The following is a 172,131-nucleotide window of genomic DNA, read 5'->3' on the forward strand; positions in this document are numbered from 1 at the left end:
CTTGCCGTAATAGGTCACCGCCGCCATGCGCATGCCGCGCTTCTTGACGAGCTCGTCGTTCATCTGGGCGAAGACCGGCGCCTTGGCGACCTTGGCCATATGCCCCGGATCGCGCCAGAGATAGGGCGCCTCGATCACGGAGAGCTGGGGCAGGAAGGAGCCGAGCGCGGCAGCGCCGTCCGTGGTCATGGTCAGCGCGCCCGAGGCCACCGATTCCATCATGTCCTTGCCCGAGCCGAGCTGCCCAGCCGGGAAGGACTGGATGTCGATCCGGCCCGCGGTCTTCTCCTTCACCTCCTTGGCGATGCGCTCGACCATCTGCACCTGCGGATGCGTGGTCGGCAGCATCTCGCCCCAGCGCATCACCGTCGCCTGCGCGCGCAGCACGGTCGGCATCGCGAGCATGGTGCCTGCCGCCGCGGAACCGGCGAGAAAGGCGCGTTTCGTCAGCTTCGTCATGGTCGGTCTCCTCCCAATCTGGCCGGTTCTCCGGCTCGATTCACGTTCGAATACAGCTCGATGGGCTTCCGCCCGTTCAGGGCCCGCCGTCATTCCGGGACAGGGGCGTTTCCATGCGGTCTCCCGTCAGTAGCTCATCGCCCGGGTCCGGGCGTTGTTGATGTGCTCGCTCATCGCGGCGGCGGCCTTGTCCGGATCGCGCGATTCGATCGCGGCGATGATCTTGAGGTGGTCCTGCATCACGGGGACCAGGATATGGTTCTGGATGCGCGTCTCGTACTGCCGGATCAGCCGGATCTTCAGCCAGGTGACGCGGAAGGCCTGGCTGACGATGTCGTTGTCGAGATGGTCGATGATCGCCTCGTGCATCCGCCGGTCGACATCCTCGGCGTCCTCGATCAGCCTCTCGTCGCCGCCGGCCTCGGCCCGGCGAATGATCGCCTCGTGCCGTTCGCGCTGCTCGGCGATCTCGGCGTCGGTCGCGGTCTGCGTATAGGCGACGGTCGCCTCCTTCTCGAGGAAGAGCCGGAACTGGAAGGCATTGCGGATCAGGTTGAGGTCGACATGGGCGACCTGCATGCCGCGTTGCGGCACGGTCTTGATCAGCCCTTCCGCCTCGAGCCGCGGGATCAGCTCGCGGATCGCGCCGAGCGGAAAGCCCGTCATGGCGACGAGCTCGCGCTGGGTCACGAACTGGCCGGGCCGGATTTCGCGCGCGAGCAGCCGCTCGGTGAAGCTGGCATAGGCCCGCTCCCTGAGCTTCAGCGGCTCGCCCTCGCGGTCCGGCTCGGACTGGCTCATCTCGTCTGCCTCCCTCAGGCGGCCCTGGCGCGGGTGATCCGGTCGAAGGCGGCGCAGAGCGCCTTGCGCTGGCTCTCGTCGAGCGCGGTCAGCGGCGCCCGCATCGGGCCGTAGCCGTCGTCGCCATGGAGATGGCCGACCAGCGCCTTCACCGCCGGCAGCACCGGATAGGAGCAGATCTCGTCGACCAGCGCGTTCACCACCGCGTCCTCGGCGCCTTCGTACACGATCGGCCGCAACAGGTGAGGCACCAGGTTGGCGACGCCGCAGATCGAGCCCTGCGCCCCGGCGCGCACCGCGCGGCCGAGCAGACGCTCGTCGCCGACGAGGATGGCGAGCTCGCCATGCGCCTTCAGGAAGGCCTCGGTCGTCGGATAGTCGCAGGAGGAATCCTTCACCCCGGCCACGACCCCCGGGAAGGCCGTCTTCAGCCGCCCGACCAGAGCGACCGAGATGTCGACCGCCGTGACCGAGGGGATGTGGTAGAGGATGGTGTTGCGGGCCGATGCGCCAAGCTTCTCGAAGAATTGCGAGAACCAGGCATAGAGCCCTTCGTCGCCGACGCCCTTGAAGTAGAAGGGCGGGGCGACCAGGAGGCCCTTCGCGCCCATGTCCAACGCCGTCCGCGCCTGCTCCACCGCCGCGCTCAGCGAAGCGGCGGCGACACCGGCATAGATCTGCCTCGCCGGGTCGATGCCGGCGCCGACGAGCGCGCCGAGCATGGCGGTGCGGGACGAGGCGCCGAGCGCGGCGCCCTCGCCGGTGGTGCCGAACAGGGTGACGGAGTCGCAGCCATTGGCGAGCACATGCCTGGCATGGTGGACGAGCCGCGGCAGGTCGACGGCGCCGCCCTCCCGCATCGGCGTGGTGATGGCGCAGGAGAGGCCGAAGCGATCGGGATTCAGAGCCATTGCAAGAAGTCTTTCCGTGAGATGTCCGACTGGGATGATGGGGAGATCAGGCGCGCGACGAGGCCGTCGCCGGCGATGTCAGCCATCCTTGAGCCCTCCGGCGGAGAGGCCGGCGACGATCTCGCGCTGGGCGAGAACGGTCAGGAGCAGGACGGGCAGGGTGACGAGCAGGGCGGCGGCGGCGAGCGGCCCCCAGGAAATCTGCTCGAAGGTCAGCGAGTTGTAGACGGCCGAGGGCAGCGTACGGCTCGCCTTGCCTCCTAACACCACCGAGAAGATGAAATTGTTCCAGGAGAAGATGAAGGCGAGGATGCCGCCGACGACGATCCCGGGCCGGGCCAGCGGCAGCGCGACATGGCGGAAGGCCTGCCAGGTCGAGGCGCCGTCGATGCGCGCGGCGTCCTCCAGCTCCATCGGCACGTTCTCGAAGTACCCGATCATGATCCAGACGATGATCGGGATGGTGATGACGAGATGGGTGATCACCAGCGCGGTGATGGAGCCCACCAACCCGGTCATCTGGAACAGCAGGAAGAGCGGGATCAGATAGGAGAGCGCCGGCGTCATCCGCGCGACCAGGATCAGGATCGCGAATTTGTGCGCCTTGCCGCGGGCGATGCCGTAGCCGGCCGGCACGCCGACCGCGAGGCCGATCAGCACCGCACCGCCGGTGACGAGGATCGAGTTCCAGAGATAGAGCGCGAAATTGTTCTTCTCGAACACGTCGAGATAGTTCGCCAAGGTCGGCGGGCTCGGGATGAACACCGGCGGGAAGGCGGTGTTGTCGAGTTCGTTCTTCAGCGAGAGCGAGATCATCCAGAGGAAGACCAGCACCGCCGGCGAGACCAGCACGAAGACCGAGGCGTAGAAGCCGAATTTCGTGGCGAGGCGCTTCACGGCTGCGCCCTCCCCTCGGCATCGCAGAGCCAGGCGCCGTCATCCCGGACGCAGCGAAGCGGAGCTCCGGGATCCATCGTAGAGTGCGGAGCTCTGCGATGGATCCCGGGACGACCTTCGGCCGCCCGGGATGACGCCGCGTGTGAGATGGCGCGAAGAGAGCAGATGCCGATGCCGTAAGCGCGCTTCATCACGCGTTCCACTTCGACTTCTGGCGCGCGTAGAGCAGCAGCAGCGACAGCATGATGATGATCACGAAGAAGATCACCACGACCGCCGAGGCGTAGCCGATCTTGTAGAACTGGAAGGCCTGCAGATAGAGGAAGATGTTGAGCGTCTCCGACGAGGTCCCCGGCCCGCCCTGGGTGATCACGAAGATCGTGTCGAACGCCTTCAGCGCGTCGATGGTGCGGATCACGATCGCCACCATGATGAACGGCCAGACCAGCGGCAGCGTGATGTGCCGGAACATGTGCCAGGCATTGGCGCCGTCGATCAGCGCGGATTCGTACGGCTCCTTCGGCAGGCCGGCCAGGCCGCCGAGCACGATCAGCATGACCAGCGGCGTCCAGTGCCAGACCTCGACCAGGATCAGCGTCGGGATCACCGTATTCGGCGAATAGACCCAGGCCTGCGGTCCGATGCCGATCAGCGAGAGCAGGTAGTTCAGCACGCCGAGCTGGGGATGGAACATCATCGTCCAGACCAGCGCGACCGCGACCGGCGTCGCCATCATCGGCATGACGAAGATGGTGCGCAGCAGGCCGCGGAACGGGAATTCGCGATGGAAGACCAGCGCCGCGGCCGTGCCGAACAGGATCGGCAGCACCACCGCGAGCACGGTGTAGTAGAAGGTATGCCCCATCGACTCGATGAAGCGCGGATCGCGGGCGAGTTCGACGAAATTCTGCAGGCCGACGAACTCCTGGCCGCCGCCGATCTTCCAGTCCTGCGTCGACATGTAGAGCGTGAACAGCCAGGGGAAGACGATGACGCTGGCGACGATCAGCACCGCCGGCAGGGAGAACAGCCAGTAGCGCGGCGTGAAGTCCTGCGAATCCGCCGCGGGGATCTGTGCCGGGCTCGCAAGGCTACTGGCTGGCAGGGTGGTGCTGGTCATTATTGGCTCTGGAAGCTCACACCGTCATGCTCGCCCTTGTGGCGAGCATCCACGTCTTGAACACCGTCCTGGCCGCAGGAAGACGTGGATGGTCGGGACAGGCCCGACCATGACGCGTTCGGCGGCCAAGCTCGGCTCAGCCCTGCTCGCTCTTGACCAGCACCGGCGCGAAGGCCTCGGTCGCCTTCTTCAGCTCCGCCGCGACGTCGGCGCCGCCGATCATGTTGGTCAGCGCCACGCCGAAGACGTCGCGGAATTCGGTGACCGGAACGATCTGCGGCAGCGCGGCGCGGGCGATCTTGGCCGAGTTCAGCAGGCAGTCGAAATACTGCTTCCCGAACTTGGATTTCTCGATCGTTTCCTTGTCGAGATAGGCCGAGGAGCGGGCCGGCGCGCCGGCGCCCGCCTTCAGCATGGCGAGTTGCTGGGCCCTGTTGGTGATGAACTGGATATAGAGCCAGGCCGCTTCCTTCTTCTGGGAGCCGCGCGAGATGCCGATGCCGTCGCCGAACATGCCGGCATGATGCGCCTTTGGGCCGGGCGGGGTGACGCCGTAGCCGACCTTGCCGACGATGCGCGATTTGGTCGGGTCCTCGAGCGGGGTCGCGAAGCCGATGCCGTCCAGCCACATCGCGGCGCGGCCCTGCATGAAGGTCGTCTGGCATTCGTTCCAGTTGAAGCCGACCGCCCCGGCGGGACCGGTGTCCTTGTTGAGCTTCTTGTAGAGCTCGCCGGCCCAGATCGCCTCCGGTCCGGCAGTCTGCAGCTTGCCATCGGCCGAGGTGGTCTCGACGCCCTGGCCGAGCAGGAGGCAGGCCCAGACCGGGACGTTCGCGTTCTTCAGGCCGCGTGAGACGAAGCCGGCGACGCCCTTGGCCGGGTCGTGCAGCTTGGCGGCGGCGACCGCCATCTCGTCCATGGTCTTCGGGAAGGCGACGCCCTTCGCGTCGAAGAGCTCCTTGTTGTAGTAGACCATCCAGTAGTCGACGAAATAGGGCAGCGTATCGAGCGCCCCGTCGGCCTGGCGGGCATAGGCCACGGCGCCGGCGCCGAAATCCTCGAAATTGAAGTCGGGCGAGGTCAGCGAAGCGTCCTTGATCATGGGCGAGAGGTCGGCGAACCATTTGCCCTTGGCGGCCATGCGCTTCTGCACGTGCAGCGAGATCGCGCTGACGTCGAAGCTCGGCTTGCCCGAGGCGAATTCGATCACCGCCTTCTGGCGCTGCTGCTGCTCCGGCACCTGCTCGGAGGAGACCTTGATGCCGGTGAGCTCGGTGAACTCCTTCTCGGCGGCCTGGAACAGGTCCGAGCGCGGGTTCTTGACCAGCAGCACGTCGATCGACTGACCGGAGAAGCGCTTCCAGTTGAAGCCGGCCTGGGCTCGCGCCTCGCGCAGCACCAGCGGCGAGGCGATGGCGCCTGTCGCGCCGAGCGCGGCTGCGCCGCGCAGCAGGCCGCGCCGCGTCGGCTTCAAGATCTCGGTCATGGACGTCCTCCCTGGATTGATGCGCGGCCCTGGCTGGCCGTCTTGATCCGTTCCGACGGGGTTCATCCTTGCCCGCGGCTGCCGGAATGCTGGGCAGGCTAGTCCGGATCGAACATGGTTGCAAGCTGACATGTTGGTGTGCACATACTGCCGCGACACGGCCGAGCACCCGGTTCCCGATGACCCTTTGCACGCTTCCAGCCCGACCTCTCGGCCGCTCCGGCATCACGGTCACCGCGCTCGGCTTCGGCGGTGCGCCGCTCGGCGATCTCTATGCCCGCCTCGACGAGGCGAGCGCGGTCGCGACCGTCGAGGCGGCGCTCGCGGCCGGCGTCGATCTGGTCGACACCTCGCCGCTCTACGGCCACGGCCTCTCCGAGCATCGCATCGGCTCGGCCTTGCGCCGCTCGGGACGAAAGGATGTGGTGATCTCGACCAAGATCGGCCGGGTCGCCGAACCCTTCGCCGGCCGGGGCGACGGTTCCGGCTATCTCGGCGGCCTGCCGCACGGCCTGCGCTTCGATTATTCCTATGACGGCGCCATGCGCTCGCTCGAGCAGTCGGCGCTGCGCCTCGGCGTCGGCCGGCTCGACATCGTCCTGATCCACGATGTCGATGTCTGGACCCATGGCGCGGGCATGATCGAGCAACGCTTCCGCGAGGCCATGGACGGCGCTTATCGCGCCCTCGACGATCTGCGCGCCTCCGGCACGGTCGGTGCGATCGGCGTCGGAGTCAACGAAGCCGAGATGTGCGAGCGCTTCGCCCGCGCCGGCGATTTCGACACGATGCTGCTTGCCGGGCGCTATTCCCTGCTCGAGCAGCCGGCGCTCGCCTCCTTCATGCCGCTGGCTCGGGAGAAGGGCATCGGCCTGCTGCTCGGCGGCGTCTTCAACTCCGGAATCCTCGCCACCGGGCCTGTCGCCGGCGCCAAGTACAATTACCGGCCGGCGCCGCCCGGGATCCTCGCCCGCGTCGCGGCGATCGAAGCGATCTGCACGCGCCATGACGTGCCGCTGCGCCGAGCCGCCCTGCAGTTCCCGCTCGGCCATCCGGCGGTGGCGAGCCTGGTCATGGGCGCGGTCGGGCCGGAGGAGGTCGCGGACCAGATCGCCGAGCTCTCGGCCCCGGTCCCGGCCGCCCTCTGGGCCGAGCTGAAGGGCGAAGGCCTGCTCGGCGCCGACGTTCCGGTTCCGGCGTGACGCCATGCGGATCGACGCGCACCAGCACTTCTGGCGTCTCGCGCGTGGCGACTATCGCTGGCTGACGCCGGCGCTCCTGCCGATCTATCGCGATTTCGGTCCCGCCGATCTCGCCCCGCTGCTCGCCGAGCACGGCATCGCCCGCACCATCCTCGTCCAGGCGGCGCCGACCGAGGCCGAGACGGCCTACCTGCTCGACATCGCGGCGGCGACGCCCTTCGTCGCCGGCGTCGTCGGCTGGACCGATTTCGGCGCGCCGGACGTGGCCGAGCGCATCGCGGCCCTGGCCGGCGATCCGCTGCTGGTCGGCCTGCGGCCGATGGTCCAGGACATCGCGGAGGACGGCTGGCTGGCGCGTCCCGCGCTGGCGCCGGCCTTCGCGGCGATGACGGCGCACGGGCTCGTCTTCGATGCCCTGCTGCTGCCGCGCCATATCGCGCCGATGCTCACGGTGCTGGAGCGGCATCCGGACCTCACCTGCGTCATCGACCATGGCGCCAAGCCGAACCTCGTCAGCGGCGACATCGCCGCCTGGCGCCACGGCATGACGGCGCTCGCCGCGTATCCCCGCCTCGTCTGCAAGCTCTCCGGGCTCGTCACCGAGGCGGCCGCCGACTGGACGATGGAAACGCTCCGGCCGGCAGTCGAGCACCTCCTCGCCGTGTTCGGGCCGGACCGGCTGATCTTCGGCAGCGACTGGCCGGTGGTGACCCTGCGCGCCTCCTACGGCCAATGGCTCGAGACCGCCGAGGCCCTGCTGGCCGGCCTCGACGAGGCGCAGCGCGCCGCGATCTTCGGCGGCAATGCCCGCAACCTCTATCTCTCGCAGCGCGGACGCGGCTGACATGCTGAAAGATATCGACCCGATCCTCTCGGCCGACCTGCTCTGGATATTGGCCGCCATGGGGCATGGCGACGATCTCGCGCTCGTCGACGCCAACCACCCGGCGGAGACGATCGCGCGCGCCACCAGCAGCGGCCGGCTGGTGCGCTTGCCGGGCCTCACCATGGCACGGGCGGCGCGCGCCATCCTTTCGGTGCTGCCGATCGACGATTTCGAGCCCGAGCCGGCGCGGCGCATGCTGGTGGTCGGAGATGCCGCCGCGGTCCCGGAGGTCCAGCATGAGGTCCAGGCGGAGCTCGACCGGGCGCTGGGCCGCCCGCAGCCCCTCGCCGGCATCGAGCGCTTCGCCTTCTATGTGGCGGCGAAGCAGGCCTTCGCCGTGGTGCAGGTCGGCGATCCCCGTCCCTATGGCTGCTTCCTGTTCCGCAAGGGCGTCATCGCCGGCGCGCCGGGCTAGGCAAGCTCGCTGCCTCTGCGCCAGTAAGGCAGGTCGCATGACAGGGCCGGCGGCGACGGGCGGAACCGGGCGCCGCGTTGCGCCGCAAGACCGGCGCGATGAACGCGGCGAAGATGGTGCCCCTGGCCGGGATCGAACCAGCACTCCTTGCGGAACTCGATTTTGAGTCGAGCGCGTCTACCAATTCCGCCACAGGGGCCCAGGAGCCGGATGTTCCATCATCGTGGTGCCTTGCGTCGCGATGATGGAACTGAATCCGTCTCCCGCTTCAGACAGAGCAGGATGCGAAAAACCGGTTTCCGGTCTTTCGCATCCTGCTCTGGCGGGCGCGGCGGACTATAGCGATCGGCAAGGGCCGGTCAATCTCGTGTGATCGCCCGTTCCCGCCGCATCGGCCCCATGGACGGGCGCCCCGGCAGCCGCTAAGGGGCGGCGATGTTCGAACGCCTCTATCTCTGGACGCTCTCGCTCGCCGCCCGCCGCAGCGCTCAGGCCTGGCTCGCCGTCGTCGCCTTCATCGAGAGCTCCTTCTTCCTGATCCCGGCCGATGTCCTGTTCGTGCCGATGGCGCTGGCCAGGCCGGAGCGGGCCTATCGCCTGGCCCTGATCGCGACCGTCTTCTCGACGCTGGGCGGCATCGCCGGCTATGCGCTCGGCTACTACGCCTTCGACGCGCTGGCCCGGCCTGTCCTCGCCTTCTACGGCAAGCTCGACGCCTTCGAGCAGTTGCGCGCCTGCGCCGGCCCGGACATGACGCTGCTCCTGCTGACCACGTCCGGCCTGGCGCATCTGCCGCCGATCAAGGTGGTGACGATCCTGGCCGGCGCCGTCCATATCGGGCTCGGCTTCTTCGTCGTCTCCTGCGTGCTCGCCCGCGGCGCCCGCTTCCTCGCGCTCGCCTTCCTGCTGCGCCATTACGGCGAGACCATCCGGCACTTCATCGAGAAGCGGCTGAAGCTCGTCGCGCTCGGCAGCGCCGCGCTCCTGATCCTGCTCTATTTCGGCCTCAAGCTGCTGACAGGCTCGGGCCAGCTCCTCTCCTGCTGAGTATTCCATGACCGGCTTCCTCGCGCGCCCCCTCGCCGATCCCCGCCGCCTGATCGCGCTGATCGGCCTCGCCAGCCTCGCGCTGATCGCCGGCGCCTGGTTCTTCGAGCTCGTGCTGCACCTGCGGCCCTGCAAGCTCTGCCTCGAACAGCGCGCGCCGCACTATGCCGCGATCGCCTTCGCCGCGTTCGCCCTGCTCTTCGCCCGCTCGCCACGCCTGCAATTCGCGGCATTGGCCGGCCTTGCTTTGCTGATGGCCTGGAGCACCGGTCTCGGCGTCTACCATTCCGGCGTCGAGTGGGGCTTCTTCGCCGGGCCCAATGATTGCGGCGGCGCGGCGGCACCGGCGGCCGCCGGCATGCAGGACTTCATGAAGCAGCTCCAGACGACCCGCGTCGTCTCCTGCACCGAGGCCGCCTGGCGCTTCCTCGGCCTCTCGCTCGCCGGCTGGAACGCGCTGGCCTCGCTCGCGCTGCTCGGCCTGGCGCTGCTCGGCCTGAGGAGCCTTTCGCAGGATCCCGGCCGGTCGCGCGCCTGAACGGCGGGACCGGAGCCGGTTCCGGGAGCCGGGGCGGCGCTCCGCTTCATAACCTCACAGAATACGCCATCCCCGATTTCGACTTGGACAGACTGGGAGGACGGCCCCCACAATCGCCCCAAGAATGGTCGAGGGGATGAATCGATGAAAACGCATGTCGCCGGGCTTGCGGGCCTGATGCTGTTCGCAGGCCTGCAGGGGCAGGCCCTGGCCGAGGAGACCGTTCTCAGGGTCAGCTCCGGCGCCAGCAACGTCACCACCCTCGACGCCCATCGCGCCAGCGCGACCGACGACAAGTCGCTGATCGGCTGGCTCTACAACGGTCTCGTGCGCTTCAAGCCCGGCAGCGCCGATCCCAAGGACCTCGAGCCCGATCTGGCCGAGCGCTGGGAAACCTCCGCGGACGGCAAGGTCTGGACCTTCCACCTGCGCAAGGGCGTCAGGTTCCATGGCGACTGGGGCACGCTCGACGCAGACGACGTCGTCTACTCGCTGCAGCGCGCCGCCGATCCGAAGCGCTCGACCTTCTCCTCGGACTTCTCGGCGATCGGCAAGGTCGAGAAGCTCGACGACCTCACCGTCCGCGTCACGCTGAAATATCCGGACGTCAATTTCCTCGGCCGCGTCTCCAACTACCATGGCGGCAACATCGTCAGCCGCAAGGCCGGCGAGGAGCTGGGGGACCGCTACGGCGCCAGGCCGGTCGGAACCGGCCCCTTCACCTTCGTCGAACAGGTGACCCAGCAATATGTGAAGCTCGCCGCCAATCCCGACTATTTCCGCGGCAAGCCGAAGATCGACACGATCATGATGCGAGCCATCCCCTCCGACAGCGCGCGCGAGCTCGCCTTCACCTCCGGCGAGCTCGACCTGTTCTATGGCAAGCGCGAGCAGCGCTGGGTCGATGCCGCCCGCCGCCGCCCGGGCTTCAACGTCGAGATCTTCCGGCCCGGCGAGTACCGGCTGCTGCACATCAACCGCAGCCAGCCGCCGCTCGACGACATCCGCGTGCGCCGCGCCATCGCCGCCGCGATCAACGTCGACGATCTCGTGCGCTATGTCGGCAAGGATGTCGGGCCCAAGGGCTGCTCCGTCGTCCCGCCCGGCTATCTCGGCGAGGATTGCTCGGTCGGCTACGGCTTCGACCTCGCCAGGGCCAGGGCCCTGCTGGCGGAGGCCGGCCACAAGGACGGCATCGCCATCAAGGCGATCGTCTCCAACATCTCGGCGCAGCAGCCCTTCATGGAGATCATCCAGGCGCAGCTCGCCAAGGCCGGGATCAAGCTCGAGATGCAGGTCGTCGACCACGCCACCTATCAGAGCCAGAGCCGCAAGGATCTGAGCGGCCTCGTCTTCTACGGCGCGGCCCGCTTCCCGATCGCCGACACCTATCTCAGCGAGTTCTTCCACTCGCGCGCCACCGTGGGCACCCCGACCGCCGCCACCAATTTCTCGCACTGCGCCGTCGCCGACAAGGAGATCGAGGATGCGCGGACGGCGCCGGATGCCGAGGCCCAGAAGGCGCTCTGGAAGGAGGCCCAGCGCAAGATCATGGACGATGTCTGCGCGATTCCCCTGTTCGAGCTGCGTCAGGTCTGGGCCCGCAGCGACAGGCTCGATTTCGGCTACGAGCTGAAGGGCGCGCTCAATCTCGCCCCGCCGATCACCGAGAAGACCACGCTGAAGCCGCGCTGAGGGGTCTCGCGTGGAGGCGGTACGCCGGCTCGCGGCCTATGTCGCCAAGGCGCGCGAAGACCCGCTGGCCGACGATCTGCGGGAAGCGGCTTGTCGGGTCGTTCTCGATCTCGTGGCCGCGGCGCTGCCCGGGATCGATGCGCCGGGCCCGCGCGCGGTCCGGCGCGTAGCCTCGGCGACGACGGCCGGCGGAACCCTTCCCATCTGGTTCACCGGGCAGCGGGCTGGCCTTGCCGGCGCGATCTGGTGCAACGCCTCCGCCGCGGCGGCGCTCGATCTCGACGACGGCCACCGCATCGCACGCGGACATCCCGGCGCGGCAATCGTTCCGGCGGCCTTCGCCGCGGCCGAGGAGTCCGGCGCGACGACGGAAGAACTGCTGCGGGCGATCGCCATCGGCTACGAGGTCGGCCTCGCCGTCGGCGCGGCTCGGCGCTTCTACGCGAATACCGGGATGTGGTCGGGCTATGGCGTCGTCGCGGCGCTGGGCGCCCTCAGGCGGACGCCGCCGGACGTGCTGGCCCATGCCTTCGCCATCGCCGGCATCAGCGCACCGAATCAGCTCCATGCCGGTGCCGGCCCGCTCTTCCCGGCGCAGGAGGGCAACGACGTCAAGGAAGGCATCGCCTGGTCGAGCCTGACCGCGGTCAACGCCCTCCTCCTCGCCGAAGCCGGGCACAGCGGGCCGCTCGCCCTGCTCGATCAGGCCGAGCACTTTCGGCTCGAGCAGCTCGGCGACGGCCTCGGCCGGCAGCGCTACATCGCCCGCAACTACATGAAGTTCCATGCCTGCTGCCGGCATGTCCATGCGCCGGTCGACGCCCTGCTCGGCCTCGCCGCGGAGCATCGGTTCGCGCCCGAGAGCATCGAAGCGATCGAGGTCGCGACCTATGCCGGCGCCCTGCGCATCGCCAACCGGCCGCAGCCCGGCGGCTTCACCGACATCCAGTTCAGCATCCCCTACTGCCTGGCGCTCGTCGCGATCGACGGGCCCGGCGCCCTGCTGCCGCTGACGGCGTCGGCGCTGGATCGCCCCGATGCCGTCGCCCTGGCGCGGAAGGTCTCGCTCCACCTCGACCCCGAGCTCGACGCCCGCTTCCCGGCGCAGACGCTGTCGCGCGTCACCGTCCGCAGTGCCGGGCGCGCGTTCACCTCGCCGGTGACCGCGCCGCGCGGCGAAGCGAGCGCGCCGCCCTCCTGGTCCGAGCTCGAAGACAAGTTGCGGCGGGCAAGCCGCTTCGCCGCAACGCCGGCTCAGCAGGATCAGCTGATCGGGGCCTGCCGCCGGCTGCGCGACGGCGATCATGCGCCGCTGCTCGGCGCACTCGCCGCGATCAGGCTGGATTCGGCGTCAGGATAGTCCGCGAGATCTCAGCCGCCGCCTCGCGCGCGCTCGCGAGGAAGGCATCGACCAGCCTGGCGTTGCGGCTGTCGCGGTTGCGGCAGAGCTGGAAATCGAGCTGAAATTCCGGCTCGAAGCGGCGGATCGCGATCCTGTCGCGCAGGCCGCCGACGATCAGCGGATGCACCAGCGAGACGCCGACTCCGGCCGCGACGAATTCGCAGAGCGTCGGCGAGACGTTCGCCACCATGACCACCTCAGGCGTGACGCCATGGCTCTCCAGGACCCGGCTGATGCTGCGATTGGTGTGGCTCTCCGGATCGAACGAGACGAACGGGACCCCGGCGAGGTCCGCCGGGACGATGACCTCCTTCGCCGCGAGCTCATGGCCCAGCGGCAGGATGCAGACGACCGGATGCCCCATCATCGGCTCGGCATCGACGTAAGGGTTGTCGACCGGGGCGATGATCAGCCCGACATCGAGCTTGTGCGTCACGAGGGCGTCGGCGATCCATTGCGAGCTGCGCGACTGGACCGAGCAGAACACACCCGGCTGCCGCGCCAGGAAGCGCGAGGTCGCCTCCTGGATGAACGATCCGGAGAGCGCCGGCATCACGCCGATCAGGAGCCGGCTCTGCTCGTCGCGCCGGATCGCCTCGACCGCGTTCTCGACCTGGCGCACGCCGGCGAAGATCCGGTCGATCTCCTCGTAGAGCCGCATGCCGCGCCGTGTCGCCACCAGCCGGCCCTTCACCCGGTCGAACAGGCGCAGGGCCGTATCCTCCTCCAGATGCGCGATCAGCTTGCTCATCGCCGGCTGCGAGACGTTCATCATCTCGGCCGCGCGGCTGACGGTGCCGTATTCGATCACCGCCTTGAAAGCCTCGACCTGGCGCAGATTGAGCCGCCTTACCATCGCATAACCCTGAGGAATAGAGCTGAGAGAAAAACGACTTTGACGAAATACAATATCGCTCCCTAACGTCGGAGCGCGAGAGGGAATTTCATGCGGCCGGACATCGTCGTCATCGGGGGAGGAACGGTCGGCGCCGCCATCGCCTACGGCCTCGCCGGCAAGTGCAACAAGGTGCTGCTGCTCGACGGCGACGACGGCGACTTCCGCGCGGCGCGGGCGAATTTCGGGTTGGTCTGGCTGCAGGGCAAGGGCCTCGGCATGCCGGCCTATCAGGCGCTGACGCGCGCCAGCATCGCGCTCTGGCGCGGCTTCACCGAGCGCCTCGAGGCCGAGACGGCGATCGATCTCGCCTATGAGCAGAATGGCGGCCTCGCCTTCTGCCTGGGCGAGGACGCCTTCGAGAAGCGCCGCCTCGACCTGCTGCGGCTCCATAACCAGCGCGGCGACGGCGAGCCGGATTGGGAGATGCTCGACCGCCCGGCGCTGGAGCGCCTTCTGCCGAAGGTGACGCTCGGCCCCGACGTCGCCGGCGCCAGCTTCGGGCGGCATGACGGGCACGCCAACCCGTTGCGGTTGCTCGCGGCCATGCATGCCGGCGTGCTGCGCCATGGCGGCGCATTGCGCCATCGCGCCCGGGTCCGGCGGATCGAGCCGGCCGGCACCGATTTCAAGCTCACGCTCGACGGCGAGACGCTGGTGGCGCCGCGGGTCGTCATCGCCGCCGGCCTCGGCTCGCCCGAACTGGCCCGGCAGGTCGGGCTCGACGTGCCGTTGCGCCCGGAGCGCGGCCAGGTGCTGGTCACCGAGCGGCTCGAACCCTTCCTGCCCCTGCCGGCGAGCGGCCTGCGCCAGACCGGCGAGGGCACGGTGATGATCGGCGCGACCAAGGACGATCCCGGCTTCGACGTCTCCACCACCGGCGAGGCCGCGGCGAGGCTCAGCCGCAAGACGGTGCAGATCGTCCCGGCGCTCGCCCGGGTCGGCCTCGTCCGGCAATGGGCCGGCCTGCGCATCATGACGCCGGACAGCTACCCGATCTATGCGCAGTCGCAGAGTCATCCCGGGGCCTTCGTCGCGCTCTGCCATTCCGGGGTGACACTCGCGGCCTTCCATGCCGAGGACCTCGCCTCGGCCATCGCGGCGGGCAGCCTGCCCGGGCGCCTGTCTCCCTTCCATCAGAGTCGGTTCGATGTTCCGCAAGCTGCATGACCCGGGACCGCAGGCGGTCACCATCTTCATCGACGGGCGCCCCGTCGTCGCGGAACCGGGCGAAAGCGTCGCCGCCGTGCTGCTGCGCCAGCAGGAGGGTTGGAACCGGACCACGCCGGTCTCGCAAAGCCCGCGCGCGCCCTACTGCATGATGGGCGTCTGCTTCGAATGCCTGGTCGAGATCGACGGCCAGGGCTCGGTGCAGAGCTGCCTGACGCCCGTCGCCGCCGGCATGCGCATCGCCCGCCAGCAGGGGCGCCGGAGCCTGTCGGCATGAGCGAGCATACCGATCTCCTGATCGTCGGCGCCGGCCCCGCCGGCATGGCCGCCGCGATCGCCGCCCGCCGCCACGGTCTGTCCGTCCGCCTCGTCGACGAGCAGCCGGCGCCCGGCGGCCAGATCTGGCGCGGCATCGAGACCGTCGCCGCGACGCCGCGCGCGGCGCGGCTCGGCGAGAGCTATCTTTCGGGTGCCGACCGCGCCGCGGCCTTCCGCGCCTGCGGTGCTCTGTACGAACCGGAAAGCCAGCTCTGGCAGATCGAGCCGGGCTTCCGCGCCTTCATCACGCGGGGCGGCAAGGCCCGCATCGTGACCGCAGAGGCGATCATCCTCGCGACCGGCGCGCAGGAACGGCCGGTGCCCTTCCCCGGCTGGACGCTGCCGGGCGTTCTGACGGTCGGCGCCGCGCAGATCCTGCTGAAGACGGCCGATTCCGTGCCGGAGAAACCGGTCTGGATCGCCGGCTGCGGGCCGCTGCCGCTGCTCTACATGACCCAGCTTCTGGCCGCGGGCGGCCGGATCGCCGGCTTCCTCGACACCACCGCGCGCGGGCGCGTCCGAGCGGCCCTGCGCCATCTGCCGCAGGGGCTCGGCCGTCTCGGCGATCTCATGAAAGGGCTGTCCTGGTCGCTGGCGCTGCGCCGGGCCGGCATCCCGACCATTCGCCACGTCACCGAGCTCGTCGCCGAGGGCGAAGGCCGGCTCCAGCGCCTGCGCTACCGCGCGGAAGACGGCCGCGAGGCCGAAGTCCCCGCCGAGGTGCTGCTCGTCCATGAGGGCGTGGTACCGAATATCCACGCAGCGCTCGCGCTCGGCTGCGCCGTGCGCTGGCATGCCGGCCAGCATTGCTATGTCCCGGTGCTCGACGCCTGGGGCGAGACCACGCAGGCCAATATCTTCATCGCCGGCGACGGCGCCGGCATCGGCGGCGCCGAGGCGGCCGAACCGCGCGGGCGGCTCGCGGCATTGCGGGTCGCCGCCAGGCTCGGCCGGCTCGATGACGCCGCGGCCGAGCTCGCCGCCGCCCCGGAGCGCGGCGCCCTTTCCGGCGCGCTCGCGCTGAGGCCCTTCCTCGACGCGCTCTATGCGCCGCGACCGCAGCTTCATGCACCGCCGGACGAGACGCTGGTCTGCCGCTGCGAGGAGGTCACGGCCGGCGAGCTGCGCGCCCGCGCGCTCGAGGGACGGCCCGGCCCGAACCAGCTCAAGGCCTTCACCCGCGCCGGCATGGGCCCCTGCCAGGGCCGGCAGTGCGGCTACGCCATGGCCCATATCGTCGCCGCCGCGCAGGGCCGCCCCGTCGAGGAGGTCGGCTTCTACCGGATCAGGCCGCCATTGAAGCCGGTCACGCTCGGCGAGCTCGCCAGCCTCGACGAGCAGGAACCGGCGGCATGAGCGAGGCCACATTCGACGTGGTCGTAATCGGCGGCGGCCTGCACGGCCTCTCCGCCGCGCTCCACCTGGCGCGCGCCGGGCGCAAGGTCGCGCTGGTCGAGCGGCGCTGGACCGGCCGCCACGCCTCCGGCGCCACGGCGGCGGGCGTGCGCACGCTCGGCCGCGACATCGCGGAGATTCCGATCTCGCTCGAGGCGATGGCGATGTGGCACCGGATCGAGACCATCGTCGGCGACGATTGCGGCTTCCATGCCCATGGCCAGATCCGCGTCGCCGAGACGGCCGAGCACATGCCGGCCCTGATCGAGCGGCAGGCCCGCACCCGCGCGCTGGGATACGATCATGAGGAGCTGATCGACGCCGCCGAGCTGCGCCGCCTCGTGCCGGCGCTGAGCCCGCATTGCGTCGGCGCGCTGGCGGCGCGGCGCGACGGCGCCGCCGACCCGCACCGCACCATCGCCGCCTTCCGCCGCACCTGCGAAGCCGCGGGCGTCGCCATCGCCGAGGGTTGCGGCGTCGAGGCGGTCGACCGGATCGGCGGCGACTGGCTGCTGATCTGCGGCAGCAGGCGCTTTCGCGCGCCCCATGTCGTCAACGCCGCCGGCGCCTGGGCCGGCCGGCTCGCCGCCCTGTTCGGCGACGTGATCCCGCTCGGCGTCCGTGCCTCGATGATGATCGTCACCGAGCGGCTCGCGCCCTTGCTCGATCCCGTGGTCAGCGTCGTCGGCCGTGCGCTCTCCTTCAAGCAGGCGAGCCAGGGCACGCTGGTGATCGGCGGCGGCCTGCAAGGCTCGGCCGATCTCGACGCTGAGCGCAGCAGCGTCGATTTCCGCCGGCTCGCCAGGGGCGCGCGCGCCGCCGGCGATCTCTTCCCCGCAGTGCGCGCGGTGCGGATCGCCCGCTGCTGGACCGGCATCGAGGCGGAAACCCGCGACCATATCCCGGTGATCGGCCTCTCGCCGAATACGCCCGGCCTCGTTCATGCCTTCGGCTTCTCCGGGCACGGTTTCCAGCTCGTCCCGGTCGTCGGCGCCATCCTCGCCGAGCTGGTCTGCGAAGGCCGGTCGCGCCGCGAGATCGCCGCCTTCGCCCCGGGGCGACTGATGCAGGAAAGGGCGGTGGCATGATCGGCTACCTGGTCAGGCGCATCCTGCTCGCCATCCCCACTCTGTTCGTGATGCTGACCGCGATCTTCGTGCTGGTCCGCCTCGTGCCGGGCGACGCCGCCTCGGTCATCCTCGGAGACCAGGCCAGCGCCGCCTCGCTCGCCGCGCTCCGGGAAAAGCTCGGCCTGGACCAGCCCGTCCACGTCCAATATCTCAGCTTTCTCGGCAAGATCCTCAGCGGCGATTTCGGCGAGTCGCTGTCGAGCGGGCGCAGCGTCCTCCGCGAGGTGCTGCTCGTCCTGCCCTCCACGATCGAGCTCACCGTCGCCGCCATCGCGATCGGCCTCCTCTTCGGCCTGCCGCTCGGCATCGCCGCGGCGCTCGCCCGCAATGGCTGGGTCGACTATGTCTCGCGCGTCGTCTCGCTGGTCGGCCTGTCCTTCCCGGCCTTCGTCTCCGGCATCCTGATGCTGATCGTCTTCGCCATCCAGCTCGGCTGGTTCCCGGTGCTCGGCAACACCAGCGGCGCCGGCAGCTTCGCCGAGCGCATGCGGGCCCTGGCGCTGCCGGCGCTCAATCTCGGCATCATCATGACCGCCTATGTGATGCGCGTGACCCGCGCCGCCATGCTCGGCGTGCTGACCGAGGACTATATCCGCACCGCCCGCGCCAAGGGCGTCGGCCCGTCCCGGCTCGTCGTCACCCATGCCCTGCGCAACGGGCTGATCCCGATCATCACCGTGGTCGGGCTCTATTTCGGCACGCTGATCGGCAATTCCGTGCTGACCGAGATCATCTTCAACCGGCCCGGCCTCGGCAAGCTGATCATCGGCGCCCTCAACGCCCGCGACTACACGCTGCTGCAGGGGCTGATGATCATCTTCGCCATCTGCGTGATCGTCGTGAACACGCTCACCGACCTCGCCTATGGCCTCGTCGACCCCAGGGTGAAATACTCATGAGCGCCGCCGACGCCCCCGTCGCGATCCAGCCCGGCGGGCTCTGGCTCGCCTTCACGCAGAACCGGCTCGCCTGGGTCGGGCTCGTCCTGCTGGCACTGATCGTCTGCGTCGCGCTGTTCGCGCCCTGGCTCGCCCCGCACGACCCGCTCGAGCAGAACATCGTCGCGCGGCTGGAGCCGCCATCCGCCGAATTCTGGCTCGGCACCGATTCCTATGGCCGCGACGTGCTCTCGCGCCTGATCTACGGCGCCCGCATCTCGCTGTTCGTCGGCTTCGTCGCCATCCTGATCGCCATGCTGGTCGGCACCGCGATCGGCGTGCTCGCCGGCTATGTCGGCGGCGTTTTCGACCAGCTCGTCATGGGCGTGCTCGACGTGCTGCTCGCCTTCCCCACCCTGCTGCTCGGCCTGATGATCGCCGCCATGCTCGGCGCGAGCCTCGAGAACCTGATCATCGCCATCGCCGTGACCGAGGTCGCCCCCTTCGCCCGCGTCGCCCGCGCCCCGACGATCACGCTGCGCCAGCGCGATTTCGTCGAGGCCAGCCGCTCCTATGGCTGCGGGCCGTTCCGGATCATGACGCGGCACATCCTGCCGAACATGATCTCGGACGTGGTGGTGATGAGCTCGCTCTGGCTGGCTTCGGCGATCCGCACCGAGGCCTCGCTCAGCTTCATCGGTCTCGGCGTGCCGCCGCCGGCGCCGACCTGGGGCGCGATGATCCGCGAGGGCTTCGAGAACATCCTCGACGCCTGGTGGCTCGCGGTCTTCCCGAGCCTCGCCATCCTCGTCACGGTGCTGGCGCTCAACCTGCTCGGTGATGCCCTGCGCGACGCCTCCGATCCGCGCTCGCGGTCGCGCTGACCGCCGGCGTCAGGGCTCCAGCTCGGAATCCCAGTAGAGATAGTCGAGCCAGCTGTCGTGCAGGTAGTTCGGCGGGAACAGCTTGCCGTTGCGGTGCAGGTCGTTGATCGAGGGCGCGAACGGCTTCTGCATCGGGATCATGCCGACCGTCGTCGGCATCTTGTCGCCCTTCATCAGATTGCAGGGCGAGCAGGCCGCGACGACGTTCTCCCAGGTGGTGAGCCCGCCCTTGGAGCGCGGCACGACATGGTCGAAGGTCAGTTCGTCGCGGGTTCCGCAATACTGGCAGGAGAAGCGGTCGCGCAGGAAGACGTTGAACCGGGTGAAGGCCGGGGTGCGTGACGGCTTGATATAGGTCTTGAGCGAGACCACCGAGGGCAGCTTCATGTTGAAGCTCGGGCTGCGCACCACGGTGTCGTATTCGGAGACGATGTTGACCCGGTCCATGAAGACCGCCTTGATCGCGTCCTGCCAGCTCCACAACGAAAGCGGATAATAGCTCAACGGCCGGAAATCCGCGTTGAGCACCAGCGCCGGACAACCGTCCGGCGAGGCCATCGGATGCATCACATGCGCCGTCACCCGTATCGCGCCTCCGCTCGTTGGGCCGCACGAATCCTGTAACGCATCAATGTAAGCGCGAGACGACAGGAATGTGAAGCGGCGATGTTGCGGCGCGAATACGCAGGCGGCGGCCGTCATTTCCGGGCGGCGCGCGGCGCGGCCCGGGAGCTCTCAGGCAGAAAAGACCGGCGTCCGGAGTGCCCAGCGCGAGGCGGGCGGACGATCTCAGCGCGTCGGGATCGGCTTTTCGCCGCGATAATCGTAGAAGCCGCGCTTGGTCTTGCGGCCGAGCCAGCCGGCCTCGACATACTTCACCAGCAGCGGGCAGGGCCGGTACTTCGAATCGGCGAGCCCGTCATGGAGCACCTGCATCACCGACAGGCAGGTGTCGAGGCCGATGAAGTCGGCGAGCTGGAGCGGGCCCATCGGGTGATTCGCGCCGAGCTTCATCGCCGTGTCGATCGCCTCGACCGAGCCGACGCCTTCATAGAGCGTGTAGACGGCTTCGTTGATCATCGGCAGCAGGATGCGGTTGACGATGAAGGCCGGGAAATCCTCGGAGACCGACGCCGTCTTGTGCAGCCTGGCGACGAACTCCTTGGCGAGCTCGAAGGTGTGGTCGTCGGTGGCGATCCCGCGGATCAGCTCGACGAGCTGCATCAGCGGCACCGGGTTCATGAAATGGATGCCGATGAAGCGCTCGGGCCGGTCGGTCGCCGCGGCGAGCCGCGTGATCGAGATCGAGGAGGTGTTGGAGGCGAGCAGGGCGTCCGGCCGCAGATAGGGGCAGATCGAGGTGAAGATCTTGCGCTTCACCTCCTCGCTTTCGGTCGCGGCCTCGATCACCAGGTCGCAGGAGCCCAGATCCTCGAGCTTCGGCGCCGAGACGATGCGCGACATCGCGCTGCGGCGGTCCTCGTCGGCGATGGCGCCCTTGGCGACCTGCCGGGCCATGTTGCCGTCGATCGTCGCCAGCGCGGCGTTGATGCGCTCCTCGGCGATGTCGTGCAGCTTGACGTCAAAACCGGCGACGGAGGCCACATGGGCGATACCGTTGCCCATCTGCCCGGCGCCGATGATGCCGACGGTCTTGATCTGTTGGTCCATGTGACGCTTCTGTTCCCGCGGGAGCTGGCGCGGGCGGCCGCGTGGCCGCCCGCAGGGAGGCCTACTTTCCAGCTTTCTCGAGCTCTTTCTCGAGTTCCGGCATGATGGTGAAGAGATCGCCGACGAGGCCGTAATCGGCGACCTGGAAGATCGGCGCCTCCTCGTCCTTGTTGATGGCGACGATGACCTTGGAATCCTTCATGCCGGCGAGATGTTGGATCGCGCCGGAGATGCCGACCGCGACATAGAGCTCGGGCGCCACCACCTTGCCGGTCTGGCCGACCTGCCAGTCGTTCGGGGCGTAGCCGGCGTCGACCGCGGCGCGCGAGGCGCCCATCGCGGCGCCGAGACGGTCCGCCACCGGCTCGATCACCTTGGTGAAGTTCTCGGCCGAGGCGAGCGCCCGCCCGCCCGAGACGATGATCTTGGCCGAGGCCAGCTCCGGCCGGTCGGACTTCGCGACCTCTTCGCCCTTGAAGGAGGAGATGCCCGGATTCGGTGCCGCCGCGACGGCCTCGATCGGGGCCGAGGCTGCGCCGTCGCCGGCGGCGGCGAAGGAGGCGCCGCGCACGGTGATGACCTTCTTGGCGTCGCTCGACTGCACCGTCTGGATCGCGTTGCCGGCATAGATCGGCCGCTCGAAGGTGTCGGCCGAGACGACCCTGGTGACTTCCGAGATCTGCATCACGTCGAGCAGCGCGGCGACGCGCGGCATCACGTTCTTGCCGGTGGTGGTGCCGGGCGCGACCAGCGCATCATAGCCGGGCGCGAGCGAGACGATCAGCGCCGCCAGCGGCTCGGCGAGGCGATGCTCATAGGCCGCATCGTCGGCGAGCAACACCTTCTCGACGCCGTCGAGCTTGGCGGCGGCTTCCGCCACGGCCTTGGCATTGAGGCCGGCGACCAGAACATGGACCGGAGCCCCGAGCGCCTTCGCTGCCGTCAGCGCCTTGCGGGTGGCCTCGTTGAGGCTCTTGTTGTCGTGCTTGGCGAGCAGAAGGGTCGTCATCACAGCACCCCGGCGGTCTTGAGCTTGGAGACGAGTTCGGCGGCGCTGCCCACCTTGACGCCGGCGGAGCGCCCGGCCGGCTCGGCCGTCTTCAGCACCGTCAGGCGCGGGGCGATCTCGACGCCGAGCGTCTCCGGCGAGGTCTCGTCGAGCGGCTTCTTCTTCGCCTTCATGATGTTCGGCAGCGAGGCGTAGCGCGGCTCGTTCAGGCGCAGATCGGTGGTCACGATCGCCGGCAGCTTGAGCGAGACGGTCTGCAGGCCGCCGTCGACCTCGCGGGTGACCTCGGCCGAACCCGCGTCGAGCACCACCTTGGATGCAAACGTGCCCTGCGGCCAGCCGAGCAGCGCGGCGAGCATCTGGCCGGTCTGGTTGCAGTCGTCGTCGATCGCCTGCTTGCCGAGGATGACGAGTTCCGGCGTCTCCTGCTCGACGATCTTCTTCAGCAGCTTGGCCACGCCGAGCGGCTCGACGGTGGCGTCGGTCTTCACCAGGATGCCGCGATCGGCGCCCATGGCGAGGCCGGTGCGGATCGTCTCGGCCGCCTGGGCCGGCCCGACCGAAACCACGATCACTTCCGTCGCCTTGCCCGCTTCCTTCAGCCGCAGCGCCTCTTCGACGGCGATCTCGTCGAACGGGTTCATCGACATCTTCACATTGGCCAGCTCGACGCCAGACCCGTCGCCCTTCACCCGGATCTTCACGTTGTAGTCGACAACCCGCTTTACTGGCACAAGTATCTTCATCAGGGCTTCACCGGTTACGGAGAGATGCGGTCGGATGGCGGTCCGCCGGCGACGGCGATGCCCGGCATCGCGACACTCGGCTGAAATGCGGACGGACCGTAGCGACGGGAATTTGCGCTTGTCAACGCCATGAAAGTCACGGCGCCCCGCGCAGGCCGCGGCCGAACAGACGCAGTTCGCCCCGGATCAGGAGCGGCGTCAGCGCCGCGCCGGCGCCGAGCCCGCCGAGATGCGCCCACCAGCCGACGGCGTCCTGCTGGTCGAACAGCGCCGAGAGCAGCTGGAACAGGATCCAGGCGCCGAGCGCGTACATCGCCGGGATGTGCAGCGGGATCGCCTTGAAGGCGAGCCCCCAGACGCGCACGCGCGGATAGAGCATGAGGTAGGAGGCGATCACCCCCGAGATCGCCCCGGATGCGCCGATCAGCGGCTGTTCCGACTGCGGATTCATCAGCGCGTGCAGCAGCGCCCCGGCCATGCCGCAGAGCAGGAAGAAGACGAGGAAGCGCAGATGGCCCATCGCATCCTCGACATTGTCGCCGAAGACCCAGAGGAACAGCATGTTGCCGATTAGATGCGCGACGCTGGCATGGAGCAGCATGCCGGTCGTGAGCGTCAGCCAAGGCGGCGCCCGGAGCAACTCGTGCGGCAATTGCGCCTCGCCGAACAGCACCGCTGGAATCGTGCCGAAACCGGCCATCACCGCGATCTCGCTCCCCTCGCCGGGCCAGTGCGTCAGCATGAGCCGCAGCCCGATGCAGAGCGCGATCAGCGCATAGGTGACGTAGGCGACCCGGATGAAGCGCATCGGCACGCCGTCGTGCAATGGCACGAACATCGGACTACCGGTTCTGGCCGGGCGTCCAGAGCACGTCGCCCCCGGCCCTGGCGTTGAGGTGGCGCGAGGCGACGAAGAGGAAGTCCGACAGCCGGTTGATGAACTTCAGCGCCGGCGCCGCGACGCGCTCGCCCTCGGTCTGCGACAATTCGACCATCAGCCGCTCGGCCCGGCGGCTCACCGTGCGGGCGAGGTGCAGATGCGCCGCCGCCGGCGTGCCGCCGGGCAGGACGAAGGAGCGCAGCGTCCCGAGCGGCCGGTTGAGCCGGTCGATCTCCGCCTCGAGCCGGTCGACCTGCGCCTCGACGATGCGCAGCGGCTCGAAGGCCGGCTTCTCGCCGGTCTCGGGCGAGGCGAGCTCGGCGCCGAGATCGAAGAGATCGTTCTGGATCCGGCCGAGCATCGCGTCGAGCTCGGCATCCTCGCCGGCGCAGTGCAGCCGCGCCAGGCCGATGCAGGCATTGGTCTCGTCGACGGTGCCGTAGGCGGAGACGCGCAGATCGAATTTCGGCCGGCGCGCGCCGGTGGCGAGCGCCGTCGTGCCGTCGTCGCCGGTGCGGGTGTAGATGCGGTTGAGAACGACCATGGCTGAGTTATAGCGCGGCGGGGCGCCGGCGGAAGGGGCAAGCTCACGCATTCGCCAGCGGCAGGAGGCCCGGCTCCTTCAGCGTCTCCAGCGCGATCTCCGAGCGCACGCGCGCGACGCTCTCATGCGGCAGCAGCACCTCGTTGACCAGCCGCGCCAGCTCCTTCAGGTCGCCGACCGCGACTTTGAGCATGTAGTCGGCCTCGCCGGTCAGCGCATGCGCCTCCAGCACGGAGGGCGTCAGCTTGACCAGGTCGCGGAAGCGCCGGGCATTGTCGCGCGAGTGGGTGTTGAGCGCGACATGGATGAAGACGGTGACGGAGAGGCCGATCGCCTCCGGGTCGATCAGCGCGCGATAGCCGCGGACGATGCCGGCGCTCTCCAGCGCCTGCCGCCGCCGCGAGACCTGGCTGGCCGAGAGGCCGACCCGCTCGGCGAGCGCGCCATTGGTGAGCGAGGCGTCTTCCTGCAGGGCTGCGAGCAGGCGCCGGTCGAAAGCGTCGATCTGCGACATCCGTGAGATCCTTCGCCCAATCATGCATGATCGATGCAAAGGAAGCCCGAGGGCGCAGGATTTTGCAAACTTTTCGCCATCCCGCTGCGCGAGCATTGGTTCAATCACAGATCGAGGAGACGCAGCATGGGACCGTTCCCGCACGATTCAGCCCCGCCGGCCATCTCCGATGCCAATCCGATGGGCACGGACGGCTTCGAGTTCGTCGAGTTCGCCCATCCCGAACCCGAAAAGCTCGGCGCGCTGTTCGAGACCATGGGCTTCACCAAGGTCGCCAGGCACCGCTCGAAGAAGGTGACGCTCTACCGCCAGGGCGACGTCAATTTCATCGTCAACGCCGAGCCGGAATCGTTCGCCCAGGGCTTCGCCGCCGAGCACGGCCCCTGCGCCTGCGCCATGGCCTTCCGCGTCGTCGACGCCAGGCACGCCTTCGACCGTGCGGTCTCGCTCGGCGCCGAGCCCTATGAGACGAAGGTCGGCCCAGGCGAACTGCAGATCCCGGCGGTGAGGGGCATCGGCGGCTCGCTGCTCTATTTCGTCGACCGCTATGGCGAGAAGGGCTCGATCTACGATGTCGATTTCGAATGGCTCGGCGAGACCGATCCGCATCCGGAGCAGGCCGGGATGTATTATCTCGACCACCTCACCCACAACGTCCATCGCGGCCGCATGGACCATTGGGCCGACTGGTATGGCGAGCTCTTCAACTTCCGCGAGATCCGCTTCTTCAACATCGAGGGCAAGCTGACCGGCCTGATCTCGCGGGCGCTGACCTCGCCCTGCGGCAAGATCCGCATCCCGATCAACGAATCCCTCGACGACAAGAGCCAGATTGAGGAGTACCTGCGCGAATACAAGGGCGAGGGCATCCAGCATGTCGCGCTCGGCTCGCGCGACATCTATGCCAGCGTCGAGCAGCTCCGCCGGAACGGCCTGCCCTTCATGCCGTCGCCGCCCGACACCTATTACGAGAAGGTCGACGGCCGCGTGCCGAACCATGGCGAGCCGGTCGCCCGGCTCAAGGCCAACGGCATCCTGATCGATGGCGAGGGCGCGGTCGCGCTCGGCGAGAAGGCCGGCCGGATGAGCAAGGTGCTCCTCCAGATCTTCTCCGCCACCGTGGTCGGCCCGATCTTCTTCGAATTCATCCAGCGCAAGGGCGATGACGGATTCGGCGAGGGCAATTTCCGCGCCTTGTTCGAGTCGATCGAGGAAGACCAGATCCGCCGCGGCGTGCTGAAGCCGCAGGCGGCGGAGTGAGTTCGGCGTCATTCTCGGGCGAAGCGAAGCGCAGACCCGAGAATCTCAGGACGAGAAGGCGCTGGCCTGCACCCTCTCCGGCAAGAGATGCTCGGGTCTTCGCCCGAGCATCACGCGCTTCAGTCACGCCGCCAGCCGCGGCGCCGCCATCGCCTCGCGCAGCGCCTGCGCGAAATGGCGCGCCGCGACGCCCGCCTGCGGCGCGATCACCAGCGCGACCGAGAGGTCGAACAGCGCCGGCAAATTCTCGGACGGCTCCAACCGACGCAAGGAGACCGGCGCGGCGCTCTCGGTGATCGCGGTGACGCACAGCCCGGCCTCCACCGCCGACAGCAGCCCGGCCATGTGCGAGGAGGAGAACACCAGCCGATGCGGCCGCTCCGCCGCCTGCAGGGCGCCGAGGATACGCGGGCGGGCCCGGCAGCCTTCGTTGAACAAGCCGAGCGGCAGCACCTCGCTGAGCTCGGGCCGGTGGCCGCGGGCCGCGACCCAGACCAGCGGTTCGCGCCTCAGCCTCTCGCCCTTCGGCCGGCCGGGATCCTGGGTGATGACCGCGAGATCGAGCTCGCCCGCCGCCACCGCCGGCTCGATCCGTTTCGACAATTCGCAATGTACCGCGATCTCGACGCGCGGATGCGCCTCGGCGAAGCGCACGATCAGCGGCCGCAGGTAGGCGTCGACATAATCGTCCGGCAGGCCGATGCGCAGGCGCCCGACGGCCTTGTCGCCGTCGAGCTCCGCCCGGGCCTCGCGCTCGATCGCCAGCAGGCGGCGCGCCTGGGCGATCAGGCGCTCGCCGGCCTCGGTCGGCACGACGCCGCGGCGCGCGCGCTCCAGCAGCTGCCGGCCGAGCGTGGCTTCGAGATCCTGGATGCGGCCCGAAACCGCCGATTGCGTGCGCCCGAGCCTGGCGCCCGCCGCGGTGAAACCGCCCGTCTCGGCCACGGCGACCAGCATGGCGAGCGCGTCGAGATCGAGATGGCTGGCCATCGTTGTTCCATCGGAAACAGAGATAGTTAAATCAATATAATCCGTTTTTCCGATTGCAGGAAGCGTCCTATATCGACGGCCGGATCATCAGCCTTCCAGATCGTGCACCCATGTCCGCCCCGAGCCTGTCCGTGTCCGACCGTCCCGCCGCGCCGGCGCTCGCCATGTTCCTGGCGCTGCTGCTCGGCGCGACCTGCATCGGCTTCTCCGGCATCTTCGTGCGCTTCGCCGATGTCGGCCCGGCCGCGGCCGGCTTCTGGCGCATGGTCTTCGCCCTGCCGGTGCTCGCCGCCTGGATGGCCCTGGAAGCCGCCGGCGACGGCGCTCGCGGCGTCAAGGCCGGCGCGATCCTGCCGATCGCGCTCGCCGGCCTCGCCTTCGGCGTCGACGTCGTGCTCTACAACGCCTCGCTCGGCTTCACCTCGATCGCCAACGCCTCGCTGCTCGGCAATCTCTCGCCGGTCGGCGTCATCCTCGGCGGCTGGCTGCTGTTCCGCGAGAAGCCGACACGGCGCATCCTCGGCGCGCTGCTGCTCGCCATCGGCGGCGCCGGCCTGCTGGTGCTGCCGAAGCTCGGCGCGGCGGCGCCGCTCTCCGGAGCCGGCCTGTTCGGCGACGGCCTCGCCGTTGGCGCCGCCTTCTCCTATGCGGCTTATATCCTCGCCGTGCGCCGCGCCCGCAATCGCGCCGCCGCCGGACGGATCGGCCTGATCTCCAGCGCCATCTGCGCCGCCTTCTGTCTCGTCGCCGCGCTCGGCCTCGGCGAGGCGATCCTGCCGCGGAGCCTGACCGGCTGGCTTGCCGTCGCGGCCCTCGGCCTGATCTCGCACGCCATGGGTCAGGGCCTGATCACGCTGGCGCTCGGCCATTACGGCGCCGGAGCCGCTTCCCTCGTCATGGTCTGGCCGGCGCTGGTCTCGGTGCTCGCCGCCTGGGCGATCTTCGCCGAGCAGCCCTCGCCGGCCCAGGCCTTCGGCGGCGTCGCGATCCTGGCGGCGGTGCTGATGGTGCGCAAGGGATAGGGCCTGCCGCGCCGCAGGCCGCGGCGGCACGGTCTCAGATCCGCGGCGCGTATCGCAGGATCACCGTGCCGTTCTCGAGCGGCCGCGACTCCAGCAGGTCGAGCCGCTGCCGCTCGCCGCCCGGCTTGAAGAAGAGGGTGCCCGCACCGAGCCGGACCGGCACCACGGCCAGCATCAGTTCGTCGATCTGCTTCTCCCGCAGCAGCGCATCGCAGAGCTGGGCGCTGCCGAAGATCAGGACGTCCTTGCCCGGCGCCGCCCGCAGCCTGGCGATCTCGCCCGCGATGTCGGCGGTGACGCGCGTGTTGTTCCAGTCCGAGCTCGTGATCGTGCGCGAGGCGACCAGCTTGGGCAGGGCGTTCATGTAGCGCGTGACCTCGCCGTCCTCGGCGGTGGCGCTGGTCCAGTACGCCTTCATGCCGTCATGGGTGACGCGGCCGAAGACCAGGCATTGCGCCCGCTTGCCGAACTCCTTGCTGAGGGCGTCGAGCTCCTCGCCCCAGGCGTCGTTGTGGAACGAGAGGTCCCACTTCTCCGTGCCCTCGAAATAGCCGTCCAGCGTCACGAGATTCCAGACGATCACCCTGGCCATCGCATCCTCCCTGGCGCCCTCTCGGCGCAGTTCGACTGCTTGCGAACCGCAAGCAGTATCGTGCTAACGAAACCGGTTGCAGATTGCAAGCGGAAATCGCGCACGGATCGCCGGGCCTGGCCGGGACCGGCGCCAGAACGATCAAAACCGCTCCTGAGACGTTTAGCCGGCAGGAGGACAGATCATGACACGACATCACCTGGCGAAAGCGTTGGCTGCGGCGGCGCTGCTGATCGTGGCGCAGCCCGCCGCAGCTCAACAGGAGGCCGAGCGTGACGAGAGCGGCTTTCTCAACTCTCTGGAAGGTCGCTTCAGCGGCAATGGCACGCTCCGGAATGCCGATGGCGGCAGCCGCTCGCTGACATGCCGGTTCGACGGCGACCAGCAGGGCACGCGCCTCAGCCTCGACGGTCGCTGCAGCACCGCCGCCATCTTCAGCGCGACGATCCGCATCGACCTGCGCCACGATCCGAAGAGCGGGCGCTATGCCGGCACCTTCAGGGAGAGCACCGGCACGGTCGCGACCTTGTCGGGCGAGCGCCAGGGCCAGCGCCTCACGCTCGCCTTCAACGAGACCGCCGAGAGCGTCCGTCCGAACCCGCCGGCGACCCTGACGATCGCGCGCCAGCCGAGCGGGGTCGCGCTGACCCTGCGCGGCAGCCAGCCGGGGAAAGGGCAGAACCTCGACCTGTCGCTGAAGGAGGATTGATCGGCGAGGCGAAGCGCGCCAGCCCCGAGGCGGGCGCGGCCTCTCACTCCGCCGCCAGTCGCGGCGGCGGCGGCTTGCCCGCCATCGCCTTGGCGCTGGCTTCGCCCGGCGTCTCCTCGTCGCTGACCGCGGTCCAGCTGCTCTCGTCCTCCGCCTTGCCCAGGAAGCGACCGAACAGGAAGCCGGTCAGGCGCCCGAGATCGTCCATCACCACGTAGAAGGACGGCACGAAGACGAGCGAGAGCACGGTCGAGACGATCAGGCCGCCGATCACCGCGATCGCCATCGGCGCACGGAACTCGCCGCCGTCGCCGACGCCATAGGCGGAGGGAAGCATGCCGGCCGCCATGGCGATGGTGGTCATCACGATCGGCCGCGCGCGCTTGCGGCCCGCCTCGAGCAGCGCCGTCGTGCGGTCCTTGCCACGCGCGACCTCCTCGACCGCGAAGTCGACCAGCATGATCGCGTTCTTGGTGACGATGCCCATCAGCATGAGCAGGCCGATATAGACCGGCATCGAGACCGGGTTATGGGTGGCGAGCAGCGCGATCACCACGCCGCCGAAGGAGAGCGGCAGCGAGAGCAGGATCGTGATCGGCTGGAAGACCGAGCCGAACAGCAGGATCAGCACCGCGAGCACCAGCATCAGGCCGGTGGTCATCGCGGTGATGAAGCCCTCGACCACCTCGCCCTGGATCTCGGCGTCGCCGGTGGCGGCGATGCGCACGCCCTCGGGCAGGCCCACCTCCTTGACGATCTCGTGGAACCGCTCCTGCGCCGTGCCGAGCTCGAAGCCGCGCTTCAGGTCGGCCCCGATCGTGGCGCGCCGGACCCGGTCGTAGCGGTCGATCGAGGATGGACCTTCGCCGAAGCCGATCTCGGCGACCGCCGTCAGCGGGATCGAGACGCCGGCGGTATTGACGACGCGCAGCGCCGCGATGTTGCGGATGTCGGCGCGGGCGGCCTCGTCGAGCTGGACACGGATCGGCACCAGCCGATCGCCGGCGTTGAACTTGGCGAGGTTGGGGCCGATGTCTCCGATGGTGGCGACGCGCAGCGCCTCGGAGATCGCCTCGGGCGTGACGCCGAGGCTGGCGGCCTGCTCCAGCTTCGGCGTGACGCGCAGCTCCGGCCGGGCGAGCGAGCCGGCCGAGGCGACGTTGAGGTAGCCGTCGACCTTGCGCATGCGCGCCTCGATCTTGGCCACCGCCTCGTCCAGCGCCTCGCCATCCTTCGACAGGATCGAAAAGGCCATCTCGCGCTCGCCGCGCTCGTTGACGTACCAGGCGCGCACGTCGGGGACGCTCGCCAGCTTGTCGGCGATGGTGACCTTGAGCTCCTTCTGGGGCACGTCGCGCTCGGCCTTCGGCGTTAGCATGACGAACACCGCGGCGCGGCGCACCTCGCGCTGGCCTGTCGGCGAGGCGCCGCCGAGCACGAAGACGGTCGTCACCTCGGGGATCTCGCGCAACTTGTCGACGATCCTGTCGGTGGCGACGGTCGTGTCCTCCAGCGTCGCGCCGGGCGGCAATTCGACGCTGGCGACGATGCGGGCGGTGTCCTCCTCCGGGAAGAAGCCGGTCGGCAGCAGCGCCGTCGCCTGGATCGAGGCGAACAGGAAGCCGAAGCCGGCGATCAGCGTCAGATAGGCCGTGTTGAACGGCACCCTGCGCCATCCTCCCGAGCCGTCGCGGCGCGGCAGCACCGGGATGCGGCGCTTCCTCAGCGTGGCCTCGAGCAGCCAGGCGTAGCCGCGCATCACGAAGCCGTCTTTGGGCTCGTGGTGCTTCATCGGGCGGAACAGATAGGCCGCCATCATCGGCGTGATCAGGCGCGCGACCAGCAGCGAGAACAGCACCGCGACGGCGACCGTCAGGCCGAACTGCCGGAAATACTGGCCGGCGATGCCGCCCATGAACGAGACCGGCGCGAAGATCGCGACGATGGTCAGCGTGATCGCGATGACCGCGAGGCCGATCTCGTCGGCCGCCTCCATGGCGGCGCGATAGGGCGATTTGCCCATCTTCATGTGCCGCACGATGTTCTCGATCTCGACGATGGCGTCGTCGACCAGGATGCCGGTGACCAGCGTGATGCCGAGCAGGCTGACCAGGTTGAGCGAGAAGCCGAGCAGCTCCATCGCCCAGAAGGTCGGTATCGCCGAGAGCGGCAGGGCGATCGCGGTGATCAGCGTCGCGCGCCAGTTGCGCAGGAAGGCGAAGACGACGAGCACGGCCAGCGCCGCCCCTTCCATCAGCGTCTCCATCGCCGCCTTGTAATTGCCGTAGGTGTAGGCGACGGCGTCGTCGATCGGCTTGAGCGCGATGGTCGGATAGCGCTTGTTCAGCTCGGCGATCCTGGCCGCGACCACCTCCTTGACCGAGAGCTCGCTCGCGCCTTTCGAGCGGAACACGGCGAAGGCGACCACCGGCTGCTTGTTGAGGCGGCCGAAGACGCGCGGCTCGGAATTGGCGTCCTCGACGCGGCCGAGCTCCTTCAGGCGCACCTCTCGCCCGCCGGTGAGCTGGATCTTGCTCTCGGCCAGCTCGGCGACGGTCCTGGCGCTGGCGAGGGTGCGGATCGCCTGCTCCTGGCCGCCGACCTCGCCGCGCCCGCCGGCGAGGTCGACATTGGTGGCGCGGATCTGGCGGTTGACCTCGCCGGCCGTGGTGCCCAGCGCCAGCAGCCGGTCGGGATCGAGCGAGATCCTGATCTCGCGATCGACGCCGCCATAGCGTTCGACCCGGCCGACGCCCTTCAACCCCTGCAATTCGCGGGCGACGACGTCGTCGACATGCCAGGAGAGCTGCTCCAGCGTCATGCCGGGCGAGGAGGCGCCATAGGTCAGGATCGACTGGCCCTCGACGTCGATGCGCTGGATCACCGGCTCGTCGATGGTGCGCGGCAGCTCGGCGCGGATCTTGGCGATCGCGTCCTTGACGTCGTTGACGGCCCGGTCCGTGTTCACCTCGAGCCGGAACTCGATCATCGTCACCGAGGAGCCGTCGGTCAGCGTCGACATCACGTGCTTGACGCCGGTGATGTTGGCGACCGCGTCCTCGACGCGCTTCGACACCTGGCTCTCGAGCTCGGCCGGCGCGGCGCCGGACTGCGTCACCGTCACCGAGACGAAGGGCACGTCGATGTTCGGGAAGCGCGTCACCGGCAGCTTCGAGAACGACAGCAGCCCGAGCACGCACAGTACGACGAAGAGCAGGATCGCCGGAACCGGCTTGCGGATCGACCAGGCGGAGACGTTGACGTTCATCCCAGGGCTCCCGATCCCGTCAGTCCGCCGTGACCGGCGTGATCGCGTCGCCGTCGCGCACGAAGGTGCCGGCGCGGGCGACCACGCTCTCACCCTCGGCGAGGCCGGAGACGATCTCGGCGCGCCCGCCGCCGACCAGGCCGAGCACGACCTTCCTGGTCGTCACCCGCCCGTCCTTCACGGCCTGCACCATGGCGCCGCCGCGCGCATAGGTGATCGCCGAAAGCGGCAGCACGAGCGCGGTCTTGCGCCCGGTCTCGATCACGCCTCGCGCGAAGGAGCCGACGGCGACCGGCGGGTTGCCGGTGAGCGACACGCGCAGCCGCCCGAGCCGCGAGGCCTTGTCGACCTCGGGCGAAATCAGCCGGATCTGGCCGGCGAGCGGCTTGTCGGCGCCGGCCGGCGTCACCGCGACCGCCTGCCCGAGCTTGAGATTGGGCAGCTCGACCTCGGCGACATCGGCTTCGAGCTCGATCGCGCCGTCGGCGATGATCCGGAACAGCGGCTCGGCCGCCGCCATCGTCGCCATGGCGCCGAGCTTGGCGCTGCGCCGGCTGACGATCCCGGCCTTCGGTGCCTTGATCTCGGTGCGCGCCAGCCTGACCGCGATGTCGCGGCCTTGCGCCTGCGACAAGGTGAGATCGGCCTGCGCCATCGCCAGCGCCTGCTTGGCCGAGTTCAGCCGCGCCTGCGCCGCTCGCGCCGCGGCGGAGCGCAGATCGAAGGTCTCCAGGCTGGCATTGCCGCTGTCACGCAGCGCCTTGGTCCGGTCGAAGGCGTTGTTGGCCTGGACCAGATTGGCCTCCGCCTCGACGATCTGGGCCTTGGCCTGATCGATCGCGGCCTCCGCCTTCGCGCTCTGCGCCTCGTTCTGGGCGCGCTGCACGTCCAGCGTCGTGCGCGAAAGCCGCGCCAGCACCTGGCCGGCGGCGACATGGTCGCCCTCCTCGGCGAGCAGCTCGGTGATGACGAAGCCGTCGACCTCGGGCGCGACCAGCACCTCTTCGCGCGCGATCATCGAGCCGGAGACGACCACGCTCTGGACGATCTCGGCGCGCTTGACCGAGGTCACCGTGATCGCGGGTCCGGCGGAGGGCGCCTGCTGGGTCGCGGCCGAGGCCGGCGCCTGGGCAAGAGCGGCCACGGGCGCGCTCAGGAGCGCGACGAGCGGCGGCAGGATCAGGCTTTTGGGCGAGACTGGCATGGTCGGTCTTCGTCTTACGGGGTTGGCTCGCCGGCGGACGGCAGCAGCATGGTCTGCGCCAGGCCACGCATCGCGGCGAACAGGGCGTCGGCGCCGGCAACGGCGTCGAAGTCGGGATCGACGGCGCGTCGGCAGAAGAAGCCGTCCGCCATCATGAACAGCGCCTGCAGGAAGCGCGCCTGATCGAGATTGCTCGGCAGCTCTCCACTCGCCTTGGCGGCCTCGACGGCCGCGCCGAGCCCTTGCTCGACCGTCTCGTCGAAGCCGGCACAGATGCGCGCCATCTCGGGCGTGCGCGAGGCTTCCGCCCAGATCTGCACCGCGATGATCGCCTTCTCGCGCGGCTTGCGCGTCATGTGCTGGCGGCCGAGCGCCTCGAGCTGATCGAGCAGCCCGCCCCTCGCCGGGTCGAGCTGGGCGAAGTCGGCCGCAATCTCCATGCGGTCGCGCTCGCTGATGCCGGCGATGATCGCATCCTTGGAGGGGAAGTAGCGGTAGAGATTGCCCGGGCTCATCCCGGCTTCCACCGCGATCTCGTTCATCGTCGCCGCGTGGAAACCGGCGCGCGCGAAGACGCGCTCGGCCGCATCGAGGATGCGGACATGGCGTTCCGAAAGGACGCGCTCGGCGGAGAACGGGGTGACGACCTGCGACATGCCTGTTTCGAAGAATGAGAATGAACGTTCATTCTCATGCCGGAGCCCGGCGCGAAAGTCAATCGGCATCGTCCCTGCGGGTTGCATTGGCGGAAAGCTACTGACGAAAGATTGCACGGAGCATGCACGGCGCTGGCCCCGGCCATGCCCGTCATGGCCGACAATCCGCTTGCCGCAACGCCCGGCAAACCGCATCTTAAGACGCGATCCGGCGTGGAGAATCCGGTCTCGGGAGCGTCAGCGAACGTCGCGATGAACGATCTGTCCTATCGCTTCGAGGCCCGTCGCCGGCTCCGCACCCGCCCGGAGGCAGCGCCGCCGCGCAGGCCGGTGCTGATCGTGCTCCATCAGGAGCATTCGACCCCCGGCCGCGTCGGCCGCCTCATCGCCGAGCGCGGCCACACCCTCGACATCCGCAGGCCCCGTTTCGGCGACCCGCTGCCACCGACCATGCAGGGCCATGCCGGCGCGGTGATCTTCGGCGGGCCGATGAGCGCCAACGACCCCGACGATTTCGTCAAGGCGGAGACCGACTGGATCGGTGTCTGCCTCAGGGAGGAGGCGCCGTTTCTTGGGATCTGCCTGGGCGCACAGATGCTCGCCCGCCATCTCGGCGGGACCGTCTATGGCCATCCGGAGGGCCGGGCCGAGATCGGCTATTACCCGCTCAGCCTGACCGATGCCGGCCACGCCGACGCCAGGGCGAGCAGCTGCAACTGGCCGGGAACCGTCTACCAATGGCACCGCGAAGGCTTCGACTGCCCGCCCGGCGCCGAGTGCCTGGCGACCGGTGGCGATTTCCCGGTCCAGGCCATCCGCGCCGGCCGCAAGGTCTACGGCATCCAGTTCCACCCCGAGGTGACGCCGGCGATGATGTGCCGCTGGTCGGTGCGCGGCCATGAACGCACCCTGCTGCCGGGCGCGCAACTGCGCCATCAGCATCTCGACGGCTGGTACCAGTACGATCCGGCCGTGCGCAGCTGGCTCGACGGCTTCCTCGACCATTGGCTCGCCGAGCCTGTCCTCTCCCCGGACCTGACCAAGTGAACCGCAGCATCATCGTCCTCGGCGCCGGCATGGTCGGCGTCTCCTGCGCGCTCGCCTTGCAGAAGCGCGGCGGCAGGGTCACGCTGATCGACCGGCGCGAGCCCGGCCGCGAAACCTCCTACGGCAATGCCGGCTTGATCAGCCGCTCCTCGATCCTGCCGCTCAACAATCCCGGCCTGTGGAAGAGCCTGCCGAAATATCTGAGCAACCGGCATGCGGCGGTGCGCTATCGCTTCGGCCATCTGCTGCGCAACCCCGGCTGGGCCCTCGGTTTCCTCTCGGAAGCCAGGCCGGGGCGGCTCGGCCCCCGCGTCGCGGCGCTGGAAAGCCTGATCGCGCCGGCCCTGCCCCTGCACAAGCGCCTGATGACCGAGGCCGGCATCGCCTGGCGCCTGCGCGACAACGGCTTCCTCGAGCTCTGGCGCAGCGAGGCCGGCGCCGCCGCGGCGGAAGCGCGCCGGATCTGGCTCGAGGATCATGGCGTGCGCATCGAGGCGCTCGACCGCCAGGCGCTCTCGGCGCTAGAACCCGGCCTGAACCCGATCTTCTCGGCAGCGCTGCTGCACAGGGACAGCGCCTCGGTCGACTGGCCGGGCGCGGTGGTCGAGGCCTATGCCGGCCTGTTCGCCGCACGCGGCGGCACGATCCTGCGCGACGAGGTGACGGCCCTGTCGCGCCAAGGCGAAGGCTGGCGCGCTATCGGCAAGAGCACGCAGCACGAGGCCGACCTCATCGTCGTCGCGCTCGGTCCGTGGAGCGCCGAGCTGCTGCGACCGCTCGGACTGAAGGTGCCGCTCAATGTCGAGCGCGGCTATCACCGCCATTACAGGCCGGCGCAGGGGCGCTTCCTCAACCGGCCGATCTACGATGTCGAGGCCTCCTACATGCTGGCGCCGATGGAGCGCGGCCTGCGCCTGACCAGCGGCGTCGAGCTCGCCCATCGCGACGCGCCCGATGACCACGCCCAGATCGAGCAGGTGCTGCCGCGGGCGCGCGAGGCTTTCCCGCTGACGGAACCGGCCGAGGACGTGACCTGGCGCGGCGCGCGCCCGACCCTGCCGGATTCGCTGCCGATGATCGGGCAGGCGCCGCGCAATCCCGGCCTCTGGCTCGCCTTCGGCAACCAGCATATCGGCTTCTCGACCGGGCCGGTGACGGGAGAGATGCTGGCGGCCATGGTTTGCGGGGAGACGCCGCTCGCCGATCCCGCGCCGTTCAGGCCGGAGCGGTATCTGAAATAGCGTGGAAACGCGCCCGAGCCCGCCGAAGCGCCGCGGAAATTCGCCAGCGTGAGCCGACTGGCGTGGTTGGCGAGAACCGGAGCGGAGCGGACTTTCTGTCCGTGAGCACCGGAAGCGCAGCCAGCCGCGTCAGGCGGCCGCGCTCGCGGATTTGCGCCCCTCAGAGCTGGCGGGCCACCATCATCTTCTTGACCTCCGCGATCGCCTTGGCCGGGTTGAGGCCCTTCGGGCAGGCATTGGCGCAGTTCATGATGGTGTGGCAGCGATAGAGCCGGAACGGGTCCTCGAGATTGTCGAGGCGCTCGCCGGTGGCTTCGTCGCGCGAGTCGATCAGCCAGCGATAGGCCTGCAGCAGCGCCGCGGGCCCAAGATAGCGGTCGCCGTTCCACCAATAGCTCGGGCACGAGGTCGAGCAGCAGGCGCACAGGATGCACTCATAGAGACCGTCGAGCTTCTCGCGGTCCTCGCGGCCCTGCGACCATTCCTTTTCGGGCGCCGGCGTCGTCGTCTTGAGCCAGGGCTCGATCGAGGCGTGCTGGGCGTAGAAGCGGGTCAGGTCCGGAACGAGGTCCTTGACCACCGGCATGTGCGGCAGCGGGTAGATCGCGACCTTGTCCTTACCGCCGCATTCGTCGATGCCGGTGGTGCAGGCGAGCCCGTTCTTGCCGTCCATATTCATGGCGCAGGAACCGCAGATGCCTTCGCGGCAGGAGCGCCGGAAGGTCAGCGTCGGGTCGACCTTGTTCTTGATCCAGATGAGGGCGTCGAGCACCATCGGCCCGCAATCCTCGCGGTCGACATAATAGGTGTCGGTGCGCGGATTGGCGCCGGTATCCGGGTCCCAGCGATAGATCTTGAACTCGGTGACCTTGCTGGCACCGGCCGGCTTCGGCCAGGCCTTGCCCTCGGTCAGGCGGGAGTTCTGCGGGAGATTGAATTCGGCCATCGGTCAGATCGTCCTCAGTACACCCGCGCCTTCGGCTTGATGTATTCGATGTCGTTCGAGAGCGTGTAGGTGTGCACCGGCCGGTCGTCGAGCGTCACGGTGCGGGCCGTGTCGTCGATCCAGGCCAGGGTGTGCTTCATCCAGTCCTTGTCGTCGCGCTCCGGATAGTCCTCGCGGGCATGGGCGCCACGGCTTTCCGGGCGCTGCAGCGCCGAATCCATCGTGACGACCGCCTGGGTGATCAGGTTGTCGAATTCCAGCGTCTCGACCAGGTCGGAATTCCAGATCAGCGAGCGGTCGGTGGTGCCGATATCCTCGATCCCGGCCCAGACCTGGTGGATCAGCTTCGAGCCCTCCTCCAGCGTCTCGCCGGTGCGGTAGACGGCGCAGTTGGTCTGCATCGTCTTCTGCATGCGGTCGCGCAGCACGGCCGTCGGCGTGCCGCCCTTGGCGTTGCGGTACTTGTCGAGGCGGGTCAGCGCCAGGTCGGCCGAGTTCGCCGGCAGCTCCGGCTGCTTCTCGCCGGCCTTGACGACTTCAGCGCAGCGCAGGCCCGCGGCGCGGCCGAAGACCACGAGGTCGATCAGCGAGTTCGAGCCGAGGCGATTGGCGCCGTGCACGGAGACGCAGGCCGCCTCGCCGATCGCCATCAGCCCGGGCACGACCCGGTCCGGATCGCCGCCTTCCTTGGTCAGCACCTCGCCGTGGAAGTTCGTCGGGATGCCGCCCATGTTGTAATGCACCGTCGGCAGCACCGGGATCGGCTCGCGGGTGACGTCGACGCCGGCGAAGATCTTGGCGCTCTCCGAGATGCCGGGCAGGCGCTCGTGCAGGATCTTCGGGTCGAGATGGTCGAGATGCAGGTAGATGTGGTCCTTGTTCTTGCCGACGCCGCGGCCGGCCCGGATTTCCATCGTCATCGAGCGTGAGACGACGTCGCGCGAGGCGAGATCCTTGGCGCTGGGCGCATAGCGCTCCATGAAGCGCTCGCCCTCGGAATTGGTGAGGTAGCCGCCCTCGCCGCGCGCGCCCTCGGTGATCAGGCAGCCGGCGCCGTAGATGCCGGTCGGGTGGAACTGCACGAACTCCATGTCCTGCAGCGGCAGGCCGGCGCGCAGCACCATGCCGCCGCCGTCGCCGGTGCAGGTATGGGCCGAGGTCGCCGAGAAATAGGCGCGGCCATATCCGCCGGTCGCCAGGATGGTCTGCTGCGAGCGGAAGCGGTGCAGCGTGCCGTCGTCCAGCTTGAGCGCGATCACGCCGCGGCAGGCGCCGTCATCGTCCATGATCAGGTCGATGGCGAAATACTCGATGAAGAACTCGGTGTTGTAGCGCAGCGCCTGGCCATAGAGCGTGTGCAGCATGGCGTGGCCGGTGCGATCCGCCGCGGCGCAGGTACGCTGGGCCGGCGGGCCGTTGCCAAACTCCGTGGTCATGCCGCCGAAGGGGCGCTGGTAGATCTTGCCGCCCTCGGTGCGCGAGAACGGCACGCCCCAGTGCTCGAGCTCGTAGACGGCGGCCGGCGCGTTGCGCACGAGATACTCGATCGCGTCCTGGTCGCCGAGCCAGTCCGACCCCTTGACGGTGTCGTACATGTGCCACTGCCAGGTGTCCTTGCCCATATTGCCGAGCGAGGCGGCGACGCCGCCCTGGGCCGCGACGGTGTGCGAGCGCGTCGGGAAGACCTTGCTGATGCAGGCGGTGCGCAGGCCGGCCTGCGAGCAGCCGACCGTGGCGCGCAGCCCGGCGCCGCCGGCGCCGACGACGACGACGTCGAAGGTGTGGTCGGTGATGGCGTAGGCCTGTCCGGCATAGGCCGGCGTGGCGCGGGAGCGGGTGATCGCCATGATCAGCCTCCGAACGAGATCTTCAGGAGCGCGAAGGCGCAGGCGGCGCCGACCGCGATCGCGAAGAAGGTGTTGGCCATCACGGCGACGATCTTGGCGACCTCGTGATGGACGTAGTCCTCGATGATGACCTGCATGCCGATGCGCATGTGCACGGCGCCGGACACGACGAAGAGCAGCATCAGGATCGCGACCTGCGGCTTGGCCAGCGTCGCGAGGGCGGCGGCATGGGGCTTGCCGATCAGCGAGAGCACGACGCAGAGAAAGCCGATCGCGAGGACGAGGTTCGCGACGGCGGTGACGCGCTGCAGCCAGAAATGGCCGGTGCCGGACTTGGCGGAGCCGAGGCCGCGAACGCGGCCGAGCGGGGTGCGCATCGAGGAATGGGAGAGCATCGGCATGTTCCTCAGCGCGTCAGGGCGACGATCCAGACCAGCAGGGTGAGCCCGCCGGAGACGACGACGCTGTACTTCGCCAGGTTCATCCGGGCCTGCGGGCTGTAGCCATGGCCGAGATCCCAGACGAAATGGCGGACACCGCCGACCATGTGGTGCAGCAGCACGAAGGTGTAGCCGAAGAGCACGAGCCGGCCGAGCAGGGAGCCCGCGACCGCCTGGGCGGTCTCGTAGGCGGCCGGGCCGGACGCGGCGGCGATGAGCCAGAGCGCGATCAGCAGGGTGCCGCCATAGAGCGCCACGCCGGTGGCGCGGTGGGCGATCGACATCGCCATGGTCCACGACCAGCGGTAGATCTGCAGATGCGGTGAAAGCGGGCGCGCCGCCGGTCTGACCTCGGCCAAGTTGAAGACTCCCGACCTTTCGAAGCTCACCAAGCGAAGATCGCTTGGTATCGTTCTAGAGTGAATGGCTCTCTAACGAAACCACGCCCCTGCTGCAATGCGGCAGGGATCGGCGCGATTACAGAAATCGAAATCTGTAACTTCGTCCCCGCCGATCGCCCCACGAGCCCGGCCGGCGAAAACCGCCTAAAGCCGGACAAGCGCCCCTCGCTGCCTGCCGCAGAACCGTATCGCACAGGACGAGGATCATCCATGAAATTGGGCATGAGCCTTCCAAAGTTCGACGCCGAGCTGAACACCGACACCTGCGATCCCTACAACAACGCCGAATTGACCCTGACGCTGAAGCTCGGCTTCCGGCAGATCAATCCGGCGGGCGGCGCGGCCGAGGGCACCTATCACGATTATGGCCGCGCGACCGAACCGACGCGCAAGATCGTCAAATGGACGGTCGGCAGCTGGAATCTCTGGCGGAAGAACTTCGTCGACACCGCGGCCCGCTTCTGGAACGGCAAGTTCTGGCTCTCCAACAATTTCCCGGTCTACGAATTCGAGAAGAGCGGCACGAAATACCGGCCGAACATCTGGTGCCGGCTGAAGATCGAGGATCGCGACGTCGCGCTCGGCGGCCACCATCACGTCATCGACGTGGTCCGGCTGCACAGGAGCGAGACCTGGTTCGGCTCCCATGCCAAGCTCTACGACAGCCTCGACACCAATTCGGTGCAGAAGGGCACGAGCAGCAAGGGCAAGGCGATCATGCAGCGCGCCCACGTCCACGAGGTCGGCCATCTCCTCGGGCTCGGCCATGTCGACATCGGCAAGGCGCATTGCCCGCCCGGCGGCGACACCAATGCGACCGATTGTTACGGCGTCGCCGACGTCGACAAATATTCGGTGATGGGCCAGGGCATGCAGTTGCGCCTGACCCACGCCATGCCCTGGCGCAAGGCGATGGTCACGCTCTCGGGCAAGGGCAATGCGCTGACCGCGACCGATTGGGAGGCGAAGATGCAGCGCATCTATCCACGGATCCCGTCGGAGGTGGCAACCAACGCCATGCTCACGCACCGGCCCCTGCGCAAATGACGGGCGCGGGAGCCTTCCGAACCGCCATGATGCGAGCCCTCTCGCGAAACCTCGCCATGGTCATTCTCGTTCTCAGCGGGATGGTCGGCCTGCTCGGCCCCGCCCACGCCACAGGAAAGCGCTGCCAGATGAACGCGATCGAACGCTCCAAATGCATCATCGAGGCGATCCTCGCCGATATCAGCCGCACCTACAGCCAGGTCGGCGGCGGCGGGATCAGCGCGATCAAGCAGAACTCGACCACCTCCTTCACCGTCTCGATCTCGCAGGAGGAGCGGGTCGACCTGCTGACCTACGAGGCGACGATCGACGGCAGGGGCAAGGTCAGCGTCAGGAAGACGGGCGAGGGCACGCAATCGCCCTGACGCTCCCGCGGCCTCAGCGCGGCAGCAGCACCCAGCAGTCGAAATCGAGGATCACGCCGTCGGCATACTGGTCGGCGTGCTTCAGCGGGTGCTCGTTGCAGGGCAGGTTCTTGGTCGCGACGAGGCGCAGGCGCAACGCGCCGACATCCTCGCGCCCCGGCACCGCGGCGGCATCGAGCACCTCGCTCCAGGCATGGACGGTGTCGCCGGCGAAGAGCGGCGCGACATGGCGCCCGCCATTGATCGCGGCGATGTGGAAGGCGTTGCCGAGCCCGTTGAAGGACAGGGCCCGCGCCAGGCTGATGACGTGGCCGCCATAGATCAGGCGCTTGCCGAAGCGGGTCTCGCGCGCGCCATAGGCATCGAAATGCACCTTGGCGGTGTTCTGGTAGAGCCGGGTCGCGAGCTGGTGCTCGGCCTCCTCGACGGTCATGCCGTCGACATGGTCGATGCGCTCGCCCGCCTGGTAGTCGCCCCAGCGGAAGGGCGAGCCGGCGAGCGCATCGTCATAGGCGGCCAGATGCAGCGGCGGACAGCCCTCCCCGAGCGCCTCCGGCGCGACGCTCGTCGGCAGTTCCGGCACCAGCTCGAACTCGGCCGGCGTGCCCGGCCGGCGTTTGCGCACCAGCACCCATCGGGCATAGCTCAGCACGATCTCGCCATGCTGGTTGCGGCCGATGGACCGGACGTAAACGATGCCGGCGTCGCCGCCCGAGGTCTGCTTCAGGCCGATCACCTCGGACGTGGTCGACAGCGTGTCGCCCGGGAAGACCGGCCTGAGGAAGCGGCCATCGGCATAGCCGAGATTGGCGACCGCATTGAGCGAGATGTCCGGCACCGTCTTGCCGAAGACGATGTGGAAGACGAGCAGGTCGTCCACGGGCGCTTGCGGATAGCCGATCGCCCGGGCGAAGGCGTCGGAGGACTGCACCGCGAAGCGCGGGCCGTAGAGCGCCGTGTAGAGCGCGACGTCGCCCGCCGCCACCGTGCGCGGCGTCGCATGCGGAATCGTCTCGCCGAGCCGGAAATCCTCGAAGAAGCGGCCCGAACTGGTCTTGCTGGCGATCTCGGACATCGGCGTGCTCTCGCGGCGGGCCGCCATTGTGCGCTGCCGCGAGGCCCGGCGTAAAGCCGCACCGAAGTCTAAGCCCGGTGGAAGTCGCGCGGCCTCAGGCCGGCATGGAACCAGGTGATCAGCGAGTAGATGTCGTAGACCGGCAGCCCCGTCGCCGCCTGCACCGCCGCCGCATAGGGCGGCATGTTGGTGCATTCGAGCACGATGGCGCCGACTTCGGGATGCTCCGCGACCAGGCGCCGGGCGGCCGCGACCACGTCCTGCTCCGCGAGGTCGATGTCCATCTCCTCCTTCTCCGCCTTGATCAGCACGCGGAAGAATTCACGGCCGCCTTCGGTGCCGGCCACCGGCGTGTCGGCGGGGACGCCGACGGCGGCGAGATGCTGCGGCGTCAGGGTCGCGGCCGAGACGGTGACGAGCCCGACGCGCTTGCCGGGCGGCAGGGTCGCCTGCACCCAGGGGACCTGCATCAGCGAGGAGGTCGCGACCGGCACGCTTACGGCAGCGGCCAGTTCCTGCTGAAACAAGGAGAGGAAGCCGCAATTGGTGGTGATCGCCTCGGCGCCGAGACGGACCAGTTCCCGCGCCGCCGCGACGAAATCGGGCAGCAGCCCGGTCGCGCCTTGCAGCACCACCTTCTCCGGGCTCGCGCCCGAGACCACCCGGTAGAGCACCGGGAAGGGCCAGGTCGCGGCATTGCCCATGTCGCCCAGGATGCGCGGAAAGCGCGCCTCGAGCATGAGCACGCCGAGCGGGGCGCCATAGACGGCCTTGCCGCCCGTCGCGATGCCGCGCCCGCTCATGCCGTGATCTCGGCGAGCTTGATGAGATCGACATTGCCGCCGCAGACCAGGACGCCGAGACGCTCGCCGGGTTGCGGCTTGTAGGAACCGGCGAGCAGGGCGCCGAGCGCCGCGGCGCCGCCCGGCTCGACCGCGAGGCGGAAATCGCGCCAGAGCACGCGCTGCGCCTCGGTGATCGCCGCATCCGGCACCAGAGCGACATGGTCGATCGTGTCCTTGCAGACGTCGTAGACGAGTTGCCCGACATTCCGGGCGCCGAGCGAATCGGCCGCGACCGAGGCGACAGTGACGGTGACCGGCCCTTTCGCCTCCAGCGCCGCCTGCAGCGCCCGCGAGCCTTCCGGCTCGACGCCGACGACCTTGACATCGGTGCCGGCGAACCATGCGGCGATGCCGGAGATCAGCCCGCCGCCGCCGACCGCGACGAGCACCGTGTCGAGATCGGGCTCCTGCCTCTGCCATTCGCGGCCGAGCGTGCCCTGGCCGGCGATCGTCTCCCTGGCGGAGAAGGGATGGATCTTCAGCGCACCGGTCTCGGCCACGAACCTGTCGCAGGCGGCCTGGGCGTCGTCATATTGCGCCCCGCCGATCCGGACGTCTGCGCCGAAGCGACGGATCGCCTCGACCTTCGCCGCCGGCGAGATCTCGGGCACGAAGATCGTCGCCTTCACGCCGCGCTTGCCGGCGGCATAGGCGACGGCGGCGCCGTGATTGCCGCCCGAGGCGGCGGCGACGCCGGCGGCCGGCACGTCGAGCGAGAGCAGGTTGTTGAAGGCGCCGCGCGCCTTGAACGAGCCGGCGTGCTGCAGGCATTCGAGCTTGAGCGAGACATCGGCACGCGAGTCGAAGGCGCCGGTGCCGAGCCGCATCACCGGAGTGGTGCGGACATGGCCGGCGATGCGGTCGGCCGCGGCCTCGATCATCGGGCGCGGCACGGGCTTCTCTGTCATGGCTGGGTCCTGGGCGAGGGAGCGATCAAAGGTCCAGATCGCGATCGGTAGACCGTGGCTATCGCGTCCCGGCGGATCGGGGAAGGGCTTGCCGCGCCCGGCGGCAATGTGCCGGGCGACGACCAGCGCCGCGAGCGCGTCGAGGAGATCATCGGCAGCAGCGCCCTGCGGCGGCCGGGCATGAACGATCCCGGCCGGCAGCCCTGCCGCCAGCAGCAGCGCACGGCGCTCGGCCATCCCCGCCGGATTGACCGCGCCCTTGATCTTCTTGGGATGGATGAGCGGGGCGCCGCGCATGGTGCGGAAGGCGAGCTCGGGATGCGTCTCGAAGATGCGCTCGCGCCAGCCGGGATCGGCGCGCAGCAGCGCGTCGATCTCGCGGATGCGCGGGAAGAGATGGAAGCCCTGCTTCGAGACCTTGCGCGGCGGCTGCGATGTCGCCAGCGCCATCTCGCATGCCGCGGCATAATCGGCAGCGTGGACCGCGCTGCGCGAGGGGATCGAGAACACCGAGGATTGCCGCTCCCCGAGCAGGGCACGCACCGCCTGTTCCGGCCCGCGCCCGGAGCCGGCGATCCGATCCGGCAGGCCGATCGGCATGTCGACCGCGATCAGCCCAAGCACGGGTGCCCCAGCGAGCAGAGCGCTCCAGTTCGGGAAGACCCGGAAAATTGGTGATTGCGCGCCCGACAGATCGCAGAAGGCCGCGATCCAGCCCGCCTTGCAGCCGTCGACACCGGCGATCCAGCCCATCGCAGCCCCCGTCATCCGTCTTTCGCAGAACTGACATTGCATTGCGGCGCGATCTACTGTGCACTGCAGCGAACCCGGCGACCCGCAATCCGGAGAGACAAGATGACCGATATCCGCCCGCGCCGCAGCGTCCTCTATATGCCGGGCTCCAATGCCCGCGCCCTGGAGAAGGCCCGCGAGATCGCCGCCGACGCGCTGATCCTCGATCTCGAGGACGCGGTGGCGCCGGACGCCAAGGATCTGGCGCGCGAACAGGTCTGCGCCGCGGTCAAGGCCGGCGGCTATGGCAGGCGCGAGCTCGTGATCCGCACCAACGGCGTCGATACGCCCTGGTTCGACGCGGATCTCGCCGCTGCGACCGAGGCCGCGCCCGACGCGATCCTGATCCCGAAAGTGTCCTCGCCCGAGACGCTGGTCGAGATCGGCCACCGCCTGACCGGCCTCTGGGCCAGGCCGGAGACGCGGGTCTGGGCGATGATCGAGACGCCGCTCGCCATCCTCGATTGCGAGAGGATCGCCCGCGCCGCCCGCGATCCCGTCACGCGCCTCGCCTGCTTCGTCCTCGGTACCAACGACCTCGCCAAGGAGACGCGCGCCCGCTTCGTGCCGGGCCGCGCCCCGATGCTGCCCTGGCTGACCACGGCGATCCTCGCTGCCCGCGCCCATGGCGTCGACGTCATCGACGGCGTCTTCAACGACCTCAAGGACGAGGCCGGCTTCCGCGCCGAATGCGAGCAGGCGCGCGATCTCGGCTTCGACGGCAAGACCCTCATCCACCCGAACCAGGTCGGGGTGGCGAACGGCGTCTTTGCGCCGGAGGAGACCGAGCTGGCGCGTGCCCGCGCGATCATCTCCGCCTTCTCCGAGCCCGAGAACGCCGACAAGGGCGCGATTCAGCTCGACGGCCGCATGGTCGAGCGCCTGCATGCCGAGATGGCGAAGCGCGTCGTCGCGCTGGCCGAGGCGATCGCAGCCTGATCGCCCTCTCCGTCATGGTCGGGCTTGTCCCGACCATCCACGCCTTCCTTCGGATAGTGTGGTTCAAGACGTGGATGCTTGGCACAAGCCCGAGCATGACGCGAAAACTGCCCGACGGCGGTGCCCACTGAGGCCAAACGAAAAAGGCCGGGAGCGCGCTCCCGGCCTTCTCGATTCCGTCCAGCAGGCTCGGCTCAGGCCGCCTTGCGCTGCTCGAACACGCCCTTGAACTCACGCAGCTGCACGAGCTGGTCGTGCAGGCGCTTCTTCTCGGCCTCGTCATGCGAGCCGGCATGGCGGGTCTCGGCGGTGATGATCTCCTGATCGAGCACGGCGCCGTCGACGTCCTCGATGAAATGCGCGAGCTCGGCCAGGATGGTGACGCTCGTCGCGTTGACCTCGGCGAGGCCGCCCGAGACGAAGAATTCCTTGCCGTTGCTGGTGTCGGTCTGGACCAGGACGATGCCCGGCTTCAGCACCGCGACGACCGGGGCATGACCGGCGAGCACGGTCATCTCGCCCTCCACCGACGGCACGATGACGCTGACGGCGTCGCCCGAGAACAGGATGCGCTCCGGCGAGACGAGTTCGAATGTGAAAGTGGCCATCGCAAATCTCTCCAGGCTCGTCATGGTCGGGCTTGACCCGACCATCTCTGAAACCAGTGTCTTCTCGTCCAGAGATTCTCGGGGCAAGCCCGAGAATGACGCGTGTCACGTCTCCCGGCCGGCGAACCGGCCGGAATGGCCCGTGAACCTTACGCAGCCTCGGCGGCCAGGCGCTGGGCCTTCTCGACCGCTTCCTCGATCGAGCCGACCATGTAGAAGGCCGCTTCCGGCAGATGGTCGTACTTGCCCTCGACCAGGCCCTTGAAGCCCTTGATCGTGTCCTCGAGCGCGACCAGCTTGCCCGGCGAGCCGGTGAATACTTCCGCGACGTGGAAGGGCTGCGACAGGAAGCGCTCGATCTTGCGGGCGCGGGCGACGGCGAGCTTGTCCTCTTCCGAGAGCTCGTCCATGCCCAGGATCGCGATGATGTCCTGCAGCGCCTTGTAGCGCTGGAGCACCTGCTGCACCTGGCGGGCGACGGCGTAATGCTCCTCGCCGACGATCGCCGCCGAGAGCATGCGCGAGGTCGAGTCGAGCGGGTCGACCGCCGGATAGATGCCCTTTTCCGCGATCGAGCGCGACAGCACGGTGGTGGCGTCCAAGTGCGCGAACGAGGTCGCCGGCGCCGGGTCGGTCAGGTCGTCCGCCGGCACGTAGATCGCCTGCACCGAGGTGATCGAGCCCTTGGTCGTGGTGGTGATGCGCTCCTGCAGGTTGCCCATGTCGGTGGCGAGGGTCGGCTGATAGCCCACCGCCGAGGGGATGCGGCCGAGCAGCGCCGACACCTCGGAGCCCGCCTGGGTGAAGCGGAAGATGTTGTCGACGAAGAACAGCACGTCCTGGCCCTGGTCGCGGAAGTGCTCGGCGACGGTCAGGCCGGTCAGCGCGACGCGGGCGCGGGCGCCCGGCGGCTCGTTCATCTGACCGTAGACCAGCGCGCATTTCGAGCCCTTGGCCGAACCGCCATGCTCCTTCGGGTCCTTGTTGACGTTCGACTCGATCATCTCGTGATAGAGGTCGTTGCCCTCGCGGGTACGCTCGCCGACGCCGGCGAACACCGAGTAGCCGCCATGCGCCTTCGCGACGTTGTTGATCAGCTCCATGATCAGCACGGTCTTGCCGACGCCGGCGCCGCCGAACAGGCCGATCTTGCCGCCCTTGGCGTAGGGCGCGAGCAGGTCGACGACCTTGATGCCGGTGACGAGGATCTGCGCCTCGGTCGACTGCTCCGAATAGGTCGGAGCGGGCTGGTGGATGCCGCGGGTGTCGGCGGCGCCGATCGGGCCGGCCTCGTCGACCGGCTCGCCGATGACGTTCATGATGCGGCCGAGGCACTCGTCGCCGACCGGAACCGCGATCGGCGCGCCGGTGTCGGTGACCGCCTGGCCGCGGACCAGACCCTCGGTCGAGTCCATGGCGATGGTGCGGACCGTGTTCTCGCCGAGGTGCTGGGCGACCTCGAGGACGAGGCGGTTGCCGAGGTTCGTGGTCTCGAGCGCGTTCAGGATCTCCGGCAGGGCGCCGTCGAACTGCACGTCGACGACGGCGCCGATGACCTGCGAAACGCGGCCGGTGCCGGTGTTGGCGGGCTTGTCGGTCTTGGTCTTGGTAGCGGCTTTGGCCATGGTTCGAACCTCGGATTCGCTTTCGGCGTGTCGGGTGGCCGGCACGCCGGCCCAAAGTTAGGCGGTTAGAGCATGATACCGAAAACTGGGCACCGGTTTTCGGCCGGCATCATGCGCTCTTCTCAAAAACTATAGCGCTTCCGCGCCGGAGATGATCTCGATCAGTTCCTTGGTGATCATCGCCTGACGCGAGCGGTTGTAGATCGTCGTCTGCTTCTTGATCATCTCGCCGGCATTGCGCGTGGCGGAGTCCATCGCGGACATGCGCGCGCCCTGCTCGGAGGCGGCGTTTTCGAGCAGCGCCCGCAGCACCTGGACCGTCAGGTTGCGCGGCAGCAGCGTCTCGAGGATCTCGCTCTCTTCCGGCTCGTAATCATAGACCGCGTCGGTCGTCTTCGCGCCGGCCGGGATCTCGGCCGGAATGATCTGCTGCGCCGTCGGAATCTGCGAGATCACCGACTTGAACTTCGAGAAGAACAGCGTCGCGACGTCGAATTCGCCATTGGCGAAGCGCGTCAGGATGTTCTGCGCGATCGCTTCGGCATTGGCGAAGCCGAGCTGCTTGTAGGCGCGCAGGTCGACGAGCTCGATGATATCAGCCGCGAATTGCCGGCGCAGGATGTCATAGCCCTTCTTGCCGACGCAGATGATCTTGACCGTCTTGCCTTCGGCCTTGAGCGCATTCGCCTTGTCGCGGGCGAGACGGGCGATCGAGGAGTTGAAGGCGCCGCACAGGCCGCGCTCGGCCGTGCAGACGACGAGCAGCTGGACCCTGTCCGAGCCCGTGCCGGCGATCAGCCGCGGCGCGCTGCCGTTGGCGAGGCCGCCGGCGAGATTGGCGAGCACCGCCTCCATGCGCTCGGCATAGGGACGGGCGGCCTCAGCCGCCGTCTGGGCCCGGCGCAGCTTCGCCGCCGCGACCATCTGCATGGCCTTGGTGATCTTCTGCGTCGCCTTCACCGAGGCGATGCGGTTGCGTAGGTCCTTGAGGGACGGCATCCGGTCTTGATCCCCTATCCGTCACTGCCGGGGCAGCGACGAAGCATCCAGAACTGGCGCGCAGCGGGGCTGGATTGCCTCGCTGCGCTCGCAATGATCAGGCGAAGGACTTGGCGTAGCCCTCGACGATCTCCTTCAGCTTCGCGGCGTTCGCGTCCGAGAGATCCTTCGAGGCGCCGATCTCGTTCAGGAGGTCGGCATGCTTGCTGCGCACGAGCGAGAGGAGGCCGTCCTCGAAGGCGCGCACCTTGCCGACCGGCAGCGGGTCGAGATAGCCGTTGACGCCGGCATAGATCACCACGACCTGCTCTTCCATCTTCAGCGGCGAGAACTGCGGCTGCTTCAGCAGCTCGGTCAGGCGGGCGCCGCGGTTGAGCAGGCGCTGGGTGACCGCGTCGAGGTCGGAGCCGAACTGGGCGAAGGCGGCCATTTCGCGATACTGCGCGAGCTCGCCCTTGATCTTGCCCGCGACCTTCTTGGTCGCCTTGGTCTGCGCCGAGGAGCCGACGCGCGACACCGAGAGGCCGACGTTCACCGCCGGGCGGATGCCCTGGTAGAACAGGTCGGTCTCGAGGAAGATCTGGCCGTCGGTGATCGAGATCACGTTGGTCGGGATGTAGGCGGAGACGTCGTTCGCCTGCGTCTCGATCACCGGCAGCGCCGTCAGCGAGCCGAGGCCGGCGGCCTCGCCCATCTTGGCGGCGCGCTCGAGCAGGCGGGAGTGCAGGTAGAACACGTCGCCCGGATAGGCTTCGCGGCCCGGCGGGCGGCGCAGCAGCAGCGACATCTGACGGTAGGCGACGGCCTGCTTCGACAGGTCGTCATAGATGATCACGGCGTGCATGCCGTTGTCGCGGAAGTACTCGCCCATCGAGCAGCCGGCGAACGGCGCCAGGAACTGCATCGGGGCCGGGTCGGAGGCGGTGGCCGCCACGACGATGGAGTACTCCATCGCGCCGCGCTCCTCGAGCACCTTCACCAGCTGGGCGACGGTCGAGCGCTTCTGGCCGACGGCGACGTAGACGCAGTAGAGCTTCTGGCTCTCCGGCGCACCTTCGACGTTCAGCGGCTTCTGGTTCAGGATCGTGTCGAGCGCCACCGCGGTCTTGCCGGTCTGGCGGTCGCCGATGATCAGCTCGCGCTGGCCGCGGCCGATCGGGATCAGCGCGTCGATCGCCTTGAGGCCGGTCGACATCGGCTCGTGCACCGACTTGCGCGGGATGATCCCGGGCGCCTTGACGTCGACGCGGGCGCGCTGGGCCGCCTTGATCGGCCCCTTGCCGTCGATCGGGTTGCCGAGCGCGTCGACGACGCGGCCGAGCAGCTCCTTGCCGACCGGCACGTCGACGATGGCGCCGGTGCGCTTGACGGTCTGGCCTTCCTTGATCTCGCGATCCGAGCCGAAGATGACGACGCCGACATTGTCGCTCTCGAGATTGAGGGCCATGCCGCGCACGCCCGTCTCGAACTCGACCATCTCGCCGGCCTGGACCTTGTCGAGGCCGTAGACGCGGGCGATGCCGTCGCCGACGGAGAGAACCTGACCGACCTCGGTGACCGAGGCTTCCGAGCCGAAGTTCGAGATCTGCGACTTCAGGATAGCGGAGATTTCAGCGGCGCGGATGTCCATCAGCCGACCTCTTTCATGGCAAGACGAATAGAATTGAGCTTGGTTTTCAGGGACGCGTCGACCATGCGCGAGCCCATCTTGACGACGAGGCCGCCGATGATGGCCGGGTCGACCTTGACCGAGACGTCGACATCCTTGCCGGCGACCTCCTTGAGGGTCGCGGCGATGTCCTTGAGCTGGGCGGCCGAAGGCTGCTCGGCGAGCGTGACCTCGGCGCTGACCACGCCCTTGGCCTCGGCGACCTTGGCGCGGAAGGCGCGGATCATGCCCGGCAGCGCGAACAGGCGGCGCTTGCTGGCGACGAAGCCGATGAAATTGGCGGCCAGCCCGGTGATGCCGGCCCTGGCGGCGAGCGCGGTGACGGCGGCGACCTGATCCTGGGCCGAGAAGGCGGGGCTGCCGATCAGGCGCCTGAGATCGTCGCTCTCGGCGATCATCGCGCTGAAGCTGCCGAGATCCTTGGCGACGGCATCGACCGTCTTGGCCTCGCTGGCCAGCTCGAACAGAGCCGTCGCATAGCGCTCGGCCACGCCCGAGACAGGGGACTGTTCCTGCGATCCGCCCTCGGCCACGCTCTCGCTCTCTCTTTCAAGGGACCGCTCCGGCGACCTTCTGGCGAAGGTGGAGTGCACGGCCCCGACGCTGCGATGATCAAGCGCACGACGGTCCTGTTCCAGGGCTTTCGGCGCTTGGATTGCGGCGGTGCACTAGCATGGGGTTTCAGGGGGCGCAACCGACGAAACACCCGCGTCTCATGCTTTGGATGCGGTCGAAAGCAGCAGCCGGCGCAGGTCTGCGCCGGAGCCCCGCGCGAGCCTCGCCCGCTCAGAGGAAGCTCTGCGGATCGACGTCGACCGCGACCCTGACCGAGCCCTTGGGCCGCGGCGCCCGTCTCAGCCACGCCCGCAGATAGTCTTGCAGGTTGATCTCCCTTGCGGTGCGGACGATCAGCCGCATGCGGTGGCGCCCGCGCAGGATGGCGAGCGGCGCCTCGGCCGGCCCGAGCACGGCGACGCCGGCCGGAGCCTCGGCGCAGCGGGCGAGCGCCCGCGCATGGGTCTCGGCCTCTGCTTGCGAATTCGCCGAGACGATCAGCCCGGCGAGCCGGCCGAAGGGCGGCAGCCCGGCGGCCTCGCGCGCCGCCGTCTCTGCGGCGTAGAAGCGTTCGGGATCGCCCGAGATCAGCGCCTTCAGCACCGGGTGGGTCGGGTCATGCGTCTGCAGCAGCGCCCGCCCCGGCTTCTCGCCACGCCCGGCCCGTCCGGTGACCTGCCTGAGCACCTGGAAGGTGCGCTCGGCGGCGCGCGGATCGCCCGAGGTCAGGCCGAGATCGGCGTCGATCACGCCGACCAGGGTCATGCCGGGAAAGTTATGGCCCTTGGCGACGAGCTGCGTGCCGATGACGATGTCGAACTCGCCCTGCGCGACCGCCGTCAGTTCCTGCTTCAGGCGCTCGGTCCCGCCGGGGAAATCGCTCGAGAGCACGATCGCGCGCGCCTGCGGGAACAGGGTCGCGACCTCTTCGGCCAGGCGCTCGACGCCCGGACCGCAGGCGACCAGGCTCTCCGGCTGGTGGCAGGCCGGGCATTCGTGCGGCCTGCGCTCGACATGGCCGCAATGATGGCAGACCAGCGCCCGCCTGAAGCGGTGGTCGACCAGCCAGGCCGAGCAGTTCGGGCACTGGAAGCGGTGGCCGCAATCGCGGCAGAGCGTCAGCGGCGCATAGCCGCGCCGGTTGAGGAAGAGCAGCGACTGCTCCTTCGCCTCGAGATTGGCCTCGATCGCCTTGACCAGGCCGGACGAGAGCCAGCTCCCGCGGTCCGGCTTGTCCCTGCGCAGGTCGATCAGCCCGAGCGCGGGCAGCTCGCGCCCGCCATAGCGCTCCGGCAGCTTGAGATGAACGTAGCGGCCGCGCTCGGCATTGACCCTGGTCTCCAGCGAGGGCGTCGCGGAGGCCAGCACCACCGGGGCGTTCTCGATCCTGCCGCGCACCACCGCCATGTCGCGGGCATGGTAGGCGACGCCGTCCTCCTGCTTGTAGGCGGCCTCGTGCTCCTCGTCGACGACGATCAGCCCGAGATCCTTGTAGGGCAGGAACAGCGCCGAGCGCGCACCAGCCACGACCAGGGCCTCGCCCCTGGCGATCGCCGCCTGCAGGCGCTCGCGCCGCCGTCCGCTCACCCCCGAATGCCACAGCCCCGGCCGGACGCCGAAGCGCGCCTCGAACCGGTCGATGAACTGCGCCGTGAGCGCGATCTCCGGCATCAGGATCAGGCTCTGGCGTCCGAGCCGGATCGCCTCCGCCACCGCCTCGAAATAGACCTCGGTCTTGCCCGAGCCGGTGACGCCCTCGAGCAGCGCGACCTGCCAGCACTGCTTGCGCACGAGACTCGCCAGCGCCTCGCCCACCGCCTGCTGATCGTCGGAGAGCTGCGGCCGGGCGTGATCGGGATCGGGCCTTGCCGCGATCGCCTCCTGCGGCAAAGCCTCGACCGAGAACGTGCCGGCATCGACGAGGGAATCGATCACCGCCGTGCTGACCGAAGCGGCCTCGGAGAGGGCCGACTTGCCGATCAGCAGCCCGCCCTCTGCCGCGGCGATGGCGCGCGCCCGGGCCGGCGTCATCCGCGCCGGCGGCGCACCGGCGAGCCTGACGCCGAGCTTCGGCCGCTCCGGCGTGTCGTCGGGCGGGCGGCGGAGCGCCAGCGCCAGCACCGAGCCCTTGGCGGCGAGCGTGTACCAGGCCACCCAGTCGACCAGCTTGCGCAGCGCCGGATCGAGCGGCGGCAGATCGAGCTTGGCCGAGACCTTCTTGAGGTTGCCGCCGCGGCCGGCGCCCGCCTCCCAGACGACGCCGACCGTCTCGCGCGGCCCGAGCGGCACCTGCACGACATCGCCCGGCGCGAGGCTGAGCCCCGCCGGAACTGCATAGCTATAGGCCTGGTCGAGGCCGAGCGGGATCAGCACCTCGACCGTGCCGCCGCCCTGCCCCTCGTCGAGCGCATCGTCCATGCGCCGCTTCTAGCACTGATTCGGCGCTGCGGCCGGGCCGGAGCGCGATCGGAGCCGGTTCAGGCCGCCGCGGGCTGGCGCCGGCCGAACGGCAGCACCTTCCACAGCATCGCGCCCCAGAGCAGCAGCGTCAGCACGCCCAGCGTGCCCGCGATCGGCCGGTCGAGGAAGCCGATGAAGGAGCCGTTCGACTTGATCATCGAGCTCATGAAGTTCTGCTCGAGCATCTCGCCGAGAACGAGGCCGAGGATCAGCGGCGCGACCGGGATGCCGTGCTCCTCGAGCAGCCAGCCGAACACGCCCATCACCACCATGAGCACGACGCCGTAGAGCGAATTGGTCATGGCGAAGGAGCCGACCATGCAGAAGATCAGGATGACCGGCAGCAGGATGTTGCGCGGCACCCGCAGGATCTGCTTGGCCGACTTGATCGCCGCCCAGCCGAGCGGGAACATGATCAGGTTGGCGAGGATGAAGATGATGAAGACGGCGTAGATCAGCTCCGGCGTCTGCAGGAACACGGTCGGCCCCGGATTCATGCCCTTCATGTAGAGCACGCCGATCACGATCGCGGTGATCGAGTCGCCGGGGATGCCGAAGACCAGCGCCGGGATCCAGGCGCCGCCGAGCGCCGAATTATTGGCCGAGGTCGAATCGACGATGCCCTCGATATGGCCGGTGCCGAACTTCTCCGGCTCCTTCGACAGCTTCTTCGAAACGGCATAGGACACCCAGGCCGCGATGTCGGCGCCGGCGCCCGGCAACGCGCCGATCACCGTGCCGATCACCGAGCCGCGGATGAAGTTCTTCCAGTATTTGCGCGTGACGCCGCCGAGGCCGGCGAACATGTTGCCGACGCTCTGCTGCACCATCTTGCCGGCCTTCTCCATCGTCACCGCGCCGCGCAGCAGCTCCGAGACCGCGAACATGCCGATCAGCGTCGGGATGAAGTTGATGCCGGAGAGCAGGTCGACATTGCCGAAGGTGAAGCGCGGCTGGCCGGCGGCCGGATCGATGCCGATGCAGCCGATCGCGAGGCCGATGAACAGCGAGAGCAGGCCCTTGAGCGGATCGCCCGTGCCGATGAAGACTGCGCAGGTCAGGCCGAGGCAGGCGAGCCAGAAATATTCGAAGGAGGAGAAATTGATCGCGACCTCGGCCAGGACGGGCGCGAGCACGATCAGGATGATCACGCCGAAGATGCCGCCGAGCACCGAGAAGACGAGGTTGACGCCCATGCACAGGTCGAGCTGACCCTTCTTGGTCATCTCGTAGCTCTCGTCGGCATAGGCCGCCGAGGCCGGCGTGCCCGGCATGCGCAGCATCGCCGCCGGGATGTCGCCGGCGAAGATCGCCATCGCGGTCGCCGTCACGATCGCGCCGAGCGCCGGCACGGGCGACATGAAGAAGGTGACCGGGACCAGGAGCGCGGTCGCCATGGTCGCGGTCAGGCCGGGCATGGCGCCGACGAACATGCCGAAGACGGCCGAACCCATGATGACGGCCAGGACGTAAGGGTCGAAGACCAGGCCGAAGGCGGTTGCGACTGCGCTCATCCCCGCCTCCTCAGAGCACGCTGTCGAGGATGCCGCGCGGCAGCGGCACGCGCATCATCGAGCCGAAGAACCAGTGCACCAGCAGCGTCATCGTGGCCGCGACCACGCCCGCCGTCAGCGGCCTGACGCCGAACCAGAGGAACAGCACGAGCTGGATCAGGAAGGCGCAGGGGATGAAGCCCAGCGGCTCGGAGGCGACGACATAGAACGCCATCGCCGCGAGCATCAGCGCGAAGGACGCCACGCGGCGGGGGTTGCCGGTCCAGTCGTCGGGCTGCAGCCAGCGGCCTCCGGCCGCCCGTTCGCGGAGACCGCGAACGATCAGCAGCGCCGAGCAGCCGATGATGCCGGCCCCGATGATGCGCGGGAACAGGCTCGGCCCATATTGCTGTCCCGGAAAGGCGGGGAACGAAAAGGTCATCGCGATCATGGCGGCGGCGATCAGCAGGAACGCTGCCCCGACGACGGCGTCGTTGAAACGCATGCAATGTCTCCATCCGCCCGCGCGCATGCTCCGCGCGGGTCGGGGCCGGCTCGTCGCCGGCCCCTCCAATGAACAGGTTGGTCAGGCCTTCTTGGCCAGGCCCGCCGCGCTCATCGCCGCCGCCATCGCCTTGTCGCCCTCGGCCATGAACTTGGTGAAGCCGGCCTGGTCGGCGAAGGTCATGCCGAAGCCGCGGGCATTCATGAAGTCCTGGAACTCCTTGGAGTCGTAGGCCTTCTTCAGCTCGGCGATCAGCTTGGCCTGGATCTCGGCCGGCAGCCCCTTCGGCCCGGCGATGCCGCGCCAGGCGCCGACCGAGTAGTTGATGCCGAGCGTCTCGTTCAGCGTCGGCACGTCCTTGAACTGCGGATTGCGCTCCTTCGCCATGATGGCGAGCGATTTCGCCTTGCCGGCATCGATCATCGCCCGGCCCTCCGGCACCGAGCAGGTGACGATGTCGACGCCGCCGGCCGCCAGATCCTGCATCGCCGGAGCCGCGCCGTTGGACGGCGCCCAGGCGACATGGTCGGGCTTCAGGCCCATCGCCACCAGCCAGCCGATCAGCGCCAGATGCCAGATGCCGCCCTGGCCGGTTCCCGAAGCCTTGAACTTGCCTGCCGGCGCCGCCTTGATCGCCTCGGCGAGGGCCTTGATGTCCTTGTACGGGCTCGAGGTCGAGACCTGCACGCCCGGAGGATCCTCGTTCATCAGTGCGAGCGGCGTGTAGCTCGTCGGATTGAGGTCGGTCAGGCCCTGATGGTGCATCATCGTGATTTCCACGGTGATCATCCCGATCGTGTAGCCATCGGGCGCCGCGGTCGCGATCGCCGAATGGCCGACCACGCCCGAGCCGCCGGTGCGGTTCACCACGTTGAAGGGCTGGCCGAGATTCTTCTCGAGCAGCGACGCGATGATGCGCGCCGTCGCGTCGGTGCCGCCGCCGGCGCCCCAGGGGCAGACCAGGGTCACCGGCCGGTTCGGCCATTGCGCCTGGCCGATCGCCGGGCGCGCGATCAGCCCGGTCGCGCCGGCCGCGGCCGCGCCGGCCAGGACCGAACGTCTGCTGATTTTGCTCATGTTGGGCTCCTCCCGTTCAATCGATTTAAAACTTGAAAGCTTCTTCGCCTCGCGGCGCGGCTTCCTTCGCATCGTCCGCTATCAGAGCCGATTGCCGTTGGCGAGGCAACCGTCTTTGCATGCAGTATGCACGATGCTGCCCGGCCGGCCTCAAAGTGCGCAGCTGACAGGCACGACGCTCTTGCCGGCGGCCTCGGCGATCGCGCCGGTGCTCAGCTCCCCGGCCGCCGCGGCAGCGCTCGCCTTGAGGTCGGCCTTCTCGAGCATCGCCCGGAGCTGCGCGACGCCGGCGATGGCGTGATTGCGCTGCGGCGCGACCCCGGCGATCAGCGCCTTGTCCGGCGGGTTGGCGGTGACCAGCCCGGCCAGCCGGCCGTGCCGGTCGAAGACCGGGCTGCCGGCGCCGCCGGGTTGCAGCGGCGCAAGCACCGCATCGCTCGCGACCTCGCCCGGCAGCGCGACAGCGATGCGCCCGGCCGCGGTTCCGTCATAGGCCAGCACCACCACCGCCTCCCGCCCCGCCGGGGCCGCGTCCCGCAATCCCGGCACGGAACCGGAGGCCAGCCCCGGCACGTCGAGCAGCGCGAGGCCGCTCGCCTGATCCTGCAGCCGCAGCTTCGCCGGACGCGCACCGACCTTGAGCCCCTTGCAGGGATCGACCGCGGCCCGCGCCGTCAGCACGAGGTCCTTGCCGACGACGAGGCCGACCCCGAAGCGCTCGCTCGCCGGCTGCGTCGGCGCGGCGGTCACCGCGGGCGCGCCCGGCACCGGCGTCGGGGCGGGCGCCGATCCGCTCGGGAACGGCTCGAAACTGTCGGCGATCGCGGTCACCACCTTGTCGAAGGTCGGAGCCAGCGTCTTGTCGTAGCCGACGGAGAAGCCGCGCAATCCGCTCGGACCGAGCGCCTGTCGGCGGAAGAACCGTCCGGTCGGCGTCTCGCCCGCGACCACGAAGAAATTCGGCTGCAGCAGCTTGTAGGTGACCTTGCGCTGGACGTTCGGATTGACGGCGATCGCCCGCTCGAAGAGCGCCTGGAGCGGCTCGCTCGCCGGCGCCGCGCTGACATCGAGCGTGATCCGGCCGTCGGCGCTCTGCCAGCGGCTGCCCCCGGCGGCCGTCGCCTCGCGCTTCGGCAGGAGCTTCTGCGGGATGCCGATGCGCACCCCGGTCGGCTGGTCGGTGATCACGGCGAAGCCCGCCGCCTCGCGCGCCGTTCTGGCGAGCCGCGCCAGCTCCTGCCGCTCGGCCGGCGTCAATTGCCCGTCGGGCTGGCCGCGCCCGGCCTTGAAGCCGTTCACGGCACGGAAGGTCAGCGGCCCGAAACTCCCGGTGGCGGCGCTGTTGAGATGCCCGGTCCAGATCAGGTCGGACTGGATCGCCTTGCGCTCCGCCTCGGGCAGGGCGGAAAAGCTCTGCGTCGCCGCGGCCAAGCGCGGATCGGCCGCCTGCTGCGCCTGCGCGACCCCGAGGCAGGCGAGGAGGCCGGCGATGCCGATCAGCGCGGGAACCTTGAACACGAGCATCTCCGTCCTTCTCAGACCGCGCCGCGACGCGGCGCCATTCAGCGTCAGCCCTGCCGTATAGGCAAGAGGGCAACGGCATGAGGCCGAAGCGATCCGCCTCTGGCCCATGGGCCCCCCGGGGCGATAGCCCAGGGCGAGAGGCGAGAAGGGCTCAACCGATCGCAAGCCGAGTTGCGCCTGACGCCCCCGGTGCTAGCTTCGCGCGACGCGACCTGACCAACCGTCATCGCGTCGACGTTATCGCGGCCGCAATCGGGCCGCCCGCCTTCGGAGACCGAGCCATGCGCCATCTCGTCCGTCTCGCTTTCCTGCTCGCCCTGACTGTCGCCGCCGGACCCGCTTTCGCCCAGAAGGCCTATGTCCGGCCCGATCTCGCCAGCGACGGCCAGCGCCTGGAGGAGCGGCTGAAGCGCGAGGTCTCCGTCGGCCAGCGCCCCTTCGCCACGCTGCTGCGCGACGGCAATGCCGCACTCAACCGCGGCGACGCCCGTGCGGCGCTCCCGCTCGCCAATGCCGCAGCCATGGCCGATCCCGCCAATCCCGGGGGCTGGCGTCTGATGGCGCAGGCGGCGAGCGGAATCGAGCCGCGCGACTATCGCGAGCGCTACGAACTGCGCGAGCGCGCGATCAGCGCCGCCTATCTGGCCTATCAGCGCTCGACCTCCCGCAATGACGAAGCCGCCTCGCTCGGCGTGCTCGCCCGCGTCTTCGAGAAGCACGAGCTCTGGCGCCCCGCGCTGACCACCTATCGGCTCAGCCTCGACCTCGCCGACAGCGCCTCGCTGCGCAGCGACTACGAGGCCCTGCGGGCCCAGCGCGGCTTCCGCCTCCTCTCCAACAAGGTCGATTCCGACGCGGCGAGCCCGCGCGCCTGCTTCGAGTTCTCCGAGCCACTGGCGCGCGGCCGCGTCGACTTCGCGCCTTACGTCGCCGTCACCGGCAAGGGCGATTTCGCCGTCAGCGCCGAGGAGCGCCAGCTCTGCGTCGACGGCCTGCGCCATGGCGAGCGCTACGGCTTCGTCATCCGCCAGGGCGTGCCCTCGGCCATCCCCGACGAGAAGCTGCTGAAATCGGCCGATTACGAGGTCTATGTCCGCGACCGCGCTCCCTCGGTGCGCTTCACAGGCAAGAACTACGTGCTGCCGCGCACCGGCCAGCAGGGTGTGCCGGTCGTCTCGGTCAATGCCGACGGCCTCGATCTCGAGGTGATGCGCATCGGCGACCGCAACCTGATCGGCTCGGTCCATTCCGAGGACTTCCTCAGCCAGCTCGGCAGCTACAGCGCCGGCCAGATCGCCTCCGACAAGGGCGCGAGCGTCTGGAAGGGGACGATGGCGGTGAAGTCCGAGCTCAACAAGGACGTCACCACCGCCTTCCCGGTGCTGGAGGCGGTCGGCCAGCTCCAGCCCGGCGTCTACGTCATGTTCGCCAAGCCGAGCGGCAGCGCCAGGACTGCGAGCTCGTCGGACAGCGACGGCGACTATGACTACGACGGCACCACCAGGGCGACGCAATGGTTCGTCGTCTCCGATCTCGGCCTGACGTCCTTCTCCGGACCGGACGGCGTGCATGTGCTGGTCCGCTCGCTCGCCGACGCCTCGCCGGTCGCGAACGCCGAACTGCGCCTGATCGCCCGCAACAACGAGGTGCTGGCGACCGCCCGCACCGGCCGCGACGGGCATGCGCGCTTCGACGCCGCGCTGGCCAAGGGCCAGGGCGGCAATGCGCCGGGCCTCGTCACCGCCAGCCTGGCCGAGGATTACGGCTTCCTCGACCTGAAGCAGACTGCCTTCGACCTGTCGGACCGCGGCGTGAAGGGCCGCGTCGCCCCGGCCGGACTCGACGCCTTCCTCTACACCGAGCGCGGCGTCTATCGCTCCGGCGAGACCGTCTACCTGACGACGCTGCTGCGCGACGCCAAGGGCGCCGCGGTCACCGGCCTGCCGCTGACCCTGGTCGTCAAGCGGCCCGACGGCGTCGAATATCGCCGCCGCCAGGTCGAGGACCAGGGCGCCGGCGGGCGGGCCCATTCGATCCCGCTGATCTCCGGCGCGCAGACCGGAACCTGGCGCGTCCAGGCCTATTCCGACCCGAAGGGCGCCGCGATCGGCGAAGTCTCGTTCTTGGTCGAGGACTACGTCCCCGAGCGGCTCGAGCTGACGCTCGCCCCGAGGAAGCCGGTCCTGCAGGCCGGCGAGCCGGCCGAGATCGACGTCAATGCCCGCTATCTCTACGGCGCGCCCGGCTCCGATCTCGACGTCACCGGCTCGATGACCGTGCGCTCGGCGGGCGAGACCGCGATTCCCGGCTTCTCCGGCTACGAGGTCGGCCTCACCGACGAGGCCTTCGAGCCGCAGCAGAGCGAATTCGAGGACGCCGCCAGGACCGGCGCCGACGGCAAGGTCACGATCGCCAACCCGGTCGCCGAGCCCGAGACCAACCGGCCGCTCGAGGTCGAGCTGACGGTCCGCGTCGGCGAGCCGGGCGGACGCGCCATCGCCCGCTCGCTCACCTTGCCGATCGTGCCCAAGGGCGCCGCCATCGGCGTGCGCAAGGCCTTCAAGGAGGGCGAGCTCGGCAACGGCCAGACCGCCACCTTCGACGTGATCATGGCCCATGGCGACGGCCGCCGCATCGCCCGCCAGGGCCTGAAATGGACGCTGTCCAAGGTCTCCCGCAACTATCAGTGGTTCTACCAGGACGGGCGCTGGAACTATGAGGGCGTGAAGACGACGCGCCGGGTCGCCGATGGCGAGGTCGCCGTCGCCGAGAACGCGCCCGCCCGCATCTCGGCCCCGGTGCAATGGGGCAATTACCGGCTCGATGTCAGCGCCGACGGCGCCGAGGCGACCGAGACCAGCGTCTCCTTCAATGTCGGCTACGAGACCGAGAAGACCGCCGACCAGCCCGACGTGCTCGACGTCGCCCTCGACAAGCCGTCCTATGCCAATGGCGAGAGCATGCAGGTGCGCCTGACGCCGCGCTTCGCCGGCAAGGCGACGCTGGCGGTGATGAGCGACCGCGTCGCCGAGCTCCGCACCGTCGACGTGCCGGCCAATGGCACGACCGTGACCATTCCCGCCAGATCGGACTGGGGCGCCAGCGCCTATGTCGTGGTGCTCGCCCATCGCCCGATGGACAGCCAGGCCCAGCGCATGCCCGGCCGCGCCATCGGCCTCGCCTGGTTCAGCGTCGGCAAGGAGGAGCGGAGCCTTGCCATCGATCTCGGCGCGCCCAGCCTCGTGCGTCCACTCTCGACGCTCTCGCTGCCCGTCAAGGTCGCGGGCGCGAAAGCAGGCGAGGACGCCTTCATCACCGTCGCGGCGGTCGATGTCGGCATCCTCAACCTGACCCGCTTCGAGAGCCCCGATCCGAGCAGGTACTTCTTCGGCCAGCGCCAGCTCGGCCATGAGCTGCGCGATCTCTACGGCTATCTGATCGACGGCATGCAGGGCGTGCGCGGCGCGATCCGCTCCGGCGGCGACGCCGCCCCTCAGCTCAATGGCGAGGCCCCGACGCAGGAGCCGCTGGCGCGCTATTCCGGCGTGGTCAAGCTCGAGCCGGACGGCACCGCCAAGGTCGACTTCGAGCTGCCGGCCTTCAACGGCTCGGTCCGCGTCATGGCCGTCGCCTGGAGTGCCGGCCGCACCGGCCAGGCCAGCGCCGACGTGTTCGTGCGCGACCAGATCGTGGCGCAGGCGACGCTGCCGCGCTTCCTGGCGCTCGGCGATCAGTCGCGCTTCCATCTGCAGATCGACAATGTCGAGGGTCCCGCCGGCTCCTACCTCGTCGATCTCGACGTCAGGGGCCCGGTGGTCGTCGCCGCCGACGCGACCCGCCGCAGCATGACCATGGCCGCTGGCGCCAAGAGCGCGCTGACCATTCCGGTGACCGCGGCCGGGCTCGGCCGTGCCTCCTTCGACGTCAGGATCACCGGGCCGAACGGCATCAGCACGGTGCAGAACCTCGCCGTGCGCGTGCAGCCCTCGACCCAGACCATCGCGCGCCGGATCGTGCGGCCGATCCCAGGCGGCGGTTCGCTCACCGTCTCTTCGGACCTGATGGCCGACCTCGTGCCGGATTCGGGCGCCGTCTCCGTCTCGGTCTCGCCCGTCGCGGCGCTCGACGTGGCGGCGATCCTCAAATCGCTCGACCGCTATCCCTATGGCTGCACCGAGCAGACGATCAGCCGGGCGCTGCCGCTGCTGGTCGTCAACCGGCTCGCCTCGATGGAGCAGCTGGCGCTCGACGGCAATGCCGACGAGCGCGTCAACGCCGCGATCGAGCGCGTGCTCGCCCGCCAGGGCAACAACGGCTCCTTCGGCCTGTGGGGCGTCGGCGGCGATGACCTCTGGCTCGACGCCTTCGTCACCGATTTCCTGACACGTGCCCGCGAGCGCCAGTTCGCGGTGCCGCAGACGGCGTTCAACATGGCGCTCGACCGCCTGCGCAACCAGGTCGTCAACACCAGCGAGATCAACAAGGAGGAAGCGGCGGGCATCGCCTATGCCCTCTATGTGCTCGCCCGGAACGGGCGGCCGGTGATGGGCGATCTGCGCTATCTCGCCGACAACAAGCTCGGCGATTTCGGCTCGCCCCTCGCCCGCGCCCAGATCGGTGCCGCGCTTGCGCTGCTCGGCGACCGCACCCGTGGCCGCACCGCCTTCGGCAGCGCGCTGGCAACTCTGCAGCAGACCAGCGACGACGGCCTGTCGCGCGCCGATTACGGCTCGCGGCTGCGCGACGGCGCCGGCATCCTCACCCTGATCGCCGAAAGCAATGGCGAGCGCGCCGATCTCTCCCGTGCCGCCGACCTCGTCCAGAACGCCCGCCAGAGCGCGCGCTACACCTCGACGCAGGAGAACATGTGGATGGCGATGGCCGCCGCGGCGATGACCAAGGAAGCGGAAGGCATGGCGCTGACCGTCGACGGCGCCGAACGCAAGGGCGCCTTCTACCGCACCGTCCCGCAGGCGGCGCTGGAGGCCAGGCCGCTGGTGATCGGCAATCCCGGCACCGCCTCGGCCAATGCCGTGATCACCGTCTCCGGTATCCCGGCGATGCCGGAGCCGGCATTGAACCAGGGCTTCGCACTGGAGCGCACGCTCTTCACCATGAAGGGCGAGCGCGTCGACCCCGCGCGCCTGCGCCAGAACGAGCGCTATGTCGTCGCGCTCAGGGTCACCGAGCCGGCGGCGCGCTATGGCCGCCTGCTGCTGGTCGACCCCGTCCCGGCCGGGCTCGAGATCGAGAACGCCAAGCTGACCGAGGGCGCCTCGGTCGAAGGCCTCGCCTGGCTGAAGCAGGAGGTCTTGCCTGTGCACACCGAGGCGCGCGACGACCGCTTCGTCGCGGCCTTCGAGCGCAGCGGCGGCCGGAACGATCAATTGTCCTACACGGTCGCCTATATCGCCCGGGCGGTCTCGCCCGGCCGCTACGTCCAGCCCGCGGCGGTGATCGAGGACATGTACCGGCCCGACCGCTTCGGCCGGACCACCTTCGGCACGGTCGAGATCTCGTCGGCGCGGTGACCCCGTGACGGCGCGACCGGACGAGCGGGATGCGACATCACCCCTGCGGGAGAGGCTTGGGGTGAGAGGTCGCGCCACGCTCGATCGCTGGCGCCTCGTCTCGAAAATCATCGGAAACGTCTCGCGCCCCCTCATCCGGCGCTTCGGGCCGCCTTCTCCCGCAGCGGGAGGAGGGAGGCGCGCCTGGCCGCGCGGGCTTGCCTGTGTTGGCGCGGGCGCCGCTGCGCTCATAGCCGGCACCGCCGCCGCCCTCTCCTGGTACGCCTCCAGCCTCCCGCCGCTGGACTTCGCGGCCGCCCGCGACCGCTCGACCGTGGTGCTCGACCGCGAAGGCAAGCTGCTGCGCCCCTTCGTCACCAGTGACGGGCGCTGGAAGCTGCCGGTCGGCGCCGGCGATGTCGATCCGCGCTACCTCGCCATGCTCAAGGCCTTCGAGGACAAGCGCTTCGACGACCATGCCGGCATCGATCCGCTCGGCGCCTTGCGGGCGGCAGGACAGATGCTGGCCCGTGGCCGCATCGTCTCCGGCGGCTCGACCCTGACCATGCAGGTCGCCCGCCTGCTCGAGCCGCGCCAGGAGCGCTCGCTCGCGGCCAAGCTCAGGCAAGCGGCGCGGGCGATCGCGCTGGAGCGGCGCTTCGGCAAGACCGAGATCCTCGACCTCTATCTCACCCTCGCCCCCTTCGGCGGCAATCTCGAAGGCGTGCGCGCCGCAAGCTTCGCCTATTTCGGCAAGGAGCCGAAGCGGCTCTCGACCGCCGAGGCCGCGCTCCTCGTCGCCCTGCCGCAATCGCCGGAGACGCGCCGGCCCGACCGTTTTCCCGAGGCCGCGCGCAAGGCCCGCGAGCGCGTGCTCGCCCGCGTCGAGGCGGCGGGGCTGGCGACGCCGGACGAGGTCGCCGCCGCGCGCGAGGAGCCGGTGCCGACGGCGCGCAGGCCTTTCCCGAACCTCGCCCCGCATGTCGCCGAGCAGGTCGTCGCCGCGACGCCGGGCGAGCGCAGCCAGCGCCTGACCATCGATGCGCGCTGGCAGGCCAGCCTGGAGCAGCTCGCCCGCGAGCGCGCGATCGGGCAGGGGCCACAGCTCTCGATCGCCATCCTCGTCGCCGACAACGAGACCGGCGAGATCCGCGCCTCGGTCGGCGGCGTCGATTATTTCGATGCCGGCCGCGCCGGCGCGCTCGACCTGACGCAGGCGCTGCGCTCGCCCGGCTCGGCGCTGAAGCCCTTCATCTACGCCCTCGCCTTCGACAACGGCCTCGCCCATCCCGAGACGATGCTGGAGGACAGGCCGACCCGTTACGGCCTCTACGTGCCGGAGAATTTCGACCTCGGCTTCCAGGGCATGGTCAGCGCCCGCAAGGCCTTGCAGCTCTCGCTCAATCTGCCGGCGGTCGAGCTGCTATCGGCCGTCGGCCCGCAGCGCTTCCTGTCGCGGCTGAAGGATACCGGCGCCGCCATCGCCATGCCGAAGGACGGCGGCGCGCCCGGCCTCGCCATCGGCCTCGGCGGCCTCGGCATCACGCTCACCGACCTGACGCGGCTCTATGCCGGCCTTGCCCGCGGCGGCGAGGTCGTGCCGCTCAGGGTGAAGGCACAGGCGAGCGGGGCCGCGCCTTCTTCCTCGCCACCGCAAGCGGGAGGAAGGGAATCGTGGCGCCTCGTCGAGCCGGTCGCCGCCTGGTATGTCGCCGACACGCTGCTTGGCGCGCCGCCCCCGCTCAACGCGCCGCCGGGCAGGATCGCCTACAAGACCGGCACCTCCTATGGCTATCGCGACGCCTGGGCCGTCGGCTTCGACCGCAGGCACACGGTCGGCGTCTGGGTCGGCCGGCCCGACAACGGCGCGGTGCCCGGCCTGGTCGGGCGGATCGTCGCGGCGCCGATCCTGTTCGACGCCTTCGCCCGCATCGGCCTCGATACCCGCCCCTTCGTGCAGCCGCCGGGCACGATCGCCGCCAGCAGTGCCACGCTGCCGCCGCCGCTCCGGCATCTGCGCCAGGACGTGCCGAAGACGGTCGCCGCCCTGGCGACGCCGGGCCTCAAGCTCGCCTTCCCGCCCGAGGGAGCCAGGATCGACCTCGCCGCCTCCGCGGTCGACGGCGCCCCCCAGCTCAACCTCAAGGTCTCCGGCGGCGTCGCCCCCTTCACCTGGCTGGTCGACGGCGCGCCGGTGATGGCGGCGGTGAAGCGCCGCGAGGCCGCCTGGCAGCCGCCCGGCAAGGGATTCGTGCGGATTTCCGTGATCGACGCCGCCGGCGCCAGCGAAAGCGTCTCGGTCAGGCTGCAGTAGACAGAGCATTTTCGAGCGAAGTGGATACCGGTTCGCGTGAAGAAAATGCGATAAGAGGAAAGTTCAGCCTCACTCGATCTTAACGCCGCTCGCCCTGATGATCGGCGCCCAGCGCTCGATTTCGGCCCCGACGAAGAAACGTAGCCCAGCCGGCTCCTGCAATTCGGCCGAGGGGATCTCGGCGCCGAGCTCGTTGAGCTTGGCCTTCACCGTCGCATCGGCAAGCGCCGCCTTCAGCGCTCCGTTCAGCTTGGTAACGACAGGCGCGGGCGTATCCTTCGGCGCGAACATCGCGTTCCAGACCTCGACCTTGAAACCGGGCACGCCGGCTTCCGTGCTGGTCGGCACATCCGGCAGCGCCGTCGCGCGGGCAGTCGAGGCGACGGCGAGCGTCTTGATCGTGCCGGCGCGATGCTGCGGGGCGACATTCACCGCCTGGTCGCAGAGATAGTCGACCTGACCGGCGACGAGATCGTTCATCGCCGGGCCGGTGCCGCGATAGGGCACGCCATTGGGTTTCACCCCGACGACGGTGTTGAACAGCAGGCAGGTGGTGTGGCTGACCGAGCCGACACCGGCATGGGCGTTGCTCGCCGTCTTCTCGTTCGCCTTCACCCAGGCGACGAACTCGGCGAGCGTCGCGCTCGGATGAGTCTTGCGCACGGTCAGGAAAATCGGATTGGTGTTGACCAGCCCGACCGGGGCGAAATCCTCGACCGGCCGGTATTTCAGGTTCGGGTTGAGCGAGACCGCCGCCGCATGCGTGCCGGTATGGCCGATCAGGATGACATGGCCGTCGGCGGGCGAGGCCATCAGGCGCTGCCCGGCGAGTGTTCCGGCGGCGCCGACCGCGTTCTCGATGATCACCGGCTGGCCGAGCGTGCGGCTCATATGCTCGCCGACCAGGCGCCCGACCACATCGGTCGGCCCGCCAGCCGCGAACGGGATCAGCATGGTGACCGGCTTGCTCGGGAAGGTCTGCGCCTGAGCGAAGGAGGCCGAAGCCGTGCAGGCGGCGAACGCCGCAGCCCTGAGCCAGAAACCAGTGCCTGTCCTCATGCCGTTCCTCCCGTTGATGTCACGGACGGCACCTGAGTTCTCGCTCATTGGGCACCGCCGCCGCGACGGTTAGCGTCGGGCGGCGGCGAAAGCGAATAGACGTTTCCGCTAAGGGCTATCCGGATATCCTCTATCCGGGATCGAGGAGCGGGTGCGCTCCTAAACCAATTGCGAGGCCGATGCAGCGCGTCACGCCCGACCCTGTGCCGAGCACCCACGTCTTGAACACCGCATTCGATGAGTGAAGACGTGGATGGTCGGGACAAGCCCGACCATGACGGCAAAGACGCAGGTGTTATTCCGCCGGCTGCGGATGCGCCTCGACGGTTGCATGGCGCGAGCCGTGCTTGCTCCTGGCGAGATAGCTGTAGGCGACCGGCACGACATAGAGCGTGAGCAGCGTGCCGAAGGTCATGCCGCCCACGATGACCCAGCCGATCTGCGAGCGGCTCTCGGCGCCGGCGCCGTGGGCGAGCGCCAGCGGCACCGCCCCGAGCACCATCGCGCCCGTGGTCATCAGGATCGGCCGCAGGCGCAGCTCCGCCGCGTCGACCAGCGCGTCGAGCATCTCCCGTCCTTCCTCGCGCAGCTGGTTGGTGAATTCGAGGATCAGGATGCCGTGCTTGGTGATCAGGCCGACCAGGGTGATCAGGCCGATCTGGCTGTAGACGTTGAGCGTGCCCCCGGAGAAGTAGAGCGCCGCCAGGGCGCCGGTGATCGAGAGCGGCACCGAGACCATGATCACCACCGGGTCGACGAAGCTCTCGAACTGCGCCGCCAGCACGAGGTAGATGAAGCCGAGCGCCAGCAGGAAGACGAGCAGGATCGACGAGCCCGACTGCTTGAACTCGCGGCTCTGGCCGGAATAGTCGGTCTGGAACGAGGCGGGCAGCACCTTGGCGGCCGCCTGCTCGAGCACGTTCAGCGCGTCGCCGAGCGAATAGCCCGCCCCGGGCACCGCGGTGATCGTCGCCGACCGCAGCTGGTTGAAGCGGATCAGCTCCTTTGGCGCGACGTTCTCCTCGATCTGGACGAGGCTCGACAGCTGCACCGCCTGGCCGCCCCGGCCCATCAGGTAGATCGATTGCAGCGCCTGCGGCGTGCTGCGCTCCTGGCCCTCGACCTGCAGCATCACGTCGTACTGCTCGCCGTTCATGTTGAAGCGCGTGACCTGGCGCCCGCCGAGCAGCGTCTCCATGGTGCGGCCGATCACGTCGACGCCGACGCCGAGATCGGCGGCGCGCTGGCGGTCGATCGAGACCTTGATCTGCGGCTTGTCGAGGATGAGGTTGCTCTCGATATTGGTCAGTGCCGGATTGCCCTGCACCTCCGCGATCAGCCTGTCGACGTTCTCCTTGATGGTGACGTAAGGGTCGGAGGAGCGCAGCACGAACTCGACCGGCTTGCTGTTGGCGCCGCCCTGGCCGAGCGAAGGCGGATTGGTCGCGAACAGGCGGATGCCGGGGATCTGCGACAGCCCCTTGTTGATCTCGGCGACGAGGTTCTGCTGCTTGCGCGTGCGCTCCTCCCACGGCTTGAGGCGCGCAAACGCGATCGCCCGCGTCACATCGGGGAAGCCGACGATGACGAGATAGGTCTCGACCTCCTGGATCTTGCTGAAATACTCCTCGACGCGCCGGGCATAATCGGCGGTGAAGGCCATGGTGGCGCCTTCCGGCGCGACGCCGATCGCGGTGATCGTGCCGCGATCCTCGACCGGCGCCAGCTCGGAACGCAGATTGGTGAAGAAGAAATAGCTGCCGCCGGCGACCAGCAGCGCCAGCAGCACGATCACCGGCCGGATCGCCAGCGCAAAGCGCAGCGAACGGCGATAGCCGCCGGCGAGCGCCTCGAAGAAGCGCTCCAGCAGGTTGTAGACGACATTGTGCCGCTCGTGATGGCGCAGCAGTTTGGCGCACATCATCGGCGTCAGCGTCAGCGCGACGAAGCCCGAGACCAGCACCGCGCCGGCCAACGTCAGCGCGAATTCGACGAAGAGCTTGCCGGTGCGGCCGGTCGAGAACGCCATCGGCGCATAGACCGCGACCAGCGTCAGCGTCATCGCGACGACGGCGAAGGCGATCTCGTTGATGCCCTTGATCGCCGCCCTCGTCGGCTCCATCCCGTCCTCGATGTGGCGATGGACGTTCTCGAGCACGACGATCGCGTCGTCGACGACGAGGCCGATCGCGAGCACCATCGAGAGCAGGGTCAGCGTGTTGACCGTGAAGCCCATCGCATACATCAGCGCGAAGGCGCCGATCAGCGAGACCGGGATGGTGACGAGCGGGATCAGCGTCGCGCGCAGCGAGCGCAGGAACAGGAAGATGATCAGCACGACGAGGACGACCGCCTCGCCGATCGTGGTGTAGACCGCCTTGATCGAGCGATCGATGAAGATCGAGGTGTCGTAGGAGGTCGCGATCGACATGCCGTCCGGCAGGTCCTCGCGGATGCTCGGCAGGGCGGCGACGACGCCCGAGGAGACGTCGAGCGGGTTCGCCGTCGCCTGCTTGACGATGCCGATCGTCACCGAGGGCTGGCCGCGGAACCAGGCCGCGTTGCGCTCCTCCCGGGCCCCGAGCTCGACCTTGGCGATGTCGCGCAGCTTGACCGGGAAGCCGCTGGCGTCCTTGACCGTGATCTCGCGGAACTGCTCGGGCGTGTTCAGGCTGGTCTGCGAGAGCACCGTGAACTCGCGGTCGTTGCTCTCGATCCGCCCGGAGGGGATCTCGACGTTCTGCGCCCGCAGCGCCGCCTCGACCTCCTGCACGGTGATGTTGTAGGCGGCGAGCCGGGCGCGATCGAGCCAGATCCGCATGGCGTACTGGCGCTGGCCGAGGATGCGGACCTCGGCGACGCCGGTGATGTTCTGGACCCGGTCGGCGATGAAGCGGTCGGCGAAGTCGGTCAGCTCCAGCGGCGAATGCCGCGAGCTGGTCAGCGAGAGATACATCACCGGCTGGGCGTCGGCCTCGACCTTGGCGATGATCGGCTCGTCGATCTCGTCGGGCATGCGGCCGCGCACGCGGCTCACCCGGTCGCGCACGTCGGAGGCCGCGACGTCGGGATCGACGTCGGGGCGGAAGCGCACCGAGATCTGGCTGCGCTCCTGGCGGCTGGTCGAGGTGATGGTCTCGATGCCCTCGATGCCGGCGATCGAGTTCTCGAGGATCTGGGTGACCTGCGTCTCGATGATCTCGGCGCTGGCGCCGCGATAGGTCGTCTGCACCGAGACGATCGGCTCGTCGATATTCGGGTATTCACGCACCGTCAGCCGCGTATAGGAGACGAAGCCGATCAGCACGACGAGCAGGCTCAGCACGGTCGAGAGGACCGGCCGCCGGACGAAGAGTTCGAACAGGCTCATCGCTGCACGGCGCCCGGCAGCGAGCTGGTCTGGACCGCGGCCTTCTCCTTGATCGCGACGGCGGCGCCGTCGCGCAGGCGCATCTGGCCGGCCGTGACGATCTGCATGCCGGCCTTCAGGCCCTTCACCACCTCGACCTTGCCGCGCAGCCGCTTGCCGAGCTCGACCGGCATGCGTCTGGCCTTGCCGTTCTCCACAATGAAGACGGTCTTGCCGACGCCGTCGGGAACCACCGCGGTCTCCGGCACGATCAGCGCATTGTCGCGACGATCGACCACCACGGTGACGCGGGCGAACAGGCCCGGCCTCAGCACGAGATCGGCGTTCGGCACGGTCGCCCGCAGGCGCACGGCCCGGCCGTTGATGTCGACGACCGGGTCGATCGCGAAGATCTGGCCGGTGAACGGCCGCTCCGGAACGGCATCCACCCTGAGCTGGATCGGCTGGCCGACCTTGAGCTGGGTCAGGAAGACCTCGGGCACCCGGAAATCGACCTTGATCGGATCGATATTGGTCAGCGTGATCAGCTGCTTGCCGATCGAGACGTAATCGCCGACGCCGACGGAGCGCAGGCCGACCACGCCGGTGAACGGCGCCTTGATCGTCGCCAGCGCGAGCTTGGCCTGGACGAGCTGGAGGCGCGCCTCCTGCGAGGCGAGCTGCGCCGTCGCCTGTTCGAGCGCGACCTGCGTGCCCGCGCCGCGCTGCACCAGCGAGCGATTGCGGTCGTGCGTGTCGCGGGCGAGCGAGAGATCCGCCTGCGCCTGCTTCAGCTCGGCGTCGAGGATGGCGGTGTCGAGCATGACCAGCGGCTGGTCCTTTTCGACCCGCTCGCCTTCCCTGAAGCCGAGCGCGACGACGCGGCCGGCGATCTCGGGCGCGATCACCACCGATTCGTCCGCCGCCAGCGTGCCGAGCGCCTCGACCTCCTCGTTGACCGAGGCGAGTTCGATCGTGCCGACCTCGACCGGGATGCCGGCGCCCTGCGCCGGACCGGCGAGCTGCGCCGGTTGGCCGCTGCCCTTGAGATGGTTGCGGTAGCCGTAATACCCGCCGCCTGCCAGCCCGGCGATCAGGATGAGGAGGAGAAAACGCTTCATCAGGCTGGACGCTCCGGTACCGCGGACATAATCTAGACTGGACGGTCTAGTTTGATAACCACCCTTTGAGGGCGGAAGCGTGACGGAATGATCGATGCACGGACGCGGTAGCGCCACCGCTGCAGAAGCAAGACCGATGCCGGCCGAGAGATCCCGGCCCGACAAGCACTGCGCGATCACCCGCGCCGCCTCGGAGATGTTCCTGGCGGAAGGCTTCGAGCGGACGAGCCTCGACCAGATCGCCCAGCGTGCCGGCGTCTCCAAGCAGACGATCTACAGCCACTTCGCCGACAAGCAAGCCCTGTTCCGGGCGATCTGTAGCGAACTTACTGAAAAACTGACGATTCCGCTACGTCGTCCGGCGAGCGAGGCCGGTGATCTGCGCGCCGTCCTGCTGCGGCTCGGAGAGGACGCTCTGGCGATGATGCTGCACCCCGCCGCGCTCGATCTGCACCGGCTGATCGTCGGCGCCGCCGCGCGTTTCCCGGAACTGGGCCGGGCCGCCTACGAAGCGGGCGCGGCCAGCATGATCGCCGATCTCTCCGCCCTGCTGGAACAGCGTTCACGATCCGGTGATGGCTTTGCGCGCTCGCTCGCGCCCGAGGAGGCCACGGTGCTGGCCGAGCAGTTCATCGGCATGCTGCGCGGCTTTCACCAGGTGCGCGGCCTGCTCCGCATCGCCCCCGTCTCCGCGACGGAGCGCCGGGCCTACGTTTCCGCCTGCGTCGACCTGCTGCTGCGCGCGGCCTGAAGCCCCGCCGCCGGAAGCGCGGCATGGTTGACGGCGGATGACCGGGCGGCGCGCCATCTGTCCCGAAACGGGCCTCCTGTCACGGCCCTGTCATCTGCCCCCGATACCGCATCGTTCCGCAATCGCGGGAGAGCGTTGATGCTGCGTATCGAGGGTCTGACCAAGCGTTTCGGTGGCAAGGCCGCCGTCGACAACGTCTCCCTGTCGATTCCGCGCGGCGAGATGGTCGGCATCATCGGCCGCTCCGGCGCCGGCAAGTCGACGCTGCTGCGCATGCTGAACCGCCTCGCCGACGCCGGCGAGGGCCGCATCCTCAGCGGCGACCGCGACGTCACCGCCCTGCGCGGCGCCGCGCTCAGGTCCTGGCGGCGCGACACGGCGATGATCTTCCAGCAGTTCAACCTCGTCGGACGTCTCGACGTCCTGACCAATGTCCTGCTCGGGCGCCTCAACCATCGCTCGGCACCGCTGACGCTGGTCAAGAGCTTCTCGCAGGACGACAAGGTCCGCGCCATCGCGGCCCTCGAGCGGCTCGACATGGGCCATCTGCTCGCCCAGCGTGCCGAGACCCTGTCCGGCGGTCAGCAACAGCGCGTCGCCATCGCCCGCGCCCTGGTGCAGGAGCCGAAGGTCATCCTCGCCGACGAGCCGATCGCCTCGCTCGACCCGCGCAACACCCAGGTCGTCATGGACGCGCTGTTCCGCATCAACCGCGAGGACGGCATCACCGTCATCTGCAATCTCCACCATCTCGACATCGCCGCGAAGTACTGCGACCGGCTGATCGGCATGGCGGCCGGCAAGGTCGTGTTCGACGGCCCGCCGCACGCGCTCACCAGCGAGCTCGCCGCCGATCTCTACGGCATCGAGGCCAAGGACGCCGGCGCCGAGGCGCTCGACGCGCTCGAGGCCATCGCCAGCGCGGAAGCCAAGCGCGCCAAGCAGAACGCCGCCTGAAGCAGCGGCCCGCGCCGGGCCTGCCGCACCTGCGACCCTTCACGCCGATCTTTCAAAGGAGCACCACCATGCTGACCCGTCGTCTCACGCTCACGCTCGCCGCCTGCGGCCTCGCCGCGACGCTCGCCGGTCCCGCTTTCGCCCAGGACTGGAAGGCCAAGTACCCAGAGCTGATCTTCGGCATCATCCCGGCCGAGAACGCCTCGGGCGTCGTCGAGCGCTACACCCCCTTCGTGAACTATCTCTCGAAGGAGCTCGGCACCAAGGTGACGCTGCGCATCGCCAATGACTACGCCGCGATCATCGAGGGTCAGCGCGCCGGCAACATCCATATCGGCATGTACGGCCCGGCCTCCTTCGCCCGCGCGCTGATGACCGGGGCCAAGATCGACGCGTTCGCGATCGAGACCAATCTCGACGGCACCAAGGGCTACTACTCGGTCTTCTACGTGAAGAAGGACTCGCCGTACCAGAAGGTCGAGGACCTCAAGGGCAAGAATCTCGGCCTCGTCGACCCGAACTCCACCTCCGGCAACAACGTGCCGCGTTTCGTGCTCGACGGCATGAAGATCGATCCGGAGAGCTTCTTCTCGAAGGTCGTCTACACCGGCAGCCATGAGAACGCGGTCATCGCCCTGCAGCAGGGCACGGTCGACGTCGCCGCCAACTGGTGGAACGACGAGCAGGAATCGAACCTGCTGCGCATGGACCGCAAGAAGATGGTCAAGGCGGACGATTTCCGCATCATCTACAAGTCGCAGCAGATCGTGAACTCGCCGATGGCCTATCTCAGCGAGCTGCCGGAGGAGCTGAAGGCGAGGATCCGCGACGCGGTGCTGAACCTCGCCACCAAGGACAAGGCCGCCTTCGACAAGATCTATGAGGGCAAGCAGGGCCCGCTCGTCGCCGTCGACAACAAGGCCTACGACCCGATCATCGAGCTCAACAGGTTCGTCGACGCGCTGCGCAAGAAGAAGTCGTCGTGAGCAGCTGTCTGCTCGGGCTCGCCCCGAGCATCTCCTGACCGAGATTCTCGGGTGTGCGCCTCGCGCCGCCCGAGGATGACGCCCAGTCCAGGACCGGTGCTGGCCGGTCCTGCGACATGTGTGGAAGCGCTCCCATGACGCTCGCGATCGACCGCAACGCCCCCGCCATCGCCGCCCATGCCGATCGCTATCGGCGCCAAATGGCGGCGAGGCGCCTGCGCACCCTGCTCGGCGCGCTGGTCTTCCTCGCCTGCGTCGTCCTCGCCGCGTTCGGCGCCGAGGTCGACCCGGCCAAGTTCGCGCAGAACCTCTGGCGCTTCCCGAAATACATCTACGAGACCTTGCCGACCTTGCGCCTGTCCAGCCTCGGCGCCGACCTCGCCGAATGGTACTGGGGTCTCAAGGGCTGGCTGAAACTGCTCTGGCAGACCGTTCTGATCGCCTATGTCGGCACCGTGCTCGGCGCCGCTGGCGGCTTTCTGCTCTGCTTCACCGCCGCCGCCAATCTCGGCCGCTCCGCCTGGGCGCGCTGGGCGACGCGCCGTTTCCTAGAATTCTGCCGCACCGTTCCCGAGATCGTCTTCGCGCTGATCTTCGTCATCGCCTTCGGCCTCGGCCCGCTGCCCGGTGTCCTCGCCATCGCGATCCACACCATGGGCGCGATGGGCAAGCTCTTCTCCGAAGTCGTCGAGAACATCGACATGAAGCCGGTCGACGGGCTGACCGCGACCGGCGCCGGCTGGTGGCAGACCATCCGCTTCGCGGTGGTGCCGCAGGTTCTGTCGAATTTCGCCAGCTACGCGCTGCTGCGCTTCGAGATCAATGTCCGCGGCGCCTCGATCATGGGCTTCGTCGGCGCCGGCGGCATCGGCCAGGACCTGATCGAGGCGATCCGGAAATTCTACTTCACGGATGTCAGCGCCATCCTGCTGCTGATCATCGTCACGGTGATGCTGATCGACTTCGCCACCGAGCGGCTGCGCCATGCGCTGCTGAGCCTGGAGCACGGCAAATGACGCTCGCCCTCTCCGCCGCCGACCGCGCCGCGCTGATCGCCCGGCACAGGGCCGCGATCGACGGCTCGCTCCGGACGAGGCTCGTCACCATCGCGGTGATCGCCGGCCTCGCCGGGCTGTTCCTCTACGGCGTCGCCTCGCTCGAGGCCTCGCTCTGGAAGATCCTGGCCGGCTTCGCCAATCTCGGCAGCTTCGTCGCGCTGATGCTGCCGCCCGATCCGGGCTCGCTCGCCCGCGCCGTCATCTTCGTCAAGGCGCTGTTCGAGACGATCGCCATCGCCTTCCTCGGTACGGTGCTGGCCGCGGCCCTCGCCTTCCCGCTCGGCTTCCTCGCCGCCAGGAACGTCGTCGCCAACCGCGTCGTGCACTTCTTCGCCCGGCGCTCGCTCGACACGGTGCGCGGCGTCGACGCGCTGATCTGGGCGCTGATCTGGATCAACGTCGTCGGCCTCGGGCCCTTCGCCGGCATGCTGGCCATCATGACCAGCGATCTCGGCGCCTTCGGCAAGCTGTTCTCCGAGGCGATCGAGGCGGCCGACAGGAAGCCGGTCGAGGGCGTCGCCTCGGTCGGCGGCGGCAGGGCGCACGAGATCCGCTTCGGCCTGATCCCGCAGGTGCTGCCGGTGATCGCCAGCCAGGTGCTCTACTACATCGAGTCGAACACCCGCTCCTCGACCATCATCGGCATCGTCGGCGCCGGCGGCATCGGCCTGCATCTGGCCGAGACGATCCGCACGCTCGAATGGCAGCAGGTCTCCTTCCTGATCCTGCTGATCCTGGCGGCGGTGACCGCGATCGACTTCCTCTCGAACAGGCTGCGCTTCGCCATCATCGGCAAGCGGGCGAATTGACGAGGCCCCCCGGGGCTTCAGTTCTGGCCCGGGCTGCGCCGCGGCACCGTCGCGAGCCATGCCGCGAGGTCCTTCGCCCAGAACTTCGCCATGCCCGTGGTGCCGTGCCCCCGCGTATCCTCGCTCGCCGGGATCAGCAGCAGCCTGGCATTCGGCAGGCGCTTCAGCTCGCTCTCCATGATTCCGGTCTCGGGCGGATTGCGCTCGTCATCGGCCGAGTTGATCGCCAGCAGCGGCGCCTTGATCGCCGCCAGCTTCGGCGAGGGATTGTAGTCCCGTGACGAATCCCATTGGTAGAGAAAGTCGTTGGCATCGGCGCTGAACGGCGCTTTCAGCCGGTCGTCGAGCAGCTTGTCGGCGGCCTCGCGCGTCGGGGCGATCTTCTGATAGGCGAGCGTGCCGCCATTGGTCGCAATGCCGAAGAAGACGTTGGCGACGCGGAAAGCCGCGGGCTGGACGGAATAGTCCCCGCCCTTCCAATCGGGGTCGTTGCGGACGGCGTCGATGATCATCCGCCGCATCATCCAGTTGCGGCTCGACATCTCGGTCGGCTGCGACGCCATCGGCACCAGCGCATCCATGAAATCGGGGTATTTCACGCCCCACATCCAGCTGTGCATGCCGCCCATCGAGTTGCCGAGGACGAGGCGGACATGGCGGATGCCGAGGCCCTCCTTCACCAGCCGGTACTGCGCCTCGACCATGTCGTCGTAATTGTAGCGCGGGAACTTCGCCCGCAGGCCATCGGACGGCTTCGACGACGAGCCGGCGCCGATCGCGTCGGGCAGGATGATGAAGTATTTCGTCGCGTCGAGCGCCTGGCCGGCGCCGAAGAGCTCGCCGGCGAAGCCCGGCGTCAGCATGCTCGCCGCCGAGCCGGCCGTGCCGTGCAGGATCACCACGGGCTCGCCGGACGGTTCGCCCACTGTCGCATAGCCCAGCTTCAGCTCAGGCAGCGTCTCGCCGCTGCTGAAGCGGAAATCCTTGATGGTGAAGCTGCCGCGCTTGGGCGCCGGAAATTCGGCCGCCGAGGCCAGCCAGGACAGACAGCAGAACGCGGCGACGACCGCCGCGCGCAGAGGCGAGATCGCGATGCACATTGGCGTTTCCCCTTCGGCCGGCACGATCACGACGTCGCGCTCATCGGCTCCGGCCGAGCATCGCGCCGCGTCCCGCGGCCGGCAAGGCGAAAGCCGCGACAGCGCGATCACCAACCGGCGCGCGGTGCCTCAGTCGCCGAAGGGTTCGACCACCATCTCCATCCGCTCGCCGGCGAAGACGCTGTTGACGATGTGGATCGGCGTCAGGTCGGGCAGCGCGTCGATCGCGTCGGAGGTCAGCACCGCTGCGCCCGGCTCGATCCTGAGCAGCGCCGCCTCGCGCTCGCCGGCGAGCCGCGCCGCCAGCCGGGTCGAGCGCCGGACATAGTCGGGAATCCCGCAGGCCCTGAAGGCGGCGGTGATCGACGACCCCGCCCCCGTCAGGACCTGGTCGAAGCGCGGGAAGCGTTCGGCGCAAAGATAATGGATGCCGGTCCCGACCGGCGTGCCCCCGGCCCGGCTCAGGGTCTCGATCGCCCAGAGCGGCGTTCCCTGCGGCACGCCGAGCGCCTCGCAATGCTGCGCCTCTCCGGCGACGATCTCGGAGGACAGCACCGCCCCGCTGACGGCGATCCCGGCTGCGCCGAAATTGGTGCGCATGCTGACCCGGCGGCCCAGCTTGTAGGGGAAGCGCGGCGCCGTCACCTGCGTGCCGCGTCCGCGTGACACCGTCACCAGCCCGCGCTCGGCCAGATGCCGGAAAGCCTGACGCACCGTGTGCCGGTGCACGCCATAGCGCTCGGCCAGCGCGACCGAGGCCGGCAGCGTGTCGCCGGGTACGTATTCGCCCTGCTCGATCGAAGCGGCGAGCGCATCGGCGATCCGCCGCCAGGCCGTGCCGCCATCGCCGCCCTGATTGTCCGGCATGCCGCCCGTCATCAAAATTTCATCCAAAATGTATAGACCTTTTGAACCGGTGTTCATATTATAGTCTAGACATTCAGAATTGGCGAGAGGCCGACACGGCATGACCGAAACCGCGACACGTCAGCATTGGATGGCTGTCCTCGCACGCGCCACGCAAGGCGAGATCGACGCCCTTCTGCAGCAGGCGGGACCGTTGCCGACGCATGAGCTGCTGAAGGCGCCCGAAACCGGCACCGTCATGGTCGAGGGCCGCGCCGGCGGCGCCGGCCGCCGATTCAACCTCGGCGAGGCGACGGTGACGCGCTGCGTCGTCCGGCTCGACAGCGGCGCGATGGGCTTCTCCTACGCACTCGGCCGCGACGGGCGCAAGGCGCGGCTGGCGGCGATCACCGACGCGCTCCTCCAAAGCGAGACCGATGCCGGCCCGCTGCGGCGTGGCGTGGCGCTGCTGGCGGCACGGCAGCGGGCGGCACGCGAGCGCGCCTCGCGCAAGGCGGCCGCGACCAAGGTCGATTTCTTCACGCTGGTCAGGGGCGGCTGATGGCTCACGACGACACCCGCATCGGCGCCGGCTTCGCCGATCCGGTTTTCCAGTCGCAAGGCGCCTTCCGTGCGTTGCTGGCGGCGCTCTCCGAGCCGGGCCTCGCTCGCGACCTCGGCCATGCCGTCGACGCGCCGCCGGGGCTTGCTCAGGCGACCGCGGTCGCGCTGCTGACGCTCGCCGATTACGAGACGCCGATCTGGCTGCCGGCCGCCCTGCGCGACGGTCCTGCCGGCGCCTGGCTGCGCTTTCATTGCGCCGCCGCCCTGGTCGACGATCCCGCCCGCGCCGCTTTCGCCGTGATCGACGGCGCTGCGCCCGAACCGCAGCTCGCTTCCTTCAACGCCGGCGACGATCAGTTCCCGGACCGTTCGACCACCGTGCTCGTCCAGTGCGCCGGGCTCGACGGCGGCGAGACGGTCACGCTCGCAGGGCCGGGGATTCCCGGCCGGCGCACGATCGCTCCAGCCGGCCTGCGCGCCGGCTTCTGGGCCGAGGTCGCGGGCAACGCCGCGCTCTACCCGCTCGGCGTCGACCTGCTGCTGATCCATGGCGCCGAGGTCCTCGGCCTACCGCGCTCGACGCAGATTCTGGAGACCCGCTGATGCCCCGCCGGGAGCTTTACTGATGTATGTCGCGGTCAAGGGCGGGGAAGCCGCCATCCTCGCCAGTCATGATCTCGTGGCCGAGGCGCGTCGCGGCGACGAGAGCGTGCCGGAACTGGCCGTCGCCCAGATCCGCGAGCAGATGGGCCTGGCCTGCGCCCGGGTCATGAACGAAGGCTCGCTCTACGATCCCGACCTCGCCGCGCTGGCGCTGAAGCAGGCGCAGGGCGACGCGATCGAGGCCGCCTTCCTGATGCGCGCCTACCGCACCACCCTGCCGCGCTTCGGCTCCTCCGAGCCGCTCGACACCGCCAGGATGGCGATCCGCCGCCGCGTCTCCGCGACCTACAAGGACCTGCCCGGCGGCCAGGTCCTCGGCCCGACCTACGACTACACGCACCGGCTGTTCGATTTTTCGCTGACGGAACCGCGACCCGCCCCCTCTCCACCCGCGGGAGAGGGTTGGGGTGAGCGGTCGCGCGACGCTGCCGGCACTTCGCCTGCAAGAGCCGCCAACGATTCCGGCCTGCGCAACCCTTCATCCGCCCCTTCGGGGCACCTTCTCCCGCAAGGGGAGAAGGATAGGGAGCCCCTCGACTCGCAGATGCCGCGCGTGCCGGACATCCTCGGCGCCGAAGGGCTGATGGAGGAGGAGGCCCCGCCCGAAGGCGATCCGCGCCCCTTCGATCTCACCCGTGAGCCCGTCACCTTCCCGGCAGAGCGCGATGTCCGCCTGCAGGCGATGGCCCGCGGCGACGAGGGCTTCCTGCTCGGCCTCGGCTATTCCGTCCAGCGCGGCTTCGGCGGCAACCATCCCTTCGTCGGCGAGATCAGGGTCGGCGAGGTCGCGGTCGAATTCGTGCCGGAGGAACTCGGCTTCGCCGTCGACCTCGGCGAGATCACGCTGACCGAGTGCCAGATGGTCAACCAGTTCGCCGGCTCCAAGGACGTGCCGCCGCAGTTCACCCGCGGCTACGGCCTCTCCTTCGGCCACAGTGAGCGCAAGGCGATGTCGATGTCGCTGGTCGACCGGGCGCTCAAGGCCAGGGAATTCGGCGAGGCGGCCGACTATCCGGCGCAGCAGGACGAGTTCGTCCTCTACCACTCCGACAATGTCGAGGCGGCCGGCTTCGTCGAGCATCTGAAGCTGCCGCACTATGTCGATTTTCAGGGCGAGCTCGAACTGATCCGTCGCATCCGCAAGGAGCGCGAGCAGCGCCTTGCCGAGCAACAGGAAGCCCTGCCGGAGGCCGCGGAATGACCCTGCACCAGAGCATCACCGAGGATACGAAGCCGGCTTACAACTACGCCTATCTCGACGAGCAGACCAAGCGGATGATCCGCCGCGCCTTGCTCAAGGCGGTCGCGGTGCCCGGCTACCAGGTGCCGTTCGGCTCACGCGAGATGCCGCTCGCCCGCGGCTGGGGCACCGGCGGCATCCAGGTCACCGCGGCGATCATCGGGCCCGACGACACGCTCAAGGTCATCGACCAGGGCGCCGACGACACCACCAACGCCGTCTCGATCCGCCGCTTCTTCGAACGCACCGCCGATGCCCGTACGACCGAGGCGACCGAGGAGGCGACGATCATCCAGACCCGCCACCGGATCCCGGAGGCGCCGCTGAAGGCCGGCCAGATCATGGTCTACCAGGTGCCGCAGCCCGAGCCGCTCAGGAAGCTCGAGCCGCACGAGGCCGAGACGCGCAAGATGCACGCCTGGGCCGAGTACGGGCTGATGCAGGTCAAGCTCTACGAGAACATCGCCCGCTTCGGCGAGGTGACCACGACCTACGACTACCCGGTCATGGTCAATGGCCGCTATGTGATGGCGCCGTCGCCGATCCCGAAATTCGACAATCCGAAGATGCAGATGTCGCCGGCGCTGCAGCTCTTCGGCGCCGGCCGCGAGAAGCGCATCTATGCGGTGCCGCCCCACACCAGCGTGCGGAGCCTCGATTTCGAGGATCATCCCTTCCGCATCCAGAGCTGGAACGAGCCCTGCGCGCTCTGCGCCGCCGCCGATTCCTATCTCGACGAGGTCGTCATCGACGACCAGGGCGCACGCATGTTCGTCTGCTCCGACAGCCATCACTGCGAGACCCGGCGGGCGGAAGGCCATCGCGGCGCGATGCTCGCCGACGCCTCGGCTCTGCATCTGGTCGAAGACGAGGCCAAGCCATGAACATGCAGGTCAATCCGCAGGAACTGACGCTCGATCCCGCCCCGCTGCTGTCGGTCGCAGGCGTCAGCCGCTTCTATGGCGAGCGCATCGGCTGCGCCGATGTCTCCTTCGATCTCTGGCCGGGCGAGGTGCTCGGCATCGTCGGCGAATCCGGCTCGGGCAAATCGACCTTGCTGCGCTGCCTCGCCGGCATCGACAGGCCCGACGCGGGGCAGGTGCTGTTCCGCGGCGGCGCAGAGCCGCTCGACATCTATTCGGTCGCCGAGCAGGAGCGGCGCCGGCTGATGCGCACCGCCTGGGGCATCGTCCATCAGAACCCGCGCGACGGCCTGCGCATGGACGTCTCGGCCGGCGGCAATGTCGGCGAGCGGCTGATGGACAACGGCGCCCGCCACTACCGGAAGATTCGCGAGGCGGCGCTCGACTGGCTGCAGCGCGTCGAGATCGCCGCCGGCCGCATCGACGACCGGCCGCGCCAGTTCTCCGGCGGCATGCAGCAGCGCCTGCAGATCGCCCGCGTGCTGGTTTCCGAGCCCAGGCTCGTCTTCATGGACGAGCCGACCGGCGGCCTCGACGTCTCCGTCCAGGCCCGCCTGCTCGACCTGCTGCGCGTCCTGGTGCGCGATCTCGGCCTCGCCGCGATCATCGTCACCCACGACCTCGCCGTCGCACGCCTGCTCACCGACCGCCTGATGGTGATGAAGGACGGTCATGTCGTCGAGCAGGGCCTGACCGACCAGGTCCTCGACGACCCCCATCACGCCTACACGCAATTGCTGACCTCGGCGGTGCTGACGGTATGAGCACGCATCCGAACCTTACCGTCATTCCGGGGCCTCGCGCAGCGAAGAGCCCGGAATCCATGAACACGGAGCTCGCCGGATCGGTCTTCAGCCGTCATGCTTCGCCTTCTGCCGACAATGTTCATGGATTCCAGGCTCGGGCCGGAGTTTACCCTTGGGCCGACCAAAGGTCGGACCCGAGGAGCCTGCCCCCGAAAGACGCGGAGCCTTCGTCACATCCTCGTCACCGCGCCGGCACAAGGCACTGAGCCCATGACCACGATGATTCACGTCGAGAACGTCGCCAAGGAATTCACCCTGCACAATCAGGGCGGCGTGCGCCTGCCGGTGTTCGACAACGTCGACTTCACGGTCGCCGCCGGCGAGGCTCTGGTGCTGGCCGGCGCGTCCGGCGCCGGCAAGTCGAGCCTGCTGCGCATCCTCTACGGCAATTACCGGCCGACCTCCGGCCGCATCGTCATCACCCATGCCGGCCGCCCGGTCGACATCGTCAGCGCGGTGCCACGCACCGTGCTCGACATCCGCCGCCGCACGCTCGGCTTCGTCTCGCAGTTCCTGCGCGTCATCCCGCGCGTCTCGGCGCTCGACATCGTCCGCGACCCCTTGCTCGCCCGCGGTGTCTCGCCAGAGGAGGCGAGCGAGCGCGCGAAAGCCATGCTGGCCCGGCTCAACCTGCCGCAGCGACTCTGGGAGCTCGCCCCGGCGACCTTTTCCGGCGGCGAGCAGCAGCGCGTCAACATCGCCCGCTCCTTCGTCGATCCCTCGCCGATCATGCTGATCGACGAGCCCACAGCCTCGCTCGACGCCGGCAACCGCGACGTCGTGGTCGGGCTGATCGCCGAGGCGCGCGAGCAGGGTTCCGCCATCGTCGGCATCTTCCATGACGAAGCCGTGCGAGAGTCTGTCGCGACCCGCTATCTCGACATCACCGAATTCCGGAAGGCCGCCTGATGTCCACCATCCTGACCAATGCCCGCCTGATCCTCGAGGACGAGGTCGTCACCGGGACCATCGCCTTCGACGAGAGCGGCATCCTCTCCGTCGACCAGGGCCGCTCCTCGCTGCCCGCGGCGATCGACGCCCAGGGCGACTATGTCGCGCCCGGCCTCGTCGAGATGCACACCGACAACATGGAGAAGCACTTCATGCCGCGTCCCAAGGTCTTCTGGCCGAACGGGCTCGCGGCGGCTTTGGTCCATGACGCGCAGATGGCGGCCGCCGGGGTGACCACCGTCTACGACGCGATCTGCGCCGGCACGCCCTTCTCGGCCAAGGATTATCGCAAGGACATCTTCGCCGACGTGATGGCGGCGCTGCGGGTCGGCACCGCCGAGGGCGTCTTCCGCATCGACCACCGCATCCATATGCGCTGCGAGCTGACCAGCCCCGACCTGCTCAGGGACATCGAGCCCTATCAGGACGATGCCCTGGTGCAGCTGGTGTCGCTGATGGACCATACGCCCGGCCAGCGCCAATGGCGCGACATCGCCCATCTGCGCACCTATTCGCTCGGCAACGGCAAGACCGAAGCCGAGTTCGAGGAGGACGTCGTCGTCCGCCAGCGCGAGGGCGCCGAGAATGTCGGCAGGAACTGGAGCGCCGTGGTCGAGATGTTCAAGGCGCGCGGCATCCCGATCGCGACCCATGACGACACCACGGTCGAGCATGTCGAGGCCGGCATCGCCTCAGGCGCGGTGATCTCCGAGTTTCCGACCACGGTCGAAGCCGCCGAAGCGGCCAAGCAGCGCGGCCTCGCCACCATCGCCGGGGCCCCCAATGTCGTGCGTGGCGGCTCGCATTCGGGCGGCGTCTCCGTGGCGGAGCTCGCCGAGAAGGACCTGCTGGACGGTCTCTCCTCCGACTATGTCCCGGCGAGTCTGCTGCAGGCCGTGCTCAAGCTCAGCGACGGGCATGGCATCGCCCTGCCGGCGGCGATGGCCAAGGTCACCTGGAAGGTCGCCGACATCCTCGGCCTCGAGGACCGCGGCCATCTCAAGCAGGGTCTGCGCGCCGATCTCGTGCGCTTCCGGGCGCTGGGCGCGACACCGGTGATCGCCGCCGTCTGGTCGCAGGGACGGCGGGCCTTCTGAGCGCAGCATGACCGGATCCGCGCCGCGCTACGCGCTCTACTACGCCCCCGCCGCCGACAGCGCCCTCTGGCGTTTCGGCAGCGCGACGCTGGGCTATGACGCCGCCGCCGGCGCGGATGTCGCGTTCGCGATCCCGCCGGGCTGCGAAGGGCTCGGCTGGCCGGAGGCGACCGCCGAGCCGCGCCGCTACGGCTTCCACGCCACGCTGAAGGCGCCGTTCGAGCTCGCCCATGGCCGGAGCGAGGGGGCGCTGCGCGCCTTCGCCCGCAACTATGTCGCCGGGCGTCCGCCGGTCCGGCTCGCCGGGCTCGCCGTCAACGCGCTCGGCCGCTTCGTCGCCCTCACCCCGTCCGAGCCCAGCGACGAATTGCAGCGCTTCGCCTTCGACATCGTCCAGGCCTTCGAGCCGTTCCGCGCCCCGCTCTCCCAGGCCGATCTGGCGCGACGCCTGCAGAGCCCGCTGACGCCGGCGCAGCGGGCCTATCTCGAAGCCTATGGCTACCCTTATGTCGGCGACGCCTTCCGCTTCCACATGACCCTGACCGGCTCTCTGCCGGACAGGGAGGTCGCCCCGGTCAGGACGGCGCTGGCCGAGGCTTACGCGCAGGCGGTGCCGCCCGGCCCGGCGCTGATCGACCGCGTCGCCATCTTCAGGCAGGCGAGCCGCAGCAGCCGCTTCGTGCTGCTCGACACCATCCCGTTCGGCTGATTCATCGTCCAAGGAAGCCCGTCATGGCAGGCAAGAAGCTCGGGCTGGACCCCGTGATCGATCCGACCGCCAGGGTCCGCGACGCCGTGCTCGGCCGCTATACCGAGATCGGCGCCCGCACCTCCTTCGCGGAATCGAGGCTCGGCGACTATTCCTATGTCGTGAACGATTCCGACGTCATCTACACGACCATCGGCAAGTTCTGCTCGATCGCGGCGCATACCCGCATCAATCCCGGCAACCATCCGATGCAGCGGGCGAGCCAGTCGCACTTCACCTACCGCGCCAGCGCCTATTTCGACGACGCGCAGGACGAGGCCGCCTTCTTCGACTGGCGCCGCTCGACGCCGGTGACGATCGGTCACGATGTCTGGATCGGCCACGGCGCCATCGTGCTCGCCGGCCGGAATGTCGGCACCGGCGCCGTGGTCGCCGGCGGCGCGGTCGTCACCAAGGACGTGCCCGACTACACCATCGTCGCCGGCAACCCGGCCCGCATCGTCCGCCGGCGTTTCCCGGAGGGAATCGCCGCGCGGCTGCAGGCGCTCGCCTGGTGGGATTGGGAGCATGCGCAGCTGCGCGCCGCGCTCGACGACTTCCGGGCGCTGCCGGTCGAGGCCTTCCTGGAGAAATACGAGGGCTGAGGCTTCCCGTCATTCTCGGGCGGAGCGCAGCGCAGGCCCGAGAATCTCCTGACAGGGAAGCCCGGTCTGCGCCCGGGCATGACGAGCGCTGAACGTCAGCCCTTCGCCGTCTTCGCCCGCTCGATCGCCTCGACGATCAGCTGCTTCGCCTTGGCGGCATCGCCCCAGCCGGCGAACTTCACCCATTTGCCGGGCTCCAGATCCTTGTAGTGCTCGAAGAAATGCTGGATCTGGTCGAGCGTGATCTGCGGCAGGTCGGTATAGTTCTTCACGTTCTCGTAGCGCTTGGTCAGCTTCGGGACCGGCACCGCGATGATCTTCTCGTCGCCGCCGCCCTCGTCCTCCATCATCATCACGCCGATCGGCCTGACCGCGATATAGGCGCCCGGCACCAGCGGACGGGTATTGGCGACGAGAACGTCGCAAGGATCGCCATCTTCCGACAGGGTGTGCGGGATGAAGCCGTAATTCCCGGGATAGCGCATCGGCGTATAGAGGAAGCGATCGACGAACAGCGTGCCGGCCGCCTTGTCCATCTCGTATTTGATCGGTTCGCCGCCGATCGCGACCTCGATCACGACGTTGACCTCTTCCGGGGGATTCTTGCCGATGGCGATGGCGTCGAGCCGCATGTATCTGACCTGTCGATGACGAAACTTAGGCGGCCTTATGCGCGTTCGCAGCGCAAAGGCCAAGCCCGGCTTTTAGTCGGAAGGGGTTACCGATTTGCGCCGTGCCGGCGCCGCTGCTATCGGGCCGGCATGACAGGTGCGATTCCATGCTGAACCGCTGGCGGCGGCCGGAAGACCGCTATGCAAGGCGCCTGGCGCGGATCGCGCGCTGGGACCGCCCGCTGCGCGGGCGGCTCGACCGCGCCCGCGCCTGGGCGAACATGCTGCTGGTCGACCACGGCATCTTCCGCCTCGCCTATCTCAACGCCCATCGCGTCACGCCGCAGCTCTGGCGTGCCGCCCAGCCGGCCCCGACCGACATCGCCTGGTTCGCCCGCCAGGGCGTCAAGACCATCGTCAACCTGCGCGGCGGCCGCGAGCACGGCGCTTGGCCGCTGCAGAAGGAGGCGTGCGAGCGCCATGGCATCGCCCTGGTCGAGTTCGTGCTGCGCTCGCGCGGCGCGCCCGAGCGCGACACCATCCTCGCCGCGCCGGCCTTCTTCGACGGGCTGCGGACGCCGGCGCTGGTGCACTGCAAATCCGGCGCCGACCGGGCCGGCTTCTTCGCCGCGCTCTATCTCCTGGTGCACGAGAAGCGGCCGCTCGCCGAGGCGGTGTCCGAGCTCTCGCTGCGCTACGGCCATTTCCGCTTCGCCAAGACCGGCATCCTCGACGCCTTCTTCGAGGCCTATGCCCGCGAGGGCGCCAGCAAGGGCACGCCCTTCCTCGACTGGGTCGCGAGGGATTACGATCCCGAACGGCTCGAGCGCGACTTCAAGCCCGGCTTCTTCTCCTCGCTGCTCGCCGACCGGCTGATCCGGCGCGAATAGCTGGAGCCCGTTCCGATCAGCTTGCGGTGCAAGCTGATCGGAAAAACGGTCTCCAAGCTAAAAGTGAGAGACGGATTCACCGATCAGATTGATCCAATCTGATCGGATCCGGCCCTAGCCCAGGGCGGGCCGCTCCGTGCCGATCCCGGTCCAGGTCAGGCGCAGATGGAGCAGGACCCGGGCCAGCGAGACCAGTCCGATCGCTGCGAGAAGGGCCGGGGACAGGCTGCCGAAACCCCAGATCACCAGCGCCGCCGCCGCCAGCGCCAGCGCATTCGCCGTCATCTGGCTGCGCGGGCGCGACGCGAGCGCGCCCATTTCCTGCAATGGCCCCACCAGTGCGCTGCAGCCGTAGAACAGCGCCATGATCGCCATCACCTCGCCGAGGCCGCCCCATTTGGTGCCGTCGAGGACGATCTCGTCGGCGCCCATCGCGACGACGGCGATGGCCAGGAACAGCGTCGCCACGACCGCGACCATGCCCAGCGTCAGAAGGCGCGCCCGCCTCTGGCGGTCGCGGCCCTGCTGCTTGCGCAGATCGCTCATCACCAGCGGGATCGTGACCGCGCCGAACATCTGCGTCGGCATTTCGAGCAAGCGCGTCGCCAGCGCCACATGCGCCGCCAGCACCGCATTGGTCGCCATCGGCAACGCCAGCAGCGGCGCCACCGAGAAGCCGAAGGAGAGCAGCGCCGACGGCAGCAGATAGGTCGGCGCGCTCCGCCATTCCCAGCCCGATTCGATCAGCTCGGCCCGGGACCAGCGCGAAGGATGCATCAGCGGCAGCAACGAACGCCGCCGGCGCCAGGCCACATAGCCCGCGGCGACGGCATGGCCGAAGGCGTCGGCCGCGAACAGGGCCAGTGCGGTCGGCCCGAGCGGCCAGATCAGCAGGATCATCATGCCGGGCTGGACCAGCGCCTGGACGATGTTGCTGTTGCCGATCGTGGCCAGGTCGCCCTCGGCCGTCGCTTCCGCCAGGATCAGCCGGATCGCCGCCCGGCTCGCCAGAGAGATCAGGAACAGCGCGCCGAAGCCGCGCAGCAGCCAGCCTTGCGCCGCCGCGAACAGGATCGCCACCGCCATCGTGCTCAGGACCACGGTGCCCGCGGCGAGCGCGAGCCGGAAGGCCCGTCCGAGGCGCAGCCGGTCGCTGTTCTGGAAGAAAACGGCCTCGAAGCGCAGCAGCGCCGCGATCGAGACGAAATTCGCCAGCGCCGCGAAGATCGCGAAATCGGCGAAGACCTTGGGCGGACAGAGCGTCGCCGCCAGCAGCAGGCCCCAGACCGAGAGGAAACGCGCCTGCAGGAAGCGCAGCGCCAGCATCACCCCGGCGCGCAGGCCGGCGCGCCTGGCGAGCGACGACAGCACCGACCGCGGTCCGGTCGCTGCCTGCGTCAGGCCGATCAGGTCCTTGGTCAGGCCGACCCTGGTCAAGGCAAGCTGCGCCGCCATATCCGCGCCCTCAGCCGGAAGCTCGGTCAGGTCGTCTGCGCCTGCCGGCCGGCCACGGCGCTCACCTGTCGGAATCCCGGCGCGATCGAGCGGATCGATCACGTCACATCGCTCCGCAGGCAGGAGGCTGCGCCGCTTATGGTTAACGACTGGTAAATCCCTGACCATCCATGGTGTCGCCGATCCGCATCGGTATCGTCCGGCTTATGGCGGAAAAGTGGCGATTGACGTCATCCGTCAGGGATTAGACTGCGGCCTTACGCCCCTGCCCGTGGGGAAGGATCGCCGTGGCGAGCGGAGCCTCCTGCGTCCTCTCGGCAGGCCCGACCGGGCTGTGCTCAGGCGAAGTCGCGCTTCAGGGCCTCGAAGCGGGCCACCTGGTCGGGGAGGAGCTCGCGCTCCGCGTCGCGGCGGACGAAGACCTTGAACATCGCCTCGCCCGCGCCGTTGAAGAACTGGACCGAGCAGGAGCGGCGGCCGTGGAACTGGCGGTCGACCAGATAGATCGCCGTGCAGTTGCCGGCCTTGATGTGACCGCCGATCGGGCTGTCGCCATGGATGTTGTAGTAGCCATGGCCGAAGGAGCCGACCGGCAGCGCCCCCTCGCATTCGAGCACGATGTCGGGCGTGTGCACGATGAAGAGCACCGTGCCCCAGCCGGCGAGCTCGCGCCAGAGTGCTTCGAAGCGCTCGGCCGCGATGAAGCGGCGCTGCTCCGCGGGGGTCGCTTCCAGCACGGCGAGCGTCGGGACGCCGTGCTCGCGGGCGAGCGCCTCGATCACCCCGTCCGGCTTGGCGGCGAGCGCCGCCCGGACCTTCTCCATGGCTTCGGCGGACACGGCCGGCAGCGGCGCTTCGGCGAGCGACATGGTGCTCACGCCCTCACTCGGCCGCCTGCCGCGGCAGATGCGGATTGCGCTCGGTCAGGATCGTCTCGAAACCCTCGAATTCGGGATGGCCGAGATAGAGCGGCTTCGGCCGCGGCTGCCCGGCATTGCGATGCGAGTCGCGGAACTGCTCCGATTTGGTCCAGGCGGTGAAGTCCTCCTTCGAGGCCCAGCTCGTATGCGAGGAGTAGAGCGTGTGATCGTCTCTCTCCGGCCCCTTGAGCAGATGGAAGGCGATGAAACCCTTCATCTCGTCGAGGCGGGTCTTGCGCGAAGACCAGATCGTCTCGAAAGCCTCCTCCTCACCCTTGACGACCTTGAAGCGGTTCATGGCGATGAACATGGGAGAATCCTCGGCAGGTCCGGTGTGCGTGATCGCGACTCGCGCCGCTCTTGACCCTCAATAGTAAAGCCGCATATCACCGTCAACAACGGCTTGATGATCATTGTTTTGAATGATTTCAAACTGAGCCAATACTTTGGAATGACTACGAGGTATGCTGGGCGTCGACCCACGTACAGCACGCTCGTCTCACTCTACGAGGGCCGACCATGGGCATTCTGCAAACGCTCGCGCCGTCCTTGCCCGCCGGTCTCGCGGCCAGGCGCCTCGGCCGGGAGATCACCGCCGCGGCGCTGCTGTCCTGCCTGGCGGCAGCGGGCCTGATCGGGGTGCCGGAGCGGTTTGGCGGCCTCGTCGCCACCGCCCGGGCCCAGGGCGCGGAGCGCATCGTCGCCGCCGGCGGCGTCGTCACCGAGGTGCTCTACGCCCTCGGCCGGCAGGACCGCATCGTCGCCGTCGACACGACCAGCCAATGGCCCCCCGAGGCGCTGAGGGACAAGCCGAATGTCGGCTATCTCCGGGCGCTCTCGGCCGAGGGCGTGCTCTCGCTCAAGCCCTCGCAGGTCGTCGCCGTGGAAGGCGCCGGCCCGCCCGACGCGCTCGCCCTGATCAAGGAGGCGGGCACGCCGATCACGATGATCCCGGAGGCGCTGACACCGGAGGCCGTCGTCGCGAAGATCGCCGCGATCGGCAAGGCCGCCGGCGCCGCCGAGCCGGCGCAGCGGCTGGCCGCGACGGTGAAGGGCCGCTTCGACGAGCTGGAGCGGCTGCGCGCCGGCCTGCCCGGGCACAAGCGCGTCCTCTTCGTGCTGTCCCTGCAGAACGGACGCACCATGGTCGGCGGCAGGAACACGACGGCCGACGCGATCATCGCCCTTGCCGGCGGCGTCAATGCCGCGAGCGCAGTCGAGGGCTTCAAGCCGATGACCGACGAAGCGATCATCACCGCGGCTCCCGACGTCGTGCTGATGATGCGCCATTCCAGCGCCCACAATGCCGGGCCGGACGAGCTCTTCGCCATGCCTGCCTTCTCGCAGACGCCGGCGGCGAAGCGGGGAGCGCTGATCCGCATGGACGGCCTCTATCTCCTCGGCTTCGGCCCGCGCACGCCGAACGCGGCGCGCGACCTGATGGCCGAGCTCTATCCCGAGGCCGGGGTCGCCCAGCTCTCCGCCGCCAGATGACTCTCGCCATGAAGCAGGCGCCGAGCGCGAGCACCGCCGCGCTGGCCGGTCTCGCCGCCGGCCGCCGACGCAAGGGGCTCATGGCCGCGGCGGCCCTGCTCGGCCTCTGCCTGCTGCTGATGCTGCTCTCGCTCGGTGCCGGCGCCTTCGCGATCGCGCCAGGCCGCGTCGCGGAGATCCTGCTGGCGAAGCTCGGCTTCGGGGCGGCAGATCTGCTCGACAGCCGCGAGGCGCTGGTCGTGCTCAACATCCGCATGCCGCGCCTCCTGCTCGGCGCTCTGGTCGGGGCCGCGCTCGCCATCTCCGGCGCGCTGATGCAGGGCCTGTTCCGCAACCCGCTCGCCGACCCCGGCCTGGTCGGCGTCTCCGCCGGCGCCGGTCTCGCCGCCGCCGCGACGATCGTGCTCGGCGACCGCCTCCTCTCGGGCTTCGCGACGAAGCTGCCTTTCGCGGTGCTGCCCTTCGGCGCCTTCTTCGGTGGGCTCGTCTCGACGCTGGCGCTCTATCTGATCGCGACCCGCCAGGGCCGTACTTCGGTCGCGACCATGCTGCTCGCCGGCGTCGCGCTCGGTGCGCTCGCCGGCGCCCTCACCGGCCTGCTCGCCTTCGTCTCCGACGACCGGCAGTTGCGCGATCTCACCTTCTGGTCGCTCGGCAGCCTCGGCGGCGCGAGCTGGACCAAGCTCTCGGCGGTGGCGCCGATCGTGCTGCCGCTGCTGCTTGCCGTGCCGCTCCTGGCCCGCGGCCTCAATGCGCTGATGCTCGGCGAGGCCGAGGCCTATCATCTCGGCGTGCCGGTCCAGCGCATCAAGGCGCTCGCGATCCTGCTCGTCGCGCTCGCGGTCGGCGCCAGCGTCGCCTCGGCGGGCGTGATCGGCTTCGTCGGCATCGTCGTGCCGCATCTGATCCGCCTCTCGGTCGGCCCCGATCACCGCCTGCTGCTGCCGCTCTCGGCGCTCGGCGGGGCAGCCTTGCTGGCCGGCGCCGACATCGTCGCCCGCCTCGTCGTCGTCCCGGCCGAGCTGCCGATCGGCATCGTCACCGCCTTCATCGGCGCGCCCTTCTTCCTCTGGCTGCTGCTGCGCCGCGGCCGGATCGCGGAGCTCTGAGCATGGCGATCCTCGAAGCGGCAGACCTGTCGTTCTCGGTGCGTGGCGGCACTTTGGTCCGCGGCGCCTCGCTCGCGCTGGAGCAGGGCACGACCACGATCGTGGTCGGCCCCAACGGCGCCGGCAAGTCGACCCTGCTCAGGCTGCTGACCGGCGAGCTTTCGCCCTCGCGGGGCATTGTCCGCATGGATGGCGCCGCCCTGGCGCGGATTCCCGCCTGGGAGCTCGCCTGCCGCCGCGCCGTGATGGTCCAGAACCAGCGCCTCGCCTTCCCCTTCAGCGTCTACGAGGTCGCGCGCCTCGGGCTCGAAGGCGTCGGCCGCGCGCAGCCGCGCGCCCGCAAGGGTGAGATCGTCGCGCGGGCGCTCGAGACCGCGGGGGTCGTCGGCCTCGCCGGGCGCCAGTACCAGACCCTCTCCGGCGGCGAACAGCAGCGCGTGCAGTTCGCCAGGGCGCTCTGCCAGCTCGAGGCCGGCCGCAGCTTCGCCGAGCGCCAGATCCTCTTCCTCGACGAGCCGATCGCCAGTCTCGACCTCTGCCACCAGCTCTCGCTGCTCGATGCCGCCCGCGCCATTGCCGCCGACGGAGCGGCGGTGCTGATCGTGCTGCACGATCTCAACCTCGCCGTGACCTATGCCGACCGGCTGGTGGTGATGCACGAGGGCGCGATCGTCGCCCAGGGCGAGCCGTCGACGATCCTCGACGACGATCTCCTGCGCGGCGTCTTCCGGGTCTCGCTCTCCTTCAGCCGCCTGCCGCCGGCCGGCCAGCCCTTCCTGCTGCCGCAGCAGCATCTTTCGGCACGATAGCGCGGCGGGGCGCGACAACTTTGCGGTTGTGCGCTGCGACGACAGGTCTATAGCGGGCGCTCCGCGCCCTCCCGCCCGACCGGGCGAGCGGCGCATCGTCGACCATCGAGCGCACCATGAATCTCCCCACCGACCGGCTCTCCTTCCCGAAGGACCGTCTCCGCGTCCTCCTGCTCGAGGGCATCAACGATTCCGCCGTGGCCGCGCTGCAGCAGGCCGGCTACACCAACCTGACCCGCCTGCCGAAAGCGCTCGACGAGGCTCAGCTCGTCGCGGCGATCGAGAAGACGCACATCCTCGGCATCCGCTCGCGCACCCAGCTGACCGAGCCCGTCTTCGCCGCCGCCAAGCGCCTCTTCGCCGTCGGCTGCTTCTCGGTCGGCACCAACCAGGTCGATCTCGATGCGGCGCGCCTGCGCGGCATTCCGGTCTTCAACGCCCCCTTCTCCAACACCCGCAGCGTCGCCGAGCTGACCATCGGCGAGATCGTCATGCTGCTGCGCCGGATCCCCGACCGCTCGCGCTCGGCCCATGAGGGCGGCTGGGACAAATCGGCCAACGGCTCCTTCGAGGTGCGCGGCAAGGTGCTCGGCATCGTCGGCTACGGCAATATCGGCAGCCAGCTCTCCAACATCGCCGAGGCGATGGGCATGCGCGTGATCTTTTACGATCACACCGATCGCCTGCGCCACGGCAACACCGAGCCGGTCGACAGCCTGAACACCCTGCTCGCGAACAGCGACGTCGTCTCGCTGCACGTTCCGGAGACGCCCGCCACGCACGGCATGATCGGCAAGGCCGAGATCGCCGCGATGCGGAAGGGCGCCTATCTCATCAACAATTCGCGCGGCACGGTGGTCGATCTCGATGCCCTCGCCGAGGCCCTGAAGAGCGGCCATCTCGCCGGCGCAGCGGTCGACGTCTTCCCGAAGGAGCCGGCCTCGAACAGCGAGCGCTTCATCACCCCGCTCCAGGGCCTGCCCAACGTCATCCTGACCCCGCATATCGGCGGCTCGACGGAGGAGGCGCAGGAGCGCATCGGCGCCGAGGTGGCGCGCAAGCTGGTCGACTATTCCGATGTCGGTTCGACCGTCGGCGCGGTGAATTTCCCGCAGGTGCAGTTGCCGGCGCGCCCCGCCGGCACCCGCTTCATCCAGGTCCAGCGCAACGCGCCCGGCATGCTGCGCCGCCTCAACGACGTCTTCGCCAGCCGCAACCTCAACATCGCCGCCCAGAATTTCCAGACGGATGGCGAGATCGGCTATGTCGTGATGGAGGCCGATCCGGTCGGCGAGGTCGCGCGCGAGATCATCGAGGAGATCCGTGCCCTCGACGGCACGATCCGGGCGCGGCTGCTCTACGAGCGCGGGTGAGCGTCACCCGGCCGTCTTCAGCCCGATGATCCCGGCGAGCACGAGCGCGATGCAGGTCAGCCGCATCGCCGTCGCCGGCTCGCCGAAGACGAGGATGCCGACCAGGACGGAGCCGGCCGCGCCGATCCCGGTCCAGACCGCATAGGCGGTGCCCAGCGGCAGCACGTCGAGCGCCTTGACCAGCAGGACGACGAAGACCACGAGCAGGACGGCCGAGGCCAGCGCCCAGGGCGGGTCGCGGAACCCGTCCGCCTTCTTCATCGCGAACGCCCAGGCGACGTCGACGGCGCCCGACAGGATCAGCATGATCCAGGCCCAGCCCGTCGTCATGACGCCCTCGCGAAGCCACCGGCCGATCCGGCGAGCCGGGCCGCGAACGTGTCGGCGAGCGCGGCCAGCCTCTCCTGCGTCCGCTCCCGCGCCGTGGCGATCGCATTCTGCGGCCCCATGGTCGGCCCCTGTCCGACGACCGTGATCTCGCCGAGGCCGATGAAGCGCAGCGCCGCCTCGAGATAGGGCGTCGCCAGGTCCGGGCGGCCCCAGCTCGGTCCCTCGCTGTAGTCGCCGGCGCTGGCGACGATCGCCAGCGTCGGCCGCGCGCGCAGGAGCGGCGAATAGCCCCGCATCGGGTCGAAGCTGAAGGCGAGCCCGGGCTGCGTCACCAGGTCGATCCAGTGCTTGAGCTTGTAGGGGATGCCGAAGTTCCACATCGGCGTCGCGATCAGGACGAGATCGGCCGCGTCGAGGCGGGCGACCATCGCCTCGATCGTCCGCCACGCGGCGGCCTCGTGCGGCTCCAGATCGCGGCCGGCGAGCCGGGCGTATTTCGCCGCCAATGCGGCGCCGTCGAATTCCGGCAGCTCGGTTCGCCAGAGATCGAGGCTGTCGACCGCCAGGGCCGGCAGCTTGTCGCGCAGGCGCGACAGAAAGCCGCTCGCGGCGGCGAGCGAGACGGAATCGTTCGGCCTCGGCGAGGCCTGGATGAAGAGCAGTTTCGGCATCGGTCGGTCTCCGGCGGCGGCAGCATCGGCAGGTGCGGCCCGGGTCCGATTTGGATTGCGCCGGTGCAACAGGAAAGGCTTGCAGTGCGAACCGGTTTCGCATCAATGCGAAGTCATGCTCACGCATGACGATCTCGCCCTCGTTCTCGCCATTGCCGAAGGCGGCAGGATGAAGCGCGCGGCGGAGGTTCTCCAGACCCATGCCGCCACGATCTACCGGCGGCTGGAGGCGCTCGAGCGCCGGATCGGCGGCCCGCTCTTCGAGCGACGGGACGGACGGCTCGTCCCCGCGGAGCGCGCCGAGGCGATCGTGGCGGCGGCGCGCGACGTCGCGAATCGGCTGGACACCCTGAACCGGCATGTCGCCGGCCAGGACGACCGGCTCTCCGGCACGCTCTCGATCACCACGACGGATACGTTGCAGGCGCTGGCCATGCCCGTGATCGCTGCCTTCGGGCGCACCCATCCCGGCCTCGACCTGCGCGTCGGCATCGCCAATGCCATGGCCGATCTCGGCCGCAACGAAGCGGACGTCGCCATCCGCCCGACACGCGCGCCGGGTGAGGCTCTGGTCGGCAGCCGGCTCGGCGCCTTCGACTATGCGGTCTACACCCGGGCGTCCCGCGCCCTGCCGGCACCCGTTGCGATGCTCACCGCCTCGGCGGGCTGGATCGTCTATGGCGGCGCGATCGCGCAGGCGCCGGCGGCGCGCTGGCTGGCGGAGACCGTGCCGGCGCAGAATCGCATCGCCACCGTCGACGCCATGCTGGCGGCGGCCCTGGCAGCGCGGAGCGGTGCCTATGCCTTGCTGCCGAGCTATCTCGGCGACGATCCCGTCTTCGGCCTCGCCCGGATCAGCCCGCCGATCGCGGCGCTGCGCTCTCAGGTCTGGCTGCTGACCCATCCGGACCTGCGCCATGCCGCGAAGGTCCGAGCCTTCATGGACGGCGCCGGCAAGGCCTTGCGCAAGGTGCTGCGCGAAGCCTAGAGCACGCTGCGAATCTAGGCGACGCCCAGCGCCAGCAGGTCGTGGACATGGACGAGGCCGACCGGCTTGTCGTCCGCATCGGCGACGATCAGCGCGGTGACGCGCAGCCGGTTGACCGTCTCCAGCGCCTCGGCCGTGAGCGCGTCCGGCGCGATCCGGCGCGGTTCCCTGGTCATCACGTCGCGCGCCAGGCGCCCGCCCCAGCCGGCGCCGAGCTTGCGGCGCAGATCGCCGTCCGTGACGATTCCGGCGAGCCTGCCGTCCGCATCGATGACGATGGCGCAGCCGAAGCCCTTGGCGGTGATCATCGCGACGACATCGGCCATCGCCGCGGTCTCGCCGACGATCGGCAGGCGCTCGCCGGCATGCATGATGGTCGCGACCGTCTTGAGCTGCGCACCCAGCTTGCCGCCGGGATGGTAGACGTAGAAGTCCTGGCGCGAGAAGCCGCGCGCCTCGAGTAACGCGACCGCGAGCGCGTCGCCGAGCGCCATCTGCATCGTCGTCGAGGTCGTCGGTGCCAACCCGTTCGGGCAGGCCTCCTGCGCCTTCGGCAGCACCAGCGCGATGTCGGCCTCGCGGCCGAGCGCGCTGTCGCGATTGGCGGTGATCGCGATCAGCCCGACGCGAAAGCGGCGGGGGTAGCCGACGATCGCCGAGAGCTCGACCGCCTCGCCCGACCAGGAGAGGGCGACGACGACGTCCTCGGGCTGCACCATGCCGAGGTCGCCATGGCTCGCCTCGGCCGGATGGACGAAATGCGCCGGCGTTCCGGTCGAGGCCAGCGTCGCCGCGATCTTGCGGCCGACATGGCCGGACTTGCCCATGCCGGTGACGATGACGCGGCCGCTGGCGGCGCGGATCATCTCGACGGCGACGGCGAAGGGTTCGGCGAGGCCGTTGCCGATCGCCTCGTGCAGGGCGTCGAGCCCGGCGCGTTCGGTGGCGAGGGTGCGGAGGGCGGAGGCGCTGATGGTCGCGGTCATGGAGCGCGGCTCTAGCATGGCGGACGCCCGCCTGACCACCGGCGCGGCGGCGTTGACGCGGCATTAACCCTCTTCGTTCTAAGTCCGTTAACCATGCGCGCTTTCCCGGCGCGCGAGAGCCTTTGCCGCGCCGGAGCAGCGTCCGCCCCGTGTCCCGTTTCGCCCAGATCTGCTGGCTGGCCGGCGTCGCAGGCTGCTGCGGCGTCGCCGGGCTGACGTCCTGGTCCGGGCAGGCTGCGGCGCAGACGCAAGCAGCGGACATGGCGCGCTCGCGCCCCCCGGCCTTGCGGACCGGCACGCCCGATTATGTCGCGCAGAGGCAGAATCAGCCCGCAGGCGCCGCCTCGGCCTTGCCGGACGCCGCAGGTGAACCGATCGCCCCGCCTCGGGGCCGTTCCAGCGCGATCTCGCGCGCCCAGCCGCCGCGCGCCAGCCAGCCGGTCCAGTCCCCGCGCCTGCGCGGCGTCACCCAGCGCCAGTTCCATGCGCCGCAACCGGTGGTATCCAATCTGCCGCCGGAGCTTCCGCCGTCGCCCCAGCCGCGCCGGCGCCGGCCGCCGGAGGACGATCCTTACGCGCCGCTCGGCCTGCGCGTCGGCAACGTCGTGCTGCGCCCGGCCATCACCGGCTTCGGCGGCTATGACAGCAATCCCTCGCGCACGGCCGGCCAGGTCAAGGGCTCCCTGTTCAGCCGGGCGGAGGGCGAGCTCGGGATCCAGTCCGACTGGAACGTCCACGAGCTCACCGGCCTGCTGCGCGGCGGCTACAGCCGCTACTACCGCGACGAGACCGCCTCCCGGCCGGATGCCGAGGGCAACATGTCGCTGCGCCTCGACGCGACGCGCGACACCCGCATCCTGCTCGAATCGCGCCTGCGCCTCGACACGCAGCGCCCGGGTTCGCCGGACCTGACCGCCGCCGTCCAGGGCCGGCCGATCACCTGGGCCTATGGCGGCGCGGCCGGCGTCACCCATGATTTCAACCGGCTGCAGCTCACCCTGCGCGGCGCGGTCGACCGCCAGGACTACGAGGACGCCGAACTGAGCAACGGCCAGAAGCTCAGCCAGGCCGACCGCAACCAGACGCAATACGGCCTGCGCCTGCGCGCCGCCTACGAGGTCACGCCCGGCTTCAAGCCGTTCATCCAGGGCGAGATCGACACCCGCCAATTCGACCAGAAGGTCGATTCCAGCGGCTATATGCGGTCCTCCGACGGCTACACCGCCCGTCTGGGCTCCAGCTTCGAGATCAGCCGCCTGCTCTCCGGCGAGGTCTCGGTCGGCTATCAGGACCGCAAATACGAGGATGGCAGGCTGAAGAACCTGCGCGGCATGGTCGGCGATGCCGCCATCCTGTGGACGCCGACCCCGCTGACCACGGTGACGCTGCGCGGCACCTCCGAGCTCGGCGACACCACCATCGCCGGCTCCAGCGGCACCACGGCACGGCGCGTCAATCTTGAAGTGGCGCACGCGCTGCGCCGCAACCTCACCGTCACCGGCTTCGCCAGCTATGGCCGCACCGACTATGAGGGCCAGGACCTGCGCGAGGACCTGTCGACCATCGGCGCACGGCTGGAATACAAGCTGACCCGGACCTTCTCGGTCCGCGCCAGCTTCACCCATGAGCGCCTGAACTCGACCAATCCCGGCTCGGACTACACCGCGAACGTCGCGCAGGTGGGGCTGCGGGTGCAGTTCTGAGGGCTCGGCGCGGCCTTATCGTTCCAGCAGCCGCTCGATCTCGCCGCGCAATTGCGGGCCGAGATCGCCGCGCTCCAGCGCATAGGCGATATTGGCGGCGAGGAAGCCGATCTTCGAGCCGGTGTCGTAGATGTCGCCGTCGAAGCGCACCGCGAAGAACTTCTCCTGCCGGGACAGCGCGATCATCGAATCCGTGAGCTGGATCTCGCCGCCCGCGCCCTTCTCCTGCCTGGCGAGCAGGTCGAAGATCGTCGGCTGCAGGATGTAGCGGCCGGTGATGTGCAGGTTCGACGGCGCCGTGCCCTTGGGCGGCTTCTCGACCATGCTGTGGATCTGCGAGACCTTGGCCCTGGCGTCGGCGACGCCGACGATGCCGTATTGATGGGTCTGGTCGTCGGGCACGGGGGCGACGGCGATATGGTTGCCGCCATGCTCCTCATAGGCCGCGATCATCTCGGCGAGGCAGCCCTTGCCGCCATGATGCAGCATGTCGGGCAGCAGCAGCGCGAAGGGTTCGTCGCCGACGATGTCGCGCGCGCACCAGACGGCGTGGCCGAGGCCGAGCGGAGCCTGCTGGCGGGTGAAGCTCGCCGTGCCGGCGGCGGGCAGGTCGTGCTTGAGCGCCTCCAGCTCCTTGGTCTTGCCGCGCTTCGCCAGCGTGTCGTCGAGCTCGTAGGCAATGTCGAAATGGTCCTCGATCACGCCCTTGTTCCGGCCGGTGACGAAGACGAAATGCTCGATCCCGGCGGCGCGCGCCTCGTCGACCACGTGCTGCACCACCGGCCGGTCGACGATCGTCAGCATCTCCTTCGGAATCGCCTTGGTGGCGGGCAGGAAACGGGTGCCGAGACCAGCGACGGGAAAGACCGCCTTGCGGATTTTCTTGATCATGCGCGTCCATCTCGCGCGCCTTCGGCGCACGCCTGCTGAGGTCGGAGGGCTTTCGGGAGGAGCCGGCTTCGCCCCGTTCACGCCGGCCGTTCGAAGGCTGGCCCGCGATTCTGGCGAAAGCCGGGCCGGTCGGTTCTCGATACCAGCCGCGCCTTGCCGAGACGTCAACGCTTTCCGCCTCCGTCCGGCTTGCCGGGCTCGCCGTCATTCTTGCATGGCTTCACTACGGCGAAGCCGGAGATTAGCCATGCCTCGTCGCTAGCATGGTCCGCAAAAATGGAAACCACGTTTGCGACAAGAACATGCTCCAGGGGCTTGCTGCGCGACTTCTGATCGCGCGGCCGGAGCCGGCCGGGCGGGAAGCGTGTCAGGCTGGTTCGAACTGTCGTGATTCCGTTCTATGCCGACAGCGTGACGAGGAGACGAAGATGGCGATTCTGGTTTCAGGCGGTGCCGGCTACATCGGCAGCCACATGGTCCTCGAGCTGCTCGACCGAGGCGAGACGGTGGTCGTGCTCGACGATCTCTCGACCGGCTTCTGGTGGGCGGTGCCGCAGGAGGCGACCTTCGTTCAGGGCGACATGGGCGACCAGGCGCTGGTCGAGCGCACCATCGCCCAGCACGGCATCAGCGAGATCGCGCATTTCGCCGCGAAGATCGTGGTGCCGGACTCGGTGTCCGATCCGCTCGGCTACTACCACAACAACACCGTCAAGACGCGCGCCCTGCTGGAAAGCGCCGTGCGTGGCGGCGTCGAGCGCGTGATCTTCTCCTCGACCGCCGCCGTCTACGGCGAGCCGCCGGTCTCGCCGGTGCCGGAAGAGATCGCCCTCAACCCGATCAATCCCTATGGCCGCTCCAAGCTGATGAGCGAATGGATGCTCGGCGACGTCGCCCGCGCCCATGGCCTGAGCTATGTGGCGCTGCGCTATTTCAACGTCGCCGGAGCCGACCCCAAGGGGCGCTCGGGCCAGTCCAGCGCCAACGCCACCCATCTGATCAAGGTCGCGAGCCAGGCGGCGCTCGGCCAGCGCGCCGGACTTGACATATTCGGCACCGACTATGCGACGCCGGACGGCACCTGCATCCGCGACTACATCCACGTCACGGACCTCGCCCGCGCCCATCTGGCGGCGCTCGACCATCTCCGGGCCGGCGGAGGCAGCCTGACCCTGAACTGCGGCTATGGCCGCGGTTATTCGGTCAAGGAGGTGGTCGAGGTGGTGAAGGAGGTCTCGGGCGTCGATTTCCCGGTGCGGTTGTCGCCGCGCCGCGCCGGCGACCCCGCCTCGCTCGTCGCCAAGGCCGACCGCATCCGCGCCGAGCTCGGCTGGCGGCCGGAACATGACGATCTGACCGAGATCGTCACCCAGGCGCTGGCCTGGGAGGAAAGCCTGCGCAAGCGCAATGCGAGCTGACCCTTCGGGTTTGCGGCGCCCGGATTTGGCACGCCGTTAACCCATGGTTAACCTCGTTCGGGCGCTGTGGTGGACGCAACCAGCGCCCGAGCCAGAGGAGCAGCCATGCGCCCCTTAACCGTTCTCGCCTTCGCCGTGGCGCTCGGCCTCGGGCCGGCGCTCGCGCAGACGACGGGCTCGATCAATCCGGCGCGGGCGCAGGCAGCCAAGCCCGAAGCGCGCCCGGCCGCACCCGGCTTCGACGGCTTCCTGCGCACCCTCTGGCCGCAGGCGCAGGCGCGCGGCATCTCGCGCCGGACCTTCGACCTCGCCTTCCAGGGCCTGACGCCCGATCCCTCGATCGTGGCGCTGACGCGCAAGCAGTCCGAATTCGTCGCGCCGATCTGGAGCTATCTCAACAGCGCGGTCGGCGGCGCCCGCATCTCGCGCGGCCGCGAGATGCTCGAGGCCCATGCCGGCGTGCTGGCCCAGGCCGAGTCCCGCTACGGCGTGCCCCGGGAGATCATCCTCGGCATCTGGGGAATGGAGACCAATTACGGCTCGTTCAAGGGCGACAAGGACGTGATCCGCTCGCTCGCGACACTGGCGAACATCCGCTATCGCGGCGACTTCTTCCGCGACGAACTGCTGACCGCGCTCGAACTGATCGAGAAGGGCTATGTCGAGCGCGGCGAATTGCGCGGCTCTTGGGCCGGCGCGATGGGCCACACCCAGTTCATGCCGTCGAGCTATCTGAAATACGCCGTCGACCAGACCGGCGACGGCCATGCCGACATCTGGACCTCGACCAGCGACGCCATCGCCTCGACCGCCAACTATCTCAAGGGCTATGGCTGGATCCCCGGCCTGCCCTGGGGGATCGAGGTCGTGGTGCCGGAAGGCTTCGACCACAACCTTTATCGCGCCGGCTTCTCGGCCTTCCGCTCCGCCGGAGTGCGTCGCGCCGATGGCGGCGCGCTGCCCTCCTCCGGCGAGGCGCGGCTGTTCTATCCGGCCGGCCATACCGGCCCGGCCCTGCTGCTCACCGCGAATTTCGACGTGATCAAGAAGTACAACTCCTCGGACGCCTATGCGCTCGCGGTCGGCCATCTCGGCGACCGCATCATGGGCCGACCCGCTTTGCAGGGCGAATGGCCGCTGAAGGCGCCGCGCCTCGACAAGGCCGGGATCACCGACGTCCAGCGCCGGCTCAAGGGCCTCGGGCTCTACAGTCACGACGCCGACGGGCGCATCGGCACCGGCACGCGCGAGGCGGTCAGGCAATACCAGCTGCGCGTCGGCATGCTTGCCGACGGCTATCCGACGCCGGCCCTGCTGGCGCGGATGAAGGCGCCACGCTGACGAAACGGGCGATCGCGACTATATTGGCCGGCGGCGCCTCCTGACCGGCGCCGATCGAGAGCACGATGCGCGCGCGTTCGCTCTTCATGGTTCTGGCCTCGACCCTGCTCGTGCTTGCGACCGGCGGGCCGGTCTCGGTCGCGCAGAACCCGGTACCGCCGGGCCGGATCCCCTCGGCGCCGCCGCAGGGGCGCAGCCTGTTCAACCTGTTCTGGCAGATCCCGGAGCGGCCGGCGGCACAGCCGCGGCCGCAGCAGCGCCAGCGAGTCGCGCCGGCCCAGCGCCGGGCGCCGGCCCGGGTCGTCGTCCGCGACGATCCGGTCATCCCCAAGGTCGACGTCAACCACCATGTCCTCGTCATCGGCGACACGCTGGCCGGGCAGATCGCCGAAGGGCTGGAGGACAGCCTGGGCGATCGCGCCGACGTCGCGGTGCAGAGCAAGGCGAAGGCCGATAGCGGCCTGGTGCGCAGCGACTTCTACGACTGGCCCAAAGCGGCCGGGGAGCTCCTGGCGGCCGATGCCAAGGTGGTCGTCGGCGTCGTCATGCTCGGACCGAACGACCGTCAGGTGATCCGCGAGGGCGAGATCACGCACGAGCCGCTGAGCGAGCGCTGGCTCCAGCTCTACAGGGCGCGGATCGATGCCGTCGCCGCCACCTTCGGCGAAAGGCGCGTGCCGCTGATCTGGGTCGGCGCGCCGCCGATGCAGAATCCGCGGCTCTCCGCCGATCTGATCACGCTGAACGATCTCTTCCGCAAGGGCACGGAAGCGGCCGGCGGTCAGTTCGTCGACCTCTGGGGCGCCTATGTCGACGGTGAGAACCGCTACACCGCGACGGGCCCGGACGTGAACGGCCAGATCGCCAAGCTCCGGCTCGGCGACGGCGTGCACTTCACCAGGGCCGGCGCGCGCAAGGCCGCGCATTTCGTCGACGTCGTCATCCGCCGCATCCTGGAACAGACCCCGACTCAGAACGTCATCGCGCTGCCGGCCCCCGCCGAGGCGGGCGGCACGCCTGGACCGGCACCGCAACCCGGCGACGTCGAGCGCCTGATCGAGCGCATGGTCAGCGGCGCGCCGGCCGAGCTGCCGCTCGTCCCGGTCGCCCCGCCGAGGCCGCTCGCCGGCCCGATCCTGCCCCTCACCGGTTCGCTTCCCGGCAGCGGCGGCGGCGCACTGATCGCCTCGATCCAGGAGGCGCGCGGCCGGGGCGAGGTCGCGGCCCAGCTCGAGCGCATCTTCGGCCAGGGCATCGCGCCCGAACCGCGGCCGGGGCGGGCCGACGATTTCCGCTGGCCGCGGCCGAACTAGCTGCTCAGCCCAGCTGGAACCGTTCGAAGCGCTGCATCTCCTCGTCGACCTGCCGCTTCAGCTCGGCAGACGGCTCGGGCTCCAGCCAGGTCCATTGCTGCACCAAAAGCTTGCGCTCCGCCCGGTCGGTCTTGAGATCGGCGATGGCGACGATGCGCTCGCCCGCCAGCACCGGCAGGCCGAAATAGCCGAAGACGCGCTTTTCCTTCGGCAGATAGGCCTCGAACAGGTGGTCATAGCCGAAGAACAGCCTCAGCCGCTTGCGCTGGATGATCAGCGGATCGAAGGGCGAGAGGATGTGGACGAGCTCGTCCCCGGGCGATGCCGCCGATTCCAGGACCTCCGGCGTCGCCCAGTGCGGCACCTTCTCGGCCCCCTCGATCGTGACCGGCACAAGTTCCTTGCGCCTCACCCGTCCAGCGATCAACTCGGCGACCGCCTTCTTGCTGGGCGCGTCGAGATGGCAGACGGAATCCAGGCTGACGACACCCTGCGCACGCAGGGCGCGGTCGAGCTTGTAGACGGCGACCTGGCGCTCCGACGCCGGCGTCGGGGCCTTCTCCCAGCCGAAATGCCGGTCGATCAGCTCATAGGTCTTGAGCATGCCGGAGCGGGCCGAGATCGCGAGCTCGCCATCGTAGAAGGCGCGTTCGAGCAGACCCTTGGACGGCTTCTTGCTCGCCCACAGATGCGTCTTCTCGACCAGCACGTCGGTGTCGATGTCGCGGATGGTGAGCGCGCCGTCCTTGCGGATCCGGCGCAGCAGCTTGCGCGTCTCCTCGCGGCTGCCGACCGCGGCCCAGCGCTTCGGCTCGGCGCGGTGCGCCTTCATCGCCGGCAGGAAGTAGCGGAAGTCGGAGGTCGGCACATAGGACAGCGCATGGGTCCAGTATTCGAACACCGACTTGTCCTGCGATTGCGCCTGCGCGAGATCGTCGCGGCGATAATCGGGAATCCGGCTGTAGAGGATATGGTGGTGGCAGCGTTCGACCACGTTGATCGTGTCGATCTGCACATAGCCGAGATGGGCGACCGCGGCGGCCGTCGCTTCGGCGCCCGAGCCGAAGGGCTCGCGCCTGTCGAGCCTCTGGGCCTCGAGCCAGATCCGGCGCGCCTTCGCCTTGTCGAGCTTCAGGATGTTTCGCGGTCGCATCGCCATGGCGGGACGCTAGCCATGCCGTGGCGAAAGGTTAAGGCACGTCCCCGCCACCTGCTGACATATCATGGCGGTGGCCTGCACGGGGGTTAGCCCGCCGCCGACAGCGCCTGTGCCAGCGCCTCCGGGGTCAGCTCCGCCAGTCCCGCCTGGACCTTGAAGGCCCTGGTCTTCTCGCCGGGCTTCATCACCAGGATCACCGTCTCGGTGCCCGGGCAGGCGGGATCGGCGCAGAGGATCTCGTTGACGGCGACCACGGCATTGTCCGGCAGGCCGAGCAGGTCGCGGACCTGGCGCTTGACCTGCGCCGAGGCATCGGGCCCGGCGGCCTCGCGCTTGCCCCTGCCGAACAGGCCGAAGCGCATCGCCGCCTTCAGCCGGCCGGAAGGGTCAGCACGCCGGCCGCGCCGTCCTCGGTGCCGAAGGCGAGGCGCTTGCCGAGCTTGTCCCAGGCGAAGGCGGTGATGCCGCTGCCGCGCTGCGCCGGCCGCACCAGGAGCTCGGAGGCGTCGGTCAGGCGAACCAGCAGGATGCAGCCGTCATCGTAGCCGACGGCGAGCACCAGCGCCTTGGGATGGAAGGCGACCCGCGTGACCTTGGCGTGGCGCGCCCCGCATTCGCGCGGCGCCTTGCCGGTCGGCCCCTCGCCCTGGAAGGGCCAGACGATCGCGGCATCCGCCCCGCTGGAAGCGAGCCAGAGCCCGTCATGCGACCAGGACAGCGAGCGCGGCTTGGCGGGATAGCCGGTCATCCGCATATGGCTCGGCTTCTCGCCGAGGCGCCAGCCATGCAGCGCGTTCTCCTGCATCGAGGTGACGACGAAGCGCCCGTCCGGCGACCAGGTCACGTCGAGATGCGAACCCTTCCATTCCAGAAAGTCGGGCCTGGCCTCGGTATTGGGATACCAGAGCAGCACGCCGTTCATCTGCGCGACCGCGAGGCGATAGCCCTTCGGCGCGAAGGCGAGCCCCTGCGGCGTCGAGGCGACCTCGAGCGACCTCACCTTGCCCTTGTCGTCGCGGGCCTGGACATCGCGGCCGCTGTTCCAGGCGATGCTGCCGGAAGCGGACACCGCGACGGCGTCGATCCAGCGCCGCTTCGGATCGCGCGCCAGCTCCTCCGGCTCGCCATCGCCTGCCGTGGCGACCACACGGCCGTCGTCGCCGCCGCTGATCAGGCGCGTACCGTCCGAGGCGACGCAGAGCAGCCCGCCGCCATGCGCCGCGACGCTGGCGGCTTCGCCGTCGCGCCAGCGCAGCACCCGCCCGTCGGCGAGCGCGAGCGCCAGCGTCTGCTTCAGCCAGACGGCGCCGACGACATGCTCGCCGGGTTCGATGGGGACGACATGCTCGCGCAGCGAGACCGGCTTGGTGATGGAATCCATGGTGGTCGATCTAGCAAAGAACCCGAGCGGAGGCGACCGCGTCTTTCCGGGGCATCGCGAGGCGATGTGCCGGCAATCCATGAACACCACCGCCGAACAGCACGAGCTCGATCGTTCTTCGCTCGCACCCGCAAAGCCTGGTGTTCATGAGCTCCGGGCTCAGGCCTGCGGCCTGCCCGGAATGATGGAGGCGTTCAAGCCGCGCAGGCCGTGAACCCCTCGCGCAGGGCGGCCTCGTCGAGATCGCGGCCGATGAAGACGAGCCGGGATTCGCGCTTCTCGCCCGCCTTCCAGTCGCGCTGCAGGTCGCCGTCGAGGATCATGTGCACGCCCTGGAAGACGAAGCGGCGCGGCTCGCCCTTGAAGGCGAGGATGCCCTTCGAGCGCAGGATGTTCGGCCCCTGGGCCTGGCTGACATCGTTGATCCACGGCATGAACTTCTCCGGGTCGACATCGCCGGGCACGGTCAGCGAGATCGAGCGGACATCCTCGGAATGATGGTGATGGTGGCCGGACTCGAGGAAGTCCGGCTCGATGTCGAGGATGCGGTCGAGATCGAAGGCGTTGCGGTCGAGCAGGCTCTCGACCGGCAGGTCGCAGCGCGTCGTCTTGTGCAGCTTGGCATAGGGGTTGATCGCGCGGATCGCCGCCTCGACCTCGGTCAGTTCCTCGGGCGTGACGAGGTCGGTCTTGTTCAGGATGATCACGTCGGCGAAGGCGATCTGGTTCTTCGCCTCCGGCGCATCCTTCAGCCGGTCCTTCAGCCACTTCGCGTCGGTCACCGTCACCACCGCGTCGAGCTTGGTCGCGTCGCCGACATCCTGGTCGACGAAGAAGGTCTGCGCCACCGGCGCCGGATCGGCGAGGCCGGTGGTCTCGACGATGATCGCGTCGAACTTGCCCTTGCGCTTCATCAGCCCGTCGAGGATGCGGATCAGATCGCCGCGCACGGTGCAGCAGATGCAGCCATTGTTCATCTCGAACACTTCCTCGTCGGCGCCGACCACGAGGTCGCCGTCGATGCCGGTCTCGCCGAACTCGTTGACGATCACGGCGAACTTCTTGCCGTGGTCCTCGGTGAGGATGCGGTTGAGGAGCGTGGTCTTGCCGGCGCCCAGATAGCCGGTGAGCACCGTGACGGGGATCTTCTCGGACATGGAATCGACCTGGTTGGCGGCGCTGCTGCGATCGCGGCCCGGTCAGGCCGGGCCGGCGCCGAGCGCCTTTTCGATTTCGCTTATATTGTGCTTCATCATCGCGATGTAAGTCCCGGCCGGGCCGTCCGCCGCCGAAAGCGCGTCCGAATAGAGCCGCCCGCCGATCTTCGCCCCGCTCTCGCGCGCGATCTGCTCGGCGAGCCGGGGATTGGTGACGTTCTCGAGGAAGACCGCAGGGACCTTCTGCGTCTTGATCTGGCGGATGATGCGCGCCACGTCGCGCGCCGAGGCTTCGGCCTCGGTCGAGACGCCCTGCGGCGCGATGAACTCGATGCCATAGGCCTTGGCGAAATAGCCGAAGGCGTCGTGCGAGGTGATCGCCTTGCGCCGATCCGCCGGGATGCGGGCCACGCTCGCCTTGATCTCGGCCTCGAGCGTATCGAGCTTCGCGAGATAGGCGGCGGCATTGGCCTCGTAGGCCGCCTTGCCTGCCGGGTCCGCCACGATCAGCGCATCGCGGATATTGCCGACATAGAGCCTGGCATTGGCGACGCTCTGCCAGGCATGCGGGTCGGCGCCGCCATGGTCGTGGCCGTGATCGTGACCGTGGTCGTGCTCGTCGGCCATCTTCTGCGGCGTGATGCCCTTCGTCACCGTGGCGACCGTCGCCTTCGTGCCGGAGGATTTGACCAGCCGCGTCAGCCAGCCCTCGAACTTCAGGCCGTTGACGACCACGAGCTTCGCGCCGGCCAGGGTCTTGGCGTCGGCCGGCGTCGGCGAATAGACGTGCGCGTCGCCGTCGGGTCCGACCAGCAGCGTCACCGCGACCCGTTCGCCGCCGACTTCGCGCACGAAGTCGCCGAGAATCGAGAAGCTCGCGACGACCGGCAGCTTCCCGGCCGGAATCCCCTGGGCGAGGGCCTGCAGCGGCAGGGCCAGGCCGGCGGCGAGGCACAGGAAAAGGGAACGGCGGTTCAGCATGGCGGCTCTCGCGCTATATGAAACAGTATAACATAACTAGCGCTGGAGATGGCCGCTCGGCAAGAGCCGTCGCGCAAGCCCGCCCTGCAAGCCGAACAGGAGCGAGCCGAGATAGAGCGTGCCGGCCGCGAGGATGATCGCCGGCCCGGCCGGGAGATTGCTGCCGGCGGCATAGGAGGCGACGAGCCCGGCATAGCCGGAGGCCATGCCGAACCCGCCCGCCAGCAGGATCAGCCGGGTGATGTCGGCCGTCCAGAAGCGCGCCGCGGCGGCCGGCAACATCATCAGTCCGACGGCGAGCAGCGTGCCGAGCGCATGGAAGCCGGCGACGAGATTGACCACCACGAGGCCGAGAAAGGTCAGGTGGACGATGCCGCCCGAGCCGCTGACCGAGCGCAGGAAACCCGGATCGACGCATTCGAGCACCAGCGGCCGGTAGGCGAGCGCCAGGACGACCAGCGTCAGGCTGGCGACCCCCGAGAGCAGCATGAGCACGGCGTCGTCGAGCGCCAGCACATTGCCGAACAGGACATGGAAGAGGTCGACCGCCGAGCCGCGCAGCGAGACCAGGGTGACGCCGAGCGCGAGCGAGATCAGGTAGAAGGCGGCGAGCGAGGCGTCCTCCTTCAGCACGGTCAGGCGCGCCACGGCCCCTGCGGCGAGCGCGACGGCGAAGCCGGCGACGAGCCCGCCGAGCGTCATCGCCGGCAGCGAGAAGCCGGCGACGAGATAGCCGAGCGCCGCGCCGGGCAGGATCGCATGCGCCATGGCGTCGCCGGTCAGGCTCATCCGGCGCAGCATCAGGAAGACGCCGACCGGCGCCCCCGAGACCGACAGCGCGATCACGCCGATCAGCGCGCGGCGCATGAAATCGAACTCGGCGAAGGGGCCGATGAGGAGGTCGTAGAACATCGGCCTTGTCTTTGCTCGGGCCGCTCAGGCGGCGCAGGGCGCGGCGTGGCTGTCGAAGGCCTCGACCATGCGGCGTGCCTTGAGCAGATTGTTCGCCGTCAGCACCTCGCCGGTCTCGCCCCAGGCGATCGCCTCCCGCGCCAGCAGCAGGGTCTGCGGAAAGGCGCGCTTCACCGTCTCGATATCGTGCAGCACGGCGACGACGGTGCGGCTCTCGCCATGCCAGCGCTGCACCAGCGCGAGCAGGTCGGCGCTGGTGCGGGCGTCGATCGCGGTGAACGGCTCGTCGAGCAGGATGATGTCCGCGTCCTGCAGCAGGAGCCGCGCGAACAGGGCGCGCTGCATCTGCCCGCCCGACAGCGTGCCGATGCCGCGGGTCTCGAACCCGGTCAGGCCGACGGCGGCGATCGCGGCCTCGATCCGGCCGCGCTGGCGCAGGCCGATGCGGCCGAACAGGCCGGCCGACCCCCATAGCCCCATGGCGACGAGATCGTAGACATGGATCGGGAAGGAGCGATCGAGCTCGGCCGATTGCGGCAGATAGGCGAGCCGCTCGCCTTTGGCGAGCGCGATCGTCCCGTCGAGCGGGGACAGGGCACCGGCGATGCCCTTCAACAGCGTCGACTTGCCGGCGCCGTTCGGCCCGACGATCGCCGTCAGACTGCCGCGCGCGATCTCGCCGGAAAGATGGTGCACCGCCGGGTGGCGGTCATAGCCGAGCGTCAGATCGCGGAAACGGATTGCGGACACGGGCGGACTCTACTCTCGTTCACGCGATCACGGCGAGGGTCGCCGCCCACAGGACCAGGATCAGGCCGAGCGCCAGTCCGAGCCGCTGCCCGGCCGAGAGTCGCAGCAGCGACCAGCCGGGCGCTTCGGCGACGGGACGACGCGGATGGGCGTGATCATGAGCCATCCGGAATGATATAGTATTACGTTCGGTCGAAGACAAGCTTGCCCGGCCAGGGACGCTGCGCCCGAACCGCATCTCATGGCTGCGGCGATGGCTGCTCCCGGTCCGGCGCCGGTGCGAGGGAGCGGGCCGGGGCCAGCCACTCCGTCACCGCGCGGCGCCCGGTCTCGGTGAGCGCGTAGAGTCCGCGCTCGGAGCGCTCGAACCAGCCGTAGACGTTCCGATGCAGGATCTTCTGGGCATCGGGACAGGAAGGCTTGAGATCGCGCGGCCGTTGCGGGCCCGCCTTCATCGCGGCGGCGCAAGCCAGCGCCTGCTGGCGATAGGCGGTCATGATCGGCTTGCGCGTGCTGCCGCCTGCGGCCGGATCGCCCCGGCGGCGCCGGTGCTCCTCCACCAGCCTCGACCGCCGGCGCGGATTCGTCCGGGGGGCCGGCGCCGCCGGGGAGACCAGTATGGCGATTTCGCCGGTCCTGCCGACACCCAGCAGGCCAAGGCCGAGGCGCCGGCAGAGATTGCGATATCTCGGATCGCTCTCGCGCCCCTTGCCCTTGGCCGAGAGCTGCGCCGCGAGCCAGACTTCGTCGCCGACGCTCATCCGGTCCACCCCTTGCAGCACGAGCTCGAGGTTGAAGGTCATCTTCAGCTCGCCGATCACCAGCACCGTCGGATCGTCATCCCGAAGCCCGACGAGATCGCAATGGCCGACCTCGCCCTTGACGCTGTAGCCCAGGCCTTCGAGGAAGCGCTTGACCGGAAGATAGAGCGAGGTTTCCACGAGGGCATCTCCGGACAGGCCGACGACGCGATATGCCACGCAACTCGTTTCGGAGAAGCAAACACCCTTCAGGCACGCGCACGGCGTCCTCTTGGCCGGGGCCTCCGAGGCAGGCTGATCGAACCCGATCTAGCCCGGCCAGTACTGGTACAGCCAGGTCTCGGTCAGCACCTTGTCGCCGCCACGCAGGAAGCAGCGCATCTCGACCGGATCGCTCCCCTCGACGGTGAGGTCGAACTGCGCGCGCCAATGCCCGGGCACGTCGTTCGGGACCGCTTCGGAGAAGATGTAGGAGAAGGTGCCGCGCGAGGTCGAGAGCACCACCTCCGGCTTGACCCCGAACGGGATGGCCTCCAGCGCCGGCCCCTTGAACTCGACCATGAACTTGCGCACGCCCCTGGGGCGCACCGTGCCGGGCTGGCCGCCATTGCCGAGCCGGGTCGCGACGACGCGGCCGAGCGCGGGCGGGAAAGGCTCGTCCGCCAGCCAGTGCAGGCGATAGCGGAAGCTATAGGCGTTGCCGGCGCGCGCCGGGGCCTCGGGAACCCACATCGCGACGATGTTGTCGTGGATCTCGTCATCGGTCGGAATCTCGACCAGCTGGACAGCGCCCCTGCCCCATTCGCCCAGCGTTTCGACCCAGAGGCTCGGCCGGCGCTCGTAGAAGACGCCATCCAGATAATGGCCGGTCTCGCGGTCGCGCTGCATCAGGCCGAAGCCCCGCGGATTCTGGTCGACGAAGGCCGAGGCGATGGTACGGCGCGGATTGTTGAGCGGCCGCCAGGCTCGCTCGCCGCTGCCGGTCCAGAGCGCGAGCCCGTCGGAATCGTGCACCTCCGGCCGCCAGTCGACCATGGTCGACTTGGCCGTCTCGGAATACCAGTACATCGAGGTCAGCGGCGCGATGCCGAGCCGCGCCACGTCCTTGCGCAGGTGCAGCTCCTGCTCGATCTCCATGACGACGCCCTTGCCGCGATGCATGCGGAAGCGGAAGGCACCGGCGACGCTCGGCCCGGAGAGCAGCGCGTAGAGGATCACATGCTCGGCCGCCTCCGGGGGGGTCTCGAGCCAGACATGGGTGAAGTCGGGGAATTCCTCCGGCCGGTCGGCGACGGCGGGGTCGACGGCGAGGCCGCGGGCCGAGAGCCCGTACTGGTAGAGCTCGCCGATGGCGCGGAAATAGGAGGCGCCGAGGAAGGCGACCCAGTCGTTCTTCTGCCAGTCCAGTTTCTCGCCCTTGCGGCCGGGATGGCCGGAGCGGCTTTCCTGGAAGCGGAAGCCGGCGAAGCCGGCGCCCGGCGGCAACTGCTTGGCCGGAGAATCGGCCGGCATCTCGAAATAGCCCTCGTCGTAGACGATCTCGCGCGCCTGGCCGTCGTCGAGCACGAACATCCGCACCGGCTTCTGGAAGTAGCGGCCGAGATGGAAGAAGGTCACCGGCCAGGGCGAGGGCCCGTTCGCCCAGAGCGCCAGCTCCGGCTTGAACCTGATCTTGCCATGGGCGTCGTAGTCAATTCTGTCGAGCACGTCCGGCTTCGGGTTCGGCGGCGCCTCATAGGGCCTGCCGGCGAGATCGCGCGCGCGCGCCTTCAGACCCTCGAAGGAGAAGGCTTCGCCCGCGCCGAGCTTCAGCCCCTGCTGCGCCAGCGCCGCTGCGGGGAAGCCCGCCGCGGCGAGGGCGGCCGTGCCGGCGGCGCCGGCGAGCAGCGTGCGGCGGTCGATCAGGGGCATGGTCGGCTGTCGCGGCTGCATCGTGCGGGCGCTCCGTCGGGAAAGGTTCGCTGGAAGATGGTGTTCCCGGCTAGCCTGTCCAGCCGGCGAGGGCAATCTCCGCAGCTTCCTGGCCGCAGCAGGGCGGAATTCGCGCGGAAAGGCGGCGTGCTCTCCTCTTACCCATTGGCATGGCTTCCCTTTCCGCCCGCAAGCGGCCTACAACAGCGACAGCCCGGCCGAAGCCGGGACGCAAGCACCTGTTCCTCGGGAGGATTCATGCCTGTTTCGCTTCGTCGCCGGGCCATGGCCGGCATCGCCGCCCTCGCCCTCGCTGCCGCGCCCGTCGCGGCCCGCGCCCAGGACTTCGTCAATGTGCTGACCGGCGGCACCTCCGGCGTCTATTATCCGCTGGGGGTCGCGCTCTCGAAGATCTACGGCGAGAAGATCCAGAACGTCCGCCCGACCGTGCAGGCCACAAAGGCCTCGGTCGAGAACCTGCAGCTGCTGCAGCAGGGCAAGGGCGAGATCGCCTTCACCCTCGGCGATTCCCTCGACGCCGCCTGGAAGGGCGACGAGGAGGCCGGGTTCAAGAGCCCGCTGAAGAAGCTGCGCGGCATCACCGCGATCTATCCCAACTATGTCCAGATCGTCGCGTCCAAGGACAGCGGCATCAAGACGCTTGCCGACCTGAAGGGCAAGCGCCTCTCGGTCGGCGCGCCGAAATCCGGCACCGAGCTCAACGCCCGCGCCATCCTCGCCGCCGCCGGCCTGTCCTACAAGGATCTCGGCAAGGTCGAGTACCTGCCCTTCGCCGAATCGGTCGAACTGATGAAGAACCGCCAGCTCGACGCCACCCTGCAATCGGCCGGCCTCGGCGTCGCCTCGCTGCGCGACCTCGCGACCTCGGTCGAGATCACCGTCGTCGAGGTCCCGGCGGCCGTGGTCGACAAGGCCGGCGCGCCCTTCGTCAAGGCGACGATCCCGGCCAACACCTATACCGGCCAGAGCGCCGCGGTCCCGGCCGCCGCCGTCGTCAACTACCTCGTCACCCATGAGGGCGTGAAGGAGGAGACGGTCTACCAGATGACGAAGGCGATCTTCGAGAACCTGCCCGACCTCGCCGCCGCCCACGCCGCCGCCCGCGCGATCAAGCTCGAGAGCGCGCTCGAGGGCATGCCGGTGCCGCTGCATCCCGGCGCGGCGCGCTATTTCAAGGAAAAGGGGATGAAGGTCGGCTCCTGATCAGTCCGGCGATCGAAAGCATGAGCGAGGCCGGTCCGTCCGGCCTCGCTTTTTCTCATCGAAGCACGTGAACGCCGCCGAGGCGCAGGAACGGGGAACGGACATGAGCAGCGCAGCGGGAAGGCCCTTCGCCGTTCCGGACAATGCCGGCGTCCCGACGGAGAAGCCCGAGCAGTTCGTCGATCCCGAGCACGGTTTGCCGGCCGGTTTCGGCCCCGGCTGGCAGGGCCGGCTGCTGTTCTGGATCGCCGTCGCCTTCTCGCTCTTCCAGATCGCGACCGCCTTCAACGTGCCGCTCGATCATCGCTTCATCGGCGTCTCGATCATCGACCTGCTGCGCGTGACCATGGCGCTCTGGATCGGCTGGATCGCGCTGCGCAAGGTCCGGGGCAAGCCCGCCGGTGAGACGCTGCTCGCCTGGTTGCCGCTCTTCGTGATCGTCGAGCTGCTCGCCCGCTTCGGCGGCTCGGTGCCGAACCAGATTCTGCGCACCCTGCATGTCGGATTCCTCTGCCTCGTCGCCGGCGGCCTGCTGGCGCAGCACAAGAGCGATACGCGCCTGAAAACGATTGCCGCCTGGATGCTGGCCGGCACCGGTTTCGCCGTCGGCCTCTATCACTGGTTCCTGTATGAGGAGCTCGTCGCCCGCGCCGGCGAGGTGACGCAGTCCGACCTCGTCGTCGGCATCACCGCCATCGCCGTTCTCTTCATCATCTGCTGGCGCTTCATGGGCCCGGCCCTGCCGATCGTTTCAGGCCTGTTCCTCGCCTATTGCCTGTTCGGCAACTATCTGCCGTCCCCGCTCAACCATCGCGGCTATTCGCTCGACCAGGTGATCGAGCACATGGCCTTCGGCACGGAAGGCATCTACGCGACGCCGACCGGCGTCTCCGCCACCTTCATCTTCCTGTTCATCCTGTTCGGCTCCTTCCTCGAACGCGCCGGGATGATCCAGCTCTTCACCGACATCGCCATGGGCCTGTTCGGCTCGGCCCGCGGCGGCCCCGCCAAGGTCGCGGTGTTCTCCTCGGCGCTGATGGGCACGATCTCCGGCTCCGGCGTCGCCAATGTCGTCTCGACCGGCCAGTTCACGATTCCGCTGATGAAGCGCTTCGGCTATCGCGCCGCCTTCGCCGGCGGCGTCGAGGCGACCGCCTCGATGGGCGGCCAGATCATGCCGCCGGTGATGGGCGCCGTCGCCTTCATCATGGCCGAGACCATCGACGTGCCCTATGCGGCGGTGGTCCAGGCCGCGATCGTGCCGGCGATCCTCTACTACGCCGCCGCCTTCCTCGCCGTGCATCTGGAAGCCGGCAAGCGCGGCCTCATCGGCCTGCCGAAATCGGAGCTGCCGAGCGCCGGCAAGGCGCTGGCGACGAAATGGTACCTGATCCTGCCTCTGGCGGTGCTGGTCTACCTGCTCTTCGCCGGCTACACACCGCTGTTCTCCGGCTCGGTCGGCCTGGCCCTCACCGTCGTGCTCATTCTCGGCGGCTCGCTCGCACTCGGCATCGGCGCCATCGCGATCAAGGTCCTGTTCTGGGTCGGCCTCGGCCTGCTCTGCGCCTTCTTCTTCTGGTACGGCATCCTCGTCATCGTCGGCATCGTGGTCGCGCTCATCCTCGCCAATCTGTTCACCAAGGGCGGGGCCGAGACGGTCGCGGCCTGCCGCGAGGCACTCGCCGACGGCGCACGCCAGGCAATCCCGGTCGGCGTCGCCTGTGCGGTGGTGGGCATCGTCATCGGTACCATGACCCTGACCGGCGTCGGCACGATCTTCGGCAATGCGGTGGTGGCCGTCGGCCGCGATTCGCTGTTCCTCGCCCTGGTGCTGACCATGATCGTCAGCCTGATTCTCGGCATGGGCATCCCGACCATCCCGAACTACATCATCACCTCGTCCCTGGCGGCGCCGATCCTGCTCAAGCTCGGCGTGCCGCTGATCGTCAGCCACATGTTCGTCTTCTATTTCGGCATCATGGCGGACCTGACGCCGCCGGTCGCGCTGGCGGCCTTCGCCGCGGCGCCGATCGCCAAGGAATCCGGCTTCAAGATCGGCTTCCAGGCGGTGAAGATCGCAATGGCGGGCTTCGTGATCCCGTTCATGGCGGTTTACGATCCGGCCCTGATGCTGCAGCCGGTCCAGGGCGTGAGCGGCACGGCCTATGCCTTCGCCGCCGCCTACATCATCGGCAAGACGCTGCTCGCCATCGGCCTGTGGGGCGCAGCCACGATCGGCTTCCTGAAGCGCGAGATGGCGCTGTGGGAGCGGGCGCTGGCCGCTGCGGCCGCGGCCTTCCTGGTGCTGGCCCTGCCGGTGACCGACGAGATCGGGTTCGCCCTCGCCGCCCTGCTCGTCGGGCTGCATTTCTGGCGGGCCAAGGCCGCGGCGCACCCGGCGACATGAGCATCTGCCTCGCCGCCGGGGCACTGGTGATCTCGCTCGGCGCGAGCGAGATCACCCTCGCCTGGCGGCATTCGGTGCAGAAGACCGTGTGGGAAGAGCTCTGGCGGGAGACCCCGCAGGGTCTCGTCGTCGTGGAGGCCCGCATCCAGGGCTCCGGCGCCGGCATGGAGCCGCCCGACGGCGCGACGCTGGCCGACGGCTTCTGGCGCTGGCGGCCCGCCTTGCCGCCCTTGCCCGAGCTGGCGATGCGCCGCTCCGGCGCCACCGCCGACTGGCGGGTCTGCGTGGACGGCCGCTGCCGCTCGCTCGACGAAGTATTGCCGCCCCAGGCCGACCCGGTGGTGATGAGGCCGTGCCGCTGAGCCTCAGCCGCGCGCGCTCAGGCGCTCGATCTTCACCACCCGGCGCATGAAGCTCAGCAGGCCGTAGGCCGCGAACACCGAGAACAGCGCCATCAGCGCGTAGGCGACGACGTGGCCGAGCTCGAACAGGCCGGCGAGCGCCCAGCCCGACGCCAGCGCGACGCCGAAGATCTCGACCGCGATCAGGATGGCGAGCGAAACCACCATGATCACGTTGCGCCAGTTGGTGCGGCCGGCCGCCATGCTTTTGCCCTCGGAGCTCATGCATGCACCGCCTAGCCTAGCCGGCGGCGGCATGCAACAAAATCGCGCCCGCCCGGACATGGTCCCGCCCGACTCGCACGACAAGAGCCTGATGCCCGATTCTCCGGTCTTCGCCGCCGCGGCCGTCGCCGCCCCCCACCGCCTCGCCTCCGAAGCCGGCCGCGCCGTCCTCGCCGAGGGCGGCAACGCGATCGAGGCCATGGTCGCCATGGCGGCGACGATCGCCGTCGTCTACCCGCACATGAACGCGATCGGCGGCGACGGCTTCTGGCTGGTGCACGAGCCTGGCGGCAAGGTCCACGCCATTGAGGCCTGCGGCGCGGCCGGCAGCCTCGCCACGATCGAGCGCTATCGCGAGAAGGGCCATGACGTGCTGCCCGCCCGCGGCCCGGACGCGGCGATCACCGTGGCCGGCGCGGTCGGCGGCTGGCAGGCCGCGCTCGCCCTGTCGGGCAGCCTCGGCGGCAGGCTGTCCCCCAGGGACCTGCTTGCCGACGCCATCCGGCATTGCGCCGAAGGCTATGTCATCTCCGATTCCGAGCTGCGCACCTGGCCGCAGGAGGTCGAGGCGGTGAAGGCGGCGCCCGGCTTCAGCGAGTTCTTCTGGCCGGGCGGAGAGCGGCCGAAGGCCGGCGACCGCAGGAGAGCGACCGCGCTCGGCGCGACGCTGGAACAGCTCGCCCATGCCGGGCTCGACGATTTCTATCGCGGCGACATCGGCCGCGAGCTCGCCGACGATCTCGGTCGCCTCGGCGCCCCCGTGACCCGCTCCGATCTCGAGGCCTTCCGCGCCCGCCCCGTCCAGCCGCTGTCGCTGAAGCTGCCCGGGCTCACCGTCTACAACCTCCCGCCGCCGACCCAGGGCCTGACCGCCCTGATGATCCTCGGCATCTTCGAGAGGCTCGGCGTCACCCGCCCCGAGAGCTTCGATCATCATCACGGGCTGGTCGAGGCGACGAAGCGGGCGCTCGCCATCCGCGACAGGACCGTCACCGACCCGGCCTTCATGGCGGCCGACCCGGCGAGTCTGCTGACCGAGGCCGCGCTGGAGCGCGAGGCCGCGAAGATCGACCGCCGGCGCGCCGCGACCTGGCCGTTCCGCCCCGGCGAGGGCGACACGGTCTGGATGGGCGCGATCGACGGTTCCGGCCTCGCCGTCTCCTATATCCAGTCGCTCTACTGGGAATACGGCTCCGGCTGCATCCTGCCGAAGACCGGCGTCAACTGGCAGAACCGCGGCGTCTCCTTCTCGCTCGACAGGAACGCACTCAACCCGCTGACGCCCGGGCGCAAGCCCTTTCACACGCTCAACCCGCCGCTCGCCCGCTTCGACGACGGGCGCCTCGTCAGCTATGGCTCGATGGGTGGCGACGGGCAGCCGCAATTCCAGGCGCAGATCCTCTCGCGCTATCGCTTCGGCCAGGGCGTCGCCGCGGCGGTCGACGCGCCGCGCTGGCTCTTCGGCCGCACCTGGGGGGCCGGCTCGATCTCGCTCAAGCTGGAGAGCCGCTTCGACCCGATGCTGCTGGCGCGGCTGACCGCCGCCGGCCACCCGGTCGAGGAATACAGCGAGGCCTATTCCGACCAGTTCGGCCATGCCGGCATGCTCGTGAAGCACCAGAAGGGCCATGTCGAGGCGACCCACGATCCGCGTTCGGACGGCGACGCCAAAGGGCTCTGACCAGAATTCGAGGGGGACTCTGACGGCCTATGATCGAGAACGACCCGTTCCGCTGCTTCGTGCCCTATCCGCAAGCGGCGGTGAAGCATGCCTCCTCCGGCCCCCTCGAAGGGCTGACGCTCGCGGTCAAGGACCTGTTCGACGTCAAGGGCTATCCGACCGGCGCCGGCTCGCCGACCGTGCTGGCGCTGTCGGGCATCAAGCCCAGGACGGCGCCGATCGTGAAGGCCTTCCTCGATGCCGGCGCCCGCTTCGTCGGCAAGACCCATACCGACGAGCTCGCCTTCTCGCTCAACGGCAAGAACGCCCATTTCGGCGCGCCCATCAATCCGGCCGCGCCGGGCCGCATCACCGGCGGCTCCTCCTCCGGCTCGATGGCCGCGGTGGCCGGACGACTAGCCGATATCGGCCTCGGCTCCGACACCGGCGGCTCGATCCGCGCCCCGGCGAGCTATGGCGGCCTGTTCGGCATCCGCCCGAGCCATGGCAGGCTTTCGCTGAAGCGCGTCTGGCCGCTGGCCGAGAGCCTCGACACCGCCGGCTTCTTCGCCCGCGACGGCGAGGTCTTCGCCCGCGCCGCCAATGCCGTCCTCGGCCGGGACCGCGTGACCCTGCCGGAGGTGCCGCGCCTGCTGCTCGCCGACGATCTGTTCGCCCAGGCCGTGCCGGAGGCCGAGCGCATCCTGCGCAATGTCGTGCAGCGCATCGTGCCGATCCTCGGCCAGCCCGAGAGCGTGCGCGCCGTACGCGACATGGATGCGCTCTACTGGGCCTTCCGCTGGATCCAGGGCCGCGAGGCCTGGCGGGCGGACGGCGCCATGATCGAACGCCATGCGCCGCCGCTCGGCCCGGGCGTCGCCGAGCGCTTCGCCTTCGGCAAGGCGGTCAGCGACGCCGAGTTCACCCGCGGCGAGAGCGTGCGCAAGGCGTTCCGCTCGAAGCTCGCCCGTCTCCTCGGCAGGGACGGCGTGCTGCTGCTGCCGACAGTGCCCGACATCGCGCCGCTCGTCGCTGCCGGCGAGCCCGAGCTCGATGATTTCCGCAACCGTGCCCTGCGCCTGCTCTGCCTTGCCGGGCTGTCCGGCTTCCCGCAGATTTCGGTTCCCGTCGCCCATCGCGACGACGCCCCGCTCGGGCTGTCGATCATCGGGCCGAAGGGCTCGGACAAGTCGCTCGTCGCCTTCGCCGTCAAGCTCGAGCGTGCGGCGCGGATCAGGCTGGCATAGGGTCGCAAGCGGCTCGCAACGGCAGCGCGGGAAGAGGAGGACGCGATGAGCGGCCACGATCACCACCACGATCACGACCACGAGCACGACAACCACTACACGCCGATCCAGGCGCGGGTGAAGGCCCTGGAATCGCTGATGGTCGAGAAGGGCTATGTCGACCCGGCCGCGCTCGACGCGATCATCGACACCTACGAGACCAAGATCGGCCCGCGCAACGGGGCCCGCGTCGTGGCGAAGGCCTGGAGCGACCCGGCCTATGCGGAGCGCCTGAAGGCGGACGGCACCGCCGCCGTCGCCGAGCTCGGCTATGGCGGGCGCGGCGGCGAGCACATCGTCGCGGTGTTCAACACGCCCGAGGAGCACAACCTCATCGTCTGCACCCTGTGCTCCTGCTATCCATGGCCGGTGCTCGGCCTGCCGCCGGTCTGGTACAAATCGCCGCCCTACCGCGCCAAGGCGGTGATCGACCCGCGCGGCACCCTCGCCGACTTCGGCGTGACCCTGCCGGAAGGCCAGCGCATCCGCGTCTGGGATTCGACCGCCGAGACCCGCTTCATCGTCATTCCGATGCGCCCCGAGGGCACCGAAGGCTGGACCGAGGACGAGCTGGCCTCGATCGTCAGCCGCGACTCGATGATCGGCGTCGGCCTGCCCGGCGCGGCTTCAGCGGAAGCATAGCGGTCTTGCGTCGAAGCCCGCGCCAGAACCAGAGATTCAGGAGGACCGGCGATGAACAGCGCCCATGATCTCGGCGGCCAGATGGGGTTCGGCCCGGTCGTTCCGGAGAAGGACGAGCCGGTCTTCCATGCCGACTGGGAGAAGCGGGTCCTGGCGATCAACGTCGCCGCCGGCGCGATGGGCGCCTGGACGATCGACGGCATCCGCCATGCGAGAGAGAGCCTGCCGCCGGCCCAGTATCTCTCGTCGAGCTATTACGAGATCTGGCTGGCGGCGCTCGACAAGGTGCTGGTCCAGCACGGTTTCCTGAGCGAGGAGGAACTCGCCTCTGGTGTAGCCGGCAGCGCGCGCAGGGAACCCAAGCGTGTGCTCAAGGGCGAGGAGGTGCCGGCCGTGCTGCGCCGCGGCTTCCCTTATGAGCGCGAGGCGAAGGCACCCGCCCGCTTCACGGTCGGCGACAAGGTCCGCACCGTCGTGATGCACCCGCAGCACCATACTCGCCTGCCGCGCTATGCCCGCGGCAAGCAGGGCGTGATCGAGCGCGTCACCGGCTGCCATGTCTTCCCGGACACCAGCGCCCATGGCGCGCCCGAGACGGCGCAATGGCTCTACACCGTCGTCTTCACCGGCCCCGAGCTCTGGGGCCGCGACGCCGACCCGAGCTCGAGCGTCAGCATCGAAGCCTGGGAGAGCTATCTTGAGCCGGCCTGACACGGACCTCGCCGAGGCGCTCGCCGCCGGCACGCCGATCCCGCGCGACGCCGACGGCCCGGTCTTCGCCGAGCCCTGGCAGGCGCAGGCCTTCGCCCTCGTCGTCGCCCTGCAGAACCGCGGCATTTTCAGCGCCGACGAATGGGCGCAGGCACTCGGCGCCGAAATCCGCGAGGCGCTCGCGCATGGCGGCTGCCGCGACGGCTCGGACTATTACGAGCGCTGGTGCGAGGCGCTGGAGCACCTTCTGATCGAGAAGGGCCTCGCCTCGCAGACGAACGTCGATGCCCGCGCAGCCGCCTGGGAGCGCGCCGCCGAGGCGACGCCGCATGGCAAGCCGATCCTCTTGGAGAACGATCCGCTGGCGGAGCGCTGATCGCGGCTTTGCATCCCCGTCACGAAGCGCGACTATCCCGGCAACGCCCGATGAACTGGGCAGCCGGAGGAGGATCGCGATGAGGACCGCAGTGATGGCGTTCGCAGCCGCAGCGCTGGCGACGACGGCTGGGGCCGCCGACCCCGCGCTCAACACGCTGCTCCCGAAGCTGACGCGCGCAACGCAATGGACGCAGAAGCAGGCGATCGAGCTGCAGTTCCCGACGCACCATCCGCAAGGCATGGTCAAGATCGGCGACGCCTTCTTCATTTCCTCGGTCGAGATCAGGAAGCCGACGACGCGCTATGCCGAACCGAAGGACGGCTATGACCGTGACACCGGCGAAGGCGCCGGCCACCTCTTCAAGGTCGATGCCCAGGGCAGGCTCTTGGCCGAGATCACACTTGGCGAGGGCGCGATCTACCATCCCGGCGGCATCGACTTCGACGGCAAGGATCTCTGGGTCCCGGTCGCCGAATACCGGCCGAACAGCCAGTCGATCGTCTACAAGGTCGATCCGCAGACGTTGAAGGCGACCGAGGTCTTCCGCTTCAAGGATCATGTCGGCGGCATCGTCCACAACACCGACGGCAAGTCGCTGCACGGCGTCAGCTGGGGCTCGCGCCGCTTCTACGCCTGGCCTCTCGGCGCCGACGGCAAGGTCACCAACGCCGATGCCGCGCCGGAGAGCCTGCGCGTCGCCAATCCGGCGCTCTATATCGATTATCAGGATTGCCATTATATCGGCATGGGCCGGATGCTCTGCTCCGGCCTGAACAACTACCGCGCCGGCAAGGACGGCTCGGTCTTCCGCCTCGGCGGCTTCGAGATCGTCGATCTCAAGGACAATCGCCCGGTCTTCCAGCTGCCCGTCGAGCTCTGGTCGCCATCGGGCCTGCCGATGACGCAGAACCCGTTCTGGGTCGAGCCGGCGGGCGAGGGCGTGCGCGCCTATTTCATGCCGGACGACGACAAGTCGACCCTGTTCGTCTACGAGGCCGCGGCGAAGTAGAGCCGATTCGTGCGCCCTTGTTCGTCAAGGTCGGGCTGTCCCGACCATCCACGTCTTCATTCATCGAATGCGGTGTTCGACGCAAGGGCGAGCATGACGGTGTAGTCAGCTCCCCTGCCCGGCCGCCCACAGGCCGAGGAACAGCGCCGTGCCCAGCACCGCGACGAACGCCGCCGCCAGCACTTCGAGCCCAGCGATGATGCGCGCGCCCCGGAGCGAGCCGCCGCCGGCGAGACGCAGCGCCGCGAACTTGAAGAACACCGCCAGCACCGCCAGCGCCCCGGTGGTCAGCGCCGTGCCGAGCGCCATGGCGAAGGTGGCGGCGATGCCGGCCCAGAGCAGCCCCTGCGCATTGGCGAAGACGAGGATGATCAGCGCGCCGGCGCAGGGCCGCAGGCCCGCCGCCAGCACGACGCCGGCCATCTCGCGGACCGAGCGCAGGCCCGAGACCTCCTCGGCGCCGGGCATATGGGCATGGTCGCAGGCGGCGGCGTCGTGCGCCCCCCCGCCACCGAGCGCGGCGAGATTCCCGGCCTTGCGCCAGAGCACGTAGAGCCCGACCAGCGCCACCAGCGCGAAGCTGCCCTGCTCGATCACGAAGGTGGTCGAGGCCATCGTCTTCGCCGTCGCGTTGAGCGCCAGCGTCAGCGTGCCGACCAGCCCGATCGCCACCAGCGCCTGCACCAGCGCCGCGGCGAAGGAGAGCGCCAGCCCGCGCCTCAGGCTGCGATTATCGGCGACGATGTAGCCCGAGATCACCGCCTTGCCGTGGCCGGGGCCGGCGGCATGGAAGACGCCATAGGCGAAGGCGAGTCCGAGCAGCCCGGGCAGCGCCGCCGGCGATTGCGCGATCCCCTTCAGCGTCGCCGTCAGTTCGCGATAGAAGCTCGACTGCCAGGCGAGGATCACCGCGCCGATGCCGCTCGTCGCCGGCAGCGCCTCGCGCGGCAGCGCCGTGCCGAACGGGTTGCGCGGCGGCGGGGGCGGCGGCGGAAACCAGAGGCTGGCCAGCCAGGCGACCAGCCCGAGCGCCCCGGCGACCAGGGCCAGCGCCAGCAGTGCGACGAGCAGCTGGCGCGGCCAGCGCGGCAGGCCCGGCGCGGCAGGTGCGCTCAGGGACATGCCACCAGCGCCCGTGTGGTGACCTGATAGGCGCTCATGTCCGGCGTCGCGGTGATGTCCTCCTGCGCCAGGCGCTGCTGCGTCGCCGCGTCGAGCTTGGGCGGGCGCATGATCCGCACTATGCAGCCCTTCGGCGCGTCGCGCGCCGTCACCGCCTCGGCTTCCTCGCCGATCTCGAAGGCGACGAAATAGGTGGGATCGCCGATCTCGATGCCGAAGGAGCGGTTTGCCCGCGCCGGCTCCTTGAGCGGCAGCGTATAGGTCAGCGTCAGGATCTTGTTCTCATAGGCGAGCGAGGCCTCGCTCGGCGTGCCGAATTCCTGCACTTTGCCATTCGCTTTGGCGATGGTGAAGAAACCGACATCCGGCAGCGATTCCATGTTGACCTTGGCGAGCTCGGCCAGCTCGTCCGAGCTCAGCTTGCCGTCGCCGTTCTTGTCGAGACCCTGGACCATATAGGCCGAATAGGCTTCGTCGAAGCTCCAGCGATGGCGGAGCGCCCTCACCGCGCCATCCGTGCCGTAGAGGATCTCGGTGCGCGAGGTGACGAAGACATGCGGATGGGCCAGCGCCGGCAGCGCGAGGCCGAGCCAGGCCAGGAAGGCGGCGAACAGCGTCGGAAGCGGCGAGTAACGCGGCACGCGGCAATTTCCTCGAATCTGCGGCGAATCCGGCCGAGCCTTCATACAAAAGCGCGCCTCCCGCGCCTACCCCGCAATCTCTTGGCGGAGGCTCGGCCGGCATCGCTCGCAAAGGCGGCCAAATCGCGGCGTAAGCGGCCTCGACCAGTCTGGAATCACCCCGGAGTGATTTGACGATCGCGAGCCGGTTATGTCAGCCTTGTTGACATAATATCGGATTGGAGACCGGCGATACCGGTCCCTATAGTCGACTGGAATGCGATCGTCGGGAGGTCGGCCATGGCCGGTACGCAGCAGACTTCGCAGAGCGCCGCGGCAGCCGAACCCGGACTCCGGGCCGTCGCCCTCGACGACAAATACGACCTCTCCAAACGGCAGATCTTCCTCACCGGCACGCAGGCGATCGCCCGCATGCTGCTCGTCCAGCACGAGCGCGACCGGCGCGCCGGCCTGAACACCGCCGGCTTCGTCTCCGGCTATCGCGGCTCGCCGCTCGGCGGCCTCGACCAGCAGCTCGCCCGCGCCCGCAAGCAGCTCGCGCCCGCCAACATCGTCTTTCAGCCCGGGCTCAACGAGGACCTCGCCGCGACCGCGATCTGGGGCACGCAGCAGGCCGAGCTCTCCGGCGAGGGCAAGTACGACGGCGTCTTCGCCCTCTGGTACGGCAAGGGCCCGGGCGTCGACCGCACCGGCGACGTCTTCCGCCATGGCAACATGGCGGGCACCTCGCGCCATGGCGGCGTGCTCTGCCTGATGGGCGACGACCACACCGCCGAATCCTCGACCAACGCCCACCAGACCGAGTTCGTGCTCGTCGATCGGATGATGCCGATCCTCAACCCGGCCGGCGTCCAGGAGATCATGGACTATTCCCTGCACGGCTTTGCGCTCTCGCGCTTCGCCGGCGTCTGGGTCGGCCTGAAATGCGTCAAGGACAACATCGAATCGACCGCCTCGGTCGACGGCTCGGTCGACCGGGTCGGCATCACGGTTCCCGACGACTTCGTCATGCCGCCGGGCGGGCTGAACATCCGCCGCGAGCTCGACTTCCTCGACCAGGAAAAGCGCCTGCATCTGCACAAGCGCGCCGCCATCCTCGCCTATCTGCGCGCCAACCGGCTCAACCAGACCATCCTCTCGGGCGGGGCGGCGCCGCGCATCGGCATCATCACCGTCGGCAAATCCTATCTCGACGTGCGGCAGGCCCTGGAGGAGCTCGGCCTCGACGAGGTCCGCGCCAACGATCTCGGCATCCGCCTGTTCAAGGTCGCCTGCCCCTGGCCGCTCGATCCCGACGAGCTCAAGGCCTTCGCCGCCGGGCTCGACCTCGTCATGGTCGTCGAGGAGAAGCGCTCGCTGATCGAGGTCCAGCTGCGCGAGGAGCTCTACGGCACCGCCCACCAGCCGATGGTGATCGGCAAGAAGGACGAGACGGGCGACTGGCTCTTCCCGGTCCATGGCGCGCTCGATCCCAACGACATCGCCGTCGCGCTCGGCGCCCGGCTCCTCCAGTATCGGGACGATCCTGCTTTGCGATCCCGTCTCGAGGAGATCGCCGCGGCGCAGGGCAGGCTGGCCGAGGCGCAGGAGGTCGCGAAGCGCACGCCCTATTTCTGCTCGGGCTGCCCGCACAACTCCTCGACGATCGTGCCCGAGGGCTCGCGCGCCTATGCCGGCATCGGCTGCCATTACATGGTGCAGTGGATGGATCGCGACACCGCCGGTTTCACCCAGATGGGCGGCGAGGGGGCCAACTGGGTCGGCGAGGCGCCGTTCTCGACGCGCAAGCACGTCTTCCAGAACCTCGGCGACGGCACCTATACCCATTCCGGCTCGCTCGCGATCCGCTGGGCCGTCGCGAGCGGCGTCAACATCACCTACAAGCTGCTCTACAACGACGCGGTCGCGATGACCGGCGGCCAGCAGGCCGAAGGGCACCTTTCGCCCGACCAGATGGCCCGCCAGGTCGCGGCCGAGGGCGTCGCCCGCATCGCGGTGGTCTCGGACGATCCGGACAAGTACCCGGCCGGCACGCTCTGGCCGCCCGGCACCACCCTGCACCACCGTGACGACCTCGACGCCGTCCAGCGCGAGCTCGCGACGGTTCCCGGCGTCTCCCTGCTGCTCTACGACCAGACCTGCGCCACCGAGAAGCGCCGCCGGCGCAAGCGCGGCGCCTATCCCGATCCGGACAAGCGCGTCATCGTCAACGAGCTGGTCTGCGAGGGCTGCGGCGATTGCGGCGTCAAGTCGAACTGCGTCTCGGTGCAGCCGCTCGAGACCGAGTTCGGCCGCAAGCGCCAGATCGATCAGTCGAACTGCAACAAGGACTTTTCCTGCGTGAAGGGCTTCTGCCCCTCCTTCGTCACCGTGCACGGCGCGCGGCCGAAGAAGGCGGAGATCCCCGCGCACGACGCCTCCGCGCTCGGTGCCGGCGATCTGCCCGAGCCGCAGGTCCCGGCGCTCGACCGCAATTTTGCGATCGTCGTGACCGGCGTCGGCGGCACCGGCGTCGTCACCATCGGCGCCATCCTCGGCATGGCCGCGCATCTCGAAGGCAAGGGCTGCGGCATGATCGACATGGCCGGCCTCGCGCAGAAGGGCGGCGCGGTCTTCAGCCATGTCCGCCTCGCCCCCACTCCGGACGAGATCCACGCCATCCGCGTCGCCGCCGGCCAGGCCGACCTCGTGCTCGGCTGCGATCTCACCGTCACCGGCTCGAAGAAGGTGCTGGGCGCGATCCGCCCGGGCCGCTCCGCCGTGGTCGTCAACACCGCCGAGGCGATGCCGGGCGACTTCACCCGCAACGCCGATTTCTCGCTGCCGACCGAACGGCTGAAGCGCGCGATCCTGGCGGCCGCCGGCCGCGACAACACCCATCTCGTCGATGCGACGGCGGCGGCGACGACCCTTCTCGGCAATGCCATCGCCGCCAACATGTTCATGCTCGGCTATGCCTGGCAGTTCGGCGCCGTGCCGCTCTCCCGCGCCGCGCTGCTGCGGGCGATCGAGCTCAACGGCGAGGCGGTCGCGATGAACCGGCAGGCCTTCGAGCTCGGCCGCCGCGCCGCGCACGATCCGGCCGCGCTCGCCTCGGTCCTCGCCGAGGCCAGGGCGCCGACCCCGGCCCGCCGGATCTCGCAGACGCTCGACGAGATCGTCGCGCGCCGTGTCGACTTCCTCACCGGCTACCAGAACGCCGCCTATGCGGCGCACTATCGTGATCTCGTCGAGACGGTCCGGATGAGGGAGGCGAGCATCGTCCCCGGCCAGAGCGCGCTGGCCGAGGCGGTCGCCCGCTATCTCTTCAAGCTGATGGCCTACAAGGACGAGTACGAGGTCGCCCGGCTCTACAGCGACGGCGCCTTCCGCAGGCAGCTCGCCGCGACGTTCGAGCAGAGCAGCGCTTCCGGTCAAAAGCTGCGGCTCGAATTCCATCTCGCCCCGCCGCTGCTCGCCAAACGTGATCCGCATACCGGCCTGCCGCGCAAGCTGAGCTTCGGCCCGTGGATGATGGGCGCTTTCGGCCTGCTGGCGAAGCTGAAAGGCCTGCGCGGCGGTACTTTCGACGTGTTCGGCTATACCAGCGAACGCCGGACCGAGCGCCGGCTGATCGCAGATTACGAGGCGCTGATCGCCGAGATCCTGGCGAAGCTGACCCCCCAGAGCCACGCGCTCTGCGTCGCGCTCGCCGCGATCCCCGAGAAGATCCGCGGCTTCGGCCACGTCAAGGAGCGCCATCTCATGGCTGCCAAGGCCGAGGAGGCCGAATTGCTCAAGCGTCTGCGCGACGGCTCGGTCGCCGCGTTGGCAATGCCGAAGGCGGCGGAATAGGCGCACGAACATTCAAGACCTGCGGCGGCTTTCGCTGCTTTCCTTCGCAAGCGCTCGAGAGCCGCGGAGGGTGATCATGGACGGTCTGGCCGGGTTCCTGATCGCCGGGATCGCCCTCACCGGCAGCCCCGGTCCGGCGACGCTGAGCCTGACCGCAACGGGCGCGGCTTTCGGCCTGCGCCGCGGCCTGGCCTATGGCGCCGGCATCACGCTCGGCATGCTCGCGGTGATGGCGCTGACCGCGGCCGGCGTCGTCGCCTTCATCCTGGCACTGCCCGGTCTCGCGCCGCTCGTCACCATCCTGGTGGCGCTCTATTTCCTCCACCTCGCCTTCCGCATCGCGACCGCGCCGCCATTGGCCGAGGCTGGCCGCGACTCGGCCGCGCCGTCCTTCGCCGCCGGCGTCGCGCTCTCCCTGGTCAATCCGAAGGGCTATGCGGCGATGGCGGCCTTGTTCTCCGGCTTCGCGCTGCTGCCGCAGCAGCCGGCGGCCGAGGCCGGCCTCAAGATCGGCTTGCTCCTGCTCGTGATCGCCGCGGTCAACATCGTCTGGCTGCTGGCCGGCTCGGCCCTGACCGGGCTGTTCCGCGATCCCCGGAGCAACCGCGTCGTCAATCTCGTCTTCGCCGCGCTGCTGCTCCTGTCGCTCGCTGCCGCGATCAGGCCGTGAGCGGCCGGCGGCCAGGCTGCTCGAGCCGGCCGAGGAAGGGCCGGATCAGCGCCACGACCTCGTCGAGATGGGTCTCCAGCAGCCAGTGGCCGCCATCGAGCAGATGCAGTTCGGCTTGCGGTAGGTCGCGCAGATAGGCACGGGCGGAGCCCTCCGGCATGTAGCCGTCCTGCGGGCCCCAGACGATCAGCGTCGGCGGCTGGTGCTCGCGCAGATAGGCCTGGTAGCGTGGGAACCAGTCGAAATTCTCTTTCCAGACCTCCATCAGCCCGACGCTGATCTCGCGCCGTTTCGGCGTGTTCATCAGCGGCCAGTGGAGCTTCCAGAGGTCGGGCGGGATGCGATTCTCGATCTCGGGACCGACCTCGTTGAGGAACTCTTCGCGAAAGCCCCGCTCGCTCACCGCGTCTTCCAGCGTCCGGCGGCCCTCCGGCGTCGGCCTGCGCCAGTATTCCTTCATCCCGGCGTATTTCGGCCCGAGCGCATCCTCGTAGATGTCGCCGTTCTGGATGATCAGGCCGGTGATCCGCTGCGGTGCCCGCCGGGCGAGCTTCAGCCCGATCCAGGTGCCGTAGTCGTGCAGGTAGAGCGCGAAGCGGGTCAGGTCGAGCCGGTCCGCGAAACGCTCGAGCAGCCGCGAATAGCCTTCGTAATCATAGCTGAAATCCTCCGGCGTCGCGCTGTAGCCGAAGCCGGGATAGTCGGGCGCGACCAGCCGCCAGCGATCGGCCAGGGCCGGTAGCAGGTTGCGGAACTCGTAGGACGAGCAGGGATAGCCGTGCGGCAGCAGGAGGACGGGTGCCTCGGGAGGCCCGGCCTCGCGATAGAAGATCTCGACCCCGTCGACCTCGATCGTGGCGTGGCGGACACCCGGCTGGTGATTGCTGGTGACGACCGCGTCCTGCATGGCTGGCGCTCCCTGCTCTGGCGAGGAAACGCACGGCGCGGATGGCGGTTCGCCGGGGTGGCGCGCCCGGCTTGAGTTTGCGATCGACCGGGCCGCATAGTGATACCATGCGCTTGCACGATCGAGGGGCCGGCGAGTCTTGATTTCCGAGGATGAACTGCGCCGCATCGCCATCTGGTCGCACGACCTCGCGCCGGAGGAGTTCGAGGAGGCGCGGCGCGGCACGACGACCAGGGTCTACGGCAAGGGCGCCTATGTCTGCCATGTCGGCGACCGCCTCGAATCCTGGACCGGCGTCGCCGACGGCCTGCTCAAGATGAGCACGACCTCGCGCAGCGGCAAATCGGCGACGCTCGCCGGCCTGCGCGGCGGCGCCTGGTTCGGCGAGGGCACCATCATCAAGAACGAGGCGCGCCGCTACGATCTCGTCGCCCTGCGCGAAAGCAAGGTCGCGCTGATGCGGCGCCAGACCTTCTTCTGGCTGTTCGAGCATTCGGCCGCCTTCAACCGCTTCCTGGTCCACCAGTTCAACGAGCGCCTCGCCCAGTTCATCGGCCTCGCGGAATACGACCGCATGCTCGGCGCCACCGGGCGCCTCGCCCGCAACCTCGCCTGGCTGTTCAATCCAATCCTTTATCCGAGCCAGGACCGGACGCTGACGATCTCGCAGGAGGAGCTCGGCCTGCTCGCCGGCATCTCCCGCCAGATGGCGAACCAGAGCCTTGCCCGGCTCGCCGAGCTCGGCTTCATCAAGGTCGGCCACAACGAGGTGACGATCCTCGATCTGGAGCGGCTGGCGCGGTATGAGGGGTAGGGGGATGGAATCCGCACCGGTATCCTCTCCGGAGCGCGTCGGGTCCCGGACATCTGCAGTGACCGTCGCCCCAGCCTAGAGTTCGATGACATAGCTCCGTGCTGATCGTGCGCGCGCCGATACGCGCTCTGGTTGCCACCAGATCACGCCCTCGCTACGCTGCGCCACCGATCGGTTGAGGATGACTCTCGCGATGAATTCGACGGGACGGGGTCGCGGCGGCAGCCCTCGCTTGGCCGGGCGCCTGCTCGTCGCGGTCATGGCATCTGCCGTGCTTCCAGCCACTCGGAGCCTGGCGGCGGATACCGTATTCACCGGGCAGCAGACGGCGAGCGGCCAGCTCAGCGCTCAACAATTCGATCGAATTCTATTTTACGATCAAAGCAGTGCCGGCACCTCCATAATCGATAACGGCGGGACGGTGAACTTCTATAACAACAGCACTGCCGGAAATGCGTTTATTTTCAACAGACACATGTTTGGCGCCGGAACCGTCACCTTCTACGACAATAGCTCGGCAGGCAACGCGACCCTGCCATCTCAGGGATATTTGATATTCACCGGTAATTCGACCGCAGCGAATTCGATAATAAATAGAACATTTGAAGCTTTCTCGTTCGAATTTCGAGAGAACAGCACCGCTGAGTATGCAACCATTGCCTCAGCTTTTCCGCTGTATTTCAAGGATAATGCCACAGCTGGAAATGCTCAGATCGAGAACGGTAGCGAGATCTATTTCTCCGGCAACAGCAACGCAGGCAATGCGGCAATCACCAACACCTATATGCGGATGGGAACTTATCCTCTCGTCGACTTTTCAGGCACATCGGGCCCGAATGGGAACGGCAAGGTATCCCTAGGCTCGATTTCGGGAATCGGCGTCGTCAATCTCGGCAGCAACGAGCTGACTATTGGCGGGAATAACCGATCAACGACGTTTTCCGGAGTTTTTGGAGGCTCTGCTGGCTCCCTGGTCAAGGTCGGCACGGGCACCCTGACCTTGACCGAAGTCAGCCTTTACACCGGCAATACGACTATTCAAGAGGGAACACTGGAAGTCAACGGCGGAATCTCCAGTTCGAACGTAATTGTCAACGGAGGAACGCTATCCGGATCCGGCCAGATCGGGTATCTGCCATATAACGCGAACGGATCGAATGTTTATGTCAATGCAGGCGGGACGATTGCACCCGGCAGCTCGATCGGGACCTTGACGATCAACGGTAACATAACCTTCGCAACCGGCTCGGCCTACCAGGTTGAAGTCAATGCAAGCGGTCAGGGCGACCGGCTCAACGTCACCGGCAGCGCGACGATCGCCGGCGGCACGGTGCAGGTGCTGGCCGAGAACGGCAATTATTCGGAGTCGACCAGTTACACGATCCTGACCGCCTCGGGCGGGGTCAGCGGCACCTTCAGCAATGTGACGTCGAATCTGGCCTTTCTCACTCCGTCGCTGAGCTATGGCGGCCAAGACGTCATCCTCAGCATGTCGCGCAACGGATTCACCTTCGCCTCGATCGCGCAGAGCGCCAATCAGGCGGGCATCGCGCGCGCGGCAGAGGCGCTGGGTGGCGGCAATTCAATCTACAACGCCCTGATCGGCGCCACCGCCGGCGAGGCCCGGGGCGGCTTCAATCTGCTCTCGGGCGAGGCGCATGCCCAGGGCATCAGCGTGATGATCGACGAGAGCCGATTGGTACGCGAAACGATCCTGGGCCATCTGCGCGGACCATTGCTGACCGCTCCCGCTAGCCAAGTCGCAGCGAGCTTCAGCGCCGATCTGCCGGGCCGCAAGGGCGCGGTCGTGATGCCGGCCCCGCTGCCGCAGCCGCGCTACGCGCTGTGGGGCAATGCTTTCGGCGGCACAGGCACCACGGACAGCAATGCCAATGCCGCCAGCCTCAGCCGCCGCAGCGGCGGCGCCCTGCTCGGCGCCGATTTCATGGTCCATGACGCGCCCGGCTCCGCGCTGAAGCTCGGCGTCGCCGGCGGTTACAGCCAGTCGCGCTTCGATCTCGATGCCCGCTTGTCCTCGGGCAAGCTCGAGAGCGGCCATGTCGCGCTCTATGCCGACGCCCGCTTCGGCCAGCTCAGGCTCGATACCGGCGCCGCCTATAGCTGGTCCGAAAGCGACATCCGCCGCCAGGTCCAGCTCCGCGGCTTCGGTGACCTGTTGCGGCTGCAGCGCTCCGGCTCGGTGACGCAGGGCTTTGCCGAGCTCGGCTACGCCTTCGCCTTCAGCGGCTTTGCGCTCGAACCCTTCGCGCAGCTTGCCCTGATCCGGGTCTCGACCAATGCCGGTACGGAGCGTGGCGGCGCCGCAGCGCTGCGGGTGTTCGGCAGCGACCAGACGCTCGGCTTCACCACGCTCGGCCTGCGCGCCGAAGCGCAGCTCGGCGCGATGCCGCTGTTCGCCCGGGCCATGCTCGGCTGGCGCCACGGCTTCGGCGATCTCACGCCACAAGCCAGCACCGCCTTCGTCGCCGGCACCACAATGGCCCGCGTCTTCGCCGCGCCGATCGATCGCGAGGCTCTGGTAGCCGAGGCAGGGCTTGACTGGCGCATCTCGCAAGCCGCCACGCTCGGACTGACCTACTTTGCCGCGGCGGGCGAGCGCTCGCGCGACCACGCCCTCAAGGGGAGGGTCGAGCTGCGCTTCTGACGGCAGCGAAAACCGTCGTCGCTTCGGCTTCTTCCAAGGCCAGTTCCGATGTCTCTCTTGCCGCGAATCCTCGCCTTCACCCTCTTGGTCTCCGCCGTCGGAATGTCTTGCGGTGACGCAGGAACAGGGCGTTCTCGGTGCTTTCGCCGACGTCCCGGTCTTCGTTGAGTCGGCCCATGCGCGAGGCCGCTCCTGCGACGACCTATTGTGCCGCAGCAGGAGTTGGCCTTTAGTCTTGAGTCTTGCGAAGTCTTCCGTTCACAAATTTCCCGGCTTGCAGACAGAATCCCGAAATCCGGCAGTGGATTTTCAAACTGGACTGGTCTTGAACAGGGGAGACGTCCGATGTTGAAGCACATGAGCGTGATCGCGGCGGTTTCACTCGCCTTGGCTTGCGCGGGCTGCGCGACGGGTCCGACGGTCACCAGCGAGACGGTCATCGTCGCCGGTGTCGGGCCGGTGGACGTCGAGCGGCTCGATGTCGAGGTCGCCGCCGTCAACCCGGCCGAGCGCATCGTCATCGTCAGGCAGGGCCGCCAGACATGGCCCGTCGCGGTGCCCGAGGTGTTCGGGAACCTTCAGAACATCAGCCCCGGTGACAGGGTCGAGGTTCGCCGCGTCGAAGGCGTGATCCTCGGAGCCAAGCGGGCGCGGAAGGGCGCCAAGCCTGCGATCATCTACTCGGAGGCGGCCGCCGACTCCTCCTTCCAGAACCTGCCGGAAAGATATGTCGTGCGATCGCTGACGGTGACGGCGAGGTTCGACAAATTCGATCCGGCGACGAATGTGGTGAACTATGTCGGACCGGCAGGAGCGCGGACCCATACCGTGTCGGATCCCGACATCCAGAACGATCTCCGCCGCCTGAAGCGGGGCGACATGGTCGAGCTGACCTTCGCCGAGGCCTTCCAGCTTCGGAAGCACTGACTCGCCGCTTGCCGCCGGATCTCGACACATCAGGCGCGACTTCGATCCGAAGGGGAGCAGGGATCGCGCCTGCCGCGGCAGGAACGCCGGCGGCCAAGGGCTGGAAGGACCCGCCCGCCGGCGGCGCTACGATCCTCCGGCCGGAGAAAAGAAGCACAGCAGCTCCCCGGCATCGTTCATGCACAGATGAAAGAACCCGTCCGGCGACAGGCGGGCCTTTCCGTAGGGGATGTCGAGGACTGCCGGCTGGCGCCGCTCCGTCGGCCACATCGGATGCCCGCCCGGTGCGATCGTCACGACGACGCCGGACGGCGTCTCGCGCACGGCGGCCGCCTCGATCCGGGCGCAATCGGCCTCCGAGCAGCATTCGAACGGATAATCCCAGCCGCTGGCCGCCCGATGCGCGCGCGTATCGCTCGCCCCTGCGGCGAGCAGCATCGCGATCGTGATCGAGCCAAATGGACGCATCGGCTGGTCCTCGCGTCGCGCCATCGGCCTGAACGCGCAGCTCGGACAGACAGCGCCGGCCCACTGAAACCGGCGCCTGCGAGCCTTGCGAAGTCGGGAAATTCACCCGGCAAATCGCGGGGCCGAAGGCCAAGCGAAACCTCGGCGGGACAATAGCGCCTCAAACCCATCTTGTCTGTCAAGTGGCTTCTTGCACAGCGTCGGGCCACCTGCAAAGCTTGCATGATCGCAGAAGAGCCTGGTCCGGTCAGCTTGCACGGCAGGCCGATCGGAACGGGCTCGGGGACTTCCGAGTCCGACAAACCCGCGGCAGACGGGGCGACAGGGTGGAGACGACGATCGTGGCAAGCGCAGCCGCCGGCCAGGCGGACACCTTTCCCAAGCTCCTGCTGCGCAATGCGCGGCAACGCGGCGGGCGCACGGCCTTCCGTCACAAGGATCTCGGCATCTGGCAGTCCTGGACCTGGGCCGAGGTCGCCGAGCAGGTCCGCGCCTATGCCAAGGGCTTCGAGCAGCTCGGCCTGAAGCGCGGCGAGAAGGTCGCGATCATCGGCTACAACCGTCCGCGCCTGTATTGGTCGATGGCCGCGGCACAGTGGCTGGGGGCGGTCCCGGTGCCGGTCTATGCCGACAGCGTCGCCGACGAGATGGCCTATGTGCTCGACCATGCCGGCGCGGTCTTCGCCTGCGTGCAGGATCAGGAGCAGGTCGACAAGGTGCTCTCCGTCGCCGAGCGCCTGCCGGCGCTGCGCCACATGCTCTATGACGAGCCGCGCGGCCTGCGCGACTACGATCACGCCAAGCTGCACGACATCGGCGAGGTGATCGAGTCCGGGCGCACCGCGCTCAGGGATCCGGCGGTCTCGGCTGCGCATGACCACGAGATGGAGCAGGGTCAGGGCTCCGACCTCGCCATCATCCTCTACACCTCCGGCACGACCGGGCGGCCCAAGGGGGTGATGCTCAGCCATTTCAACGTCATCACCGCCGCCGAGATCGGCTGCGCCTTCGACGGGCTGAACGAGACCGACGAGATCATCGCCTATCTGCCGATCGCCTGGGTCGGCGACCATGTCTTCTCCTATGCGCAGGCGATCATCGCCGGCTTCTGCGTCAACTGCCCGGAGAGCCCCGACACCGTCGTCGACGACCGCCGCGAGATCGGCACCACCTATGCCTTCGCGCCGCCGCGCGTCTTCGAGACCATGCTGACGCTGACCATGGTGCGCATGGAGGATGCCGGCCCGCTGATGCGCAAGCTGTTCCGTTACTTCCTCGGCGTCGCCAAGGCGCATGGCGAGAAGATCCTGAACGGCGAGCCGGTGCCGCTCGGCGCCCGCCTGCTCTACAAGCTCGGCGACATCCTGATCTATGCGCCGTTGCGCAATCGCTTCGGCCTCACCAACATCAAGGTCGGCTACACGGCCGGCGAGGCGATCGGCCCCGAGCTCTTCCGCTTCTATCGCTCGATCGGCGTGAACCTGAAGCAGCTCTACGGGCAGACCGAGGCCGGCGTCTACATCACCATGCAGCCGGACGGCGAGATCAAGGCCGACACGGTCGGCAAGCCGGCGCCGCAGGTCGAGATCAGGATCGCCGACAATGGCGAGGTGCTCTACCGCTCGCCCTCGATCTTCCGCGGCTACTACAAGGACGAGGAGAAGACCGCCGAGACGATGACGGCGGACGGCTATGTCCGCTCGGGCGATGCCGGCTTCTTCGACGAGAGCGGCCACCTCAAGATCATCGACCGCGCCAAGGATGTCGGCAAGCTCAGCTCGGGCGAGCTCTTCCCGCCGAAATACATCGAGAACAAGCTGAAGTTCTATCCGAACATCAAGGAAGCGGTCGCCTTCGGCCAGGGCCGCGACTACGCCACCGTCGCGCTCAACATCGACCTGACGGCGGTGGGCAACTGGGCCGAGCGCAACAACGTCGTCTACGCCTCCTATCAGGAGCTCGCCGGCCATCCGCTCGTCTACGATATGATGGCCGAGCACATCGACGAGGTGAACCGCTCGCTCGCCGCCGAGCCGATGATGGGCGGCGCCCAGATCAGGCGCTTCCTGATCCTGCACAAGGAGCTCGACGCCGACGACGGCGAGCTCACCCGCACCCAGAAGGTCCGCCGCGGCTTCATCGCCGAGCGCTACGCGCCGCTGGTCGAGGCGCTCTACAACGGCGCGACCGAGGCCGACATCTCGACGGAGGTGACGTTCGAGGACGGCCGCAAGGGCGTGATCTCGGCGACCGTCAAGATCCGCGACGCCAAGATCTATCCGGTCACGGCGCCGGTGGCCGCCCGGGCGGCGAAGGAGGCGGCATGAACGCGCATTCCACGGACATCGCCGGCGATCCGGTCACGCAGAAGGGCGAGGCGCTGCTCTCGGTCGAGAACGTCTCGCTGCGCTTCGGCGGCGTGAAGGCGATCACCGACGTCTCCTTCGACATCCGCAAGGGCGAGATCCGCGCCATCATCGGCCCCAACGGCGCCGGCAAGACCTCGATGCTCAACTGCATCAACGGCTTCTACCATCCGCAGGACGGACGCATCACCTACAAGGGCGTGCGCCGCACCAGGGTGAGGCCGCACCAGGCCGCCGCCGCGGGCATCGCCCGCACCTTCCAGAACGTCGCCCTGTTCAAGGGCATGTCGACGCTCGACAACATCATGACCGGGCGCACGCTGAAGATGCGCAAGGGCTTCTTCTGGCAGGCGCTGCGGCACGGCCCCGCCATGGCCGAGGAGATCGAGCACCGCAAGGTCGTCGAGGACATCATCGACTTCCTGGAGATCCAGCACATCCGCAAGCTGCCGGTCGGCAAATTGCCCTACGGCCTGCAGAAGCGCGTCGAGCTCGGCCGGGCGCTCGCCATGGAACCCGAGCTGCTGCTGCTCGACGAGCCGATGGCCGGCATGAACCTCGAGGAGAAGGAGGACATGTGCCGCTTCATCCTCGACATGAACAACCAGTTCGGCACCACCATCGCCCTGATCGAGCACGATATCGGCGTGGTCATGGACCTGTCCGACCGCGTCGTCGTGCTCGAATACGGCCGCAAGATCGCCGATGGCACGCCAGGCGAGGTCAAGACCGACCAGCGCGTGATCGACGCCTATCTGGGAGTGGCGCACTGATGACGGCCGCAGCCAAGGAGCACCGCGCATGAGCGACGTCGCCGCGCAGCCTGCGCCCAATCTCCTCGCCAAGGGCTGGGTCAAGTCCGGCCTGATCGTGGCCGCCCTCGTCGTCGCCGCGATCGTCGGCGCGCGCCTCGACCCCTCCGGCACGATCCACGCCATTTTCGTCGACCCGTTCAACCAGATGGCGCAGGCGCCCGACCTGCTCGTCCAGACGATCTGGGAAGGGCTCGTCTCCGGCGTGCTCTACGCCCTGATCGCGCTCGGCTTCGTGCTGATCTTCAAGGCCTCCGGCGTCTTCAACTTCGCCCAGGGCATCATGGTGGTGTTCGCGGCGCTGACCCTGGTCGGCCTCTACGAGAAGGGCGTCCCGGCTTTCATCGCCGTCATCCTGACGCTCGGCGTGATGTTCGTCCTCGCCGCGACCATCGAACGCGTGGTGCTGCGCCCGCTGGTCAACCAGCCCGACATCATCCTGTTCATGGCGACCTTCGGGATCACCTATTTCCTGATCGGCTTCGGCGAATCCGTCTTCGGCGGCAATCCCAAGCAGATGATCACCGAGCAGCTCTTCCTGCCCAAGGGCGCGATCGACCTGAAGATGCTGGGCGGCATCGTCTCGCTGCAGAAGATCGACATCGCCGCGGCGATCATCGCCTCGCTGATGATCGCGGTGCTCGGGCTGTTCTTCCAGTACACCCGCATCGGCCGCGCCCTGCGCGCCGTCGCCGACAGCCACAAGGCGGCGCTCTCGGTCGGCATCTCGCTCAACCAGATCTGGGTGATCGTCTGGTTCACCGCCGGCATCGTCGCGCTGATCACCGGCATCATGTGGGGCGCGCGCTCCGACGTCTCCTTCGCGCTCGAGATCGTGGCGCTGAAGGCGCTGCCGGTGCTGATCCTCGGCGGTTTCACCTCGATCCCCGGCGCCATCGTCGGCGGGCTGATCATCGGCATCGGCGAGAAGCTCGGCGAGTTCTACTGGGGTCCGCTGATCGGCGGCGGCATCGAGAGCTGGCTCGCCTATTTCATCGCGCTCGGCTTCCTGCTGTTCCGGCCGCAGGGCCTGTTCGGCGACAAGATCATCGAGAGAATCTGATGATCGTCCGCATCAACCACGCCGTCGTTCCGGGGCGATCCGCAGGATCGAGACCGGAGCCCGTAACCGCAGGTGGCGCCGGCAACGGCGCGACCTCTTCGCCAGCGACAATGTTCATGGATTCCGGGCTCGGCACTGCGTGCCGCCCCGGAATGACGAGGTGAGCCCGTGTTCTACCGCGAAGCCGGCCAATACAAGACCAACTACGCCGCCGACATGGCCGTGTTCCCGCTGCGGCAGGACCGGATCGGCATCGCCGTCATCCTGCTGATCGCCTTCGTCGGCGTCCCGCTCGCCGGCAACGACTTCTTCCTCTCCTCGGTGATGATCCCGTTCCTGGTGTTCTCGCTGGCGGCGATCGGGCTCAACATCCTGACCGGCTATACCGGGCTGATCTCGCTCGGCACCGCCGCCTTCATGGGTGTCGGCGCCTATTCCTGCTACAAGCTCACCACCTTCTTCCCCGGCGTGAACATCATCGTCCTGATCCTCTTGTCGGGACTGTTCTCGGCAGCGATCGGCGTTGTCTTCGGCCTGCCCTCGCTGCGGATCAAGGGTTTCTATCTCGCCGTGGCCACGCTCGCCGCGCAGTTCTTCCTGCAATGGGCCTTCGTGCGCGTGCCCTGGCTGTTCAACTACAACGCCTCGGGCGCGATCGAGGTGCCGCAGCGCACGCTGTTCGGCCTGCCGGTCACCGGCGCCGCCGCGACGCCCGAGACGCGCTATTTCGTCTGCCTCGGCCTCGTCGTGATGCTGACCTGGCTGGCCTCGAACCTCGTTCACGGCCGGCTCGGCCGCTCCTGGATGGCGGTGCGCGACATGGACATCGCCGCCGAGCTGATGGGCATCAAGCTGCTCAACGCCAAGCTGATCGCCTTCGCCGTCTCGTCCTATTTCGCCGGCGTCGCCGGGGCGATGATGATCTTCCTCTGGTATGGCGGCGGCGAGGCCAACGACGTCTTCACCATCCGCCTCTCCTTCAACATCTTGTTCATGGTCATTCTCGGCGGCCTCGGCTCGCTGATCGGCTCCTTCATGGGCGCCGCCTTCATCGCCAGCCTGCCGACCATCATGAAGTTCGGCCTGCCGGCGCTCGGCGTGCCGCTCTCGGGCGCGACGGCCGAGCACGTCACCTTCATGCTGGTCGGCGCGCTGATCATCATCTTCCTGATCGTCGAGCCGCACGGGCTCGCCCGGCTCTGGCAGATCGGGAAGCAGAAATTGCGGACGTGGCCCTTCCCCTACTGACCAGCGCGCTTTCCGTTTGGCTGGAACAGCCAAACGACAGGAATTCGCGCAAGGTCAAAGGGGAGACGGCCCAAGGACAACGATTCGCCGCAGACCCTTCAAGCGGCGGACAAGCGAAGACGGGACGGCTCGGCCGGGCCCGGCAACCACGGAGGAAGTCCATGACGAAGAGCAGCATCATCAGGAGCGCCGCGCTCGGCGCGCTCCTCGCCGCCGGCGCCGTCGCCGGCCCGGCGAGCGCGCAGGACACGATCTACTTCTCCAACAACGCCTATCGCACCGGCCCGTTCTCCGGCTCGGGCATCCCGATCGGCGACGGCATGCGCGACTACATCACCATGATCAACGAGCGCGACGGCGGCGTGAACGGCGTCAAGATCATCTATGAGGAGTGCGAGACCGGCTACGACACCAAGAAGTCGATCGAGTGCTACGAGCAGGTCAAGTCGAAGACCATCGTCTACAGCCCGTGGTCGACCGGCGCGACGCTGGCCGCGATCCCGCGCGCCCATGTCGACAAGCTGCCGATCCTGTCCATGGCCTACGGCCTCTCGGCCTCGGCCGATGGCACCAACTTCCCCTGGGTCTTCATCCCGCCGCTGACCTATTGGGACGGGGCCTCGGTGATGGTGAAGCACATGGCCGCCGAGCTCGGCGGCCTGGACAAGCTCAAGGGCAAGAAGCTCGGCCTGATCCATCTCGACGCCCCCTTCGGCAAGGAGCCGATCCCGGTGCTCGAGAGCCTCGCCAAGAAATACGGCTTCGAGCTCAAGCTCTATCCCGTGGCGGCGGCCGACATGCAGAACCAGGGTTCGCTCTGGCTCTCGATCCGCCGCGACCGGCCGGATTTCCTCTACAACCAGGGCTGGGGCGCGATGAACCCGACCGCGGTCAAGGAGGCGATCAAGAACAACTTCCCGATCGGCAAGCTGGTCGGCGTCTGGTGGGCCGGCGGTGACGACGACGCCCGTGCCGGCGGCGCCGAGGCGAAGGGCTACAAGTCGCTGAACTTCAACGCGGCCGGCCAGAACTTCCCGGTGATCCAGGACATCCTCAAGCATGTCGTGGAGAAGGGGAAGAGCACGACGCCGAAGGAGAAGGTCGGCGAGAACCTCTACAATCGCGGCGTCTACAACTCGATGCTCGTGGTCGAGGCGATCCGCACCGCCCAGAAGCTGACCGGCAAGAAGGTGATCACGCCCGAGGACATGCGCCGCGGCCTCGAGAACCTGAATGTCGACGAGGCCCGGCTCAAGGAGATCGGCATGGCCGGCTTCGCCTCCCCGGTGAAGGTCAGCTGCACCGACCATTCCGGCCACCACAAGGCCTATGTCGCCGAATGGGACGGCACCAAGTGGACGCAGAAGGGCGACTGGATCGAGCCGATGAAGGACGAGGTCCGGCCGCTGATCGAGGCGAACGCCAAGGACTATGTCGAGAAGGCCGGCAACTGGCCGAAGCGGACCGAGTCCTGCGAGAAGTCGTCCTGACCTGAACGGCTGATGCCGGGCTTCCCTTCTCCCCTTGCGGGAGAAGGTGGCTCGGCCGAGCCGAGACGGATGAGGGTCGCGCCGTCCTTTCGGCGGCTGCGGTTCTCGGAACCGACCTGAACGCGCGGCGCGCCCCCTCATCCGGCGCTGCGCGCCACCTTCTCCCGCAAGGGGCGAAGGGGAGGAGCCGCGATGTCGAGCCTCGTCTTGGAAAACAGCCCCGCCGCCGCCGCGGCGACGGACACCATCCTGTCGCTCAACAACATCGAGGTGATCTATGATCACGTCATCCTGGTGCTGAAGGGCGTCTCGCTACAGGTGCCGCGGAAGGGCATCGTCGCCATCCTCGGCGCCAACGGCGCCGGCAAGACCACGACGCTGAAGGCGATCTCGAATCTGCTCAAGGCCGAGCGCGGCGAGGTCACCAAGGGCTCGATCGTCTTCAACGGCGAGCGCGTCGACAAGATGTCCCCGAACGAGCTCGTCCGGCGCGGCTGCATCCAGGTCATGGAGGGCCGCCACTGCTTCGGCCACCTCTCGATCGAGGAGAACCTGCTCACCGGCGCCTTCACCCGCCGCGACGGCAACGCCGCGATCAGGCGCGACCTGGAGAAGATCTACGAGCTCTTCCCGCGGCTGAAGCAGCGCCGCGGCTCGCAGGCCGGCTACACCTCCGGCGGCGAGCAGCAGATGTGCGCCATCGGCCGCGCCATGATGTCGAAACCGAAGATGATCCTGCTCGACGAACCGTCCATGGGGCTGGCGCCGCAGATCGTCGAGGAGATCTTCGAGATCGTCCGCCGGCTGAACGATCAGGAGGGCGTCTCCTTCCTCGTCGCCGAGCAGAACACCAACATGGCGCTGCGCTACGCCACCTATGGCTACATCATGGAGACCGGCCGCGTCGTCATGGACGGCGAGGCGAAGATGCTGCGCGAGAACGAGGACGTGAAGGAGTTCTATCTCGGTGTCGCCGAGGGCGCGAAGAAGTCCTTCCGCGAGGTCAAGAGCTACAAGCGCCGCAAGCGCTGGCTGTCTTAGTCCGGCCGCCGCGCGGGGCATTCCGGCCCATGCTCTATCTCGTCCTCGCCCTCTTCCTCCTCGCGCTGATCCTCGGTCCGCAAGTCTGGGTCCGCCACGTCATGCACAGGCACGCCGCCGACAGGCCCGATCTGCCCGGCACCGGGGGCGAGCTCGCGCGCCATCTGCTCGACCGCTACGGGCTGACGTCGGTGGACGTCGAGGCCATCGCCACCGGCGGCGACCATTACGACCCCGGCGCCCGCGCCGTGCGGCTGTCGCCCGGGAACCATGACGGCCGCTCGATCACCGCCGTCGCAGTCGCCACGCACGAGGTCGCGCATGCCATCCAGCACGCGCAGGGCAGCCGGCTCTTCGCCCTCCGCACCCGCCTCGCCCGCCTGCTCGGCACGGTCGACAGGATCGCCATGGTGATGCTGGTCACCCTACCGGTCGTGATGATCGTCGCGCGCGTGCCCGTCCTCGGCCTGGTCCAGTTCGGCGCCGTCGTCGCCCTGCTCGGTCTCGGCGTCGTCGTGCACCTGCTGACGCTGCCGGTGGAATTCGACGCCAGCTTCGGCAAGGCGCTGCCGATCCTCGGCTCCGACGGATATCTCCATCCGGACGACATGCCCGCGGCCCGCGGCGTGCTGCGGGCCGCGGCGCTGACCTATGTCGCAGCCTCGCTGACGGGGCTGCTCGACTTCCTGCGCATCCTGCGCGTCATCCGATAGACCGGTCCGCGAGGGCAAGAGCGATGAAGCAGCACTATGACGATCTCGAGACCCGTCCGCCCGAGATGCGCGAGGCCGACCTGTTCGCCAGATTGCCGGCCGTGCTCGCCGCCGCGCTGGCGACCCCGGGCTATGCCGCGCATCTGAAGGGCGTCGATCCGGCTGCCGTCAACGACCGCGCGGCGCTCGCGAAGCTCCCGGTGCTGCGCAAGGCCGAGCTGCCGGCGCTGCACAGGAACGATCCGCCCTTCGGCGGCTTCGCCACCGCGCCCCTCGGCTCCTTCGGCAGGCTCTTCACCTCGCCCGGCCCGATCTTCGAGCCGGAGGGCACCGGCATCGACCCCTGGGGCACCGCCCGCGGCCTTTATGCCGCCGGCTTCCGCGCGGGCGACGTCGTCCTCAACACCTTCGGCTATCATCTGACGCCCGGCGGCTTCATCATGGATTCCGCCGCGCGCGCTGTGGGCTGCGCCGTGATCCCGGCCGGCCCCGGCAACACCGAGCAGCAGATGGAGGTGATCGGCGCCTACCGGCCGAGCGCCTATACCGGCACGCCCGACTTCCTCAAGCTGCTGGTCGAGGCCGCCGACAGCCGCGGCGTCGACGCCTCCTGCCTGAAGCGGGCCATCGTGTCCGGCGCCGCCTTCCCGCCCTCGCTGCAGGCCTGGGTGCGCGAACGCGGCATCGACGCTTACCAGCTCTACGCCACCGCCGACATCGGCCTGATCGCCTACGAGACCGGCGCGCGCGACGGCATGGTTCTGAACGAGAACCTGATCGTCGAGATCGTCCGCCCCGGCACCGGCGATCCCGTCGCCGAGGGCGAGGTCGGCGAGATCGTCGTCACCAATCTCGATCCGCATCACCCGCAGATCCGCCTCGCCGTCGGCGACCTCACCGCGATCCTGCCGGGGATGAGCGCCAGCGGCCGCACCAACCAGCGGATCAAGGGCTGGCTCGGCCGCGCCGACCAGACCGCCAAGGTCAAGGGCATGTTCGTGCGACCCGAGCAGGTCGCCGAGATCGCCCGCCGCCACGCCGAGATCGCCAAGCTCCGCCTCGTCATCGGCCGCGCCGACGAGCTCGACACCATGACGCTCAAGGCCGAGATCTATGCCGAGCCGAAAGGCTTCGTCGACGCCGTCTCCTCGACGCTGCAGCAGGTGACGAAGCTGAAGGGCACGGTCGAGATCCTGCCGCTCGGCGCGCTGCCGAACGACGGCAAGGTCATCGCCGACGAGCGGCCGGTCGGATAGCCGTCACCAGGCCACCGGCTCCTCCCCCTTCTCCACCAGCCAGGCATTCGCCCGGCTGAACGGCTTCGAGCCGAAGAAGCCGCGCCGCGCCGAGAGCGGCGAGGGATGGGCGCTGGCGATGACGAGATGCCGGCTCTCGTCGATCAGGGCGCGCTTCGCCTGCGCCGGAGCGCCCCAGAGCATGAACACCACATGCGGCCGACGCTGCGAGATGGCGGAGAGGATCGCATCCGTCACCGCCCGCCAGCCGAGGCCGAGATGCGAGCCCGCCTGCGTCGCGCCCTCGCGCACGCTGAGCGCGGTGTTGAGCAGGAGCACGCCCTGCCTGGCCCAGCCGGAGAGATCGCCCCGGCCGATGGCCACGGCGCCCAGATCCTCGCCGAGCTCGCGGTGGATGTTGACGAGCGAGCGCGGCAAGGGCGCCGGCCCGACATAGGAGAAGGCGAGCCCGTTGGCATGGCCGGGCGTCGGATAGGGGTCCTGCCCGAGGATGACGACGCGCACCGCATTGAGCGGCGTCAGGGCGAGCGCCGCGAGGAAGCGCTCCGGCGCCGGCGCGACGACGTGGCCGGCATCCCGCTCGGCGTCGACGGCGGCGCAGGCCTGCATCACCGTGCCGTCGGCGAAGACGGGAAGATCGCGCCAGGAGGCCGCGGCGGGCGAGGCGAGGAAGGCGTCGAGCGCCGCGCAGAATCCGCTCACTTCAGGACGGCTCGTCCCTCGACCTTGGCGTCGACCGTGCCGAGCCGGCGCAGATAGACCATCACCTCGTTCGCCATCAGCTTGCCGTCGGTCAGGCCGATCAGCGTCCTGCCGCGGCCGAGCGCGCTGTAGCCGTCGCCGCCGGCGAGCATGAAGTTGTTGGAGGCGACCGTGTACTTGGCCGCGGGGTCGATCTCCTTGCCGGCGACCTTCACCGAGGTGACGCGCGAGCCCTGCGGCTGCTTGAGGTCCGCCTCGAAGGTCAGCCCCGAGACCACCGGGAAGCGTCCCGCGCCCTGCGGCGCGTCGCGCAGGCCGTTCTCGATCGCGTCCTTCACGTCCTTGCCGGTGATCTCCACCATCACCGTGGCGTTGCCGAATGGCAGCTCGCTCAGCACGTCGCGCCGCGTCAGCTTGTGGCCCGGCGCATACTGCTTGTTGGCGCGGATGCCGCCCGCATTGGTGATGGCGAGCTGCGCGCCGGTCGCCGCCCGGATCGCATCGGCGATCAGGTTGCCGATCGCGGTTTCCTGGGTGCGGATCATGCCCGTGCGCGAATCGAGCGGGGAGGCCAGCGTCGCGATCTCGACGTCGAGCTCCTTCGACAGCTCGGTCTCGTAGCCCTTCACGATGGCGGCGACCTCCGGGTCGGGCGTCGCGGCGCGGCTGTCGTTGACGCGGAAGGTCGGCGTCCATTCGACACGGCGATTTGCGCCCTCGCCCGAGACCTTGGCGGCGATGTCGATCGCGGTGACGTAATTGCCCTCCTCGTTCGACTCGACCATCACCACCTTGCCGTCATAGGCGATGGCGAGATCGTGGTCGTGTCCGGTGAGCAGGATGTCGACGACGCGCGAGCGCACGATCTCGTAGTCCATCGCCCGGTCGGCATGCGCCACGGCGACGAGGATGTCGGCGCCTTCCGATTTCAGCTTGCGCGCCTCGCGCCGCAGCGCCTCCATGGTCGAGGAGAACTTCAGGTCGCCCGGATTGGAGAGCTGCGGCGTCGGGTCGAAGGTGGTGCCGATCACGCCGACCTTGATCCCGCCGAGCTCGAAGATCTGCGAATCCTTGTGCCCCGGCAGGAGATTGCCGGCGGCGTCGCGGAGATTGGCCGCAAAGGTGGGATAGGTCTGGGCCGCAGTGAGCTTGAGATAATTCTCCTTGCCGAAGTCGAATTCGTGGTTGCCGGGGACGAAGACGTCGAGCCCCATCTTGTTCTGCATCGCGACGATATGGGCGCCCTGGTCGAAGCCCGACATCAGCGAGGGCGAATAGCAGTCGCCGGCATGGGCGAAGAGCAGCGGCACGCCGCGCGCCCGCTCGGCCTTGGCGATGCCGGCGACCCGGGCGAAGCCGCCCCTGCCCTTGTCGTCGCCCATCTTGTAGATGTCGTTGACCAGCAGCAGCGTGAAGCTCGGGGCGGGCGCCTGCGCCTTCGCCACCGGCGCGGTGGCGGCGAGAGCTGCGGGAGCGCCGAGGACGCGAAGCGCGTGGCGGCGGGTCATCTTGGTCATCGGCGCGAACCCCTGCGGTTTTGATGTCGAAGACTAGCAAGAGCCTTGCCGTCTTGCGAGACCCCGCTCACGCGATGTCGCACCCGGCGCGGCCCGACTGGACGAAACCCGTAACTCGTCTAAATCACAGGCGAACGAAAGCGGATGTGATGAACCTCGAGACCCGTTTGCCGCCCGACCACCCGAAGATCAGAAGCGGCCGCATCGGCGTGCTGCTGATGAATCTCGGCACGCCCGAAGGCACCAGCTACCGGCCGATGCGGGCCTATCTCAAGGAGTTCCTCTCCGACCGCCGCGTCATCGAGGAACCGCGCTGGAAATGGTGGCCGATCCTCAACCTGATCATCCTGTCGACGCGCCCGGGCCGGAAGGGCAAGGACTACGCCTCGATCTGGAACAATGAGCGCGACGAGGGCCCCCTCAAGACGATCACGCGCTCGCAGACCGAAAAGCTGGCGGAGCGGCTGAAGGGCCTCGCCGGCGACCGCATCACCGTCGACTGGGCGATGCGCTACGGCCTGCCCGACGTGAAGAGCCGGCTCAAGGCCTTGCTCGACCAGGGCTGCGACCGCATCCTTCTGGTGCCGCTCTATCCGCAATACGCTGCGCCGACCTCGGCGACCGCCTGCGACCAGGCCTTCCGCGCCCTGATGGAGATGCGCTGGCAGCCCACGGTGCGGGTCGCCCATCCCTACTACGCCGACCCGAGCTATATCGACGCGCTCGCCGCCTCGATCCGTGCCTCGCTCGCCAGGCTCGATTTCGAGCCGGAGGTGATCCTCTGCTCGCTGCACGGCATGCCGAAGGAATACCTGCTCAAGGGCGACCCCTATTATTGCCAGTGCGCCGTCACCGCCCGGCTGCTGCGCGAGAAGCTCGGCCTGTCGGAGGAGCGCTTCCGCCTGACCTTCCAGTCGCGCTTCGGCCCCGACGAATGGCTGCAGCCCTATACCGACGAGACGGTGAAGGCGCTGGCGCAGGGCGGGACCAGATCGCTCGCCATCGTCGCACCCGGCTTCTCGGCCGATTGCCTGGAGACGCTCGAGGAGCTCGACGTCGAGAACCGCGAGATCTTCCTGCACAATGGCGGCAAGGACTTCGCCTATCTGCCCTGCCTCAACGATTCCGAGGAGGGCATGCGGGTGATCGAGACCGTGGTGCGTCGGGAGCTGATGGGCTGGGTGTGAGGCAGGCGCGGGAAGCGCCCCCGCTTTTCCAGGGAGAAGGGGCTATCCGACCACGAAGCGCGTCACCGCCTCCACCACCGGCTTCGCCTGCAGGATGCGCCGGTGTCCTAGCCCGCTCGTCTCCTGCAGCGTCACGAACGGTCCGGCCGCCGCCAGGGCTTCGGCGTGGTGGAAGCCGAGCTCCCGGTCCTGCCGGTCGTGGATCACCAGGGTCGGAAGCCCGAGCGCGGCGAGCTGCTCGCGGCCTTCGAAAGCCTCGACCGGATTGCCGGCGACGCTGTGGATGCGTCGCTCCAGCGCCGCCTGGCCGCGCCGGCCGAGCCCGATCGTCGCGCCGAAATTGCGCGTGATCGTCGTGACCGAGGACGGCGCCGCGACCAGCGCGAGCCGGCCGGCCTTGACCCGCGGCTGGCCCGGAACGCTGCGCGCCAGCCCCGCCAGCGCGATCGCCCCGCCGAAGGAATGGCAGACGATCGCATGCACCGGCGCGAAGACGCGCGCCACGGCGGCGAGCGCCGCGACGCCGAGCGGGATGTTGAGTTCGGCGCCCGTCGAGGTGCCGTGCGCCGGCATGTCGAAGGCGACGACGCGGAAGCCCTGCGCCAGCAGCGGCGCGACGAAGGCGCTCATGAACGCCGCCTCGCTGTTCCAGCCATGCAGCAGGATCACCGTCGGTGCCGGCCCATCGCCATCTTGCAAGCGGGGCTCCGGTTCGAACAGATAGCTGCTGACCGTCCCGCACGGATAGGATACCGCCTGCCTGATCGCGGGCGCGAGCCGGGCGCGGGCGGCGATGATGGCTTTGCCGTTGCGGCTCTGTGGCCCGGGCGGACGCGGCGGGGTACAGAACAGCTTGAAGGCGGCGTGACCGGCGGTGCGTGGGGCGATGAAGCTGCCGATGCGGACGAGAGGGCGAATGACGCGAAGGGCTGCGCTGGGCATGACCGGAAATCCCGTTCGTTCAGTCTTGAACTATTATGTTCAGCCATGAACAAAAAGCAAGCCCCGATATCCGCGCCTGGAACTGAGCCGGCCGGCGCCGGCCGCTCCGCGCTGCCCTGGGATCTGCCCCGCTTCAAGAACTGGCTCGCGGTCGCCCGCATGCACCAGCTCTGGAAGAGGGTCTTTTCCGAGGCCCTGGCGCCGCTCGGCATTCAGCTCGCCCATTACGACGTGCTCGCCAACGTCTTCCGCACGCCCGGGCTGACCCAGCAGGCGCTGGCCGAGAAGCTGCTCGTCGGCCGCAGCGCCATGAGCATGCTGCTGCCCGAGCTCGAGCGGCGCGGGCTGATCGAGCGCCGCAACGACGAGACCGACCGGCGCGTGCGCCGGCTCTGGCTGACGCCCGAAGGCGAGGCGCTGACGCGCGCGGCGCTGGCGATCCACACCGCCAGGATCGAAGCCATGATGGGCGTGCTCAGCGACGAGGAATGCGGCAAGGTCGGCGAGATGATGTGGCGGATCGTCGGCCATCTCGAAGGCAAGCCGGCACGCGAGCCTGCGTCAGACGCCCGCAAGCCCACGCTCGAACCAGCCTCCCGGACCGGATTGGAGAGTTGAGATGAATCCCACTGGCTTCGACATCGTCGTCGTCGCACTGGTCGCGCTGGTCATCCTGACGATCGCCCTCGGCGTGCGCACCATCCCGCAGGGCTACAACTACACGGTCGAGCGCTTCGGCCGCTATTCGCGCACCCTGGGCGCCGGCCTCGGCCTGATCGTGCCCTATGTCGAGCGGATCGGCCACAAGGTGAACGTGATGGAGCAGGTGCTCGACGTTCCCTCGCAGGAGGCGATCACCAAGGACAATGCCGGCGTGCGCATCGACGCCGCCGCCTTCTATCAGGTGCTCGACGCCGCCAAGGCCTGCTACGAGGTCGCCTCGCTCGGCCAGGCGCTGATGACCCTGACCATGACCAATATCCGCACCGTGGTCGGCTCGATGGACCTCGACCAGCTGCTCTCGCATCGCGACGAGATCAACGAGCGGCTGCTGCGGGTGATGGACGCCGCCGCCTCGCCCTGGGGCGTCAAGGTCACCCGCATCGAGATCCGCGACATCCTGCCGCCGGCCGACATCGCCGGCGCGATGAACCGGCAGATGAAGGCGGAGCGCGAGAAGCGCGCCGCGGTGCTCGAGGCCGAAGGCCAGCGCCAGGCCGAGATCCTCAAGGCGGAAGGGCAGAAGCAGGCGCAGATTCTCGCCGCCGAAGGCCGCAAGGAAGCGGCGCTGCGCGACGCCGAGGCCCGGGAACGCCTCGCCCAGGCGGAGGCTACCGCGACCGCCATGGTCAGCGAGGCGATCAGCCGCGGCGACATCCAGGCCGCCAACTTCCTGATCGCCGAGCGCTATACCGACGCGCTGAAATCGATGGCGAGCGCCCATAACAGCAAGCTGGTGATCGTCCCGGTCGAGGCCGCGGCGCTCGCCGGCACCGTCGGCGGCATCGCCCAGCTCACCCGGGCGGTGTTCGGCGAGGAGGCGGCGGCGAGCCGGCGCGGCGGCTCCGTCCCCGCGGCCGGCCGGCCCGCGGAGGGCTGAGCATGCTCGACTGGTTCGCGTCCTTCGGCGGCTGGGCCTGGATCGTGCTGGGGCTGATCCTCGTCGGCGGCGAGATGCTGGCGCCCGGCGTCTTCCTGCTCTGGCTCGGCCTCGCCGCGCTCCTGACGGGAGCCGTGGTCGGCCTGACCAGCCTCGCCTGGCAGGGCGCCTGGCTGGTCTTCGCCGCGCTTGCGATCGCCAGCGTGCTCGTCGGCCGCGTCGTCACCCGCCACCGCAGCGAGGAACCCGACACCGCCTCTGGCCTGAACGATCGCGGCCGCCAGCTGATCGGCAGGGTCTTCAGGCTGGAGACCACCATGACCGGCGGTGAAGGCCGCATCCGGGTCGGAGATTCCTCCTGGCGCGTCACGGGCCCGGAATTGCTGGCCGGTACCGAGATCCGCGTCGTTCGCGTCGAGGGCGCCACTCTGGTGGTCGAGAAGGCCTGAGCCCCGACTCCGGCGCAGCATTCCGCAAACCCCTCGGAGCCGCTTAACGCACCGTTCACGCCAGCAGGACTCCGCCATGGACCGTGCCGGCCGGCTCCGTCATGACGGAGCCGGGACCGCTGGACGTCGGCTGGCCGGCGGGCCCGGAGGATTCCGTCATGAGCGTTCCGCACGGCCCGATCGACCTGCTCCTCGCCGCTCTGTTGTCGCTGCTGCTGGCGGCGATCGCAGCCGGCATCGCCATCGCCTGACCGGGGCTCGGCTCCGATTCATCATGAATCGACGGTTCACCATGCTGCTGAACCGCGGATTCACCGGCTGTCGCCCAGATGCGCCCGATATGTCGGGACTCGAAAGGAGACGGCCATGACGGACCGCAGCGGATCGATCGATCTCATCGCCGCCGCGGCGCTCTCGCTGCTGATGCTGCTGACGGCGCGCGTCGCCGAAGCCCGCGAGGTCGTCGACTTCCCCGATTATCGCTATCAGCCCGGCACCATCCTGATCCGCACCGGAGAGCGCAAGCTCTACTTCATCGCGGCGCCGGGACAGGCGCTGCGCTACACCATCGCCGTCGGCAAGGCCGGCAAGCAGTGGCGCGGCGTCAAATATGTCGAGGAACTCGTGGTCGAGCCGGCCTGGAGCCCGCCGGCCGAAGTCAAGCGCGACAATCCGCGGCTGCCGGACGTGATTCCGGGCGGCGCGCCGAACAACCCGATGGGCGCGCGCGTCATCGGCCTCGGCCCCGGCGGCCAATATGCGATCCACGGGACCAACAACCCGCGCTCGGTCGGCACTGCCGCGTCCTATGGCTGCTTCCGCATGCACAACAGCGACGTCATCGATCTCTATGCCCGCGTCCGCATGGGCACCCCGGTGGTCGTCACGCCCTGAGCCGGATCCGACCCGGAAAATTCCGATTTCCGCGGAGATTCCGGTCGCTTTTGGCGCTGGCGCCCCTCGCCTGCGGCCGGAAAGCCGGATATCGTTTTCCCGGGGCGCAAGGCTTGAGTCCCGCGCCTTCGAATCGATATGTCTCAGAGGGGTACCCGATGGATCATCTCGCCGACGTCAAGAAGTTCGCCAAGAAACCCGTCAACGAGGCCGCCCTCGCCGGCATGAGCAAGGCCTATGCGCTGGTGATGAGCAAGCCCGACACCCGTTACGTCGCTTGCACGGACCCCACCGAACTCGAGCGCGTCCGCGAGAACTTCCTGAAGAAGAAGCTCGGGCTGAAGGGCACGGACCTCGATGCGACCATCAAGGCGACCTGCGAGCACATGAAGGCCGACAACACCAAGTCGCGCCTGACCTTCTACTATCTGCTGGCCGAACATTACGGCAAGCTCGACGGTTTCGTGAAGAAATAGCCCCCGCCGGGCTTCGTTGCATGGCGCCCTGTCGGGCGCCATTCGCGTTTCCGGAGCCGCCGGCGAAAACCACGCAGAGCGCCCCAAGGCCGGAGCAGGAACGATCCGCTCTCGGGGATTTCGATGTTCACGCTCTCCCGCTCCGCTCTCGCCGGCCACGTCCAGACGCTCTTCACCCTCGCCGAGGCCGCCTTCGCCTCGATGATCGTCTTCGGCGCAGGCCTCGCCTTCGGCGCTACGATCGGGTTCTTTTGAGGCCGCCGTGCCGGGCGCGCCTGCGCCCGCCGCCGCGCCCGCCCGTCCGCATCTCGCGATCGGGCGCCCTCGTCAGAGCCGCCGGATCTCGCGCGATGCGCATCGCCGCCGCCTGAACGCCTCCACGCTCAGCGGTAGAGATCGGCGCGCGTCAACGGCAGGCCGGAGGCACCCTTGCGCCGCTTCGACACCAGCGTCTGGTTGACCAGCGCACCGCCGCGCTCGAAGGCGAGCGAGCACCCGGCCAGATAGATCAGCCACATCCGGGTCCGCTCCGGCCCGATTTCCGCTTCCGCCTCGGCCCGTCTGGCGTTCAGCCGCTCGAACCACAGCCGCGTCGTGCGCTGGTAGTGCTCGCGCCAGCCTTCGACATCGTGGACCTCGAAGCCATGGCGCTCGAGATTGGCGATCGACATGCCGAGATGGTCGAGCTCGCCCCCCGGGAAGATGTAGCGGACCAGGGCGCGGTATTCGGCCGGCATCTTGTTGAAAGCGCGCTCCGTCTTCTTGGCCCGCCGCGAGATCGCATGGTGCAGGTAGAGCCCGCGCGGCTTGAGCAGCCGGTTGACCGCCTGGAAATAGGTGGGGTGGTTGCGGATTCCGACATGCTCGAACATGCCGATCGAGGAGATCTTGTCGAACTCCCCCTCCATCTGGGTGAAGTCCTTGAGATGGAGTGTGACCTTGCCCTGCAGGCCGAGCGCCTCGACCCTGTCCCGTGCCAGCTTGAGCTGCTCCTCGGCCAGCGTCACGCCATGCGCCTCGACGCCATAATGCTGCGCGGCGTAGCAGACCAGCGCGCCCCAGCCGCAGCCGATGTCGAGCAGCCTGTCGCCCGGCTTCAGGCGCAGCTTGCGGCAGATCATCTCGAGCTTGTCGGTCTGCGCCCGCTCGAGGTCGTGATGATCCTGCGTGAAATAGGCGCAGGTGTAGACCATGCGCTCGTCGAGGAAGAGCCGGTAGAAGGCGTTCGAGACGTCGTAATGATGCGCGATGTTGGCCTTGTTGGTCGAAGGTTTGCCGTCGCGGGCGATCTCGTCGCCGCTGATATGCTCCACCGCCGGCGGCGCCTGCCCCGGCGCGAAGATGAAGCGCCTGACCACATCGAACACGGCAGCTTTGGGGATGCCGCGCGCCAGCCGGCCGACCTTGCCCTCGGGGCGTGCCGCGGCGAGATCGAAGATCGTGCCGTTCTCGATGGCGATCCGGTCGGCCACATGCAGGTGCAGCAGCGTGTCGAGCTTCGGCTTGCGCAGCAGCGCCGCCACGACGCCGGCGTCGCGGAGCGCGATCATCAGCCCGTCCGCCGGCCAGCCCGCCGGCACGCGCGAGCCGTCCCAGAGCGCAAAGCCGAGCCTGAGACCGAGTTTGTCATGGGCCTCGGTCAGGAGCCGCCGCAGCGCCTCGATCCTCTTGCCGTCGCTGGTCATGCCCTGCCTGTTCCCATCGTCGCGGGCGAACCTCTTAGCGCGGTTTCCGGCCGACCGGAATCGGGACGCCGGGCCGACGGGGACATGCGCTGCCGCCGCCTCCGGTTTAACAGGCGCTAATCTACGCGCAAAGCGTGTATTAGTTCAGCTAAACAACTGTTTGCTGTTTTTTAACGATACTTTGTTGTCATTCTGAGGTGGCCCGGTCGTGCCACATCAGTACGAAGGGGCAAATGTCATGTCGTCAGCGGATCAGCTCGATCGGCGGCTCGGTTTCATGCAACTCGATGGCGAGGCGCGAGGGCGCATCGCCGGTCTGGAGCAGACCATCCTGCAGGCGCTGCCCCGCGCCCTCGAGGCCTTCTACGCCCAAATCCAGGCTTTCCCCGAGACCAGGGCGTTCTTCAGCAGCCCCGCCCATATGGAGGGCGCCAAGAACCGCCAGCTTTCGCACTGGAACCGGATCGCCAAGGCCCAGTTCGATGCGGACTATGTCGATGCCGTCACCGCCGTGGGTCATGTCCACGCCCGCATCGGGCTGGAGCCGCGCTGGTATATCGGCGGCTACGCGCTGCTGCTGGAGAAGCTGCTCGCAAAGGTGCTCGAGGAGCGCTGGCCGAAGAGCCGTTTCGGCGCGAAGCTGCCCGGCGCGGCCGAGCGGAGCGCCGAGATCGGCGCCATCGTCAAGGCGACCCTGCTCGACATGGACTACGCCATCTCGGTCTATCTCGAAGCCTCGGAAGCGGCACGCGCGAAGGCCCAGGCCGAAATCCGCGCCACCGAGGAAGCCAAGGCCCGCGAGCGCGACAAGGCGATCGGCTATGTCAGCGCCGGAATGGCGGCGCTGGCGCGCGGCGATCTGACCTATCGCATGGCCGACGACATCCCGGCCGAGTACACCAGCATCCGCGATCACTTCAACGACGCCATGGACAAGCTCGGCGAGATGGTCGCGAGCATCAAGACCAGCTCGGCCGCCATCGCCGCCGCCTCTCAGGAGATCAACAGCGGCGCCAACGACCTGTCCATGCGCACCGAGCAGCAGGCCTCCGCCCTGCAGGAGACGGCCGCGACGACCGAGGAGCTCACCGCCTCGGTCAAGACCTCGGCCCAGTCCTCGCGCCAATCGGTGACGCTGGCGGACAACGCCTCCGCCGTGGCGCGCACCGGCGGCGAAATCGTCAAGGAGGCGATCGAGGCGATGGAACGCATCGAGGGCGCTTCCAAGAAGATCTCCGAGATCACCAGCGTGATCGACGGCATCGCCTTCCAGACCAATCTGCTCGCGCTCAACGCCGCGGTCGAGGCCGCCCGGGCCGGCGATGCCGGGCGCGGCTTCGCCGTCGTCGCCGCCGAGGTCAGGGCGCTGGCCCAGCGCTCGGCCGAGGCGGCCAAGGACATCACCGGGCTGATCGGCTCGTCCGATGCCGAGGTGGTCGAGGGCGTGCGCCTCGTCCGTCAGGCGGGAGAGACGCTGGAGAAGATCGTCGAGGCCTCGATGCAGGTCTCAGCCACCGTCAACGAGATCGCCGCTGCCGCGGGCGAGCAGGCCAACGGCATCGACGAGATGGCGCGCACCGTGAGCCATATGGACGAGATGACGCAGAGCAACGCCGCCCTGGCCGAGGAGAGCGCCGCCTCCGCCCGCGCCCTGCTGGATCAGATCGAGCGCCTGAACCGCTTCGTCGGCACCTTCCGCACCACCCAGGGGGAGGCGGCGCCGAACCCGGCCCGGCGCGCCCGGGCCGCCTGAGCACGCGCCTGCCCCGCCGCCGACGACGCCGCGGCCCGGTTCAGAAGTCGCTGGCGATGCCCTTCACTTCCCAGTCGTCATAGCGCACCGGCTCCAGCCCGCCGCGCCCGTCGATCTCCTTCTCCCGCCCGAGCTCGGCCGCCTTGGCGTCGAGCGCGGCGCGGCGCGCCTGCGCTTCGGCGAGCGCGCGCCGGGCCGCCGGCGAAAGCGTCTTGCCGGGCGCCGCCGTCGCATTGTCGTCGGTCTTCGTCGGCGCGGTCATGATCGGCCATTCTCTTGCAGGATCGGCATCGTCCCCACCACATAGGGACGAAACGCGCATCCGGCGAGAGGCTCGACGCCGGAACGCGACGACGCGAGGGGTTTGCGATGAACTATGTCCGCACCGGCATGCTGATGGCCGCGCTCACCGCGCTGTTCGGCGTGGTCGGCTACCTGCTCGCCGGCAGCGGCGGCATGCTGATCGCGCTCGGCATCGCGGTCGCGACCAATCTGTTCAGCTACTGGAATTCCGACCGGCTGGCGCTCGCCGCCTACAATGCGCACCAGGTCGACGAACGCTCCGCGCCCGAGCTGTACCGGATGGTGCGCGACCTCGCCCAGCGCGCGAACCTGCCGATGCCGCGCGTCTACCTCATCGACGAGGACCAGCCGAACGCCTTCGCCACCGGCCGCAATCCGCAGAACGCCGCCGTGGCCGCGACCACCGGCATCATCCGCACGCTGTCCCATGACGAGCTCGCCGGCGTGATGGCGCACGAGCTCGCCCATATCAGGAATCACGACACGCTGACCATGACGATCACCGCGACGATGGCCGGCGCGATCTCGACCATCGCCTCCTTCGGCATGTTCTTCGGCGGCGGCAACAGCGAGCACCGGCCGAACGTCGTCGTGCAGATCCTGATCGCCATCCTCGCCCCGCTGGCGGCGACGATCATCCAGATGGCCGTCTCGCGCTCGCGCGAATACGAGGCCGACCGCCTCGGAGGCGAGATCTGCGGCAACCCGGCGGCGCTCGCCGACGCGCTCGCCAAGATCGCCGGAGGCGTCGCCCATATCCCGAACGAGACGGCGGAGGCGAAGCCTGCTACGGCGCATATGTTCATCGTTAACCCGCTCTCCGGCCGCGGCATGGATTCGCTGTTCTCGACGCACCCCGACACCGGCAACCGCATCGCCGCGCTGATGGAGCAGGCGCGCGCCATGGGCCTCGCCGGCGCTCGCGGCAGCTTCCTCGGCGGCGCGGCCCGCAACCCGTTCGCCGGCGGGCGCGAACCCGGGCCCTGGGGCTGAGATGGCAGAGGTGCAAAGCCAGTCCTTTGGCGACGATGTTCCTGGTCTCGCCGCGCGCCGTCTCGCCGCGACGCTGATCGACGAGGTGCTGCGCGCCGGTACCGCGCTGGACGAGACCTTCGAGCGCTTGGCTGTTACGGCAGGGCTGGAGCCGGCCGATGCCGGGCTGGCGCGTGCGATCGCGACCGTCGCCTTCCGCCGCCTCGGCACGATCCGCGCGGTGATCGACGCACGGCTGGAGCGCGGCAGCCCGCGCAAGTCCGGCCCGTTCGAGCCGATCATGGTTGCTGCGGCGGCGCAATTGCTCTTCCTCGACGTGCCCGATCACGCGGCGGTCGATCTCGCCATCCGCCAATTGCACGAGGATGCCCGCTCGGCCCGTTACACCTCGCTCGCCAATGCAGTGCTGCGGCGCCTGGCGCGCGAGCGCGAGGCGATCCTCGCCGAGCTCGATCCGCTGACCGATACGCCGGATTGGCTGCGCGAGAGCTGGACGCGGACCTATGGCGCCGATGTAGCCACGGCGATTGCAGCCGCCCATGCCGAGGAGCCACCGCTCGACCTGACCGTCAAATCCGACGCGGCCGGCTGGGCCGCCAAACTCGACGGCATCGTCCTGCCGACCGGCTCGGTGCGCCTGCGCGGGCGCGAGGCCATTACCGCCCTGCCCGGCTTCGCCGACGGGCAATGGTGGGTGCAGGACGCCGCCGCCGCCCTTCCCGCCCGGCTCCTCAACGTCCGGCCCGGCGAGCGCGTCGCCGATCTCTGCGCCGCGCCCGGCGGCAAGACCGTCCAGCTCGCACAGGCGGGTGCTGAGGTCGTCGCGGTCGACCGTTCCGGCCCGCGCCTGCGCCGGCTGAAGGCCAATCTCGAACGGCTCGGGCTGAGCGCTGAGGTCGTCACCGCCGATGTCGCAGCCTTCGAGGCCGAGCCCTTCGACGCCGTGCTGCTCGACGCGCCCTGCAGCGCCACCGGCACGATCAGGCGCCACCCGGAGGTCGCCTGGACGAAGACGCCGCAGGACATCGCCAAGCTCGCCGCACTGCAGGCGCGCCTGCTCGACCGGGCGGCGCAACTCACCCGGCCGGGCGGGCGCCTCGTCTACTGCACCTGCTCGCTCGAACGGGAGGAGGGCGAGGCGCAGATCGAAGCCGCCCTCGCCCGCACGCCCGGCCTCGCGCGCGACCCGATCGGGCCCGCGGAGATCGGCCTGGCCGAGGCCCTGACGCCGCTGGGCGAATTGCGGACGCTGCCGCACCAGCTCGCCGGCGAGACGCCGCGGCTATCGGGATGGGCGGGATTTTACGCTTGTCGGCTGATCAGGCTATGAGTCGGGCGGGATTCGCCTCGACGGAGGGGCGGACGAGACGGCGGGGCAGCAGGATTCGTTGAGCGGCTGGTCGGAGCGCAGGGGTCTGGCACGGGCAGCCATCGGCAGGGCGGCGCGGCGCACGCGCGGCCAGATCGCCGGAGCAAAGCGGGCGCTCTGGCCGTTCGGCCGGCTGCGCACCGGCCGGCTGCTCTTCGCCCCGCATGATCTGCGCACGGCCGACCCGACCACGGCGAGCGACATCTACGCCGGTTATTTCGCCCTGGCCGGCCGCACCGCGAACTGCCACGGCGAATCGCCCTTCCTGATCGAGCCGCCGAGCGAGGCCTGGGCCGAGGCGCTGCACGGCTTCGTCTGGCTGCGGCATCTGCGCGCCGCCGACACGGCGATCGCGCGCGCCAATGCCCGCGCGCTCGTCGACGAGTTCATCGCCCGCCGGCACGACCGCGACGAGATCGCCCGCCGCCCGGCCGTGATCGCCCGGCGGCTGATGTCGTTCCTGTCGCATTCGCCGCTCCTGCTCGAAGGCGCCGATCACGCCTTCTACGAGCGCTTCATCCGCCATGTCGCGCAGACGACGGAGCGCCTCCAGCTCGCGCTCGCCGGAGCGGTCGAGGGCGCGGCGCGGCTGCAATGCCTGATCGCGATCTGCTTCGCCGCCGTCTGCCTCGACGGCCAGGAACGGCGCCTGCGCCGCTACGAGACGAGCCTCTCCGACGAGCTGGAGCAGCAGATCCTGCCGGATGGCGGCCATCTCAGCCGCAATCCCCGCATCATCATCGAATTGCTGCTCGACCTCCTGCCGCTGCGCGAGACCTTCTCGGCGCGCGGGCTGGAGACGCCGCGCAGCATCATCATGGCGATCGACCGGATGATGCCGCATCTCAAGCTGTTCCGGCATGGCGACGGCGCGCTCGCTTTGTTCAACGGCATGGGTGCGACGCCGCCCGACCTGATGGCGACGCTGGCGGCCTATGACGATGTCCGCGCCCGGCCGATCGAGCACGCCGCCTATTCCGGCTATGACCGGCTCTCTGCCGGAACCAGCATCGTCGTGGTCGAGGCCGGGCCGCCTCCGCCCGGCGCGAATTCGATCGAGGCCCATGCCGGCTGTCTCTCCTTCGAACTGTCGACCGGCTCGCAGCGCATCGTGGTCAATTGCGGCGCCAGCCGCTTCGGCTCGCCCGAGCTCAAGCTGGCGGCGCGCGCGACCGCCGCCCATTCGACGGTCACGCTGCACGATCGCTCGAGCGCCGTCTTCGGGCTGGTTCTCGGCGAGAGGCGGATCACGGCGGGGCCGGCCGATGTCCGCGTCGCGCGCCAGGACGGCGAGGACGGGCATGAATGGGTCGGCAGCCATGACGGCTACCGGCGTGCCTTCGGCACCATCCACACCCGCCGCCTGCTGCTGGCCCGCAGCGGCAGCCAGCTCACCGGCGAGGATGCCTTCAGCCCGCCCGCCGCGCTGGCGAGCCTGCCGGCGGCCGCGCGCTTCCATCTGCATCCCAACGTCCGGCCCAGCCTGATCCGCGACGGCGAGGGCGCGCTCCTGGCGCTGCCTTCGGGCGAGATCTGGGCTTTCGAGGCCTCGGGCCTGCGCGTCGGGCTGGAGGAGAGCATCTTCTTCGCCGCTGCCGACGGCCGCCACAAGACCGCGCAGCTCGTCGTCGAATTCGACGCTGTGGCGACGCCGCAGATCGTCTGGCGGTTCGCCCGTCTCGGAACGCCCGCGCAGCGCCCTGCCGCCGGCGCCGGGACGATCCGCCCGGACCAGGCCGAAGCCGAGCCCGATCCGCCGCTCTGACCTCCTGCAGCACGGGGCGCAGCGCCTTGTGCTTTGCAGCAAAGCCCGGGCGTGATAGGGCGCGCGCGAGCATTCCGCGCCTCGCGCCCATCAACCCGGGACCCAGCCCTCTCATGCCGAATGAACTCCGCCGCGTCGAACGCGCGCTGCTTTCCGTTTCCGACAAGACCGGGCTGATCGACTTCGCCCGCGCCCTCTCCCGCATGGGCATCGCCCTGGTCTCGACCGGCGGCACCGCCAAGGCGATCGCCGAGGCCGGCCTCGCCGTCACCGACGTCTCCGACCTGACCGGCTTCCCCGAGATGATGGATGGCCGCGTCAAGACGCTGCATCCCAAGGTCCATGGCGGCCTGCTCGCCATCCGCTCGCATCCTGAGCACCAGGCCTCGATGCTCGGCCACGGCATCGCCCCGATCGACCTGCTCGTCGTCAACCTCTACCCGTTCGAGGCGACGGTCGCCGCCGGCAAGCCCTATGAGGACTGCATCGAGAACATCGATATCGGCGGTCCGGCGATGATCCGTGCCGCCGCCAAGAACCACAACGACGTCGCCGTCGTGGTCGAGGCATCCGACTACGCCGCCGTGCTGGCCGATCTCGAGGCGCACAAGGGCGCGACCACGCTGAGCCTGCGCCGCAAGCTGGCGCAGAAGGCCTATGCGCGCACCGCCGCCTATGACGCCGCGATCTCGAACTGGTTCGCGAACGAGCTCGGCGATACCTCGCCGGCCTTCCGCGCGCTCGGCGGCAACCTCGCCGAGACCATGCGCTACGGCGAGAACCCGCATCAATGGGCCGCTTTCTACCGCACGCCCGAGCAGCGCCCCGGCGTCGCCACCGCCCGCCAGGTCCAGGGCAAGCAGCTCTCCTACAACAACATCAACGACACTGACGCGGCCTTCGAATGCGTCGCCGAGTTCGATCCCGCCCGGGCCGCCGCCTGCGTCATCGTCAAGCATGCCAATCCCTGCGGCGTCGCCGAAGGCGGCTCGCTGCGCGAAGCTTATGAACGGGCCCTCGCCTGCGACCCCGTCTCGGCCTTCGGCGGCATCGTCGCGCTGAACCGCAAGCTCGATGCCGAAGCGGCGAAGAAGATCGTCGAGATCTTCACCGAGGTGATCATCGCCCCCGAGGCCGACGAGGAGGCCATCGCGCTCGTCGCCGCCAAGAAGAACCTGCGCCTGCTGTTGACCGGCGGCCTGCCGGACGTCCGCAAACCCGGCCTGTCGCTGCGCACCGTCGCCGGCGGCTTCCTGGCGCAGGCGCGCGACAACGCCGTCGTCGATGACATGGACCTCAGGGTCGTGACCCGGCGCCAGCCGAGCCCGGCCGAGCTCGCCGATCTGCGCTTCGCCTTCCGCGTCGCCAAGCACGTCAAGTCGAACGCCATCGTCTATGCGAAGGACCTCGCCACCGTCGGCATCGGCGCCGGCCAGATGAGCCGCGTCGATTCCTCGCGCATCGCCGCCTGGAAGGCGGGCGAGGCGGCCAAGGCCGCCGGCATGCCCGAGAGCCTGGCCAAGGGTTCGGTCGTCGCCTCCGACGCCTTCTTCCCCTTCGCCGACGGCCTGCTCGCCGCCGCCGAGGCCGGCGCCACCGCCGTGATCCAGCCCGGCGGCTCGATGCGCGACGACGAGGTGGTCAAGGCGGCCGACGAGGCCGGCCTCGCCATGGTCTTCACCGGCCATCGCCATTTCCGGCACTGAGCGGGGAGACGCCGGCATGCACACCGTCAAGGTCATCGCCGCCGGCTTCGCCCTGCTCGGCGTGCTGCTCCTGATCGCGCCGCGGCTCGACACAAGCGGGCGTCATCCGATCGTCCTCGCGATGAAGCTGTTCATCCCGCTCTGGTTCGCCGTCTCGGTGATCAACCTGATCGTCGGCATCACCCGGGCCGGCTACGGCTTCCTGGAGGAGGTCCCGATCCTGCTCCTCGTCTTCGGCCTGCCGGCACTGGTGGCATCCCTGATCTGGTGGCGTTTCGGAAGGAATGTGCCGTGAGTCTCGAATCCGTCCGCGCCTTCTTCGCGCAGCACGCGCCCGACATCGAGGTCGAGCTCACCGAAGGCAGCAGCGCCACGGTCCAGCTCGCGGCCGAAGCCTTCGGGGTCGAACCGGCCCGCATCGCCAAGACGCTGTCGCTGCGGCTGGGCGAGCGCGTCGTCCTGCTCGTCGCCCGCGGCGATGCGCGTCTCGACAACCGGAAGACCAAGGCCGCGTTCGGCTTCAAGCCGCGCATGCTCGCGGCGGACGAGGTCGCCGCGATCACCGGCCATCCGGTCGGAGGCGTCTGCCCGTTCGGGTTGGCGGAGCCGCTGCCGGTCTATTGCGACGTCTCGCTCAAGACCTTCGACACGGTCCTGCCGGCAGCCGGCTCGACCCGCAGCATGGTCCGCATCAGCCCGGAGCGCATGGCCGCGCTCACCGGCGCAGAATGGGTCGACGTCTGCCAGGACCCCGCCGTCCAGGCCGCGGAATGACGCGACCGGCCGTGCCGACGATCGCCGTCAGGCGCGGACACGCTCGATCAGCGCCATGGCGGCGGCCGGATTGCGGACCTTGTCGCCGCTGATGACATAGAGGAAGACATCGCGCGGCGACCGGCGCGCGGCGGGCGCGACGCGTTCGAGATCCTCCGGCGTGCCGCCATCGGCCCAGTCCCTCGCGCGGCGGGCCCAGGCGTCGAGCTGCTGTGCCGGATAGCCCTCAGGCTCCGACTCCGTCGTGCCCATGATCCGCGCATAGACGAACGGCGCCGTCACGTCGGCGATCTGGGGGAAATCGGCATCGCCGGCAGTGATCACCGCGACGCCGTACTCCCGGAGGAGCGCCACGAAGTCGGGCGAGCGGAAGCTCGGATGGCGCACCTCGACGGCATGGCGCAAAGCGATGCCGTCGACCTCCTTCGGCAGCAGCTTCAGGAACGCCTCGAAATCCGCGGGATCGAAGGCCTTGGTCGCCATGAACTGCCAGTTGATCGGGCCGAGCTTCTCCTTGAGCTCGCTGATCCCCGAGGTCACGAACTTCTCGACGGAGGGGCCGGCCTCGGCCAGAACCCGGCGGTTGGTGCAGAAGCGCGAGCCCTTGAGCGCGAAGACGAAGCCGTCCGGCGTCTCGGCTCGCCATCGGGCGAAGCTCTCCGGCTTCTGCGAGCCGTAATAGGTGCCGTTGATCTCGATCGAGGTCAGCTTGCTCGCGGCATATTCGAGTTCGCGCTTCTGCGAGAGCTTGTCCGGATAAAACACGCCGCGCCAGGGCTCGAACACCCAGCCGCCGATGCCGATATGGATCCCGCCTGCCGCCTTGCTCATCGTCGTCATCCTCCGTGTCGAGCCGCCCGGCTCGTCGCTTCCCTTCGTTGTAAACGCCGGTGCCGACGCGAAGCGGCAGCATATCGAAGAGGCTCCCGATCAGGCGATCCGACCCGAATCTCCTGCCGAGGGGCCGAGGACGGGCGCAGCGCCCTCGCGCGCCCGCTCCGCCACGGCGGCACGCACTTCGCCGACGAAATCGAGCGCAAGGGCGGACCTGAACCGGCCGCTCGCCCAGACGACCCCGACATCATAGAGCACCGCGGGCCTGAACGGCCGCACCACGATGCCGCGCCCGCCGAACTCGAAGGCCGTGAACGCGTCGACGATCGCCACGCCCGCCCCGGCGGCGACGAGGCCGCAGGCGATCATGGACAGCGGCGTTTCCACGCGCGTCTGGCGCGTGATGCCGGCCGCCGAGAAGATCGCATCGATGCGGTACCGCATCGGCGTGGTCTGCTCCAGCGAGACGAAGGGCTCTCCGATGAAGTCCGGCGGCTCGAGCACCGGTTTTCGCGCCAGCCGATGGCCCTCGGGCAGGACCGCGACGCCGGCCACCGGCGTCATCAGCTCCACTTCGATATTGGGAAAGTCGAGCGGCCCCTGGGCGAAGCCGACATCGCAGAAGCCGCTCGCCACCCATTCGACCACCTGCGAGGAGATGCTGCCGTAGACCGCCGCTTCCAGGCCCGGCCTGTCGAGCATGAACCGCCCGACGATGCGCGGCAGGAAGCCGACATTGAACGTCGGCAGCGCCGCGATCCGCAGGCGCCCGGACTGGCCCTCCCGCAGGCTTTTCGCGGCCCGCTCGATGCGCTCCAGCCCGACGAACTGCCGTTCGACCTCGCGATAGAGCGACAGCGCCTCATTGGTCGGCATCAGCCGCGTGCCGCGCTTCGCGAACAGCTTCAGGCCGAGCGCATATTGCAGGTCGTGGATCAGCCGCGTCACCGCCGGCTGGCTGATGTGCAGCGCGTGAGCGGCCGCCGTCACCCCGCCGGTGACGATCACAGCGCGGAAGGCCTCGATCTGGCGCGGATTCAGCATGCTCCGGCCTCCGTCCAATCCATAACATTCCGGTATGAATCGCGCGATTCATTCGATTTGACCAGCTCGAAACTGTCGAAGACGCTGGCCCATCACTCGAAAACGAGGAGGGGAAGCCATGAAACTCGCCATCACATTTGCGCTTGCCGCCGGTACGGCACTCGCTGGCTCGGCTGCGTTCGCCCAGCAGAAGACGCTCTATGTCGCCGGCTATGGCGGCTCCTACGAGCAGACGATGCGCAAGGATGTCATCCCCGGCTTCGAGAAGCAGGCGAACGTCAGGATCGAATATGTCGCCGGCAATTCGACCGACACCCTCGCCAAGCTGCAGGCGCAGAAGGGCAACCAGCAGATCGACGTCATCATCGTCGACGACGGCCCGGCCTATCAGGCGGTCTCGCTCGGCTTCTGCGGGACGCTGACCGACGCCCCGATCTATGCCGACCTCGCCCCGGTGATGAAGTTCAAGTCGAACAGGGCCGTGGGTCTGGGCATGGTCGCGACGGGCCTGTTCTACAACAGGAAGGTCTTCGCCGAGAACAACTGGCCGGCGCCGACCTCCTGGGCCGATCTCAAGGATGCGAAGTTCCGCAAGAAGCTCGTGGTCCCCCCGATCAACAACACCTATGGCCTGCACGCGCTGGTCGCCTTCGCGCAGCTCGGCGGCGGCGGGGAGGCGAAGATCGAGCCCGGCTTCAGGACGATCAAGGACGAGATCAACCCCAACGTCCTCGCCTACGAGCCCTCGCCGGCGAAGATGACCGAGCTGTTCCAGAACGGCCAGGCGGTGATCGGCGTCTGGGGCTCCGGCCGCGTCAAGGCCTTCGCCGACACCGGCTTCCCGGCCGAGTTCGTCTATCCGAAGGAAGGCGGCTATGCGCTCGGCATCGCCGGCTGCCCGGTCGAGGGTTCGAAGAACGCGGCCGAGGCCAATGCCTTCCTGCAATACATGCTCTCTCCGCCGGTGCAGGTCGCCCTGGCGGTCGGCGGCGGCTCCGGCCCGGCCAATATGAAGGTCGTGCTGACGCCCGAGCAGCAGAAGGGCCTGCCCTATGGCGAGCAGGTCAAGGCGCTGAAGGCGATCGACTGGGATGTCGCCAACGACAAGCGCGAGGAATGGACGCGGCGCTGGAACCGCGAGATCGAGCGCTGAGCGCGCGCCTCGGCGGACCTCATCCGATGTCGCATCTCGTCCTCGAAGCGCTGGGCAAGTCCTACGGCGCCGTCGTGGCGGTGGAGGGGCTCGACCTCGCCGTCGAACGCGGGGAGTTCGTCTCCCTGCTCGGCCCCTCCGGCTGCGGCAAGACCACGACGCTGCAGATGATCGCCGGCTTCGTGCCGCTCGATCGCGGCCGCATCCTGCTCGACGGCGGCGACCTCGCCGCCGTCGCGCCCAACCGTCGCGGGCTCGGCATCGTCTTCCAGAGCTATGCCCTGTTCCCGCACATGACGGTGGCGGAGAACATCGCCTTCGGCCTCGAAATGCGTGGCGTCGGCAGGGCGGAACGCGAGAAGCGCACGCTCGAGGCGATGGCGCTCGTCGGTCTGAAAGGCTTCGCCGAGCGCTATCCGCGCCGCATGTCCGGGGGGCAGCAGCAGCGCGTCGCGCTGGCGCGGGCGCTGGTCATCAAGCCGGCGCTGCTGCTGCTCGACGAGCCGCTCTCCAATCTCGACGCCAAGCTGCGCGAGGAGATGCAGGGCGAGTTGCGCCAGATCCAGCGCTCGGTCGGCACCACCACGATCCTCGTCACCCATGACCAGCACGAGGCGATGGCGCTGTCCGACCGCATCGTGCTGATGAACCAGGGCCGGGTCGAGCAGATCGGCGCGCCCGATGCGGTCTATGGCCGGCCGAGCAGCGCCTTCGTCGCCAATTTCCTCGGCAAGACCAACATGCTGAAGGGCAGCGGCGACGGGGCGGGGCGCGTCCTGATCGACGGCTTCGCCATCGCGCTGCCCGGCGCCGGCCCGGGGCCGGTGGCGCTCGCCGTCAGGCCGGAGCGCCTCGTCCTCGCCGCCCCCGGCGCTCCCGGCTTCGGCGGCCGCATCGCCGGCCGCGTCTTCCAGGGCTCCTACTGGCTGCTCACTATCGAGAGCGCCGCGGGGCCGCTCACCGTGATGCGCGGCAACGACGGAACCGCCGTTCCCGCCGAAGGCGAGGCGGTGAGCCTCTCCTTCGCGCCGGGCGACGCCGCCCTGCTCGCGGACGGGGGCGCCTCATGAGCCTCGCCGTCACCGACCGCAGCGCACCCTATTGGCTCACCGCCCCCGGCCTGCTCGTCTTCCTCGGTCTCGTCATCGTCCCGCTCGGCATGACGGCGTTGCTCTCCTTCTACGATTGGGGGCAGTACAAGGGCATCGTGCCGGCGTTCACGCTGAAGAACTGGGCCGAGATCGCGACCGATTCCTATTTCTTCGAGGTTTTCCTGCGCACCTTCCGCATCGCGATCCTGGTGACGCTCGCCACCATCCTGATCGGCGTGCCGGAGGCCTACATCCTCAACCGGATGTCGCCCGGCTGGCGCAGCGTCTGCATGCTCGTGGTCATCGGCCCGCTGCTGGTTTCGGTGGTGGCGCGCACGCTCGGCTGGGCGCTGCTGCTCGGCTCGACCGGGCTCGTCAATCAGGGCCTGATGGCGCTCGGGCTGATCGGGACGCCGCTCGAATTCATGTTCACCGAGACCGGCGTCGTCATCGCGCTCACTCACGTGCTCGTGCCGTTCATGATCCTTTCGGTCTGGGCCTCGCTGCAGCGGCTCGACCCACAGATCGAGAATGCGGCGATGTCGCTCGGCGCCGGCTGGCTGACGATCTGGCGGCGCGTGATCCTGCCGCAGATCGTGCCCGGCGTGCTCTCGGGTTCGATCATCGTCTTCGCCCTGGCGGCGAGCGCCTTCGCCTCGCCGGCGATCATCGGCGGGCGACGGCTCAAGGTCGCGGCGACGCTCGCCTATGACGAGTTCCTCAACACGCTGAACTGGCCGCTCGGCGCGGCCGTCGCGACGCTGCTGCTCGTTGCGCTGGTCGCGATCATCGTCGGCTCGAACCGCCTGATCGAACGGCGTTACGCACAGGTGTTCGAATGAGACGGAACGGCCCGCTGGCGCTCGTCTTCCACGCGCTCTTCGCCATCTTCATGCTGGCGCCGCTCGCGATCGTCTGCCTCGTCGCCTTCACGCCCGAGGGCTATCTTTCGCTGCCGACCCGCGGCCCGAGCCTGCGCTGGTTCAGGGCGATCTTCGCCTATCCGGAGTTCCTGCGCGCCTTCAACACCTCGCTCTGGCTCGCCGCGCTGTCCTCGACCGTCACGGTCGCGATCGCGGTGCCGGCGGCGCTCGCCATAGCGCGCTACCGCTTCCCCGGCCGTGAGGCGATCACGGCGCTGTTCATGTCGCCGCTGATGGTCCCGCACGTCGTGCTCGGCATCGCCTTCCTGCGCTTCTTCTCGCAGATCGGCCTGTCCGGCACCTTCACCGGACTGGTGCTGAGCCATGTCATCGTCATCCTGCCCTTCGCGCTGCGGCTCGTGCTCGCCGCCTCCTATGGCATCGACCGCCGGATCGAACACGCCGCAATCTCGCTCGGCGCCGATCCGATGACGGTGTTCCGCCGGGTGACATTGCCGCTCATCCTGCCCGGCGTCGTCTCGGGCTGGCTGCTTTCGGCGATCAACTCCTTCGACGAGGTCACGATGACGGTGTTCATCGCCTCGCCCGCCACCACCACGCTCCCCGTACGGATGTTCCTCTACATCCAGGACAATATCGATCCGCTGATCGCGGCCGTTTCCGCCTGTCTCGTCGCGCTCACCGCGGCGCTGCTCTTCGCGCTCGACAGGCTCTACGGGCTCGACCGCCTCTTCGTCGGATCCGGAAAGGGCTGAACCCATGATCGGCGGCAACCGGAACGAGGGCGACGTCGCCGTCATCGGCGGCGGGGTGGTCGGCAGCGCGCTCGCGCTCGGCCTCGCCCGCGCGGGGGGGCGCGTCATCGTCCTCGACGAGGGCGACATCGCCTTCCGGGCCTCGCGCGGCAATTTCGCGCTGGTCTGGGTCCAGTCCAAGGGCCTCGGCATGCCGGAATATGCGCTCTGGACGCGTCGCTCGGCGCAGGACTGGCACGAGCTCGCCGTCCTGTTGCGCGACGAGGCCGACATCGATGTCGCCCACAGCCAGCCCGGCGGCTTCACGCCGTGCCTGTCCGAGCCCGAGCTCGACAAGCGGATCGGCGCGATGCGCCGCCTGCACAATCAGCCGGGCCTGTCCGACTTCCCCTATGAGGTGCTCGACCATGCCGAGACCAGGCGTCGCCTGCCCGAGATCGGCGAGGACGTCGTCGGCGCGCTCTACAGCCCGCTCGACGGCCATGTGAACTCGCTGAGACTGTTCCGCGCGCTGCGCGAGGCGGGCGCCCGCCGCGGCGTCGACTACCGGCCGAACCATGACGTGGAGGCGATCGCTCCCGGCGATGGCGGCTTTCGCATCCGCGGCTCCTGGGGCGAGATCGCAGCCGGCAAGCTCGTGCTCGCGGCCGGCCTCGGCAATGCCCGGCTCGCCCCGATGGTCGGACTGGAGGCGCCGGTGAAGCCGAGCAAGGGCCAGATCATCGTCACCGAGAAGACCGCGCCCTTCCTGCACAACCCGATGGTGACGATCCGCCAGACCGACGAGGGCGGCGTCATGATCGGCGACAGCCAGGAGGATCGCGGCTTCGACACGATCGTCGGACAGCCGGTGCTCTCGGTGATGGCCGAGCGCGCCGTGCGCACCTTCCCGCGCCTGGCCGGGCTCAATGTGGTGCGCAGCTGGTCGGCGCTGCGCGTGATGAGCCCGGACGGCTTCCCGATCTACGAGCAGTCGCAGAGCCATCCCGGCGCCTTCGTCGCCACCTGCCATTCCGGCGTGACGCTCGCCGCCAACCATGTCCTGACGCTCGCTCCGGCCATCCTCGCCGGCGAACTGCCCGAGGCGCTCGCGAGCTTTTCCGCACGGAGGTTCCATGTTCCGGCCAATGCGTGACGCCGAGGCGGGCGTCAGGCTCAGCTTCACCTTCGACGGCAGGCCTCTGACCGGGCGGGACGGCGATACGGTCGCCGCCTCCCTGCTGGCGAACGGCATTGCGGCCTGCCGCGAGACGCCCGTCTCCGGCGCGCCGCGCGCCCCCTATTGCATGATGGGCGTCTGCTTCGAATGCCTCGTCGTCATCGACGGCGTCGGCAACCGGCAGGGCTGCCTCGTGCCGCTGCGCGAGGGCATGCGGATCGAGACCCAGCATGGCCGGCGCCGGCCGGAGGAGGCGGCCTGATGCGCGCGATCGCCACGATCCACGACCTCGCCGAGCGCTACGATCTCGTCGTGGTCGGCGCCGGCCCCGCAGGGCTCTCCGCCGCCGCGCGCGCCGCCGAACTCGGCCTCGATGTCCTGCTCGTCGACGAGAACCCGGCGCCGGGCGGGCAGATCTACCGCTGCGTCACCACGACGCCGGTCGCCGACCGCACGGTGCTGGGCGCCGAGTACTGGCGGGGCGCGGACATCGTCGCGCGCTTCGAAGGCTCGCAGGCCGCCTATGCCGCACGCTGCACGCTCTGGTCGATCGGGCCGGACGAGGCGATGCCCGCGGGCGAGGCCTTCGAGCTCGGCCTCTCGCTCGACGGCCGCGCCCGGCTGATCGGCGCGCGGCAACTCATCCTGGCGACCGGAGCGCAGGAGCGGCCGTTTCCGATCGCCGGCTGGACCTTGCCGGGGGTGATGACGGCGGGTGCGGCGCAGATCGCGCTGAAGAGCGCCGCGATCGTTCCGGCCGGCCGCACCGTGATCGCCGGCTGCGGCCCCTTGCTCTATCTGCTGGCCGGGCAGCTCGCCGCGGCCGGAGCCGAGATCGTCGCGGTGCTCGACACCACGCCGCGCCGCAACTGGCTGAAGGCCGCGCCTGCGCTGCCTGACTTCCTGGGCTCGCCCTATCTCCTCAAGGGCCTGAAGCTGATCGCGAAGGTGCGGCGCTCCCTGCGCGTCGTCGGCGGCGTCACCGGGATCGCGGCCGAAGGCGCCGGCCGGATCGCCTCTGTCCGGTTCGAGCGCGGCGAAAGGGCCGGGACCATCGCCTGCGACACGTTGCTGCTGCACCAGGGCGTGATCCCGAGCGTGAACCTCGCCAATGCCGCCGGCTGCGCCCATGATTTCGACGAGGCGCAGCATGCCTTCGTCCCGCGCGTGGACGAATGGCTCGCCTCCTCGGTGCCGGGCATTGCCATCGCCGGTGACGGCGCCGGCATCGGCGGGGCCGAAAGCGCGGCCTTGCGCGGCGAGATCGCGGCGCTCGGCGCGGCCGGCCGGCTCGGGCGGATCGACGGCGGCGCACGCGACCGCCTGGGCGCGCCGATCCGCG

General features: G+C 68.9%; 162 protein-coding genes and 1 tRNA gene (1 of these 163 only partly in view). 91 read left to right on the plus strand and 72 right to left on the minus strand.

Annotated features, from left to right (window positions below):
• From CS1GBM4_RS09640 to CS1GBM4_RS09665, 6 genes are all read right to left on the minus strand, one after another.
• Positions 1-459 carry the beginning of a sialic acid TRAP transporter substrate-binding protein SiaP gene (locus CS1GBM4_RS09640; RefSeq protein WP_186418484.1) on the minus strand. The gene continues 534 nt to the left of window position 1, outside the view, so 459 of the gene's 993 nt are visible here — the first part of the coding sequence; its start codon is at positions 457-459; its stop codon lies beyond the left edge, outside the window.
• A gap of 126 nt (positions 460-585) precedes the next feature.
• Positions 586-1,260: a GntR family transcriptional regulator gene (locus CS1GBM4_RS09645; protein ID WP_186418485.1), complete on the minus strand. Its 675-nt coding sequence runs from the start codon at positions 1,258-1,260 to the stop codon at positions 586-588.
• Positions 1,261-1,274: 14 nt separating this feature from the next.
• Entirely contained in the window at positions 1,275-2,171 is an 897-nt protein-coding gene (locus CS1GBM4_RS09650; protein ID WP_186418486.1) for a dihydrodipicolinate synthase family protein, read from the minus strand.
• A 78-nt stretch (positions 2,172-2,249) separates the two neighbouring features.
• Positions 2,250-3,068, minus strand: a complete 819-nt coding sequence (locus CS1GBM4_RS09655) for a carbohydrate ABC transporter permease (RefSeq protein WP_244607150.1) — start codon at positions 3,066-3,068, stop codon at positions 2,250-2,252.
• 190 nt (positions 3,069-3,258) lie between these two features.
• Positions 3,259-4,188 carry a sugar ABC transporter permease gene (locus tag CS1GBM4_RS09660; protein WP_186418487.1) on the minus strand — a complete coding sequence of 310 codons (930 nt, stop codon included), beginning with the start codon at positions 4,186-4,188 and terminating at the stop codon, positions 3,259-3,261.
• A 136-nt stretch (positions 4,189-4,324) separates the two neighbouring features.
• On the minus strand, positions 4,325-5,674 hold the full coding sequence (locus CS1GBM4_RS09665; protein ID WP_186418488.1) for a sugar ABC transporter substrate-binding protein: 1,350 nt from the start codon (positions 5,672-5,674) through the stop codon (positions 4,325-4,327).
• 179 nt (positions 5,675-5,853) lie between these two features.
• Here CS1GBM4_RS09665 and CS1GBM4_RS09670 point away from each other — a divergent pair, with 179 nt between their 5' ends.
• The 3 genes from CS1GBM4_RS09670 to CS1GBM4_RS09680 are packed head-to-tail and all read left to right on the plus strand — an operon-like array spanning position 5,854 to position 8,177.
• Positions 5,854-6,876: an aldo/keto reductase gene (locus tag CS1GBM4_RS09670; protein ID WP_186418489.1), complete on the plus strand. Its 1,023-nt coding sequence runs from the start codon at positions 5,854-5,856 to the stop codon at positions 6,874-6,876.
• A 4-nt stretch (positions 6,877-6,880) separates the two neighbouring features.
• A complete protein-coding gene (locus CS1GBM4_RS09675; protein WP_186418490.1) occupies positions 6,881-7,720 on the plus strand; it encodes an amidohydrolase family protein in 840 nt (279 codons plus the stop codon).
• A 1-nt stretch (position 7,721) separates the two neighbouring features.
• Positions 7,722-8,177, plus strand: coding sequence for an RbsD/FucU domain-containing protein (locus tag CS1GBM4_RS09680; RefSeq protein WP_186418491.1), 456 nt, complete (start codon positions 7,722-7,724; stop codon positions 8,175-8,177).
• A 114-nt stretch (positions 8,178-8,291) separates the two neighbouring features.
• Here CS1GBM4_RS09680 and CS1GBM4_RS09685 read toward each other — a convergent pair.
• A tRNA-Leu gene (locus CS1GBM4_RS09685) sits at positions 8,292-8,376 on the minus strand.
• Between the two features lie 236 nt (positions 8,377-8,612).
• Between CS1GBM4_RS09685 and CS1GBM4_RS09690 the strand changes: the two genes are divergently transcribed.
• The 4 genes from CS1GBM4_RS09690 (at position 8,613) to CS1GBM4_RS09705 (ending at position 12,817) form a co-directional block, all read left to right on the plus strand.
• Positions 8,613-9,224: a YqaA family protein gene (locus tag CS1GBM4_RS09690; protein ID WP_186418492.1), complete on the plus strand. Its 612-nt coding sequence runs from the start codon at positions 8,613-8,615 to the stop codon at positions 9,222-9,224.
• 7 nt (positions 9,225-9,231) lie between these two features.
• A complete protein-coding gene (locus tag CS1GBM4_RS09695) occupies positions 9,232-9,762 on the plus strand; it encodes a disulfide bond formation protein B (RefSeq protein WP_186418493.1) in 531 nt (176 codons plus the stop codon).
• A 144-nt stretch (positions 9,763-9,906) separates the two neighbouring features.
• Complete coding sequence (locus CS1GBM4_RS09700) at positions 9,907-11,457, plus strand: ABC transporter substrate-binding protein (protein WP_186418494.1); 1,551 nt, start codon at positions 9,907-9,909, stop codon at positions 11,455-11,457.
• Positions 11,458-11,467: 10 nt separating this feature from the next.
• Entirely contained in the window at positions 11,468-12,817 is a 1,350-nt protein-coding gene (locus CS1GBM4_RS09705; protein WP_186418495.1) for an MmgE/PrpD family protein, read from the plus strand.
• Here the strand turns inward: CS1GBM4_RS09705 and CS1GBM4_RS09710 are convergent.
• Positions 12,792-13,715, minus strand: coding sequence for a LysR substrate-binding domain-containing protein (locus CS1GBM4_RS09710; protein ID WP_186418496.1), 924 nt, complete (start codon positions 13,713-13,715; stop codon positions 12,792-12,794). The two genes, CS1GBM4_RS09705 and CS1GBM4_RS09710, sit on opposite strands and share 26 nt — an antisense overlap.
• 90 nt (positions 13,716-13,805) lie before the next feature.
• On the opposite strand from CS1GBM4_RS09710, the gene CS1GBM4_RS09715 reads away from it, so the two are divergent.
• The 6 genes from CS1GBM4_RS09715 to CS1GBM4_RS09740 are packed head-to-tail and all read left to right on the plus strand — an operon-like array spanning position 13,806 to position 19,529.
• Complete coding sequence (locus CS1GBM4_RS09715) at positions 13,806-14,924, plus strand: FAD-dependent oxidoreductase (RefSeq protein WP_186418497.1); 1,119 nt, start codon at positions 13,806-13,808, stop codon at positions 14,922-14,924.
• Positions 14,905-15,201, plus strand: a complete 297-nt coding sequence (locus tag CS1GBM4_RS09720; RefSeq protein WP_186418498.1) for a (2Fe-2S)-binding protein — start codon at positions 14,905-14,907, stop codon at positions 15,199-15,201. Before CS1GBM4_RS09715 ends, CS1GBM4_RS09720 begins: the two co-directional genes overlap by 20 nt.
• Positions 15,198-16,598: an NAD(P)/FAD-dependent oxidoreductase gene (locus CS1GBM4_RS09725; protein ID WP_186418499.1), complete on the plus strand. Its 1,401-nt coding sequence runs from the start codon at positions 15,198-15,200 to the stop codon at positions 16,596-16,598. The genes CS1GBM4_RS09720 and CS1GBM4_RS09725 overlap by 4 nt, the downstream gene beginning before the upstream one ends.
• A complete protein-coding gene (locus tag CS1GBM4_RS09730; protein WP_186418500.1) occupies positions 16,595-17,725 on the plus strand; it encodes an FAD-dependent oxidoreductase in 1,131 nt (376 codons plus the stop codon). Before CS1GBM4_RS09725 ends, CS1GBM4_RS09730 begins: the two co-directional genes overlap by 4 nt.
• The gene (locus tag CS1GBM4_RS09735; protein ID WP_186418501.1) at positions 17,722-18,666 is read left to right on the plus strand and encodes an ABC transporter permease; all 945 of its coding nucleotides are present in this window, start codon (positions 17,722-17,724) and stop codon (positions 18,664-18,666) included. The genes CS1GBM4_RS09730 and CS1GBM4_RS09735 overlap by 4 nt, the downstream gene beginning before the upstream one ends.
• A complete protein-coding gene (locus CS1GBM4_RS09740; RefSeq protein ID WP_186418502.1) occupies positions 18,663-19,529 on the plus strand; it encodes an ABC transporter permease in 867 nt (288 codons plus the stop codon). Before CS1GBM4_RS09735 ends, CS1GBM4_RS09740 begins: the two co-directional genes overlap by 4 nt.
• 9 nt (positions 19,530-19,538) lie before the next feature.
• Here the strand turns inward: CS1GBM4_RS09740 and CS1GBM4_RS09745 are convergent, their stop codons facing one another.
• The 7 genes from CS1GBM4_RS09745 to CS1GBM4_RS09775 all read right to left on the minus strand — a co-directional run bounded on the left by CS1GBM4_RS09745 (position 19,539) and on the right by CS1GBM4_RS09775 (position 24,893).
• Positions 19,539-20,096, minus strand: a complete 558-nt coding sequence (locus CS1GBM4_RS09745) for an HNH endonuclease (RefSeq protein ID WP_186418503.1) — start codon at positions 20,094-20,096, stop codon at positions 19,539-19,541.
• A 222-nt stretch (positions 20,097-20,318) separates the two neighbouring features.
• Positions 20,319-21,200, minus strand: a complete 882-nt coding sequence (locus CS1GBM4_RS09750; protein ID WP_186418504.1) for a 3-hydroxybutyryl-CoA dehydrogenase — start codon at positions 21,198-21,200, stop codon at positions 20,319-20,321.
• 61 nt (positions 21,201-21,261) lie between these two features.
• Positions 21,262-22,209, minus strand: coding sequence for an FAD-binding protein (locus CS1GBM4_RS09755; RefSeq protein ID WP_186418505.1), 948 nt, complete (start codon positions 22,207-22,209; stop codon positions 21,262-21,264).
• Entirely contained in the window at positions 22,209-22,955 is a 747-nt protein-coding gene (locus tag CS1GBM4_RS09760; RefSeq protein ID WP_186418506.1) for an electron transfer flavoprotein subunit beta/FixA family protein, read from the minus strand. Before CS1GBM4_RS09760 ends, CS1GBM4_RS09755 begins: the two co-directional genes overlap by 1 nt.
• A 136-nt stretch (positions 22,956-23,091) precedes the next feature.
• Complete coding sequence (locus CS1GBM4_RS09765; RefSeq protein ID WP_186418507.1) at positions 23,092-23,793, minus strand: rhomboid family intramembrane serine protease; 702 nt, start codon at positions 23,791-23,793, stop codon at positions 23,092-23,094.
• 4 nt (positions 23,794-23,797) lie between these two features.
• Entirely contained in the window at positions 23,798-24,379 is a 582-nt protein-coding gene (locus CS1GBM4_RS09770) for a cob(I)yrinic acid a,c-diamide adenosyltransferase (protein WP_186418508.1), read from the minus strand.
• A gap of 43 nt (positions 24,380-24,422) precedes the next feature.
• Positions 24,423-24,893 carry an Lrp/AsnC family transcriptional regulator gene (locus CS1GBM4_RS09775; protein WP_244607151.1) on the minus strand — a complete coding sequence of 157 codons (471 nt, stop codon included), beginning with the start codon at positions 24,891-24,893 and terminating at the stop codon, positions 24,423-24,425.
• A gap of 126 nt (positions 24,894-25,019) precedes the next feature.
• Between CS1GBM4_RS09775 and hppD the strand changes: the two genes are divergently transcribed.
• Complete coding sequence (hppD, locus tag CS1GBM4_RS09780; protein WP_186418510.1) at positions 25,020-26,153, plus strand: 4-hydroxyphenylpyruvate dioxygenase; 1,134 nt, start codon at positions 25,020-25,022, stop codon at positions 26,151-26,153.
• A gap of 123 nt (positions 26,154-26,276) precedes the next feature.
• Here hppD and CS1GBM4_RS09785 read toward each other — a convergent pair whose 3' ends face one another.
• Positions 26,277-27,143 carry a LysR substrate-binding domain-containing protein gene (locus CS1GBM4_RS09785; protein WP_186418511.1) on the minus strand — a complete coding sequence of 289 codons (867 nt, stop codon included), beginning with the start codon at positions 27,141-27,143 and terminating at the stop codon, positions 26,277-26,279.
• A gap of 131 nt (positions 27,144-27,274) precedes the next feature.
• Here CS1GBM4_RS09785 and CS1GBM4_RS09790 point away from each other — a divergent pair, with 131 nt between their 5' ends.
• Positions 27,275-28,165 carry a DMT family transporter gene (locus tag CS1GBM4_RS09790; protein WP_186418512.1) on the plus strand — a complete coding sequence of 297 codons (891 nt, stop codon included), beginning with the start codon at positions 27,275-27,277 and terminating at the stop codon, positions 28,163-28,165.
• Positions 28,166-28,199: 34 nt separating this feature from the next.
• Here the strand turns inward: CS1GBM4_RS09790 and CS1GBM4_RS09795 are convergent, their stop codons facing one another.
• Positions 28,200-28,757: a dihydrofolate reductase family protein gene (locus CS1GBM4_RS09795; RefSeq protein WP_186418513.1), complete on the minus strand. Its 558-nt coding sequence runs from the start codon at positions 28,755-28,757 to the stop codon at positions 28,200-28,202.
• A gap of 184 nt (positions 28,758-28,941) precedes the next feature.
• Between CS1GBM4_RS09795 and CS1GBM4_RS09800 the strand changes: the two genes are divergently transcribed.
• Positions 28,942-29,466, plus strand: coding sequence for a hypothetical protein (locus CS1GBM4_RS09800; protein WP_186418514.1), 525 nt, complete (start codon positions 28,942-28,944; stop codon positions 29,464-29,466).
• Positions 29,467-29,509: 43 nt separating this feature from the next.
• Here the strand turns inward: CS1GBM4_RS09800 and CS1GBM4_RS09805 are convergent, their stop codons facing one another.
• From CS1GBM4_RS09805 to CS1GBM4_RS09815, 3 genes are read right to left on the minus strand one after another with little or no spacing between them, the layout of a single operon-like run.
• Entirely contained in the window at positions 29,510-32,734 is a 3,225-nt protein-coding gene (locus CS1GBM4_RS09805) for an efflux RND transporter permease subunit (RefSeq protein WP_186418515.1), read from the minus strand.
• A 19-nt stretch (positions 32,735-32,753) separates the two neighbouring features.
• Positions 32,754-33,938: an efflux RND transporter periplasmic adaptor subunit gene (locus tag CS1GBM4_RS09810; RefSeq protein ID WP_186418516.1), complete on the minus strand. Its 1,185-nt coding sequence runs from the start codon at positions 33,936-33,938 to the stop codon at positions 32,754-32,756.
• A 14-nt stretch (positions 33,939-33,952) separates the two neighbouring features.
• Positions 33,953-34,594 carry a TetR/AcrR family transcriptional regulator gene (locus tag CS1GBM4_RS09815; protein ID WP_186418517.1) on the minus strand — a complete coding sequence of 214 codons (642 nt, stop codon included), beginning with the start codon at positions 34,592-34,594 and terminating at the stop codon, positions 33,953-33,955.
• A 252-nt stretch (positions 34,595-34,846) separates the two neighbouring features.
• Between CS1GBM4_RS09815 and CS1GBM4_RS09820 the strand changes: the two genes are divergently transcribed.
• Positions 34,847-35,641 (plus strand): glutamine amidotransferase, encoded by a 795-nt coding sequence (locus CS1GBM4_RS09820; protein WP_186418518.1) that lies wholly within the window; start codon positions 34,847-34,849, stop codon positions 35,639-35,641.
• Positions 35,638-36,882 (plus strand): FAD-dependent oxidoreductase, encoded by a 1,245-nt coding sequence (locus CS1GBM4_RS09825; RefSeq protein ID WP_186418519.1) that lies wholly within the window; start codon positions 35,638-35,640, stop codon positions 36,880-36,882. Before CS1GBM4_RS09820 ends, CS1GBM4_RS09825 begins: the two co-directional genes overlap by 4 nt.
• 160 nt (positions 36,883-37,042) lie before the next feature.
• Here CS1GBM4_RS09825 and CS1GBM4_RS09830 read toward each other — a convergent pair whose 3' ends face one another.
• Genes CS1GBM4_RS09830 through sdhC form a run of 4 tightly spaced genes read right to left on the minus strand, consistent with a single transcriptional unit; the run spans position 37,043 to position 40,474 of the window.
• Positions 37,043-37,828 (minus strand): succinate dehydrogenase iron-sulfur subunit, encoded by a 786-nt coding sequence (locus tag CS1GBM4_RS09830; RefSeq protein ID WP_186418520.1) that lies wholly within the window; start codon positions 37,826-37,828, stop codon positions 37,043-37,045.
• 14 nt (positions 37,829-37,842) lie between these two features.
• On the minus strand, positions 37,843-39,675 hold the full coding sequence (gene sdhA, locus CS1GBM4_RS09835; protein ID WP_186418521.1) for a succinate dehydrogenase flavoprotein subunit: 1,833 nt from the start codon (positions 39,673-39,675) through the stop codon (positions 37,843-37,845).
• A gap of 2 nt (positions 39,676-39,677) precedes the next feature.
• Complete coding sequence (gene sdhD / locus CS1GBM4_RS09840; RefSeq protein WP_244607152.1) at positions 39,678-40,070, minus strand: succinate dehydrogenase, hydrophobic membrane anchor protein; 393 nt, start codon at positions 40,068-40,070, stop codon at positions 39,678-39,680.
• 11 nt (positions 40,071-40,081) lie between these two features.
• Positions 40,082-40,474 carry a succinate dehydrogenase, cytochrome b556 subunit gene (sdhC, locus tag CS1GBM4_RS09845; RefSeq protein ID WP_186418522.1) on the minus strand — a complete coding sequence of 131 codons (393 nt, stop codon included), beginning with the start codon at positions 40,472-40,474 and terminating at the stop codon, positions 40,082-40,084.
• A gap of 264 nt (positions 40,475-40,738) precedes the next feature.
• Here sdhC and CS1GBM4_RS09850 point away from each other — a divergent pair, with 264 nt between their 5' ends.
• A complete protein-coding gene (locus tag CS1GBM4_RS09850; protein ID WP_210201561.1) occupies positions 40,739-41,563 on the plus strand; it encodes a hypothetical protein in 825 nt (274 codons plus the stop codon).
• Between the two features lie 56 nt (positions 41,564-41,619).
• Entirely contained in the window at positions 41,620-41,928 is a 309-nt protein-coding gene (locus tag CS1GBM4_RS09855) for a hypothetical protein (protein WP_186418524.1), read from the plus strand.
• 13 nt (positions 41,929-41,941) lie between these two features.
• Here CS1GBM4_RS09855 and CS1GBM4_RS09860 read toward each other — a convergent pair whose 3' ends face one another.
• From CS1GBM4_RS09860 to CS1GBM4_RS24825, 3 genes are all read right to left on the minus strand, one after another.
• A complete protein-coding gene (locus CS1GBM4_RS09860; protein WP_186418525.1) occupies positions 41,942-43,003 on the minus strand; it encodes a MaoC family dehydratase in 1,062 nt (353 codons plus the stop codon).
• Between the two features lie 68 nt (positions 43,004-43,071).
• Positions 43,072-43,806 (minus strand): aspartate/glutamate racemase family protein, encoded by a 735-nt coding sequence (locus CS1GBM4_RS09865; RefSeq protein WP_186418526.1) that lies wholly within the window; start codon positions 43,804-43,806, stop codon positions 43,072-43,074.
• Positions 43,803-45,524: a serine/threonine dehydratase gene (locus CS1GBM4_RS24825; RefSeq protein WP_186418527.1), complete on the minus strand. Its 1,722-nt coding sequence runs from the start codon at positions 45,522-45,524 to the stop codon at positions 43,803-43,805. The genes CS1GBM4_RS09865 and CS1GBM4_RS24825 overlap by 4 nt, the downstream gene beginning before the upstream one ends.
• An 87-nt stretch (positions 45,525-45,611) precedes the next feature.
• Here CS1GBM4_RS24825 and CS1GBM4_RS09875 point away from each other — a divergent pair, with 87 nt between their 5' ends.
• Complete coding sequence (locus CS1GBM4_RS09875; protein ID WP_186418528.1) at positions 45,612-46,487, plus strand: CoA ester lyase; 876 nt, start codon at positions 45,612-45,614, stop codon at positions 46,485-46,487.
• Between the two features lie 194 nt (positions 46,488-46,681).
• Here CS1GBM4_RS09875 and CS1GBM4_RS09880 read toward each other — a convergent pair whose 3' ends face one another.
• The 10 genes from CS1GBM4_RS09880 to CS1GBM4_RS09925 form a co-directional block, all read right to left on the minus strand.
• Positions 46,682-47,095: a F0F1 ATP synthase subunit epsilon gene (locus tag CS1GBM4_RS09880; RefSeq protein WP_186418529.1), complete on the minus strand. Its 414-nt coding sequence runs from the start codon at positions 47,093-47,095 to the stop codon at positions 46,682-46,684.
• A gap of 149 nt (positions 47,096-47,244) precedes the next feature.
• Complete coding sequence (gene atpD, locus CS1GBM4_RS09885) at positions 47,245-48,720, minus strand: F0F1 ATP synthase subunit beta (RefSeq protein ID WP_186418530.1); 1,476 nt, start codon at positions 48,718-48,720, stop codon at positions 47,245-47,247.
• Between the two features lie 129 nt (positions 48,721-48,849).
• Entirely contained in the window at positions 48,850-49,719 is an 870-nt protein-coding gene (locus CS1GBM4_RS09890) for a F0F1 ATP synthase subunit gamma (RefSeq protein ID WP_186418531.1), read from the minus strand.
• A 97-nt stretch (positions 49,720-49,816) separates the two neighbouring features.
• Positions 49,817-51,349 carry a F0F1 ATP synthase subunit alpha gene (atpA, locus tag CS1GBM4_RS09895; RefSeq protein ID WP_186418532.1) on the minus strand — a complete coding sequence of 511 codons (1,533 nt, stop codon included), beginning with the start codon at positions 51,347-51,349 and terminating at the stop codon, positions 49,817-49,819.
• On the minus strand, positions 51,349-51,921 hold the full coding sequence (locus tag CS1GBM4_RS09900) for a F0F1 ATP synthase subunit delta (protein WP_186418533.1): 573 nt from the start codon (positions 51,919-51,921) through the stop codon (positions 51,349-51,351). Before CS1GBM4_RS09900 ends, atpA begins: the two co-directional genes overlap by 1 nt.
• Positions 51,922-52,174: 253 nt before the next feature.
• Positions 52,175-54,361 (minus strand): primosomal protein N', encoded by a 2,187-nt coding sequence (locus CS1GBM4_RS09905; RefSeq protein WP_186418534.1) that lies wholly within the window; start codon positions 54,359-54,361, stop codon positions 52,175-52,177.
• A gap of 59 nt (positions 54,362-54,420) precedes the next feature.
• The gene (locus CS1GBM4_RS09910) at positions 54,421-55,917 is read right to left on the minus strand and encodes a tripartite tricarboxylate transporter permease (protein WP_186418535.1); all 1,497 of its coding nucleotides are present in this window, start codon (positions 55,915-55,917) and stop codon (positions 54,421-54,423) included.
• Positions 55,918-55,927: 10 nt separating this feature from the next.
• Complete coding sequence (locus tag CS1GBM4_RS09915; RefSeq protein WP_186418536.1) at positions 55,928-56,401, minus strand: tripartite tricarboxylate transporter TctB family protein; 474 nt, start codon at positions 56,399-56,401, stop codon at positions 55,928-55,930.
• Positions 56,402-56,482: 81 nt separating this feature from the next.
• On the minus strand, positions 56,483-57,478 hold the full coding sequence (locus CS1GBM4_RS09920; protein WP_186418537.1) for a tripartite tricarboxylate transporter substrate binding protein: 996 nt from the start codon (positions 57,476-57,478) through the stop codon (positions 56,483-56,485).
• Between the two features lie 150 nt (positions 57,479-57,628).
• Positions 57,629-58,996 (minus strand): trypsin-like peptidase domain-containing protein, encoded by a 1,368-nt coding sequence (locus CS1GBM4_RS09925; RefSeq protein WP_186418538.1) that lies wholly within the window; start codon positions 58,994-58,996, stop codon positions 57,629-57,631.
• Between the two features lie 287 nt (positions 58,997-59,283).
• On the opposite strand from CS1GBM4_RS09925, the gene CS1GBM4_RS09930 reads away from it, so the two are divergent.
• Both CS1GBM4_RS09930 and pbpC read left to right on the plus strand, forming a co-directional pair.
• Positions 59,284-64,533, plus strand: a complete 5,250-nt coding sequence (locus tag CS1GBM4_RS09930) for an alpha-2-macroglobulin (RefSeq protein WP_186418539.1) — start codon at positions 59,284-59,286, stop codon at positions 64,531-64,533.
• A gap of 229 nt (positions 64,534-64,762) precedes the next feature.
• Positions 64,763-66,826: a penicillin-binding protein 1C gene (gene pbpC / locus CS1GBM4_RS09935; protein WP_244607160.1), complete on the plus strand. Its 2,064-nt coding sequence runs from the start codon at positions 64,763-64,765 to the stop codon at positions 66,824-66,826.
• Positions 66,827-66,895: 69 nt separating this feature from the next.
• Here pbpC and CS1GBM4_RS09940 read toward each other — a convergent pair whose 3' ends face one another.
• The 3 genes from CS1GBM4_RS09940 to CS1GBM4_RS09950 all read right to left on the minus strand — a co-directional run bounded on the left by CS1GBM4_RS09940 (position 66,896) and on the right by CS1GBM4_RS09950 (position 72,355).
• Positions 66,896-67,885, minus strand: coding sequence for a tripartite tricarboxylate transporter substrate-binding protein (locus CS1GBM4_RS09940; RefSeq protein ID WP_186418540.1), 990 nt, complete (start codon positions 67,883-67,885; stop codon positions 66,896-66,898).
• Positions 67,886-68,180: 295 nt separating this feature from the next.
• A complete protein-coding gene (locus tag CS1GBM4_RS09945; RefSeq protein ID WP_186418541.1) occupies positions 68,181-71,255 on the minus strand; it encodes an efflux RND transporter permease subunit in 3,075 nt (1,024 codons plus the stop codon).
• Positions 71,252-72,355 (minus strand): efflux RND transporter periplasmic adaptor subunit, encoded by a 1,104-nt coding sequence (locus CS1GBM4_RS09950; protein ID WP_186418542.1) that lies wholly within the window; start codon positions 72,353-72,355, stop codon positions 71,252-71,254. Before CS1GBM4_RS09950 ends, CS1GBM4_RS09945 begins: the two co-directional genes overlap by 4 nt.
• Before the next feature lie 136 nt (positions 72,356-72,491).
• Here CS1GBM4_RS09950 and CS1GBM4_RS09955 point away from each other — a divergent pair, with 136 nt between their 5' ends.
• The 5 genes from CS1GBM4_RS09955 (at position 72,492) to phnE (CS1GBM4_RS09975) (ending at position 76,916) form a co-directional block, all read left to right on the plus strand.
• The gene (locus CS1GBM4_RS09955) at positions 72,492-73,106 is read left to right on the plus strand and encodes a TetR/AcrR family transcriptional regulator (protein ID WP_186418543.1); all 615 of its coding nucleotides are present in this window, start codon (positions 72,492-72,494) and stop codon (positions 73,104-73,106) included.
• A 138-nt stretch (positions 73,107-73,244) separates the two neighbouring features.
• Entirely contained in the window at positions 73,245-74,063 is an 819-nt protein-coding gene (phnC, locus tag CS1GBM4_RS09960) for a phosphonate ABC transporter ATP-binding protein (protein ID WP_186418544.1), read from the plus strand.
• Between the two features lie 68 nt (positions 74,064-74,131).
• Complete coding sequence (gene phnD / locus CS1GBM4_RS09965) at positions 74,132-75,049, plus strand: phosphonate ABC transporter substrate-binding protein (protein ID WP_186418545.1); 918 nt, start codon at positions 74,132-74,134, stop codon at positions 75,047-75,049.
• A gap of 134 nt (positions 75,050-75,183) precedes the next feature.
• A complete protein-coding gene (phnE, locus tag CS1GBM4_RS09970) occupies positions 75,184-76,065 on the plus strand; it encodes a phosphonate ABC transporter, permease protein PhnE (protein WP_186418546.1) in 882 nt (293 codons plus the stop codon).
• Positions 76,062-76,916: a phosphonate ABC transporter, permease protein PhnE gene (gene phnE / locus CS1GBM4_RS09975; protein WP_186418547.1), complete on the plus strand. Its 855-nt coding sequence runs from the start codon at positions 76,062-76,064 to the stop codon at positions 76,914-76,916. Before phnE (CS1GBM4_RS09970) ends, phnE (CS1GBM4_RS09975) begins: the two co-directional genes overlap by 4 nt.
• Positions 76,917-76,933: 17 nt before the next feature.
• Here the strand turns inward: phnE (CS1GBM4_RS09975) and CS1GBM4_RS09980 are convergent, their stop codons facing one another.
• A complete protein-coding gene (locus tag CS1GBM4_RS09980; protein WP_186418548.1) occupies positions 76,934-78,016 on the minus strand; it encodes an alpha/beta fold hydrolase in 1,083 nt (360 codons plus the stop codon).
• A 129-nt stretch (positions 78,017-78,145) separates the two neighbouring features.
• On the minus strand, positions 78,146-78,883 hold the full coding sequence (gene phnF / locus CS1GBM4_RS09985; protein WP_186418549.1) for a phosphonate metabolism transcriptional regulator PhnF: 738 nt from the start codon (positions 78,881-78,883) through the stop codon (positions 78,146-78,148).
• Positions 78,884-78,983: 100 nt separating this feature from the next.
• Here phnF and phnG point away from each other — a divergent pair, with 100 nt between their 5' ends.
• From phnG to CS1GBM4_RS10030, 9 genes are all read left to right on the plus strand, one after another.
• Positions 78,984-79,424, plus strand: coding sequence for a phosphonate C-P lyase system protein PhnG (gene phnG, locus CS1GBM4_RS09990; protein ID WP_186418550.1), 441 nt, complete (start codon positions 78,984-78,986; stop codon positions 79,422-79,424).
• Positions 79,424-80,029, plus strand: coding sequence for a phosphonate C-P lyase system protein PhnH (gene phnH / locus CS1GBM4_RS09995; RefSeq protein WP_186418551.1), 606 nt, complete (start codon positions 79,424-79,426; stop codon positions 80,027-80,029). The genes phnG and phnH overlap by 1 nt, the downstream gene beginning before the upstream one ends.
• A 22-nt stretch (positions 80,030-80,051) precedes the next feature.
• The gene (locus tag CS1GBM4_RS10000) at positions 80,052-81,290 is read left to right on the plus strand and encodes a carbon-phosphorus lyase complex subunit PhnI (RefSeq protein WP_186418552.1); all 1,239 of its coding nucleotides are present in this window, start codon (positions 80,052-80,054) and stop codon (positions 81,288-81,290) included.
• Entirely contained in the window at positions 81,287-82,213 is a 927-nt protein-coding gene (locus CS1GBM4_RS10005) for an alpha-D-ribose 1-methylphosphonate 5-phosphate C-P-lyase PhnJ (RefSeq protein WP_186418553.1), read from the plus strand. Before CS1GBM4_RS10000 ends, CS1GBM4_RS10005 begins: the two co-directional genes overlap by 4 nt.
• Positions 82,214-82,215: 2 nt before the next feature.
• Complete coding sequence (phnK, locus tag CS1GBM4_RS10010) at positions 82,216-83,016, plus strand: phosphonate C-P lyase system protein PhnK (RefSeq protein WP_210201567.1); 801 nt, start codon at positions 82,216-82,218, stop codon at positions 83,014-83,016.
• A 252-nt stretch (positions 83,017-83,268) separates the two neighbouring features.
• Positions 83,269-83,967, plus strand: a complete 699-nt coding sequence (gene phnL, locus CS1GBM4_RS10015) for a phosphonate C-P lyase system protein PhnL (protein ID WP_186418555.1) — start codon at positions 83,269-83,271, stop codon at positions 83,965-83,967.
• The gene (locus CS1GBM4_RS10020; RefSeq protein WP_186418556.1) at positions 83,967-85,106 is read left to right on the plus strand and encodes an alpha-D-ribose 1-methylphosphonate 5-triphosphate diphosphatase; all 1,140 of its coding nucleotides are present in this window, start codon (positions 83,967-83,969) and stop codon (positions 85,104-85,106) included. Before phnL ends, CS1GBM4_RS10020 begins: the two co-directional genes overlap by 1 nt.
• A 7-nt stretch (positions 85,107-85,113) precedes the next feature.
• A complete protein-coding gene (locus tag CS1GBM4_RS10025; protein ID WP_186418557.1) occupies positions 85,114-85,815 on the plus strand; it encodes a DUF1045 domain-containing protein in 702 nt (233 codons plus the stop codon).
• A gap of 23 nt (positions 85,816-85,838) precedes the next feature.
• Positions 85,839-86,459: a chloramphenicol acetyltransferase gene (locus tag CS1GBM4_RS10030; protein ID WP_186418558.1), complete on the plus strand. Its 621-nt coding sequence runs from the start codon at positions 85,839-85,841 to the stop codon at positions 86,457-86,459.
• Between the two features lie 95 nt (positions 86,460-86,554).
• On the opposite strand, the gene ppa is transcribed toward CS1GBM4_RS10030, so the two are convergent.
• The gene (ppa, locus tag CS1GBM4_RS10035; protein ID WP_186418559.1) at positions 86,555-87,091 is read right to left on the minus strand and encodes an inorganic diphosphatase; all 537 of its coding nucleotides are present in this window, start codon (positions 87,089-87,091) and stop codon (positions 86,555-86,557) included.
• A gap of 146 nt (positions 87,092-87,237) precedes the next feature.
• Here ppa and CS1GBM4_RS10040 point away from each other — a divergent pair, with 146 nt between their 5' ends.
• Complete coding sequence (locus CS1GBM4_RS10040; RefSeq protein WP_186418560.1) at positions 87,238-87,960, plus strand: sulfur transferase domain-containing protein; 723 nt, start codon at positions 87,238-87,240, stop codon at positions 87,958-87,960.
• 114 nt (positions 87,961-88,074) lie between these two features.
• On the opposite strand, the gene CS1GBM4_RS10045 is transcribed toward CS1GBM4_RS10040, so the two are convergent.
• From CS1GBM4_RS10045 to CS1GBM4_RS10055, 3 genes are all read right to left on the minus strand, one after another.
• Positions 88,075-89,415, minus strand: a complete 1,341-nt coding sequence (locus CS1GBM4_RS10045) for a hypothetical protein (RefSeq protein ID WP_186418561.1) — start codon at positions 89,413-89,415, stop codon at positions 88,075-88,077.
• A gap of 338 nt (positions 89,416-89,753) precedes the next feature.
• Complete coding sequence (hutX, locus tag CS1GBM4_RS10050) at positions 89,754-90,284, minus strand: heme utilization cystosolic carrier protein HutX (protein WP_244607161.1); 531 nt, start codon at positions 90,282-90,284, stop codon at positions 89,754-89,756.
• A 13-nt stretch (positions 90,285-90,297) separates the two neighbouring features.
• Positions 90,298-90,645 (minus strand): antibiotic biosynthesis monooxygenase, encoded by a 348-nt coding sequence (locus CS1GBM4_RS10055; protein WP_186418562.1) that lies wholly within the window; start codon positions 90,643-90,645, stop codon positions 90,298-90,300.
• A 209-nt stretch (positions 90,646-90,854) separates the two neighbouring features.
• Between CS1GBM4_RS10055 and CS1GBM4_RS10060 the strand changes: the two genes are divergently transcribed.
• The 4 genes from CS1GBM4_RS10060 (at position 90,855) to serA (ending at position 95,120) form a co-directional block, all read left to right on the plus strand.
• Entirely contained in the window at positions 90,855-91,829 is a 975-nt protein-coding gene (locus CS1GBM4_RS10060) for an ABC transporter substrate-binding protein (RefSeq protein ID WP_186418563.1), read from the plus strand.
• 80 nt (positions 91,830-91,909) lie between these two features.
• The gene (locus tag CS1GBM4_RS10065) at positions 91,910-92,938 is read left to right on the plus strand and encodes an iron chelate uptake ABC transporter family permease subunit (protein WP_244607162.1); all 1,029 of its coding nucleotides are present in this window, start codon (positions 91,910-91,912) and stop codon (positions 92,936-92,938) included.
• Positions 92,939-92,940: 2 nt separating this feature from the next.
• Positions 92,941-93,747, plus strand: a complete 807-nt coding sequence (locus CS1GBM4_RS10070; RefSeq protein WP_186418565.1) for a heme ABC transporter ATP-binding protein — start codon at positions 92,941-92,943, stop codon at positions 93,745-93,747.
• A 116-nt stretch (positions 93,748-93,863) separates the two neighbouring features.
• Positions 93,864-95,120 (plus strand): phosphoglycerate dehydrogenase, encoded by a 1,257-nt coding sequence (serA, locus tag CS1GBM4_RS10075; protein WP_186418566.1) that lies wholly within the window; start codon positions 93,864-93,866, stop codon positions 95,118-95,120.
• Between the two features lie 3 nt (positions 95,121-95,123).
• Here the strand turns inward: serA and CS1GBM4_RS10080 are convergent, their stop codons facing one another.
• Both CS1GBM4_RS10080 and CS1GBM4_RS10085 read right to left on the minus strand, forming a co-directional pair.
• Entirely contained in the window at positions 95,124-95,450 is a 327-nt protein-coding gene (locus CS1GBM4_RS10080; RefSeq protein WP_186418567.1) for a multidrug efflux SMR transporter, read from the minus strand.
• Positions 95,447-96,121, minus strand: a complete 675-nt coding sequence (locus tag CS1GBM4_RS10085; protein WP_186418568.1) for an NAD(P)H-dependent oxidoreductase — start codon at positions 96,119-96,121, stop codon at positions 95,447-95,449. Before CS1GBM4_RS10085 ends, CS1GBM4_RS10080 begins: the two co-directional genes overlap by 4 nt.
• Before the next feature lie 115 nt (positions 96,122-96,236).
• Here CS1GBM4_RS10085 and CS1GBM4_RS10090 point away from each other — a divergent pair, with 115 nt between their 5' ends.
• Complete coding sequence (locus CS1GBM4_RS10090; protein ID WP_186418569.1) at positions 96,237-97,109, plus strand: LysR family transcriptional regulator; 873 nt, start codon at positions 96,237-96,239, stop codon at positions 97,107-97,109.
• Between the two features lie 14 nt (positions 97,110-97,123).
• Here CS1GBM4_RS10090 and CS1GBM4_RS10095 read toward each other — a convergent pair whose 3' ends face one another.
• A complete protein-coding gene (locus CS1GBM4_RS10095; protein WP_210201562.1) occupies positions 97,124-98,095 on the minus strand; it encodes a KpsF/GutQ family sugar-phosphate isomerase in 972 nt (323 codons plus the stop codon).
• A gap of 149 nt (positions 98,096-98,244) precedes the next feature.
• Between CS1GBM4_RS10095 and CS1GBM4_RS10100 the strand changes: the two genes are divergently transcribed.
• Complete coding sequence (locus tag CS1GBM4_RS10100; RefSeq protein ID WP_186418571.1) at positions 98,245-99,798, plus strand: outer membrane beta-barrel protein; 1,554 nt, start codon at positions 98,245-98,247, stop codon at positions 99,796-99,798.
• Between the two features lie 15 nt (positions 99,799-99,813).
• Here the strand turns inward: CS1GBM4_RS10100 and galU are convergent, their stop codons facing one another.
• Complete coding sequence (galU, locus tag CS1GBM4_RS10105; protein WP_186418572.1) at positions 99,814-100,689, minus strand: UTP--glucose-1-phosphate uridylyltransferase GalU; 876 nt, start codon at positions 100,687-100,689, stop codon at positions 99,814-99,816.
• Positions 100,690-101,117: 428 nt separating this feature from the next.
• Here galU and galE point away from each other — a divergent pair, with 428 nt between their 5' ends.
• From galE to CS1GBM4_RS10120, 3 genes are all read left to right on the plus strand, one after another.
• Positions 101,118-102,107 carry a UDP-glucose 4-epimerase GalE gene (gene galE / locus CS1GBM4_RS10110; protein WP_186418573.1) on the plus strand — a complete coding sequence of 330 codons (990 nt, stop codon included), beginning with the start codon at positions 101,118-101,120 and terminating at the stop codon, positions 102,105-102,107.
• A 105-nt stretch (positions 102,108-102,212) separates the two neighbouring features.
• Positions 102,213-103,448, plus strand: coding sequence for a lytic murein transglycosylase (locus tag CS1GBM4_RS10115; RefSeq protein WP_186418574.1), 1,236 nt, complete (start codon positions 102,213-102,215; stop codon positions 103,446-103,448).
• Positions 103,449-103,513: 65 nt separating this feature from the next.
• Positions 103,514-104,761, plus strand: a complete 1,248-nt coding sequence (locus CS1GBM4_RS10120) for an SGNH family hydrolase (RefSeq protein ID WP_186418575.1) — start codon at positions 103,514-103,516, stop codon at positions 104,759-104,761.
• A 4-nt stretch (positions 104,762-104,765) separates the two neighbouring features.
• On the opposite strand, the gene CS1GBM4_RS10125 is transcribed toward CS1GBM4_RS10120, so the two are convergent.
• The 3 genes from CS1GBM4_RS10125 to CS1GBM4_RS10135 form a co-directional block, all read right to left on the minus strand.
• A complete protein-coding gene (locus tag CS1GBM4_RS10125) occupies positions 104,766-105,920 on the minus strand; it encodes a crosslink repair DNA glycosylase YcaQ family protein (protein WP_186418576.1) in 1,155 nt (384 codons plus the stop codon).
• A gap of 86 nt (positions 105,921-106,006) precedes the next feature.
• Positions 106,007-106,282, minus strand: coding sequence for a hypothetical protein (locus CS1GBM4_RS10130; RefSeq protein WP_186418577.1), 276 nt, complete (start codon positions 106,280-106,282; stop codon positions 106,007-106,009).
• Between the two features lie 8 nt (positions 106,283-106,290).
• The gene (locus CS1GBM4_RS10135) at positions 106,291-107,301 is read right to left on the minus strand and encodes a WD40 repeat domain-containing protein (protein ID WP_186418578.1); all 1,011 of its coding nucleotides are present in this window, start codon (positions 107,299-107,301) and stop codon (positions 106,291-106,293) included.
• Here CS1GBM4_RS10135 and CS1GBM4_RS10140 point away from each other — a divergent pair.
• Positions 107,285-107,515, plus strand: a complete 231-nt coding sequence (locus CS1GBM4_RS10140) for a hypothetical protein (protein WP_186418579.1) — start codon at positions 107,285-107,287, stop codon at positions 107,513-107,515. The two genes, CS1GBM4_RS10135 and CS1GBM4_RS10140, sit on opposite strands and share 17 nt — an antisense overlap.
• On the opposite strand, the gene CS1GBM4_RS10145 is transcribed toward CS1GBM4_RS10140, so the two are convergent.
• The 7 genes from CS1GBM4_RS10145 to CS1GBM4_RS10175 all read right to left on the minus strand — a co-directional run bounded on the left by CS1GBM4_RS10145 (position 107,496) and on the right by CS1GBM4_RS10175 (position 113,794).
• Positions 107,496-108,458, minus strand: coding sequence for a GTP-binding protein (locus CS1GBM4_RS10145; RefSeq protein ID WP_186418580.1), 963 nt, complete (start codon positions 108,456-108,458; stop codon positions 107,496-107,498). The genes CS1GBM4_RS10140 and CS1GBM4_RS10145 overlap by 20 nt on opposite strands.
• 42 nt (positions 108,459-108,500) lie before the next feature.
• Positions 108,501-109,439, minus strand: a complete 939-nt coding sequence (locus CS1GBM4_RS10150; protein ID WP_186418581.1) for a metal ABC transporter substrate-binding protein — start codon at positions 109,437-109,439, stop codon at positions 108,501-108,503.
• 36 nt (positions 109,440-109,475) lie between these two features.
• A complete protein-coding gene (locus tag CS1GBM4_RS10155; RefSeq protein ID WP_186418582.1) occupies positions 109,476-110,351 on the minus strand; it encodes a metal ABC transporter permease in 876 nt (291 codons plus the stop codon).
• Between the two features lie 24 nt (positions 110,352-110,375).
• A complete protein-coding gene (gene aztA / locus CS1GBM4_RS10160; protein ID WP_186418583.1) occupies positions 110,376-111,101 on the minus strand; it encodes a zinc ABC transporter ATP-binding protein AztA in 726 nt (241 codons plus the stop codon).
• Between the two features lie 19 nt (positions 111,102-111,120).
• Positions 111,121-111,267: a hypothetical protein gene (locus CS1GBM4_RS10165; RefSeq protein ID WP_186418584.1), complete on the minus strand. Its 147-nt coding sequence runs from the start codon at positions 111,265-111,267 to the stop codon at positions 111,121-111,123.
• Between the two features lie 73 nt (positions 111,268-111,340).
• Positions 111,341-112,042, minus strand: coding sequence for a DUF2161 family putative PD-(D/E)XK-type phosphodiesterase (locus CS1GBM4_RS10170; protein WP_186418585.1), 702 nt, complete (start codon positions 112,040-112,042; stop codon positions 111,341-111,343).
• Positions 112,043-112,171: 129 nt separating this feature from the next.
• Positions 112,172-113,794 carry a glucan biosynthesis protein D gene (locus CS1GBM4_RS10175; protein ID WP_244607154.1) on the minus strand — a complete coding sequence of 541 codons (1,623 nt, stop codon included), beginning with the start codon at positions 113,792-113,794 and terminating at the stop codon, positions 112,172-112,174.
• A gap of 237 nt (positions 113,795-114,031) precedes the next feature.
• Here CS1GBM4_RS10175 and CS1GBM4_RS10180 point away from each other — a divergent pair, with 237 nt between their 5' ends.
• The 3 genes from CS1GBM4_RS10180 (at position 114,032) to CS1GBM4_RS10190 (ending at position 117,766) form a co-directional block, all read left to right on the plus strand.
• Entirely contained in the window at positions 114,032-114,997 is a 966-nt protein-coding gene (locus CS1GBM4_RS10180) for a TAXI family TRAP transporter solute-binding subunit (protein ID WP_186418586.1), read from the plus strand.
• Positions 114,998-115,100: 103 nt separating this feature from the next.
• Positions 115,101-117,404, plus strand: a complete 2,304-nt coding sequence (locus CS1GBM4_RS10185; RefSeq protein ID WP_186418587.1) for a TRAP transporter permease — start codon at positions 115,101-115,103, stop codon at positions 117,402-117,404.
• Positions 117,401-117,766 (plus strand): DUF1850 domain-containing protein, encoded by a 366-nt coding sequence (locus CS1GBM4_RS10190; protein WP_186418588.1) that lies wholly within the window; start codon positions 117,401-117,403, stop codon positions 117,764-117,766. The genes CS1GBM4_RS10185 and CS1GBM4_RS10190 overlap by 4 nt, the downstream gene beginning before the upstream one ends.
• Before the next feature lie 3 nt (positions 117,767-117,769).
• On the opposite strand, the gene CS1GBM4_RS10195 is transcribed toward CS1GBM4_RS10190, so the two are convergent.
• Positions 117,770-118,030 carry a hypothetical protein gene (locus CS1GBM4_RS10195; protein WP_244607155.1) on the minus strand — a complete coding sequence of 87 codons (261 nt, stop codon included), beginning with the start codon at positions 118,028-118,030 and terminating at the stop codon, positions 117,770-117,772.
• 91 nt (positions 118,031-118,121) lie between these two features.
• Between CS1GBM4_RS10195 and CS1GBM4_RS10200 the strand changes: the two genes are divergently transcribed.
• From CS1GBM4_RS10200 to CS1GBM4_RS10225, 6 genes are all read left to right on the plus strand, one after another.
• Positions 118,122-119,711: a gamma-glutamyltransferase gene (locus CS1GBM4_RS10200; RefSeq protein WP_186418589.1), complete on the plus strand. Its 1,590-nt coding sequence runs from the start codon at positions 118,122-118,124 to the stop codon at positions 119,709-119,711.
• A 29-nt stretch (positions 119,712-119,740) separates the two neighbouring features.
• Positions 119,741-120,937: an amidase gene (locus tag CS1GBM4_RS10205; protein ID WP_186418590.1), complete on the plus strand. Its 1,197-nt coding sequence runs from the start codon at positions 119,741-119,743 to the stop codon at positions 120,935-120,937.
• Positions 120,938-120,982: 45 nt separating this feature from the next.
• Positions 120,983-121,618: a nitrile hydratase subunit alpha gene (gene nthA / locus CS1GBM4_RS10210; RefSeq protein WP_186418591.1), complete on the plus strand. Its 636-nt coding sequence runs from the start codon at positions 120,983-120,985 to the stop codon at positions 121,616-121,618.
• Positions 121,619-121,669: 51 nt separating this feature from the next.
• Complete coding sequence (gene nthB / locus CS1GBM4_RS10215; RefSeq protein WP_186418592.1) at positions 121,670-122,329, plus strand: nitrile hydratase subunit beta; 660 nt, start codon at positions 121,670-121,672, stop codon at positions 122,327-122,329.
• A 37-nt stretch (positions 122,330-122,366) separates the two neighbouring features.
• Positions 122,367-122,705, plus strand: a complete 339-nt coding sequence (locus CS1GBM4_RS10220) for a nitrile hydratase accessory protein (protein WP_186418659.1) — start codon at positions 122,367-122,369, stop codon at positions 122,703-122,705.
• 79 nt (positions 122,706-122,784) lie between these two features.
• Positions 122,785-123,717, plus strand: a complete 933-nt coding sequence (locus tag CS1GBM4_RS10225) for a DUF6454 family protein (RefSeq protein ID WP_186418593.1) — start codon at positions 122,785-122,787, stop codon at positions 123,715-123,717.
• A 105-nt stretch (positions 123,718-123,822) separates the two neighbouring features.
• On the opposite strand, the gene CS1GBM4_RS10230 is transcribed toward CS1GBM4_RS10225, so the two are convergent.
• Positions 123,823-124,839, minus strand: coding sequence for a nickel transporter (locus CS1GBM4_RS10230; protein WP_186418594.1), 1,017 nt, complete (start codon positions 124,837-124,839; stop codon positions 123,823-123,825).
• A complete protein-coding gene (locus CS1GBM4_RS10235; RefSeq protein WP_186418595.1) occupies positions 124,830-125,480 on the minus strand; it encodes a DUF1007 family protein in 651 nt (216 codons plus the stop codon). Before CS1GBM4_RS10235 ends, CS1GBM4_RS10230 begins: the two co-directional genes overlap by 10 nt.
• A 279-nt stretch (positions 125,481-125,759) precedes the next feature.
• Between CS1GBM4_RS10235 and CS1GBM4_RS10240 the strand changes: the two genes are divergently transcribed.
• Positions 125,760-129,314: an indolepyruvate ferredoxin oxidoreductase family protein gene (locus CS1GBM4_RS10240; RefSeq protein ID WP_186418596.1), complete on the plus strand. Its 3,555-nt coding sequence runs from the start codon at positions 125,760-125,762 to the stop codon at positions 129,312-129,314.
• Positions 129,315-129,390: 76 nt separating this feature from the next.
• Positions 129,391-129,984 carry a LysE family transporter gene (locus CS1GBM4_RS10245; protein ID WP_186418597.1) on the plus strand — a complete coding sequence of 198 codons (594 nt, stop codon included), beginning with the start codon at positions 129,391-129,393 and terminating at the stop codon, positions 129,982-129,984.
• Here CS1GBM4_RS10245 and CS1GBM4_RS10250 read toward each other — a convergent pair.
• Positions 129,974-130,891 (minus strand): alpha/beta hydrolase, encoded by a 918-nt coding sequence (locus CS1GBM4_RS10250; RefSeq protein ID WP_186418598.1) that lies wholly within the window; start codon positions 130,889-130,891, stop codon positions 129,974-129,976. The two genes, CS1GBM4_RS10245 and CS1GBM4_RS10250, sit on opposite strands and share 11 nt — an antisense overlap.
• Before the next feature lie 139 nt (positions 130,892-131,030).
• Between CS1GBM4_RS10250 and CS1GBM4_RS10255 the strand changes: the two genes are divergently transcribed.
• From CS1GBM4_RS10255 to CS1GBM4_RS10265, 3 genes are all read left to right on the plus strand, one after another.
• Entirely contained in the window at positions 131,031-131,705 is a 675-nt protein-coding gene (locus CS1GBM4_RS10255; protein WP_186418599.1) for a Crp/Fnr family transcriptional regulator, read from the plus strand.
• Between the two features lie 232 nt (positions 131,706-131,937).
• Positions 131,938-134,370: an autotransporter domain-containing protein gene (locus tag CS1GBM4_RS10260; protein WP_186418600.1), complete on the plus strand. Its 2,433-nt coding sequence runs from the start codon at positions 131,938-131,940 to the stop codon at positions 134,368-134,370.
• Positions 134,371-134,577: 207 nt separating this feature from the next.
• On the plus strand, positions 134,578-135,297 hold the full coding sequence (locus tag CS1GBM4_RS10265; RefSeq protein WP_186418601.1) for a hypothetical protein: 720 nt from the start codon (positions 134,578-134,580) through the stop codon (positions 135,295-135,297).
• A gap of 126 nt (positions 135,298-135,423) precedes the next feature.
• Here CS1GBM4_RS10265 and CS1GBM4_RS10270 read toward each other — a convergent pair whose 3' ends face one another.
• On the minus strand, positions 135,424-135,765 hold the full coding sequence (locus tag CS1GBM4_RS10270) for a hypothetical protein (RefSeq protein ID WP_186418602.1): 342 nt from the start codon (positions 135,763-135,765) through the stop codon (positions 135,424-135,426).
• Positions 135,766-136,106: 341 nt separating this feature from the next.
• Between CS1GBM4_RS10270 and CS1GBM4_RS10275 the strand changes: the two genes are divergently transcribed.
• The 8 genes from CS1GBM4_RS10275 (at position 136,107) to CS1GBM4_RS10310 (ending at position 145,754) form a co-directional block, all read left to right on the plus strand.
• Positions 136,107-138,092 (plus strand): AMP-binding protein, encoded by a 1,986-nt coding sequence (locus CS1GBM4_RS10275; RefSeq protein ID WP_186418603.1) that lies wholly within the window; start codon positions 136,107-136,109, stop codon positions 138,090-138,092.
• Positions 138,089-138,904 carry an ABC transporter ATP-binding protein gene (locus CS1GBM4_RS10280; protein ID WP_186418604.1) on the plus strand — a complete coding sequence of 272 codons (816 nt, stop codon included), beginning with the start codon at positions 138,089-138,091 and terminating at the stop codon, positions 138,902-138,904. The genes CS1GBM4_RS10275 and CS1GBM4_RS10280 overlap by 4 nt, the downstream gene beginning before the upstream one ends.
• A gap of 187 nt (positions 138,905-139,091) precedes the next feature.
• The gene (locus tag CS1GBM4_RS10285) at positions 139,092-140,006 is read left to right on the plus strand and encodes a branched-chain amino acid ABC transporter permease (protein WP_186418660.1); all 915 of its coding nucleotides are present in this window, start codon (positions 139,092-139,094) and stop codon (positions 140,004-140,006) included.
• Positions 140,007-140,174: 168 nt separating this feature from the next.
• A complete protein-coding gene (locus CS1GBM4_RS10290) occupies positions 140,175-141,254 on the plus strand; it encodes a branched-chain amino acid ABC transporter permease (protein WP_186418605.1) in 1,080 nt (359 codons plus the stop codon).
• Between the two features lie 161 nt (positions 141,255-141,415).
• Entirely contained in the window at positions 141,416-142,744 is a 1,329-nt protein-coding gene (locus CS1GBM4_RS10295) for an ABC transporter substrate-binding protein (protein WP_186418606.1), read from the plus strand.
• Positions 142,745-142,936: 192 nt separating this feature from the next.
• Positions 142,937-143,785, plus strand: coding sequence for an ABC transporter ATP-binding protein (locus CS1GBM4_RS10300; protein ID WP_186418607.1), 849 nt, complete (start codon positions 142,937-142,939; stop codon positions 143,783-143,785).
• Between the two features lie 29 nt (positions 143,786-143,814).
• A complete protein-coding gene (locus CS1GBM4_RS10305) occupies positions 143,815-144,498 on the plus strand; it encodes a zinc metallopeptidase (protein ID WP_186418608.1) in 684 nt (227 codons plus the stop codon).
• 23 nt (positions 144,499-144,521) lie between these two features.
• Positions 144,522-145,754: an AMP-binding protein gene (locus CS1GBM4_RS10310; protein WP_186418609.1), complete on the plus strand. Its 1,233-nt coding sequence runs from the start codon at positions 144,522-144,524 to the stop codon at positions 145,752-145,754.
• Positions 145,755-145,757: 3 nt separating this feature from the next.
• Here CS1GBM4_RS10310 and ung read toward each other — a convergent pair whose 3' ends face one another.
• Both ung and CS1GBM4_RS10320 read right to left on the minus strand, forming a co-directional pair.
• Positions 145,758-146,456 (minus strand): uracil-DNA glycosylase, encoded by a 699-nt coding sequence (gene ung / locus CS1GBM4_RS10315; protein WP_186418610.1) that lies wholly within the window; start codon positions 146,454-146,456, stop codon positions 145,758-145,760.
• Positions 146,453-147,973 carry a bifunctional UDP-sugar hydrolase/5'-nucleotidase gene (locus tag CS1GBM4_RS10320; RefSeq protein WP_186418611.1) on the minus strand — a complete coding sequence of 507 codons (1,521 nt, stop codon included), beginning with the start codon at positions 147,971-147,973 and terminating at the stop codon, positions 146,453-146,455. Before CS1GBM4_RS10320 ends, ung begins: the two co-directional genes overlap by 4 nt.
• 149 nt (positions 147,974-148,122) lie before the next feature.
• Here CS1GBM4_RS10320 and hemH point away from each other — a divergent pair, with 149 nt between their 5' ends.
• The gene (hemH, locus tag CS1GBM4_RS10325; protein WP_186418612.1) at positions 148,123-149,160 is read left to right on the plus strand and encodes a ferrochelatase; all 1,038 of its coding nucleotides are present in this window, start codon (positions 148,123-148,125) and stop codon (positions 149,158-149,160) included.
• 42 nt (positions 149,161-149,202) lie between these two features.
• On the opposite strand, the gene CS1GBM4_RS10330 is transcribed toward hemH, so the two are convergent.
• A complete protein-coding gene (locus tag CS1GBM4_RS10330) occupies positions 149,203-150,102 on the minus strand; it encodes an alpha/beta fold hydrolase (RefSeq protein ID WP_186418613.1) in 900 nt (299 codons plus the stop codon).
• Between the two features lie 45 nt (positions 150,103-150,147).
• Here CS1GBM4_RS10330 and CS1GBM4_RS10335 point away from each other — a divergent pair, with 45 nt between their 5' ends.
• The 6 genes from CS1GBM4_RS10335 to CS1GBM4_RS24750 all read left to right on the plus strand — a co-directional run bounded on the left by CS1GBM4_RS10335 (position 150,148) and on the right by CS1GBM4_RS24750 (position 153,776).
• A complete protein-coding gene (locus CS1GBM4_RS10335; RefSeq protein WP_186418614.1) occupies positions 150,148-150,720 on the plus strand; it encodes a MarR family winged helix-turn-helix transcriptional regulator in 573 nt (190 codons plus the stop codon).
• 1 nt (position 150,721) lies between these two features.
• Positions 150,722-151,702 (plus strand): SPFH domain-containing protein, encoded by a 981-nt coding sequence (locus CS1GBM4_RS10340; protein WP_186418615.1) that lies wholly within the window; start codon positions 150,722-150,724, stop codon positions 151,700-151,702.
• A 2-nt stretch (positions 151,703-151,704) separates the two neighbouring features.
• Positions 151,705-152,151, plus strand: a complete 447-nt coding sequence (locus CS1GBM4_RS10345; RefSeq protein ID WP_186418616.1) for an NfeD family protein — start codon at positions 151,705-151,707, stop codon at positions 152,149-152,151.
• Positions 152,152-152,517: 366 nt separating this feature from the next.
• Complete coding sequence (locus tag CS1GBM4_RS10350) at positions 152,518-153,045, plus strand: L,D-transpeptidase (RefSeq protein WP_186418617.1); 528 nt, start codon at positions 152,518-152,520, stop codon at positions 153,043-153,045.
• A gap of 158 nt (positions 153,046-153,203) precedes the next feature.
• Positions 153,204-153,521, plus strand: coding sequence for a DUF2853 family protein (locus tag CS1GBM4_RS10355; protein WP_186418618.1), 318 nt, complete (start codon positions 153,204-153,206; stop codon positions 153,519-153,521).
• Between the two features lie 123 nt (positions 153,522-153,644).
• Positions 153,645-153,776 (plus strand): hypothetical protein, encoded by a 132-nt coding sequence (locus CS1GBM4_RS24750; RefSeq protein WP_280177702.1) that lies wholly within the window; start codon positions 153,645-153,647, stop codon positions 153,774-153,776.
• 128 nt (positions 153,777-153,904) lie between these two features.
• On the opposite strand, the gene CS1GBM4_RS10360 is transcribed toward CS1GBM4_RS24750, so the two are convergent.
• On the minus strand, positions 153,905-155,206 hold the full coding sequence (locus CS1GBM4_RS10360) for a class I SAM-dependent methyltransferase (RefSeq protein ID WP_186418619.1): 1,302 nt from the start codon (positions 155,204-155,206) through the stop codon (positions 153,905-153,907).
• Between the two features lie 238 nt (positions 155,207-155,444).
• Here CS1GBM4_RS10360 and CS1GBM4_RS10365 point away from each other — a divergent pair, with 238 nt between their 5' ends.
• On the plus strand, positions 155,445-156,959 hold the full coding sequence (locus CS1GBM4_RS10365; RefSeq protein WP_186418620.1) for a globin-coupled sensor protein: 1,515 nt from the start codon (positions 155,445-155,447) through the stop codon (positions 156,957-156,959).
• A 40-nt stretch (positions 156,960-156,999) separates the two neighbouring features.
• Here the strand turns inward: CS1GBM4_RS10365 and CS1GBM4_RS10370 are convergent, their stop codons facing one another.
• Positions 157,000-157,221, minus strand: a complete 222-nt coding sequence (locus CS1GBM4_RS10370; protein WP_186418621.1) for a DUF1674 domain-containing protein — start codon at positions 157,219-157,221, stop codon at positions 157,000-157,002.
• A gap of 107 nt (positions 157,222-157,328) precedes the next feature.
• Between CS1GBM4_RS10370 and htpX the strand changes: the two genes are divergently transcribed.
• The 6 genes from htpX (at position 157,329) to CS1GBM4_RS10400 (ending at position 163,869) form a co-directional block, all read left to right on the plus strand.
• Positions 157,329-158,255: a zinc metalloprotease HtpX gene (htpX, locus tag CS1GBM4_RS10375; RefSeq protein ID WP_186418622.1), complete on the plus strand. Its 927-nt coding sequence runs from the start codon at positions 157,329-157,331 to the stop codon at positions 158,253-158,255.
• Between the two features lies 1 nt (position 158,256).
• A complete protein-coding gene (locus tag CS1GBM4_RS10380) occupies positions 158,257-159,585 on the plus strand; it encodes an RsmB/NOP family class I SAM-dependent RNA methyltransferase (RefSeq protein WP_186418623.1) in 1,329 nt (442 codons plus the stop codon).
• Positions 159,586-159,643: 58 nt separating this feature from the next.
• The gene (locus CS1GBM4_RS10385; RefSeq protein ID WP_186418624.1) at positions 159,644-161,389 is read left to right on the plus strand and encodes a heparinase II/III family protein; all 1,746 of its coding nucleotides are present in this window, start codon (positions 159,644-159,646) and stop codon (positions 161,387-161,389) included.
• A gap of 113 nt (positions 161,390-161,502) precedes the next feature.
• Positions 161,503-163,095 carry a bifunctional phosphoribosylaminoimidazolecarboxamide formyltransferase/IMP cyclohydrolase gene (gene purH / locus CS1GBM4_RS10390; RefSeq protein WP_186418625.1) on the plus strand — a complete coding sequence of 531 codons (1,593 nt, stop codon included), beginning with the start codon at positions 161,503-161,505 and terminating at the stop codon, positions 163,093-163,095.
• A gap of 16 nt (positions 163,096-163,111) precedes the next feature.
• The gene (locus tag CS1GBM4_RS10395) at positions 163,112-163,390 is read left to right on the plus strand and encodes a hypothetical protein (protein WP_186418626.1); all 279 of its coding nucleotides are present in this window, start codon (positions 163,112-163,114) and stop codon (positions 163,388-163,390) included.
• Positions 163,387-163,869 carry a YbaK/EbsC family protein gene (locus CS1GBM4_RS10400; RefSeq protein WP_186418627.1) on the plus strand — a complete coding sequence of 161 codons (483 nt, stop codon included), beginning with the start codon at positions 163,387-163,389 and terminating at the stop codon, positions 163,867-163,869. Before CS1GBM4_RS10395 ends, CS1GBM4_RS10400 begins: the two co-directional genes overlap by 4 nt.
• A 27-nt stretch (positions 163,870-163,896) precedes the next feature.
• On the opposite strand, the gene CS1GBM4_RS10405 is transcribed toward CS1GBM4_RS10400, so the two are convergent.
• Positions 163,897-164,700: a DUF72 domain-containing protein gene (locus CS1GBM4_RS10405; RefSeq protein ID WP_186418628.1), complete on the minus strand. Its 804-nt coding sequence runs from the start codon at positions 164,698-164,700 to the stop codon at positions 163,897-163,899.
• 99 nt (positions 164,701-164,799) lie between these two features.
• Positions 164,800-165,747 carry a LysR substrate-binding domain-containing protein gene (locus CS1GBM4_RS10410; RefSeq protein WP_186418629.1) on the minus strand — a complete coding sequence of 316 codons (948 nt, stop codon included), beginning with the start codon at positions 165,745-165,747 and terminating at the stop codon, positions 164,800-164,802.
• A gap of 118 nt (positions 165,748-165,865) precedes the next feature.
• On the opposite strand from CS1GBM4_RS10410, the gene CS1GBM4_RS10415 reads away from it, so the two are divergent.
• The 7 genes from CS1GBM4_RS10415 to CS1GBM4_RS10445 form a co-directional block, all read left to right on the plus strand.
• The gene (locus CS1GBM4_RS10415) at positions 165,866-166,900 is read left to right on the plus strand and encodes an ABC transporter substrate-binding protein (RefSeq protein ID WP_186418630.1); all 1,035 of its coding nucleotides are present in this window, start codon (positions 165,866-165,868) and stop codon (positions 166,898-166,900) included.
• 26 nt (positions 166,901-166,926) lie between these two features.
• A complete protein-coding gene (locus CS1GBM4_RS10420) occupies positions 166,927-167,970 on the plus strand; it encodes an ABC transporter ATP-binding protein (protein ID WP_186418631.1) in 1,044 nt (347 codons plus the stop codon).
• A complete protein-coding gene (locus tag CS1GBM4_RS10425; RefSeq protein ID WP_186418632.1) occupies positions 167,967-168,833 on the plus strand; it encodes an ABC transporter permease in 867 nt (288 codons plus the stop codon). Before CS1GBM4_RS10420 ends, CS1GBM4_RS10425 begins: the two co-directional genes overlap by 4 nt.
• Positions 168,830-169,630 (plus strand): ABC transporter permease, encoded by an 801-nt coding sequence (locus CS1GBM4_RS10430; RefSeq protein WP_186418633.1) that lies wholly within the window; start codon positions 168,830-168,832, stop codon positions 169,628-169,630. Before CS1GBM4_RS10425 ends, CS1GBM4_RS10430 begins: the two co-directional genes overlap by 4 nt.
• Before the next feature lie 4 nt (positions 169,631-169,634).
• On the plus strand, positions 169,635-170,765 hold the full coding sequence (locus tag CS1GBM4_RS10435; RefSeq protein WP_186418634.1) for an FAD-dependent oxidoreductase: 1,131 nt from the start codon (positions 169,635-169,637) through the stop codon (positions 170,763-170,765).
• A complete protein-coding gene (locus CS1GBM4_RS10440) occupies positions 170,746-171,051 on the plus strand; it encodes a (2Fe-2S)-binding protein (protein ID WP_186418635.1) in 306 nt (101 codons plus the stop codon). Before CS1GBM4_RS10435 ends, CS1GBM4_RS10440 begins: the two co-directional genes overlap by 20 nt.
• A partial coding sequence (locus tag CS1GBM4_RS10445; protein WP_186418636.1) for an FAD-dependent oxidoreductase occupies positions 171,051-172,131 on the plus strand: 1,081 nt, incomplete at its 3' end. The genes CS1GBM4_RS10440 and CS1GBM4_RS10445, both read left to right, overlap by 1 nt.

Origin of the sequence: Allobosea sp. CS1GBMeth4 (genome assembly GCF_900185715.1) — a bacterium.
Lineage (GTDB): Bacteria > Pseudomonadota > Alphaproteobacteria > Rhizobiales > Beijerinckiaceae > Allobosea.

Bases quoted from the DNA above. Each gene is read 5' to 3' on its own strand.
- CS1GBM4_RS09980 (WP_186418548.1), bottom strand. From the start codon at position 78,016: ATGTGCATCGCGATCTCGCCTCTGCGCGCGGCGGTCGTCGCCGCGTTC.
- CS1GBM4_RS09915 (WP_186418536.1), bottom strand. From the start codon at position 56,401: ATGCGTTTCAACGACGCCGTCGTCGGGGCAGCGTTCCTGCTGATCGCC.
- CS1GBM4_RS10190 (WP_186418588.1), top strand. From the start codon at position 117,401: ATGAGCATCTGCCTCGCCGCCGGGGCACTGGTGATCTCGCTCGGCGCG.
- htpX (WP_186418622.1), top strand. From the start codon at position 157,329: ATGAACTATGTCCGCACCGGCATGCTGATGGCCGCGCTCACCGCGCTG.
- CS1GBM4_RS09890 (WP_186418531.1), bottom strand. From the start codon at position 49,719: ATGCCGTCCCTCAAGGACCTACGCAACCGCATCGCCTCGGTGAAGGCG.
- CS1GBM4_RS10405 (WP_186418628.1), bottom strand. From the start codon at position 164,700: ATGAGCAAGGCGGCAGGCGGGATCCATATCGGCATCGGCGGCTGGGTG.
- atpA (WP_186418532.1), bottom strand. From the start codon at position 51,349: ATGGACATCCGCGCCGCTGAAATCTCCGCTATCCTGAAGTCGCAGATC.
- CS1GBM4_RS10150 (WP_186418581.1), bottom strand. From the start codon at position 109,439: ATGCTGAACCGCCGTTCCCTTTTCCTGTGCCTCGCCGCCGGCCTGGCC.
- CS1GBM4_RS09800 (WP_186418514.1), top strand. From the start codon at position 28,942: ATGACACGACATCACCTGGCGAAAGCGTTGGCTGCGGCGGCGCTGCTG.
- CS1GBM4_RS10410 (WP_186418629.1), bottom strand. From the start codon at position 165,747: ATGCTGAATCCGCGCCAGATCGAGGCCTTCCGCGCTGTGATCGTCACC.
- CS1GBM4_RS09710 (WP_186418496.1), bottom strand. From the start codon at position 13,715: ATGGTAAGGCGGCTCAATCTGCGCCAGGTCGAGGCTTTCAAGGCGGTG.
- CS1GBM4_RS09690 (WP_186418492.1), top strand. From the start codon at position 8,613: ATGTTCGAACGCCTCTATCTCTGGACGCTCTCGCTCGCCGCCCGCCGC.
- CS1GBM4_RS09760 (WP_186418506.1), bottom strand. From the start codon at position 22,955: ATGAAGATACTTGTGCCAGTAAAGCGGGTTGTCGACTACAACGTGAAG.
- CS1GBM4_RS09850 (WP_210201561.1), top strand. From the start codon at position 40,739: ATGAGCCTTCCAAAGTTCGACGCCGAGCTGAACACCGACACCTGCGAT.
- phnG (WP_186418550.1), top strand. From the start codon at position 78,984: ATGACCGAAACCGCGACACGTCAGCATTGGATGGCTGTCCTCGCACGC.
- CS1GBM4_RS10350 (WP_186418617.1), top strand. From the start codon at position 152,518: ATGACGGACCGCAGCGGATCGATCGATCTCATCGCCGCCGCGGCGCTC.
- CS1GBM4_RS09940 (WP_186418540.1), bottom strand. From the start codon at position 67,885: ATGAGGACAGGCACTGGTTTCTGGCTCAGGGCTGCGGCGTTCGCCGCC.
- CS1GBM4_RS10225 (WP_186418593.1), top strand. From the start codon at position 122,785: ATGAGGACCGCAGTGATGGCGTTCGCAGCCGCAGCGCTGGCGACGACG.
- CS1GBM4_RS10080 (WP_186418567.1), bottom strand. From the start codon at position 95,450: ATGACGACGGGCTGGGCCTGGATCATGCTGATCCTGTCGGGCGCCGTC.
- CS1GBM4_RS10380 (WP_186418623.1), top strand. From the start codon at position 158,257: ATGGCAGAGGTGCAAAGCCAGTCCTTTGGCGACGATGTTCCTGGTCTC.
- phnD (WP_186418545.1), top strand. From the start codon at position 74,132: ATGCTGACCCGTCGTCTCACGCTCACGCTCGCCGCCTGCGGCCTCGCC.
- CS1GBM4_RS10130 (WP_186418577.1), bottom strand. From the start codon at position 106,282: ATGCGCTTCGGCCTGTTCGGCAGGGGCAAGCGCGAGGCCGCCGGGCCC.
- phnE (WP_186418546.1), top strand. From the start codon at position 75,184: ATGACGCTCGCGATCGACCGCAACGCCCCCGCCATCGCCGCCCATGCC.
- galU (WP_186418572.1), bottom strand. From the start codon at position 100,689: ATGATCAAGAAAATCCGCAAGGCGGTCTTTCCCGTCGCTGGTCTCGGC.
- CS1GBM4_RS10305 (WP_186418608.1), top strand. From the start codon at position 143,815: ATGCTCTATCTCGTCCTCGCCCTCTTCCTCCTCGCGCTGATCCTCGGT.
- CS1GBM4_RS09730 (WP_186418500.1), top strand. From the start codon at position 16,595: ATGAGCGAGGCCACATTCGACGTGGTCGTAATCGGCGGCGGCCTGCAC.
- CS1GBM4_RS09795 (WP_186418513.1), bottom strand. From the start codon at position 28,757: ATGGCCAGGGTGATCGTCTGGAATCTCGTGACGCTGGACGGCTATTTC.
- CS1GBM4_RS10120 (WP_186418575.1), top strand. From the start codon at position 103,514: ATGCGCGCGCGTTCGCTCTTCATGGTTCTGGCCTCGACCCTGCTCGTG.
- hutX (WP_244607161.1), bottom strand. From the start codon at position 90,284: ATGTCGCTCGCCGAAGCGCCGCTGCCGGCCGTGTCCGCCGAAGCCATG.
- CS1GBM4_RS09755 (WP_186418505.1), bottom strand. From the start codon at position 22,209: ATGACGACCCTTCTGCTCGCCAAGCACGACAACAAGAGCCTCAACGAG.
- phnF (WP_186418549.1), bottom strand. From the start codon at position 78,883: ATGCCGGACAATCAGGGCGGCGATGGCGGCACGGCCTGGCGGCGGATC.
- CS1GBM4_RS09645 (WP_186418485.1), bottom strand. From the start codon at position 1,260: ATGAGCCAGTCCGAGCCGGACCGCGAGGGCGAGCCGCTGAAGCTCAGG.
- CS1GBM4_RS09700 (WP_186418494.1), top strand. From the start codon at position 9,907: ATGAAAACGCATGTCGCCGGGCTTGCGGGCCTGATGCTGTTCGCAGGC.
- nthB (WP_186418592.1), top strand. From the start codon at position 121,670: ATGAACAGCGCCCATGATCTCGGCGGCCAGATGGGGTTCGGCCCGGTC.
- phnL (WP_186418555.1), top strand. From the start codon at position 83,269: ATGACCACGATGATTCACGTCGAGAACGTCGCCAAGGAATTCACCCTG.
- CS1GBM4_RS09830 (WP_186418520.1), bottom strand. From the start codon at position 37,828: ATGGCCGAATTCAATCTCCCGCAGAACTCCCGCCTGACCGAGGGCAAG.
- CS1GBM4_RS10180 (WP_186418586.1), top strand. From the start codon at position 114,032: ATGCCTGTTTCGCTTCGTCGCCGGGCCATGGCCGGCATCGCCGCCCTC.
- CS1GBM4_RS09945 (WP_186418541.1), bottom strand. From the start codon at position 71,255: ATGAGCCTGTTCGAACTCTTCGTCCGGCGGCCGGTCCTCTCGACCGTG.
- CS1GBM4_RS10420 (WP_186418631.1), top strand. From the start codon at position 166,927: ATGTCGCATCTCGTCCTCGAAGCGCTGGGCAAGTCCTACGGCGCCGTC.
- CS1GBM4_RS09735 (WP_186418501.1), top strand. From the start codon at position 17,722: ATGATCGGCTACCTGGTCAGGCGCATCCTGCTCGCCATCCCCACTCTG.
- CS1GBM4_RS10090 (WP_186418569.1), top strand. From the start codon at position 96,237: ATGCTCACGCATGACGATCTCGCCCTCGTTCTCGCCATTGCCGAAGGC.
- CS1GBM4_RS10440 (WP_186418635.1), top strand. From the start codon at position 170,746: ATGTTCCGGCCAATGCGTGACGCCGAGGCGGGCGTCAGGCTCAGCTTC.
- CS1GBM4_RS10340 (WP_186418615.1), top strand. From the start codon at position 150,722: ATGAATCCCACTGGCTTCGACATCGTCGTCGTCGCACTGGTCGCGCTG.
- CS1GBM4_RS10240 (WP_186418596.1), top strand. From the start codon at position 125,760: ATGGCCGGTACGCAGCAGACTTCGCAGAGCGCCGCGGCAGCCGAACCC.
- CS1GBM4_RS09920 (WP_186418537.1), bottom strand. From the start codon at position 57,478: ATGAGCAAAATCAGCAGACGTTCGGTCCTGGCCGGCGCGGCCGCGGCC.
- CS1GBM4_RS10360 (WP_186418619.1), bottom strand. From the start codon at position 155,206: ATGACCAGCGACGGCAAGAGGATCGAGGCGCTGCGGCGGCTCCTGACC.
- ppa (WP_186418559.1), bottom strand. From the start codon at position 87,091: ATGCGGCTCGACGCCATCGCCATCGGCAAGAATCCCCCGGAAGAGGTC.
- CS1GBM4_RS10025 (WP_186418557.1), top strand. From the start codon at position 85,114: ATGACCGGATCCGCGCCGCGCTACGCGCTCTACTACGCCCCCGCCGCC.
- CS1GBM4_RS10295 (WP_186418606.1), top strand. From the start codon at position 141,416: ATGACGAAGAGCAGCATCATCAGGAGCGCCGCGCTCGGCGCGCTCCTC.
- CS1GBM4_RS10270 (WP_186418602.1), bottom strand. From the start codon at position 135,765: ATGCGTCCATTTGGCTCGATCACGATCGCGATGCTGCTCGCCGCAGGG.
- CS1GBM4_RS09725 (WP_186418499.1), top strand. From the start codon at position 15,198: ATGAGCGAGCATACCGATCTCCTGATCGTCGGCGCCGGCCCCGCCGGC.
- CS1GBM4_RS10335 (WP_186418614.1), top strand. From the start codon at position 150,148: ATGAACAAAAAGCAAGCCCCGATATCCGCGCCTGGAACTGAGCCGGCC.
- CS1GBM4_RS09865 (WP_186418526.1), bottom strand. From the start codon at position 43,806: ATGAGCGGGCGCGGCATCGCGACGGGCGGCAAGGCCGTCTATGGCGCC.
- phnK (WP_210201567.1), top strand. From the start codon at position 82,216: ATGCAGGTCAATCCGCAGGAACTGACGCTCGATCCCGCCCCGCTGCTG.
- CS1GBM4_RS24750 (WP_280177702.1), top strand. From the start codon at position 153,645: ATGTTCACGCTCTCCCGCTCCGCTCTCGCCGGCCACGTCCAGACGCTC.
- CS1GBM4_RS10330 (WP_186418613.1), bottom strand. From the start codon at position 150,102: ATGCCCAGCGCAGCCCTTCGCGTCATTCGCCCTCTCGTCCGCATCGGC.
- CS1GBM4_RS10415 (WP_186418630.1), top strand. From the start codon at position 165,866: ATGAAACTCGCCATCACATTTGCGCTTGCCGCCGGTACGGCACTCGCT.
- CS1GBM4_RS10355 (WP_186418618.1), top strand. From the start codon at position 153,204: ATGGATCATCTCGCCGACGTCAAGAAGTTCGCCAAGAAACCCGTCAAC.
- CS1GBM4_RS09675 (WP_186418490.1), top strand. From the start codon at position 6,881: ATGCGGATCGACGCGCACCAGCACTTCTGGCGTCTCGCGCGTGGCGAC.
- CS1GBM4_RS09810 (WP_186418516.1), bottom strand. From the start codon at position 33,938: ATGCCAGTCTCGCCCAAAAGCCTGATCCTGCCGCCGCTCGTCGCGCTC.
- CS1GBM4_RS09950 (WP_186418542.1), bottom strand. From the start codon at position 72,355: ATGAAGCGTTTTCTCCTCCTCATCCTGATCGCCGGGCTGGCAGGCGGC.
- CS1GBM4_RS09650 (WP_186418486.1), bottom strand. From the start codon at position 2,171: ATGGCTCTGAATCCCGATCGCTTCGGCCTCTCCTGCGCCATCACCACG.
- phnC (WP_186418544.1), top strand. From the start codon at position 73,245: ATGCTGCGTATCGAGGGTCTGACCAAGCGTTTCGGTGGCAAGGCCGCC.
- CS1GBM4_RS09855 (WP_186418524.1), top strand. From the start codon at position 41,620: ATGGTCATTCTCGTTCTCAGCGGGATGGTCGGCCTGCTCGGCCCCGCC.
- CS1GBM4_RS09805 (WP_186418515.1), bottom strand. From the start codon at position 32,734: ATGAACGTCAACGTCTCCGCCTGGTCGATCCGCAAGCCGGTTCCGGCG.
- CS1GBM4_RS10065 (WP_244607162.1), top strand. From the start codon at position 91,910: ATGGCCGCGGCGGCCCTGCTCGGCCTCTGCCTGCTGCTGATGCTGCTC.
- CS1GBM4_RS10285 (WP_186418660.1), top strand. From the start codon at position 139,092: ATGGCGCAGGCGCCCGACCTGCTCGTCCAGACGATCTGGGAAGGGCTC.
- CS1GBM4_RS09820 (WP_186418518.1), top strand. From the start codon at position 34,847: ATGAACGATCTGTCCTATCGCTTCGAGGCCCGTCGCCGGCTCCGCACC.
- CS1GBM4_RS10060 (WP_186418563.1), top strand. From the start codon at position 90,855: ATGGGCATTCTGCAAACGCTCGCGCCGTCCTTGCCCGCCGGTCTCGCG.
- CS1GBM4_RS09765 (WP_186418507.1), bottom strand. From the start codon at position 23,793: ATGTTCGTGCCATTGCACGACGGCGTGCCGATGCGCTTCATCCGGGTC.
- CS1GBM4_RS10030 (WP_186418558.1), top strand. From the start codon at position 85,839: ATGGCAGGCAAGAAGCTCGGGCTGGACCCCGTGATCGATCCGACCGCC.
- CS1GBM4_RS09695 (WP_186418493.1), top strand. From the start codon at position 9,232: ATGACCGGCTTCCTCGCGCGCCCCCTCGCCGATCCCCGCCGCCTGATC.
- CS1GBM4_RS10040 (WP_186418560.1), top strand. From the start codon at position 87,238: ATGCTGAACCGCTGGCGGCGGCCGGAAGACCGCTATGCAAGGCGCCTG.
- CS1GBM4_RS10145 (WP_186418580.1), bottom strand. From the start codon at position 108,458: ATGTCCGAGAAGATCCCCGTCACGGTGCTCACCGGCTATCTGGGCGCC.
- CS1GBM4_RS10195 (WP_244607155.1), bottom strand. From the start codon at position 118,030: ATGAGCTCCGAGGGCAAAAGCATGGCGGCCGGCCGCACCAACTGGCGC.
- CS1GBM4_RS10070 (WP_186418565.1), top strand. From the start codon at position 92,941: ATGGCGATCCTCGAAGCGGCAGACCTGTCGTTCTCGGTGCGTGGCGGC.
- purH (WP_186418625.1), top strand. From the start codon at position 161,503: ATGCCGAATGAACTCCGCCGCGTCGAACGCGCGCTGCTTTCCGTTTCC.
- CS1GBM4_RS09665 (WP_186418488.1), bottom strand. From the start codon at position 5,674: ATGACCGAGATCTTGAAGCCGACGCGGCGCGGCCTGCTGCGCGGCGCA.
- CS1GBM4_RS09910 (WP_186418535.1), bottom strand. From the start codon at position 55,917: ATGAGCGCAGTCGCAACCGCCTTCGGCCTGGTCTTCGACCCTTACGTC.
- CS1GBM4_RS09715 (WP_186418497.1), top strand. From the start codon at position 13,806: ATGCGGCCGGACATCGTCGTCATCGGGGGAGGAACGGTCGGCGCCGCC.
- CS1GBM4_RS10135 (WP_186418578.1), bottom strand. From the start codon at position 107,301: ATGGATTCCATCACCAAGCCGGTCTCGCTGCGCGAGCATGTCGTCCCC.
- CS1GBM4_RS09680 (WP_186418491.1), top strand. From the start codon at position 7,722: ATGCTGAAAGATATCGACCCGATCCTCTCGGCCGACCTGCTCTGGATA.
- CS1GBM4_RS10280 (WP_186418604.1), top strand. From the start codon at position 138,089: ATGAACGCGCATTCCACGGACATCGCCGGCGATCCGGTCACGCAGAAG.
- CS1GBM4_RS10435 (WP_186418634.1), top strand. From the start codon at position 169,635: ATGATCGGCGGCAACCGGAACGAGGGCGACGTCGCCGTCATCGGCGGC.
- CS1GBM4_RS10230 (WP_186418594.1), bottom strand. From the start codon at position 124,839: ATGTCCCTGAGCGCACCTGCCGCGCCGGGCCTGCCGCGCTGGCCGCGC.
- CS1GBM4_RS09745 (WP_186418503.1), bottom strand. From the start codon at position 20,096: ATGCATCCGATGGCCTCGCCGGACGGTTGTCCGGCGCTGGTGCTCAAC.
- CS1GBM4_RS10250 (WP_186418598.1), bottom strand. From the start codon at position 130,891: ATGCAGGACGCGGTCGTCACCAGCAATCACCAGCCGGGTGTCCGCCAC.
- CS1GBM4_RS10395 (WP_186418626.1), top strand. From the start codon at position 163,112: ATGCACACCGTCAAGGTCATCGCCGCCGGCTTCGCCCTGCTCGGCGTG.
- CS1GBM4_RS10020 (WP_186418556.1), top strand. From the start codon at position 83,967: ATGTCCACCATCCTGACCAATGCCCGCCTGATCCTCGAGGACGAGGTC.
- CS1GBM4_RS09775 (WP_244607151.1), bottom strand. From the start codon at position 24,893: ATGTCGCAGATCGACGCTTTCGACCGGCGCCTGCTCGCAGCCCTGCAG.
- CS1GBM4_RS10370 (WP_186418621.1), bottom strand. From the start codon at position 157,221: ATGACCGCGCCGACGAAGACCGACGACAATGCGACGGCGGCGCCCGGC.
- CS1GBM4_RS10125 (WP_186418576.1), bottom strand. From the start codon at position 105,920: ATGGCGATGCGACCGCGAAACATCCTGAAGCTCGACAAGGCGAAGGCG.
- CS1GBM4_RS10300 (WP_186418607.1), top strand. From the start codon at position 142,937: ATGTCGAGCCTCGTCTTGGAAAACAGCCCCGCCGCCGCCGCGGCGACG.
- CS1GBM4_RS10365 (WP_186418620.1), top strand. From the start codon at position 155,445: ATGTCGTCAGCGGATCAGCTCGATCGGCGGCTCGGTTTCATGCAACTC.
- CS1GBM4_RS09930 (WP_186418539.1), top strand. From the start codon at position 59,284: ATGCGCCATCTCGTCCGTCTCGCTTTCCTGCTCGCCCTGACTGTCGCC.
- sdhA (WP_186418521.1), bottom strand. From the start codon at position 39,675: ATGGCGATCACCCGCTCCCGCGCCACGCCGGCCTATGCCGGACAGGCC.
- CS1GBM4_RS09670 (WP_186418489.1), top strand. From the start codon at position 5,854: ATGACCCTTTGCACGCTTCCAGCCCGACCTCTCGGCCGCTCCGGCATC.
- CS1GBM4_RS09750 (WP_186418504.1), bottom strand. From the start codon at position 21,200: ATGGACCAACAGATCAAGACCGTCGGCATCATCGGCGCCGGGCAGATG.
- CS1GBM4_RS10095 (WP_210201562.1), bottom strand. From the start codon at position 98,095: ATGACCGCGACCATCAGCGCCTCCGCCCTCCGCACCCTCGCCACCGAA.
- phnH (WP_186418551.1), top strand. From the start codon at position 79,424: ATGGCTCACGACGACACCCGCATCGGCGCCGGCTTCGCCGATCCGGTT.
- CS1GBM4_RS24825 (WP_186418527.1), bottom strand. From the start codon at position 45,524: ATGACGGGGGCTGCGATGGGCTGGATCGCCGGTGTCGACGGCTGCAAG.
- CS1GBM4_RS10085 (WP_186418568.1), bottom strand. From the start codon at position 96,121: ATGCCGAAACTGCTCTTCATCCAGGCCTCGCCGAGGCCGAACGATTCC.
- CS1GBM4_RS10045 (WP_186418561.1), bottom strand. From the start codon at position 89,415: ATGGCGGCGCAGCTTGCCTTGACCAGGGTCGGCCTGACCAAGGACCTG.
- CS1GBM4_RS09875 (WP_186418528.1), top strand. From the start codon at position 45,612: ATGACCGATATCCGCCCGCGCCGCAGCGTCCTCTATATGCCGGGCTCC.
- CS1GBM4_RS10155 (WP_186418582.1), bottom strand. From the start codon at position 110,351: ATGTTCTACGACCTCCTCATCGGCCCCTTCGCCGAGTTCGATTTCATG.
- CS1GBM4_RS10175 (WP_244607154.1), bottom strand. From the start codon at position 113,794: ATGCAGCCGCGACAGCCGACCATGCCCCTGATCGACCGCCGCACGCTG.
- CS1GBM4_RS09955 (WP_186418543.1), top strand. From the start codon at position 72,492: ATGCCGGCCGAGAGATCCCGGCCCGACAAGCACTGCGCGATCACCCGC.
- CS1GBM4_RS10005 (WP_186418553.1), top strand. From the start codon at position 81,287: ATGACCCTGCACCAGAGCATCACCGAGGATACGAAGCCGGCTTACAAC.
- atpD (WP_186418530.1), bottom strand. From the start codon at position 48,720: ATGGCCAAAGCCGCTACCAAGACCAAGACCGACAAGCCCGCCAACACC.
- hppD (WP_186418510.1), top strand. From the start codon at position 25,020: ATGGGACCGTTCCCGCACGATTCAGCCCCGCCGGCCATCTCCGATGCC.
- CS1GBM4_RS09720 (WP_186418498.1), top strand. From the start codon at position 14,905: ATGTTCCGCAAGCTGCATGACCCGGGACCGCAGGCGGTCACCATCTTC.
- CS1GBM4_RS10425 (WP_186418632.1), top strand. From the start codon at position 167,967: ATGAGCCTCGCCGTCACCGACCGCAGCGCACCCTATTGGCTCACCGCC.
- CS1GBM4_RS10345 (WP_186418616.1), top strand. From the start codon at position 151,705: ATGCTCGACTGGTTCGCGTCCTTCGGCGGCTGGGCCTGGATCGTGCTG.
- galE (WP_186418573.1), top strand. From the start codon at position 101,118: ATGGCGATTCTGGTTTCAGGCGGTGCCGGCTACATCGGCAGCCACATG.
- CS1GBM4_RS10320 (WP_186418611.1), bottom strand. From the start codon at position 147,973: ATGACCAAGATGACCCGCCGCCACGCGCTTCGCGTCCTCGGCGCTCCC.
- hemH (WP_186418612.1), top strand. From the start codon at position 148,123: ATGAACCTCGAGACCCGTTTGCCGCCCGACCACCCGAAGATCAGAAGC.
- phnE (WP_186418547.1), top strand. From the start codon at position 76,062: ATGACGCTCGCCCTCTCCGCCGCCGACCGCGCCGCGCTGATCGCCCGG.
- CS1GBM4_RS10055 (WP_186418562.1), bottom strand. From the start codon at position 90,645: ATGTTCATCGCCATGAACCGCTTCAAGGTCGTCAAGGGTGAGGAGGAG.
- CS1GBM4_RS09740 (WP_186418502.1), top strand. From the start codon at position 18,663: ATGAGCGCCGCCGACGCCCCCGTCGCGATCCAGCCCGGCGGGCTCTGG.
- nthA (WP_186418591.1), top strand. From the start codon at position 120,983: ATGAGCGGCCACGATCACCACCACGATCACGACCACGAGCACGACAAC.
- CS1GBM4_RS10200 (WP_186418589.1), top strand. From the start codon at position 118,122: ATGCCCGATTCTCCGGTCTTCGCCGCCGCGGCCGTCGCCGCCCCCCAC.
- CS1GBM4_RS09785 (WP_186418511.1), bottom strand. From the start codon at position 27,143: ATGGCCAGCCATCTCGATCTCGACGCGCTCGCCATGCTGGTCGCCGTG.
- CS1GBM4_RS10000 (WP_186418552.1), top strand. From the start codon at position 80,052: ATGTATGTCGCGGTCAAGGGCGGGGAAGCCGCCATCCTCGCCAGTCAT.
- CS1GBM4_RS10310 (WP_186418609.1), top strand. From the start codon at position 144,522: ATGAAGCAGCACTATGACGATCTCGAGACCCGTCCGCCCGAGATGCGC.
- CS1GBM4_RS10115 (WP_186418574.1), top strand. From the start codon at position 102,213: ATGCGCCCCTTAACCGTTCTCGCCTTCGCCGTGGCGCTCGGCCTCGGG.
- CS1GBM4_RS09860 (WP_186418525.1), bottom strand. From the start codon at position 43,003: ATGTCCGAGATCGCCAGCAAGACCAGTTCGGGCCGCTTCTTCGAGGAT.
- CS1GBM4_RS10245 (WP_186418597.1), top strand. From the start codon at position 129,391: ATGGACGGTCTGGCCGGGTTCCTGATCGCCGGGATCGCCCTCACCGGC.
- CS1GBM4_RS10185 (WP_186418587.1), top strand. From the start codon at position 115,101: ATGAGCAGCGCAGCGGGAAGGCCCTTCGCCGTTCCGGACAATGCCGGC.
- CS1GBM4_RS09815 (WP_186418517.1), bottom strand. From the start codon at position 34,594: ATGTCGCAGGTCGTCACCCCGTTCTCCGCCGAGCGCGTCCTTTCGGAA.
- CS1GBM4_RS10205 (WP_186418590.1), top strand. From the start codon at position 119,741: ATGATCGAGAACGACCCGTTCCGCTGCTTCGTGCCCTATCCGCAAGCG.
- CS1GBM4_RS10430 (WP_186418633.1), top strand. From the start codon at position 168,830: ATGAGACGGAACGGCCCGCTGGCGCTCGTCTTCCACGCGCTCTTCGCC.
- CS1GBM4_RS10165 (WP_186418584.1), bottom strand. From the start codon at position 111,267: ATGGCTCATGATCACGCCCATCCGCGTCGTCCCGTCGCCGAAGCGCCC.
- CS1GBM4_RS09660 (WP_186418487.1), bottom strand. From the start codon at position 4,188: ATGACCAGCACCACCCTGCCAGCCAGTAGCCTTGCGAGCCCGGCACAG.
- serA (WP_186418566.1), top strand. From the start codon at position 93,864: ATGAATCTCCCCACCGACCGGCTCTCCTTCCCGAAGGACCGTCTCCGC.
- sdhD (WP_244607152.1), bottom strand. From the start codon at position 40,070: ATGCTCTCCCATTCCTCGATGCGCACCCCGCTCGGCCGCGTTCGCGGC.
- CS1GBM4_RS09905 (WP_186418534.1), bottom strand. From the start codon at position 54,361: ATGGACGATGCGCTCGACGAGGGGCAGGGCGGCGGCACGGTCGAGGTG.
- CS1GBM4_RS09880 (WP_186418529.1), bottom strand. From the start codon at position 47,095: ATGGCCACTTTCACATTCGAACTCGTCTCGCCGGAGCGCATCCTGTTC.
- CS1GBM4_RS09770 (WP_186418508.1), bottom strand. From the start codon at position 24,379: ATGGTCGTTCTCAACCGCATCTACACCCGCACCGGCGACGACGGCACG.